A 225,019-nucleotide genomic window follows, 5' to 3' on the forward strand; every position below is an offset into this window, starting at 1 on the left:
GAGTGGCAGCCGGGCGATACCGTACTGCTGTCGGGCAAGCTGCTGACCGGACGCGACGCTGCCCACAAGCGCATGATCGACATGCTCTCCAAGGGCGAGTCACTGCCGGTGGACCTGAAGAATCGCTTCATCTACTACGTCGGCCCGGTCGATCCGGTGGGTGACGAGGTGGTCGGTCCAGCGGGGCCCACCACGGCGACGCGCATGGACAAGTTCACCCGCACCCTGCTCGAGGAGACCGGCCTGCTCGGCATGGTCGGCAAGGCCGAACGCGGCCCGCTGGCGATCGAGGCGATTCGCGACAATCAGGCGGTCTACCTGATGGCCGTGGGCGGTGCCGCCTATCTGGTCGCCCAGGCGATCAAGAAGGCCGAGGTGATCGCGTTCGACGACCTCGGGATGGAAGCGATCTACGAGTTCGAGGTCGAGGACATGCCGGTCACGGTGGCGGTCGATCATCTCGGCACCTCAGTGCATCAGACCGGCCCGGCCAAGTGGAAGGCGATCATCGCCGAACGCGGCTGAGCGAGCGTGAACGGGCGATGACATATCGCCCGTCGCAGTCACGAGGGAGCCTTGGGGCTCTCTCGTTTTTTTTGGGTATGATGGCTGGATCGAGACATTCGACAGGAGTCGGTGCATGGTGCAGGGCGGCGTGGAGTTTCGGCAATGACATGGATCATCGGTACGCTGCTGTTTCTGTGCCATCTGGCGGGTGCCACCACCGCTGTCTTCGCACTGATGTCGAGCCGCACCTCCCAGGGCGCGGTGGCCTGGATCATCACCCTGGTGCTGTTTCCCTACTTCAGTGTGCCCATCTTCTGGATCTTCGGGCGGCCGCGCTTCTATGGTTACGTCTCGGCGCGCGGTGAGCGTGACACCGTACTGCGCCAGGTGCTCAAGCGCTATCGCCCGCACATGGAGGATTACGTCTCGCGACCGGAGGCGGTGAGCGGGCGTATCCGTGCGGTGGAGCAGCTGGCGATGATGCCGATGACCCGCGGCAACCGGGTAGAGCTGCTCATTGACGGCGAGCGCACCTTCGAGAGCCTCTTCGCCGGCATCGACCAGGCCGAAGAGTACATTCTGGTGCAGTTCTTCATCGTGCGCGCCGATGAGATCGGTCTCGCCTTCAAGCGCAAGCTGATCCATCAGGCTGAGCACGGGCTCAACGTCTATTTCCTGTATGACGAGATCGGCAGCCATAGCCTGCCCGGGGGCTACCTGCGTGATCTGGAGGAGGCCGGGGTGCGGGTCTCGGCGTTCAACTCCTCAAGGGGCTGGCGCCATCGTTTCCAGGTCAACTTCCGCAATCATCGCAAGATCGTGGTGGTCGACGGTCGTGCCGGCTGGACCGGCGGGCTCAACGTCGCCGACGAGTATCTCGGCCGGGTCGAACGCTACGGCGCCTGGCGCGACACCCATCTCAAGCTGGAAGGGCCCAGCGTACTGGCCCTGCAGGAGGCGTTCTGGGAGGACTGGTACTGGGCTACCGGGGATATCCTCGCCCTTGGCTGGCGCATCCATCATGTCGCGGATGCCACTCAGCACGTGGCGATCGTGCCTTCCGGCCCTGCCGACGGCCGCGAGACCGCGAGCCTGCTGGTCCAGCACGCCATCCACGGCGCGCGCCACCGGCTGTGGGTCACCAGCCCCTATTTCGTACCCGATCACGGTGTCCAGGATGCACTGATCCTGGCTGCCCTGCGCGGTGTCGACGTGCGTGTGCTGATCCCCGAGCGGCCGGATCATCTGCTGGTGTTCCTGTCGGCGTTCGCCTTCTTGCCCGAGATGATCCGCAACGGGGTCAAGATCTACCGCTATCAGCCAGGCTTCCTGCATCAGAAGACGCTGCTGGTCGACGATCACACCGCCATGGTCGGCACCGTGAACCTGGACAACCGCTCGTTCCGGCTCAACTTCGAGGTGACCGCCTATGTCCCCGACAAGACCTTTGCCGGCGAAGTGACGGCCATGCTGGAGCACGATTTCGCGCATAGCCGCGAGGTGACCGAACAGGAACTGGCGGCGCGTCCACTGTGGCGCAAGGTGGTGTCGCGGGCCACCTACCTGCTGTCGCCGATCCAGTGAAGGCGCTCTCAGCCAGGGCCCAGTCGTCCAGGGCTGGGTCGGCCTAGACATTCAAGCGCACCCGCGCCCGTGGCATCCGGCGCGGAACCCCGATCGCCAAGGAGTCCCCTTGAACCTAGAGACCAAATGGCTGGAAGATTTCGTGGCGCTCGCCAATACGCGCAGCTTCTCCGCCTCGGCGCGCCAGCGCCACGTGACCCAGCCCGCCTTCAGCCGCCGCATCCGCTCACTGGAGCAGGCGATCGGCGCGACCCTCGTCGACCGTTCGACCACGCCGGTCAGCCTGACCCCGGAAGGGCAGCTGTTCCTGGTGACGGCGCGCAACATGGTCGAGCAGCTCAACGACAGCCTGGCTCATCTGCGCGGCCTGGCGATGGACAACGAGGCGCTCGATATCGTCGCCGCTCACTCCCTGGCGCTGGCCTTCTACCCGCAGTGGATCTCGCGGCTGCAGAAGGGCGTAGGCGAGTTGCCCACGCGGCTGGTGGCGATGAACGTGGGGGATGCCATCCACGTCCTGCGTGAGGGTAATTGCGATCTGATGCTGGCCTATCACGACCCCTACGCCACCATGCAGCTGGATGCCGAGATCTTCCCGTCATTTTCGATCGGACAGGTCAAGATGCTGCCGGTGAGCGTGCCCAAGGCCAACGGCGAGGCCAAGTTCTCGTTCGACAACGAGGGCTCGATCCCGTTTCTCGCCTATACCCAGGGCGCCTTCCTCGGCCGCAGCGTGCGCATGTTGCTGAAGAACGAACCCGCGCGCATGCGTCTCAAGACGGTCTATGAAACCGCCATGGCGGAGGGGCTGAAAGGGATGGCGCTACAGGGGGTGGGGCTGGCCTGGATTCCCGATTTCTGCATTCGCGAAGAGCTGGCCAACGGCAAGCTGGTGCGCGCTGCCGGCGAGAGCTGGGACATTCCGCTGGAGATTCGCCTCTACCGCTGCTCGCTGGTCCACAAGCCCGGCGTCGAGAAACTGTGGAAGCGCATGATGAAGTTGCCGAGCGACTTTCTGCGCGCCTGATCGGGGACCGGACACACGCCCGGAGCGCACTGGGCTGCTAGACTGGCGAAACGAGAGCCGTGCTTGGCGCATGACGATTGTGTGGGCGCGGGCCGGGCAGGGTGGTGACGCGACGCCGAGGGGCCCACGACGACGAGACGGGAAAGGATGCCGTGACGATGGTGAAGATCGCCCAGTACTGGTTCAACGTGATTCGCGACTCGATCAAGCTATGGCTCGATCGCAACGCCTTCAGCTACGCCGGTTCGCTGGCGTTCTACACCCTGTTCTCTCTCGCGCCCACGGTGATCATCGCGGTCACCGTGGTGGGGCTGTGGCTGGGCGAGGACGCCGCCCGCGGCGAGATCGTCGCCCGCCTGCAGGATACTCTCGGCCCTTCTGCGGCCAAGGCGATCGAGGATGCCGTCGCGCAGTCGAGCATTCAGGCGTCGGGGATTCTGCCCACCGTGGCCGGTTTCGTGACCCTGCTGATCGGCGCGACCACTGTCTTCGGCCAGATGCAGTTCTCCCTCAACACCATCTGGGGTGTGGCGCCCAATCCCGATCGCAACAGCCTTTGGCTGTTCGCCAAGAAGCGGCTGCTGTCGCTGGCGGTGGTACTGGCGATCGGCTTCGTGCTGCTGGTGTCGCTGGTGCTCGGGATCATCGTCCAGGCTACCTTCAGCTATGCCGGCGACTGGGTGCCGGGCAGCAAGATGCTGCTCGAGCTGGCGCAGTTCGCGCTCTCGCTCGCCGTGGTCACGCTGTTCTTCGCCGCCATCTTCAAGGTGCTGCCGGACGTGGTGCTCTCCTACCGTGACGTCTTTCTCGGCGCCCTGGTCACCGCGGTGCTGTTCATGCTGGGGCGCAACGCGATCGCCGCCTATCTCGCCCACACCGCCACGGCGTCCACCTACGGCGCCGCGGGGTCGGTGGTCCTGGTGCTGCTGTGGGTCTACTACTCGTCGCTGATCCTGCTCTACGGCGCCGCCTTCACGCGTACCCATGTGGTCTCGAAGGGCCGCCGGGTGATTCCACGCAACACCGCGGTTCTGGTGCGCCACGAGGTGCTGCGCAAGGAGACCGTGGAGCAGGAAGCACCACCAACGCCAATGCGCAAGCAGGAGCAGGAGGAGACTTCACATGACCAAGCGCACGATTCGAGCCCGGGTGAGCGGCCACGTGCAGGGCGTGGGCTATCGTGAGTTCGTGCGCCGCCACGCCGAGCGCTGGGGGCTCACGGGGCACGCGATCAATCAGGACGATGGCGCTGTCGAGGTGGTCGCCCGCGGCGAGGCCACCGCCATCGCCGAGCTGATCGATCTGCTGTGGGAAGGTCCACCGGCGGCGGACGTGATCGAGGTGAGCGTAGATGAGGCCACGCTGATCGCACCGGCGAGTTTCACCACCGGCTGAAGGCGCGCCAGCCAGCGCCCGTCTGGACGACGGGCGCCGGCTGCGAGCCTTGGAACGTGGGCGTTCAGGCGCCGGCGGTCAGGGTCTCGACGATCCACTCGACCACGGCCGGGCCGTCGGCGCCCATGCAGACTTCGACGGTGGCGTCGCGCGTCCAGCGCGCATCCACGAACGCCCGCGCCTGCGGGGCCAGAATCGTCTGCCCCTCGGCCAGCCCTTCGGTCACCACACTGAGCGTGCCACGGGTGGTGGTGAACAAGTCCGGGCGCAGCAGCCAGGCCAGGGCACAGCTGTCGTGGGGGCAGCAGCCATCGATGCCCAGCGCCTGCTGATAGAATGTGCGATAGAAAGCGTAGCTCTCTCCCAGTACCCGCCCCAGCTTGCCTTGGGCCTCGACGATACGCGCCATGCTGTCAGGATCGAGGACACAGCGGTGGGTCGCGTCGAGACCGACCAGCGTCAGCGGCCAGCGCGCCTCCAGGACCGCCTTGGCAGCGTGCGGGTCGTTGAAGATATTGGCCTCGGCGACCGGTGTCACGTTGCCGCCCTCGCGGATCGAGCCCCCCATCACCACCACCTGCTTGACCTTGTCCACCAGCGAGGGGTCGAGCTGCAGCGCCGCGGCGAGGTTGCCCAGCGGCCCGACCGCCACCAGCACCACCTCACCCGGACGGGCATTGACCTGCTCGACGATGAACTGCGGGGCGCTCTGGGGCAGCGCTTGGGTGCTGATCTCGGGCAGGGCGATGTTGCCCAGGCCGTTGTCGCCGTGGATATGCCCCGGCGGTGGGTTCTTGGGCTTGACCATGGGCGTGGCGGCGCCCTGGGCCACGGGGATCTGCTGCCCGCCCAGCTCGGCCAGCAGCAGGGCGTTGTGGGTCGCGACCTCGATGGTGACGTTGCCGAACGTGGTCGTCATCCCCAGCAGCTCGATCTCCGGGTGGGCCAGGGCGATGGCGATGGCCTGGGCGTCGTCGACACCCGGGTCGGTGTCGAAAATGATGGGCGTGGTCATGCTCTCTCTCTGTCTCGATGTCTCACGTTGTCGCCTTCTCGCGCTCCGAAGAGCGGTGATCAGCGACAAGGGTTCGGCCCCGGCGACCGATGCCGGGGCCACGGAGTCAGGTGCGCTCGACGCTCAGCGGCGGCAGGCTCTCGAGGGCCGCCTCGACCGCGTCGGCCAGCGGGATGCTGGGCGCCGCGCCGGCCTGCTGAACGCATAGGGCCGAGGCGGCGCTGGCCAGGCGCATCGCCTGTTCGATATCGTCGCCGCGCTGGCGTGCAGCCATGAAGTAGCCGATGAAGGTATCACCGGCCGCGGTGGTATCCACCGCCTCGACCGCATGGGCCGAGGCGCGGATCTGCTCGCCAGCGAGCTGATGGCAGACGCCGTCGCGCCCCAGGGTGAGCACGACCTCTACCTCCGGCAGGCGCTCGGCCAGGGCCGCGAGCAGGGTATCGACGTCGCTGTCCGCCTCTTTCTCGACCAGCGCCGCAGCCTCGCCGCGGTTGAGAAACAGGATACGGCACAGTGACAGCGGCAGGGCGGCCACTTCGGCACTCAGCGGCGCCGGATTGAAGGCGATCGCCAGGCCGCGCTCGCTGGCTAGACGAATGATGCGCTCGGCGGCGTTGCACTCGTTCTGCATCAGCAGCCAGCTGTCGTCGTCAGCAGCGCCAATGAGCGCCTCGAGATGCTTGTCGCTGAAGCCGTGGTTGGCGCCGGGGTAGAGGATGATCGCGTTCTCGGCCTGGTCGTCGACCTGAATCAGGGCGTGGCCGCTGGCATCGGCGGTCAGCTCCACGTGGGCGGTATCGACGCCCGCCTTGCTGAGAGGTTCCAGCGCCCAGCGATCGGCCTGGCCCAGGCGCCCCCAGTGGGTCACCTTGCCGCCGGCGCGGGCCAGGGCCAGCGACTGGTTGGCGCCCTTGCCGCCGAGCACCTGACGAAAGCCGGTACTGGACAGGGTCTCTCCGGGGCGCACCAGGTGCGGCACGCGATAGACGTAGTCGATATTGATCGAGCCGTAGTTGTAGATCATGGATAACTCACTGCTGGAGATCAGGGGCAACGCCGCCAGGCGCGAAGGTTGTCGGCGGTCAGTGTCACCACGCGCTGGCGCGCCTCGGGGCTGATCCAGGCGTTGTGCGGGGTGACGATGAGATTGAGTGGCTCGTGCAACGCTTCGAGCAGGGCATGGCCGTCACGCGGCGGCTCGCTCGGCAGACTATCGACGGCGAGTCCACCCAGCTGGCCCTGGCGCAGGGCGTCGAGTGCAGCGTGCTCGTCGATGATACCGCCGCGGGCACAGTTGATCAGCAACGCCTCGGGCTTCATTGCCGCCAACGCCTGGATATCGATGAGGCCGCGGGTGGCCTCGGTCAGCGGGCAGTGCAGGCTGAGCACATCCAGCTCGCCCAGCAGCGTGGCGAGCGCAGGGCGCGTGTCGTTGGCTTCGTTGCCGGGGCGGGCGGCGAAGGTCACACGCATGCCGAAAGCTTCACCCAGCCGGGCCACCGCGGAGCCCAGCTCGCCGCTGCCGACGATCACCAGGTGCTTGTCGGCGAGCTGCAGCGTGGGCTGATCGAGCAGGCAGAAAATCTCGCTGCGCTGCCAGGCACCGTCGCGCAGCGCGGACTGATAGTGCGGCAGGCGGGCGGCCAGCGCCAGCATCAGCATCAGGGTGTGCTGAGCGACGCTGGCGGTACCGTAGGCGGTGACGTTGCGCACGGCGATGCCACGCCGCTCGGCGGCTTTCATGTCGATGTTGTTGGTGCCCGTGGCGAGCACGCAGATCAGCGCCAGATCGGGCAGGGCGTCGATCAGCTCGGCGTCGATCACCACCTTGTTGACCAGCGCCACCTGGGCGCCGGCAAGGCGCTCGCGGCGCTCCTCGGGGGCGGTCAGCGCGTGGACCTCGAGATCGTCGACCAGTGCTCGAAGGGGGCTCAGATCGATATCGTCACCGAGTGATGCGGCGTCCAGAAGAACGGCTTTCATGCAGGCTTCCTCTCTCCAGCGTGCTGGCCCCGTGCCACCCGCTCGGGCCGGGGCCGCGGTCGCCACGTCGCGGCGGGCGACAGCGATTTCCTGAGCCGGTAATATTGCCCGCGACCGGCTGCTGCGCGCTATACTATGCGGCTTTCGAACACGGCTTGGAAAGGGCGCGCGGCAGTGCGTATCGATCCCGGCTTGGAAAGCCCGCGCGGCGTCCCTATTTGTCTGTTGTCCGGTTTGTTGCCTGGACGAGTGTCTGGCCTCCCGGATGACTGTCTGGACGGACGTACGGGGTGCAGCGGTGGCGCAGCGTGAGCATCGAGGCAGCGACGCCGTTGCGACGTGGCGCGAATCGATCGCGCATCTTTGAGAGAGTGACACGACCATGCCCATCTACGAGTACGAGTGCAAAGCCTGCGGCCATCGTCTGGAGAAGCTCCAGAAGATCAGCGCCGCGCCCTTGACCGACTGCCCTGCCTGCGCCGAGCCGACGCTGTCGCGCCTGGTGTCGGCTGCCGGGTTCCGGCTCGCGGGTGGCGGCTGGTACGAGACCGATTTCAAGTCGGGCAGCAAGAAGAACCTCGCCGGTGACAGCGGCAGCAAGCCGGCATCGAGTGAGGGCGGCAGCGCCAAGCCTGCCGGTGAGAGCAAGGCCTCGGCCTGAGCCATAGCATTCATAACACAGGATCCCACATGCGCAGTCATTATTGCGGCCAGTTGAACGAGTCATTGATCGATCAAGAAGTCACGCTTTGCGGGTGGGTGCATCGCCGCCGCGATCACGGTGGGGTCATCTTCCTCGATATGCGCGATCGAGACGGTGTCGCTCAGGTGGTGGTGGATCCCGATACGGCGGAGGCCTTTGCCACCGCCGATCGCGCGCGCAGCGAATACGTGCTGCGGATTCGCGGGCGTATTCGCCTGCGTCCGGAAGGCACCCAGAATCCCAACATGCCCACGGGCATGATCGAAGTGCTGGCCAAGGACGTGGAGGTGCTCAACACTGCCGCCACGCCGCCGTTCCAGCTCGACGAGCATGGCAAGGTCGGCGAAGAGGTCCGCCTCAAGTATCGCTATGTCGATCTGCGCCGTCCGGAGATGATCGAGAAGCTGCGTCTGCGCTCGCGGATCACCCACAGCGTGCGTGCCTATCTGGAGGGTGAGGGCTTTCTCGACATCGAGACCCCGATCCTGACCCGCGCCACCCCTGAAGGTGCCCGCGACTACCTGGTGCCGAGCCGTACCCACGAAGGCCACTTCTTCGCGTTGCCGCAGTCGCCCCAGCTGTTCAAGCAGTTGCTGATGGTCTCGGGCTTCGATCGCTACTATCAGATCGCCAAGTGCTTCCGCGACGAGGATCTGCGCGCCGATCGCCAGCCCGAGTTCACTCAGATCGATATCGAGGCGTCGTTCATCGAAGAGCGCGACATCATGGGTATCACCGAAACCATGGTGCGTCAGCTGTTCCAAGACGTGCTCGACGTGGCGCTCCCCGAGTTCCCGCGCATGCCCTACAGCGAGGCGATGCAGCGCTACGGCTCGGACAAGCCGGATCTGCGTATCCCGCTGGAGCTGGTCGATGTAGATGACCTGATGCAGTCGGTCGACTTCAAGGTCTTCTCCGGCCCGGCCAAGGCCGAAGACGGCCGCGTCGCCGCGCTCAAGGTCAGCGGCGGGGCCAAGCTCTCGCGCAAGGAGATCGACGACTATACCAAGTTCGTGGGTATCTACGGTGCCAAGGGCCTGGCCTGGATCAAGGTCAACGAGCGTGCCAAGGGGCTCGACGGGCTGCAGTCGCCGATCGTCAAGTTCATGGAAGGCGTGATCGAGGAGCTGCTCGACCGCGTGGGCGCGGAGGACGGCGATATCGTCTTCTTCGGCGCCGACAAGACGCGTGTGGTCAACGAGGCGCTGGGCGCGCTGCGCGTCAAGCTGGGCGAAGACCTCGACCTCTACACCGCCGACTGGGCACCGCTGTGGGTGGTCGATTTCCCCATGTTCGAAGCCGACGACAACGGCCGCCTGGCCGCGCTGCACCATCCGTTCACCGCGCCTTCCTGCTCGCCGGACGCGCTCAAGGCCTCGCCGGCCACGGCGCTGTCGCGGGCCTATGACATGGTGCTCAACGGCACCGAACTGGGTGGCGGCTCGATCCGTATCCACGACCAGGAGATGCAGCGTGTGGTCTTCGACGTGCTCGGCATCGGCAAGGAAGAGGCGGAAGAGAAGTTCGGCTTCCTGCTCGACGCGCTCAAGTTCGGCGCGCCGCCCCACGGTGGCCTGGCCTTCGGCCTCGACCGTCTGGTGATGCTGATGACCGGTTCGCGCACCATTCGCGACGTCATCGCCTTCCCCAAGACCCAGAGCGCCGCGGACCTGATGACCGACGCCCCGGGCGAGGTGAGCAAGGAGCAGCTGCGCGACCTGCACATCCGCCTGCGTCCCAAGGCCAAGCCGGAGAGCGCCGGCGAATAACGTCGCTCTGCGTTCAGCGTGATCGGAACCGGCGCCCCGCGAGGCGCCGGTTCTTTTATGTAGGGTGAGGGGATAGTCTGCCGAAGACACCCCTACGGCGCGCTCCTGGCGTATCGTACAGCCCCGTCGAGCAGAAAGGTCGAGCAAGCATGAAGCGCATGACTGAGCCAACGATGATCATCCGCACGACACCGGAGCCGAGACGATGATGCTGCTGGGGATCGACCCGGGCTCGCGGATTACCGGCTACGGCGTGATCGATATCAGCGACACGCGGCCGCGCTACGTCGCCAGCGGCTGCATTCGCATCTCTGGTGACGACCTGGCGCAGAAACTGGCCCAGGTCTATGCCGGGGTTGCCGAGCTGATCGGGCTCTATCGGCCCCAGGAGTTCGCCATCGAACGCGTGTTCATGGCCAAGAATCCGGACTCCGCGCTCAAGCTGGGCCAAGCCCGCGGCACCGCAATCGTGTGTGCCGCCAATCACGGTATCCCGGTGCACGAATACGCCGCACGCCAGATCAAGCAGGCGGTCACGGGCACCGGCGGCGCCGAAAAGGCCCAAGTCCAGCATATGGTGACCGCACTACTCACGCTGGACGCGTCTCCCCCCGAGGACGCCGCAGACGCGCTGGCCATCGCGCTCACCCACGCCTACGCGCGTCAGGGACTGGTGGCGACCAGCAGCCGCCGGCGTAGCAGCGGTAGCGCCGGCCGCAACCGCTGGCGCGACTTCAGACCGGAGTGAGCGAGTTAATTTGAAATTGGCTGATTTTTGTATTCTTCTGAAAATCTATGCATCTATTGTTAGACAATATTTGCCGGCTTCTTGGTCTTTCGCAAAATATAAAAATGACAGGGGGTTGTGTTTTTAGGTTGCTCTAAGCTGGGCAGATGGAAGCACCAGCATAAAGCCGGTGTCATGTGAATTTTTTAGATCTATCAATTGTATGTAGCGTTTTGCCGAAGCCAAAATGGAGAGTCGTTTAAGCCGAGCTCTTCATACTCACTTAAAGGTCTTTTTGTCTCCAAGATAAAATGTGGCATATTGGAGATAAGTATTCTAACTGGTTGGTAGATCCCAAATTCGTTGAAAAATGAAATTGCCGAGTCTTTTGCTTTTGAAAATAGATCGAAATATCTATAAAAAATAGCATCCAAGGTGTCTAGCTTTGAATCGAGCCATGTTATTTCATCATTAGCCTGCAAGCGTTCGTTCCACTCAATAGCAGATCCTGGTAGGGTGGAAAATATTTCTCTCACCCTCTCCATTAGTGAAAAAGCCGGTTCTAGGTCATCCTGTCGCAAATATCTCCTATATAGTCGATCCGTCAATAAGCTCCAGTTTTTTTGAGGTTGTTGATTTGCGACAAAAGTGTTAAGACAGTCAAAAAACAATACGACGTCCGATGCTGGTCCTAATTCATACAATGTATGGCCGCCATCAAAGCCTATTTTTCTCATTTTGTCTTAAACCTTATATCTGTGGGGTTTATTAGTCCGTCTGACTTTTTTACAATGCTTTTGATTACTGCATTTCTCTGTGCCTCCGTTACAGCCTGGCCTCTTATGTCAATAACTATTTGCTGTTGCATGCCGCGGGGTAGGTTCTCTGCGCGTTGTGTTATTTGCTTTGATACATCGTTGACCAATCCCCTTTGGTTAGTCTCGATTCTATAGTTTTTAACTTCAATGCTGCACCCGCTGCCAATACACCAATCTGGGCGTACACTACCTGCCGTGCCGTAGTGTACCTCACGACGATTTTTGTAGCTTACTTTAGGGCGGCCAACTGAGCCAAGCTCCGTTCCTATATTAATTTCCGACTGCTTATGGGGGGTAAGAGAGCTTTTATGCCCAATTTCCCCTAGTACTGACAAGGCAGCAGGCGATACGATCAACGCTTGTTCATCGTTCAAGCCGTACTTTTGTTTGAATTCTTTGGCACAAGCCCCGCTTGGGAAATCACATCTTCAGCTTCTGTATACTGCAGGGGTATTGCGCCAGCGTCTAGGCTTATTCGCCAAGGCTACCTTGTAGCCAGCCAGGTGCCCAGACAGCCTTTTCAGCTCTTTTCGAGCCTTGTTACTGTCTCTTATCTGTGTCTGGTATCGTTCATGGCATTCGTCTGCATTGGTAGCGCAGATAGCAATCAATTCATCTTGCTGGGCGAGGCTTATTTTGCGGTACTTCTCCTGCACTTCGTTGCAATTTTTGTTTGCTTTGCTTTGCTTTGCTTTGCATTGCAAGGACTCCTTGAGTAATTCTGCGATCTGCTCGTGTTTCAGGAAATCGTAGCGATGCACCCGCTCGCCACTATCTGCACCGCTGTAGGCGCCCTTGGCGTCGCCGGTGAAGACGGCGCCGGCAACGCCGCCGAGCAGGCGGGCAATCTGGGCCTGTTTATTGGCGTAGCGGTTCCACTGTTCGGGGGCGAGGGCATCGTTGCCCATGCTGGTGGCCATCACTTCCGCGGCGAGTGCACCGGCGACGGCGCCTTTGGCGCTGCCGCGACCGATCTCGGCGGCCAGCCCGGCGAGTGCCGAGTGGGAAATGGCCTCGTAGCCACACCAGTGCGACCGCGCCGCCTGCGAGGTGAGTGTATTCATGCGCACAGCGCCCAATTTCTATATCCGGTGACGACCTGGCGCCGAAACTGGCCCAAGTCTATGCCGGGGTTTCTGAGCTGATCGGGCTCTACCGGCCCCAGGAGTTCGCCATCGAACGCGTGTTCATGGCCAAGGAGCCGGACTCCGCACTCAAGCCGGGGCAGGTCCGCGGCACCGTAATCGTGTGTGCCGTCAATCACGGCATCCCGGTGCACGAATACGCCGCACGCCAGATCAAGCAGGCGGTCATGGGCACCGGTGGCGCCGAGAAGGCCCAAGTCCAGCATATGGTAACGGCGCTACTCACACTGGATGCTTTACCCCCCCTGAGGACGCCGCCATCGCGCTCACCCACGCTTACGCGCGTCAGGGACTGGTGGCGACCAGCGGTCGCCGGCGCAGCGGCGGTAGCACTGGCCGCAATCGTTGGCGCGACTTCAGGTCGGAGTAGTAACACCAAACCTACTATGGCTAAATTTGGCTTCAGACGGGGGGATATGAAGATATGTTATCATGAGCCTCATTTTTCCAATGAGGCTCATGGTTTTTTGAGCTATAAACCGGCTCTATTCTGTAATGGCTTTAATTAAGGCTCGGATATTGTCCTTAAAAAGAACTCCCCGAAATCCTCTGCGATCAATTCAATCGTGCCATCTATTCCGTACTCAAACACCTCTCCCTCTTGGTCAGAGTTTTCAAGATGTGTGTCGATGGCACAGTATGTGCCATCTCCATTTGCATATATTATAAAGAGGTTTTCGGGTAGCCCCTGTTTACGTTCTTTCAAGGTGATCCAGGCTCCATCTGGTATTCCAGAGTTTTCGAAGTCGGTGCTGATTATCCCGTAAAACTCATGACCATATATGTCTCCGTATCCTAGGTTTTTAAGGAAAGCGCAGTAGGTGGGTGGAAATTTTATCCCTAACTTCTTCTGTACCGCTAAGATGACACTTTCGTCTATTCCTCCAATGAAGTCACCTTCATTATTTTCTACAATTTTTAGTGCGGCATCGAAATCTCTCATTGTCATTTTTTGCGACCTGTAAGGCTCTTGCCTCTCTCTCCAGTATTTTGAAATCCAGCTTGAAATTTTCACGATCAATACCTGAATGGTATTCGACTGGAGTTGATGTGTATGACTCCATGGCTTTTCTGATGAAATATTTGCGTCATCTCAGCCATGGCTCCTTTCTGCTTTTGAGTTAAATGGTGAAGATTTGCTGTCTTTCCGTCAGACTCAATAGGTGCCAATCCTTTCTACATCCTTTACGAATTTGTGTTACCTGTCATGTCAGTCTGTTTGGGTTTTGTCAGATCGTTTCGTTGACATGTTTTATTCACATTGAGATTTACAGGTTCTTTAGACCAGAACCTCCTCTCTTGCCTAAATCTCAACCCGGCATCGGCTATACGAGTGGGAGCTTTAACGCTAATCCCACGCTTGCCAGGCCCGACCGCGCCCACTGCAGTTACGACAGTAACCAAGACATCGATAATTAAGGTTTTCCGAGTGTTCGGAAGACCTGGCTCCTTGAGTGCGGCGGAGGCATACCATGCCTTGCTCGAGGGCGCGTAGGTTCAGGACGCTTCCTTTGGCATGCGGAAAGATCATCTTGAGCCCGCGCGATTGCTGTCCGTCCAGCGTGATGGATTCGATGCGCCCCTCTTCGGCTTGCGGGCGCAACGTGCCGCCGCTGACGTCCTGCTCGGGGAGGTGCACGAGGGATGTCACATAGCCCTGTTCGATGTAGGCATTGCTGGCACTGTGCGCTAGCGCTTGCATCTGGCTCAGGCTGAGACATTTTCCCTTCAAAGGGTGGGTCAGTGCCCGTCGGCGAGCGCTAGACAGGTGGTGGGCGTCGTACCACTCGAAGTTTTCGATTAAGAAGCAGGGCGTAGCCTGTTCAGGTGCCCTTGTTTCGGGCTCTGGCGAGATCTTCATACCCCGCTGTAGCGCTTCGCTTCCTCGAGCAGCGATTGTTGACGCTCACGCTGGATATCGAGGTCCAGCGAGGTAGTCGGGCGTGTCTGACCCAGACACACGCCAATGAGGGCCGGTGATATCAGCAGGGCCAACAAGAGTGCGCGCACAGGCGTCATGGGATAGTCCCAAAGAGCGCGCTGTGAAAGGCGGGCAATGCTACCGCTCACCTCTAAAGATCGGAAGTCAATGTTAGTTCGCCGGTATATTTGTAATGATTTGCTTCTGATTGTGTATATGCCAGCTTGGCGCGTTGGGCAAGTATTTTCGATTCGATTCGGCTCGGTATCGAATGCGCGGAATCAGTAGGGCAGTACTTCGACTGGCAGGCCAACGGGGCGTTGGTGATCACAATGAAGGGCGCTGGGCAGCCGGAGGCGGCACTCATAGGAAGAGAAGGCCACGCCGTTGGGTTTGCCGGTATGGTGGCGGCACCCTGTACAACTTGTTGCAAGGCACCAGCCAGAACGCGCAATCCAGTGGCGACGGCATCTCCATCAGCGTCAGCGGCGAGTTGCAAATGCTGCTGCTATGAACGGCCGAAGCGCTCCAGCTGCATCTCGCGCAAACGGCTGAGCGTGCGGCGAAAGGCAAACTCGAGGTAGCCCTGGGTATACAGCTCATCCAGTGCGACCTCGGCCTCGATATACAGCGGCACGCGGCGGTCGTAGCACTCGTCGACCAGGGCGATGAAGCGGCGCACCGCATCGTCGTTGAGTGACAGTGCCGGCAGCTGTCGATCCCCGGCGTCGATCCGCTCGGCGCCATCCTCGGTGCCTCGGGCGATGCGACCCTCGCGTGGCTCGCCGCCCAGGCGCGGTACCTCGCCGAGCAGGATGGCCGGGAAACGCTGGCACAGCTCGATGAAATCCACCGCGGCCAAGGGCCGTTGGCACAGGTCGTCGAAGCGGCACCACAGCGCTGCTGGGCTGTGAGCGAGGTTGGCGATGTGCCGATGGTTCAGATCGACCGGCTCATGACTCACCTGCTGATTGTCGCTCAAGCGGGCGAACAGCTCGCTCAAGACCTGCGGCTGCCGCACCCAGTAGCGCTGTACCTCGGCGCCGGGGTGCAGCCGATGATCCTGGTCGCCATCCACGGCCACCACCTGCATGTGCGCTTCGAGCGCGGCGATGGCCGGCAGGAAACGCTCGCGGTTGAAACCATCGGCATAAAGCTGATCCGGCGGCTGGTTTGAGGTGGCCACCAGCACCACGTTCTGCGCAACCACCAGGCTGAGCAGTCGCCCCAGCAGCATGGCATCGCCGATATCGCTGACGAACAGTTCGTCGAAGCACAGCACGCGTACCTCGCGCCCCAACTCCTCGGCCAGCAGGCGCAGCGGGTCGGCATTGCCGGTCAGCTCGAACTGACGCCGATGCACCCACTGCATGAAGTGATGGAAGTGCTGGCGCCGCGCTGGCACGCGCAGGGCGTTGTAGAAGCTGTCCATCAACCAGGTCTTGCCGCGCCCCACCGGCCCCCAGAGGTAAACGCCGGATGGGCATTCACCGCGATGCACGGCATCAAAGCAGCGCTGCAATGCCTCGACCGTGCGCCGCTGGGCGGCATCGACGACGAAGCCGGCAGCGAGGGAGCGTTCGTAGGCGGCCAAGGGTGAATCGGGAACTCCTTGCTGGGCGTTCATCGCAGCACCAGCCGGCCGTCGTCGAACTGCTTCGGCCAGTCGCGGCGGATGAATACCTGGCCCGCCTCACGCACGCGGCGCACCTCGGCCAGATCCAGCTCGGCGATCAGCCAGCGGCTGTGCGTGGGGCACGTCGCTTCGCTCTCGGCGATTACGCCATTGGGCGGCATGCCGTAGTCCGGGGGCACGTAGAGCGCGGCGCGACCGATGTTCTCGTCCAGTGCGGGCGACCAGGGCGCCAGGCCCACCGTGGGCGACTGCAGCACGGCGATCTGGTTCTCCAGGGCACGCGCCTGGGCGCCGATGCGCACACGATAGAAGCCGGCCTCGGTGTCTGTACAACTGGGTGTCAGGATCAGATCCACACCGGCCTCGGCCAGGGTGCGCGCCAGCAGTGGGAACTCGTTGTCATAGCAGATCAGGATGCCCAGCTTGCCCAGCGCCGTATCGAACACCTTGAGCCCGCTGCCAGCGGCTATCTGCCACTGCTCTTGCTCGAAGCGGGTCATCATCAGCTTGTCCTGGCTGCCCAGGCAGCCGTCCGGGCCGAACAGCCAGGCGCGATTGCGGTAGAGGCCGTCATCATCCCGCACGGCCACCGAGCCGGGTTGCAGGTAGATCTTCAGCCGTCGTGCCAGGCTTTCACACAGCGCCAGCCAGCGCGGCAGCAGCGGCTGGATGCCGGCGATGGAGCCATGTAGATCGTTGCGCTCGGCTTCTGGCAACTGGCCGCTCAGCACCAGCCCGGCGTATTCCGGCAACAGCAGCAACTCGGCGCCCTGCGCGGCGGCCTCCTCGCACAACCCGGTCAGCTGTGCTGCGTAAGCGTCCCAGCTCGTCAGCAGATCGATGTGATATTGGCAGGCGGCAACCTTGATCATGCGGTGAGTTCCTTGAGCCAGAACGACATGGGCTTGGCCGACGCCTCGGCTTCGTCCAGATCCCGCCAATGATACTGGGTATGCAGTTCGGGATGATGGCGATAGCCCCGGCGCGCCCAGAAGTCGTCCAGCGGCTGATAATCTGTGGGGCGGCGCGGATGGCCGGCGGGGCGCTGCACGGCGCAGAAGGCGCACCAGTCGAAGCGGCCCAGCTGGCGCGCATGGGCCTCGCGCTCGGCAAAGAAACGCACGCCCAGACCTCGCCCGCGCCAGGCAGGCAAGACCACCGACTCGGCGCAGTAGAAGATACGCGCTGGGTCCCAGCCCGCGGTAAGGAAGGGGTGCTGGAATTCTACGGTTTCATCGGCCAGCGGCAGCGCCGTGGAAGCGCCGACTACCCGGCCTTCGTCCCGCACCAGCACGCACAGACTGCTTTCACTGCGTACATAGGTGTCGAGGTATTCGGCCTCATAGTCGAGGCTGCCGTCGTAGAGGTAGGGGAATTCGCGGAAGACCGTGATCCGCAAATGCGCCAGAGCTTCGACATGGGGCGCGATCTGCGGCCCCTGGAGCAGTTCAATGTCCATCTGGAGTCGTTCGTCAGCAGCAGGGTGACGCCGGCGGCTATGCCGGCTGGAAGGCGCGAACTTATCATGCGATCCAAGCAACCACTAACCACGCTACGCAAGGAACTTAGCCATGACCGCCACCGAACTGGTTCAGGCCTACTACGCTGCCTTCAACGCTGGCGACATGCCCGCCTTCCTCGACCTGCTGGACGAGGATGTGGTGCACGACATCAACCAGGGGGAGCGCCAGGTCGGCAAAGCCACCTTCGCCGCCTTCATGGACAAGATGAACCGCTGCTACCGCGAGCGCCTGGCCGACATTGTGGTGATGCAGAACGCCGCCGGTGATCGCGCCGCCGCCGAATTCGTGGTGCACGGTGAGTACCTGGCCGATGACGAAGGCCTGCCACCGGCCAACGGCCAGACCTACGTGCTGCCTGCCGGCGCCTTCTTCGAGATCAGCAATGGCAAGGTGGCGCGCATCAGCAACTACTACAACCTCCATGACTGGGTGGCGCAGGTGGGCTGAATAGCGTTTGCCAAGGGGGCGAGCCTGTCAGCAGCTCGGCTCCCCGCAAGAGGTCCTACCCGTTCAGCGAACCCAGTGCAGCTCACGTTGCTCGGCAGCACCGGCCAGCGCATGCCGTGGGCATCCTTTCTGCGCATAGAGGAGGGTGACCACGGTGTGCCACGCCTGAGGTCATCGAACATGCGCACGTAGATCTCCATCTGGCCGATGTGCTGATGGGGCAGCTGGCCGTGTTCTCGATCGCAGCTCACGAAGCCCTTGCCGAACGCGACCGTCAGCCCATCGGCCAGCAGCGGCGAGTGGGTTAGGCCCCGTGCAGCAGCTAGTCAGCCGATTCGGCGATGCGTATAGTGGACGCCGTCACGGAAAGGACGTTGAATGGAATGATTGGACGCCTGCACGGCACCCTGCTGGAAAAGCTCCCTCCCTGGATCGTGGTCGATGTCCACGGCGTCGGTTACGAACTCGAAACCTCGATGACGACACTGGTCGCGCTACCCGCCGTGGGCGAGGAGGTCCGCCTCTATACCCACCTGAGCGTGCGCGAGGACGCGCATCTGCTCTACGGTTTCGGGCGTGACGAGGAGCGCCAGCTGTTTCGCGCGCTGATCAAGGTCAACGGCGTGGGGCCGAAACTTGCCCTGGCGATTCTCTCCGGCATGGAGCGTGACGCCTTCGTCGGCTGCGTCATGGAGGGCGACAGCAAGGCGTTGACCAAACTGCCGGGCGTGGGCAAGAAGACCGCCGATCGGTTGATCGTCGAGATGCGCGATCGCTTCCCCCACTGGCAGGAAGAGCAGGGGGCGCTGCTGGACGCGGCAAGCCACGCCGTGGTCAAGCCGCAGGACCCGTTCGCCGATGCCGAGGCGGCGCTGGTATCACTGGGCTACAAGCCGACCGAGGCGTCGCGCATGCTCTCGGGGCTCGACGAGGGCCTGCCCACCGAAGCCCTGATCAAGTCGGCGCTGGCGCGCCAGATGGCCGGGTAAGGCGACATGATCGAACCAGATCGTCTCATCGAAGCCTCGCCGAGACAGGGCGAGCAACAGGCCGATCATGCCATTCGGCCGCGCCGGCTGGGCGACTATATCGGCCAGCCGCGGGTGCGCGAGCAGATGGATATCTTCATCTCGGCGGCGCGCAATCGCGGTGACTCCCTCGATCATACTCTGGTCTTCGGCCCGCCCGGGCTGGGCAAGACCACGCTCGCCAATATCATCGCCGCGGAGATGGAGGTCGATATCAAGTCGACCTCGGGGCCGGTGCTGGAGCGTGCCGGCGATCTCGCCGCCATGCTGACCAACCTGCAGCCGGGCGACGTGCTCTTCATCGACGAGATCCACCGTCTGTCGGCCGCGGTCGAGGAGGTGCTCTATCCGGCGATGGAGGATTTCCAGCTCGACATCATGATCGGCGATGGACCCGCGGCGCGGTCTATCAAGCTCGACCTGCCTCCGTTCACGCTGGTTGGCGCCACCACTCGCGCGGGGCTGCTGACCTCGCCGCTGCGCGATCGCTTCGGCATCGTCCAGCGCCTGGAGTTCTATGCCATCGACGAGCTGAGCGAAATCGTCGCCCGCTCGGCGCGGCTGCTCGGGGTGACTGCCGATGCCCAGGGCGCCCGCGAGATTGCGCGGCGCGCCCGCGGCACACCGCGTATCGCCAATCGTCTACTCCGGCGCGTGCGCGATTTCGCCGAAGTGAAGGGCGACGGCACGCTGAGTGCGGAGATCGCCGATCAGGCCCTGAACATGCTCAACGTCGACAGTCACGGCCTCGATCACATGGATCGCCGGCTGCTGCTGGCGATGATCGAGAAGTTCGACGGCGGGCCGGTGGGGGTAGACAGCCTGGCGGCGGCGATCAGCGAGGAGCGCGACACCATCGAGGATGTCATCGAGCCCTATCTGATCCAGCAGGGGCTCATGATGCGCACCGCCCGGGGGCGGGTGGTGACCCGCTCGGCCTATACCCACTTCGGCCTGGCGGTGCATGATCAGGCGCCCGAGGGAGGCGAGAGCGGGTGAGTGAATTTCATCTGCCGCTCAAGGTATACATCGAAGATACCGACGCCGGCGGCATCGTATACTACGTTAACTACCTGAAATTCATGGAGCGTGCCCGCAGCGAGTGGCTGAATGCTCAGGGCTTTGCCCAGCGTGAGCTGCTCGAACAGGGCGTACAACTGGTGGTCCATAGCCTCAGTTGCCGCTATGCACGTCCGGCGCGGCTCGACGATCGGCTGGAAGTGAGCGCCGCCGTCGAGAAGCTTGCCGCCTGCTCGGTGCGATTCACCCAGGCGGTACGGCATCGCGGGGAAACATTATGCGAAGCGGTGGTCGATATAGCATGCGTCGACGCGCAGCACCTGAAACCCAGGCGGTGGCCCGCAGCGCTTCGCGCGGTGCTGACGCCAGACATTCAAAGCCAGTGATTCGAGGATTCACGTGAACGACTCCATGTCCATCCCCCATCTGATCATGAACGCCAGCCTGGTCGTCCAGGTGGTCATGCTGCTGCTGCTGGCCGCTTCCGTCGCCTCCTGGGTGGTGATCTTCCAGCGCAGCTTTGCATTGGCGCGGGCCAAGAAGGCGCAGCGCGAGTTCGACGAGCGCTTCTGGTCCGGCATCGATCTCAACGAGCTCTACCAGGATGTGCCGGAGAACCACGACGCCCAGGGTGCCGAACATGTCTTCCGCGCCGGCTTTCGCGAGTTCAACCGGCTGATGCCCAAGACCCGCAGCAGCGAGGCGGTGCTCGATGGCGTGCAGCGCTCGCAGCGTGTGGCACTGTCGCGGGAAGAGGATCGTCTCAACGCCAATCTGACGCTGCTGGCCACGGTGGCCTCGGCGAGCCCCTACATCGGCCTGTTCGGCACCGTTTGGGGCATCATGGGATCGTTCCAGAGTCTCTCCATGGCCCAGCAGGCCACGCTCTCCACGGTTGCGCCGTGGATCGCCGAGGCGCTGGTGGCAACCGCCATGGGTCTGTTCGCGGCCATCCCCGCGGTGATCTTCTACAACCGTCTCTCTTCCATCGCCAGCCGTCTGCTCGGCGAGTACGAAGATTTCGCCGAAGAGTTCCACTCGATCCTGCATCGCAATCTGCAGGGTCGCGGCAACAGTCAGTCGGCCTGAGCCGGAGGTGAGTCATGGGTGGACCCTATAGCCGACATCAGCGGCGCAAGCCGATGGGCGAAATCAACGTCGTGCCCTTTATCGACGTCATGCTGGTGCTGTTGGTGATCTTCATGATCACCGCACCCATGCTGACCCAGGGCGTCAAGGTCGATCTGCCGCAGGTCACCTCGGAGCCCATCGATACTCAGGAGCAAGAGCCGATCATCGTCTCCGTCGACAGCAAAGGTGAGTACTACATCTCACTGGGTGACAAGGACAAACCGGTGACCCTGCAGACCGTGGGTGATCAGGTCGTGGCGATTCTCGAGCGCAAGCCCAACACGCCGGTCATGGTGCGGGGCGACAAGAACGCTTCCTACGGTCAGGTGGTGACGTTGATGAGCACGTTGCAGATGGCCGGCGTGGCGAACGTCGGATTGATTTCCGAACCGCCCTCGGGTGACAACAAGGGGTAAGGAGTCAGCATGGCGAAGCGAACGCGCCGTGTCGGCTACGGCTTGCCCGTTGTCCTGGCGATCGGGGTGCACATTGTGGCCCTGCTGTTGACGATGCTGCGCCTGCCGGAGAGCGAGCCGATCCCGAGCTCCTCGTCGGTGGTGCAGGCGACGCTGGTCAGCGATGTGACCGCGACCGACAAGGCTCAATACGCCAAGGAGGCCAAAGCGCGTACTGCCAAGCGTCAGGCCGAGGAGGCCGCGCAGCAGGCCGCCGAGCAGCAGGCGCAGGAAGCTGCCCGCGAACAGGCCGAACAGCAGGCCGCCCAGGCACAAGCCGAACAGCAGGCAGCGGCCGACGCCGCCCGGGCCGAGGCCCAGCGGCGTCAGCAGGCGGCCGAACAGGCAGCCGCGGAGCGTGCCGAAGCGGCACGTCAGCAGAAGGCCGCAGAAGCCGAGCAGCAGCGGCAGGTGCAGGTCCAGAAGCAGAAGGCCGAGGCAGCCAAGAAACAGGCCGAAGCGGAAAAACAGCGTCAGGCCGAAGAGGCCAAGAAGCAAGCCGAGGCGGAGAAGAAACGCGAGGCGGAAGAGGCCAGGAAGAAGGCTGAAGCAGAGAAGAAGCGCAAGGCGGAAGAAGCCAAGAAGAAGGCGGCTGCGGAGGCCAAGAAAAAGGCCGAAGCGGCAGCCAAGGCGGCGAGCCAGAATGCGCTCAACGATTCGATTGCCAACGAGCAGGAGCGCATCGCCAACGCTCAGCAGTCGAACCAGGCTTCCAACAGCTTCATCAACCTGGTCAAGAGTGCGGTCGAGGCGCAGTGGCACTTGCCGCCCAATGCCGATGGCGCGCTGGTGACACAGGTGCGGGTGCGGCTGGGGCCGTCGGGGGAGCTGCTCGCGGCGACCGTGACGCGCAGCAGCGGCAACCCCAGTTTCGACCGCTCGGCGACGCAGGCGGTAGAGGCGGCGGCACCGTTCCGTGAGCTGCAGCAGCTGGATGCCGGACTGCAGCGACGGTTCCGCGATTTCAATCTCAAGTTCACACCCGGGGATATACAGTGATGAAACAACGGATGTCTCAAAGCTTGCGACGACTGGCGGCTGCCTGGCTGGCCTCGCTCGTCGCGCTGTGTCTGACGGCGAACGCCCAGGCTCAGAATCTCACCATCGAGATCAACCGCGGCAGCGACCAGGCGATTCCGATTGCCGTCGTGCCGTTCGAGTCCCAGGCGCCGGGCGGGCTGCCCCAGGATGTGGCACAGATCGTCAGCGACGACCTCGAGCACAGCGGCCAGTTCGATCCGCTCAGCCGCAGTGCGCTGATCTCGCTGCCGAGCAGCAGCAAGGACGTGTTCTACGATGACTGGAAGCGCGTCAACGCGCGTTATCTGGTGGTCGGCAAGATCGAGCCCCAGGGTAGCGACTATCGCATCCAGTACGAACTGATGGACGTTGCCGGTGGCAAGCGCATGCTCGGCGAAACGCTGACTTCCAGCGCCAGCGATCTACGTGCCAGCGCCCACTACATCAGCGACCAGATCTTCGAAGCGATCACCGGTATTCGCGGTGCCTTCTCGACCCGTATCGCCTATGTCGCTGCCTCGGGCAGCGGTGACAACGCGCGCTATGCGCTCTACGTCGCCGACGCCGATGGCCACAACGCCCAGCAGATTCTGTCTTCCGACGATCCGCTCCTGTCGCCGGCCTGGTCGCCGGATGGCACCAAACTGGCCTACGTCTCCTTCGAGTCCGGCAACTCCGCCATCTATGTGCAGAACGTGGCCACCGGCGAGCGCCTGCGCCTGACCTCTTTCCCCGGTATCAACGGTGCCCCGGCGTGGTCGCCGGACGGACGTAAGATGGCGATGTCACTGTCCAAGGATGGCCAGCCGGAGATCTACGTGATGGATCTGGCCTCGCGCCAGCTCACTCGGCTGACCAACAACCGCGCCATCGAGACCGAGCCCGACTGGTCGCCGGACGGGCGCTCGCTGATCTTTACCTCCGACCGTAGCGGGGCGCCCCAGCTCTATCGCATGCCAGCCAGTGGCGGTCAGGCAGAGCGGGTCACCTTTACGGGCAGCTACAACTCTGACGGGCGTTTTTCGCCGGACGGTAAAACGCTGTTCATGATCACCCGTGACGATACCGGTTTTCATGTCGCAAAACAGGATCTGGACACCAGCCGTGTAACAGTCTTGACTGATACACGATGGGATGAATCACCCAGTGTCGCGCCGAACGGCGCCATGGTAATCTTCGCTACCCAGCAAGGGTCGCAAGGGGTGCTGGGGGCAGTCTCTTCAGATGGACGCGCGTCCTTCCGACTGCCCTCGCAACAAGGTGACGTGCGGGAACCCGCATGGTCGCCATATTTGAACTAAACGACGAAAGTCGACAGTGTCATTCGACATCTGAGCAAGGAGATGACAATGCAATTCAAGACTTACGCCAAGACGCTAACGGTCGCGCTGTCACTGGCAGTGGTCGCGGGCTGTTCTAGCAGCGGCGGCACCCAGGAAGGGAACATGGATGGCACCTCCGGTAACATGTCCGGTCAGGGCATGACTTCCGGCCAGGGCGCAAACGGTTCGCAGATGAACGCCAACCAGCAGCGTCCCAGCGTCGACACGATCTACTTCGCGTTCGACAGCGACGAAATCCGCCCGGAATTCGAGTCCGTCCTGCGCGGTCACGCTCAGTACCTGATGGCCAACCCGAGCGTCAACGTGACGCTGCAAGGCTACGCCGACGAGCGCGGCACGCGTGAATACAACCTGGGCCTCGGCGAGCGTCGTGCGCAGTCGGTCGAGCAGTACCTGACCGTCCAGGGCGTGTCCCCGTCGCAGATCTCCATTGTCAGCTACGGTGAAGAGCGTCCTGCCGTTCAGGGCCACACCGAAGAAGCCTACGCGAAGAATCGTCGCGTCGTGTTCGACTACAAGTAATAGTCGACGGAGATCAGCATGAAACACGGTCTGAAAAGACTGTGCGGCGCGGGAGCCCTGGTGCTCCCGCTGTCCGTATGGGCTCAGCAGCCGGTCGTGGATGACCTCACGGGTCAGTCGTCGGGCGGTTTCTACAGTCAGACGCAGGCCCGCGAAAGCGGCGGCGGCACCCTGACGATCCTCAACGAATTGCAGGACAACCGCCAGCAGATACAGCAGCTGCGCGGCCAGGTCGAGGAGCTGCGCTATCAGCTGGAGCAGCTGAAGCAGCAGACTCAGAAGCAGTATCTCGATCTCGATGACCGTCTCTCGGGTAGCGGGAGCGGCAGTAGCGGTGACATGTCGAGTGGCAGCGTCGATAGCGGCGCGGCGAGCCAGGTTGCCGGAAACAGTGGGGCCGGAAATAGCGGTGCCGCGGGCAGCGGTGCTGGAGACAGCAGCGCCGGTGCAGCCAGTGCGACGACCGCTGACAGCGGTGGCAGCGCGCCGGCAGCGGGTGGTAGCGGCGATGGCCGCGACGCCTACCAGGCTGCATTCCAGCAGGTACAGGCGCGGCAGTTCGACGCCGCCGTCAGTTCGTTCAAACGCTTCATCGCCGATTACCCGCAGTCGAGCCTGATCCCCAATGCCCACTACTGGCTCGGCGAACTCTACTCGGCGCAGTCGCAGCTCGACGCCGCCGCCAAGGCCTTCAATACCGTCATCGACGATTACCCGCAGAGCAGCAAGGTGCCCGATGCGCTCTACAAGCTGGGTCTGTTGAAGGCACGCCAGGGCGATACCTCGGGCAGCCGCGAACTGCTCAAGCGCGTGCAGAGCGACTACCCTGACAGTAGCGCGGCGCAGATGGCGAAGGACTTCCTCAATCAGTTGGGCAACTGAGACTGAAGCTGAGCGAGGGATAGAGACAGGACGCGAGACCGCGTCCCGTCCAGCCGGATGAGGGCCGACCACCAAAGGCGGTCGGCCTCAGCGCGTTGTGGCTGACGCCCACGCTGCTGGCGTGGAGAAGACGATGCTCTAGTACCACCCGCACAGGAGGAGGTGAGCATGCCTTGCCAAAGCGACTATCAGCCGCCCGTGGACCTGCTCGCGGGGAAGGTGATTCTGGTGACCGGGGCGAGCGCCGGCATCGGTCGCGCAGCGGCCATGGCCTACGCCCGGCACGGTGCCACCGTGGTGCTGCTGGGGCGTAGCCTGAGCCGGCTGGAGACGGTCTATGACGCGATCGAGGCGGCCAAGGCGCCGCAGCCGGCGATCTTCCCGCTCAATCTCGAAAGTGCCACGGCGCAGGATTTCGGCGTCGTCGCGGCCAAGCTCGAGCAGGCCTTCGGGCGTCTCGACGGCCTATTGCACAACGCCAGCATGCTGGGGGAGCGCAAGTCGGTCGCGGCCTCCGATCTCGAGGTGTGGGCGCGGGTGATGCAGGTCAACTTCACCGCCAGTCTCGGTTTGACCCAGGCCTTGTTGCCGCTGCTCGAAGCGTCCACCAACGCCTCGGTGGTGTTCACCTCGTCCAGCGTGGGGCGGCGCGGGCGCGCCGAGTGGGGTGCCTACTCGACCTCCAAGTTCGCCACCGAGGGCCTGATGCAGATTCTCGCCGACGAGTATCGCGACTCGACGCTGCGCTTCAATTCGATCAACCCCGGTGGCACGCGCACCGCCATGCGGCGCGCGGCCTACCCCCAGGAAGATCCGCAGCGGGTTCCCACACCGGAGTCGATCATGCCCACCTATCTCTGGCTGATGGGCCGCGACAGCCGCGGCACCACCGGCGAAGCCTTCGACGCCCAACCGCCGCGGCAGTGAGCCGCGGCGGTGGCCAGGCGTGATCTCATGCCGGCCACAGTCGCACCAGCACCTTGCCCGACACCTGGGCATCCTTGGCCACATCGAACGCCTCGACCGCGTCGTCGGCGGCGATCTCGTGGGTGATCACCTGATCGAAACGCGCATCCCGATCGAGGAGTTCGATCGCTTCGTCGACCTCGTCGTTGAAGCGGAAACAGCCACGCAGCTGAATCTCCTTGGAGATCAGTGTCGCCAGTTCCAGTGGCTGGGCGCCGGCACCCATCATGCCGATCTGGGCGATCACGCCGGCACGCCGCACGGCGCGGATCGCGACGTCGATCGAGGCGGGTACGCCTGAGCACTCCAGCGCCACATCGAACGCCTCGGCCGCCGGTTCCGCCTCGCCGATGCGCACGGTGGCGTGCACGCCAAGTGCCCGGGCGCGCGCCAGCGGCCCCTCGAACACGTCGGTGGCGGTCACCTCGCTCGCGCCCTTGGCCAGCGCCGCGGCGGCCACCAGCAGACCGATCGGCCCCGAGCCGCAGACCAGTACACGCTTGCCCTCGACGCCGCCGGCGATACGGATGCCGTGCAGCGCCACGGCCAGCGGCTCGGTCAGTGCCGCGCGCTTGAGCGGCAGCGTCGACGGCAGGGTGCGGATCATGCTGCGCTTGACCACCAGATACTCGCTCATGCCGCCCTGGGTGTGCGGCGTGGTCGAGGCTGACCCCAGATAGCCGCCGCGTGGCCACAGATGCGGATGTTGCTCCAGCCCCGGCTGGCACTCGCCGAAGGTTGCCGGGTGAAAGGTCACCGGGGTTCCCGGGGCCAGCTCCCCGGCGGGATCCAGATCCACCGTGCCGGAGAGTTCATGTCCCGGAATCAGCGGCTCACGCACCACGAAGGCGCCGTTGGCACCCTCGTGGTAGTAGTGCAGGTCAGAGCCGCAGATGCCGCCCCAGGCGATGCGCACGCGCACCTCATCGGCGGCCGGCTCGGGGGTTTCCCAGGTCTGCGCGCGCAGATCCTGCTTGCCATGTATCACCAGCGCTTTCATGCCCTTGTTGCTCCTGTGTGACGCCGCCAGGCATAGGCGCGATCATGCCCGCTATCCGGCGGTGATGAATGAATCAGGCCTTCGACAGCCAGCTCGTCGGTCCCAGGCCGTCGAGGCTCAAACCACCGAGGTCATGCCGCCGTCGACGAAGATGTTCTGACCCGAGACGAAGGCGGAGGCGTCCGAGCAGAGATAGATCAGCGTACCCACCAGCTCTTCGACATTACCCCAGCGCTGGGCCGGGGTGCGCGACTCCACCCAGCTGTTGAAGGCTTCGTCCTGCCACAGGGCCGTGTTCATGTCGGTCTTGAAGTAGCCCGGCGAGATGCAGTTGACCTGAATGTCGAAGCGCGCCAGATCGGCGGCCATGCCCTTGGTCAGCATCACCACACCGCCCTTGGAAGCGGCATAGGGGGCGATGGTCTGGCGTGCCAGCTGCGACTGCACCGAACCGATATTGACGATCTTGCCCGATCCGCGCTGGGACATGCGCTCGGCCAGCGCGCGCGAGACGTAGAAGGCGCTGGAGAGATTGGTGGCGAGCACCGCATCCCAGTCTTCGGGATCGAACTCGGCGAAGGGGGCGCGACGCTGGAGTCCGGCATTGTTGACCAGGATGTCCGGTGTTCCCAGGCGCGCGGTCAGCGCATCCAGCGCCTCGCGCACCGCCGCGCTGTCGGTGACATCGAAAGTCACGCTGTCGACCTCGGCACCGGTTTCTGCGCGGATCGCCTCGGCGGCGCGGGCCACCGCTTCGGCTTGGCGTCCGTGCACGATCACGCGTGCCCCCTGACGCGCCAGTCCCTGGGCCAGGGTGAATCCCAGCCCCCGCGACGAGCCGGTCACCAGGGCCAGGCGGCCACTGATATCGAAAAGCTTCATGCATTGTCTCCCGATGCGGTGTTTATCGACGTGTACAGACATCCTGTGATCCGCCATCAGACCCGGATTGCGCCCGCGGTTTCAAGCGTCGGGGACGGACTGCCGGTGATGAGGTGGTGGCGCCCGACCACGACCAAAGGCGGGGTTACGTCTACAGCCTAGCATTGTACAGTCCGCTGAACGACGTTCAGCTCATTGGACAATGGTCGCGCTCACGGCATCCGGACAGAGGCCTTGGCGCCATGCATCGAAGACCGCTGACCGAAGCCTGCGAACCGACAAGACACGAGGATCGAGCCATGCATCAGACACCGTCGCCGGCCGACGCGGAAAAGCGCCAGGCAGCATCGCCGAAGGGCAAGCTGAGGGTGGCGGTGGCCACCCCGCTGAGCGAGGCGCTATGCGCCATGATCGAAGCCCGCGAGCCGCGCCTCGAGATGGTCCGTGACCAGTCGCTGCTGCCGCCCATGCGCCACCCCGCGGACTTCGCCGGCGACCCCGCCTTCCGTCGCAGCGCCGAGGCGCAGGCGCGTTTCGAGGCGCTGATCGCCGATGCCGAGGTGCTGTACGGCATTCCCGACCTCGACCCGGCAGCGCTGGCGCGCGCGGTCGCGGCCAACCCCGGGCTGCGCTGGGTCCATCTGATGGCCGCGGGGGGTGGCGGCCAGGTGAAGGCGGCGCAACTCTCCCGCGAGCAGCTCGAGCGGGTCGCCTTCACCACCTCCGCGGGGGTGCATGGCGGGCCACTGGCGGAGTACGCGCTGTTCGGCGTGCTTGCCGGTGCCAAGCAGCTGCCGCGGGTCCAGGCTCAACAGCGGGCGCACCACTGGAGCGGGCGCTGGGCGATGGGGCAGGTCAGTGAACAGACCGTGCTGCTGCTGGGGCTCGGCGGGATCGGCCGTGAGGTGGCGCGCAAGCTCTCGCTGCTGGGCGCGCGGGTGATCGGCGTCTCGCGTCACGGCCGAGCGGTCGACCACGTCGACGAGGTCGTGCCGCCGGAGGCGCTGCACGCGGCAGCGGCACGCGCCGATGCCGTGGTCTGTTCGCTGCCGGGAACCGCCGCCACCGACAAGCTGGTGGATGCGGCCTTTCTCGCGGCGCTGCGTCCCGGGGCCACCTTCGTCAACGTCGGCCGCGGCACGGCGGTCGACGAGCCGGCGCTGATCGAGGCCCTGCGCACCGAGCATCTCGGCCTAGCCGTGCTGGATGTCACGGCCAGCGAGCCGCTGGCTGGTGACTCGCCGCTATGGGATCTGCCCAACGTACTGCTGACCCCGCATACCGCGGCACTCAACGCCGCTGAAGACCGCCTGATTGCCGAGCTGTTCGTGGACAACGCCCGGCGCTATCTCGACGGGGAGCCGCTGCGCAATCGCGTCGATACGGTGGAGTTCTACTGATGGCGGGGGAGGCCGAGCGTAGCCCGGCGGTGACCCGATCGATCCGCGTGCTGGGGCTGCTGGAGCAGGCGGGCGACACCGCACTGGGGGTCAGCGAGATGGCGCGTCAGCTCTCTGTGGCGCGCTCGTCACTGTTCAACATCTGTCTGGCGCTGGAAGCCGAGGGTCTGATCGCTCGCAGTGCCGGCGGCTACCGCCTGGGGCGGCGTCTGGTCGAACTGGGCGGGGCCTATCTGCGCGGAGTCGATCCGGTCCAGGCGTTCTACCAGGCATGCAACGAGACCCCGCTGTTGCACGACGAGATCTGCCAGCTGGCGGTGCTCGACGGCACCGATGTGCTCTATCTCGCCGCCCATGCCGGGCGCATGCCGCTGCGCATGACCGCGAGCATCGGCAGCCGCTTTCCGGCCTCGATCACCGCGGTGGGCAATGCGCTGCTGGCGCGCCTCGACGACGCCGAGATCCGGCGGCGATTCGCTGACCCGGCGACCCGCCCGGGCTGGACCGAGCGCTCGGTCACCGACCTCGACGCGCTGGTGGCCAAGATCGCCCGGGTCCGCGAACGCGGCTATGGCCGTGACCTGGGCGAGGTCTTCCCCGGGGTCCGTGGGCTGGCGCTGGTGGTGGCGCCGCAGTACAGCGGCGAGCAGGCCTATGCCCTCGGTACCTCGCTGATGGAGGAGCGCTGCGACGATGCACTGGAGGCGCGCGCCGTGGCGGCACTCGATGCCATGGCGCGACGTATCGCCAACCCCATGAACCTGGCCGCCGATCCCCACGATACGGCCATGCGCGATGCCCGTGATGCCGGGCGCTGAACATCCACTGATCGAGGAGTGAACGAGATGTCGTCTGCCATCGATGACGCCTCCGTCGAGAGGCCCAATGACACTGCGGCGGCCAGCTTCGAGCGCGTCTTTGCCCATCCCGGCAAGCGCCGGGTCGGCATGATTGGCCTCGGCAACATGGGTATGCCGATGGCGCACAACCTGCTGGCTGCCGAGGTGGCGGCGCAGGTGAGCGTGTACGGACGCTCAGCGCAGAAACTGGCCCCGGTGATCGACGCCGGTGCAGCGCTGGCGGAGACACCGCGGGCGCTGGCCGCTGCCAGCGACGTGCTGATCACGGTGCTGCCCGATCTCGATCCGCTGCGCGAGCTGCTGTGGGGCGAACAGGGGATCGTTGCCGGTGTGGGTGACGCGCTGCTGATCGTAATCTGCTCCACCTCATCGCCCCAGGGCGTACGCGAGCTGGCCGCTGAGCTCGAGCAGGCGAGCGCAGGGCGCATCCGGCTGCTCGATGCACCGCTCTCCGGAGGGACCGACGGCGCCGAAGCCGGCCGGCTGTCGATCATGGTCGGCGGTGACGCGCAGGCCTTCACGGTCGCGCAGCCGCTGCTGGCCAGCATGGGCAATCCCGTGCATCTGGGCTCGCTGGGGGCGGGCGAGGTGGCCAAGGCGTGCAACCAGATGGTGGTGGCCTCGACCATGGTGGCGCTGTCGGAGGCGACGGTGATCGCCGAGCGCGCCGGCCTCGATGTCGCTCGCCTGCTCGAGTGCCTGGGTGGTGGTTACGCCGGCGGGCGCCTGCTGGAAGCGCGCAAGCAGCGTTTGATCGACAAGGATTACACCCCCACCGGCGTCGCTCGCTACATGATCAAGGATCTGGCTTTCGCCCGTGACGAGGCAGCTCGCGGTGGGGTGATGACGCCACAACTGGCGACACTCTCGCGGCTGTTCGACGACCTCGGCGATCGCGGGCTGGGGGAGCATGACCTATGCGTCACCCAGCGCTACATCGACGAACTGGACCGCCTGCCCTGAAGGCGAGCGCCGCGTTCGCACGTGGCGGGAGGAGCTGAGATGACGACACTGAAGGCGTTCTGGCGTGGTATCGAGTGGCTCATCGCGCTGTTGATGTTACTCACCATGGTGCTGGTCTTCGTCAATGTGGTGCTGCGCTATGGTTTCGCCTCGGGGTTGCGCTCGGGGATCGAGCTGTCGCGGCTGGGCTTCGTCTGGATCGTGATGCTCGGCGCCTCGCTGTGTCTCAAGGAGGGCGAGCACCTGGCGGTGTCCGAGCTGTTCGACCGCCTGCCGCGGGTGGTGCGCAGCGTGCTGGGGCGGCTCGCGTGGCTGGCGATCCTGGTCGCCTCGCTGATGCTGCTGATCGGCTGCTGGCGCCAGACTCTGTCCAACTGGCACAACATCTCGCCGCTCACCGGGTTGCCCACGGCACTGTTCTATCTCGCCGGCGTGGTCTCGGGGGCACTGATGAGCGTGACCGCCGCCCTCGGCGCCGTACTGCCCGGCGGCCCTGATGCGCCGGGGGCAGCGGAAGCCCACCACCACGCCAGCGCATCCGAGGAGACACGACCATGACCCTGGGGCTGTTCCTGGCGGTGCTGATCGGCACCATCCTGCTGCGCCTGCCGGTGGCGTTCGCACTGCTCGCGGCGGCGGTGGCGCTGATGCTGCACATGGGGATGTTCAGTGCCGACATCCTGGCCCAGTCGCTGATCAACGGGGTCGACAACTTCGCCCTGCTGGCGATCCCGTTCTTCATGGTCGCTGGCGAGGTGATGGCGGTCGGCGGACTCTCAGACCGCATCGTGCGCCTGGCGATGACGCTGGTCGGCCACTGGCGTGGTGGCCTCGGCTATGTCGCCATTCTCACCTCGCTGCTGCTGGCCGGGCTCTCCGGCTCGGCGGTGGCGGATGCCGCGGCGCTGGTCAGCATCCTCTATCCGATGATGCGTAAGAGTGGCTATCCGGCCTCGCGGTCGGTGGGGCTGCTGGCCGCCGGCGGCATCATCGCCCCGGTCATTCCGCCGTCGCTGCCGCTGATCATCCTCGGGGTGGCGGGCAACCTGTCGATCGCCAAGCTGTTCATCGGCGGCATTGTGCCGGGGCTGTTCATGGGGCTGGCACTGATGATCACCTGGCGCGTGATGATGCGCCGCTCGGACCTGGCCCCCCAGCCCCGTGCCAGTCGCGGCGAGCGTCTCAAGGCGCTGAGGGAGAGCGTGTGGGCGCTGCTGCTGCCGCTGATCATCATCGTCGGCATTCGCTTCGGCGTGTTCACCCCGACCGAAGCCGCGGTGGTCGCCGCGGTCTACGCCATCCTGGTCTCGGCGCTGGTCTACCGCGAGCTGAGCCCGCGCAAGCTGCTCGGCGTGCTGATCCGGGCCGGGCGCTCGACGGCGCTGGTGATGTTCCTGGTAGGCGCGGCGATGGCCGCCTCCTGGGTGATCACCATCGCCCAGCTGCCGCAGCAACTCGCCGCCATGCTCGGGCCGCTGGTCGAGCATCCGATTCTGCTGATGTCGGCGATCATGCTGGTGGTGCTGCTGGTGGGCATGGTCATGGATCTGGCCCCGGCGATCCTGATTCTGGTGCCGCTGTTCATGCCGCTGGTGATACAGGCCGGAATCGACCCGATCTATTTCGGCCTGATGTTCGTGATCAACTGCTGCATCGGCTTGATCACGCCGCCGGTGGGCACCGTGCTCAACGTGGTCTGCGGGGTGGGCAACACCTCGATGACCGAAGCCGTGCGCGGCGTCTACCCCTTCGTACTGGTGTATATCGGTCTGCTGGCGCTGTTCGTGCTGGTGCCGCAGATCATCACGGTGCCGATGCATTGGCTGATCGGCTAGGGAAGAGCAAGGAGACGATGACATGAACAAGAAACTGCTGGGACTGGCCTCGATGCTGTGCGGTTTGGCACTGCTGTCGACCACGGCCACTGCGGCCACCACGCTGCGCTTCGCCCATCCTGCGCCGCAGAGCGATCTGCAGCAGGTGCTGGCCGAAGCCTTCAAGAAGGAGGTCGAGCGCGAGAGTGACGGCGAGCTCCAGGTTCAGATCTTTCCCAACGGCCAGCTCGGCAACGATGCCCAGATGATCGACGGTACCCGCTCGGGAATCATCGATATCACCCTCTCGGGGCTCAACAATTTCACGGGTCTGGTGCCGGAGGCGGCGGCCTTCACACTACCGTTCATGTTCCCGGATCACGAGGCCGCCTACCGCGCGCTGGATGGCAAGCCGGGGCAGCAGGTGATGGCCAAGCTCGGAGAGTTCGGCCTCGAGGGGCTGGCATTTCCCGAGAACGGGTTTCGCGAGATGACCAACAACCGTGGCCCGATCCGTGAGCCCAAGGGTCTTCAGGGCCTGCGCATGCGCGTCAATAACTCCATCGCGCTCAACGACATGTTCGAGCTGCTCGGCGCCAACCCGCAGCAGATCCCGGTCAACGAGCTCTACACCGCGCTCGAGACCGGTGTGGTAGACGCCCAGGACCATCCGCTGGGGATCGTGGTGTCGTTCAACTTCAACGAGGTGCAGAAGTACCTGTCGCTCACCAATCACGCCTATGCCGCGCTGGCGTTGGTGATGAACAAGCAGCGCTTCGACAGCCTGACCCCAGCGCAGCAGCAGATCGTGCGCAACGCGGCAGCGGACGCCACTCGCATGCAGCGGTCGATGAACATCCAGCGCAGCGAGTCGATGGTCCAGCAGCTCAAGCAGAAGGGCATGCAGGTCAACCGTGACGTCGACACTGCGGCCTTCCAGCAGGCGGTACAGCCGGTGTGGGACAAGTTCATCGAAGCGCATGGCAAAGCGATGATCGACGCCATTCAGCAGGCCTCGGCCAAAGATTCGGCTGAGCCCCAGAGCTGAGGCCGGGCCTACGGCAAGACAGCGGCCGTCCAATGATGGGCGGCCGTTGAGCACTGAACCCTCGGTTTCAGACTGTGCCTGCTCAGATATCGACCAGGGCGGCAGCCAGCGCCGACCCACTCTCGAACCAGCGATCCGCCGGCCAGTCGGCGGTGGGTTCGTCCTCGGGGATATAGCCATAGCGCACAGCCACGGCGGTCATGCCGGCGTGGTGTGCCGCTTCCATATCGCGTCGATGATCGCCGACATACCAGCACGCTGCGGGGGCGACGCCCAGCTCGCGGGCTGCGAACCACAGCGGCTCCGGGTCGGGCTTGCGTACCGGCAGGTCATCGGCGCACACCAGAACACCGGGGTTCAGCGCCAACGCTTCCACCAGCGGCGCGGCATAGCGGCGCGGCTTGTTGGTGACGATCCCCCAGGGGCGCCCGGCTTGCTGCCACGCTTTAAGCAGCGGCGTCAGCCCCTCGAACACGCGGCTGTGCTCGGCGACCGCCTCACCGTAGCGTGCGAGCAGGTAGTCGCGCGCTGCGGCGTGATCGGGGTGGTCCAGTGCCAGCCCCAGCGCCAGGGTCACCAGCGCGCTGCCGCCGTTGGAGACCTGAGCGCGAAGGGTTTCATAGGGCAGGGGGGCCAGGCCGTGGTGCTGGCGCAGACGGTTGGTCGCCGCCGCCAGATCCGGCGCGGTATCGACCAGCGTACCGTCGAGATCGAACAGCAGGCCAGCGGGCAGCGCCAGCTGGCTCATGCCGAGGTCTCCCCGCCGCGTGCGCCTTCGTCATCGCCCGCTGCTGGCTCATGTTGCGTATGGCCGCCCCACTCGGGGGTCACGTGCACCATGTAGTTGACCGAGACATCGTCCGGGTCGAGGCGGTAGTGGCGGGTGATGGGGTTGTAGGTGAGCCCGGTCTGGTCGCGCAGGCGCAGTCCGTGCTCGCGGCACCAGGCCGAGAGTTCGGAGGGACGGATCAACTTGTGGTAGTCGTGGGTACCGCGCGGCAGCAGCCTGAGCACGTACTCGGCGCCGATGATGGCGAAGACGTAGGATTTGGGGTTGCGGTTGATGGTCGAGAAGAAGAGGTGGCCGCCGGGCTTCACCAGCTTGGCGCAGGCCGCCACGACCGCGCCCGGGTCGGGCACGTGCTCGAGCATTTCGAGACAGGTGACGACGTCGAACTCGCCCGGGTGGGACTCGGCCATCGACTCCACGCTGACGTGGCGGTAGTCGACCTCGACCCCGGACTCCTGCTGGTGCAGGCGGGCCACCGCCAGCGGCGCCTCACCGAGATCGATACCGATCACATCGGCACCGCGCTGGGCCATGGCCTCGCTGAGGATGCCACCACCGCAGCCGACGTCCAGGACGCGCTTGCCGGCCAGCGCCACGTGGCGATCGATGAAGCCCAGACGCAGCGGATTGATATCGTGCAGCGGCTTGAAGTCGCCTTCTCGATCCCACCACCGGCTCGCCAGCGCGTCGAACTTGGCGATTTCGGCGTGATCGACGTTGTCGTGTTGCGATTGTGCCATGCAGAGATTCCTTGCACTCGAGAGACTGACGTTGCCCCGGGCCGGGGGCAGCATGGACAGCGTCGCCACCCTCCTGGCGGCGACGCCTGGCAAATTGGAGGCATAGTCTACTATGGACGCAGACGTTGCTGGGCGCCATGCGGGGATAAAACCCCGTGGCCGCCCGCCCGAGGGACGCTGCGACGCGACACCGGGTGTCGACATTCTGCGACTGTGCTTTCGGCGCCTGCGCCGTTAAGCTACGGCGATAGGGGTCATGCGACCCGATACTGATTGTCACGCTTTTACACGCGGCGCAAAGCTGGTTATCACACCCAGGAAGGGAAGGAATAATACGATGATTCGCAAGGCTGTATTGCCCGTTGCCGGCTTCGGCACCCGCTGTCTGCCGGCGTCCAAGGCGATCCCCAAGGAGATGATCACCATCGTCGACAAGCCGGTGATCCAGTACGTGGTGAGCGAGGCGGTCAAGGCGGGGATCAAGGAGATCGTGCTCGTCACCCATTCGTCCAAGAGCGCCATCGAGAACCACTTCGACAAGCATTTCGAGCTCGAGACCCAGCTCGAGGCCAAGGGCAAGCAGGCGCTGCTCGATGAGCTGCGCAATATCATCCCCGACGACGTCAAGATCATCAGCGTACGTCAGCCGGAAGCGCTCGGCCTGGGCCACGCCATCCTGTGCGCCCGCCCGGTGGTCGGCGACGAGCCCTTCGCGGTGCTGCTGCCGGACGTGCTGATCGATGACGACAACGCGCCGCAGAACGACCTCTCCGGGATGATCGCCGCCTATGAGGCGAGCGGCAAGGCGCAGATCATGGTCGAGACCGTGCCCCACGAACTGACCTACAAGTACGGCATCGTGGCGCTCGAGGGCGATGAGCCGGCTGCCGGGCATAGCGCGCCGCTGACCGGCGTGGTCGAGAAGCCCAAGGTCGAGGAAGCACCGTCGACGCTGGCGGTGATCGGCCGCTATCTGCTTCCCGGCGAGATCTTCCCGCTGCTGGCCGAGACCCGGCCGGGCGCGGGCAACGAGATCCAGCTGACCGACGCCATCGAGGCGCTGCGCCGTGAATCCGGGGCCGAGGCCTACCGCATGCAAGGGCAGACCTACGACTGCGGCAGCCAGTTGGGCTATCTGGAGGCCACCCTGGCGCTGGGGCGCAAGCACCCGACGCTGGGCGAGGGTTTCCGCGAGTTGGTCAAGCAATACGCAGCCGAGGAATAACGCCATGCGGGTGGTCGTACACGGTAGCGAACTGGCAGCGGCCACCGCCGCTGCGGCGCTCTGCTCGGTAGGGCATCAGGTGACCTGGATGCCCCACGCCGACTTCCCCTGGGAGAGCCTCTCCCGGGCGGACTGGCTGATCAGCGAGCCGGGCCTGAAGGATCAGATTCTCGCGGGTGAGGCCTCCGGGCAGCTCGCCATCGTCGATCGAGTGACGGCGGAAAGTGATGCCGAGGTGCACTGGCTGGCGCTGTCGCCGGATCAGCGCGAGGCCGCCGAGCGCTATGTCGAAGAGGTGCCGGGGCGGCAGACGACGCCGCTGGTGATCGTCAACAACTCGACCTTCCCCGTGGGGCAGACCGAGAAGCTGGAAGCGCAGCTGGGCCACGCCAGTCAGATCGCGGTGGCCCTGCCGGACCGGCTCGAGGAGGGGCGCGCCTGGGACACCTTCACCCGGCCGGCACACTGGCTGCTGGGTAGCGAGGACGAGTGGGCGACCCAGCAGATCCGTGAACTGCTGCGCGCCTTCAGTCGGCGCCACGAGGTCTATCAACTGATGCCGCGCAAGGCCGCCGAGCTGACCAAGCTGGCGATCAACGGCATGCTGGCCACGCGTATCAGCTTCATGAACGAGCTGGCGGGGCTCGCCGACTCCCTGGGGGTCGACGTCGAGTACGTGCGCCAGGGCATGGGGGCCGATACCCGTATCGGTTTCGAGTATCTCTATCCCGGCTGCGGCTTCGGCGGGCCCAACTTCTCCCGTGACCTGATGCGGCTGGCCGATGTGCAGCACTCCACCGGCCGCGAGTCGCATCTGCTCGAGCATGTGCTCGACATCAACGAGAGCAAGAAGGAGACGCTGTTCCGCAAGCTGTGGAATCACTTCCAGGGCGAGCTGGAAGGGCGCACGATCGCCATCTGGGGCGCGGCCTTCAAGCCGGGCACGGCGCGTATCGACCAGGCCCCGGTGCTGACCATTCTCGAGGCGCTGTGGGCCCAGGGCGTCAAGGTCAAGATTCACGACCCGGCCGCGCTCCATGCGCTGGCTGAACTCTACCCGGCCCATCCGCAGCTCGAACTCGTCGAGGGCGATTTCTACGCCGCCTGCGAAGGGGCCGACGCGCTGATGCTGGTCACCGAGTGGAAGTGCTACTGGAACCCGGACTGGCGCCGTCTGCTGCAGGCGTTGAAGACGCCGCTGATCCTCGATGGGCGCAACATCTTCGATCCCACCTACGTCGCCTCGCGCGGTTTCGTCTATCGCGGTATCGGCCGGCGCGCCTGACGCCATCGCTGACCACCGCCGCCGGCGGTGGTCTCACTCGGCGTGTGGCGGCATCGCCTGTGGGCGCTCGTGCGGCAGGCCGAGCAGCAGCATGACCGTCTCCCAGTTGAGTCGCGACCATAGCGCCGAGAAGTAGGCGCCACGGTCGTGGCCGAAGTCGATGCGATAGGCCTCCTCGCACAAGGGTATGGCCACCAGCGGTCGTATCCCTGGCGGCAGTTCGCCCACAGGTGTCTCCACTAGTGTCAGGGTGTCCTCCGGGGTCAGACCCAGCCAACTGAAGCCCCCCGGAGCCGCCGAGATCACGCGCTGTTTCCAGTTCGCCTCGAATGCCCCCCAATCGCCGATATCACGCGCCACGCGTTGCTCGAGCGCCGTCTCCGGCGGCGCCGGACGCGCGCACAGGCCGTGCCAGAACAGCGTCATCCCCCAGGCCTGGGCCGCGGCCGGGCGCAGGTGCGCGGGGCCTTCGGCGGCGAGCGTCGCCAGGGAGCGTGGGTCGTCGGCGGCGAGGGCCGCGTTCAGCGTCGTCAACTGATGGCGGTGGTAGTGACTGTAGAGCAGATCGATCTGGGCCCGCGACAGCGCAGGTTCCAGCGAGTGGCGCTCGAAGGGAAGCGCGGGGAGTTCGAATCGGACGCCTGGCGTCGCTGTCGTTGGCATGGGACTCCTGATATCGGTGAAGAGTGTGGCTGTGACGCCTGATTCCGGTCCGGCTAGCATGCCTGGCGCGGGCTGCCAAGCCTAGGCTTGAAGGGCGGTTTCACGTAACGTGACGCAGTGAGCGCTGGCGTCGGCTGCCCGGCGCTCATCCCCGGTCTCAAGCCTGCATCTTCATCGGTAAGGTACACGACGGCAATGCCTCCCAATTCCGACGACCCACGCACCGCGCAGACGATTGTTCCCGACCGCAGTGACATGAGCATGCGCCGCTCCGGCGCGCGTGGCGGCCACGCCGCTGGCCCAACGCCTGGACGCCGGCCACCACGGGTGTGGCCCCTGTGGTGCCTGATACTTCTACTCGGCGGTGCGCTCGCCGCCGGTGGCTGGCAGTACTGGCAGGATCGGCACGCCTTCGAGGCGCGACTTGCCAAGCTCAACCAGCGCCTGGACGCCACCGGTAATACCCTCGACGCCTCGGGTGAGAGCCTGCGCGGTGAGTTCGACCGTCTGCGCGGTCAGCTCGAAGCCACTCGGGCCGCCGTCGGCAGTCTCGAAACCCGGGTCGCCAAGGGGCAGAACGACGACCTCGATACGCGCCTGGCCGCAGTGAAGGCCAGCGTGGACGATCAGCAGGGCGTCATCACGGCGCTGCAGACGTCGCTATCGGCGCTGGAAAGCACCGCCAAGGATGCCCGGGCGACGCTCGCCACCCGCCTGCAGACGCTGAACGACACCCAGCAGCAGCAGGCGACGCAGCTCGCCGAGCAGGATCAGGTCCTGGCCGCCAACGACAAGGCGGCCCAGGCGCTGGTGGCGCGAGTGGACACACTGGCCCAGACTCAGAAGGCGCAGGCCCAGGCACTCGAGGCGGCCCCCAGCGCCGATCTTCAGAAGCGCGTCGATCAAGTGACCACGCGGCTGTCGAGCCTCGACCAGCGGGTCGACGATCTGGCCGCACGCAAGGTGCCCTCGGCGCAATCGCTCGAGCAGTTGCGCAGCGCCGTAGCGGAACTTCGCCAGGGTCAGACCGCTCTTAGTGCAGGGGTCGAATCACTGCAGGCACGACTCGCCAATCTGCCCAAGGGGGTGAGCAGCGCTCAGGTGAAGGCGTTGAGCGAGCGCATCGACTCTCTGGAGGCGAGCCGCGCCCAGCTGACCCGGCGTGTCACCGGCCTGATTACCGACGTTTCTCAACTGCAGCGCCGCGGAGGCTGATGCATGCCCCAGCTCAAGGTCCTACGGACGGGACTGACGCTACTCACACTTCCCCTTGCGAGCCATGCCTGGGCGCTGGATGTCGAGGTGAACGGCATCAGCGGTGCCCCCGCCGAGAACATCGTCAATATCCTCTCCGACCTGGAGGGCGACAGTCAGGCCACCCGTGAGCGCCTCGATGGGGTCGTGCGGCAACGCGCCGAGCAGGCGCTGCAGGCGTTCGGCTACTACGGCGCGACCCTGGCCACCCACTATCCGGACAAGGACAACGCCCGGGTGGTGATCGACGTCAAGCCCGGGAAGCGCACCCGAATCACCAAGGTCGATGCCGGGCTCGAGGGCGATGCCCGCCATGACGACGCCTTCACCCAGGCGATGGCGGACAACCCGCTCAAGGTCGGTGACCCCCTGGTGCAGTCACGCTATGAAGGCTTCAAGGGGCGGCTCTCGACGCTGGCCCTCGAGCGCGGCTATTTCGATGCGCGGTTCAGCCAGCAGCGCATCGAGGTGCGCCCGTGGGAGGAGAGCGCGCGCATCTATCTCGAGCTCGACAGCGGCACTCGCTACCGCTTCGGCCACGTGCACTTCCGCGGTAGCCAGATCGAACCCGAACGGCTGCGCAACATGGTGCCGTTCGCCCCGGGCGATCCCTATCTCGCCGGCGATCTCGCCACCCTCAACCAGAACCTAGGCCAGACCGACTGGTTCCGCGGTGTCGCGGTGCGCCCGCGGGTCAACGAGGATAGCCCCTCGTTCGCGCCCAGCCTGTGGTGGCAGGAGGCGACCGGGCGCGAGACCACCGCGGACAATTCGCGGGTGCTCGGTGGCCCGGGGCTGCGCGCCGCGCGCGAGCTGACCGACAGCCAGCCCAAGGTGGTGCCGGTGGATGTCGAGGTGACCCCGGCCGATCGTCATCAGTTCGAGGTGGGGATCGGTTACGCCACCGACGTGGGGCCGCGCACCCAGTTTTCGTGGACCATGCCGTGGCTCAACCGCTACGGCCACAGCCTGACCAACTCACTCTACCTGTCGTCGCCGGAGCAGCGCCTCTCAGGCGAGTACACCATCCCCCTGGCCAATCCGCTGCGCGACAGCTATCACCTGCGCTACGGCCTGGAGAGCGTTGACAACGAGGATACCAAGAGCTTCGAGAGCTCGGTGCAGCTGGCACGGCACTGGGAGTTCGCCAACGGCTGGAGCCAGGATCTCTACTGGCAGACCACCTACGAGGACTTCACCCAGGCCGATCAGAAAGATGCGGTGCTGCTGCTCTATCCCGGCATCAGCTGGTCGCGCACACGCAAGCGCAATCCGACCTTCCCCAGCTGGGGGGATCGGCAGCAGCTCACGCTGGAGTGGTCGGACCCCGCCTGGGGCTCGGATGCACGCTTCGTGCGTACCACCTTCAGCACCCAGTGGATTCGTATGCTGGGCAGCGAGAACCGCTTCCTGTGGCGCCTCGGTGGCGGTGCCATGGCTACCGATACCTTCGACCAGGTACCACCGTCGCTGCGCTTCTTCGCCGGTGGCGATCAGAGCATCCGCGGTTACGGTTACGAGAGCCTGTCGCCGGAGAACGCCGACGGCAAGCTGCTCGGCGGCCAGCAAATGCTCACCGGCAGCCTCGAATACCAGCGTCATCTGAGCGGCAATTTCTGGGGCGCGAGCTTCATCGACAGCGGCAACGCCTTCGACGACTGGTGGCCGAACACGCTCAAGACCGGTGCCGGCCTGGGCATTCGCTGGATATCACCCGTGGGGCCAATTCGTTTCGACATCGCCCATCCGTTTGACGACGAGGAGGACTCTTGGCGTCTCCATTTCTCCATCGGACCGGAGTTCTGATTCGGCTCGCGGTGTGGCTGCTGCTATGGCTGCTGGGACTGGTATTGCTGCTCGCGGGGTTGGCGCTGTCGCCCTGGGGGTCGCACTGGCTGTTCGAGCAGGCGCAGTCGCGTGGCTGGGTCCAGGCGACGCGCTTCGAGGGCGCGCCGCTCGACGAGTTGACCATCGACGATCTGGCGCTCGACGCCGGTCCTCTGTCGCTGCGGGTGGCCCACCTGCACCTCGCCTGGGGCGACGACTGCCTGTTGAAAGGGCGGCTGTGCCTCGACGACCTCACGATCTCCGGGGCGCGCATTCAACTGGCGGCCAGCGATGCGCAGACGCCGCCCCCCGCAGAGGATGACAGCGGTGGGGCGCTGGGGCCGATAGCCGTGCCACTGCCGATCGAGATCCGTCAGGTACGTCTGGACGACGTGGGGGTCGAACTCGCCGAGGGTACCGCGCTGCACTGGGACCACTTTGAGACCGGTGCCAGCCTGCATGGCAATCGGCTGACGCTGTCGCCGACGACCCTGGCGGGTGTCGATATCACACTGCCCGACGCCACCAGTAATGGCCTGGATCAGGCGCAGGCGTCGCTGGGCGATGGCGTGATCAGCCCCGCGGCGCTTGCGGCGGCCGAGAGCCTGTACCCGTCGGCAAGCCCGACGCACGCCGCCATCGCGGCGGCCAATACACCCGGGGCACCCAGCGGACAGACGCCCGCGACGGCCAGCACCGAGGTCAAGGCGGCCGATGCTCCGTCAGCGAAGACGCTGCCCCCACTCGTGCTGTCGCCGCTGACCCTGGCCGCGGCGGCCAACGTGGCCGCCGCGACGGACGCCGCCGACCCGCGGGTCGCAGCGATCGAGCAACAGCTCCAGACGCTGCGCCGGCAGTTGCCCGACTTTGCGCTGCCGCTACAGCTGGAGGTGCCCAGCCTGACGATTCGCGACGTCACCCTGAACGGGCCCACGCCCCAGCGGCTCGATCGTTTGACGCTGTCGCTGGCGGCGGTCGATCGTCAGCTGGAGATTCGTCGCCTGACCCTCGATGCCCCGGATGGCCACGCCGAGCTCAGCGCCCGGATCGAGCTCAACGGCGACGTGCCGATCGCGCTCTCGCTGCACAGCCGCATCACCCGCGCGCCACTCTATGGTCAGCAGACTAGCCTCGACGTGTCCGGCACGCTGGCCGATCTAAAGCTGACGCTGCACACCAGCGGCACAGCCGATGCCACGCTGAAGGCACGGCTGCAAGCCTTTGCGCCGGGGCTGCCCTTTGATCTCGAGCTGCACGGCGAGGACCTGCGCTGGCCGCTCGCCGCGCAGCCATTTGCCGCGTTCCGCGCGCTCCCCGGGGGGCTCGACGCCACCGTCATCCGCAGCGCCCGCGCTATTGCCGGTGTCGCGCCGCCACCGGCGTCGACGCCGCAGTACCGGCTCGACAAGCTGGCACTGTCGCTGTCGGGGTCGCTGGCGGCCTACCAGGCAAGGCTCGATCTTGCCGGGCAGGGCCAGGGCCTGCCGCCGGTGACACTGGGCGTGCGTGGCGAAGGCGACCTGCAGGGGTTCCACTGGCAGCCGCTCGACATCGCCAGCGACGGCGGTCAACTGCGCAGTCAGGGCAGCGTGCGCTGGACGCCACTGCTCTCGGCCAACCTCAAGCTCGATCTCAGCCGACTGCCGCTGGAGGCCTTCACCCAGGCGGTCACCGGTCAGCTCAATGGTCAGGCCCGGGCGGCTTTTGCCATGGGCCACGACGGCGGCTGGCAGCTGGCACTGCCGCAGCTCGACATCGACGGTCGCCTTCAGCAGCGCGAGCTGCGCCTGGCGGCGAGCCTCGACGGCAACAGCGACATGGCCTGGCACATTCGCCAGCTCGACCTGCGCCAGGGGCGCAACCGGGTGACGGCGACCGGCAGTATCGACCAGGCCTTGAACATCGACGGGCGCATCGATGCCCCCGCACTGGGCACGATTCTGCCCCAACTGGCCGGCGCGCTGCGTGGTCAGTTCCAGGGCCGTGGCACGCTGAAGAAGCCCAGCGTGACGGTCGATCTCGATGGCAACGGCGTTGCCTTCGGCGACAATCGCGTGGGGCAGCTAGCGCTGAAGGCCAGCAGTACCGGCACCGCGGACCCGCAGTTCGACGTCGACCTGCAAGCGTCGGATATCGCCGCCGCCAATCAGCAGATTCGACGCCTCGAACTGGGTCTCGACGGGCGGCTGTCGCAGCATAAGCTGTCGCTCGATGTGGCCGGTGGCGACGGCCTGCCGGCATCGCAACTCTCACTGCGCCTGCGTGGCGGCCTGGATGACGCTTATCGCCACTATCGTGGCACCCTGGCGTCGCTGTCGGCGGCCACCGACTATGGCGATCTCGCGCTGCGTGACGCCCTCGATTTCAGCGCTGACCTCCAGGCTTCCAGCGTGACTCTGGTGCCATTCTGCCTCGATCGCCGCCAGGGCGGCGCGCTTTGCCTGACCGAACGCATGACCGCCTCGGCCGATCAGGGGCGGGCGGCGCTGGCGCTGGACGACATTCCGATGGCACTGCTCGATGACTTCATGCCCGAGGGCTGGCGGGTCGCCGGCAGCACCGCCGGCAAGCTCATCGCCAGCTGGTCCCGCGGTGGTCAGGCCTGGACCGCCAAGGCCGATATCGATGCCCAGGCCCAGGTCTCCGGGGTCGATGCCCGTGGTGCGCCGTGGCAGGTGCCGGAGACCCGGGTGGTGTTGACGCTCGACGCCGATCAGCGCCGCGCTCGCACCGATGTCACGCTGGCCCTTGCCGATGCCGGCCAGGTGCATCTGCAAGCACAGGTGGACGATCCCGCCGGGGCGGGGCGCCTGCAGGGACAGCTCGCCATCGATGATCTGCGTTTCGCGCCGTATCGCCCCCTGGTCGCCGGTCTCAGCCAGCTGGAGGGCGCCATCAATGGCGACGTGGAACTCGGCGGCAGCATCACCATGCCGGCGTTGAACGGCAACGTGGTGATCGACGGGGTCAAGGTCAAGGGTGGCGTCTCGCCGGTGGCGGTGACCGATGCCCGGCTGACGCTGGCGCTGGCCGGACAGTCATCGACCCTCGACGGCTACGTGCAGAGTGAGGATGGCCGCCTGGCACTGAGTGGCGATGCCGACTGGCAGAACCCCGCCGAATGGCGCGCCAACGTCAATATCGACGGGCAGAAGCAGCCGATTCTGGTAGCGATGCCGGCGTACGGCCGCCTGCGCATCGCGCCGGATATACAGGTTCGCGCCACCCCGCAGCGCTTGCAGGTGCGCGGCGACGTCAGCGTGCCCTGGGCGCGCCTGGAGATCGGTCAGCTACCGGCCTCGGCGCAGGTGCCCAGCAGCGATACCGTGATCATCACCGAGGAAGAGGATCGCCGGCAGCAGACTGCCGCCGAGTCGCGTGCCAACGACGAGGGGGCGGGCACCGCCCAGGCCCTGGCCGACGCCGGCATGCAGCTCGATATCCGCGTCAAGCTGCACCTGGGGCCGGATCTGAAGCTCGCAGCCTACGGGCTGAAGTCCGGGCTGCGTGGCGAGCTGGAGATTCGCCAGGGCACTGGTCCAGTCCAGCTCTACGGCGACGTCAATCTGATCGGCGGCACCTATACCTCCTTCGGTCAGGATCTGATCATTCGCCAGGGGGAGGTGATCTTCAGCGGGCCGGCATCGCAGCCGAACCTGCAATTCGAGGCGATCCGCAATCCCGATACCACCGAAGACAACGTGGTTGCCGGGCTGCGGGTGACCGGCCCGGCCTCGGCGCCACGGCTGACCATCTTCTCCGAACCGGCGATGAGCGAGAGCCGTGCGCTCTCCTACATTCTGCGCGGACGCGGGCCGGACGACAGTGGCGGCGGTGACGACGCCCTGACCTCGGCGCTGATCGGGCTGTCGCTGTCGCAGACCGGCAGTGCCGTGGGCAAGGTGGGTGAGAGTTTCGGGGTTCAGGATCTGAGCCTCGACGCCTCGGGTTCCGGCGACGACAGCCAGGTCGTGGTCAGTGGCTATGTCTTCGATGACTTGAAGGTGAGCTACGGCGTCGGCATATTCTCTCCCATCGCCGAGCTGACCCTGCGCTACCGCCTGATCCAGAATCTCTATCTGCAGGCGGTATCGGGGGCGGCTCAGGCGCTGGACCTCATCTACACCTTCAGTCTGGGCCGCAGCGGCGGCCCCTGAGGATCGGCCACGCGCCGGCGCGGGTGGGCAGCTTTTGGATACGCCAGCCGCCCGCGACCACCAGGAGATACACCATGTTCAAGCAACGTCCCGACACGCTTCCCGACGCCAGCCAGGCACTGCCGGGCCGCGATACCCCGCTGACCCCGAGCGGCGTGCATCGGGTCAACGGTGCCTCGATGCTGCCGCCATTCCCCGCTGGCAGTCAGGAGATCGTACTGGGTCTGGGCTGTTTCTGGGGTGCCGAGCGGCTGTTCTGGGAGCTGGACGGCGTGCTGGTCACGGCGGTGGGCTACGCCGGTGGCGTCACGCCCAATCCGACCTACGACGAGACCTGCACCGGGTTGACCGGCCACGCCGAGGTGGTGCGGGTGGTGTTCGACCCCGAGCGGCTGTCGCTCGAGCAGCTATTGTCGGTGTTCTGGGAGGCCCACGACCCGACCCAGGGCATGCGTCAGGGCAACGATCGCGGCACCCAGTATCGCTCGGCGATCTACACCCTCGACGCCGACCAGCGCGAGATCGCCGAGGCGAGCCGCGACGACTACGCGGCGGCGCTGGCCGCACGCGGCCTGGGGCCGATCACCACCGAGATTGCGCCGCTGGAGACGTTCTACTACGCCGAGGAGTACCACCAGCAGTATCTGGCCAAGAACCCCAACGGCTACTGCGGACTGAAAGGTACCGGCGTGACTTGCCCGATCTCGGCCTGAGTCGCGCCTGTCCCCAAGTCTGCTCCCACACCAGATCAAGCCCCAACGAGGCACGGGGCCGGTTCCACCGGCCCCGCTCAGTGTGCCAGTACTGGCCTCAGCGCATCTCTCTCAACGATCCTCCAGCGCCGAATGCGGCGCTGCCTTCCTCGTCGTTTCCCGCTCCGGTATCCACGCCAGCAGTTGTTGGCCCACGCGATGCGATAGCCATGAACTGAAGCGGCCACCACGCCGCTCGACATAGCCTACGTGACCGCCGTGGCTCGCCACCTCCAGACGTGTGCTCGCCGAGGGCATGGCGATCCGCGCGAGCAGATCGCCGGGCATGAAAGGGTCGTCGCTGGCATGCAGGATCAGCGTGGGGAGTTCGATCTCGCCCAGCAGCGGGCCGGCCGAGGCGCGGCGATAGTAGTCGCTGGCCGAGGTAAAGCCGTGCAGCGGGGCGGTCACCGCGTCGTCGTAGTCCCAGAAGGTGTGCAGGGCGGCGAGCCGCTTGGGTGTCAGCGCCAGCGGGAAGGGGGCGCTGGCCATGCGCATCGCTACCTTGCGCTTGAGTTGGGCCAGCAGGTAGCGCTGGTAGAGCCGCGCGGCGCCACGATCCAGGGCATCGGCGCAGGCGGCGAGATCGAGCGGGGCGTTGATGGCGATGGCCCCGCGCAGCGGCAGGCCGTCGCTGCCCTGTTCGGCGATCAGCTTGAGCAGCATGTTGGCGCCCAGCGAGACCCCGGCGGCGACCATGGCGGCGCGCGGATAGCGCTGGGCGAGCAGGCCGATGAGCCAGTAGGCGTCGGCGGTATCGCCGGAGTGATAGGCGCGGGGCAGGCGGTTGGGGGCTGCCCCGCAGCCGCGAAAGTGCATCAGTAGCGGACGAAAGCCGAGCGTGCTTGCCTGGTGCAGCAGTTCGCGTGCATAGGGCGAATCGAACGATCCCTCCAGACCGTGGAACAGTAGAAAGATCGGCGCCTGTGGGTCCCGCGGGGCCGGCTCCGCCCAGGCCAGCTCGACGAAATCGCCGTCGGGGAGATTGACCACCTCGGTACGCCTGGCCAGCGCTCGTTTGGGCAGCAGGCGCGGCAGCAGGGTCTGCAGATGACGGTTGCGCAGTGCGGCCGGCGGGTCGAACGCCGCGGCGAACGCCCACGGCTGCCTGTCGGACGCCATCACCGCGCGTCGTTCGCCGGGGCCGAGGTCAGGTTGGCGTGCCCCTCGGCGGTGATCAACACGTTGTCCTCGATCCGGATGCCGCCGTGGTCGGCGAGCCGGTCGACCCGATCCCAGTCGACCGCCTGGCGCTCGCTACCGTCGCGGAAGGGCGCGAGCAGGAACGGGATGATGTAGAGCCCGGGCTCGATCGTCACCACCATGCCGGGTGCCAGCGTGCGGGTCAGGCGCAGGGCCGGATCGGCCGTCGGCGGGGGCAGCGGGGCGCCGCTGGCGTCGTGCTGACGGCCACCGACATCGTGTACCTGCACGCCGAGACTGTGGCCCAGCCCGTGAGGGCAGAAGGCCCGCGTCAGACCGCTGGTCACCGCGGCTTCGGCGCTCATGCGCAGCACACCCGTGTCGGCCAGCAGCGCCCCCAGGTAGTGATGCATGCGTTGGTGCAGGGCGACGAAATCGACCCCCGGTGCCAGCTCGGCGATCAACCGCTGCTGAAATGCGGTCACCCCTTCGATCAGCGGCGCGAACAGCGGATCGGCGTCGAGTGCCGCCCAGGTGCGGGTGATGTCGGCGCAGTAACCGGCGTGGCGGTGCCCGGCATCCACCAGCAGTGAGCGCAAGGTATCCGGAGCGGTGGTGGCGTAGTGCTGGTAGTGCAGGGTACCGGCGTGGGCGTTGATGCCGACGATGTTCTGGTAGGCCAGCTCGCTCTCGCGCTGGCGCGTGGCCGCCAGGTAGGCGAGCTGGATATCCAGCTCGCTGGCACCGTCGGCAAACGCTTCGCGGGCCGCGGCGTGACCGGCCAGGGCGTAGCGATTGGCCAGGCGCAGGCAGTCGCTCTCGTAGTCATCCTTGTAGAGCCGCAGCTCGTCGAGCGCGTGCAGCAGAGTGGGCGGATTGAGCGTGGCGGTGGCGGGTACGGCGTCCGCTGGGACATCGCCGAGCACCGCCACTCGGGGGTGGGCGCCGATCAGCGCTGCTGCCGTGGTCGGCTGGGCGAGCGGCGTCGGATCGAGACACTCGGCGCGCACGCCCTGCGGTGGGGGTGTCGGCAGGTGCCAGAAATCGGTCGGCGCGTAGTAGAACCAGCGCGGCGTGGTGCCGGGGGCGATCCACAGCCAATCATGCTGCTGGTGCGGGGCACCGGTCCAGTGCACGAAATGGCCGAAAGCGCTGAAACTACTCTCCTGATCGTCGCCATGGTGAGGACGGGCGTGGCCGCTGTAGAGCAGTACGGCATCGAAACCGCTGCGTTCGAGAAGCTCGGCGTAGGCTTGCTGCAGGCGGTCGAGGTGAGCCCGGTGGGCGCTATCGCGATCGGTGGAGGTCATCGAGTCCTTCCTGAAGTTGAGCCAGTGTGTCATGGAGTGCCGGATGGCGGCCGTCATGACGAAAATAGAGGCGGATCGACAGCGGCACGTCCCAGCGGCGGTCTCCGGCCCGGGTCAGTTCGCCCTGGGCCAGCGCCTGGCGCACGGTGCGAAAGGGCAGCCAGCCCAGGCCATAGCCCTGCAGCACCAGTTCGCGGATGTTGGAGGTCTGTACGCTCTCGTTGAGGGTGCTCAGATGGACCTCCTGGCGCGAACGATCCCAATGTGCCCTGAGCGCCGCCGCGATCAATCCACTGGCATGATAGGCGATATGCGGCAGCGGGCGGCGCTTGTCGCCGGGCAGGGCAAAACGAGGCGTGCCGTCGGCGTTGGCGGCGCTCACCGGCACCAGCAGCTCCTCGCCCAGCGTCAGATAGCGCAGGCCGCTCAGCTCCAGATCCAGGGCGATGCGTCCCTCGGGCCAATAGCATAGCGCCAGATCCACCTCGCCGCGCTCGAGCGCTTCGACGTAGTCCCCGATCAGCCAACTGGTGGCACGCAGGTAGGGTTCGATCTGGGGGTGTAGGGCGTGCTGCTCGAGCCACCCCGGGACGAAGTGGGTGAGCAGGCTCTGCGGCGCTGCCAGTCTGAGGCGCCGGGTGGCGTCGTGATGCAGATGTTGCAAGCGCTCGCGGGTCACTCTCACCCGCTCGGTGATCTGCTTGCATAGCGTCAGGAACTCTTCACCCGCGGGGGTCAGGCTCAGCGGCATCGTCTGGCGGTTGACCAGGGTCGCGTCCATCGCCTCCTCGAGCAGCTTGATGCGGCGCGAGAAGGTCGGCTGCGTCACGTTCTGCTGTTCGGCAGCCCGGGAGAAGTGGCGGGTTTCGGCCAAGACGATGAAGTCTTCCAGCCAACGTAGTTCCATGCGGCTCTCTGTGATGAATCGAATTCAAGAACGTGACGCAGTCATGATCCCTGGCGCGTGTACGTGTCGACGGCGCGCTCGTCGACGGCATGGCAGGCGACCGCATGCCCGTTGCCGAGTGTCTGCAGGCGTGGCGGCTCACGCGCACAGCGCGGCATGGCCAGGGGGCAGTGCTGGCGATAGACGCAGCCCGGGGTGGCCGGCATGCCGGTGGGCGTGGCGGCGCTGCTGGCGATACGCCCGGCGCCAGCATCGTCGAAACGCGGCCGCGCCGCCAGCAGCGCCCGGGTGTAGGGGTGGCGGGCAGCGGCGAAAATCTGCGCCGCCGGCCCGGTCTCGCACAGCGTGCCGCGGTAGAGTACGGCGACATGGGTTGCCAGGTACTCGACCACGGCGAGGTCATGGCTGATGAACAGATAGGTCAGCCGGCGGGCGAGCTGGGTGTCGACGAGCAGATTGAGCACCTGAGCCTGAACCGAGAGATCCAGCGCCGACAGCGGCTCGTCGGCGACGATCAGCTCCGGTGAGACGCTCAGTGCCCGAGCGATGGCGACCCGCTGGCGCTGCCCGCCGGAGAGCTCGTGGGGGTAGCGTTCGCCCCAGGCGCGGTCGAGTCCGACGTCGGCCAACAGGGTGTCGACCCGTTCGTGCACCTGCTGCCGCGACCCGTTCGGGAAGTGCACGCGGATCGGCTCGGCCAGGGCCTGGGCGACCCGCAGGCGCGGATTGAGCGAGGCGTAGGGGTCCTGAAAGATCATCTGCATGCGCCGGCGGTAGCGTTGGCGTTGGCGGGCGGGGAGGTGATCGATACGCGTACCTGCGTAAACCACCTCGCCGGCATCGGGATCCAGCAGGCCCATGATCAGGCGTGCCAGGGTCGATTTGCCGCTGCCCGACTCGCCCACCACACAGAGCGCGTCGCCGCGCCAGAGCGTCAGGCTGACCGCGTCCAGAGCCTGGGTCTGGGCATGTCGGTGCCGGCCGAACCCGCGCCGCGGCAGGCGATAGCGGTGGCTCAGGTCGCGCACCTCGAGCAGTGGCGTCGCCACATCGGCGGGCTGGCCGAGGGCGCCGAGCGCCGGCGTGGGAGGTGCATCAGTCGAGCGGTTCATCGTGCACCTGTGCGGAGTGGATCATCTCGTGGTCGATCAATTGCGCCACCCAGTGGCAGGCGACCTCGCTCCCGCTGCTGGGGATGAGCGCGGGTGGATCGCCCTCACAACGCCGCCGCAGATCGTCATCCGCGGCAACACGGTAGCGGCAGCGCGGATGAAAGGCACAGCCGGTGGGGCGTACGCCGGGCGCGGGTGGGCTGCCGGGGACCGGACGCAGCGGCGCCCGCGGCGGATACATCTGCGGCAGGGCATCGATCAGCGCCTGAGTGTAGGGATGCTGGGGGTCGTTGATCACTTCACGCGTCGGTCCGCTCTCGACCACCCGGCCGGCATACATCACCAGCACGCGCTGGGTCAGTTGCTGGATCACCGCGAGGTCGTGGGAGATCACGATCAGGCTCAGGTCGTGGGTCCGGCACAGGGCGATGAGCAGGGCGACGAGTTCCGCCTGGGTGGTGACGTCCAGCGCGGTGGTGGGCTCGTCGGCGATGATGACGTCCGGGTCCAGCAGCAGTGCCATGGCGATCACCACACGCTGGCACTGGCCGCCGGAGAGCTGATGCGGATAGCGCTCGAGCTGGCGCTCCGGCTCGTCGAGACCCACCTGATGCAGCTGGTGCAGCACCATCTTGCGCGCTAGACGTCGGGAGAGACGTCGATGGGCGCGCAGGGTCTCGCGCATCTGCTGGCCCACGGTGAGCACGGGATTGAGGGTCGCGCGCGGGTCCTGGAACACCATCGCCATACGCCTGCCGCGGATGCCGCGCCAGCGTCGTTCGGAGAGCGCAGTCAGTTCGCGCCCCTCGAGCCGGATGCGGCCGCTGGCGATGTGCCCCGGTGGCGCCAGCAGATTGACCAGACTGAAACCGAGTACCGACTTGCCGGCGCCGGATTCGCCGACGATGCCCAGGCATTCGCCGCGCCCGAGCCGGAAACTCACCCCGGCCACCGCCTCCAGCGTCGCCCCGGGCAGGGTGAAGCGCACGCTGAGATCCTCGACTTCCAGGAGTGCCATGACGCGCTATCCTCCCTTCGCGGTGGGTGAGACGGGAGCGTGGCGGGTGTCGAGCCGCTCTCGCCAGGCGTCACCCAGCAGATTGACTGCCAGCACGGTGAGCACCAAGTAGGCCCCGGGCAGCAGGGTGATCCACCAGGCCCCGGACTGCAGGTAGTCGAACCCGGATTTGATCAGCGACCCCAGCGATGGCTGGGTCTCGGGCATGCCCAGGCCCAGGAAGGAGAGCGCTGCCTCGGCCATGATCGCCTGGCCGATCTGGGCCCCCGAGATCACCAGCAGCGCCGGCAGGGTATTGGGCAGCAGATGGCGCAGCACGACCCGCGGCGCGGAGAAGCCCAGCACCCGCGCCGCCTCGATGTACTCCTTGCGCTTTTCCGCCATCACGCTGGCGCGCACCGTGCGCGCATAGAGCGGCCACTCGCTGAGGCCGATGATCAGGATCAGCAGCCAGATGCCGTAGTGGCCGTAGAAAGCCCCGCCGAAAGCCGCCTTGACCACGGCGCTGATCACGATCGCCATCATCAGGGTGGAAAACGCCAGTTGGACGTCTGCCCAGCGCATCAGCAGGGCATCGAGGCGCCCGCCGCGATAGCCCGCGAGCAGCCCGAGGGTCACGCCCAGCAGCAGCTGCAGCAGCACCGCACCGAAGCCGATCGCCAGCGACACCCGTGCGCCGTAGAGCATCAGCGAGAGCAGGTCGCGCCCCTGGACATCGGTACCCAACGGGTGGCCGGGCAGGCTGTCGGCGAGCCACCACGGCGGGCGCAGGGAGTCGCGCAGCTCGACCTGGGCCAGATCGTAGGGATCGCTGGGCGCGAGCCAGGGTGCCATCAGCGCTGCGCCCGCCAGGAGCAGGAGCATCCCCAGGTACAGCCAGAGTCGGCGACGCCGCGCCAGGTGGCCGAGGGCGCTCGCCAGCGGGCCACGCGACGCCGGGGTGGGAGCGGGATTCACTGGATACCTCCCGGCGCCACGACCCGAGGATCGAGCAGCCGGCAGCAGAGATCGACCAGGGTATTGATCAGCAGAAACAGCACCCCGGCCACCAGCAGATAGGTCACGATCAGCGGGCGGTCGCCGCGCTCTACCGCATCGAGGAACATCAGCCCCACGCCGGGCCACTGGAACACGCTCTCGACCAGCAGGGTGTAGGCCATCAGCGAGCCCAGCTGGATGCCGCCCAGGGTCACCACCGGCAGCAGCGCATTCTTGAGCGCGTGCCAGGCGTAGATGCGCAGCGGTGACAGCCCACGGGCGCGGGCGAAGCGGATATAGTCGCTCGCCAGCACGCGGCGCATCTCGGTGTGGATCAGGCGCACGAACAGCGGCAGCATGCCCGCGGTCAGCGATAGCGCCGGCAGGGTGAGATAGGCGAGCCCCTGCCACGAGGCGAAGTTGGTCGCCCAGTCGCCCCACACCGGTACCGGATTGCCGCGGCCATAGGCGGGCATGCCGCCGAGGCCGGCCAGCCAGCTCGCCGTGGCCCCGGATGCAGCGCTGGACGGGCCCAGCGAGAACACCTGGATCAGCAGGATGGCCGTCAGGAACACCGGTAGCGAAACGCCCAGGGCGGCCAGGCGCAGGATCAGACGCGATCCCGGCGCGTGTGGCTTGATCGCGCTGTAGACCCCCAAGGGTAGGGCAAGTAGGGCGGTGAGGACGCTGCCGGCCAGCACCAACTCCAGGGTCGCCGGCAGATAGCCGAGCACGACCTCGAGCGCCGGGCGATGGAAAAAGCTCGAGGTACCGAAATCCAGTCGCAACAACTCGCCCAGAAACTGCGGATAGCCACCCCAGGCGGCGCCACTGCTGGCCCCGTCCGCGCCGGGCAGGGCGTCGCGTAGCACGAAAGCGATCAGGCTGATCGCCAGCAGCACGCCCAGGGCCTGCAGCAAGCGCTTGAACAGAAAGCGCGTAATCGACATCCAGCATCTCCTCTCCACAGCGCACGATCAGCGGCTGTGGGTCTCCCCGGCGCGGGGTGTCACCACCACGTCGCCCAGGTAGGGCATGTTCATCACGTTGAGTACCGGTTCGATGGCGACCCGATCGGACGCCGCCCAGGCCAGGTTCTGCCAGTAGAGCGGAATGAACGGAGCGTCGGCGTAAACCATCGCCTCGGCTTGTCGCAGCATGCTGGTACGCCGACGCATGTCGGTCTCGCTGTTGGCCAGCGCGATCAGTGAGTCGAGCTCCGGGTTGCAGTACTCGCTGGCGTTGTACTGGCCGGTGCCGCTGCGACTGTCGGGGCAGAAGGTAAGATATTCGAAGAAGTTGGCCGAGTCGCCGGTATCCGAGTACCACCCCATCATCATGATATCGGCAGCGCGGCGATCGTACTCCGTCCAGTACTGATTCTTCGGCAGCGTCTTGAACTCGACCCGGATATGGATCTTGGCCAGCATCGCCGCCACGGCCAGCGCCACCTGCGCGGTCTGGGCGTCGTTGACGTAGCGGTTGTTGGGCGCCATCAGGGTGACCTCGAAACCGTCGGCATAACCGGCCTCGCGCATCAGCCGCCGGGCCTTGGCCAGGTCGTAGCGCGGGGTGAGCTGGTCGTCGTGCCCGGCATACCCTTCGGGTGACATCTGCGCCGCCGGGGTGACGAACCCTTCGAGCAGGTGCTTGGCGATCGCCCGCTGGTCAACGGCGTAGTTCATTGCCAGGCGCACGCGACGATCGCGGAAGGCCGGTACCCGGCGCTGATTCAGCTGCAGCAGGGTGATGCGCACCCCGGGCATGGTGACCAGATCGATCCCCGGGTTGTGTTCGAGGCGGGTCAGGGCGGTGGTTGGCACCGGCGCGATGAAGTCGACGTCGCCGGCCAGCAGGGCGGCCACTCGGGTCGCACTCTCGCCGATCGCCACCTCGGAGAGGTGATCGACGTTGCCTGGCGAGGTGTGGTCCCAATAGTCGGGGAAGCGGGTCAGCTCGATCCGTGCACCGGGTTGGAAGCGGGTGATCTCGAACGGCCCGGTACCCGAGAGATGGCGCGAGGCGAAGGTATTGCCGCCCTTGGCGATCGCCGCCTTGTCCTGGCCCTGGCGATCGCCGGCTTCGGCGGGGAGCTGGCCGCTGTAGAAGCGGCTATCCAGGGGGAAGATGTAGGTCGCCAGGTTGAGCAGCAGCGGGAAGGGGCGTCGGGTATGCAGGTCCACGGTGGTATCGTCGACCACCGTGACGCCGACGATGGGGGCGAAGATCGCCTTGAAGTCGGGGCTACGCTTGAGCCGCGCCACGGTCCAGGCGACGTCGCGGGCAGTAAACAGATTGCCGCTGTGGAAGTGCACGCCACGGCGCAGATGCAGGCGCAGGGTGGTGTCGTTCACGCGCTCCCAGGCGGTGGCAAGACGCGGCTCGAGCCCCAGGTGGCGGTCCCAGCGTACCAGGGGGTCGAACGCCAGGTGAGCCAGCCTGAGCACGCCCACCGAGAGCTGCTCATGGATATCCAGGGAGACCGGCAGGGTGTCGTAGGCGACGTTGAGGGTGACATCGTCGGCCCGGGCCGTCAGGGGGAGCGCGCTGACGCAGAGCAGGAGCAGGCTCAGGAGTCGCGGTCGCGCCGCGGAAAGAGCGGCCAGCCGGAACTTGAACCGGTTGCTGTCGCGCATGCGTGCCTCGTCGAAGTGTTTGTCTGTTGTTATCGATCGGCGACGTGGGGGCAATCCAGGGATGCCGGTTCGAGCCATGCGGGACGCGCCAGTCCGGTCGCTGTCATCGCTGGCCGACATCGATCACCGCCGGGGGGGGCGCCCGGCGGCGGGCCACAAGACGTCGAGTCGCGCGGCGCTCAGCAGGCCCCGGGCATGATGCGGATGGTGCCGGTCTGGTCGGCGCGTGACACGGTGCAACCGAGATCGTTGACGCGGCCATCCTTGAGGCCGTAGACCCAGCCGTGCACCGATAGCGGCTGCTCGCGCCGCCAGGCGCGCTGGATGATCTTGGTACGGCACAAATTGGCGACCTGCAGGCGAACGTTGTGCTCGCACATGCGGTCGACCTGCTCGTCCAGCGGCAGCGCTTCGAGCTCGCTGCGGTGCTGCTGGTAGAGCTCGCTGACGCTGTGCAGCCAGTAGTCGACGATACCGTGCTCGCCGCCGGTGATCGAGGCCTTGACCCCGCCGCAGCCATAGTGGCCGACCACCATGATGTGCTTGACCTTGAGCACGTCGACCGCGAACTGCACCACTGAGAGCGAGTTCATGTCGTTGTGATAGATCAGATTGGCGACGTTGCGGTGGACGAAGACCTCGCCCGGCGGCAGATCGACGATCTGGTTGGCGGGTACGCGGCTATCGGAGCAGCCGATCCACAGATAGTCGGGATTCTGCTGCTGGGAAAGACGCGTGAAGAACCCCGGGTCCTGCTGCTGAATGCTGTCCGCCCACTGACGGTTCTGCTTGAGGAGCGTGTCGATGCTCATGGAGGTCACCTGAAAACCTGAAGAGAGACGGACGCTGGACGCCGCGCGAAGGGGAGAATTCTAGGCTATTACGCCCAGGATGCGTAGTGAGATGCCTGGGGAGGTGGGTATGGGGACACCCGGAGAGAGGCTTGTGGCGATCTCTAGAGACCAGCCTGGTGAGGCGCCCGGGGAAAGAGTCCGTGAGCCGGCTATGCGGGAGAGCGGCCCGTGTTGCGTCGTGGCGACCGGGCTCGTGAGCGGGGCGCATTGGCTGGGTATATAACGCTGATAGGGAAGGTCTTTCCCGCCCCCCGAACTGGGCTGGTATGATCGCGGCAACATTTTCCAAGGAGTCAAACAGTGGCGAGTTACGATTACGACCTGTTCGTCATCGGCGCCGGTTCCGGCGGCGTGCGTGCCGCGAGAACCGCGGCGGCAAACGGAGCACGGGTCGGGGTGGCCGAAGATCGCTACCTCGGCGGTACCTGTGTCAACGTCGGCTGCGTGCCGAAGAAGCTCTACTCCTACGCCGCGCACTTCCATGACGCCTTCGAGGATAGCGCCGGCTTCGGCTGGACCCTGCCGCAGGCACCCAGCTTCGACTGGGCCACCTTGCGCGACAACAAGGTGGCGGAGATCTCGCGCCTCAACGGAATCTATGGGCGTCTGCTCGACAACGCCGGCGTGACCCTGATCAACGGCCGCGCCAAGGTCGTGGACGCCCACACCCTGGAGATCGGCGGCGAACGTATCAGTGCCGAGAAGATCCTGGTGGCGGTGGGCGGCTGGCCCTGGATTCCGCCGTTCGAAGGTAGCGATCTCGCCATCAGCTCCAATCAGGTGTTCGATCTCGAGCGCTTCCCCGAGCGCTTCCTGGTCCTGGGCGGCGGCTATATTGCGGTGGAGTTCGCCAGTATCTTCAACGGCCTCGGGGCCGATACCCATCTGGTCTACCGGGGTGACCTGTTCCTGCGCGGATTCGACCAGGAGGTGCGTCAATTCACCCGCGACGAGATGGCCAAGAAGGGCGTCAACCTTCACTTCGAGGCCAATATCGAGCGGATACGCCAGGTCGACAGCGGTCTGGAAGTGACCCTGACCAATGGCGAGCAGCTCGAGGTCGATGCGGTACTGTCGGCCACCGGCCGCCGCCCGCACCTGGAAGGGCTGGGTCTCGATGCCCTCGGCGTCGTGCTGAACGACGACGGCACGCTCAAGGTCAATGAGCGTTTCGAGACCTCGGTACCCTCGATCCTGGCCATTGGCGACGTCACCGGCGGCCCGGAGCTGACGCCCGTGGCGTTGGCGGAGGCGATGCATCTGGTGGCGCACCACTTCGTCGACCACTCGGATGGCAGCACGCCGGGGGCGCTCGACTACGACGACATTGCCACCGCGGTCTTCTGTCACCCCAATATCGGGACCGTCGGACTCTCCGAAGAGGAAGCCCGCGCGCGCTATTCGGCGATCCGTGTCTACAGCGCCGACTTCCGGCCGATGAAGCACACCCTTTCCGGCAGTGACGAGCGCTGCCTGATGAAGCTGATCGTCGATGACGAGAGCGATCGCGTGGTAGGCGCCCACATGGTCGGCGAGGAGGCCGGCGAGATCATCCAGGGGCTGGCCATTGCCGTCCGCGCACGGCTGACCAAAAGTGACTTCGACGCCACCGTGGGCATTCATCCGACCGCGGCGGAAGAGTTTGTCACCATGCGTAGCGTCACCCGCCGCTGAGCCTGTGCACAGCGTCCCTCGACGGCCACCTTCGGGTGGCCGTTTGCGTTGGCGGGTAGTCTCCCGCCGGATACTTCAGCAGCGCTCCTCGATCCTGCGGCGCGCGTTTTTTCCGTGCTGGTCTAGACTGAGAGCCGCGACAGGCGCTGTCGTGACGGCGCTCGCGAATATGGCATAACCATTGTTTATTGAAATCGGATAGGTGGATAACCTGCCGTTTGAAGCAGGCGCAACACCTTGTTATCCTGTTAAGACATTAGTCATAGCGATGGACAAGATGACCAATCCCAACCCGGCATTCACCCCTTCGGCGGATCTGGCAAGACCTACGGTGGCAGACGCGGTGGTCGGTAAGCCCGACATGCCGCTGTTCATCCGCAAGCCGACCACGGAGGACGGCTGGGGCATCTACGAGCTGGTCAAGGCGTGCCCGCCGCTCGATGTGAACTCCGGCTACGCCTATCTGCTGCTGGCCACGCAGTTCCGTGACAGCTGCGCCGTGGCGACCACCGAGGAGGGCGAGATCGTCGGCTTCGTCTCCGGCTACGTCAAAGCCGCGGCGCCCGACATCTACTTTCTATGGCAAGTCGCGGTGGGCGAGAAGGCGCGTGGTACGGGACTGGCACGCCGCTTGGTGGAGGCGGTACTGAGCCGCCCTGAGCTGGCAGGCGTCAACCATCTCGAGACCACCATCACCCCGGACAACCAGGCGTCCTGGGGGCTGTTCAAACGGCTGGCGGATCGCTGGCAGGCGCCACTGATCAGTCGCGAATACTTCTCCACCGATCAGCTCGGCGGCGAACACGACCCGGAAAATCTCGTCCGCATCGGCCCGTTCGACCCGCAGCACATCTGACTTTCGGCGCCGGCAGCTGGTGACACGACGCTGCCGGGCCATCTTCAAACTCCATCATTGACACATCCATCAACCAGGGAGGTTGCATGCAGACCCAGATTCTCGAACGTATGGAGTCCGAGGTACGGACTTATTCGCGCTCTTTCCCGACCGTCTTCACCACGGCCAAGGGCGCGCGTCTGACCGATGAGGCCGGGCGCGAATACATCGACTTTCTCGCCGGTGCCGGCACCCTCAACTACGGCCACAACCACCCCAAGCTGCAGGAAGCGCTGGTCGACTACATCACCAGTGACGGCATCACCCATGGGCTCGACATGTGGTCCCAGGCCAAGCGCGATTACCTGGAGACGCTGGAAAAGGTGATCCTCAAGCCGCGCGGACTCGACTACAAGGTGCATCTGCCGGGGCCGACCGGTACCAACGCCGTCGAAGCGGCGATCCGTCTTGCGCGTGTCGCCAAGGGCCGCCATAACATCGTCACCTTCACCAATGGCTTCCACGGCGTGACCATGGGGGCGTTGGCGACCACTGGTAATCGCAAGTTCCGTGAAGCCACCGGTGGCATCCCCACCCAGGGCGCGAGCTTCATGCCGTTCGACGGCTATCTCGGCGAAGGCAATGACACCCTCGACTACTTCGAGAAGCTGCTGGGTGACAAATCCGGCGGCCTCGACCTGCCCGCGGGTGTCATCATCGAGACCGTGCAGGGCGAGGGCGGCATCAACCCCGCCGGCCTCGACTGGCTGAAGCGTCTGGAGAGCATCTGCCGGGCCCACGATATCCTGCTGATCGTCGATGACATCCAGGCTGGATGCGGGCGTACCGGCAAGTTCTTCAGCTTCGAGCACGCCGGTATCGTGCCGGACATCGTGACCAACTCCAAGTCGCTCTCCGCCTATGGTCTGCCGTTCGCCCATGTGCTGATGCGCCCCGAGTTGGACAAGTGGAAACCGGGCCAGTACAACGGCACCTTCCGCGGCTTCAACATGGCCTTCGTCACCGCTGCCGCCGCCTTCAAGCACTTCTGGAGTGATGACAAGCTGGAGCGTGACGTTCAGCGCAAGGGCCGTATCGTCGAAGAGCGCTTCACCAAGATCGCTGCCTGGCTGACCGAGCGCGGCCATGAAGCCAGCGAGCGCGGCCGTGGTCTGATGCGCGGCATCGACGTGCGCAAGGGCGAGATCGCCGACAAGATCACTGCCAAGGCTTTCGAGAACGGCCTGATCATCGAGACCGCCGGCCAGGATGGCCAGGTGATCAAATGCCTCTGCCCGCTGGTGATCAGCGACGAAGACCTGCTCGAAGGTCTCGATATCCTCGAGCGCAGCGTGGAAGAAGCGCTGGCCTGAGGTCCATGACTTCGCCCGGGGGCGGTCGACATGAGCGCTCCCGGTAATCAGCAAGAACGTTCAGCGAAGCAGATAGCAAGGGCGTTTTGGCCCTGACTGTGACAGCCCTGGCGTTTATCCTCTCAAGGAGCAGAATCGATGATCGTACGTAACCTGGAAGAGTGCCGGAAGACCGAGCGTTTCGTCGAAGCCGAGAACGGCAACTGGGACAGCACTCGCCTGATGCTGGCCGACGACAACTGCGGTTTCTCGTTCAACATCACCCGTATCCACCCGGGCACGGAAACCCATATCCACTACAAGAACCATATCGAGGCGGTGTTCTGCTACGAGGGCGAAGGGGAAGTCGAGACCATCGCCGATGGCAAGATTCACACCATCAAGGCTGGCGATATGTATCTGCTCGATCAGCACGACGAGCATTGGCTGCGCGGCAAGGAGAAGGGCATGACCGTCGCTTGTGTCTTCCTGCCGGCGCTGACGGGGCGCGAAGTGCACCGCGAAGATGGCTCCTACGCACCGCCGGAAGCATGATCTGCGCGCCTCCCTATGCTGTCACTGTGGCTTCGTCACCCCTCGGGGCCGAGACTGATGTGATAGTGGCAGGCACGGGGGCCGCGCGACAGTACGCAGCATGAAAGACAGCCGTACGATAAAAGCCGTAAGCAAGAAAAAAAGACGGGCAGCNNGCTGCCCGTCTTTTTATGGATGCCACTCTGGATGTCTTCATGGCTGCTGCCAGTGACGTCACGCCGTGTCACTGGCGGCAAAGGTCATCCCAGTGCCAGCGACACGATCGACTCCGCCATTGGCAGGCGGCTGTCGACCGACATCATCACGCTCAGCGCGGTGACCACCATGATCGAGAACCCGAACACCTTGCGGGCCCAGGCCTGATCGTCCTTTGCGCGATAGCCACGCAGGGTGATCCACAGCCAGTAGAGGCCCACTGCCGTGGCCACGATGGCATAGATCCAACCCGTATAGCCGGCCACGCTCAGCATTACAGACGCCACCACGAACAGCGCCGTGTAGATCACGATATGCCGTTTGGCCACACCGATACCACACTTGACCGGCAGCACCGGAATCGACGCCGAGGCATAATCGTTGAAGCGGAAAATCGCGATCGCGTAGGAGTGGGGCATCTGCCAGATGCTGAAGATGATCAGCAGCAGCAGGGCGCCCAAGTCGAACTGACCGCTCACGGCACAGTAGCCGATCACCGGCGGCGAGGCCCCGGAGAGGCTGCCGATCAGCGTGCCGTAGACCGAATTGCGCTTCAGGTAGAGGCTGTAGGCACCGACGTAGATCGCGAACCCGAAGGCAGCGAAGCCGGTGGCCAGCGGCGTGGTCTGCCACGCCAGCAGGCCGAAACCGAGCGCTCCGAGAATGCAGCCCAGCACCAGCGCGACCGGAATCGAAACCTGTCCGGTGACCATGGCGCGCGACTTTGTGCGCGCCATGTGCCGGTCGATATCCCGATCGATCACGTTGTTGAAGACGCAGCCGGAGGCCACGACCAGCGAAGTGCCGATCACCGCAGCAAAGAACAGCAGGGGGTCGAAACGGCCACCGGCGGCCAAGAAATAGCCGCCGATGACTGTCACGAGATTGCCGAAGATGATGCCGGGCTTGGTCAGCAGCAAATAGGGCTTGAGGGCCATTTGCGTGCTTAGTTCAGCATCATGTTGACGTGGATGTTGTGCATGATCCATAGGGAACCACCAATGATCAGCCCCAGAATACCGACCGTGAAGACGATGGCGATGAAGTTCCAGCCGCCTTCGGCCTTGGTATTCAGGTGCATGAATAGGACCAGCTGCACCAGCACCTGTGCGATGGCGGTGACCACTACGGTCACCATCATCACCGGCACGCTGAAGCCACCGGTCATGACCACACCGAACGCGATCAGCGTCAGCACGATCGAGATGATCAGACCAATGAAGTACGACTTGTAGCTGCCATGGCTGGCGCCGTCATGAGAGGTATGAATATCGCTCATGGTTACATGGCTCCAAACAGGTAGACGAAGGAGAAGACGCAGATCCAGACGATGTCCAGGAAGTGCCAGAACAGGCTCAGGCACAGCATGCGCGGCTTGGTGACGCTGTCGAGACCACGACGCGAGATCTGGATGAACATGGTCGCGATCCAGATCAGGCCGAAGGTCACGTGCAGGCCGTGGGTGCCGACCAGCGTGAAGAAGGCCGACAGGAAGGCGCTGCGATCCGGACCATGGCCCTGGGCGATGAGGTGATGGAATTCGTACACTTCCATCGCGACAAAGCCGAAGCCGAGCAGGAAGGTCACGGCCAGCCACTTGAGCACGGCGCCGCGATCACCGGCGTTCTGCGCCAGCACGGCGAGACCGAAGGTGAAACTACTCACCAGCAGCAGGAACGTCTCGACCAGCACGAAGGGCAGTTCGAAGATCTCCTGAGAGGTCGGGCCGCCGGCGGTGGCGGTACCCAGGACCCCGAAGGTGGCGAACAGGGATCCGAAGATCACCAGGTCGCTCATCAGGTAGATCCAGAAGCCGAACACCTTCATCGCGCCGGCGTCGTGGTGCTCATGCCCGTCGTGGGCATGAGCGTCGTGGTTAGTCAGGGTATCGGTTGCCATGGTTACGCCTGCATCTCCAACCGTTTGTGGTATTCACGCTCGGTCTTTTCGACCTCGGCAGCGGGGATGTGGTAGTCCACGTCATCGTTGTGGATACGCACCATGAAGGTCACGAACATCCCGATGGCGCCAACCGCGACCAGCCACCAGATGTGCCACACCAGAGCGAAGCCGAAGATCAGGCTGAACAGCCCCAGGATCGGACCTTCGTTGGTGTTCTTGGGCATGTGCACGTCTTCGAAGTGGGTCGACAGCTCACGCTTGAAGCCACCCGGCTGTTGCTTCATCTCCCAGTAGCTGTCGATGGAGTGCACCGTCGGCAGATGGGCGAAGTTGTAGTTCGGGGGCGGCGAAGAAGTGGACCACTCCAGGGTACGGGCATCCCACGGATCGCCAGTCACGTCGCGGTTCTTCTCGCGGTCGCGAATACTTACCACCAGCTGGATCACGATGCAGGCAATACCCATGGCGATGACCACGGCGCCGAACCAGGCGACGATCATCAGCGGCTGCCACTCGGTCTGCTCGTAGGACTGCATGCGACGCATGGCACCGAAGAAGCTCAGCGCGTAGAGCGGCATGAAGGCCAGGTAGAAGCCGACCAGCCAGCACCAGAAGGAGCGCTTGCCCCATTTTTCGCTCAGGGTGAAACCGAACGCTTTCGGGAACCAGTAGGTGAAGCCGGCCATCATGCCGAAGACCACGCCGCCGATGATGACGTTATGGAAGTGGGCAATGACGAACAGGCTGTTGTGCAGCACGAAGTTGGCACCCGGTACCGCCAGCATGACGCCGGTCATACCACCCAGGGTAAAGGTGATGATGAAACCGATGGTCCACAGCACCGGAGCGGTGAACTCGAGACGGCCGCGGTACATGGTGAACAGCCAGTTGAAGATCTTCACGCCCGTGGGTATCGCGATGATCATCGTCGTGATGCCGAAGAAGGCGTTGACGTTGGCACCGGCACCCATGGTGAAGAAGTGGTGCAGCCAGACGATGAACGACAGGAAGGTGATCGCCACCGTGGCCCAGACCATGGTCTTGTAGCCGAACAGACGCTTCTTGGTGAAGGTCGAGATGACCTCGGAGAAGACACCGAACGCCGGCAGGATCAGGATGTACACCTCAGGGTGGCCCCAGGCCCAGATGAGGTTGACGTACATCATCTGGCTGCCGCCCATGTCGTTGGTGAAGAAGTGCATCCCCAGGTAGCGATCCAGCGTGAGCAGGGCGATGGTCGCGGTCAGGATCGGGAACGACAGGATGATCAGGACGTTGGTGCACAGTGCCGTCCAGGTGAAGATCGGCATGCGGAACAGCGACATGCCCTTGGTGCGCATCTTCAGGATGGTCACGAAGAAGTTGATGCCGGTCAGGGTCGTCCCGATACCCGATATCTGCAGTGACCATATCCAGTAGTCGACCCCGACATCGGGACTGTACTTCAACTCCGATAGCGGCGCGTAGGCCAGCCAGCCGGTCTTGGCGAATTCACCGATGACCAGCGAGACGTTGACCAGAATGACGCCGGCAGCGAAGAGCCAGAAGCTGACGTTGTTCATGAACGGGAAGGCAACGTCGCGAGCACCGATCTGCAGCGGCACCACCAGGTTCATCAGACCGATGACCATGGGCATGGCGACGAAGAAGATCATGATCACACCGTGAGCGGTGAAGATCTGATCGTAGTGGTGGGGCGGTAGGTACCCCTCGGCGCCACCAGCCGCTATGGCCTGCTGGGTACGCATCATGATCGCGTCGGCAAAGCCGCGGACCAGCATTACCAGGGCGACCAGGAAATACATGATCCCGATCTTCTTGTGGTCGATGGAAGTGATCCAGTCGCGCCACAGATAGCCCCACTTGCGATAGTAGGTAATGAGCCCGACAACCAGGGCGCCGACGATTCCGATGACCGTCGCCGTGACCATGATGATCGGCTCATGGTAGGGAATCGAATCTAAGCTGAGTTTTCCGAACATGACGTTACTCCGCTGCCTGCGCACTCATGGGCATTGAAGGCTCCTGTGCTTGGTTGTGCTCGCCATGACTCTGCGGACCACCGTGACCAGACTTGTAGCTTCTGATCAGGTCGCCGTAGAAGTCGGGCGAAACCTGCGAGAAATACTGCACCGGCGCACCGATGCTCGGCTGTGCCAGCTTGTCGTAGTCGGCCGGGAACATCATCGTCTTGGGCGACTGCTTGACCTTGTCGACCCAGGCCTGGAAATCGGCTTGCGACGTCACATGGGCGTCGAACAGCATTTCCGAGAAACCTTCGCCGCTGTAGTGGGTCGAACGACCACGGAAGGTGCCGATCTCACTGCCTTCGAGATAGACGTCGTTGTTCATCCCGGCCATGGCATAGATCTGGCTGCCAAGGTTGGGAATCATGAACGAATTCATCACCGTGCCCGAGGTAACCCGGAAATGCACAGGCGTGTTGACCGGCATGGCCAGCTCGTTGACCGTGGCGATGCCCTGCTCGGGATAGATGAACAGCCATTTCCAGTCGAGCGAGATCGCGTCGATGGTCATGGTTTCATCTTCACTGGCGATCGGCTTGTGCGGATCGTAAGTGTGCGACGTCTGCCAGGTGAGAATCCCCAGGAAGAGGATGATGACGCATGGGATGGCCCATACGAACAGCTCGATGACGTTGGAGTGCTCCCAGTTCGGCGTGTACTTGGCCGCCAGGTTGGTGCCGCGATACTTCCAGGCGAACAGGATGGTCATCACGATGACCGGAATGACCACGATCAGCATCAAACCGAAAGCGGTGATGATCAGCGACTTGAGCCCCTGACCGATAGGACCGCTAGGGTCCATCAGTGCCGAACCGCAACCGCTCAACAGCAGTGGCACGGTCAGCCACGTCATCACACTCAAATACTTGAGGGAGTTCCTTTTTCTCATCTCACGACCCCAGTGGAGGAAAGCTTTTGGCCCTGCAACATCGGCTAGCGGCCTGCATCATACGCCGCTCGCCAGGGCTGACAACTCGAATGACGAGGACCGCCGTTGCGATCGGCCTCGACAAGTCGCCAACGAAGTAGGGATTTCGCGGACGACATTGTACCTAAAAAAACCTTGCCCAGCAGGCCGGCGGCAGCAAAGTGCCGCGTGTGTGGCGATTTGTCGCACTGCCTGTCGCACCCTTTGACGTTGGTCGTCGCGCGGGCGCTTGGCGATCGTGTTACGACGCCATCCAGACTAGTTCATCGGCTTGCAGCGTGCGCTCTGAAGGCATAGCGCCTTCGACGTGATGGTCACGCGAGTCCGCTACCGAAAACGACGGCGCCCATCATGCCGATACCCGGGAGCGCATGCCAGACCGGGGTTCGGTGCGACCTGCGGTGCCGAGGCACAATCCAGCCAGCACATCCGAAGAGAAAGCACATCGACAAGCATCTCGGACTGGCTGACGGAAGCGTGCCACTGGCGGCTTGCCCGTGACTGTCTTTCTGAATCGAGTCAGATCAGATAGCCCGGGGCGGCCGAACAGAAGGTATGGACGCATGGACGGCGGATCCGGATGACACGATGACAGGCTGACCAACGACCGGCCCATCCCCACTCTCCTTGAGTTCGCATAATATATATTATGTTAAATATGATGCGCGGCGAACCGATGCAAGACAGCCTGGGCTGACCCGAGTCGATATGCCAGCCGCTTGTCTGGCCTGTCTCCTTCACTCGTCAGCGTATCTCGAGGCAGCCCGCTAGCCAGCCTTCTTCCTTTCTTTACCTTTGCCACGCGTGCGTGGCCGCTCGGTTCCCGGCCAGTCGTCCGGTGGCTCTGCTTACGGTGAGCGCGTAGAATGGCCAATTCTTTGAACAACGGCTCGGGATTGTCGATGATCGACTCGGATGCCCTGCTCAGACAGGCAGACCAACAGTGCCAGGAACGCGGTGTGCGCTTCACACCGATCCGGCGCCGCGTGCTCGAACTGATCTCCACCACACCCGGTGGGCTCAAGGCTTACGATCTACTCGACCGGCTCTCCGACGAACATGCCGCAGCGCGTCCGCCAACGGTCTATCGTGCGCTCGACTTTCTCATCGAGCAGGGTCTGGTGCACCGCATCGAATCGCTCAACGCCTATATTGCCTGCCCGTGCCCGGAGCACGTGCATCGTTTCCAGCTATTGATCTGTCGTCACTGCGGCCGTGTCGAGGAGCTGCATCAGGAAGCCGTTGGCGAATTACTGGCGAGTACGGCGCGTGAACGCGGCTTCACCATCCAGCGCCAGACCATCGAGCTACTGGGTACTTGCGACACCTGTCGCGATAGCGCCTGAGCGCGCCTGAAGAACCCTCGGAACCTACCCGGCGAGAGCCTATTTTCCCCAGCCAACGAGAGACACCATGTCACGCCTGTTTCACGATCTGGAGAACGCTGCGGCCGGCACGCAAGTGTCGCTGGCCGAGCTCATCGAGAATGCCCGCTGGAACGCCGACGGTCTGATGCCGGCGATCGCGCAGCAGCACGATAGCGGCGAAGTGCTGATGATGGCCTGGATGAACGCCGCTGCCCTGCGCGAAACGCTGCAGACCGGCCAGGTCTGTTACTGGTCACGTTCACGCCAGACCTTCTGGCGCAAGGGCGAGACTTCGGGTCAACGCCAGCGTCTGATCGAGGCGCGCCTCGACTGTGATGGCGACACCCTGCTGCTCAAGGTCGAACAGACCGGCCCTGCCTGCCACACCGGGCGCCGCGACTGCTTCTACATTCGTCTTTCCGAAGAGACCGGCGAGGTCGATCGCGAACCGCTGATCGCGCCCGAGGAGCTCTACGGCACGCCGCGCTGATCCGATGCTGCGCCGCCTCGCCACGACACTCATGACCGGGATGATCCAGGGGTATCGTTACCTGATCAGCCCCCTGCTCGGCCCCCGCTGCCGCTTTTGGCCGACCTGTTCCAGCTATGCGCTGGAGGCGATCAAGCTGCACGGGCCGTGGCGTGGCGGCTGGCTGACGCTCAAGCGGTTGAGCAAGTGCCATCCGCTGCACCCGGGTGGCGTCGACCCGGTGCCCGAGCCGCAGCATCGCTGCGGCTGCGCGGCTCGCGAGACGTCCCGCGACGGCGCTATCCACGACACCCCTGTCCACGACACCCACGATGGCACACGCGACGGCAGTTGCCAGAGAACAGCTGACGCCACGGCCACCTCCGAACACGACAAAGACCGCGACGCGCGCTGACTAGTGCAGGCGATGTCGTGGCGCGGCGGTTCAGGCGGCCTGAGCGTCACGTGCGGTGGCGTGGATGCGCTCCAGCATGGCGTGCAGCCCGTTGCTGCGCGTGGGCGACAGGTGCTTGTCGAGCCCCAGTTCGGCGAGGAAGGTCGGCTGGCTGTCGAGAATCTCCTGCGGCTCCCGCGCGTCGTAAATGCGCAGCAGAATCGCGATCAGCCCGCTGACGATGGCCGCATCCGAGGTGGCGCGAAAACGTAACCGCCCTGCTTCCGGTGTCGCTGTCATCCACACGTTGGACTGACACCCTTCTATCTTGTGCGCCGGGGTACGCTCCGCTTCCGGGAACGGTGGCAACTGACGCCCCATGTCGATGATGTACTGATAGCGATCCATCCAGTTGTCGAACATCGAGAATTCGTCGAGCAGTTCGGCCTGGGCCTGTGCGATGCTCATGGGCTCTCCTTGGTTGGCGATCGCGCCATTATAGAGGCTCTTGGCGGCCTACCCCAGCCACACCGGTGGCATGCCCATGACGAATCGATTTTACGTATCGTTTTTACGTAAATGGCCTATGCTGTCAGCGAGGCCGTCAGGGTTCCCTACACCGACTCGACGGCAGAACGAAGGAAAGCGCCGCAGAAGCGCTTCCGAGTAGTGAACAAGATACGAAGTTATCAGAGTACAGGGAGCACCACATGGCTCGTAACGGCATCCGCTACGACGACGTCTGTCGCGCGATCGAGACCTTGAAACACCGCGGTGAAACGGTCAGCGTGCAGAAGATCCGCGATTTCCTCGGCACCGGCAGCTACACCACCATCAGCGACCACCTGCGCGAATGGCGCCTGCGCCAGGACACCAGCGCCGTCAGCAGCATTCCTCGCACCCAAGAGCGCCCGGAGCTGCTCGAGGGCTGGGTCGCCGACATCTGGGACAAGGCGCAGCAGGCGGCCTACGAAAAGCTTGCGGTCTATCGTCAGCAGGCCGACGAACAGATTCTCGACGCCAACGAGGCCAGCCAGGCCGCGCAGCGCCAGTGCGAGGATGCCGAACAGCGACTCGCAGCGCTCAACGAGCACATGCTCAACGCCCAGGAGCGGCTCGAGAAAAAGACCAATGAAGCGGCGCATCTACAGGCGGAGCTGCAGGCGCTACAGGCGCAGCAGCAGCAGCAGCAGAAACGCCTGACCCAGCTGGAGCAGACCTGCCAGCGCCATCAGCAGGCGCTGGAACAGGCCGAACGGCAGCACCGCGAGGCGCTGGCCAAGCAGCAGCAGACCCATCAGACCAAGCTGGCCCAGGAAGAGAAGCGCCACGAGGCTGCCGAGAGCCGACTGATGACCCTGCTCGACGAGGCGCGCCAGGAACGACTCAAGCAGGAAAAGCAGTATGAGCAGCGCTTGTCGACGCTGGATCAGCGCAGCGAGCGACTGCAGATCGATCTCTCCGAGCAGCGCCGGCAGTACACCCAGCTGCAGGAGTCACTGCGCGCCGACAAGGCGCACACCGAGCAGCTCGAGAGCGAGCGCCGCCTGAGCGACGACCGTCAGCAGACGCTGCAGCAGGAGAAACAGCGCCTGGAGACCGAGCTGAAAAATCTGCGCGCCTCCAACCGCGAGCTGCATGATCGCCTCTCCCGCGCCGCCCTGCCCCCGACCGCTGTCTGAGCGCCGCTCCTGCGCGACCCCGCCCCCGACTGACGGTCTAACGCGGATCGTCATGTTCGGGAAGCGGCAGCCCGGCTTCCTCGTAATAGCGCCGCGCCCCCTGATGCAGTGGCGCGGTCAACCCCGCGCTGCTCATCTCCTCGGGGTCGAGTGTCGCCATTGAGGGGTGCCGTGACCGCAGCGCCTCGAGGTGCGCGAATACCGCCGCGACCAGGGCGTGAACGGTCTCCTCGTCGACGTCCGCGCGCGTCATCAGCGTCGCACGCACGCCGAAGGTGTGGATATCCTCGGGGGTGTGCGCATAGGTGCCACCGGGAATCGTGACCCGGGTGTAGTAGGGATGGCGCTCGAGCAACCGGTCCACGCCCACACCCTCGACGTTGACCAGATGGCCGTGGCAGTCGCGGGTCGCAGCCTCGATCGCCTGTACCGGAAACCCCACCACGTAGACAAAGGCGTCGAGGCGCCCTGCACAGAATACCTGCAGCATGTCTTCCGGGCGCAACTCACCGGCCAGGGCGAAGACGTTCTCGGATTGGCCCCGGGCCGCGAGCAGCGCATCCAGGGTGACCCGGTGGCCGGAGCCCGGGTTGCCGACATTGACTTGCCGCTCGCGCAGATCGCTGAAGCGCTGAATTCCGGGGTCCGTCGCCACCACGGTAAAGGCTTCCGATTGCAGCGAGAAGAGTGCACGCAGATCCGGCGCAGGGGCGCTGTCGTAGAAGAGGCCGCTACCGTTCAGCGCGGCGTATTGGATGTCCGACTGCACGATACCGAACGTCAGATCCCCATTGCGCACCGCGGTGGCGTTGTACTGCGAGCCGCCGGTGATGCGCGCCTGACACCGTTGCCCGGTCGCCGCCTCATACAAGTGGCAGATCTCCTGACCCGCGGGCCAGTAGACGCCGTAGGTATCGCCGGTACCGATGGTGATCGCCCCGACGGCCTGCGCCGGCATCGACACCGTCCACACGGCCGCCGCTGCCAGCCAGCCGGCCAGCGTCCGGCCCCCCACTCCACCTACTAACCCTGATCGCATGTTCGCCTGTTGCTGTTGTTATGGGATGACTACCTGTCTCTTGCCCAGCGGAAGGCGCGCCGCGCCCTGGGGCAATATTAGATTATGCCGAGGTAATTGACAGATTGTCAGGTCATAGGCGGTCGGGATCGCGGAGCCAGCGCTGCCGCCGCTGGGTCCAGGGGGAAACGAGCGGGCCCAAGGGGGAAACGAGCATGAAAAAAGCGCTCGGGCGAGCGCTTTTCGAGACGGGCAGTCGGGCCGGTGGCAACCACCGGCGCCTACGATCAGTAGTAGGCGTTGGTGGTGTCGGTGTGATCGGTGACGTCACGGATGCCGGCGAGTTCGGGGATACGCTCCATCAGGGTGCGCTCCACACCCTCTTTCAGCGTCAGGTCGACTGCGGCACATCCCTGGCAGCCGCCGCCGAACTGCAGCACGGCGACCTGCTCGTCGGTGAGCTGGATCAGGCGGATTTCGCCACCATGCGCGGCGAGCCCAGGGTTGATCTCGCTGTAAAGGATGTAATTGACACGATCTTCCAAGGGGCTGTCGGCGTTGACCTTGGGCATCTTGGCGTTGGGCGCCTTGATCGTCAGCTGCCCGCCCATGCGGTCCGGGTTGAAGTCGACCACGGCCTCTTCCAGGAACGGCACGCTGTTCTTGTCCAGAAAGACGTCGAACTTCTCCAGCGTGAGGCGCTCGTCACTGGGCTCTTCTTCGCCCGGACGGCAGTAGGCCAGGCAGGTCTCGGCATAGGGAGTGCCTGGCTGGGTGATGAACACCCGCACCGCAATGCCCTCGACGTTCTGCTTGGCCAGCAGTTCGGCCAGGTACTCCTGTCCGCTTTCGGTGATCTGAATCGGTTGGCTCATGTCGCTGCGAACTCTGCTTGAGAAGTGGTGAAACGAGATGTCGTGACGCTAGGGGGCTCTGATCTCGTGGATGGTCACCATGGTAGAAAAAAGCGGCCTCCAAGACAATCCCGAGTGATTTAGTCAGGAAAGTGGCGGTATCCCTCCGACAGTCCCGGTGAGTCTCGCCTGCCCGCGCTTTCTGCTACTCTGTGGCCCCCACTGCGCTCGACTGAGCCTGGGGCCGCCTGAGTGCATCCACGCATCCTTTTACCGAGCCGTTCCGCCGCAGGAGATCCGCATGGCCGCTCACCGCAGACCGTCGATCGAGACCCTGACCCAGACCCTCGACGCGCGCATCGTGATTCTCGACGGCGGCATGGGCACCATGCTTCAGGAGTACCGCCTCGACGAGGCCGATTTCCGCGGCGAGCGCTTCGCCGACTGGCCCAGTGAACTCAAGGGTAACAACGACCTGCTGACCTTGACCCAACCAGCTGTGGTCGGCGCGATCCATCGCGCCTATCTGGAAGCGGGCGCCGATATCGTCGAGACCAACACCTTCAACGCCACCCGGCTGTCGCAGTCGGACTACGGCATGGAGGCGCTGGTGCCTGAACTCAATCGCGAGGCTGCCCGCCTGGCCCGTGAGGCCTGCGATGCGGTGGCCGCCGAGAGCGGCGTGCCGCGTTACGTGGCCGGCGTCCTCGGCCCGACCTCGCGCACGGCGTCGCTCTCCCCCGATGTCAACGATCCAGCCAAGCGTAACGTTACCTTCGACGCCCTGCGCGACAACTATACCGAAGCCGCGAGCGCGCTGATCGAGGGTGGTGCCGATCTGATCCTGATCGAGACCATCTTCGATACCCTCAACGCCAAGGCGGCGATCTACGCCCTGGAGGCGCTGTTCGAAGCCCGCGGCGAGCGGCTGCCGGTGATGATCTCCGGCACCATCACCGATGCCTCCGGGCGCACCCTGTCGGGACAGACCACCGAGGCGTTCTGGAACGCGGTACGTCACGCGCGACCGCTGGCGGTGGGGCTCAACTGCGCCCTGGGTGCGGAGGAGCTGCGCCCCTATCTCGAGGAGCTCTCCCACAAGGCCGACACCTTCGTCTCCGCTCACCCCAATGCCGGCCTGCCCAACGAGTTCGGCGAGTATGACCAGAGCGCCGAGGAGATGGCCGCGATCGTGCGCGAGTTCGCCGAGAGCGGCATGCTCAACGTGATCGGCGGCTGCTGCGGCACCACGCCTGAGCATATCGCCGCGGTCCGGCGGGCGGTCGACGGCCTGGCGCCGCGGCGCATCCCCGAGCGCCCTGCCGCCTGTCGCCTCTCCGGCCTCGAACCGTTCAACATCGAGGCGCAGTCGCTGTTCGTCAACGTCGGCGAGCGCACCAACGTCACCGGCTCGGCGCGCTTCAAGCGCCTGATCCAGGAGGAGGATTACACCACCGCCCTGGAAGTGGCGCTGGAGCAGGTCGAGAACGGTGCCCAGGTGATCGACATCAACATGGACGAGGGCATGCTGGAGTCGCAGGAGGCGATGGTGCGCTTCCTCAACCTGATCGCCGGCGAGCCCGACATCGCCCGGGTGCCGATCATGGTCGACTCCTCCAAGTGGGAGATCATCGAAGCCGGCCTCAAGTGCATTCAGGGCAAGGCGATCGTCAACTCGATCTCGCTCAAGGAAGGCGAAGCCTCGTTCCGCCACCAGGCCACCGAGTGCCGGCGTCACGGTGCCGCCATCGTGGTCATGGCGTTCGACGAGCAGGGCCAGGCCGACACCTTCACGCGCAAGACCGAGATCTGTGAACGCGCCTATCGGCTGCTGGTGGACGACATCGGCTTCCCCGCCGAGGACATCATCTTCGATCCCAACATCTTCGCCATCGCCACCGGGATCGAGGAGCACGACAACTACGCCGTCGATTTCATCGAGGCCACCCGCTGGATCCATGACCACCTGCCCCACGCGATGATCTCGGGCGGCGTCTCCAACGTGTCGTTCTCGTTCCGCGGCAACAATACCGTGCGTGAGGCGATCCACTCGGTCTTCCTTTATCACGCGGTCAAGGCGGGCCTCACCATGGGCATCGTCAATGCCGGCCAGCTGGCGGTCTACGACGACCTCCCGACGGCCCTGCGCGAGGCGGTCGAGGATGTCGTGCTCAACCGCCGCAGCGATGGCACCGAGCGCCTGCTCGAGATCGCCGAGCAGTATCGTGGCGACGCCACCGGTGGGCCGAAGAAGGAGGATCTCGAGTGGCGCGGCTGGGCGGTCGACAAGCGCATCGAGCACGCCCTGGTCAAGGGCATCACCGCCTACATCGAAGAGGATACCGAAGCCGCGCGGGCGGCGGCCGAGCGCCCCATCGAGGTGATCGAGGGGCCGCTGATGGATGGCATGAACGTGGTCGGCGATCTCTTTGGCGCCGGCAAGATGTTCCTGCCCCAGGTGGTCAAGTCGGCCCGCGTCATGAAGCAGGCGGTAGCCTATCTGATCCCCTATATCGAGGCGGAGAAGTCCGGCGAGAGCCAGTCCAAGGGCAAGATCGTGATGGCCACGGTCAAGGGCGATGTCCACGATATCGGCAAGAACATCGTCGGCGTGGTGCTGCAGTGCAACAACTACGAGGTGATCGATCTCGGCGTGATGGTCCCCACCGAGAAGATACTCAAGACCGCTCGCGACGAGGGCGCCGACATCATCGGGCTCTCGGGGCTGATCACCCCTTCACTCGACGAGATGGTTCACGTGGCCAAGGAGATGCAGCGCCAGGGCTTCACCCTGCCGCTGCTGATCGGCGGTGCCACCACCTCCAAGGCGCACACCGCGGTCAAGATCGCCCCGCAGTATGCCGAGCCGGTGATCTACGTCAGCGACGCCTCGCGCGCGGTGGGCGTGGCCAGCCGCCTGCTCTCGCCCACCCACAAGTCGGACTACGTTGCCGACATCCGGCGCGAGTACGACCAGGTGCGCGAGCGCAACGCCAAGCGCCGGCCCAAGGCGGCCGATCTGGACTACGCCGAGGCGCGCCAGCGGCGATTCCAGGCGGACTGGCAGAACTTCGCGCCGGTAACGCCCGCGCAACCCGGCCTGACGGTGTTCGACGACTACGACCTCGACGAGCTGGTCCCGCGCATCGACTGGACGCCGTTCTTCATGACTTGGCAGTTGGCGGGCAAGTATCCGCGCATCCTCGACGACGAGGTGGTCGGCGAGGCCGCGCGCAACCTGTTCCGCGATGCCCAGGCGATGCTGCGTCGGCTGATCGACGAGAAGCATCTGCATGCCCGCGGGGTGATCGGGCTATGGCCGGCCAACAGCGTCGATGACGATGTCATCGAGGTCTATGCCGACCCGCAGCGCTCGCAGATCGTCGAACGGCTACACCATGTGCGCCAGCAGAGCACCAAGGGGCGTGACGGGCTCTGCTACAGCCTGGCCGACTTCATTGCCCCGCGCTACGACGCGGATGGCCAGGAGCGCGATCAGCTCGACTGGATCGGCGGGTTCGCCGTCACCACCGGCCATGGCGCGGACGAGCTGGCCAAGCGCTATGAGGCGGCCGGCGACGACTACAATGCGATCCTGGTCCAGGCGCTGGCCGACCGCCTCGCCGAGGCCTTCGCCGAGCGCCTGCACGAACGCGTGCGCAAGGAGTTCTGGGGCTATGTGCCCGAGGAGACGCTGGACAACGACGCCCTGATCGCGGAGAAATATCAGGGTATCCGCCCTGCCCCGGGCTACCCGGCATGCCCCGATCATACCGAGAAGGCGACCCTGTTCCGGCTGCTGGATGCCACCGAGCACAGCGGGCTCACTCTGACTGACAGCTTCGCCATGTGGCCCGCGGCGGCGGTCTCCGGTTGGTACTTCGCGCATCCGGCCTCGAAGTACTTCTCCACCGGCAAGATCGGCCGCGATCAGGTCGAGGCGCTGGCTGCGCGCAAGGGACTTGCCCTGCCCGAGATGGAGCGCTGGCTGGCGCCGGTGCTCTCCTATGACCCAGACGACACGGTAGCGCCCGCCGCCCAGGCTTCCTGAGCGCGACCCGGCGGCTAATAACGCTTAAGCAACAAATTATGATCATTTATTCTTTTGTAGAATAAAACAGAGGCGCTAAGGTGCCCGTGTTGGCAATCCATGACTAGCAGGATTCGGCCCGATGTATCGCTACGATGCCTATGACCAGACGCTCGTCGACGAGCGCGTAGACCAGTTTCGCGACCAGATGGATCGCTACCTCGCCGGTAAGCTGGGCGAAGAAGAGTTCCGTCCCGTTCGACTCCAGAATGGTCTCTATATTCAGCGCCATGCGCCGATGCTGCGCATCGCCATCCCCTACGGTATGCTCAGCAGCGCGCAACTGCGCGCCCTGGCGGCGATCACCCGCCGCTACGACCGCGGCTATGGCCACTTCACCACGCGCCAGAATCTGCAGCTCAACTGGCCGGCGCTGGAAGACGTGCCCGAGATCCTGGCCGATCTGGCCAAGGTGCAGATGCACGCCATCCAGACCAGTGGCAACTGTATCCGCAACACCACCAGCGACCAGTTCGCGGGGATCGCCAAGGACGAAGTGGTCGACCCAAGGCCCTGGTGCGAACTGATCCGGCAGTGGTCCACCCTCCACCCGGAGTTCGCCTACCTGCCGCGCAAGTTCAAGATCGCGGTGACCGGTGCCACCGACGATCGCGCGGCGATTCACGTCCATGACATCGGCCTGCGCCTGTGGCTCGACGATGCCGGCGAGCTGCGCGTGCGTGTGCTCGCCGGGGGCGGCATGGGTCGTACACCGATGATCGGGGAAGTCGTGCGTGAGGATCTGCCCTGGCAGCACCTGCTCACTTACCTCGAAGCGATCGTGCGCGTCTACAACCAGTTCGGCCGCCGCGACAACAAGTTCAAGGCCCGCATCAAGATCCTGGTCAAGGCCCTGGGCGTCGAGGAGTTCACCCGCCGCGTCGAGGCCGAGTGGGCGCATCTCAAGGATGGCCCGCAGACCTTGAACGAAGGTGCGGTGGACGAAGCCAAGACGCACTTCCCCGAGCCGGCGCGTCGCCCGGTCGCCGAATCCGCGATCGTCGCCTACGAGGCACTTCGCCAGGAAAATCGCGCCTTTGCCCGTTTCGTGACCAACAACGTGATGGATCACAAGGTACCTGGCTACAAGGCGGTCACGCTGTCGCTGAAACGTCGCGAGGCGGCCCCGGGCGATATTACCGCCGATCAGATGGACGCGGTGGCGGATCTCGCGGAGAGCTTCGGCTTCGGCGAGCTACGCGTTACCCACGAACAGAACCTGGTGCTCTCCGACGTGCCGGTGGATGAGATCGAGACCCTGTGGCAGCAGCTCGATGCCCTGGGCATGGCCAACCCCACCGTGGGCACCTTGAACGACATCATCTGCTGCCCGGGCGGTGACTTCTGCTCGTTGGCCAACGCGGTCTCGATCCCTATCGCCCAGGCGATTCAGGAGCGCTTCGAGGACCTCGATTTCCTGTATGACCTGGGTCCGATCGATCTCAACATTTCCGGCTGCATGAACGCCTGCGGGCATCACCATGTCGGCAATATCGGCATCCTCGGCGTCGACAAGAAAGGCGAGGAGTACTATCAGATCTCGCTGGGCGGCAACGCCGACGACGACGTATCGTTGGGCAAGATCCTAGGCCCCTCCTTCTATCGCGAGGATGTCCCGGACGTCATCGACAAGGTTCTGAAGGTCTACGTCGAAAAGCGCCTCGACGACGAGCGCTTCCTCGATACCTATCGTCGTGTCGGTCACCAGGCTTTCAAGGAGCGGGTCTATGCCTGAATCGGATACCTCACTCGAATCGCGCGAGGTGGTCACTACCCGTGTGCCGCTGATCAAGCTGGGGCAGCAGGTCGAGGATACCTGGGTGCTGTCCCGCGATGCGGAGAGCCTGCCCGAGAGCCGTCCGGCGATCGTGCCGCTGGCGCTGTGGCAAGAGCACACCGACGACAGCGAGCTGGCGCCCTGGCTGCCCAGCGATACCGAGCTGACGTCGGCGCTGGTTGCCACCCTCGAGCGGGCAGCGCTGGTCGCGATCGACTTCCCCGCTTTCACCGACGGCCGCGGCTATACTCTTGCCCGGCTGCTGCGCGAACGCTTCGGCTACGCTGGCGAGATTCGCGCCATCGGGGATGTGCTCATCGATCAGATCTACTACATGAGCCGCTGTGGCTTCGATGCCCTGGCCCTGCGCGAGGACCAGGATGTCGAAGCGGCGCTGCGCGCGCTCAAGGCGTTCAGCGTCAGCTATCAGCCGGCGGTGGATCTCCACGAGCCGCTGTTCGCCCGCCGTCTGCGTGAGCATCGAGCTGGGTGAACCCGGCTCAGCGACGAAAAAACCCCGGTTCACACCGGGGTTTTTTATGGCTGTACGTTACTCCTCTGTCCGGGCTTGGCGCGGACTCACGCGCTCTCTAGCCGCGCCGCTTCTGCTGCCTTTCACGGTTGTTGGCGCGGGCCCGCTCCGACTTGCGCAGCATCACGAAGGTCGCGCCGAGCCCGCCCTGATGGGGTGGCGCCGAGGCAAACGCCTGCACCTCCTCGAACTGCTGCAGCCAGTGATGGAGATAGGAGCGCACGACATTGGCACGGCCGTCGTCCTCGCTGGAGCGCCCGTGCACGATCAGTACGCTGCGCAGGTCGTGGCCGTAGGCATCCTTGAGAAAACCGAACAGGGCGCGGCGACACTCGAGTACCGGCATGCGCAGCAGATGCAGACGCGCCTCGGCGGCGTAACCGCCATGACGCAAGCGCTCGAGGACGCCGATCTGAATACCGTCGCGGCGGTACTCGATCGGATCGTGGGCACCGACCAGATCGACGAACTCGTCGGACAGGAAATCGCGCTCGTCGGCGAGCCCCTGCTGTGCGCTCTCGCGGCGAGCCAGCTGTGCCTCCGAAGGTGTTCCGCGACGCCGCTCTACCCTGGCCTTGTCGCCACCCTTGGTCAGCGGGCGAACGTCATTGCCCAAAGCTTGTCGGAAGGCCTGATGCTCGTTGGTGGCATGACTCATGATGGCGCTCCTCCTGTGATCGGCTCGGGCACCGCGCACCGCGGGCGATGTGGTGACGCGACGTGATGACACATGGCTGATAGACGAATCAGCCTCTTCGAATGCTAGCACGAGGATCAGCGACTGCCTCAATCATCGCTTGCGGACTCCCGCCATCGCGCAAGCACCGCTATGCTCCAGGGCATGCCGTCACGATCACCGTGCCGACTGGCCCTAACTTCAAGCTCAGGAACATCGATACGCCCATGCTACGTACGCTGAAATGGATCTTCATTGCGCTGTTCGTGCTGCTCGTCACTGCCGCCGGCTGGTTCTGGTACACCTACAAGAGTCCTTACGGCTACCACCCCGCCGAGCCTGCGATGGTGGATACGCGCATTCCGCGACAGGATGTCTTCGTCTACGGCACCCTGCGGTATAGCGGGATTCGCTGGCTGGTGACCGGTCGCGCCGGCGATAGCCGCCCTGCCACCCTGGCTGGCTATCGTAAACAGGATCTCGATGTGATCCCGGACGACGGTGGTCAAGTAGAGGGTGAGATCATCAGCGTCACACCAGATGAGCTGCGCGCACTCGATCGCTATGAGCGCGTCGGTGTGCGCTACCAACGCGAAAGCGTCAAGCTCGAGGATGGCAGCATCGTCTGGATCTATAGACTCATCGATCCTTGAGACGATGATCAGAGATGTTAGATAACGGTATAAATTTGGTAGTGACAGGATCACCCTAGACGTCTCTCGTTTGAGCCTCGCCCGGGGCGAAAGTACAATGCAGACTCTCTCCCTCGACCGAACCTGCAGGCGCCATGCCCACGCTCACGCTCTATCACAACCCGCGCTGTTCCAAATCGCGCGAAGCACTGTCGCTGCTCGAATCACGCCGTATCAATGTCACCCTGCACCGCTATCTGGATGATCCCCTCGATCGCGAACAGCTCGCTTCGCTGGCGCGTCGACTGGGCGACGACGCGCCGCAGATGCTGCGCCGTGATGAGTCCGAGTGGCGCCAGATGGGCATCGACGACCCCACGCTGGCACAAATTCTCGATGCCATCGCCGCCCATCCCCGGCTGCTGCAGCGCCCTATCGTCGATGATGGTGAGTACGCGGTCATCGGGCGCCCTCCGCAAGCCGTACTGCAGTTGATCTGAACGCCACTCGATGCCCGGCCCCTGGCGTCATGCCAAGACGCTACCCCACTACGCTACCCGCTTCTGAGGAGATCCGATGGGCTCTGATACCGCGACCCGGGGCAACGACATGCCCTACGTGCTGGTTCTCTACTATTCGCGCCACGGCGCTACCCGGACCCTGGCCGATGAGATCGCCAAGGGCGTCGACAGCGTGGCCGGTATCGAGGCGCGTCTGCGCACTGTCCCGGCGGTCTCCCCGGTCAGCGAAGCGACCGCACCGGAGATCCCCGATGAGGGGGCGATCTACGTCGAGGAGGAGGATCTACGCCAGTGTGCCGGGCTGGCACTCGGTAGCCCTACCCGCTTCGGCAATATGGCGGCACCGCTCAAATACTTTCTGGATACCACCAGCGGTTTGTGGATGAACGGTGTCTTGGTGGATCGCCCGGCCACCGCCTTCACCTCTACCGCGAGCCTGCACGGTGGCCAGGAGAGTACGCTGCTGACCATGCTGATTCCGCTGCTGCACCACGGCATGGTCTATGCTGGCGTGCCCTACAGCGAGACTCGCCTGATTCATACCCGTAGTGGCGGCACGCCCTATGGCACCAGCCATGTCGCCGGCGCCGATGGCTCCCGCGAGGTCGACGACGACGAGCGCCACCTGGCGCGGGCCCAGGGCCGGCGGATCGCCGAGCTGTCACTGGGTCTGGCACGGATGCGGGAGGCGCGTGGATGAGTGAACGACCCGATGCCGAGCCCCACGGCGAAGGCCCGTCCGCGGCCTCGATCAAGGCAAGCCGCAGCGTGTGGGCGGCCTATCTGGTGCTGCTGGCGCTACTGATCGTCGGCGGCCTCTGGCGCTACTCACAGGCCCACGCCGAAGCCGCCGCCCTGGTGGTTCGGGCGCTGCCGCTGGTGCTGTTCCTGCCGACGCTGCTGCTGCGCAGACGGCGCGGCCATCTGTGGTTGACCGCGGTGGGGCTGCTCTATCTGGCCCAGGGCGGGCTGATCATGGCCAATGGCGGCAGTTCGCCGCTGGTGATCGCCGAGATGCTGGCCGCGGCGGCCCTGGCTGTCTCCGCCTTCCGCTACTTCCGCCGGCAGGGCCCGCGCCAACGCCGTCCTTCATGAGACCCTCCGGTGCGCTGATCCTGGCCATGCTGGTGCTCAGCGTGATCGCCAGCCTGTTCGACTGGCCGCTGTGGCCGGCGGCAATCCTGGCCTGGCTGGCGACCCTGCGTCTGCTGCGTGGCCTGCCACGCGCCTCGCGTCGCCAGGCAAGCCTGCTGCTGGCCGCCGGGGCACTGCTGTGGACAGTCGCCTTGTTACGTGGCACCCCGTACCCGCTATGGCAGGCCTTCACCACCAATCAGACGCTGCTGATGATGTTCGCCGGGGTCAGCTTCCTGACCCTGGCGACTCCGACCGTGCGTAGTGGTGAGGCGAGCAGCGGCAGCCGCCTGGGGACGCTACTGGGGGCGCACCTGTTCGGCGCCGCGATCAATCTGTCGGTGGTGTTCCTGTTCGGCGAACGCATGCAGCGCGATGGCCGTCTCAACCGCACCCAGGCATCGATTCTCGGCCGCAGCTTCGCCGCCGCCGCGACCTGGTCACCCTTCTTTGTCGCCATGGGCGTTGCACTCACCTATGCGCCCGGGCTCGACTATCTGGCGCTGTTGCCCTGGGGCCTGCTGGCCGGTGCGGCGCTGTTGCTGGTCAACCTGGCCGACGTGGCACGCCTGGATGAGCCATTCCAAGGCTACCCGATCGAGCGCAGCGCCCTGCTGCTGCCGTGCCTGCTGGCGGTTGCGGTGATCGCTCTCCACCTGCTCTGGCCGACGCTCTCGATCCCGCTGATCATAGCCCTGGTGGCACCGCCCTTCGCCCTGCTGCTGATGCCGCGCAACGACCGCCGTACGCGTCTGCGACGCCATTTCACTCAGGGGCTGCAAGGGTTGGCACCGCAGTTCGCGCTGTTTCTCGCCGCTGGGGTCATCTCCACCGGGCTGGCAGCACTGCTGGCGAGCCTGCCCGACGGGCTCGACCTGCCGCTGTCGCACTTCGGCCACTGGCAGGCCTGGTTTGCCCTGGGGCTGATCGTGGCCATCGCCTTCACCGGCGTGCATCCGCTGATCGGCATCGCCACTCTGGCCCCCCTGGTAGCACCGCTGCATCCCGACCCGACGCTGCTCGGCATGCTGTTTCTGATGAGCTGGGCGCTGGGTACCGGCAGCAGCCCTCTATCCGGCAGCAACCTGGCGATCTGTGTACGTTACGGCATCAAGGTGCGGCACATGCTGCGCTGGAATCTGGCCTACGCTGTAGGTGGCTGGTTTGCCTGCGGCGCAGTCCTGGCGCTGCACGCCGCCGCGGCATGATGCCGCCCGCATGAGTAACGGCTTGACGTCGGCCGCCGGGCTGCAATGATGACATTCAAAGACACGCCAACGGAGAACCATCATGAGCGATCTGTCCGGCCTGCGCCGCGACTACGAGGGCGAGTCCCTGGCACCCGAGCACACCCCCGACGACCCAATGGCCCTGTTCGACCACTGGCTGGAACAGGCGATCGCCAGCGAAGGGCTCGATGCCAATGCCATGACCCTGGCCACGATCGACGGCGCCGGCTACCCGCATGCGCGCGTCGTGCTGCTCAAGGGGGTCGATCCGGACGGCCTGCTGTTCTACACCAACTATCAGAGCCAGAAAGGCAACGAGCTGGCCCACGTCGCCCACGCCGCGCTGGTGTTCTGGTGGCCGGAACTGCAGCGCCAGGTACGCGTCGAGGGGCGGGTCGAGAAGGTCGCCACCGAACGCTCGGACGACTACTTCGCCAGCCGCCCGCGCAAGAGCCAGTTGGCAGCCTGGGTCTCCCAGCAGAGCGTCGAGATCCCCGGACGCGACTGGCTCAAGGAGCGTCTGGCCCGTTTCGAGCAGGTGTATGCGGACAAGGAGGTCGAGCGCCCGCCGCACTGGGGTGGCTATCGCGTGGTGCCGCACACGATGGAGTTCTGGCAGGGGCAGCGCAGCCGTCTCCACGACCGTGTGCGCTACTCACGCCACGATGAGCACGACGTCACCTGGCACCGTACCCGTCTGGCCCCTTGAGGCGATGCCGGCCGGGTTCGATGACCCGGCCAGGCAAAGACGGAAACAGAAAAGAATAGAGAGAGATAGCCCTGGGGACAGACACAGAAACGCCCGGTCGTCACGACCGGGCGTTCTCGTTCCGGGGGGTGGTGGCCGACGCGGCGGCCTGGCCGATAACTTACTCGGCAGTGCCCTCGGTCCACTTCTTGACCACGTCAGGATGCTCGCTGACCCACTTCTTGGCATTCTCGTACGGGTCGCTGCCCGGCTTCTGGTTCATCAGCATCACTTCGCCCATCTGCTCCGGCGTCCAGTAGAAGTTGTCGAGGATCGCGTAGGCTTGCGGCATACGCTCCTTGAGCCCCTTGTGAACGACCGTATCGATGTGCTCGGCATCACCGTAGGCCTTCTTGGGATCCTCGAGGTACTTCAGATCCCAGCGCGCGAACATCCAGTGCGGGGTCCAGCCGGTGACCACGATGTCCTGGTGATTCTGGATCGCGTTGGCCAGGGCCGAGGTCATCGCCGCGCCGCTGCTCGACTGCAGCGAGAGGTCATCGATCCCGTACTCTTTCATCGCTTTCTCGGTCATCGACATCAGGCCGGCGCCCGGATCGATCCCTACGATCTTGTCATCGAAAAGATCCGCATTGGCGTTGAGATCAGCGATCGACGGGACCTTCTCATAGGTGTACTCGGGGACCACCAGCCCAAGCTTGGTGCCGTCGAGATTGGGGCCGAGATCCACGACCTCGTCCTTCACCTTCGACAGATAGTCAGCATGCGTGGTCGGCAACCAGGCGGCGACAATCGCGTCGGCATCGCCGGTACCCAGCGCCTGCCACATCACCGCGGCGGAGAGCGAGTCCATGTTGACCTTGTAGCCCTCCTGCTCGAGCACCGCGCGCACCACGTTGGTGGAGGCGACTTCCGAAGCCCACTCCACGTAGGCGAGGTTGATCGTGCCCTTGCTCTCCTCGGCCTGGGCGGTACCGGCACCCAGGCTGATCCCTGCGGCCATGGCCAGCATGGTGTAACGAACCGACTGCGACAGTAGATTGCGTGTCATCGACTTCCCCTTCTTGTGCTTGATTTGGCTTGACGTACTGACTTGACGTACTAACGCTCGGTACCGATCGCGGGTCGCGACCTCCAGGCCGTGACCCGAGGCTACCGCGGGCGGCAGCATTCGCGTCGACCTGGGCCGACGCGCCGAACTCGGGTAGTGGAGCGCCGCCAGCGATGGGCCGGCGGCACCCCGTCATTTGGCCCGCTTGCGACCGCGGAAGGATTGCGTCAAACGGTCCAGCAGCATGGCCATGATGACCACCGCGAGCCCCGCCTCGAAGCCATCACCCGGGCGCAGGCGCTGGATCGCTCGCCACACTTCGCTGCCCAGACCGTTGGCACCGATCATGGCGGCGATCACCACCATCGACAGCGACAGCATGATGGTCTGGTTGATCCCACCCATCAGCGTCGGCAGCGACAGCGGCAGTTGCACCTTGACCAGCTTCTGGGTCCGCGTCGAGCCGAAGGCATCGGCAGCCTCAACCAGCTCCGTGGGCACCTGGCGGATCCCCAGCGTGGTGAAGCGGATCGCCGGCGGCATCGCGAAGATCACCGTGGCGAAGATGCCGGAGACCGAACCGATGCCGAAGAACGGAATCGCCGGAATCAGATAGACGAAGGCGGGCATCGTCTGCATGAAATCCAGTATCGGCATGATCACACGATAGAAGCGATCAGAGACCGCGGCCAGAATCCCCAGCGGCAGCGCGATCACCACCGCCACCAGGGTGGCGATCACCACCAGGGTCAACGTCTGGATCATCGGGTTCCACAGGCCCAGGTTCCAGATCAGCGCCAGACCCAGCGCCCCACCGATGGCGAGCCGGTGCCCGCTTAGCCGCCAGCACAGCAGCACGATCAGCCCCAGCAAAGCCCACTCCGGCAGCCACATCAGACCGTCGTTGAGCAGATTGATACCCGCCTGGGTGGTCCGCGAGATGGCCCGCGTCACGCCGGAGAACTCGGTGGTCAGAAAGTTCAGCCCGCTCTCGATCCAACTGCCGAGCGGAATTCTTGGAATCTCGAAGTCCATTTATGCCTCTCCCGCCGTCGCCAGTTGTTCGAGTACTGCGCCCTTGACCACTACACCGAGCAGTCGCTTCTCCTCGTCGACCACGGCGATCGGACAGTGCCGATTGGTGAACATCGAATAGAGTCGGGAGAGCGACTCGTCCGGTCCGACACAGGGATAGTCGTCATCGATCAGGTCACGAATGGACTCTGCGCCGGCCTTGGCCGCTTCATCGGCCTGCTCGGCATCGATGATGCCGAGGAGCTTGCGTTCACGATCGATCACATAGATCGAGTCGAGACTGCTCTCGACCATCTTGCGCAGAACGGTCCGCGGGCCATCCTCGGCGCGGGCAGTCGCCCTCACCGGGCGCATCGCCCGACGTGCCGTTACCACCCGCGATCTATCGACCCCCTGGGTGAAGCGCGCCACGTAGTCGTCGGCCGGTGAGGTGAGGATCTCTTCGGGGGTGCCGATCTGCACCACTTCACCATCGCGCAGCAGGATGATGCGATCGCCGATATTGAGCGCCTCGTCGAGATCGTGGGTGATGAAGATGGTGGTCTTCTGCATGCGGTGCTGCAGCTCGATCAGCTCCTGCTGCATGTCACGCCGAATCAGCGGGTCCAGTGCCGAAAAGGCTTCGTCCATCAGCAGCACGCTGGAGTCGTTGGCCAGCGCCCGTGCCAGGCCGACGCGCTGCTGCATACCGCCCGATAGCTGGTTGGGATAGGAGTCCTCCCACCCTTCGAGACCGACCTGCTTGAGCGCATCGGCCGCCTTCTTGGCCCGCTCTTCCTTGGGTATGCCGCGAATCTCGAGCCCATACTCGGCGTTCATGCGAACCGTACGGTGGGGAAAGAGGGCAAAGTTCTGGAACACCATCGAAAAGTGCCGACGACGGCACTGCAGCAGTGCCTTCTCGCTCAGTTGGGGAATGTTCTCCCCGTCGATGATGATGTCGCCCTCGGTGGGCTCGATGAGACGGTTGAGACAGCGGATGAGGGTGGACTTACCGGATCCCGAAAGCCCCATGATGACCAGGAGCTCGCCCTCGCGGACGTCGAAATCGATGTTGGAAAGGCCGAGTGTCTGCCCCGTTTGCTCCAGAATCTGGGATCGGTTGAGTCCCTGGTCACGTAGCTGGAGCGCTTTCTTGGTGTCGCTACCAAACACCTTGCTCAAGTTACGAACTTGAATCTTGGTTTGCTGTGCATTTGTCATTTTGTGGCCTGGTGTGGCTGAGCAAAAAGGTCCCGCGCGAGTGTCACCAAAAGTCCGTCGAAGACACACTGTATGGCTTTGGATACGCAGTGTTTCTGATGGCTTACACGCGCTCGGCCCGGTCGCATCATACGAAATTATAGAAAACCCTTCAAACGACGATGATTTGTAATTGAAAACTCATTCAAGGCGTCATCTCTACTGGCGCACAATCCAGTGGCGCTCGGTCCCTCCCCTCGTCTGCGGTATCCTCCTCGGTAGCAACAGCGCCGGCATGGACCCAATGGATCGGGAATCAACCGACGTCAATCCAGCGCCGCCTCCAGACGGTGGCGCTGCCATTCGCTCTGCGGCGTATTGAGCTTCAGCGTCGCCTCGATCACCCCCTCCTCCAGGTTGGTGACGAGCGTGAACCCCAGCTGCTTGAGCAGACGCCGCATGGGCAGATTGTCGGTCAGCACGGTGCCGACCATGACCAGGGTGCCCACCTGCCGGCTGTAGCGAATCATCTTCTCCATCAGTAGCCGCCCGAGCCCGATTCCGTGGAGGTCATCACGCACGATGATCGAGAATTCGGTCCGGATATTGTCGGGATCGTTCCAGACTCTGACCACGCCGAGCATCTCCTCCCGGTGTGTCTCCTGCTCGGGTTCGGCCGCTTCGTCCGGCACGCGCCGGATCGCAATGAACGCCATCTGGCGGTCGTAATTGATCTGGCTGAGCTGGGCCAGCTCGCGCATCGACAGCACCGCCTTGTGGTGGAAATAGCGGTAGCGAATGCTCTGCTCCGAGAGCCGGGTATGGAACTGGGTGATCAAGGGCGCGTCTTCGCCACGGATCGGTCGCACCTCGACCTCATCCCCCGCCAGCGTCACCGTCTCGCGCAACTCTTCGGGGTAAGGCATGATCGCCTGCACCGCACGCTCGCCCAGATCGAGGGCGAAATCGACCGCGGTGAGCCCATCGCGGTTGAGCAGCAAGGGGTTGAGCTCGAGGCCCTTCAACCGCGGCAGATCCGCCGCCATCTGCGACAGCTTGACCAGCAGCTGCGCGACCTGAGTGATCTCCGCCGCGGCATCCTCGCTGTGGGCGCGAATCAGCCGACCCGCGCGGGTACGATCGATCAGCTCCTCGGCCAGGCGCATGTTGAGCGGCGGCAGCGCGATCTGACGATCCGCCATCACGTCGATCTTGTAGCCGCCGCTGCCGAAGACGATGACCGGGCCCAGCTCGGCGTCGCGAGTGATACCGGCACTCAACTGCCATGAGCCCTTGCCGCGCTGCATGGTCTGCAGACAGTAGCTGTAGATGGGGCTCTGCGGCAGGGTCTCGGCAATCCGTTCGCCCAGCCGCACCACTGCGTCGACCACACTGCCGGGCTGCTCCAGATCCTGGGCCAGTGAGCCGGTCTGACGCGAGGCTTCCCGCCAGTAGCGAAATGGCTCGCAGTTGTCGCGATGCACCACCTTGACCGCCCACGGCCCCGGCAGCGCCTGGGTGGCACGCTCGGCCTCCTCGAAGTCCGCCACATAGCGACTGGGCGCACTCTCGATACCGTAGGCGGCGAGTACCTGGGCGGTCTCCTCGTGGGTCAGGCGATCACGCCCACGCCGCAGTGACTCTTCGATCAGCGCATGGCAACGCTTGCGGATCTCGGGGCCGGAGTCGAACGGCAGCGAGGGCGGTGTCTCGTGCAGCAGCGCCTGTACCCGGCGGTAGCGCACCAGGTGCAGGAAGGCACGCACCGCCTTCTCCGGCGACAGGTAGCTGGGAATCCCGGCGCGATTGAAGGCAGCCCGCGCCACCAGCGCCTCCTTGAGCCCCATCCAACTCACCAGCAGTCGGTGGCGATAGCGCTCCCGTGCGGCGATCAGTGCCTCGGCGGTAGCTTGCGCGGGGGCCAGCCGGGTCGGCGCATGAAGCACCAACACCGCATCCACCTGAGCGTCGCGGGTAACGATGTCGAGCGCAGCCAGATAGTCCGCAGGGGTCGCCGAGCCACCGAGGTCTATCGGGTTGCGCCCCGGTCGGCTGACGTCGAGCCCCGCCTCGAGCAGCGCCGTCACCGTGGTCTCGCCGAACTCCGCCAGCTGGCCACCGCCATCGATCAGCTTGTCGATCGCCAATAGCGCCGGCCCCACGCCGTTGGAGACGATCGCCAGCCGATCACCCCGCGGCGGCTTGAGTCGGGAGAGGGTCTCCAGCGCATCGAACAGCTCATCGGAGTCCTCCACTCGGACCACCCCGGCTCGCGCCAGCGCGGCCTCGATCACCGCATCACGGCGTTCGATCCCGGGTGTTTCCGGGAGACTGTCGAGGGTGGCCTGGGGGGTACGCCCGCTCTTGATCGCCAGCACCAGGCGGTTGCGCGAGGCGTCGCGCAGGGCGGTCATGAAGTGGCGCGCATTGCGAATGCTCTCCAGGTGCAGGAGCAGCGCCCGGCACTTGCTGGAGAGGTTGAGATAGTCGATGACATCGGGCAGGCGCACGTCGAGGCTGTCGCCGAGGGTGACCAGGTGCGAGAACCCCACCTCGCGCCCCGCCGCCCAGTCGATCATGGCATTGCCGAGCATGCCCGACTGCCCCAGGTAGGCGACGCTGCCATCGGCGATCGGCTGCGCGGCATAGGTGGCGTTGAGCCGCCGGGAGGGCACCGCCACCCCCAGACACTCCGGCCCCAGAACACGCATGCCCGAACGCCGGATCGCCTTTTGCAGGCGCCCACGCAAAGGCGCCTCGCTTTCGAGCGAGGCGCCTCCGGATAGAATGAGTGCGGCACGTACGCCGATCGCACTCAGGTCATCGATCACCTTGGGTAGGCTGCGTAGCGGCGAGCAGATCACGGCCAGATCGGGTGGGCGTGGCAGATCGGCAATGCGGCGCAGGCACTCGACACCATGCACGTCGGCATAACCGCGCGGGTTGACCGCCCAGAGCGGCTTGTCGAACTGCCCTTCCAGCAGATTGCGCAATACCACTCCTCCCAGCGACTCAGGCTTGGGGGACGCTCCGATCACGACCAGTGACTGGGGCGCGAAAAAACGACGCAGGAATTGCGTGGCCACGGTGGACCTCACGGCTCGGGTTATGGTTATTTCAACCCTACACGCTCAGCGCCTCTGCGTTGAGCCCCGGTCGGGATTTAGCCATACCGCCTCGAACCCATGGGCGCGGTGGCCCCGCCCCAGTACGCCAGCGCCCCGGAGGGTCGAAACCGCCGATGATCACGTCGTACCTCACGCATCCTGACCTCGTTCGGCACGACATGGGCGACTCGCACCCGGAAGCTCCCGTGCGTCTCGAGGCGATCCGCAAGCGCCTGATGCTGAGCGGCCTGCTGCAGCAGACGATGCAATCGGAGGCGCCGCCAGCGAGTCAGTTGGCACTGGCCCGCGTACATACACCAGACTACCTGGAAACGCTCGCGCGCCAGCGTCCCCAAAACGGCTTGCAGACACTGGATAACGACACGCGCATGGGGCCCTGGACACTCGAGGCCGCAGCCCTCGCCGCCGGTGCCGCGATCAAGGGAGTCGACCTGGTCTGCGGCAACCGCGCCGACAACGTCTTCTGTGCCGTGCGCCCACCCGGGCATCACGCCGAACGCGCACTGGCGATGGGATTCTGCTTCTACAACAACGTCGCCGTCGCCGCGGCGCATGCGCGGGCCGTGCACGGTCTGGAGCGCATCGCCATCCTCGATTTCGACGTCCACCAGGGCAATGGCACCCTGGATATCTTCCACGACGACCCGAGCGTGCTGGTCTGCAGCAGCTACCAGGAGGCGTTCTACCCCTGGCGCTATCTCGAGGGCGACTGGCCCAACGTGGTCAATACGCCGCTGCCGGCAGGCACCGCCAGCCGCGACTTCCGCCTGGCGATCGAGCGTGACTGGCTGCCGGCGCTGGAGCACCATCACCCACAACTGGTGCTGCTCTCCAGCGGCTTCGACGCCCATCGCGACGATCCGCTGGGTGAACTGGCGCTGGAGCACGGCGACTTCTACTGGATCACCCACCTGGCGATGGATGTCGCCCGCCGCCATGCCGGGGGGCGGTTGGTCTCGGTACTCGAGGGCGGCTATCACCCCAAGGCACTGCCGCTGAGTGTCGAAGCGCACCTCACCGCCCTGCTCGGCCAGCCCTATCCTGGCTAGCCCGACAGCCACTCCCGCGACGCTTTCGTCACGCGCAACGTCGTCATGTGGCAGAGCCGGCCCGCGGCGCTGTGATATTCTGGGTCCACACCGACCCAGACAGAGATTTTCATGGCCGCCAGCAACGATCAGGATGCCGCGCTGCGCATCGCCTCGGGCCGCAAGCCCTTCGTCGAGCCCCTGCGCCTGGGTGAACGGCTGAAGCAGATTCGCCTCTCCAATCAGTGGACCCTGGGCGACGTCAGTGCGCGCACGGGGCTGGCCCGCTCGACCCTGTCCAAGATCGAGAACGACCAGATCTCGCCCACCTTCAGCGCGGTACAGAAGCTGATCACCGGGCTGGGCATCGATCTCCCGCAACTGCTGACCCCGGCCAAGTCACGCTCCCACGCCCGAGGGCGGCGCGATCTCACCCCCAGTGGCGACGGCAAGCAGCACCCCACGCCCACCTACGAACATGAGCTACTCTCTTGGCAGCTGGCGCAGAAACGCATGGTGCCGTTCAAGACCATCGTGCGGGCACGCCGCTTCGACGAATTCCAGGAGTGGGTGCGCCACGCCGGCGAAGAGTTCCTGATGGTGCTGGAGGGGGAGATCCTGATCTACACCGAATTCTACGAACCACTCGCCATGGCCACCGGTGATTCACTCTACTTCGATAGCGACATGGGGCATGCGCTGGTCTCCACCAGCGACACCGATGCCGTGGTGCTGTCGGTCTGCACGCCCGGTGAAGGTGACTAGTCAGGCGACACCGATTGTCTGGCCCCTTCTTCACCCGCCCATGCCGACCATGGACCCCATCTTCCCGATCCGAGGAGCCCACTACCGATGCAACATCTCGACGACGCCACGCGTACCGAACTCGAGGCGGCCGCTTTCCGCCGCCTGCTGCGCCACCTGGATGCCAACAAGGACGTGCAGAACATCGATCTGATGATCCTTGCCGACTTCTGCCGCAACTGCCTCTCCAAGTGGCTGGTGACCGCCGCCGAAGAGCGCGGCGAGACACTCGACTATGAAACCGCGCGCGAATACGTCTACGGCATGCCCTACTCAGCGTGGAAGGCCAACCACCAGGCGCCGGCCAGCGATGCGCAGCTGGCCGCCCTGGAGGCCCGCCAGCAGCGCAAGGCCAATGGTGGAGCGGACGCATGAGCGAGGCGCTGATCCCGCTATCGATCGCGGTACTGACCGTCTCCGACAGCCGTGACGAGCAGAGCGACCGCTCCGGCCAGACTCTGGTCGAGCGGCTCGAAGGGGCCGGCCACCGCCTGGCCGACAAGCGTATCGTGACAGATGATGTCTATCGTATCCGGGCGGTCGTCGCCAACTGGATCGCCGACCCCGACGTGCAGGTGATCCTGACCACCGGGGGCACCGGCTTCACCGGACGCGATTCGACCCCGGAGGCGATAGCGCCACTGCTCGACAAGCATATCGAAGGTTTCGGCGAGCTGTTCCGCCAGGTCTCGTTCGAGGAGATCGGCAGCTCCACGGTGCAGAGCCGCTGTCTCGGCGGTCTGGCCAATCACACCGTGATCTTCGCCCTGCCCGGCTCCACCGGCGCCTGCCGCACCGGTTGGGATCGGATTCTCGGCGAGCAGCTCGACAGCCGCCACCGCCCGTGCAACTTCGCCAATCTGGTGATTCCGGAACGAGGCACCCACACGCATGGCTGAAACCACTCTCCCGCTCGAGAGCGTGGAGCGCGCGCGGGAAGCCCTGCTCGACGGCGTGGCACCGCTCGAGCCCGAGCGCATCGCCTGCGCCGAGGCGGCTGGCCGTGTGCTGGCGCAGGACGTTTCCGCGGCGCTCGATGTGCCCCCCGCCGATAACAGCGCCATGGATGGCTATGCCCTGGCCAGCTCCGACTCCGGCGGCGTACTGACGATCTCGCAGCGCATCGCTGCCGGCCAGGCGCCGCAGCCGCTGGTACCCGGCACCTGCGCGCGGCTGTTCACCGGCAGCGAGATACCGCCCGGCGCCGACTGCGTGGCAATCCAGGAGAACGTCACGCTGGAGGATGGGCTGGCACGCATACCACCGACCCAGCCGGGCCAGAACGTGCGCCGCCGCGGGCTCGACGTCAGCGTGGGCAGCCGCCTGCTCGCGGCAGGCACCCGCCTGGGCGGCGCCGCCCTGGGTCTGCTCGCCGGCCAGGGGCTGGAGACGGTCGCGGTGGTGAGGCGCCCGCGGGTGGCACTGCTGCTGACCGGCGACGAGATCGTCGAACCGGGGCAGCCGCTGGCGCCGGGGCAGATCTACAACAGCAACGGGGCGATGCTGGCCAGCCTGGTCGCCCGCTTCGGCGGCGAACTGGTGGCCCAAGTGCGGGTCGCAGACAGCTTCGACACCACCCGCGCCCGGCTCGCCGAGGCGGCCGCACTGGCCGACGTGATCGTCACCACCGGCGGCGTCAGCGTCGGCGAAGAGGATCACGTCAAGCCAGCCCTGGAGCAGCTCGGCCAGTTGACCCTATGGCGCCTGGCCATGCGCCCCGGCAAGCCGCTGGCACTGGGGACCATCGGCACCACGCGGGTGGTCGGCCTGCCGGGCAACCCGGTCTCCAGCTACGTCGGCGCCTGGCTCTATCTACGCCCGCTGTTGGGGGCATTGATGGGATGCACGGATCAACTGGAACTGCCCCGGGTGCCAGCCGAGGCGGACTTCAGCACCCGCACCGAAGGGCGCCGCCACTATCTGCGCGCCACCCTGGCATTCGAGGGCGAGCGCATCGTGGCCCGGGCCTACCCGGAGCAGAGCTCCGCCGTGCTCACCTCCTGCGCGGCCACCAACGCCTTCGCGGTAATTCCGCCCCACAGCGACATCTCTCCTGGTGATCGCGTCGAGTGCCTCTGGCTGGAAGCCTGACGCGAGCGCGGACACCACTTGAGAGAAAAACCGGCGAGCCGCTCGGCGCGCCGGTACCCGCATTCGTCTGAACATCTGGGACAACGCCCGACTTACACACGGCGACGAGCGCTCAGCCAGAAAAGCGCGCCTGCATCTCCGGCCACAGCCGCACGAATGCCGCCTCGAGTCGCGGGTACTCATCGTCCAGCCAGGGGGTCAACTCGGCCAGCCGGTTAGGACCACGGAGCCGGCTACCGATGCCGGCGATGGCCCGGCAGGTGAAACCGAAATCGGCATAGCGCGCCAGCCAGTCGCCTTCGATCATCGCCGGCACCAGACGCCCCAGCCGATCCGGTGCCGGGGCGCCGCCCAGTACGCGGTAACAGCGCGCCACCAGTTGACGATCGTGATGGCGGGCAGCCAGGAAGTGATCCCACACCAGATCCAGTGCGATACCCACGAAACGCCGCTGTGCGGCCGGGGCGCTGGCACGCAGGGCGAGTACCTCGGGATGGCGATCGATGGCGGCATCCACCTGTCGATGGTGACGAATACCCTCGGCCACCGCTGCCGGCCAGTCTCCCAGCTGCTGGCCCTTGACCCCATCGGCAATCAGATTGCCCCGCAGGAAGTCGTCGCTGCCGTGGCGAGCAAGCTCGGCGTGGGCGAGAAAGTTCATCGGCTAGCGCTCATATACGCTCGCTCATGCGGCGTCACAGGCAGTTGGTTGGCTTGGGTAGGCCGGCCAGACGCGCCCCCACCTTCGCCGGGCTCTCCGGAAACAGCCGCATCAGATAGATCGAGCTGCCCTTCTCCTCCCCCAGCGCCTGACGCACCACCTTGACCAGCGGACGCATTGCCGGCGCCGCTTCGTAGCGTTGGTAGAAGTCGCGCAGCAGCGTCAACACCTCCCAGTGCGCCGCGCTCAGTTCACGCCCCTCCTCGCTCGCCAGTGCTTCCGCCACCGCCGGCGTCCAGTCGGCGAGGGAGACCAGGTATCCTTCGGGGTCGAGACCGATCTCGAGACCTTCGACCGTTATCGTGCGTGCCATCGTCGTCATCAGAACCAGCTCAAACTACGGGGAAAGGTTGCCGTCAACGCGACGAATCCAGCCATGTCGACCACCGTGACGCCGTCACTCAGTCGGTCCAGCAGACCGCGGGATGCGGCGTCTTCAGAGAGCACCGAGACACGCCCACCGAAAGCCGCCAGGCTGGCTGCCGCCGCGGGCAGCGCGGCGTAGCAGGCGTCCTCGATCAGCAGCAGATGATCCTCGGCACCGAAGGCCTCGCTCAGATCCCAGTAGATGCCATCGAACTGGGGCGAGCGGTTGAGCAGATGCAGCATCATCGAAATCTCCTCGCTCAGAAGAGCAGCGTGCGTGGCTGCGCATGGACAAGATGGTCGATCTCATCGGCCTCCAGGGCCAAGGCCGGTAGCGCAAGATCCGCCAGCGTGAGGCCGCGGGCGCGCAGGGCGCTCGCGCTGACCCAGAGCCGCTCGATGTCGTACATCTCCAGCATCGCCAACTGCGCATGGGTCCCCTTCTGCCCTAGCGGCCCAGCCCCCTGGCCCTCGACCAGGGCAAAGACACCATCTCCCTGGAACAGCAGACCGACCGCTTGACCGAAGGCCGCGGCCACCAGGGCGACATCGACGCCCTCGCGCAGCCAACTGCTGCCGTGCGGCGGATGGCGCAGTATGACCAGCAGGTCGAGCGATATCGGCTGGGTGTCGGCGGCTGGCGCCGTTTCATCGTCTGTCATGGCACTCACTCTGACACTCAATCTCTGACACTCACTCGTGAATCGGCTCTCAGGGGGCAAAGGTGATCACGCGATCATTGCCCAGCATGGCATCGACCAGTTGCCCCAGCCCGGTCAACACGAACGGCGGCTCGACGTTGTGCGCCTCGCGACCGTGACGCGCACTCTCCTCGGCGCTCATCAGACCGCGACGCAGACCCGCCGCCACGCAGACCAGCAGCTCAGTGCCATGTTCCTGCGCCAGTGATCGCCAGCCCTCGGCCAGGTGGACCTCGTCCTGCGGCGGCGCCATCAGCATCGAAGCGTTGTGCACGCCGTCACGATAGAAGAACACGCTCGACACCCGATGGCCCTGCGCCACCGCCGCCTGGGCGAAACGCAGCGCCGAGAGCGCGCCCTGCTCGCTGTAGGGCGCGGCGTGAACCAGCAGCGCATAGCTCAACACGTCATATGGCCTATCGATCATGGGAAGGCTCGCATCTTACCAAAGCCGGCCACCCCGCCAAACCGTGGCACCCAAACGCAGAAAACCCCACCTAGGTGGGGTTTCCGTTCAGCGGTTGGGCGGTCAGCGCCCTGCGTGTGGATCAATCGTCGGACATCACGCCCAGAATGGACAGCAGGCTGATGAACAGATTGTAGATCGACACATAGAGCGTGATGGTGGCGAGAATGTAGTTGGTCTCGCCCGCCCGGTGAATGATCTCACTGGTCTGGAACAGGATCGCCGCCGACGAGAACAGCACGAAACCTGCGGATACCGCCAACGCCAGCCCCGGGATGTTGAAGATCATCGCCGCGACCATTGCCAGCACCAGCACGATGGCACCAGCCACCATGAAGTTGCCCAGGAAGCTGAAATCCTTGCGTGTGATCAGCGCCACCGCCGACAGCCCCAGGAAGGTGGCCGCGGTCATGCCCAGCGCGGTCATCACCAACTGCGCACCGTTGGGGATGGAAAGGTAGAGATCGATGATCGGCCCCAGCGTGAAGCCCATGAACCCGGTGAACGCGAAGGTCGCCAGAATGCCGGCGGCCGAGTTGGCAGTCTTGTGCACCAGGAACATCAGGCCATAGGCACCGATGAAGAAAATGAAGATGTTGATCTGAGTGACGCCCAGCGCCATCGCGACGCCCGCGGTCACGGCAGAGAACATCAGGGTCATGGCCAGCAGCATGTAGGTGTTGCGTAACACCTTGTTGGTGCTGGCCACGCTCGATCGACGCTCAGTGACGTCGTGCGATGTGCGGTAGTCCATACGTATCCCCTCGGTTATGTCGATTACACCCATGGACCAGAATGCCCTTGCAAAGTTCCCCTGACAAGCGTAAATGGCACCGTCGGAAGTGAAATAACCCTTTGAAAGCTAAAGAACCTGTTGACGACCGAGGGAGAGCTGGTACTATCTCCCGCCGTAAGCCGGAGGGATGGCAGAGCGGTTGAATGCACCGGTCTTGAAAACCGGCAAGGGTTAATGCCCTTCCAGGGTTCGAATCCCTGTCCCTCCGCCACTTTTTTCTTAAGGGTCAGCTACTTAGCTGACCCTTAGTTTTTTTCTAACCTGATCAAAAAGTGACCAAAAGTGCAACGCCTACCGCTGCACCGCCCTCCTTGGCCCCGTGCATATTCGACTAAAGTATAATTCCGGCCAGCCTCGCTACTACCGCCCCACCGCTATATTCCGTCGTGTGAGCACACAAAAAGACGGGAACCCATGAAGCTTTCCACCCTGGCTGCAGGCGCATCGACTCCAGCTCGCGCCGTTGCTCGTTGTCGATCCGCACCAGCTCAGCACGCTTCTCGGGGTCTTTCGTCGATACCCAACATGCTGGGGATCATGGTCACTGCCCCGGCCGTTATCCCGCCGGTGGCTGGGCCGCCAAGGGCGGTGGCCACCGCCGGCGCCACTTTCGCGACCTGAGCCGCTGCGACTTCTAGTCGATCATGAGCCGCCCCTCCCGATCAGGTCGGTGATGATCTCGGAGCCCGCGGAGAGACAGGCGCCCAGGGCCACCAGCAGCACAGCACCGACCATCGACCAGCGCTGGGACGACACCTGGTGCCGACTATCGCCCGTCGATCCCGCGACAGCGGTGGCCAGCTCGAGGTCACGGATGCGCTGGGCGTGGTCGTCGAGGCGCCCTTCCTGCTTGCCCATCTCTGTGGCGTGGACGTTCTGGCGCTCTTCCATTCGCGTCAGGCGGTCCAGGATCTGGGTATTGATCGAGCGGAGATCGTCGATCGAGGTTTCGATGCGGTCGAGTTGCGACCCTTGCCTTGGCACTTCAGACATAGCCACGTGCGCTCCCAGTAGCCATGCGGCTACCGCATGTCCCAGCGGGCCGGGCCGCTGGTTCGTGTGTCGACGTGGGTGAACGTCCGGTACCGGCCGAGACTGGCCGACGGGTATTTGCTGGCGATCCAGTCGTGGACGGTGTCAGGCGAGACGCCCTGGACGGCGATGTCAGCAGCGCGGCCGAGCACATGCTGGCTGTGGGTAGCACCACCAATGGCGCGGTTGTGCTCGGGACAGCGGCAGCCGCTGTTGATTGTGACGGGGACGCCGAAGTGGTCGCGCACAGCCTGAACGATGGCCAGGGTACTCACGTCGACTGTGTCGAAGCCGCACCCGCAATGGCAGGCGAACTCGGCGCGACGGAAATGGGGGCTTACTTGAGAGATGTCCATGGTCCCTCTGTCTCCCGACAGTGGTTAGGAATGATGACGCCTCACGGCGTGGTATCTAACATCATACGGGAGACTCGCTTAGTCAGCGAAGGCGACGTCAATCAGAATTATCAAGTCCCAGCATTTCTCTGAACCTAACGATGCTAAAGCGAAGATTACTATCGCAAATTTCTCTCGACTCACTATCAGGTAGGGCGCCAAACCAAAATCGAAGGACCCCTGTATCCTCTTGTGTTAATAATGCATAATCTACTCCAGCAGCCGCGAGATCATCCAAACCCACTTGACGATTATGAATACAGAGCAAGGCGAATAGTTTTTCAAGCACATCCCCAAAACCAAGAAGGATTTTACTGTACTCAGCATCACTTACGCTAGCAACTTGCCCGGCGTAAAAAAACACCGCAGCCAAGCTGGAGACATTATCACTCGTCGCGTCGTAGCCAGATGATTGTCCGGAAGCAGGATTAGCAAGAGGATTAGCTGCCAAAAAGCGAGTTCTTGGATAGAAATTTGCCTCTGGAGATAATCGCAATTTAATTTGCGTGTGTTTGACCCCGGCGTCTTGACAAAGATCTTGCAACTCCATGCTCAGCCAACATACGGCTGAGGCACGCCTATCAACCACCGCCTCAACTCCATCTCGCCTGTAGTCTAAAATAAGCGAGTCTGCAAAGTCCTCAACATACTTCAAGCATTTCCGGTATCGCGATAATCTTTCCTGCTTTAGTGCTGTAGAGCCTATCACCCCCAACAAGAAATTATAGGAGATTAGCGGCTGACTGATAAGACCACTCTTAAAAATTAATTCTAGACTCATTGGAAATCAACTTTTCATCATAAATGCCAATGCAGTCTAAAAAACCTTGCCTCCGACTCAATTCTTTTTCTTTATTATCTTTTACAATTGCCTGAGTAATCAAACTCGCCGTTTGCTCCGAAGAATGAGCTCTAGAAAAAGTAGCACCTAAAGGTATTGCCAAGGCCATTAGTGCCAAATGAAACTTAAACTCAGAGTAGAAAAAATTAAACCCTTGCGGCGTTAGGTCCAACTGAAAAAGCAATCCGGCACACGCCGCCGAGACAACCATTAGGACCAAGCCCAGCGAAACCGGCACTAATATAAGCGCCCAAAACACCTTATGCTTCAGCAACCCTTTGCCAGGGTTAACACCAAAATTTCTTAACACTATTCATTCCTCGACGCATAAGAGCGAGCATATAAAATCAATCGAAAAACGATACGGCTTTGGACTTGTGGCACCAGAACCACACTGCATCACTCACTGGTGAGTTATTCAACCTGGTTATCGCAGAGTTCGTCGAGCACGCTTTTCGATTTCATCGACGCTCTCTCGCGCTTGGAGCGACTAACCGTACTAGCCTGATGCAAAATATGGGCCTTTAATTTATTGGTGCCAGCCAGAAGACTTTTTCTCAAAGCGTTAGCATAGCCTCCGAAAGGGTCCGTCTGTAGTGCAGCGCTTTCTGGCTGTCCAGCAAAAGCCTCAATTAACCCTTCAGTTTCAGCAACTGCCAAGAGTATATTTTCGGCCAGGCCAGTGTGTCTTGGGCTGTGGATCTCGATGAGAGTATAGAGGTCGTCCGCCCATGACTGGAGCTGTCCCTCTCCAAGCTTCAAGGCGATCTTTTTGGCCGCATTTAATCCTTCGCTATCAGTTGCTTTCGAAATTGACCACAGTACTTCTCCGCTCAGGTTGGCGATATTTCGGTTTAATGTTAAGCACTGTTCCAACTTGGCCTGTCGCGTCTGCTGTCGACTGACAGCGCTAGCCCCCAAGTACGCAAGCGCTCCGCCGACCACAGCCCCTACTGCTGCCCCTGCCCCGTTGGCGAGAAACTGTGCCCAGAACGCCTCATCGGCCACTGAATGCCCCCTTCCGCTTGTCTAGGTACGCGCTTGCCGTTCTTGGAAGTAGGCATCGCGCTTCCGCTTGGCAGCCTTCCTGGACCATAGGCCTGCCAACAGCGGCAAACCCATCAGCACAAGCAAACCAACCGCCATGCCGAGTCCTCCACCCATCATATTCAAACCGTGGGTGGTGCCTGATCCGCTGAGGCCTGAGAAAAGGCCAAAGATGCCAAGAATCACTAGCGCGGCTGCCGCCATGCCGCACCTGTCTGGCGTAAGCTCGAGAATGACCCGATGCTTCGCCTTATCGAACGCGTTCTTTACTATCTTCATTCTGCAAACTAGGTCTCAGAGACGCCAGTCACGATCATATGCCAGCGCCCCACGGAACGAAACGGCACACCGTACCGTGTGCCGTACCGTCGTACCGTTTGGCTCAATCAAACTCGGTCCCATGACACCTGGGGCATGGCGGAAGCGTGTCCGTCGGATCATCCAAATGCACACGCTCACCACAGCTGCGACATGTATAGGTACCGACTCCTGGTTTCTCTCCGGTCGTGGGCATAACAGGTCTCCTACGTAGTGTGATTTTAGTTTTACCGCAGGGCTACGATTACACGTTGATAACGATTCAAGCAATGGGGGATCACTGCTGTTGCGCGTGATCCTTATCTTACAACTTTAGTCAGACTCGATATCAGCTGATGCGACCTCAATCCACCTCTCTGTCTCCGCCTTCCGATTTACCTCCGGCGGCTCCAGGATCACACGGCGCACGTACTCGCCACGGTCATCCGGCAGCACGCCGGCGGCGACAAGCCCATCTTCCAGTTGCTTTAGGCTCAAGCTGTAGTTGCTGGTGTCCCTGCGCCGGACGTCCTTGCCCAGCCTCGGACGAAAGGTGAGGTCCACCGGCACGACGGCACGGCCGATACCGGCACGGCGTACCGCGTTGCGCACAGCAGGTGGCAGGCGTCTACCTCGCGCTTCCGGGCCGTCCAGTGCTGCCGGGTGTTGGTGCTGCTGGCGATATACGGCACGAACAGAACGATCGGCTCCATCACTTCCCCCCGATCAGGCCGCGGCGGGCCAACTGCTGGACGGTCAGGAGAATGGCCTGGTCGAGCCGGGCGCGCCGTTGCTCCCGCGTCATGCCCGGGCCGTTGTCGATCTCGTGGTGACAGTCGGGGCAAATAGCGGCTGTGAGGCAGTCATCGACCTTCCTGCCATACCCTTGCCCTCGTTGCGATGTGCCGCCTGTATGCCCCCCCCGCACAGAACGCACTGATCGAGTCCGTGGACGGCTTTGAGCCACTTGCGGTCGCGGTGGACGGCTCGACGCTGGGCGAGCATCAGGCCGCTTCCTTGACCATCTCATCTGCCATCGCCTCGACCTCTTCCTCGGTGCAGCCCGGCCAATAGATGCGAGCGATGTGGCCGCACAGCGCCGAGACAAACATCGCGGCTGCCGATACTCGGGCGCCCCGACACACGGGACCTCCTCGCAAGCCGCCCTCCTGATTCGGCCAACAACTGAGCCGCCGATTGACGATACGCAGGGGATCGGGGGATGTGCAACAAAAGACCAACGAGCTATTGGCAGCGCAAAATCCCAGTGTAATGCTCCAGAAGCACCCAGAAGAAGCGCTATAAAACCTACACGCAGGGAAGCAAGATGAAACCGCTAATGATCGCCATGCTGATGAGCATGGTCGTGACCATCACGGCTTTTGCCGCAGAGCCCAGCACCGAGCCCCAGCCCCCTCAGGTATTCACCCAAGAGATTGCCTTCGAGGGCACGTGCCCGGCCGTCGCCCCAGAATTCTCCACGCTCAGCGCGGATAATGGGCAACTGCTGGCACAGGGCTGCTGCAAGGTGTGTCGCAAGGGCAAAGCCTGTGGCAACAGCTGCATCAGCAGGAACTACACCTATCATCGGCCACCGGGCTGTGCCTGCGACGGGTGACTTTCCCCCTACCCCAGTTGCGCTTCGATCGCGCTCTTGTCGATCACCGACTGGACACTGACGATCTTGCCGTCGTGGCAGATGTAGAAGACGTTCTCAGCGAAGCGAACCCGCCGGCCATCGACCGCCAGGCCAAGGAAGGTGCCTTGTGGAGTGCAGTCGAATGCCAACCGGGCAGCGATGCGCGGTGGTTCGACCACCAGTAGCTCGATGGTGAAATACAGATCCGGAATGGTCGCGAAATCCTGCTCCAGCATCTCGCGATAGCCGGCGAGTCCCAGCAGGCGGCCGTTGTGGGTCACCGCTTCGTGGACAAAGCGACCCAGCGCGTCCCAGGCCTGGCGGTTCAGGCAGTCGATATAGCCGAGGTAGAGATCGGCAAAGTCGTCTCGGTGCATCGTCGGGCTCCGTTGTGTCACAGCCGCGTAGCGGGGGGTGAGTCGGCCGCCCACGCAGTCTGTCATGGGCCCTGCGGCGATGGCGAGTCGACGCCTCGGGCTGGCAGCGGCGCCTGTCGGAGCTGGCGCAGACGTCACGAGTCGCTTTACGAACAAGCGCTTGACTCGTGAATTCTGGTAACAAAGCGCGCCAAGAGTGCTACGCTTCTGAGCAGTTCCCGGTGAAGCCTCCATGTGCCGTCTGCTATCCCTCATTCTGATCTGCTGCCTGCTGGCCGGCTGCGTGTCGGCGGTGCCGCGCGTGAGTGCGACGAATTTCCTCAGGGATAGCCGTACCTGTGAGCGCCAGACGCATCAGATCGCCGGCGAGCCAGAGTACCAGGCGTGCATGGGCAGGCTGGGCTGGCCGGACCCACAGACCCAGAGTGCGCGAATCCAGAGCGACCTCAGCAACGCCAATCGCGACCAGGACTTGCTCAACGAGGCGGTCAACGGGTTACAGTTCGGGTTGCAGTGGGATCTCGATCCCGACTAGGGCTGTGGCATATGCCGTCAGTTGATCACCGCCGGCCATGACGCCAAACGGTCATCTGCAGGCGTTAGGCTGACATGGGGCAAGCCTGCCCAATGGCGGAGAGTACGTCCCCATACCGCGAAATCGCCCCCTATACAGCGAAATCGAGTGAGCTACGCTGAACGTCCATCTCTTGCGCGAGGATTCCATCATGGCCGAGCCTTTCATCGAAGTGCGAAAGACCCTCAAGCCGGGAAGCCACAATCAGGTCTCCTACGAAGTCTTCGACGGCGATACCGGCGGCAGCCTGGGCTACTTCGACGAGGAGTCACAGGCCCAGCATCGCGCTGCGCGCATGAACGGCATGATCGAGCGCGAGACCGGCAAGCGGCTGAACCGCCCGTCGCTGGATGCCGAGGTCGAGTAGGCCGCCGCCAGCCCTATTCATTCAACAAGCGCTTACCAGACGAAGACCCGGNNCCGGGTCTTCGTCTGTCTGGCTTTCCCTGATGGCGTGCCTGACGGTCATTGATAGAGCCTGAGGCCGACTCGGGTCACCCGGTTACCCTCCATCTCGCTGACCACCCAGTGAAAGCCGTGCCAATCGACGTCGTCGCCCACCACCGGGTGACCACCGACACGCAGCGCCACGAACTCGCCCAGCGTCATCTCCTGTTCGCCTGGACTGAGGGTGAGACCGTAGGCGTTGGCCACGTCCTGCATCAACGCCTCGCCGTCGAGCGAGAAGGTCCCGAAGAAGGCGCGCTCGCGTTTGAGTTTGGACTCGCCATTGAACAGCCGATTCAGGGAAGGCAGATCGCCGGTGCGCCCGATCAGGCAGATCACGTCCCCCAGTCGCAGCCGGGTACTGCCCTTGGGATGGAGCATGGCGTGCTGGCGGAAGATGGCCGAGATCAAGGTGCCCGAGGGCAGTCGCAGCAGCCGAATGGGCGCATCGTCCAGTGACTCGTTCTCGACCTTGTAGACGAACATCTCGTAGTCGTTCTCCGGCAACACGCCGAGCTGGCCACGACGGTCCGGCGTCGTGGTCTCGGGTAGCGCCACGCGCATCCAGTGGGCGAATCGCGCCAGGGTCGACCCCTGCAGCAGCAGAGAGATCAGGACCACGAAGAAGGCCACGTTGAAGTAGAGCGCCGAGTTCTCGACACCGCTGATCACCGGGAAGATCGCCAGTACGATGGGCACGGCGCCGCGCAGGCCGACCCAGGAGATGAAGCACAGTTCGCGCCAGCGGAAGTTGAAGAACGGTACCAGCGACACGAGCACCGCGACCGGACGCGCCACCAGAATCAGCGCAATCCCCAGGATCATGCTAGGCACGGCGTAGTTGATCATCTCCGATGGGGTAACCAGCATGCCCAGTACCAGGAACAGCCCGATCTGACTCAGCCAGGCAAGACCGTCATGGACCGGCAGGATGTGCGTCAGATGACGTCCGGGCTGGTTACCGATCATCAGCCCGGTGAGATAGATCGCGAGGAAGCCGCTGCCACCGATGATGCTGGTAGCACCGAAGATACAGAACCCCAGCGCCAGGGCCAGCAGCGAGTAGAGCCCCGGCGCCAGATCGAGCCAGCGCAGCAGCTTGGCCGAGACCCAGCCGCCGCCAAGGCCGATCGCCAACCCCACGCCAAACTGCAGCACGAAACGCATCAGCGTCTCGCTGATTCCGCTCACACCACCGGTCAGCATCTCCGCCAGGGTGATGGTGAGAAAGATCGCCATCGGGTCGTTGGTCCCCGACTCGATCTCCAGGGTGGCACCGACACGTTCGTTGAGATTGACGCCCTGCCCCTTGAGCATCGAGAAGACCGCGGCGGCGTCGGTGGAGCCGACGATCGCACCGACCAGCAGCCCTTCGATCGGAGTGAGGTCGAGCAGCCACATTGCCAGCAGGCCAATGATGCCACTGGTGAGAAACACCCCGATGGTGGCCAGCGACAGCGCCGGTTTGAGACCTACGCGGAAGGTCTGGAAGCGCGTGCGCAGGCCACCATCCAACAGGATCATGGCGAGCGCCAGATGGCCGATCAGAAAGGCTTGCGAGTAGTCGTCGAAATGCAGGCCGAGCACGCCCTCCTCTCCCGCGAGCATGCCCAGCCCGAGGAAAAGCAACAGCAGCGGCACGCCGATCCGGGAGGAGACCCGGCTGGCGAGAATGCTCAGCGCGATCAGCGCGCCGCAAACGAGAAACAAGCTATTGATCGAGTCCACGAGACTATCGTCGGTATCCGTTCCCAAAGATTCAGTATGCCATGTCGTTACCCGATTGCGCGGGGAAGCGCACTGAATTTTTTATCCTTTTCATATGCCTAGAGCCAATGGGGATGTGCCTGGAGCGTCACGCTCTGTGGCCCCAGCACGCCGAGGGCCAGGATGACCGCGCGCATGCCGGCGCGATAGCGGTCGAGCGGCGGCAGATGCTCGGCGCCGTAGGCGTCGACGAAGGCCTCACGCTGTGCCGCGCCCTCGAGTATCAGCTCGAGCAGACACAGATCGAACTCCAGTGGCGCCCATACCAGTGCCTCCCAGTCGGCCCAGTAGCCATCCAGTCCGCCGCGCAGGAACTGGTCCGGGCGCAGGTCGGGCAGACTCCAGACCGCACGGCTGGGCAGCGGCCAGGCGAGATCGGCCAGCTGTGCGGCGTCGAGGCCGCTGTGGCTGGAGACGAAGGCCCATGCCGCCTGCGGCCAGGCATCGAGAGGATGGACCTCGCCAGCCGGGTGCCCCCATCCCGGTAGCGTGTCGCGATGCAGTCGCCGTAGTTGCCGACCCAACTGGCCTGCGAAGGCAGTATCCATCCGCGCCGCCGGCGCCTGGCGCCAGGGCAGACTCCACAGTGGCGCGCCCTGGAGCCGGCCCAGCCAGGTCAGCGGCAGCGGCGCCAGCGGCAGGTGCTGGGGCAACGAACCTGCCAGCGCCGGCAGTTCATGGGCATGGCGCCAGCGGTCGACACCGAACAGATCACGCATGCCGCGCCAGAACGGATCGTCTTCGGCACCGGTACGGGCCAGCTTGTAGAGCTTGGGCGAGAGCTCCTCACTGCGCCACAGCCAGTTGGCGCTATCGGCAAAGCGCAGCGGCAGCGGCGTCAGCGGTACGCCGGCGTAGAGCGACACGCGGCGCGTCAGTTCGGCATCGGCGATGGGCGGAACATCTGACAAGATCGCGACTCCCCGTCGGGTTCAGAGTATCGGACCGAAGGTGGGCAGCGGCGCCCAGGCGGCGTACAATCGGCGCTCACTGGATAGGGGTGCCCGCCGGCCGGGCTGAGAGTGCAGCGCACAACCCTGGAACCTGAACCGGTTAGCACCGGCGGAGGAAAGGCCAGCCTGCCCGCGCATGACGCCCCCGCCGTTGCAGCCCCCTTCATGGGAGTGGTCATGTCACCACCCGGGCTGGACATTCGCCGCGCCTCGCTCACCTTCGGCGCCCGCCCATTGTTCCACGATCTCGCCGTCGAATTCGACGCCGGCAGCTGGACCTGCCTGCTCGGGCGCAGCGGCTGCGGCAAGAGTTCGCTGCTGCGCATGATTGCTGGCCTCGCCCTGCCCGACCGCCACCGCATCGAGTGCACGACCAGCGACGGGCTGCCGCTGCAGGGGCGCCTGGCGTGGATGTCACAGCAGGACCTGCTGGTGCCGTGGCTGCGGGTCATCGGCAACGTGATGCTGGGCACCAGGTGGCGCGGCAGATGGGCCGGCCCGACGGCATCGGAAGCGCGTGAGCGGGCGCTGGCGCTGCTGTCACGTGTGGGCCTGGCAGACAAGGCCGATGCCTGGCCGGCGGCACTCTCCGGCGGCCAGCGCCAGCGTGTGGCGCTGGCACGTACGCTATACGAGGATGCCGGGGTGGTGCTGATGGATGAGCCCTTCTCCGCGGTCGACGCCATCACCCGGCTAGAGCTCCACGACCTGGCCAGCGAACTGCTCGCCTCGCGCACCGTGATCATGGTCACCCACGACCCGCTGGAGGCGCTGCGGCTCGCCGACCACCTGCTGGTGCTGCAGGGCGAGCCAGCCCGCGCAGTGCCGATGGCGGCACCGACAGGTCGGCGGCCGCGGGCGCTGGATGATCCTCAGCTGCTGGCGCATCAGGCCGAGCTGGTGGCCCTGCTGCGGGAGCCGGCACATGTCTGACTCGACCGCACTGCACGCGGCCCGGCCCGGTCTCATAGGCAAACTCCACGGCCCCACCCGGGCGCTGCTGGCACTGATACTGCTGATCGCCGCCTGGCAGGCGGTCATCACCCTCACAGGGGTACCGCGCTACATTCTGCCTTCGCCGCTGGCGGTGGCACGGGCGCTGGTCGAACAGCGCGCACTGCTGGCCCACAATGCCCTGGTCACCGCGACCGAAATCCTCGGCGGCTTCATCGGCGGCGTGCTGCTGGGGCTGGCCACGGCCCTGTCACTGGCGCGCTTCCGCCCCCTGCGCCGCACCCTGCTGCCACTGCTGCTGATCAGCCAGGCGATACCGCTGTTCGCGCTGGCGCCGATCCTGATGCTATGGCTGGGCTACGGCCTGTGGCCCAAGATCCTGATGGCGATGCTGATCATCTACTTTCCGGTCGCCTCCACCGGCTACGATGGCCTGCGTCAGACTCCCCAGGGGTGGCTAGACCTGGCCACCACCTTCGGTCTGTCGCGGCGCCAGACGCTGCTGCGGGTTCAACTGCCGGCGGCGCTGCCGTCACTCGCCTCGGGACTGCGCATGGCCGCCAGCGCGGCACCGATCGGCGCGGTGATCGGGGAATGGGTCGGCGCCAGCCAGGGCTTGGGCTATCTGATGCTCAACGCCAACGCCCGCCTGCAGATCGATGTGATGTTCGCGGCCCTGGTGGTCCTGGTGGCCTTCGCGCTGGCGCTCTATTTCGGTATCGACGCAGCAATTCGCGCGGCGATGCCCTGGCATCGCGATCGCCTGGAGGCCAGTGCGTGACGCTCCTGGATGACGATCACACGCCGACAATAACCACACCCAGAGGGAACCTGCGTATGTCCACGCTATCTCGAACCACTCCTGCCACACTCGGACCACATCGCCCGGCGCTGGCCGGCCTGATCCTGCTGATATTGGCCGCGCTGCTGCCGCTCCGCACCCTGGCCGATGACGAGGCGCTGGCACCACCCCAGATGATTCCGCTGAGCGTGATGCTCGACTGGTACCCGAATCCGGTCCATGCGCCGATCCTGGTGGCCAAGCAGCTCGGGCTGTTCGCCAAGCGCGGGCTGGATGTCGACATTCAGTCGCCGGCGGACCCCAGCGTGCCGCCCAAGCTGGTCGCCGCCGGGCGCATCGACCTGGCCATCAGCTATCAGCCGCAGTTGCATCTGCAGGTCGACCAGGGGCTGCCGGTGGTACGTATCGGCACGCTGATCGCCACCCCGCTCAATGCGCTGCTGGTGCGCGCCGACAGCGGTATCGACGACCTCTCCCAGCTCGCCGGCAAGAAGATCGGCTACTCGGTGGGCGGCGTCGAAGAGGTGCTGTTGGCGGCGATGCTCGAGCACCACGGGCTGACGCTGGACGACGTCGAGATGGTCAATGTCAACTTCTCGCTGACGCCGGCGCTGATCAGCCAGAAAGTGGATGCGGTCACCGGCGCCTTCCGCAACTTCGAGCCGGCGCAGATGAAGCAGGAAGGGGTCGAGGGCAAGCCCTTCTATATCGAGGAGGAAGGCGTTCCCACCTACGACGAGCTGATCTTCGTCGCCAATCGCGACACCCTGAACCAGCATCGCGACGCCTACCGCCGCTTCATGGACGCGATCGGCGAGGCCACCGCCTGGATCATCAACCATCCGGATGAGGGCTGGCAGCGCTTCATCGCCTATGACCCGTCGCTGGATACCCCGCTCAACAAGGCGGCCTGGAACGCCACCCTGCCGCGTTTCGCGCTGCGCCCGGCAGCGCTGGACGTCAAGCGCTACCGCGACTTCGAGGCCTTCCTGCTCGAGCGCGGCCAGATCAAGAGCCAGAGCCCGATCTCGCGCCTGGCGGTCGATCTCAACGCACCCTGAGTCAGAATCGGCTACTGTGGGGAGCATGAGCTCCCCCATGCCTCTCTACGACCCGCGACGCGACCCCGCCGAGTCGCTGCCCAGTACCGGTATCGGTGCCCTCGATGCCCTGCCGTCACGTACCGGCGTCTACGTCTTTTTCGGTCAAAACGACCTGCCGCTCTACGTGGGCAAGAGTCTCGACATCCGTACCCGGGTGCGCACCCACGTGCGCGACCCCGCTTCCGGGCGTCACCGCCACATGATCGAGCAGACCCGGCGCATCGCCTGGATTCTGACCAGCGGAGACCTCGGTGCACAGCTGCTCGAGGCGGATCTGATCAAGCGCTGGGTGCCGCTCTACAACCGCCAGCTGCGTCGCCGTGTCAGGCTGATCAGTTGGGACTGGCCGGAAGGTGATGCACGCCCCGAGCTGAGCGATGGCCAGTGGGTGGTCACCGCGCGCTCGCGCTTCTATGGGCTGTTCCGCAATCGCCATACCGCGCGCAGTACACTCAAGGATATCGCCACCGAGCAGGCTCTGTGCCTGCAGGTCCTGGGGCTGGAGAGGGGGCGCGGGCGCTGCTTCGGCTATCAGCTGGGACGCTGCCAAGGCGCCTGCTGCGGCGAAGAGAGTCTGGAGAGCCATGCTCGACGGGCCAAGGCGGCGATGGAACGGCTGCGGATCGAGAACTGGCCGTGGCCGGGTCGGGTCGCATTTCGCGAACACAGTGACAGCGGCGACGTCGCGCTGCACGTGGTCGACCATTGGCACTACCAAGGCAGTGTCAGCGATCTGCACCAGCTCGAGGTACTACCCGACAACCGCGGTTTCGATATCGACACCTACCGGATTCTCAACCGCTTCCTCGCCGCCCAACCCGACAATCTCGACGTCATTCCCGTGGAGGGCGAGATGATCGACGAAGGCGAGACGGACGGCAGCGATTGAGCGCCACCGAATGGAGCATCGCCGCATCCACGTCAACGGCGAAGCAGACAGTGGCGGTCCAGGGCTCAAACGGTGGCGGTTCGACTCTCGGATAGGCGCGACTCAGAGAGAGGCGAAAAAGCGCGACAGCGCCTGCAGGAACGCTTCCGGCTGCTCGGCGTGGAGCCAGTGCCCCGCGCCTTCCAGCGTCTGCCAGGTCGCTTCGGGCATCACTGCCGCCACTGCATCACGATGAGCGTCACGCACATAGGGAGAATCACCACCGCGCAGCAGCAGCGCTGGCCCCGGATAGGCGCCCTCGCCGTCCGGCGCGGCGATGATATCCGCATAGCCGTCGGCGATCTCGTCGAGCCCCACCCGCCAGCGCAGGATCCCGGCGTCGTCCCGTACCAGATTGGTCGCCAGGAACTGGCGCGTGGCAGCGACCTCCACGCTTTCAGCCATCAGCGCATCGGCCTCGCGGCGCGACTCCGGCTCACCCTCGGCGACCCGACGCATGGCGGCAAAGATTTCGTCATGACCGTGGTCATAGGCTACCGGGGCAATGTCGGCGACGATCAGGCTGGCCACCGCCTGGGGCTGCTGGCGGGCCAGGGTGATCGCCACCTTGCCGCCCATCGAGTGACCCAGCAGATCGAACTGAGTGATCTCGAGCGCGTCTAGCGACTCGGCGACATCATCCGCCATCTGCGCGTAGCGCATTCCCGGCGCATGCGGCGAACGCCCGTGATTGCGCAGATCGACCGCCACCACGCGGCGCGTCTGCTGCCACTGCTTGATAGGCGAGCGCCAGTTATCGGCGCTTCCGAACAGGCCATGCAGCACGACCAAGGGGCGTGTGGCGTCATCGGCATCGACGACGCCGGTATCGATACAGTGCAGTTGCAACCTGGCTCTCCTCTTGCTCTTCTTCCAACTTCGGACTCGCCTTTCGGCGGTGGGCACGCCTTTCGACCAGGGGCTTGTCTTTCAGCCACGGCGCTGGCCGCCTTTGTCGTGGCGCCGGCAGTAAGAATAACAGAGCATCGCTCGACCCGTGTCCGGCCTGCCAGCCCAGGATCTCAGCGCCGCGGCAGGCCCGGCAGTGACTCGTCCCGTCCGCTCAGCAGGAACCGCCCCAGCCAGGCCAGCAGGACCCCGTAGAGCGGCAGGAAGAACAGCAGGCTGATGGTCAGCTTCACCGCGTAGTCGAACCAGGCGATATCCACCCAGTGCTCACGCATGAAGGCGTCGGGACCGTGCCAGAAGGCGATCGCAAAGAACGCGAAGGTGTCGGCCAGGTTACCGAGGATGGTCGAGAGCGTCGGCGCCACCCACCAGGCGCGCAGCCGGCGCAGGCGATCGAAGACATGGATGTCGAGCAGTTGCCCCAGCACATAGGCCATGAAGCTGGCCAGCGCGATGCGACCGACGAACAGGTTCCACTGCCCCAGTGCCTCGAAGCCCTGGAATCGGCCCTGCTGGAACAGCACCGACACCCCATAGGAGATCATCAGCGCCGGCACCATCACCCCGGCGATGATACGTCGCGCGGCCGACTTACCGAACAGCCGCACGGTGAGATCCGTCGCCAGGAAGATGAACGGGAAGCTGAACGCGCCCCAGGTGGTATGCAGGCCCCACAGCGTGAACGGCAGCTGCACCAGATAGTTGCTGGCGGTGATCACCGCCACGTGAAAAGCGACCAGCCACAGCAGCGCCTGGCGAATCTGACTCTCGTCGAGCTTGAGCATGAAAGAACCTTTTTCGTCTGCCGGTCGGCCGAGGGGTAAGGGAACCCTCAGTGACAACGTCCCGCTCGCTGCCGCCTCTCAGCGCGCCACCTGGCGTCGCCTCCGGCGAGCGTCGACGGGGGCGGCATTATAGGTACCCTCTCGATACCAGACCAGATGGACCACTAAAAAAACTTTGTAACTTAACGTTACAAAGGTTAATATAAGAAATGAATGTAACAGATTGTTCAGCGCCGGCCCTGCGAATGCGGACTTCACATATGACGGAACAGACACTCTCGGAAACTCAGTTCGGGCCCGCCACCGCGACCCTGAAGGCGATGGCCAACGAAAGTCGGCTACGCATTCTGTGCCTGCTGATGGCCGGGGAACGCTCGGTGACCCAGATCAACCAGCAGATGGCGCTGAGCCAATCGGCGCTATCGCAGCATCTTGCCGTGCTGCGCCAGGAGAGGCTGGTCACCACGCGGCGCAGCTCGCAGATCATCTACTACTCGCTCAACGGCGATACCGCCGGGCAGCTGATCGCCACCCTCGCCAATCTAGATCTGGGCTAGGCGCACGCGGCACGTGCCAGAAGTGGGCAGGCCGGGGCAGCGGCCCCACCCACAGCGCCTCCTCCTGCCCCCGGGCACGCCGGGGGAGCCTCTGGGGCCTGTCTGAAAGGCGGCCGAGCCTGGGCCGACTCCCCTGCGGTCAGGCGGTATGTTCGCGCCGGGGTCTAATGACGCTCCCACCCCAGACGGCCTAGCCGCTCCAGCACCCGATCCAGCGTCCGCTCCACTCCCGCTTCGGCCCCCTTGGCCAGACGGCCGGCGAGACCGCGGCGACTCGTCAGCGAAACGTGCAGGACCCGCGCCTGGCTGGAGAACTTCTCAAGCAGGTAAGCGTCGCTGGTGCCGACGGCATCGATCAGCCCCTGGGGCAGCGCTTCGCTACCGTACCAGATCTCCCCGGTCGCCACCTGCTCGAGATCGAGCTGCGGGCGGCGCTCGCCCACATACTGCTTGAACAGGTCGTGGGTCGACTGCAGATCCTCGAGAAACTTGGCCCTGCCCTCCTCGCTATTCTCGCCCAGCACGGTCAGGGTGCGCTTGTAGCGTCCCGCCGTCAGCAGCTCGACGTCGACGTCATGCTTCTTGAGCAGCCGGTGTACGTTGGGGATCTGCGCCACCACGCCGATCGAACCGATCACCGCAAAGGGCGCCGCGATCAGGTGATGGGCACAGCACGCCATCATGTAACCGCCGCTGGCCGCGACCTTGTCCACGCACACCGTGAGCCGCGCGCCGGCGTCACGCAGGCGGTCGAGCTGCGCGGCCGCCAGACCGTAGCTGTGGACCAACCCGCCGCCGGAGGTCAGCCGCAGCACCACTTCGTCACCCGATTCGAGCTGCGCTATCAGCAGCGATATCAGTTCGGACAGTGCAGGCGTCGCCGAGGCCTTGAGATCGCCCTCGAAATCCAGCACCCAGACCCGCTCGTTCACCGCTGCCTTGGCTGCCTGCTTCTCTTCACGCTTGAGCCGCTTGGCCAGTTGGCGTCGTCCCGACTTGGGTGTCGCCGCCAGCTGCAGCTGGCGCTGACGGCCGGAGAATCGCGCATCCAGCGAGGTCACCCGCAGCTGGCCGGTGCTACCGCTGTCACCGCCACGGCGGCGGCCACGCGCCATTAGGGCCAGGACCAAAGCCAGCGCGAACACGAGTGTCGCGGTCTTGGCCAGGAACATACCGTACTCCGCCAGCCATTCGATCATGCCCTGCTCCTTACATCATTTATGTCTAATCTATTACCCATCTGGCCCTCGCCGCTAGCCGGCGCGAATAGGATTGCTTATCAAACGCCGGAGACCTTCGCGGGCAGGCGAGAATCGGCTTGAGAAACCGCAACTTGCATAACGCACAGCGCAGTGGTTTGCTTATCCGAACGCTAATGGAGGGCCATCATGGATGACGAGCAACTGATCGCCAAGCTGCAACACCGCTTCGATTCCGCGGCCGCGGGCGATCTCAACGCGACCTATCAGTTTTTACTGCACGACGCCGACGATCATCATCTGGTGATCGAAGGTGGCAGCCTTAGCATCCATACCGGCCACCACGCTGCTCCTGATGTGACCATCGAGAGTGACACGGCCACCCTCATCGCTCTGATCAAGAAAGAGCTCAACGCCATGCAGGCGCTACTCGGTGGCCGGGTCAAGGTCAAGGGCGACATCGGCCTCGCCGCGCGGCTGCCCAAGCTGTTCGGCAAGCGTAACGACTGAACGGGCCTCAGCGTGTCGCCACCGCGCGCCGGTGGGTGTCGATCAACTGGCGCGAGATCGAATAGCTCGGCGGCAGCTCCGGCGGATTCTCCGGCGTGAACCAGGCGGCATCGGCAATCTCGTGACCGTCGATACGAATGCGCCGGCTGGTCGCTTCGGCAAAGAAGCCCATCATCAGCGAGTGCGGGAAAGGCCATGACTGGCTCTTGAAGAAGCTGACCCGCCCCACCTCGACGCCGACCTCTTCCATCACCTCGCGGCGCACCGCCGACTCCACCGCCTCGCCGGGCTCGATGAAGCCCGCCAGGGTCGAGTAGCGCTGTGGCGGAAAGCGCGGGCTGCGTGCCAGCAGCATATCGCGGCCGAAGGTCACCAGGGTGATGATGCAGGGGGAAATACGCGGATAGGCGCGCAGTCCACACTGCTCGCAGCTCATCGCGAACTCATGTGCCAGACGCTGGGTGGGATGGCCACAGCGACCGCAGAAGCGGTGGTCGCGCTCCCAATGGCTGACCTGCAGCGCGGTCGCCAGAACCTCGCTCTCGGCCGGTGATATCTGCGCCAGCCAGTCGCGTGCCGGGGGCCATGCCTCGCCGCCTGCCTCGATCGAGAGCGCCACCGGCTCGTCGTGCCAGAAGCCCAGGCGCAGTGCCTGCGGCGGCCACGCCACGTCACGTTCGAGCACGCCCTGACCATCGCTGCTCGGCGCCACGCCCTGGGCATTCAGGCGGATAAGCCAGCCCCGCCGCACATCGGCAGGGGGCAGCTCGCGACGCAGCATCAGGAGGCGGCTCCATCACCGTCCAGCGCATCCCAGCGACACTGGCCGGCAGCTTGACGGATCTGCGCCAGGCGCTCGCGGTGCGCCTGCCATTCGGCATCACTGGGTTGTGCCACGACCAGCGGCGTGGCCGCCCGATCGAGCTGGAGATGGGCCCCGGCGCCGCTGTCGTTGCGGCTCTCGTTCTCTTCGCTACCGGCCAGCGACAGCGCCGTCTGGCCACCGGTCATGGCGAGATAGACCTCGGCCAGGATCTCCGAGTCGAGCAGTGCGCCGTGCAGCACGCGCTGGCCGTTGTCGATATCGTAGCGCTTGCACAGTGCATCCAGGCTGTTGCGCTGCCCCGGATGCATCTGCCGCGCCATCTTCAGGGTGTCGAGCACGCTGCAGTGCTCGGCCACGGGCCCCAGCACCGGCCCGCCGCGGGCGGCCTCGAGCAGGCGGAACTCGTGGTCGAAGAAGCCAACGTCGAACGGCGCATTGTGGATCACCAGCTGGGCGCCGCGCATGAACGCCCACAGCTCCTCGGCGATCTGGGCGAAGACCGGCTCGTTGGCTACCCGCTCGTTGGTAATACCGTGGATCTCGATCGCCTCGGCCTCGATATGGCGCTCGGGATTGATGTACTGATGGTAGGTACGGCCGGTGAAGCGACGGTTGATCAGCTCGATCCCACCGATCTCGATGATACGGTGCCCTTCGCGCGGGTCGATCCCGGTGGTTTCCGTATCCATGACGATTTGGCGCATGCGGCTCTCCTCAACTCTCAAACACTCGATCTGCAATAGCTCCGGCGCCCACACGCCGGGGGCCAGGGTTGGCGCACGTCAGTCGCCGGCGATCACCGCATCGATCGCCTCGTTGGCCAGACGATCGGCCTTCTCGTTGCCGGCATGGCCGCTGTGGCCCTTGACCCAGTGCCACTCGATGCGATGACGCTGGGTCTCCGCCAGCAGCTCACGCCAAAGCTCGGCATTTTTCACCGGCTCTTTCGAGGCGGTCTTCCAGCCACGCTTCTGCCAGCCGTGGATCCACTCGGTGATCCCCTTGCGCAGATACTGGGAGTCTGTCCACAGCGCCACCTCGCAGGGACGATCCAGGGCCCGTAGCGCCTGGATCGCCGCCATCAGCTCCATGCGGTTGTTGGTGGTGTGACGCTCGCCGCCCTTGAGCGACTTCTGGTGCTGCCCCGAGACCAGCAGCGCACCCCAACCGCCGGGGCCGGGGTTACCGCGGCAGCCGCCGTCGGTGTAGATGGTGACCTGAGGCAGCTTGGCCTGGGGTGTGGCGTCCGCGGTGGAAGCCGATGAAGAGGAAGCTGGCAAAACGTGAATTCTCTCTGGCGTATTGACCCATCGGCGGCACGCATCGATGGGCAGTTCGGCCACGCCAATGGCGGCGGGCGTTCAGGTATCGGCGCCTGGCGAGCGCCCTGGCATTGACGGGATCAGGCACTGCGCGAGCTCTCCACTCGTCGCGTGGCGGCCTCTTGCAACGGCCGCGCCGAAGGGGGATCACCGGCACTGGCAACGTCCCGCGTCGGCGCCTGGGGATGGTGCCGCGCCAATCCCAGCCAGGCACCGGACTTGGCCCCCACCAGTTTGGGCTCGCGCAGCGTGATCGGCTGCACCGGCAGCGCCCGGCGCCGGGCGATCAGCAGATAGGCCTGGCCCAGCGGCACGTTGTAGCGCCGGCCGAACGTCTCCAGGCACCGGTTGCGTGCCGAGCGCCAGGGCAGCCGGAAGCCACAGTAGTCTACTCGCTCGATCTCGAAGTCGACAAACTCGAGCCAGTCGCGCAGCCGCCGCGGTGTGCGCCAGGGCTGCTGCCACGGCGGCTGATGCCGGCGTGGGGCACCGCCCGCCGGCGCGTAGGGGTGCCAGCCGAAGACTACCAGCCGGCCATCGGCGCGGGTCACCCGGGCGGCCTCCTGCAACACCTGGTGGGGGCGCTCGACCGCCTCGAGCAGATGGTGGACCACGGTCAGATCGAGGCTGTCATCAGCCAGCGGCAAACGTTCCGGCGCGCAGACCAGGGTATTGGACTGGCGTGCCAAGGCCGCGCTGGGCGCCCACTCCAGTGTGTGGCGAATCGGGCTCATGTCGCTGATCAGTGGCGCCATCCCGAGCTGCAGGCTGAGCACGCCATGGCGATGCTCGCAGTGGGGGCCGAGGCAAGCTCGCTCGGCGCGCCATAGCGCGGCACCGGGCCCGCTATCCCAGAATTGGCGGCCGCGCCGGACCGCATCGGCGAGCCGTTGCTGCGTAGACGTGATTGACACGGGCGCCTTAACTCCCCAAGGTTATCGCTTTTTGAGCGGTGCGCGGCGCCACCATCGGCGGCGCCGAAGGCAGCATGCGGTGGAACCGGCCGGGTCGATCCGGGTCTCAGCGAGGTCGATCGGTCGTGCACCCTCGACCGCCCCGCGTCGACAACGTCTTCATCGTCGACAACCGCTCCATCGTCGCAAGAGGATGACACATGCTGAGCGTGAAGCCGATTCCCGCGCTGGATGACAACTATATCTGGCTCCTGCGTCAGGACACCACCGATGCGGTTGCCGTGGTTGACCCGGGCGACGCGGCACCGGTGATCGACTGGCTCGAGCGCGAACAGCTACGGCTCGAGAGCGTGCTGATCACCCACCACCATCATGACCATACCGGCGGTCTGCGCGAGCTGATCGAACGCTACGCGCCGCAGGTCTTCGGACCCGAGAATCCGCGTATCGAGGGCATTGGCCAGCGCCTCGGCGAGGGTGACGAGTGCCGCGTGCTGGGACGCCGCTTCGAGGTTTCGAGCGTCCCCGGGCACACCCTCGACCATATTGCCTTCTACGCCCCCGGCACGCCGGGCCTGCTGTTCGCCGGCGACACGCTGTTTTCCGCTGGCTGCGGGCGCCTGTTCGAGGGTTCGCCGGAACAGATGCGCCACTCGCTGGCCAAGTTCGACACCCTGCCCGACGACACGCTGGTATTTCCGGCACACGAGTACACCCTGGCCAATCTCGCCTTCGCCAGCGCTGCCGAGCTCGACAACACCGCCCGCGACGCCTACCGCCAGGAGTGCGAGCAGGCGCGCCGGCTGGAGCGGCCGACGCTACCCACCACGCTGGGCCGCGAGCGCCAGATCAATCCGTTCCTGCGCCTCGACCAGCCCGCGCTGCGCCAGACGCTGAGCGAGCAAGGCCCCAGCGCCAGCACGGCGGAGGCCTTCGCTACGCTGCGCGGCTGGAAGGATCGCTTTTGAACGCTGTCCGCCGACGCGGCGCCTCGACCGGCGCTACGGGCGGCGATTTACACCCGAGGATGTCTGCTGCATGAATGCCCGCTCGAGACGCCGCTATCTGGTCATCGGCCTGGCCGGCAGCCTGCTCTGCTCGGCGCTGCCGGCGGCGGCCTGGACCGACCCCGGCCAGCGCCAGTCCGCCCAGCCGCGCCAAGCCACCTTCTGGTCGGCGCTGCGTCTGACCGAAAGACCGGCGGCCGACGCCTGGGACACCCTGCGCCGGGGCTTCGCGCTCTCTCACGAGACCGACAATCCGCGCGTGGCGCACTGGTTGGCGTGGTACCGTCAGCACCCGCACCATGTCGAGTTGATCGCCGAGCAGGCGCGCCCTTGGCTGCACTGGGTGACCCAGCGCCTGACCGCCAACCATCTGCCCACCGAGATCGCCCTGCTGCCGTTCATCGAGAGCGGCTACAACCCGATCGCCACCAACCCCGGTGGGGCCGCTGGGCTGTGGCAGTTCATGCCCGCCACCGGCGACGCCATGGGGCTGTCGCGTACCGCCTGGTACGACGGCCGGCGCGATGTGGTCGCCGCCACCAATGCGGCCATGCGCTACCTGCGTCAGCTCGCCGACCGCTGGTATGACGGCGATCTACTGCTGGCACTGGCCGCATACAATGCCGGCGCCGGCACCGTCAATGCGGCGCGTGACGCCGCCGCCAATCGCGGCGAGCCGATCGACTACTGGCACCTGCGCCTGCCGAACGAGACCATGAATTACATTCCGCGGCTGCTGGCACTGGCGGAGGTGATCGCCAAGCCTGCGGCGTACGACGTCGCGCTGCCATCGATCCCCAACCGCACACCGTTCGTTAAGGTAGCCACCGACGGCCCGCTGACGCTCTCCCTGGCCGCCGAGCTGTCGGGGGTCGACCCTCAGACCCTGCGCCAGCTCAATCCCGGCTTCAAGCGCGCGTCGACCCGGCCCCGCGAGGATGCCAGCATTCTGGTGCCGGTGGCAGCCAAGCAGCGTTTCCTGGCCAACCTGGCCGAGCTGCCGGACTCCAAGCGAACGGTGCTCGAGCGCTATGTGGTCAGGCGCGGCGATACCCTTTCCGGCATCGCCGCGCGTTTCGCCACCAGCGTCAGCGACCTCCGGCGCGAGAATGGGCTCCACGGGAGCACCATCCGTATCGGCCAGGCGCTCTCGGTGCCGGCCCGCGCGCTCGCCAGCAATTCGCGCTGAGGCGGCTGGCCGGCCCGTAACGGGCATTGGGTGCTGCAACTGGCGTCGACGCGAATACGCCGTTTGCGTACAAAGACCTGGGATTCGGGTATAAAGCACGGCCAGACAACGACGAGTACGGGAGCACGCATGCGAGGGGAGCGGCTGCGAGGCAGGGGCTGGAGAAGCGTCCTGGCGCTGGGCGTGGCGCTGATGATGGCGGCCGGCGGCGTGGCCAATGCCACGCCGGTGCCCACCGTACATGCACTGGCGCTCTACGACGATCCAGCGCTGCCGGCGGACTTCGACCACCTGCCCTACGCCAATCCTGATGCACCCAAGGGCGGCACCCTGCGCCGCGCCGCCAACGGCAGCTTCGATTCGACCAATCCGTTCATCATCCAGGGCACCCCCGCCAGCGGGCTCGAGCAGATCTACGACACCCTGATGGCCTCGAGCGCCGACGAACCCTTCACCATGTACGGGCTGCTCGCCGCGGGGGTGCGTCTCGATCCCGACCGCCACTGGATCGAGTTCGACCTGCGCCCGGAGGCACGCTTCCACGACGGCACCCCGGTCACCGCCGCCGACGTGGTATTCAGCTTTCGCCTACTGCGCGACAAGGGCTCGCCCTTCTATCGCGCCTACTATGCCAGCGTCGACTCGGTCACCGCGCTCGACGCGCATCGCGTGCGCTTCGACTTCCCCGACAACGACTCCCGCGAACTGCCGCTGATCCTGGGCCAGCTACCGGTGCTGCCCGAGCACTACTGGCAGGGGCGCGATTTCACTCGTCCCACCCTCGACAAGCTGCTCGGCTCCGGCCCCTACGCCATCGCCGATATCGATCCCGGCCGGCGCATCGTCTATCGGCGGGTCGACGACTACTGGGGGCGCGATCTACCGATCAACCGCGGCCGCTACAATATCGACCGGCTGGTCTACGACTACTACCGCGACCAGTCGGTGGCGCTGGAGGCCTTTCTCGCCGGGGCGCTCGATCTGCGCCTGGAGAGCAGTGCCAAGAACTGGGCTACCGCCTACGACACCCCGGCAGTCAAGGACGGCGCGATCCGCCGGGTGATCGTCCCCGACGGCCAACCCGCCGGCATGCAGGGCTATATCATCAATACCCGCCGCCCGGCACTCTCCGATCCCCGCGTGCGCCACGCGCTCAATCTGGCCTTCGATTTCGACTGGCTCAACCAGCACATCTTCTATGGCGCCTACCGCCGCACCCAGAGCTACTTCCAGAACTCCGAGATGGCCGCCAGCGGCCTGCCCGACCCGGCTGAGCTGAAGCTGCTGGCCCCCTACCGCGACCAGCTCCCCGCAGCGGTGTTCGACCAGCCGCTGCCGATCACACAGCCCCAGGGGCTGCGCCCACGCTTGCGCCAGGCCCTCGAGCTGCTGCGTGAGGCGGGCTACGAGGTGCGCGACGGGGTCATGGTCGAGCGTCAGAGCGGACGGCCGCTGAGGCTGGAGTTCCTGCTCTACGACAGCCAGTTCGAACGCATCACCCAGCCCTTCGTGCACAATCTGGCCCGGCTCGGCATCCAGAGCCGTATCCGTGTGGTCGACGTCAACCAGTACCTGAGCCGGCTGCGCCAGTTCCAGTTCGACCTGATCGTCGGCAGCTATCCGCAGTCGGCCAATCCGGGCAACGAACAGCGTGACTTCTGGACCAGCGCCTACGCCGAGACGCCGCAGAGCCGCAATCTTGCCGGGGTCAGCGATCCGGTGGTCGACGCACTGGTCGACGATCTGATTCGAGCCAACAGCCGCAGCGCACTGGATACCGCCGCCCGCGCCCTCGATCGGGTGCTGCGCTGGGGCTTCTATGTGGTACCGCAGTGGAATTTCGACGGCACCCGGGTAGCGCTGTGGGACAAGTTCGGCTATCCGCAGCCGTTCCCGCGCTACACCCCGGATTTCAGCGTGTGGTGGGTCGATCCCCAGCGCGCCCCGGCGATCACCGCGCGTCAGCGCGGGCAGGAGTAGGCGAACCCATGGCCAGCTATGTCCTGCGTCGCCTGCTGCTGATGATTCCCACCCTGCTGGGAATCCTGCTGCTCAATTTCGTGATCGTCCAGGCGGCGCCCGGCGGCCCCATCGACCAGATGATGGCGCGCTTCGAGGGGCTGAGCAGTAACGCCAGCACCGGGCTGGAGGGCGGCGGCGGGGATAGCGTCGGCGGCCGCGGTATGCGTGCGGCGGGGATCGATGACCAGCTGCGCCAGCAGCTGAGCCGGGAGTTCGGCTTCGACAAGCCGGCCTGGGAACGTTTCGCCCTGATGCTGCGCGACTACGCCACCTTCGATCTCGGCGACAGCCTGTTCCGCGGGCGACCGGTACTCGACCTGATCCTCGATCGCCTGCCGGTGTCGATCTCGCTGGGACTGTGGACCACGCTGCTGGTCTACCTGATCTCGATCCCGCTGGGGATTCGCAAGGCGCTACGCCACGGCAGCGCCTTCGACGTCTGGTCGTCGGGGGTGGTGATCGTCGGCTACGCGATTCCCGGCTTTCTGTTCGCGATCCTGTTGATCGTGGTCTTTGCCGGCGGCAGCTATCTCAACTGGTTCCCCTTGCGCGGGCTGACCTCGACCAATTTCGACGAGCTCTCCCTGCTCGGCAAGGTGCAGGATTACTTCTGGCACATCACCCTGCCAGTGACCGCCTCGGCGATCGGCAGCTTCGCCACCCTCACCATGCTGACCAAGAACAGCTTCCTCGACGAGATCCACAAGCAGTACGTGCTCACCGCTCGCGCCAAGGGTGCTTCCGAACGCCGGGTGCTCTACGGCCACGTCTTCCGCAACGCCATGCTGATCATCATTGCCGGCATGCCGGCGGCACTGATCGGCATCTTCTTCACCGGCTCGCTGCTGATCGAAGTGATCTTCTCGCTCAACGGTCTTGGCCTGCTGGGCTTCGAAGCGGTGATGCAGCGCGACTATCCGCTGATCTTCGGCACCCTCTACCTGTATACCCTGATCGGCCTGCTGCTCAAGCTGATCTCGGATCTCACCTATGTCTGGGTGGATCCGCGTATCGATTTCGCTACCCGAGAGGCGTGATGAGCGACGTGACCCCAACCGTGAGCGCCGAGACGCCGCGCCAGCGCCGCCCGTGGCTCTCCCCGATCGCGCGCCGACGGCTGCAGATCTTCCGCGCCAGCCGTCGCGCGCACGTTTCGCTATGGTTGTTCACACTCCTGTTCGTGGTGAGCCTGGGCGCCGAGCTGATCGCCAATGACAAACCGCTGGTGATGCAGTACCAGGGCGATTGGTACGTGCCTCTGCTGGTGGACTATCCGGAGACCGATTTCGGCGGCTTCCTGCCCACCACCACCGACTACCGAGATCCCTTCGTGCGCAAGCAGATCGAGCGTCACGGCTGGGCACTGTGGCCACCGGTACCGTTCTCCTACCAGACCCTGGATCGCGATATCCAGGGCCCGGTACCCTCGCCGCCCAGCCTCCGGCACTGGCTCGGCACCGACGACCAGGGCCGCGATGTCTTCGCCCGAGTGCTCTACGGCTTCCGCCTCTCGGTCGCCTTTGCCCTCGCCCTGACCGTCGGCTCGATCGTGCTCGGGGTACTGATCGGCGGCGTGCAGGGCTACTACGGCGGCAAGGTGGATCTGTTCGGCCAGCGACTGATCGAAATCTGGTCGGGCCTGCCGGTGCTGTTCCTGCTGATCATCCTCGCCAGCCTGGTCGAACCCAACGTCTGGTGGCTGCTGGGCATCATGCTGCTGTTCTCGTGGCTGGGGCTGGTCGATATCGTGCGCGCCGAGTTCCTGCGCGCGCGCAACCTGGAGTACGTGCGCGCAGCACGGGCTCTGGGTCTACCCTCGCGGCTGATCATGTGGCGCCACGTACTGCCCAACGCCATGGTCGCCACCCTCACCTTCATCCCGTTTCTGTTCACCGGCGCCATCACCACGCTCACCGCGCTGGACTTCCTCGGCTTCGGCCTGCCCCCCGGTTCGCCCTCGCTCGGCGAGCTGGTGGCCCAGGGCAAGAACAACCTGCAGGCGCCGTGGCTCGGCATCACTGCATTTCTCTCTCTCAGCGTGATGCTGTCACTCCTGGTGTTCATCGGTGAGGGCCTGCGCGACGCCTTCGATCCACGGCATATCGTCGGTGCCAGTGCCGCCACCGCCAGCAGCACGAGGGCCTTGCCATGAACCACCCACCGCTGCTGTCGCTCGAGGGAGTGACGGTTCTTGTCGGCGGCTACCAGGCCGTGACCCGCCTCGATCTGGAGGTGGCGCGCGGAGAGACCGTCGCCGTAGTCGGCGAGTCCGGCTCGGGCAAGTCGGTCAGTGCCCTCGGCGCGCTGGGGCTGCTGCCGCCCGGCAGCGAGGTCGGCGGGCAGCGCCATTTCGCCGGCGAGGATCTGGCGCGCCTCACCACGCGCCAGTGGAATGCTCTGCGCGGCGGCCGTATCGGCTTCGTGTTCCAGGAGCCGATGACCTCCCTCAACCCACTGCACACGGTGGGCAAACAGCTACGTGAGAGTCTGCGCTTGCATCAGGGCCTGCGCGGTCAGCGCGCCACGCAGCGCTGCCGCCAGCTACTCGAACAGGTACGCTTGCCGCGGGTCGAAGAACTCTTGAAGACGCGCCCGCATCAGCTCTCCGGTGGCCAGCGCCAGCGGGTAATGATCGCCATGGCAATCGCCAACGACCCGCAGCTGCTGATCGCCGACGAACCGACCACCGCACTCGACGTCACCGTACAGCAGGAGATCCTCGCCCTACTCGACGAGCTGCGCCGGGAACACGGCATGGGAATCCTGCTGATCAGCCACGATCTCAACCTGGTGCGCCGCCACGCCGACCGAGTGGTGGTCATGCACCGCGGCCGGGTGGTCGAAAGCGGCCCGACGCCCCGGGTATTCAGTGCGCCCGCAGCGGACTACACGCGTGCACTGCTCGACGCCATCCCCGACGGCATGCCGGCGGCGCTGCCCGCCGACGCGCCCACGCTGCTGGCGGCGCGCCGCCTCGGGGTCGAGTTCCTGCGCCCGAAACCCCTGCTGCGGCCGCGGCCGCCGGCCTTCGTCGCCCTGGAACCGCTCTCGCTCAACCTGCGTCAGGGCGAGACACTGGGCCTGGTGGGCGAGTCCGGCTCGGGCAAGAGCACCCTCGCCGCGGCCCTGATCCGGCTACTACCTGCCCACGGCGAGATCGACTTCGACGGTGAACGTCTCGACCGCCTCAAGGGCAATGCCCTGCGCCAGCGCCGCCCGCAGTTCCAGATCGTGTTCCAGGACCCCTACGGCTCGCTGTCGCCGCGCATGCCGATCGCCGATATTATCAGCGAGGGTCTACGCTTCCACCACCCGGCACTGGACGAGGCCACGCTGGCGGCACGTGTCGCCGAGGCGCTGGCCGAGGTCAATCTGCCAGCGGACTGTGCCCAGCGCTATCCCCATGAGTTTTCTGGCGGCCAGCGCCAGCGCATTGCGATCGCCCGAGCGCTGATTCTCAAGCCACGCCTGCTGGTGCTGGATGAGCCCACCTCGGCGTTGGACCGCAGCGTGCAGAAACAGCTGATCGAGCTGCTGCGCGCGGTCCAGGCGCGCCATCACATCAGCTATCTGTTCATCAGCCACGATCTCGCCGTAGTACGCGCCATGGCGCACCAGATCATGGTGCTCAAGGAGGGTCAGGTGGTGGAGAGCGGCGAGTGCATCCGGGTGCTCGATGCCCCGACCAGCGACTACACTCGCGCGCTAATCGCTGCGGCCGCCCTCGATTGATTCGAGGGCGACGCGATCTGAATGACGCTGAGAGGAGGCTATGGCAAACAGACAAGATAACGGTATAAACATGTTATCGAGTTCGCTGGGCACAGGAAGAAACAGCCTAGAACGCCGCAATCTCCTCGGGGCGCAAATGCCGGCACTCTCCAGGTTCGAGCATCGGGTCGAGGCTGAGCGGGCCGATCGCCTCGCGATGCAGCGACGTCAGCGGATAGCCCACCGCCGTCATCATCCGCCGCACCTGGTGATAGCGCCCTTCGGTCACACCGATCAGCACCTCGTGCGGGCCCACCCGCTCGAACGTCGCCGGCCGGGTCGGTTTCTCTTCGCCCTGCAGCGTGATGCCCTTCTCGAACTGCTGCACCACCCTGGCGGCAACACTTTCCGACATCGCCTCGGCGATCTCGCCGCGGTAGCGCTTGACACAGGCTCGGTTGGGCGAGGTCACCCGATGGGTCCACTGACCATCATCGCTGATCAGCAAAAGCCCCGAGGTATCGACATCCAGCCGCCCTACCGGGTGCAGGCGCTCGATCTGCTCGATCTCGATCAGGCTCATCACCGAGGGGTAGTGGGCCGGGCGCAGCGAGCACTCCACCCCGACCGGCTTGTGCAGCATCAGATAGCGCCAGCCGACGCGGGCCAGCGGCTCCCCCTGCCAACGAACGTCCTGGGTATCCGAGACCTGACGCGAGGCATCGCGTACGGTTTCGCCATCGACACTGACCTCCAGCTGGCGCAGCGCACGCTTGGCCTGGCTGCGCGTCAGTTCGGTGGCTTCACTGAGAAATCTGTCCAGCCGCATGTATTCGAAATATTCCTTGAGGCGGCGAGCTTAGAGCCAACCGCGATATTTGAAGTAGAGATAGGGCGAGACCCCCGACAGCACCATCAGCCCGATCGCCATCGGATAGCCGAAGCTCCAGTCGAGCTCCGGCATCACTTGGAAGTTCATCCCGTAGATACTGGCGATCATGGTCGGTGGCAGAAACACCACCGAGGCGATCGAGAAGATCTTGATGATCTGGTTCTGCTCGATATTGATGAACCCCTGGGTGGTATCCATCAGGAAGTTGACCTTGTCGGACAGAAACGTGCTGTGCGACATCAGCACCTCGACATCCTGCAGCGCCTCCTTGGCCTGCTCCTGCAGCTCGGCGTGATAGCGCAGGTGGCGAATGAGGAAGTAGAGCGAGCGCTGGGTATCCATCAGACACAGGCGGATCTTGCCCACGCTATCCTCGACCTTGGCCAGCCGATCGATCGCCTCTTCCAGATCCGCGTCCTCGATCTCCAGCACCATGTGGCTGACCTGCTCGAGGTCGCGGTGCATGTCTTCGATGCTGTCGGCGAGGTTCTCGACTTTCTGTTCGAACAGCGTGACGATCAGCGACTGTGGCGAGTGCGCCTCGGTCTGGCCACGCCGGGCGCGCAGCCTGAACAGGCGAAAATCGGCCAGGTCGTCCTCGCGCAGCGACAGCAACCGCTGCGACTGGAGAATGAACACCACGGTGTTGGTCTGATGCTTGCCCTCGTTGCGTGACAGAAACAGCGAGTGCACATGCAGGCCATCGGTATCGGTGAAGAACCGCGCCGAGGATTCGATCTCCTCGATATCGGTGTTGGCCGGCAGTTCGTCGGCGAGAAACGGCTTCAACGCCTCGCGGTCCTCATCATCGAGGTCGTAGGCATCGATCCAGTTGGCCTCCAGCAGGCGTTCGGCGATGGGGCCCTCGCTGAGCTCTTGAAAATCGTTCTGTTCGAGGCGAAAGGTTCGGATCATTGCCCATCCTTACTCATGCAGGTCATCGTCGAAGTCGGTCAACGCAAAGGCATCTGCGTCTCTCCAGGCGGGAAAGGTATCGCGAAACGATGACAGTGACGCTGCCGACAGGGTCACCGTCTCGACGAAGGGTGTCTCGGGTGGGTGATCCACCAGCGGATCGCCCTTGAAGTCCACGGCCAGGGAGTCGCCGCTGTAGCTCAGGCCGTTGCCATCCTCGCCGATGCGATTGACGCCGACCACATAGCTCAAGTTCTCCACCGCCCGCGCCTTTAGTAGTGTACGCCATGGCCGCCGCCGGGGCGCTGGCCAGTTGGCCACGCACAGCAGCAGATCATAGTCGAACGCCTCGCCCTGGGGCGGCTGCTGGCGCAGCCAGACCGGAAAGCGCAGGTCGTAGCAGACCGCGAGCAGAATCCGGAAGCCGCGATACTCGATCACCCGCCGCTGGTCGCCGGCGGCATAGTGACGAGGCTCCTCCCCCATCCGAAAGAGATGGCGCTTGTCATAGGTCAGAGTCAGCCCCTCGGGCTCGGCCCATACCATGCGGTTGTAGGCTCGCCCCCCCTCGGTGATCGCCAGGCTGCCGGTGATGGCGCAGCCGCGAGCGCGCGCCTGCTGCTCGAGCCAGGCCAGCGAGGCGCTAGACTCGGCGGGCTCGGCCAGCGCCTCGGCGTTCATGGTGAAGCCGGTCGCGAACATCTCGGGCAGCACGATCAGGTCGGTCTGCGTCGAGTCCAGCGCCCCCATCCGCGTTTCGAGCAGCGCTCGGTTGGCCGCCGGATCCTCCCAATGAAGCTCCGTCTGTATCAGCGTGACGCGCAGGTCGCTCATGGGTATCTCCTTGTTCGTGCCGGAATTCTGGGATCATTTTCGCACCCGAAGCGCGCTGCGGACATGATAGATTACCGGGTCGCCACATCGAACAGCCAGAGACTCACCGCCATGTCAGCCGCCAACCGCCCTGCCACACCACCCGCGACGCCGACGGGGAGCGCTGACGCGCCACGTCGCGAGGCGCGTCGCGGGGTCGGCTTCGGGCTTGCCGCCTACGGCATCTGGGGCTGCTTTCCGCTGTTCTTCGCCCTGTTCGACGGTGTGCCAGCGGGAGAGATACTGATCCACCGAATTCTGTGGTCGTGCCTATTCCTGGCGCTGGTGATCACCCTGATGCGGCGCTGGGGGCCAGTGCAGGCGGCTTTCCGTCAGCCGCGCCGACTGCTGCCGGTATTGGGTTGCGCGCTGCTGATCGGGCTCAACTGGGGGCTTTACATCTATGCGGTCGAAAGTCAGCACGTGCTTCAGGCCAGCCTGGGCTACTTCATCACCCCGCTGATCAACGTTGCCCTCGGTATGCTGATACTCAAGGAGCGGCTGAGCCGCTGGCAGGGGGTGGCGATCGCCCTGGCCCTGATCGCGATTCTGATCCAGCTCGTGGTGCTGGGCCGTCTGCCCTGGATCAGTCTGGCGCTGGCGGCCAGTTTCGGCACTTACGGGCTGCTGCGCAAGCAGGTGCCTCTCGACGGCCTGTCGGGTCTGTTTGCCGAGACCACCCTACTACTGCCCTTCAGCCTCGCCGCCCTGGCCTGGCTGGTGTCCCGGGACGCCTCGCACTTCGGCATGGCACTGCCCAACACCGCTCTGCTGGTGATCAGCGGCGTTCTCACCACCCTGCCGCTGCTGGCCTTCGCCGGTGCCGCCCGGCGTCTGCGCCTCTCCACCGTGGGCTTTCTGATGTATATCAATCCGACGCTGCAGTTCGCGCTGGCGCTGTGGGTATTCGACGAGCCCTTGTCGCTGACTCAGTTGATCACCTTCGTGCTGATCTGGCTGGGGCTGGCCTGCTATTCGCTCGATGCCTGGCAAGGGCATCGCGCACGCTGACCCCCGCCGCCCCCGGCACGGCCCCATCTGTCTGGCCCACTTCTTCGCCCAGCCAAGGCTGCATCGCCAACGCAAAGCGCCCGCCGCTGAAAACAGCGGCGGGCGCCATGGCAGAACCCGGGCAGCGCCAAGCGGTGCTAGATCTGCATGCTCATGACATCCTTGTAGGCCGTCACCAGGCGGTTACGCACCTGAACGCCCATCTCGAAGGAGACACTGGCCTTCTGCATATCGATCATGACATCGTTCAGGGCGACGTCGGGATCACCAGCCTGGAACGCCATCGACTGCTGCTTGGCGCTCTGCTGCATCTGATTGATCCGCCCGAGCGAGGCCTGAAGCTCACCGGCAAAACTACCGGGCTGATCGGGAGCGGCCGCAGCGCCGGCACTCTGCCCGGCGGCCTGGTTAGACAGCGCCTGCATCTGCTGCAGCGCAGCCTGAATGGCGGGAACACTCATGCGGGTTTCCTGTAACAAGGTTGCCTGATCGATAGCGTCATGACGCCATACGATGGATGGGACGCTCGCAGACTAGCAGCCGGCGCCGCCATGCCATCGCGCTAAATGCGCGCGAAAACAGCGGCTTTTCCCGTCTTCGCGGTTTACGTTCAAACACATAATGGCTGCCATCACACATATGCCCCCGAACCGGGGCCATCCGGTGCTCGCCAGCCGGGCCCCGGTGCGGGATGAGCAGTCCGCGATGCAGGGAACGGAAAAACCGTATGTCGTCGAGTCAAATCACGGTCGCTGAGCGGGGCGCGGCATGAGCACGGCCACGTCGCCCAACGACACTCAGGCAGCCGGCGCGCAGTCAGCACGCGCTGGCGCCGCGCAGAAGCCCGGTCGCGACTGGCTGGGCAAGCTGCAGAGCAACCCGCGTATCCCACTGATCGTCGGCGGCGCCGCCGCGCTGGCGATCGTCGTCGCGTTGCTGCTGTGGGCGCGTTCGCCCGACTACCGCGTGCTCTATTCCACCCTCACCGACGCCGACGGCGGCCGGATCATTACCCAGCTCGACACCATGGGGGTGCCCTACCGCTTCAGCGACGGCGGCCAGGCACTGCTGGTACCGGCTGACCAGGTACGTCCGCTACGCCTCAAGCTCGCCGAGCAGGGGCTACCCCAGGCCAGTGGCGTCGGCTTCGAGCTGATGGACAATCAGGCTTTCGGGATCAGCCAGTTCGCCGAACAGGTCAACTACCAGCGCGCCCTGGAGGGCGAACTCGCCCGAACCATCGCTACTCTCGGCAGCGTCGACCGTGCACGGGTGCACCTGGCCATGGCCAAGCCGTCGGTATTCGTGCGCGAAAGCCAGCCTGCCAGCGCCTCCGTGGTGATCGATCTGCAGCCCGGGCGCGTGCTCAGTCCGGGCCAGGTCAACGCCATCGTCCACATGGTCTCGAGCAGCGTGCCCGAGCTGGCCACCAATGCGGTCACCGTGATCGACCAGAACGGCGACCTGCTGACCCAGGATCAGGGCGACGGCACGCGGCTCGACGGCACCCAGCTCGACTACGTGCAAAATCTCGAGAAAACCTACGCCAAGCGTATCGAAGCGATCCTCGCCCCGATCGTCGGCGCCAAGAACGTCAAGGCTCAGGTAACCGCCCAGGTCGACTTCGCCCAGCGTGAACAGACCGCGGAGCGCTACGCGCCGAACCAGGCCCCCAACGAAGCCGCGGTACGCAGCGAGCAGAACAGCGCCTCCTATCAGAGCGACGCCGATCTCGCCATGGGCATCCCTGGCGCCCTGAGCAACCAGCCCCCGGGCACGGCGGCATCGCCGATCAACGCACCGGGCACCCAGGCCAATGGCAATGCGGGCAATAACGGCGCCAACGCGGGCAACAACGCCAATAACAACAATGCCAACAACAACGGCAACAATAATGGGGCCAATAACGCCGGCCAGGGCCAGACCACACAGGATACCAACGCCCAGACAGGGCAGATGCGGCGCGACAGCACCATCAACTACGAGGTGGATCGCACCGTCGAACACGTCAAGCAGCACAGCGGTGCCATCGAGCGCCTGTCGGTGGCGGTGGTGGTCAACTACCGCGAGACCACCGGGGATGATGGGCAGCCCAAGGCGGTCGCCCTGAGCGACGCTGAAATGGATCAGATCCGCGGCCTGGTTCGTCAGGCCATGGGCTACTCCCAGACCCGCGGCGACGATCTGGCCGTGGTCAATAGCCCCTTCCAGACCAGCGAGCCGAGCTTCACCCCGCTGCCCTGGTGGCAGACGCCGGAAATCTGGAGCCTGGGCAAGAGCGTGCTGAAGTATCTGCTGGTCGCGCTGGTCGCCATGTTCCTGTGGTTCAAGGTGGTCAAGCCGCTGGTACGGCGTCAGACCCGCGACGCCCAGCCCGCCGCCTTCAACGCACCGTCGGGCGTCTCGGGCGCGGCGGGCGCCGCCAGCTACCAGCAGGTGAGCGAGGCCGGCGACGGCAGCGAGAAGGACGAACCCTCACCCGTCAACGCCACCCGCGAACGCAGCCGGCGTCGCTCCTCCGGCTACGAGCAGGACCTCAAGGATGCGCGTGAGATTGCTCAGGAGGATCCGCGCCTGGTAGCGATGGTGGTCAGAAGCTGGATGGATAAGTCATGACGGAAATGAACGGTGCCCGGCGCGGTGCGATCCTCCTGCTCTCGCTCGACGAGGACAGTGCGGCCGAGGTGTTCAAGTACCTCTCCTCGCGCGAGGTGCAGGAGATCAGTCAGGAGATGGCTCAGCTCGGCCAGGTGTCGCACCAGGACATGGCCGATGTGCTGCGCGATTTTCACAACGAGGCCGAGCAGTTCACGGCCATGAACCTGCACACCAACGACCACATCCGCTCGGTGCTGACCAAGGCGCTCGGCAGCGAGCGCGCCAGCAGCCTGATCGAGGACATCCTGGAGAGCTCCAACACGGCCTCCGGTATCGATTCGCTCAATCTGATGGAAGCTTCGATGGTGTCCGAGCTGATCCGCGACGAGCACCCGCAGATCATCGCCACCATCATGGTCCACCTCGAGCGCGGTCAGGCCGCCGATATCCTGGAGCTGTTCGACGACAAGCTGCGCAATGATGTGATGCTACGCATCGCCACCTTCAGCGGCGTGCAGCCGGCAGCCCTGCAGGAACTGACCGAGGTGCTCAGCTCGATGCTCGACGGTACCAATCTCAAGCGCAGCAAGATGGGTGGCGTGAGGACCGCCGCCGAGATCCTCAACCTGATGAACTCCTCCCAGGAGGAGCAGGCCATCGACGTGGTCCGCTCGCACAGCGAAGATCTGGCCCAGAAGATCATCGACGAGATGTTCCTGTTCGAGAACCTGCTCGACATCGACGACCGCGGCATTCAGCTCATCCTGCGCGAGGTCGAGACCAACTCTCTGGTCATCGCCCTGCGCGGAGCGGAAGAGGCGCTGGTCGACAAGTTTACCCGCAACATGTCCCAGCGCGCGGCCCAGCTCATGCGCGAGGACATGGAGAACCGCGGTCCGGTGCGCCTCTCCCAGGTGGAGAACGAGCAGAAAACGATTCTGGGTGTGGTACGGCGCCTGGCCGACTCCGGCGAGATCGCGCTGAGCGGTGGCGACGATGGCTACGTCTGATCGGCGCCGCGGTCAGCGCCTGGCTGCAGACGGCGAGCACTGGCACCGCTGGCAGATGGGCGACCTCGAGCGCCAGCGACCGGCATCGCGCAGTGACAGCGGCCGCGCCGAGGCCGCCGATCCGCAGCAGCAGCAAGCCAAGGCGGCGGCACTGCGTGCCGAGGCGGAGCTGGCGCGCAACCAAGGCTACGAATCGGGTTACGCCGAAGGGCACGCCGCGGGCTACCGTGACGGCTATGCCGAAGGTCAGGCGGCCGCCAACGCAGCCGCAGCACTCGAATTTCACAAGCGTGTGTCGCTGCATCTGACGCCGCTCGCCGGTCTCGCCGAGAGCTTCCGCCAAGCGCTGGCGCAGCTCGATGACGAAACCGCCAATCAGTTGGTGGAGCTGGCGCTGATCACCGGCCGTCAGCTGGCCGGCGAATCGCTGGCTGCCAACCCCGAACACATCCTGAGCGTCGTGCGCGAGCTGCTCGAGGCTGACCATAGCCTCAACGGCAAGTCGCGTCTGTGGCTGCATCCGGACGATCTCACCCTGGTCAGCGCGGCGATCGGCGACACCCTCAGCGCCAGCGGCTGGGAGTGCTGCGCCGACCATTCGCTCGAGCGCGGCGGCTGTCGCGTGACCAGCGCCAGCGGCGGGCTGGACGCCAGCCTGGGCACCCAGTGGAAGGCGATCCTCGACCAGCGTCGGCGGCGCCAACCTGCCGCGCCGGACACCGCTGACGACTCCGACACGCCCACGCCTGCAGATGCCGCAGATCCCGATGCGTGAGCCCAGCGTCAATGCCGACGAGGTCACCCCCGACAGCGTGACGCGTCACCGGCATCACTGGCAGCAGACGCTGGAGAAGGTGCGCCACCGCGTCGAGGCGCTGTCACACTATCGCCACGAAGGGCGCATCATCCGTGCCACCGGGCTGGTACTGGAGGCGGTTGGCCTGCGCCTGCCGCTGGGGAGCGCCTGCCTGATCGAACTCTCGGGCCAGGGCGATGAGCGCTTCGCCGAAGCCGAAGTGGTCGGCTTTGCCGGCGACAAGCTGTTCTTGATGCCACTGGCGGATACCAGTGGACTGCTGCCCGGCGCTCGGGTCCTGGCGCTGAGCGGCAACCGCCTGGATATCGCCAGCGCACGCCGCTTCCCACTCGGTGAAGGACTGCTGGGACGTATCGTCGATGGCAACGGGCGCCCGCTAGATACCCGCGGCCCCCTCGACCTCACTCCGCATGCGCCGCTGGAGACGCCACCGATCAACCCCTTGGCCCGGGCACCGATCGACACCGCCATCGACGTCGGCATCCGCGCCATCAACGGCCTGCTGAGCGTCGGCCGCGGTCAGCGCATGGGGCTGTTCGCCGGTTCCGGGGTGGGCAAGAGCGTCCTGCTGGGCATGATGGCGCGCTTCACCAATGCCGATGTCATCGTGGTCGGCCTGATCGGCGAGCGTGGGCGCGAGGTGCAGGACTTCATCGAGAACATTCTCGGCGAAGAGGGGTTGGCACGCGCGGTCGTGGTCGCCGCACCGGCGGACACCTCACCCTTGCAGCGCATGCAGGGGGCCGCCTACGCCACCCGCCTGGCCGAGGATTTCCGCGACCAGGGGCGCAATGTGCTGCTGATCATGGACTCCCTCACCCGCTACGCCATGGCCGCACGCGAGATCGCCCTGGCAATCGGTGAGCCACCGGCGACCAAGGGCTATCCGCCGTCGGTGTTCGCCAAGCTGCCAGGGCTGGTGGAGCGCGCCGGCAACGGCAAGCGCGGCGGCGGCTCGATCACCGCTTTCTATACCGTACTCACCGAGGGCGACGACCAGCAGGACCCCATCGCCGATTCGGCGCGCGCCATCCTCGACGGCCATATCGTGCTTTCCCGCGCCCTCGCCGAGAGCGGCCACTACCCGGCGATCGATATCGAAGCCTCGATCAGCCGCGCCATGCCCGCGGTGGTCAGCGGCAAGCGGCTACGTCAAGCGCAGCGCTTCAAGCAGCTGATCTCGCGCTATCAGCGCAATCGCGACCTGATCAACGTGGGGGCCTATGTCAGCGGCCAGGATCCGCAGCTCGATCGGGCGGTGGCCCTCTACCCACGTCTGGAGGCCTTTCTCCAGCAGGGCATGGACGAAATCTCCGACATGGCGCATACCCTGGCCGAGCTGGACCGCCTGCTGCCCGAGACCGACTAGACCTGAGACCGACTAGGCCCGGATTCGACCCGAGACGCCCTCATCGCACGCCGAATAACCGCCCTCGGCGCACGCTAATCGGTGCTTTGCCCTGGCCAGACGTGACCCACAATGGCACTCGGTCACGGCTCTCTCATCGCGTGACGTCCGGATCATGGAGGTACGATTTTGGCCAACATGCAAGCCATGGCGATGCTGCGAGATCTCGCACGAGACAGCAGCGACAAGGCGGTCAAGGATCTGGGTCAGCTGCAGCGCCAGCGCCAGGAGGCCGAGACGCGCCTGGAGCAGCTCTTGCAGTATCGCGAGGAGTATCAGCATAAGCTCCACGCCAGTCTGACCGAGGGCGTCTCCTCGACCCAGTGGCGAGACTTCCAGCAGTTCCTCGCCTCGCTCGACAGCGCCATTGCCCAGCAGCGGCGGCTGCTCAGCGAGCAGGAGTCCAGGGTCGAGAGCGGCGTCACCCGCTGGCGTGGTGAGCAGCGCAAGCTCAACGCCTACGACACGCTCTACGCGCGCGGCGAGCGTGATCAGCTGCAGCGCCACGCGCGCGCAGAACAACGACATAGCGACGAGATGGCAGCCCAGCTGCGTCGGCGTCAGCAGGATAACGGCCGCCCCTACTAGCAAGTAGTCGATAGCAGGTAGTCGACCAGTAGTGGGCAGTAGTCAGGCGGTAGCGGGGCACCTGCCCCGACACTCACAGCGAGATGACGACGCGCATGGACGTGACACCGATTCCCCGTATGACCGCTGCAGGCGACAAGGCAGCGAGTGCCAAGTCGAGCGGCGATGCGTCGCCGTCGACGAGCTTCGCCGCGGCGCTGACCCAAGCCGGGGCGCAGCCGCGCTCGCCGTCGGACACCGATGCCTCCGGCAGCCGCGAGGCACGCCCCGCTACCGATGCCGCCCGCCTGACCGCCGATACCAGCGGCCAGCTACCGGCCGAGCAGGCAGATGTCCTCGCCAAGCTGGCGCTGGCAGACCCGGCCAACGCCAGTGGCGACGACATTGCCGAGGCACTGAGCGCCCTCGCGAAGGCCGCCGGCGCAAGTGAAGACAGCGTTAGCGAGGCGCTGATCGGCGCAGACGGTAAAAAAGCAGCGGTCAATGAGCAGACCGACGCACTGACACTGGCCGCGCTGTTCGCCGGCCTGCAACCCCTGAGCGCCAGTGCCGATCCCCGCGCGCCAACGGAAAACCGCGCCGGGCAAGCCCTGGCAACGAATGGCCTCGCAGGCTCGGCCAAGACGCCGACTTCCGCCAACGTTCTGGCCTCGGCCATCGGTCTCGCCACCCGCGATCTCGCAGGCCAGGCGCCCGCCGACGATGGCGAAGCGTCACGCGCCGGCGCTCGCGCGCTGTCGTCTGCACTGGACTCGGCGGCGGCTCAGCGTCATAGCGACACCCTGGCCCAACGCGACCCGCAGGCCCGAGCCGAGTCGCCACTTGCCGCACTGCTCACGCGCGCGGCATCGGGGCAACAGGCCGCAGCTCAGGCTCAGGCAGCCGCCGGCAAGGACGCGCCCTTGACCGCGGAGCAACTGGCCGCGCGCACCCAGGCTACGTCACAGGGGGCAGACCTATCTGCGCTAACCCGCGGTCACGGCGCCGCCACCGAGGCCAATGCAGGCTTTGCCGGCCAGCTCCAGCAGAGCGGTGCCCCGATGGCGATGACAGCAAACGCATCGCCCGCGGCCATGCCGAGTCACTCCCTGCCCGTCGCGGTGCAGTCGCCCCAGTGGCCAGCCTCGCTGGGCCAGCAGGTACTGCAGATGCAGCAGCGCGGCGACAACCAGATGGAGCTGAAGCTGCACCCCCGCGAGCTCGGCGCTCTGAGCGTCAGCCTGAATGTGCACGACAATCAAGCCCAACTGCAGATCCTCTCCGCCCACGCACCGGTACGCGCCGCCGTCGAAGCCGCCCTGCCGCAGCTGCGTGAGGCGCTGGCACAGAGCGGCATTGCCCTCGGCGAAGCGATGGTCGGCGATCAAGGCCAGTTCCAGCGCGAACAGCAGGAGAACGACGGCCGCGGCGCCCCGGGTGGCACGCGTAGCGCTACCGGCTTGGCCGCCCTCGACGAGCCGGCCGACGCCGCCACCGCAGCGCTGAACACGCTGCTGGGCGGCCGCGGCAACATCAACCTTTATGCCTGATCCGCGCTGCCGATAACACAGGGGCCGGCACTCGCCGGCGCCCCCTTGCTGTCGCGCAGGCGACGAGGGGCCCCGGCCGTCGTCTGAAAGGCGCAGTTAGCGCAGAGGATGGGGTCCTTTTCCGGCAATGACCGGACGCCACGACAGCGCATAATCCGCTGCAACTTCCCAGGGTTTCTATTCATGGCAGAAGCAATGGCTGCACCTCAAGCCGCGCCGCGCAAGAAGCGCTCGCGCCTGATCATCGGGCTGTTGATCGTGCTGCTGGCCGCCGCCAGCTCCGCCGCGATCTATTTCTTTCTTCACTCGCGTGGTGATGCCGAGCAGACCGCCGCCGTCGAGGAGAAGCCGGCCGAGCCGCCGACGCCGATCTTCGTCACCATCGCCCCGTTCACTGTCAATCTGCAGAGCGACTACGGCGACCGTCTGCTCTACGTGGGCTTGTCTCTGCGTGTCGGTGACCAGGCGACCAGCGACTTTCTGGTCCAGCACATGCCCGAGATTCGCAGCCGACTGTTGATGCTGCTGTCGGGCAAGAGCGCCGAGGAGCTGATCAAGCCGCAGGGCAAGGTCGAACTGAAGCAGGAGATCCTGGGTCTGTTCGACAAGCCGATCACTACGCCGCAGCCCGAGCTGTCGATCGACGACGTGCTGTTCTCCGACTTCATCGTGCAGTAAGCGGCGCCAGGTTACCCATGTCCCAAGACGATTTGCTGTCGCAGGAAGAGATCGACGCCCTCCTCAACGGCGTCAGCGGCGACGACGACAAGCAAGCCGAGGAGACGTCCGGCGAGAAGCGCACGCGTCCGTTCGATCCGGCCAATCAGCACCGGATCATCCGCGAGCGCCTGCAATCGCTGGACATCATCAACGAGCGTTTCGCACGCCTGTTTCGCGTGGCGCTGTTCAACCTGATCCGGCGCAGCGCCGATATCACGGTGTCCGGCGTACGCTACCAGAGCTACAGCCAGTTCGCGCGCAACCTGCCGGTACCGACCAACCTCAACCTGATCAGCCTCAAGCCGCTCAAGGGAACCGCCCTGCTGGTCTTTCCGCCGAGCCTGGTGTTCATGGTGGTCGACAACCTGTTCGGCGGCGATGGCCGCTTCCCGACCAAGTCCGACGGACGCGAGTTCACCGCCACCGAGCAACGCATCATCCAACGTCTGATGTCGCTGGCACTGGACGGCTACGGGGAGGCATGGAAGTCGGTCTATCCGCTGGAGGTCGAGTACATGCGCTCGGAGATGCAGGTGCGCTTCGCCAACATCACCAACTCGCCCAACGAGATCGTGGTGAACAGCACCTTCCATCTCGAAGTGGGCAACCTGGCCAGCGACTTCAATATCTGTATTCCGTTCTCGATGATCGAGCCGATCCGTGACGTGCTGTCGAGCCCGATCGGCGTCTACGGCAGCAACGACGCCCAGTGGGAGTCGCGCATGGCCGGCGAGATTCGCCAGACGGAGGTCGAGCTGATCGCCGACTTCACCGAGATCGATGCCACCCTCGGCGAGGTCATGGCGCTGGAAGTCGGCGACGTCCTGCCCATCGACCTGCCGCAGATCCTCGACGTACGGGTCGACGGCGTGCCGGTCATGGCCTGCGAATACGGCACGCGCCAGGGCCAGCGCGCCCTGCGCGTCAAGCATCTGATCGACCATGGTACCTATTCCGCCATGAAGGATTTCGACAATGAGTGACGATAACAAACCCAGCTCACCGGCCGACGACGCCAAGCCGCAGGACGATCAGTCCCAGGCGGAGAGCAGCGCGCAGGAGGATGCCGAGGATCTGTGGGCCGCCGCCATGGCCGAGCAGGGTGTCGAGCCGGAGCCGGACCCCGAGCCCGAACCTGCCGCCAAGCCGGCGCCCAAGCAGGAGCCAAAACCGGAACCCAAGCCGAACAAGCAGGACAGCGACGATGCTGCGTTCGTCAGCGCCGCCGACGAACGCAGCATGTTCCAGTCCTTCGATGAAGGCAGCCCGTCACACTCGACCCGCGACCTCGGCGTGATCATGGATATCCCGGTGAAGCTCTCGGTCGAGCTCGGGCGTACTCGTATCACCATCAAGCAGTTGCTGGAGCTCGCCCAGGGCTCGGTGGTGGAGCTCGACGGTCTGGCCGGAGAGCCAATGGACATCCTGATCAACGGCTACTTGATCGCCCAGGGCGAGGTCGTGGTGGTCGACGACAAATACGGCATCCGTATCACCGAGATCATCACCCCCTCCGAGCGCGTGCAGAAACTCAACCGATGAAGGAAGACGTCGTACGCCAGGCCGAGCCGCTGGTCGGTGGCACCAGCAATGACATCGGCCTGCTGATGATGGGCAAGACCGCCGTCTCGCTGCTGGTGGTCATCGCCATCATCCTGCTCTGCACCTGGCTACTGAAACGCCTCGGCACCCAGCGCCGGGGCGGCGGCAAGCATCTGCGCGTGGTCGCCAGCACCTCGGTGGGACAGCGCGAGCGTGTGGTCATCGTCGAGGTCGAGGATCGCTGGCTGGTGCTCGGTGTGGGTGGCGGTCAAGTGACCAAGCTCGACACCCTGGACTCACCGCCAATGCCACAACCCGCTCCCGAGAGGCCAGCAGGTCCGCCGCTCACGGGCAGCTTTGCCAGCCGCCTGCGCCAGGCGATGCAGCACAACCTGCGCCAGTCGCTCAAGCCGCGCCAACGCCGGGAGGACGAACCGTGAGTGTCCGCCCCCGCCCCCGTGGTGTGGCCCTCGCCCTGATCACTGTCGCCCTGCTGCTGGCACCAGCGACTCAAGCGCTGGCCCAGGCCCTGCCGGGTATCGTCAGCGAGCCGATGGGCGACGGCGGACAGCGCTGGTCGCTCAGCCTGCAGACGCTGCTGTTCCTGTCGTCGCTGGCGTTCCTGCCCGCCCTGCTGCTGATGATGACCTGCTTCACCCGCATCATCATCGTGCTGGGGCTGCTGCGAACCGCCATGAGCACCCAGTCGTCGCCACCGACTCAGGTGCTGATCGGCCTGGCGCTATTCCTGACCTTCTTCGTGATGTCGCCAGTACTCGACCGCGTCTACCAGGACGCCTGGCAGCCCTACGCGGCGGAACAGATCTCGCTGGACCAGGCGCTCGAGCGCGGCAGTCAGCCGATTCGCGAATTCATGCTGGCGCAGACCCGCAAGAGCGATCTGGCAATGTTCGCGCGGATCGCCAAGGTCGGTGAGATGCAGGGGCCGGAGGACGTACCGATGCGGATCCTGGTCCCCGCCTACGCCACCAGTGAGCTGAAGACGGCGTTCCAGATCGGGTTCACCATTTTCATACCCTTCCTGATCATCGACCTGGTGGTGGCCAGTGTCCTGATGTCGCTGGGCATGATGATGGTACCGCCGGCAACGATCTCGCTGCCATTCAAGCTGATGCTGTTCGTACTGGTGGATGGCTGGCAGCTGCTGATCGGTTCGCTGACCCAGAGCTTCTACATGAGCTGACACGCACGGTCACCGCGGTGGCCGGTCCGGAGGTGTGCAATGACGCCCGAAATGGTAATGAGCCTGGCCTACCAGGGGATGAAGCTGACACTGATGATGGCCGGCCCCCTGCTGCTCACGGCCCTGCTGATCGGTCTACTGGTAAGCCTGTTTCAGGCCGCGACCCAGATCAACGAGATGACGCTGTCGTTCATCCCCAAGATCCTCGGGGTCTTCACCGCGCTGATCCTTTCCGGGTCGTGGTTGATCCAACTGCTGAGCAATTTCACCATCGAACTGCTGACGAATATCCCGCAGATGGTCAACTGACACTCGCATGATCGATATCACCAGCGCCCAGTGGCAGGCGTGGCTCCAGCTCTTCGGCTGGCCCAGCGTGCGCATTCTGGCGTTCCTGAGCGCCTCACCGATCTGGAGCTGGTCCAGCGTGCCACGCCAGTTCAAGCTGCTGTTCGGCGTGGCCATGGCCTTCGCCATCGCGCCGTCGTTACCGCCAATGCCCAGCGTGCCACTGTTCTCGCTGGAGAGCGTCGGTATCATGCTGCAGCAGATTCTGATCGGCGCCGCCATGGGCCTGGTGCTACGCATCATGATCGCGGTGGTGATCAACGCCGGCGAATACATCAGCATGCAGATGGGCCTCGGCTTCGCGACCTTCTTCTCGCCCGACTCGGGCACCAACACCATGGTGCTGTCACGCTTTCTGGAGATGATCACGCTGCTGATGTTCCTGGCCATGAATGGCCACCTGATCACCCTCCAGATCCTGGCCTGGACCTTCGAGGTACTCCCGGTGGGCGCCACCTCGATCGACTCGAGCTTCGCCGAGACCCTGGCCCGCTGGGGCGGCACCATCTTCACCTCGGGCCTGCTGTTGGCCCTGCCCGTGGTCGCCTCGCTTTTGCTGATCAATCTGTCGCTGGGGATTCTCAACCGCGCCTCGCCGCAGTTGACAATCTTCTCCATCGGTTTCCCCATGACCCTCACCGCCGGCCTGGCGATGATCCTCGCGCTGACCCCCAATCTGGGTGGCTTTCTGAGCGACCTGTTCGAGCATCAGCTGCAATTCATGCAGGGCATGATCGAGCAGATGGCCGGCGCCACCTGACCCCCGCGGCAACGTCTGAAGACCACGAGCCCTGAAGACAAGAACGCCCGGCGGCGAGGGTATCGCGACCGGGCGTCATGATGGTCTGTTCAGCTCGAATCGTTCACAGATAGCTCGGGAAGTGCCGCGGCGGTCGCGTCTCCTCACCCGACGCCAGCGCGTCGGGCGAGGCCCCCTCTCGCTCGTCCGTTACACCAGGTCGTCCTTTACACCAGGTCGAAAAGCGAGGTGCCCTGGAGGTTCATGAACGACTTCTGCGCCGCCTGCAGACCCACCTGACGCAGCACGTACTCGGAGACCGCCGAGTTGTAATCGAGGTCGATCAGATCGCTCTTGGTCTGGGTGTAGCTGACGTTGCGATCGTTACCCACGGTATCCAGCACGTCGAGCTCATTGAGACGTGCCCCCACCGAGGCGCGCACGGTCAGCACGTTGTCCAGTGCGTTGTCCATCTCACGACTGGTGGTGGAGAGCGCATTGGTGAAGGCCGCCTGAGCCTGATCGGAGTCGATCGGTGTTTCCAGCGCCCCCAGCATCTTCTCGAGGGCGCCGAAGACGTCCGGATTCATCTCCTTCGCGCGGCCCATGGAGAGAGTATCGCCGTCCGCCGGACGGCCCTCCAGCTTGAGGCGCACGCCCCCGACCTCGATCGCACCGCTCTTGCCGTCGTAGGTGCCGCTGCCGCCAGGGCCGCCACTCACGTTGTAGTCGTAAGTGCCGTCACCGTTGTCACTGAAGCTGATGTCGAAGGTGCTGCCATAACCGTTCGCCGTGCTGTCGATGGTCTCGGGGCCGGTAAAGGTGAGCGAGCCGCCATTGCCGTCCCCCGCCCGCGCCAGATAGCCGGCGCCGGTGGCCACGCGCTGGAACACCTCGTCGCCGGTATTACCTACCGACATCAGGCGTGACGGCCCGACCTTCTGCTCACGCCCTTCGGTGGCGCCCTGGTAACTGATGCCGCCGTTGGTCTCGACAAAGGGCGCCGCACCATCCTTGTAGCCGCCGAAGAGATAGTTGCCGCTGCCATCGGTGGCATTGGCCTGCCCCACCAGCGCTTCGTAAACACCGCGCAGCTCGGTGGCCATGGACTGGCGAGCGGCATCGTTCAGCGTACCGTTACCGCCCTGAACCAGTAGCTCCTTGGCTCGGCTCAGCGCATCGGTGACGCTGTTGAGTGCACTCTCTTCCTGGCTCAACGCGTTGCGCGCGGTGATACGGCTATCTGACTGCTGATTATTGCTCGCCATCGACTGCGAGACGCCGACCGCGCGCGCCGCCGCCTGGGGATCGTCCGACGGACGCACAACGCGCTTGCCGGAGGCGATCTTCTCGCCGATCTCCATGAACTGGCTTTGCTGCCGATTCATCGAACTGACGCTGCGCTCGAACATGATGACGGTGCTGACGCGCATGACACTCTCCTGACTGGGTGCCCGCAGCGGGCACGCGCTTGGTCGATTCGATACGCGGCCTTCCCCCCGGAGAGGCGAAGGCCAAAACTTAACTTCTCAGGCCGAGAATCGTGTCCAGCACCGAGGTGCCGGCATCGATGATCTTGGCGTTGGCGGTGTAGTACTGCTGATAGCGCAGCAGATTGGCGTACTCTTCATCCAGGTTCACCCCGGAGTCGGCCTGCTGATAGCTGTAGAGTTGATCCGCCAGCCCCTGTTGGGTGGTGAGGTTGGCATTGACGATCGCCGACTGGTTGCCCACGTCGCTGACCAACGCCGCGTAGGCACCGCTGAACGTGGCCTGCCCTCCCACCTGTTTCTGGTTCTGCAGATCCAGTAGTTTGAGCGCATTGCCATTGTCACCGCTGCCACCGTTGGCGCTGGCTGCCGCCGCGAAGAGACTGGTATCGGTAAAGGCGATGTCGAAGCCCGCCGCGGCATTGCGCGTCGGTTGTACCAGGAATGTATCGCCATCGGCCGGCGTGCCGCTGGGCGTCACCGAGACGCCGCCGAAGACCAGATCGCCGTCGGCGTTGGTCGCGATGGTCGAGGTCTCGCCGCTGGTCAGATTCTCCAACTGATAGTCGTCACTGGCGCTCTGGTAGGTCAGCCGATAGTCGTCGGCACTCACCGGCGCATCGTCGCTATAGCTGGCACTCATGGTGACGTTCGAGTCGTTGCGTGTATTCGCCTGGACGGCGGGAGAGCCGATCGAGAAAAACGCCTGGCCCGGATCGCCGTCGAGATCGAACCCTTGTTCCTGCACCGCATTGAAGCTGCCCGCCAGGCTGGCGGCCAGTTGGCCGAGCTTGTTCTGCGCCCCGTCCAGCGTGTCGTTGCGGAAACGCAACAGGCCACCGAGTTCGCCGCCCTGCACTACCGACGCATTGAGCTGACGCACACCGCCAGTGGCGTTGCGATAGCCGATTGACTGGTTGGCGCTGTCATCTTCTCCGGCGATCGCGCGTAGCTGATAGCTTTTGTTACCCGCCACCAGTGGCAGACCGTTGGAGAGCGACACCTGATAGGTGGAGCCATCCTGAATGGTCACGTCGACATCCACCAACTTGCTCATATCGCTGACCAGCTTGTCGCGCTGGTCGAGCAACGCGTTGGGCTCTTCACCGGTCTTGGCCCGCGCCAGGGTGATCTGCTTGTTGAGATCGGCGACCTGGCCGCTGAGATCGTTGACCTGGGAGACGACACTGCCGATCTGACCGTTGACGCCATCGCGCATGTCCTGAAGATACGTATCGAAGGCACGGAACTGCGCGACCATGCTCTGCGCCGTCCCCAGCACGCCCTCGCGAGCGGCTGCATCCGACGGCGAGCCGGAGAGGTCCTCGAGACTGGAGAAGAACTTCTGCATCAGCGTGTTGAGTCCGGAGTCACCGTCCGCCAGCAGGTCATCGACCTGGTTGATCTGCTTCTGATAGGTCTCGAGCGCCGTCTCGCGGCTGTTGGCCTGATTGAGCTGACCACTGATATAGGCGTTGTACTGGCGCTGAACGCCGTTGACCTGGACGCCGGTCCCCATCTCACCGCCGCTGGCATTCTCGCCGAGCTGGACCAGCTGGCGATTGTAGCCATCGGTATAGACATTGGTGATGTTGTTACTGGTGGTGGAAAGCGCGGATTGCGCCGCGCCCAGACCGCTCAATCCAATCGAGAACAGGCTCATGTCGAATCCCTGTCAGACGCCATACCACATGGCGAGTTGCAATCACGTTGAAGACTTTATCGGCGATATCGCGACGTGCTTGAACGATTCGGCTATTGATTTCGCAATGTTTTGTAATTCGTCTCGCCGACGCAGAGCGTAAAACCTGCGGCTCAGAACAGCGTTGTCGGCGCCCGCGCCAGCGAGTAGGGGTCGGAGGCCGCAGCGAGACTCGGCTGAGACGACACCGACGCCAGATCGCCCAACTGACCGATGATCCGATTGAGCTTGTCGGCATAGTTGGGATCGGTGGCGTAGCCGGCGCGCTGGATGGCGTGGGCTGCCTGCTGCGGGGAGGTGGCCGCGACCACGTTGCGATAGCGCGGATTGTCACCGATCAGCGCAGCGTAGTCGGCAAAGGCATCGGCGTAGGAGTCATAGACGCGGAAACGATCCACGGTCTGGATCGGCCGGCCATTGACGTACTCAGTAGTGGCGATGTCGGTGGTCTTGCCCTGCCAGGCGCTACCTGCCTTGATTCCGAACAGATTATGACTGTTGCCGCCGGCTTCGGTGGGAATTTCCCGTTTGCCCCAGCCAGTCTCCAGCGCAGCCTGCGCCAGAATCAGCTCGGCGGGCACGCCGGAGGCCTGCTCGGCGCGCTTGGCCGGCTCGGCCAGCTTGGTAAGGAAATCGGCAACATGCGCGGCGCGACCAGCGAATTGGGTCGCGGCACCGGCCAGGCTGGCCACCGACGTCGCGATCTGATCAGTGGATGATCCAGGTGCCACGACATCGCTCTCCTCCGCCCCTGCCACCGGCGTACGCAGCGTATTGGTCAAGGGTGTCGGGATACCGCGCGGAATGCCGGCGATCAGCTTGTCAATATCCTCCTGCTGCGGCTGGACCCGCTGGGTGCCGGGCAGCCCGCTGCTCTCGAGCTGCGTTACCAGCTGTTCGGCCAGACCGAAGCCCTTGCCGGCGAGCTGCTGGGCCCACTGCTGATCCTGCATCGACTGCAGCATGTCGCCCTGCTGGCTGTGCAGCAGGTCCGACTTGGGGGTGGCTTCACGCATGCTCTTGAGCATCATCTGCAGGAAGACCGCTTCGAACTGCTTGGCGGCCTCCTTCAGGCTGCCTTGAGGCGAGTGCCCGGCGCTGTACTTGAGCTTCTGAATGCCCTGGACATCCAGCGCGAACTGCGACGAGAGGTCGTTACCGGTCATCAAATGATCTCCAGTTCAGCGTTCAGCGAGCCGGCGGCCTTGAGTGCCTGCAGGATCGACATCAGATCCTGCGGCGAGGCACCCAGTGCATTCAGCGCATTGACCACGTCCATCAGGTCGGCACTGGTCTCCACCATCTGCAATGCACCACCCTCTTGCTGCACATTGATATTGGCATTGGGCACGACCGCTGTGGTCCCGCCGGAGAGTGCGTTGGGCTGGCTGACCTGCGGGTTGGAGTCGATGACGACCGAGAGGTTGCCGTGGGCGACCGCCGCACGATTGAGTGTCACCGTATCCGACAGCACCACCGAGCCGGTACGCGAGTTGACGATCACCTTGGCCGGCCCGCGATCGGCGGTCACATCGACTCCCTGAACCCGCGCCAGGAAGTTGACCCGGGCATTGGGATCCGCCGGCAACTGCAACCGCACGGTACGACCGTCAAGGGCAGCCGCGACCGGCGCACCGAACTCCTGATTGATCGCCGCCACCACGCGCCGAGCATTTTCGAAATCGGAGCGCTTGAGAAACATGTCGAGGGAGCCATCGACGCCACCCAGCCGCACCGGCACCTCCTGCTCGACGAGGCCACCGCCCGGGATGCGCCCCGCTGCCTGATGGTTGATCGCCACGCTGCTGCCACCCGCCTGGGCCCCAACGCCGCCGACGTAGACGTTGCCCTGGGCCAGGGCGTAGACGCGGCCATCGGCCCCTTTCAACGGCGTCATCAACAGGGTGCCACCCCGCAGGCTATTGGCGTTGCCCACCGAGGAGACGGTGACGTCGATCTCCTGCCCCTGGCGCGAGAACGGCGGCAACTGGGCGGTGACCATGACCGCCGCCACGTTGCGCAACTGCATGTTGGTGCCGGCCGGAATCGTCACACCGAGCTGCGACAGCAGGTTGACGATACTCTGCCCGGTGAACGGTGCCTGGGTGGTCTGGTCACCCGTCCCATCGAGGCCAACCACCAGGCCGTAACCCACCAGCGGGTTGTCGCGCACGCCGGCGAAGTTGGCCAGATCCTGAATCGGCTGCGCCTGGACGCCGGCAGTGGCTGCCAGCGTCGCGACGAGGAGCAGCCAGCGGGAAAGACGGATACGGCAGCGGCGGAGCAGTGTCATAAGCATCAGAACGGCGCGATATTGAGGAAGAAGCGCTGCAACCAGCCCATGGTCTGCGCCTCGTTGATGTAGCCGTCACCGATATACTCGATGCGGGCATCGGCGACCTGGGTCGACTGCACGGTGTTGGAGCCACTGATCGAGCGCGGATTGACCACCCCGGAGAAGCGAATGTACTCGGTGCCCTGGTTGATCGCGATCTGCTTCTCGCCGCGCACCTTGAGATTGCCGTTGGCGAGCAGATCGTAGACCGTCACCGTGATAGTGCCGGTGAAGGTGTTGTTGGCGTTGGCGCCACCCGAGCCATTGAAGACATTGCTGCCCTCCACGTCGGTGCCATAGTCCTCGAGCACGCTTAGCGGGCTCGGCACCTGATTCACCGTCAGACCAATGGTACCGTCGCGCGAGGCTTGCGCTGCGGAGCTCTTGCTGGCGCTCACCTGCTCGTCGAGCACGATGGTGATGATATCGCCGACCTGACGCGGCCGCCGATCCTCGAACAGTGGCTGGAAACCGAACCGCGCCTGATAGATCGAGCCGTTGGCCTGGGACGGTGGCGTCGACGGGATCTCCACCGGCGACGAGTTCTGGACCACCGAGTGGCGTGGTATCTGCGCACAGCCGCTCATGCCCACGAGCAGGCAGAGCAGTAAGATACGGTGGCCGCGAGAGCCACCCTTGGTCAGCAGCCGCCAGGTGCGCAACAGCAAAGATCCCATGTATTCGTGGCCTCGGTTACAGCTGGCTCAGACGCGCCAGCATCTGATCGGAGGTTTCGACGGCCTTGCTGTTGATCTCGTAGGCACGCTGGGTCTCGATCATGCTGACCATCTCCTCGACCACGTTGACATTGGATGTCTCCACGTAGCCCTGGTAGACCGTACCGGCCCCTTGCAGCCCCGGGGTCAGACTGGTGCTCGGCCCGGACGCATCGGTCTCGAGATAGAGGTTCTGGCCGATACTCTGCAGACCGGTCGGGTTGATGAAGGTGGAGACCATGATCTGCCCCACCTGATTGCTCTGGGAAGTTCCCGGCTGGGTGACCGAGACCGTGCCATCCTGTGCCACGGTGATCGACAGCGCGTTCTGCGGAATGGTGATCGGCGGATCGACCGGATAGCCGCCGGCGGTTACCAACTGGCCGTTCTGGTCGACTTGAAAGCTGCCGTCACGGGTATAGCCGGTGGTACCGTCCGGCATCTGTACGGCGAAGAAGCCCTTGCCGTTGATCGCCAGATCGCGCGAGTTCTCGGTATTCTGCAGACCGCCCTGGGTGTGCAGGCGCTCGGTGGCCACCGGACGCACCCCGGTACCGACCTGCATGCCGGAAGGCAGCGTGTCGACGACCGAGGACTGGGCGCCGGGCTGACGTACGTTCTGATAGAGCAGATCCTCGAACACGGCGCGCGAGCGCTTGAAACCGTTGGTCGAGACGTTGGCCAGGTTGTTGGAGATGACGTCCAGCTTGACCTGCTGCGCTTCCAGTCCGGTCTTGGCGGTCCAGAGTGATTTGATCATGATGGCATTCTCATAGTCGTGAGCTCGGCGCCGGGCGGGCTCAGGTCAGCGACAGCAGGCTGTTGGCACGCTGCTCGTTTTCGTCCGCGCTCTCGATCATCTTCATATGCATGTCGTAGCGGCGGGAGGAGTCGATCATAGAAATCATCGCGTCGGTGGGCGTCACATTGCTGCCCTCGAGTGCGCCGGGAACCAGCCGCAGGGTATCGTCCGCCGGTACCGGATTAGCGTTCTGCTGCCCCGGGGGCGGAGTCATGCGAAACAGCCCATCCTCGCCGCGGACCAGATTCTCGTTACCCGGCGCCACCAGCTTCAACTTGGCCAGCGGGGCGATGGAATCAGGGTTCTGTCCCGGCTCGAGCACGCTGATCGAGCCGTCCGCGCCGATGGTGACATCAGCCCCTACCGGGATCACGATGGCCTGACCGTTATCGCCCATTACCGGGTTGCCGAGCGAGGTCAAGAGCCCGGTGGCATCGACCTGCAGGTCGCCGCGTCGGGTATAGGCTTCACCGCCGCCGGGCGGTTGCACTGCCAGCCAGGCATCGCCCTGCAGCGCCACGTCCAGGCTGCGCCCGGTGGTGCTGATGTTGCCCTGGGTGAAGTCGGACCCCGGCGTGGTCATCATCGATGCCACGCGGGTCGGCAGACGCGCCTCGCCCTCCACCGGGACGGCGCGCATCGCCATCAGCTCGCCGCGAAAACCCGGGGTCGAGACGTTGGCGAGGTTGTTGTTGACCACCGCCTGCTGCGCCATGGTCTGGCTGGCACCGCCGCCGGCAGTGTAGAGAATTCGGTCCATCTTGAGGCCCTCGGCAGGGCCGGCGTCACTGCACGCTCAGGCATGCAGTGATTAGCCGGCATGTTGCTGACATCAACGCAGGTTGACGACGGTCTGCAGTACCTGGTCCTGCGTCTTGATGGTGTTGGAGTTGGCCTGGAAATTACGCTGGGCGATGATCAGGTCGACCAGCTCCTTGCTCAGATCGACGTTGGAGGCTTCCAGCGTGCCCGACTGCAGGGCACCGAAGGAGCCGGTGCCAGCCACACCCACCACGGCCTGACCGGAGGCGGTCGTCTCCTGCCACAGATTGTCACCGATCGGCTTGAGCCCCTCGACGTTGGCGAAGTCCGAAAGCACCACACGGCCCAGCGCGACACTCTGGTCGTTGGAGTAGCTGCCACGGATGGTGCCGTCCTTGTCGATACTCACCCCCACCAGCTGGCCAGCGGCATAGCCATCCTGGTTGGGAGAGTTGATGGCGTAGGACTGCTCGGTCTGGGTAGAGCCAGCAAAATCGAAGTCGAAGGCCAGTTCATTGGCACCATTGTTGGGATCGAAATCGATCGCTAGCGTCGAAGGGTCGCTCGTCAGTCGGCCATTGGCATCGAAGTCGAGGTTACCGCCACCGGCGTCGGCGACGGTGCCATCATCCAGGGCCACACGAGAGTCGACGCGCCACTGGTTCTCGTCGGTCTTGGTGAAGTAGAGCTGCAGGTTATGCGACACACCCAGCGAGTCATAGACCGTGGTAGAGGTGCTGTAGTTGTAGGTATCCGGATCGTTGGCGTCGAAAGCCGCAGAGATGACCTTGTCGCTGGCGTCGAGATCGATCGTCGCGGAGGCGTTGGCAGTCGCCTTGGCGGTGATCGAGCCGCTGGGAATCTGGATCACTTCAGGCTGGCCACCGGTAGGCAGCGTCGCGGCAACGTTGGGATCGTTGAAGTTGCGCACGTTATAACCCATCAAGGTCCCGCCTTGGGCGTTGGCCAGATAGCCTTCGGTGGTCATCGTCAACTGACCGTTGCGTGAGTAGCCAACCTGATTGCCCTGCTGAAAGCGGAAGAAACCATCGCCGCTGATCCCCAGGTCGAGGTTACGGTTGGTGCTCTCCAGCGTACCGTTGCCGAAGTCCTGCAGCACCCCGGCCACGCTGGTGCCCAGACCGATCTTGCTGCTGGCGTAGACATCGGCGAACTGCACCGATGAGCTCTTGAAGCCCTTGGTCTGAGAGTTGGCAATGTTGTTGCCGATGGCGTCGAGCTGCTGCGACGCTGCGTTCATGCCGCTGAGCGCTTGTGAAAAGCCCATGTTTGAATCCCTGCGTTAGCGTTGCGTGTCGATCGCGCTGAGCGCGATCGGGTGCGTATCGATAAAAGCGTGCTGTCGTCGGCCGATCAGAGAATCTGACGAACCTCGCCCAGCGTCACCGGACTGCGGTTGAAACCGAGATCCAGCTTCACGCCGTCGTCACCCTGCATCACACCGTTGACGAGGGCGTAGTTGAGAACCTTGGGCGATGTACTGCTGTCGCCATCCAACACTTTCATCTCCACCGTATAGGTGCTGTCGCTCGCGGCCGCGGAGCCATCCTCGAGCTTGCCATCCCAGGTGAAGCTATGAACGCCGGCGTCCAGCGGGCCGGTCGAGAAGGCCCGCACCACCTGGCCGTTGGCGCCCTTGATCGAAACCTGCAGATCGCCGACCGCGCGATCCAGATCGACGCCGATCGGCGTCGTGGCCACAGCACCGGTATTGGCATCGGCATTGCCGACCAGAATCCGGTCGCCGGGCACCATGACGCCCTTGCCGATCAGCGCGGTCGCCTGCAGTGCCTTGCCGGCATCGATCTGCTCGGTGATCGCCTGGAGACTGTCGTTGAGCTTGTTGATACCGCTGACCGTGTTGATCTGGGCCAACTGAGCTGTCATCTGCGAGTTGTCCATCGGATTGGTCGGATCCTGATTCTTCAACTGCGTGACCAAGAGCGTCATGAAGCGATCGTTGAGCTCGCTGCCGGAGCTGGTGCCGGTCGCCTTGCTCGGGGACGCGGTGCCATTGATATTGGCGAGCGTGCTGCCGCCGATGACTGGACTGGACATACCGTTTCTCCTTGGCGCCAGGCCTCCGCAGCGGAAACCGTGACTGCCTCAAGCTGCGCCTGGGGCTCAGCCTTCGCCGATGGTTAAGGTCTTGGTCATCAACGTCTTGGCGGTATTCATCACCTCGACGTTGGCCTGGTAGGAGCGCGACGCCGAGATCATGTCCACCATCTCGTTGACGGGGTCGACATTGGGCAGGGACACGTAGCCCTGGTCGTCCGCCAGCGGATTGCCAGGACGATACTCCTTGCGCAATGGCGTCGTGGTATCCTCCACCACGCGGTCGACACGCACCCCGCCCGGGCCGCGCCCATCCTGGCCCAGCGCCTGGAACATGACCTGACGTGCGTAATAAGGCTTGCCGTCGGGCCCGGCCACGCTATCCGCGTTGGCCAGGTTGCTGGCGGTGACGTTCATGCGCTGAGAGTTGGCCGTCAGCGCCGAGCCTGAAATTTCGAAAACACTGAACATCGACATCGGTTTACTCCGGTTGCATCGCCTTCTTCAGCCCCTGAATGCGACGGCTGACGAAGGTGACATCCGCCTGGTAGCGGACCGAGTTATCGGCGAAAGCGGCACGCTCGCGGTTCATGTCGACGGTGTTCCCGTCGAGACTGGGCTGATCCGGCACTCGATAGAGGAGATCGTCGACGCCCGAGACGCGCGGCCCTTCGGCCGCGATATGCCGGCTGGAGGTGCGGGTCAGCGAGAGACCGCCCTCACCTGCCGAACGCCCCTGCTGCATGGCCCGATCGAGCTCGGCACGAAAGTCGAAGTCACGCGCCTTGAAGTTGGGGGTGTCGGCATTGGCTATGTTGTTGGCCAGCACTTTCTGGCGTTCGGCGCGCAGATTGAGCGCCTCTTGCTGGTAGCGCAGCGCACTCTCCAACTTGTCGAACATGCCGATGATCTCCTGATGATGGCCGGACGGCGGCGCTCATGAAGCCCCCTAGCCGCCAGCTTTCTTGGACAGGGTGGAGAATAGCGGCGAGTTACGCATGGCAAACTCGTAAACAGACCGTCAATTGCACGTCATTTCCTGCGATACCCCCACCCTCATCGTTCTACAATCGCTTTCCATGATGGAAAGAACCGTGCAGACCAGGCTCGACAGGCACGACTCGCTGGCAGGTTCTTTTCGATGCCGACACGAATTGCATGCAGTTGGATCGATGCCATGACAGCGCCCAGATCGGAAGACCCGCAAGACCTCTGGCTCGCACGCCACCCACGCCTGCGGCGACTGCTGCTGAGTGGCGCCGGCATGCTGCTGCTGGCACTGTTTGGACTGGCACTGCTACCTCTGCCTTCGATCGCTCAGGCGCAGGAGACCGGTAATGAAGATCCGCTGGCCGCCAGCGTGAAGCGCTTCTTGCTCACCCAGACGCGCTCGCTCGGCGATCAGGTCAGCGTCGAAGTCCACGACAACACCGCCCGCCTCGGCCCCTGCGCAGCACCGGAGCCGTTCCTGCCGCGCCCGGGAACCCCCCAGGGCCGCGTCACTGTCGGCGTCAACTGTCAGGGAGAAGGACGTGCTCGTTATGTTCAGGCGACGGTCTCGGCCAGCGTCAGGCATCTGGTGGCGGCACGTACGATCGAGCCCGGCGACCCCATCGTTGCCTCGGCACTGGCATGGCGAACCTCGGATGTCACTCGGCTCCAGCGCGGCTACCTGAGCGAAATGCCCGATGCGGCCGGACATGTCGCCACTCGTCGTATACCCGCCGGCGCGACATTGACCGATGCCATGGTGAGACAGCCCTGGCTGGTCAAGCGCGGCGACACCGTGGTACTGATCGCCCAGGGCCAGGGGTTCCGCGTCAGCCGTAGCGTCGAAGCGCTGGAGAATGGCGGCATGGGCAACACCATCCGCCTCAAGACCGAGGGCAATCAGATCCTGCAGGGCCAGGTCACCGGCCCCGACCAGTTGCGCGTCAACTTCTAGCGCGGATACAACCTCAAGGCGCAATTGCAAACTTTTTTTACAAAACTCTGCGTGGCCGGCTTTCAGTTTCGGCCATGGCTGCCGATAATCCTTGCAAGCGGGCCAAGGCCCTACCCTATCGGCAAGCACATGACCGTGGGCATCGCCCAGAGGTAACGACATGAAGATCGACCAGACAAACTCGCTGACACGCCTGACGCAGAGCGACGCCCTCGACCAGAAGCGCAACGTCAAGCAGGCCGAGAGCGCATCATCCCCGGCGGGCTCGACCACGACGCTGAGCCAGATCGATACCCAGAACACCAGCGGCGATATCGATACCGCCCGAGTCGCCGAGGTCCGTCAGGCCATCGCCGATGGCACGCTGCAGCTCGACACCAGCAAGATCGCCGACGGCCTGATCCAGAGCGTACGCGACATGCTCGACGAGCGCGGCTGAGCGCCAACGCCCCCTCGTCCTACTTTGGCACATTCCTCTCGAGAGCCTTAGATGATCGTCACAGACCTGCTCACCGAACAGTTGCACCAGCTCGAACAGCTTCTGGATACGCTGACGGCAGAACGGGAGTGCCTGAAGGAGGGCCGCGCCGACGGTGAGGTTCTCAACACGCTCGCAGCCAACAAGCAGGCGCAACTTGCCGAACTCGAACGCCTCGAACATCTGCGTCGCGAAGCGCAGCAGGCGCAAGGCCTGGGGGATGGCGCCCGCGGCGCCGAGCAGCTGGCCAGTCACCACAACGCCGATGCGCTCTGGCGTCAGATTCGCCAGCAGGCGGACCGCCTGAAACAGATGAACCGCCTCAATGGCTTTGTCATCTCCCAGCGCATGGAACACAACCAGCGTGCGATCGATTTTCTCGAACGTGCCGTGGGTGGCAGCGTCTATGGTCGCAACGGCCAGGCCAAGCCCAAGAATTTCAGCGGCATCAGCTCCCGCGCCTGATATTCCTCGCCGGACTTCCCGTGCCAGCTCCGCGCCAATATATGAGGTCATGACCTCATCGTCGATGCCCATCACCGGGGCAGTCAGATCACGATAGACTTCCAAGCCAGGCAAAATCACAGGTATTTTCGAGCACCTTGCCTGGCGGCGTTTCTCGCGCTTCCCTCTATACATCCCTATCGAAGCACCTGGCGCAATGCAGCTATTGGCTGGCGCTCTCTTCTGGCCAGACCTGGGCAAGCTCCTGTTTTCTCTAATCAACTACGCCGACACCCCTCCTGGCGGCCGCATCGCACCTCAGACGCTGCCTCCAATACATTTTTTCACAAAAAGCGCCAATCTTTCTCTAAAGCTCCCCGGGGTAGCGCCGATAAATGGGACAACGGCCAAGGGGCCGTTGCAGCAGGATCCGACAGCCATTCGACGTTCTGCGGATCAGGCCCAAATCGCCCTCTCATTTGAGAAAGGAATACGACAATGGCAGTTATCAATACCAACATCACCGCTCTGATCGGTCAGAACAACCTGAACAAGTCGCAGAGCCAGCTCTCGACCGCCATGGAGCGTCTCTCCTCCGGCCTGCGTATCAACAGTGCCAAGGACGACGCCGCCGGCCAGGCCATCGCCAACCGCATGAGCAGCCAGATCACTGGTCTCAATCAGGCTAGCCGTAACGCCAACGACGGTATCTCTCTGTCTCAGACCGCCGAAGGCGCCCTGGACCAGGTCAACGACAACCTGCAGCGCATCCGTGAGCTGACCGTTCAGGCTCAGAACGGCACCAACAGCGCCGACGACATCGATTCCATCCAGAAAGAAGTCAACCAGCGTCTGGAAGAGATCAACCGCGTCACCGATCAGACCACGTTCAACGGCACCAACGTCTTCAAGACCAGCACCAGCAGCTCCTCCTTCAGCATCCAGGTCGGTGCTAACGATGGTGAAACCATCAGCATCACCATCGGCGGGGCCAGCGCTTCCGGTACTTCGACCAACGCTTCCAGCGGCTGGAACATGTACACCAGCACCGCAACTGCCGGTGCATCGGCTGCCAACGGTGGCTCGCGCTCTGTCAGCGCCAGCGGCTTCGACGTGCTCGCCGACGACGCGCTCAAGATCCTCGACAACAAGCTCAACAACGTTGACACCGAGCGCAGCAACCTGGGTGCGGTCCAGAACCGTTTCGAAACCGCCATCGACAACATCACCACCACGTCCACCAACCTGTCGGCAGCCCGTTCGCGCATCGAAGATGCCGACTACGCCACCGAAGTGTCGAACATGACCCGCGCGCAGATCCTGCAGCAGGCCGGCACCTCGGTCCTGTCCCAGGCGAACCAGACCCCGCAGACGGTCCTCTCGCTGCTGCGTTAATCCCTCCCCAGGGAGTGATGGAAGGCCGGCATCTTGCCGGCCTTTTTCGTTATCCAGCCGCCGTTCCCACAACCGCGGCGGAGAATGGAGCCGACATAGGCAACTATTCGCCGCTTCGCCCTTCTCGAGACATGGGAAGCTAGAGACACTTCTCACATCCTGCCGGAACATCGCCGCTCATGAACCATAGCCAACACGTCCCAGCCCCGCTGCAAAAGCGATTCATGGACCTCTATCGGCGAGGTGACTATCAGCATGCCAGGAAAGAAGCCGAATCCTTGGCCCAGCGCTTCCCACAGGATGCCTTCTCCTGGAAAGCGTTGGGCAATAGCCAGCTGCAGACTGGCGATGCCGCAGGCGCGCTCTCTTCACTGGAGCAGGCCAAGACGCTGACCCCGACGGACCCACTGGTGTTGACGGCTCTGGCGAAAGCGTACTTCAAGCAGGGCCAGAAGGAGCGGGCTTTCGATCTGCAGACCCGCAGCCTGGAGATCGACGGTGACAGCGCGCAGGCTCATTTCAACATGGCGAACATGTGTTATGAGATCGGCGCCTATCCGCGTGCGGAAAAACATCTGGCGCAAGCCGAGAAGGCAGGACATCCAGAAGCCGAAATCCTGGCGATGCGCAGCATTCTATTTTCGCTGCATTTTGAGTTCCAGAAGGGCCTGGACGCGCTTGAGCGCCTGCATACGCTCAAGCCGGAAGACCCCTCGGTTCTCAACACGCTCGGCAACTATCACAAGGACATGACCGACTTCGCAGCGGCGGAGCGTTACTACGCCCAGGCGCTGCGTCTGAGCCCGCAATACTACACGGCCTACTCCAACGGACTGCTGAACGACCACTACAACCCCGCGGCCACGGTCGAAAGCATCCTGCTCAAATCCAAGGCCTGGCGAGACCACTTCACGCCATCGCGGCTGTTGGCGCATGACGCCAAGGACCGCACCCCCGATCGCCCGCTCAAGATCGGACTGCTCTCGAGCAACCTTCGGGTTCACCCGGTCGGCTGGATGGTGAGCAGTGCACTGGAGAACCTGGCCAGCGATATCGAGATCTACGCTTACACCGATAACGACGCTCACGACCCGATTGCCGAAAAAGTCAAACGGCGCTGCCATTGGGTACCCACCTATCATCTAAGTCATCAGCAGCTCGCCGATAGAATTTTTGCCGACGATATCGACATCCTGATCGACCTGGCGGGTCACGGGGCCCAGAGCCGACTCCCGGTCATCGATATGAAGCCGGCGCCCCTGATCATCAAATGGGTGGGCATGCAGATCAGCAGCATGGGCATGGAGGCGTTCGACTACTTCCTGAGCGACCCGTATGAAACGCCGCCTGGCGTGGATCATCTCTATACCGAGAAACTGATCCGGCTGCCCAATGACTATATCTGCTATACGCCGCCCGCCTATACGCCCGCGATCACACCGTTGCCGGCCATCAGCAATGGATACGTGACCTTCGGCTGTTTCAACAACCCCGCCAAGGTCAACGATGTCATGCTGGGCGAATGGGCCAAGCTGATGCACCAGGTGCCCGGCAGCCGCCTCTTCCTGAAAGGGGGGCAGTACACCAGCCCGGACGTGTGCCAACGCATCCTGTCCACACTCGAGCACCATGGCATCGACTCCGGGCGCGTTTTGCTCGAGGGACCTTCGGATCACGCAGCGCTGCTCAAGAGCTACAACCGTGTCGATATCGCCCTGGATACCTGGCCCTACTCCGGCGGGCTGACGACCTGCGAGGCGCTGCTGATGGGCGTCCCCGTGGTCACGCATGTCGGGCCGACCTTCGCCGGACGACACAGCGCGACGCACCTGTCGAACGCCGGCATGTCGGAACTGGTCACGGATAGCTGGGAAGCTTTCCGTGAGCGAGTGATCGAACTCGCATCCGATCTGCCGAGTCTGGCGGTGATCCGAGCGGCCCTGAGAACCTATCTCGAACACTCCCCGATCTGCGATGCGCCCAAGTTCGGCCGCCATCTGCGCAAGGCGCTGCGAGCCGTCTGGCAGCGCTATTGCGAGAACGCAGCCCCGGCCGCGCTTAGCTTCGACGGTCATGGGCGCGCCTATTTCGAAGATGGCGACGAGCCGGTGGAGATACCTCGCCCGCCGACGCTCGACACGGATGAGGGCTTCGGCTGGCCGATCGAGGAGTCGATCATCGCCATCGACAACGGCGGCCAGCTCCTGAACGACAGCAAGGTCGAACAGCTGCTGACTGACGAACGCCTGGAGCTGATCGTATTCGATCCGTCAGGGGATGCCGCTCATCACCCCATGAGTCGCGCCGAGCGCGTGCACTACTATGCCGGCCATGGCCTGGGCACGGGCTCCCCGGCGACACTGTTCACCCCGAGCCCCAACTCGTCGCCCCCCCTCCCCGGCGATAGCCAGCATGAGCAGCAGGCACAGGCAGCAGCTGAGCCAACCGATTTCGACACCCTGGCGCTGGATAGCATCGAGGGCCTACCGGCCCTGGACTGGCTGGTGCTGGACGACACCTGCGATGCTGCCGACATTCTGAGCCACGGCACCCGGTCGCTGGCCCCGGCGGTGCTGATTCAGATCAAGGTTGCCTTCCAGCCGACACATGAGCGCCAGCCCGATATCGGCGAGATTCAGCGCTGGGCCAAGGAAAACGGCTTTTGCCTCTATCACCTGCACGACCAGCAACACCGCAGCGCCCTGCCCGCGGATGAAGCCAGTGCCGAGATGTTTGCGTCCGAGCTGCGCTCGGCCCAGGCGCTGCTGCTACCCGACCCGGACCGCATGACGGCCATGGGCGACAGGCAGCGGATGAAGCTGGCTTTCCTCCTGCACGTCGTCTACGGACTCAAAGATGTGAGCGGCAGTTTGCTGCAACAGCTGGATGCCGGGCTCGCCCGCCGCTATCTCGACAGGTTCTTGTCCTCGGAGAGTGACGAACTGCAGGCCACGTTGCCCGCGCCTCAGGGCGACGCCAGCCCGCGACCGGCGATCGACATGGCGCCCGACGACGTTCAACGCCGTCCCTTGGAACGCCTACGCAGCGCCCTTGGCCAGCGCAAGCTATGCCTGATCGACACCGGCAACCAGGCCAATCACGGCATCATCAAGCGGGGAATGCACGGCATTTTCCGTACATTGCAGGGTGCCGACTGCCCGGTGGAGTGGATAGATGCCGATAAGATTGAACCCAAGACCATGCTCACGCTGGCCACGTCCGCGGATCATGTCCTGCTGGGGGGCAATCGCTACTTCGATTTTTCGCTCAACATCAGCGGCTATGGGAGCAGCAATGTCTTTCATAGCCATGGGCGCCCCATCATCGGTGCGGTCAATGACCACCCGTATGCCGATTTCATGCTCGACAGGATGCGCAACGCCTCGCCCAGTGGACTATTCGTCGCGCGGGCCTCGTTGAGTAGCGAACTCGCATTTGTCAGACCCGATATCTCTTCCATCTTCAGCCCAACGACGGAGTCGTCTCCGCAGGCGTGGGAAGGTTGCGACAGACCGCACCTGGAACGAGAGATAGACATCCTGGTGCCACTCAACCTGAGCTACGCGCCGCGTGCAGAGGCTCTGCATCGCGACATGCTGGACAGGGCCGCGAGTTACGGCGCTGACTACGTCAAACTCGTGGATGAGGTACTCGAACAGTTCACCGATTTCGCACGCCCCCTGCTACCGCTCTTCCGAGAAGCCTATCAGCGTATTTTCGGATACGAATGGCATGTCTCCTATCCATGGTCGGAAGAGGACGAGCGGTTGTTGGGCCTGCTTAGCCTCCTAGACGACGTGAGCCGCGGGCGCGCCCGAATCAGGGCCATCGAGATACTGGCGCAGATGCCCTCCTCGGCCAATATCGTGGTGCTGGCACCAGAGATCGCCAGGCAAGTCCTGGGAAGTTTCGTTGGTGCCGAGGCCATTCGCCACTGGCAGTTCATCGGCGAGAAGACCTTCGAGGAACTGCAGTCGCTGTATACACAGGCTCGCTATGTGCTGAACGTCTCCCCGACCTATCACGACTGGTTGCATGAGCGCATCCGGCATGCAGCGATCTCGGGTTGCGCCATTCTTTCCAATCTGACGCAGCGCGCCGATCAATTCTTCGATCAGGGCGAGGACATCCTGTTCTTCGAGCACACCGCCCATGACGCGCTCTACTCGGAAGATCCGAGCCGCAGTGAGTCATTGGGTTTCGCCGCACAGGATAAAGTCAAGACTCAGCTACCCAGCGAAAAGAAGACCTTCGCCAACGCCATCGACGCGTATGCCGACTATCTGGAGACATTCGGTAGACAACTGAGCGATGCCGGTTTCGTTGCTGACACACAGCAAGCGGTCAGATTGCCCGACGCACCCTTCATGAGCGATGCAGAGAAGGAGCTATTCCGCGATGCACTGACTCGCGCAAGCAGCTACTTCGAATTTGGCTCAGGGGGCTCTACCGTCTGGGCGATCGAGAGCGGTCTCGAGGTCGAAGGCGTCGAGAGTGATGGAAAGTGGCTTGATGTCGTCAAGGCAAAACTCGGCGAAAAGTGCCGCTCGACCTATATAGACATCGGCCCGACGGGCGCCTGGGGTTTCCCCACGTCAGAGGTGGCGATTGCCAACTATGGCAACTATAGCCGCCATATCCTTGATTTTGCCAAGCCGTTCGATTTGACACTGATCGATGGAAGATTTCGTGTCGCTTGTACGGTGGCCACCGTCATTCATATCCTGAAGACGGCTGACGATATCGGCAAACCTCGGATTTTCATCCACGACTTCTGGAATCGACCCAATTATCATGTCGTGCTCGACTATCTGCAGCCGATACGCCGAGTCGACACTGCGGGCCTCTTCCGCGTCAAGTCTAATCTTGTCATCGAGGATCTGGAGAAGAGACTTGCCGAGTTTCTCAACGATCCTCGTTGACTAGGCAACGTCTATCACAAAGCCCAGGTGGACATGATCTTGTCCCACCTGGGCCATACTCCTCTATATGTCCAAAGCCACCGATGGCCGCGCTCCGCCGAACTGAGGCCCGCTAGCCCGTCCCAGCGGCTCAGTTGTCGAACAAGTGCTGATAATCGTCAAAACGAGAGAGCCCAAGACGCTCGAAAAATGCCATCGGCCATCCATAGCAACTCGTGAAATAGCCATGCGCCAGCGCGTTGACAGCGGGCTTCGGCTCGATATCGGTATCGAGCATGAATGCCAGCTGCTCGCGGCTATCAGGCTCGTGAACCGCATCCAGACCTCTATAGATGGCATTGCCAAGCACAATACTCGGCACCCCGAGATAGGCCGCCTCGATACCCGCCGTCGAAAAGAAGCAGAGAACCTTGTCTGCGCCCTGCATGAGATCGTACGAACTGATGACGGAATCGCTCTGAATGACATCCACATTGTCCCCCGCCAGGCCATGCCAGTAGTCGAAGTCACGACGACATATGCCCGCTTGGTTGGGATGATTGCGAATGATCAATTGATAGCGAGACTGGTTGGCAGCCCAGCTTATCAACCAAGCGACGGCCTCGCGCTGGGTCGCAAAGATAGGGGACAGTTTGATCCTCGGATCCAGAGAGGCATACTCATCTTCGCTAGAAACGAAATAGACGACGTACTCACGTTGTCCGGTCGGCGCCTCAGCAAATTTCTCGGCAAATGCATTGGTTCTTTGCTCTTCGAAAAAAGCCTTTGCCTTCTCCCCTTTCAAGGGATCATCCGACTCCTCCCAAAAAGCCTTGACCACAGCGGACATGGACAAGAAATCATGGATACGACAAGGCTGAACCCGGAGCGTTTTACCGGCATTCATCCTTTCATAATAAATGATCTGCTGCTCAAGCCGCTCCAAGACCAGTGTTTGCGGATAGGTATTGTAGGAGCGGCCATTATAGATATAAAAAAGGTCATCAGGCTCCAGGCCAATCGACTGTATACCAGCCTCAAAATGGGCTACGAAAAGCAGTGCCTGGCGGAGATAAGACTCGACCTCTGGCCAGCAGTCATCGAGATCAAGCGAGACACAACGGTAACGAGAGACCAGATTGGAGACAATGGCCACCCCAATATTGAGGCCTCGATATGTCACGCCCCTCAAGTCTTCGATATCCACCACCGAGCAGAGCAACTCATCGACCAACGCTGATAGGTCGGCAGAAGACTCGAAAGCACTGACTGTCGTCTGGTAGTAACCTTGATGCTCTCCGAGCATCCGAGAGATGGTCGCCTGGATATCAGCCAGCCGCCCTGCATCTCGCTCACCCACAGTGACCAGTGGGATCACCTGAAAGCGATCCTGCAAGCTGAGCCGATAGAGCATCTCCAGAAAGGTGCCGAAGACTTGATAATTTCGCAGGTCGCTACAAAAAACGAAGGCTCTACGCGACATCACTTATTCCCTGAAACTGTCAATGGTACTTTGCATATCGTGACATGACCGCCAAGCATACTGGTGATGGGCTTTACGGCTGGAGATGATCAAGTCACCGGGTACCTCCGTGGTGGGTGTCTCCATCCTGCAATAGCTTCCACCCAACGCCTCTGCTGCACCATCGAGCACCTCTCCCAGAGAAGGGGTCGTATCGGGACCGATATTGACGATATCAAAGAAGCCATGCTGCGATTCGAGCTTCGTAAAATGCACCAGCGCGTCGACAGCGTCCCGATAGTCGATTTTGCTGATCCGACGCGACACATGCCTTGCAGACACCTCTCCCCCATTGGCCAATGTCGACATCATTGACGAGTAGGCTTCCTGTTTGACTAACGACTCGAGTGGCCCCATGACAGAAGAGAGCCGCAAGACAGTAAAACGCGTTTCACGGGTCATCTGTGAAAGCGATTTCAAGTGCTCCTCCACAAGCACCTTGGCTTGAGCATAGGAACCTTCCGGGCACAGCAAAGACGCCTCTGAAAGTATCTCCTTCGAGGTCCCATAGACACTCTGAGAGGACACGAAGATGATTTTCGCAGGCGTCACGCGCATACATGCCCGCAGAAATTCGACACTCGTTTGAACGGCGGCAAAATGATCGGCAGGCGCGTGGTGAGGCCTGGCAAAAGCGCCATGCAGCACCACATCGATACCGCGCAGATCCGCCATTCCGGAGAGCAGGTCCTCGAAGCAATAAGCGCGGCTAATACCTTTTCTTTCATTGCGACAGCGATCGACGGTAGAGACTTCGAGCCCACTGTCAGAGAGCAGCCGGTCCAGCAATAGCCCTCCAAGCAATCCGCTACTGCCAGAGAGCAGCACTCTCTTCACTATCGATGGCTCACCGCGACTTCCCGAGCTGGATGTTGGCTGTAAAAAGGGAACCAGGTCGACCTTTTTACTAGCCACCTGTCTGACACCGGCATGTCTCAACGAGAGATGGGGTTTCAAGCAGGGCTGCTTCATCAGCAACCCCATGACCACATATTCGACCTCATTGAATCCGAGCTTGGCCCTGAGCCCGGTGATACCGGTAAACCGGGGGTTGATTTCGAAAACTTTGAAACCGTCGTCCGTGATACGGCCTTGCACGTTAATTGGCCCAAATGCATCCAAACGTTGCATGGATCGGCAAAAATCTTCAATAAAATGCTCTAGCGGTGCCAGATCGAGTGGAACGATCTCGATCGGTACCCCATTGGCCAGGCGATTGGTGGTGGCACAACAGGCACGCAGTTGGGAACTCTGATCAAAGATCAATTGCAAAGAAATTTCACCGACCTGGCGATTCTCTCCGCGAAGCAGACCTTTGCTGTAGTCAGCGGCGTGACAGTCGTTACTTGCCGGCATAGCGATTTCTTGATAGATATGGCTTTCGCCATCTTCAATGGCATGCAAAGCCCGCTGGTCAGCAACGACACTGATGCTCTGGGAAGCGTATCCTGAGCGCGGCTTTCTAATCAGCGGGAATATGATGTCCTCGGCGGCCAGCACTTCCTGATGCGTAAAACTTCTTACAAAAAAAGGGGCAGCCTCTTTAAACGCCCTGGCGTAGCCATACTTATCCCGGCAAGCTGCAACCAGAGGCTCCGCTGCGGCCAGCACGCAGATCCTATGCTTTCCAAGTAAGTCTCTATGTTTTGCCAGCAAATAGGCCTCATCGTCGTGCCCCGGAATGAGTACCGTAATATTTTCTTCCGTCGCGACCCTGACCAGACTCTCTATATAGTCATCATCGTAATAACTCGGAATCAGCCGACTGCGATCACACTCCGTCGCGCCGAAAGCCGAGGGATTGTTTCCCAAACCGACGGTCTGAACAGCGCCAGGCTTGAATAGCTTGCATGAATCAATCACTGACTGACCGACACCACTACCAATTGAACAGATGCCGACCACAAGCTCATCCATATGACACCCCGTATCCGTGCTCTTTGACGACCTGACAAATAAATTCGACCTGATGGGCAGAAAGAGAGGCCGATATCGGCAGACAAATGACCTCATCTGCAGCACTGTGCGCGTGACTCAAGGGCGACGGCGATCGACTCTCTGCACCACGATAGACCGCGTGATCGCTGATGAGCGGATAGAAGTAGCGCCGCGCGTAGACATCATGCGCTCGCAAGCGCTCATAGAGTTCGTCCCTGCTCACTGCGTAGTCATGACTGACGCGCACAGGAAAATAGGCATAGTTGGAGACGGTCTGCGCCTGAAAATCCGGCAGCCGGATACCTTTGATACCTTCCAGATTGCGCCTGTATAGGCGATCGACCTCCTCTCGCCTACGGATGGCACAATCGATATGTTTCAGCTGCAGCAGACCGAAGGCAGCATTGATCTCGCTCATCTTGCCATTGATGCCCGATGCCACGACCGTCGTCTCGTTGACGATGCCGAAATTCTTGAGGTTATCGATATGGCGCTTGGTCTTGGCATCAGGGCAGACGATGGCACCGCCCTCGAAGGTATTGAAAACCTTGGTGGCGTGGAAGCTGATTGCGCTCAGGTCACCATGACGCAGAATGCTGCCACCCTCGTCCTCGACGCCGAAAGCGTGCGCGGCGTCATAGATCACCTTGAGGTTGTAGGTATCGGCGATCTCCTGGATCGCCGCGACATCGCACGGGTTGCCGTAACAGTGCACCGGCATGATCGCGGTCGTGCGCGGCGTGATGGCCGCCTCGATCTTCTCGGGGTCGAGATTGAACGTCTGGGGATCGATATCGACGAAGACCGGCGTGATGCCGTTCCAGAGCAGCGAATGCCCGGTGGCCACGAACGAAAACGGCGTGGTGATCACTTCACCGCTGATTCTTAGCGCCTGCAGCGCGGTAAGTAGCGCAATGGTCCCGTTGTTGAAGAGCGCGATCTCCGGTACGCCCAGGTAGTCGCGAAGTGCCGCTTCCAGCTGCTGATGCATCGGCCCATTGTTGGTCAGCTTCTTACTCGCCCATATCTGTTCGAGATAGGGAATGAACTCGTCCAATGGCGGTAGATAGGGCTCGGTGACATAGATGGGCTTGTCGTTCATGGATTACCTTTTCTCAGATACCCACCGGCACCACGGCATGGCATCGAGGGCTGATCAGGCCCTGTTGATCTCGGCTATGGCGATTCTTCGAGAAACTCGAGCAGATAACGTCCATAGCCATTCTTGGCGAAGACTTTAGCAGCCGCGGCCAGCTCGCTCTCACTCAGCCAGCCTTGACGCCAGGCGATCTCTTCCAGACAAGCGATCTTGTACCCTTGGCGTTTCTCGATGGTCTCGACGAACTGAGCGGCTTCCAGCAGGCTTTCGTGGGTACCGGTATCGAGCCAGGCGAAGCCACGTCCCAATAGTTGAACGTGCAAGTCGCCGCGTTGGAGATAGGCTCGATTGATGTCGGTGATTTCCAACTCGCCTCGATGCGAAGGCTTCAGATGCTTGGCGATCTCGATAACGTCGTTGTCGTAGAAGTAGAGGCCGGTGACGGCGTAATGGGATCGGGGTTTGCTAGGTTTTTCCTCGAGAGACAGTACACGGCGTTCGGCATCGAACTCGACCACGCCGAAGCGCTCGGGATCCTTGACCTGGTAGCCGAATACCGTGGCACCGGAGGCGCTTTCCATGACCCGCTTTAGCTTGGGACTGAACGCCTGTCCGTAGAAGATATTATCGCCGAGCACCAAGCAGACATTGTCCTGACCAATGAAGGACTCTCCGATCAGAAACGCCTGCGCCAACCCCTCCGGGCGTGGTTGCACAGCGTATTGCAGATCGATACCGAAGCGCGCGCCGTCGCCCAGCAAACGCTGGAAGTTGTCTCGATCCTCTGGCGTGGTGATGATCAGGATGTCGCGTATCCCCGCCAGCATGAGCACCGACAGCGGATAGTAGATCATCGGCTTGTCGTAGATTGGCAGCAGCTGCTTGGATATGCCCATGGTGATCGGGTGCAGACGGCTACCAGCACCACCAGCCAGCACGATACCCTTGTAGCCCTTCATGCCGGAGTGCCCAATCGGGACAGATCCAGCCCGCCCACACCCTGACGGCTCCACCAGTTCGGATGCGCCAGGTACCAGGCGACCGTTGCTCGTAACCCATTCTCGAACTTCTCCTGGGCGCGCCAGCCCAACTCTCGCGAGAGCTTGCTGGAGTCGATGGCATAGCGCCGATCATGGCCCGGCCGATCTTTGACGAATCGAATCTGACGCGCGTAGGAGGCCCCCGCGCCGGCCAGCGGCCGCCATTCGTCAAGGAGCTCACAGATCGACTGCACCACCGAAAGATTGGTACGTTCGCTGTCACCGCCGACATTGTAGGTTTCGCCGACTCGGCCGCGTGTAGCGATCGCGACGAGCGCTCGGGCATGGTCGTCAACGTAAAGCCAGTCACGTATCTGCTGGCCATCGCCGTAGACAGGCAGGTCAGCGCCGCACAGCGCCGAAAGGATCATCAGCGGTATCAACTTCTCGGGGTACTGGAAAGGGCCATAATTATTGGAGCAGTTGGATACGATGACAGGCAGCCCATAAGTTCGGTGCCAGGCCCTGACCAGGTGGTCCGCCCCCGCCTTGCTGGCCGAATAGGGTGAACTGGGGGCGTAGGGCGAGCTTTCGTCGAAACGTGTCGTATGGTCTGCACCGAGATCGCCGAACACTTCATCGGTGGAGACATGGTGAAAGCGAAACGTCTCACGTCGCGCCTGGGAGAGCCCGCGCCAGTGGCTTCGCGTCACCTCAAGCAGTGTTGCCGTACCGAGGACGTTGTGATGCACGAACGAGAGCGGATCGTCGATGGAGCGATCGACATGTGTCTCCGCGGCCAGATGCATCACGGCATCGGGCGAGTGGCGCTCGAAGACCTGTTCCAGGGCCGCACGATCATTGATATCGATTGGCTCCATCCAGTAACGGCCAGCATGGGTGCCAGCGAGATCGGTATCCGGATGCGAGGCATAGCCGAGCCTGTCGATATTGACGACGCTATGCTCGGTAGCCGTCAGCAGGTGCTGGACCAAAGCCCTGCCGATGAAACCCGCCCCGCCCGTGACCACTATTTTCATGCCGCACCCGTCGATAATTCTCCACCGAGTGCCAGCATGCCTGCATCGGCGACGAACGTTACAGTGAATAAGTGCCTATACGCTCTCCAGTTCGTCGCTTATCGGACGTCAAAGAGCCTCGATCGACACGCCCTCTTCAGAAGCGACCGAATGATGAGCGACCAGCATATTGGCAAGGTGCCGGACGAGCGTGCTGCCACACCCTCATTCGGCCGGTCGGCCAGCGTCTACCGCCTCTCCCCCTTCGTCGCTCTCCGCCACGGCCGGCGGTACCGACAAGCTGTCGCGGCGCTCGCCGTCAAACGCCTCGCGCAGCACGTCGTGCTCGGGATTCATATCGATGTTGCCGTGGAAGGCCGCGCCATCTTCGAGGATCAGCCCGGGGGCGTAGAGTTCTCCCTGGACTGCGGCTGTGGCTTTCAGCGTGATCCGCTCGGCAGCGAGGAGCTGCCCTTCGACCTGCCCTTTCACGGTGATCTCGCGGGCGACCAAGCGGCCCTCGACCTGGCCGTCACTACCGACCGTCACCGCGTGGTGGGGAAAGCTGACATCACCGACGACCCGGCCTTCGATCAGCAGATCTTCTTCGCCGTTGACATCACCACGAATCGTGGTCTTGGCGCCAATTCGCGACATGCCGTGTAGCGACTGGGAGGGCTCGTTACCACGAGTCGGCGTGCTGGCGGCCTCAGTCGAAACGGGCTGGCGGAGCGCTTGGCTGGATTTCGGAAACATCGGACAGCTCTCGGTCACGGGTTGGCGATATCCGGGCGTAAGCTGCCCGAACGCTAGATTTCTTCATCGGCGATCACGCCTATATCTTGACCGCGAGAGCCCCATCACTCTCTTCAGGGCTCTACTCACTCCCTTTCGGGCCTTTCGGTTCCTGGATCGTGTCCGTCGACAGGCATGGCGGACAGCCTCGAGCGCACGGCTATGGAACAAGCACGGCTACCTTCAGGTTTTCTTACCCGCGCCGATACACGAATCAATTGCCCCGAAAAAGATGATGGGAGGGCTTCCCTCGTCCCCTGCCAACGTCAGTACTCGGGCTTGGGCGTCTTGAACAGAGACGATGCGGGCGTCTTGAAAAGACGCGGTCATAGACACGTCTCCAGCACAATGAAGAGGAAGGCATGGATTTGGGAGAGTGGCTTCTGCTGGGCGGCCTAGGCTGCTGCCTGCTGCTGCTGTTCGACGGCTACCGTCGGGCACGCGGGCGACGTAAGCGCGCTGTGGCAGCCTCGGCATATGCGTCGTCGCAGACAAAGCCTTTCGAGCAGACAAAACCTGTCGAGAGAGGGAGCACTGAGCCCGACCAGACACTGCCCGAGGAGGACGCGTCATCTTCCTGCCCACCGGCGCCGTCAGGCTCATCAGCGAGTTTCGAAGGTGATGACCCGGCCACACTGATCGGCGCCAGTATGAGCGTGGTCGGCGACATCGACTGCGCCGAATCGATTCGTGTCGAGGGGCGACTCGACGGCACGCTGGCCGCCGATGAACACGACGTCGTCGTCGGTGCACTGGCTGAGGTCGGCCCGCAGCTGAGTGCCGGCACACTACATATCGCCGGCCGCGTGTCGGGCGAGCAGCGTGTGCAGGGGGCGGCGTTGATCGCTCCCGGTGCACGGGTAGAGGGCACACTCACGGCACACAGGTTGGCGTGCCATGAGGGCGCCAGCCTGCAGGGTAGCATCCAGGTGGGCGGCCATCGCTCGGGCGCTGCCCGACGCTGAGCCGCTCCTTCAATGAGTGGCTGACAGCGGCTCGACGCTGGCAGTCGAAGTGCCTGATCCAAGTGTCGCTAACGGGAGTGACAAGCCATGCCCAGCCCCATCGATCTCAACACGCTATCGCTCAACTTGGGCGCCGGCAGCTCGCCACAGCAGCGCCTCGACAGCCTGATGCAGCAGGCACGGCAGAATCTGCCGTTCGTGCAGGATGCCAATGCAGCCGCCAATGATGGCGAGCGCGCCGGCAAGGGTTATCTGAGCGACCAGATCAACGAGCTCAATGCAGTCATGTACCAGTACGGCCTGCGCTTCGAGCTGAGCGACTTCGACAGCCAGGTGATCACCCGGGTCATCGATCGAGCCACCGGAGAAGTCATCCGCCAGATCCCGTCGGAGGAGATGCTGCGGATCGCCAAGGCCTTCGCCGACGACCAGGGCCGCTTGGTCGACGCCTCAGCCTGACACCGACAGCCCTTCCCGCCTCTGGCTTGCCCGGCAGCGCGACATGGCGTCTGAGTAACAGCTGCCGGCGTGCCCTGTTGCGAATTCGTCGAATCGAGCGCCAGCGCTTACGCTTAGGCCACGACACATGGCCGAGGGAGCGGCAAGATGATAGGGCAATCAATGGCGCGCGCGATGCGCGCCCTGCGAATCTGGCAGGAATTGGGGTTGTGTCTGATGCTGGGCATGGCGCTGGGCGGCTGCTCGACCTACGTCAACGCGCCAGACGTCTCGGGGGCGGCCGCAGCCCGAACCCCACAGGGACTCGACTACCAGGTCCTGCCTGACCAGCTATTCACGCCTGGGGATTGGCCGCAGCCGCTGAGCGCGGACGTCTACTTACCCGATACCGCCGGCGACGCCATGCGTCCGGCAGTGATGATGGTTCACGGCGGTGGCTGGGAAGGTCGCTCGAAAGAGGACATGACCCCGATCGCCAAGCGTTTCGCCCGTCACGGCTATGTGGTGATCAACGTCAGCTACCGCTTCGCCCCCGAGTTTCGCTTCCCGGCGCAGTTGCACGATCTGCAGCTGGCACGTCACTGGATCGACGCCCACGCCGCCGAGTGGCGGATCGACCCCGGTCGCATCGCCGGTCTGGGCTACTCCTCCGGCGCCCACCTGGTCAGCCTGTTGGCACTGGTGGCAGGCACCGATAGTCCACTCGACCGTCCCTACGGTGGCGCGGATACCGGCTTCGCCGCCGTCGTCTCCGGGGGCACGCCGGCGGACCTGCGGCTATGGGACAGCGGTCGACTGCTGATCCAGCTGCTGGGCGGTACCAAAGAGGAGCTTCCCGGCGCCTATGCCAGCGCATCGCCGGTGACACATGTCCACGCTGGCGCTCCGCCCTTCTTCCTGTTCCATGGCACCTGGGACGACCTGGTGCCGCCCGAGCACGCTCGGGTACTGTTCACGGCGCTGCAGTCACACGGGGTCCACGTCGAGCTTTACTGGATGCGCTGGCGTGGCCATATCACTGCCTTCCTGCTGCGTGGCGACGCCGAGGATGCGGCACTCGATTTTCTCGCCCGCGAGATGCCCCCTGGCTGAGTGCGGGCAGGCGTCACCCCCGGCTTGCATGCGGCCCGGCGAGCGCGCACCATTATCGTTTCCAACGATAAGCTTATGAACAGAGGCCAAAAAAGCGATGAGCCGATGGAGCGCTAGCGAGCCCCGCGAACGGATTCGGCTGCGGGCGCGTATCGCCGGCTACTTCCCCATCACCACCTGGCTGCCCTACTACAATCGCCACCTGCTCGGCGAAGATCTGATCGCGGCAGTCATCGTGACTCTGATGGTGATCCCCCAGGCGTTGGCTTACGCCATTCTCGCCGGACTGCCGGCGATCGCCGGGCTCTATGCCAGCATGCTGCCGCTGATCGCCTATACCCTGTTCGGCACCAGCCGCACTCTTGCCGTCGGCCCCATGGCGATCGTCTCGCTGATGACCGCTGCGGCGCTGTCTCCGCTATTCGTGTCCGGCACCGTCGCCTACAGCCAGGGGGCGGTCACCCTGGCACTGCTCTCAGGGCTCATCCTGGCGCTCATGGGACTGCTGCGACTGGGCTTTTTCGCCAACTTCCTGAGTCATCCGGTGGTCTCGGGGCTGCTGACCGCCTCGGGGGTACTGATCGCCGCCAGCCAGATCGCCGGTTTGATGGGCATTGGTGGGGCCGGCTTCACGCTGGTCGACCAGCTACTACACATTCTGCGCCATCTCGAGAAGGTGCACTGGCCCACCCTGGGTCTGGGCCTGGCCGCACTGCTCTTCCTGCTGCTGATGCGCCGCTCCGCCCCTGCACTGCGCCGCCTGGGGCTCGCCGCCGGTACTGCCACTTTCGTCGTGCGCCTGGGCCCGGTCATGGCGGTGGCCATCACCACCAGCCTCTCCTGGGCACTCGACCTCCCCGCGCTGGGCGTGGCCGTGGTCGGCGAGATTCCAGCACATCTGCCGCCGCTCAGCCTGCCTTCACTCAACCCCGCGCTGTGGCGCGAGCTGCTGCTGCCGGCCTTTCTGATCAGTGTGGTGGGCTTCATCGAATCGGTATCGCTGGCGCAGATGCTGGCTGCCCGCCGGCGCGAGCGCATCTCTCCCGATCAAGAGCTGATCGGTCTGGGCAGTGCCAATCTGGCCGCCGCCTTCACCTCGGGTATGCCGGTCACCGGCAGTCTGTCACGCACCGTGATCAACTTCGATGCCGGCGCGCGCACCCCCGCCGCCGGCGCCCTGGCAGCGCTCGGCGTCGGCCTGGTAATCCTGTGCCTGACGCCGCTGATCGCCTACCTGCCGATCGCCACCCTGGCCGCCAGCATCATCGTCTCGGCGATGACTCTGGTCGATCTGCCCGCTCTCAAGCGTACCTGGCGCTACTCGCAGAGTGACTTCGCCGCCATGCTGATCACCATCGTGCTGACTTTCCTGGAAGGGGTGGAGGCCGGCGTGATGGCCGGCGTGGGCGTGTCGCTGGCGCTCTACCTCTATCGCACCAGTCGACCGCATACCGCCGTGGTAGGCCGGCTGCCGGGCACCGAGCACTTTCGCAACGTGCGCCGTCACGATGCCGAGATCGATGCCGAGATCGGGCTACTGCGGATCGACGAGAGCCTCTATTTCGCCAACGCGCGCTACCTGGAAGATACCGTCTACGGGCTGATCGCCGATCGCCCGGCCATGCGCCACCTGGTGCTCATCTGTTCTGCGGTCAATCTGATCGACGCCTCTGCACTGGAGAGCCTGGAAGCGATCAATGCCCGCCTGGCCGACTCACAGATCGCGCTCAATCTGGCCGAGGTCAAGGGTCCGGTCATGGATCGCCTCAAGAAGAGCGACTTTCTCGATCACCTGAGCGGCGAGGTTTATCTCAGTACCTATAGTGCCTGGACCGAGCTGCGTCACCGCCTGGATGACGAAGCCCGAACCAGGGCCGAGTCATCGGATGCCGCCAGTTGAGGCTTCAAACCCCAGCGAACCTACCGCCGACAGCACGCCCTGGCTCGCTCAACCCTTCACGGCGACGCAGGATCGGCAGCAGCAGATAGCATGTGGCCAGCGGGCGGCGGTCGGTCTTGCCCAGCGGGCTCTTCTCACGTGAGTAGGGGCGATTGTCCGCGGTCAGCGTGGCATACCAGCCACCGCGGAGGCCGTCGATCATGTGCTGGCCGCAGTAGCCGGCAATGCGATCGTACCAGCGCCAGTAGCGCGACTGCCCGGTGGCCTCCGCAAGCAGCGCCGCGGCCGCCAGCCCCTCAGCCTGTACCCAGTGCTGCTTGTCGCGATTGACCACCTCGCGGCGCATGTCCACGCCGCTCACCAGGCCACCATGCACGGCATCCCAACCCGCCTCCATCGCCCCCACGAACAGCGAGCCGGCGGTTTCCAGCAGCCAGCCACGGGCACTCGGCGAACACGCCGCCAGCCTCGTCATCAGCTTGGCCCACTGGACGAGATGGCCGATCTGAAATCCCCAGGGGCGATAGGGATCATCGGGGCGGTCGCGGTGGAGTTCGAAATCCGCCCGCCAATCGCTGTCGAAATGCTCCCACAGCCAGCCGCCGGCGAGCGGTGCCAGCCGCTGCCAGACACAGCGGGTCACGCTCAGCGCCCGCGCCAGACACGCAGCATCGGCGCTCACCGCATAGCAGGCCAGTAGCGCCTCGCACATCTCCAGATTGGCGCGCTGGCCGCGGTAGGGAGTTAGCCGCCAGCGCCCATCCGCCGAGTCGGCGTAGAGTCCGCTGTCGCTTTCGTAAAAGTGCTTGTCGATGAGCACGCGCACCCGTTCGAGCCCCGCCGCCGCCTCGCCGATGCCGGCGTCCAGCGCCACGGCATACGCCTCGAGCACTCGCGCCAGCCCCAGGCCGCGCTGGGTCTCATCCTCCGGCGTAACGCCATCGAGCAGCCAGGCATAGCCCTGGATCCGCGTCTGGTAGTGGCGTTCGTCGAGAAACCGCAGACCATGCCGCGCCCAGGTCAGATACTCGGGCTCCCCACGATATACGGCGTAGCGGGCATAGTTGATCACGAAGCCAGCGCTGGAGAGCAGATGCCGACGCTGGGGCTGAATCCGCTCCCCGCTATCGGTAAAGGCGTGGAAGAACCCCGCCTGGGTATCGATGCAGCGAGGGTGATAGAACCCCATGAGACTATCGATCTGCTGGGCGACTTGAGAGGATGACGTCAATGGCATGAGCAAAGAATCCTTCGGATTGCTCTGTCTGGTGTAACCTGCCTGTCACCGCGACGCAATGCGTCTCTGGTCGTGCTTCTCAAGAAGTCGATATTTTCGTTAAATGTCGACATAGACTGCCATTCATCGCCTCGGCCCCACTCATCATGCCGCCTGATACGCCCAGTCACCCCGTGAACATCGAGCCCAGCTCCGCCGCCCCGCCCACCCAGAGCGCCGAAGCCGCCTATGCGGCACTCAAGCGCGACCTCGTGCGGGGCCGCTACGCCCCCGCGGAAAAGCTGCTGATGAACGAGCTCAAGGCCCGCTACGCCATCGGCGTGGGACCACTGCGCGAGGCGCTGACCCGCTTGGTCGGCGAACGTCTGGTGACCAGCGTCAGCCAACGCGGCTACCGCGTGGCGCCGATGTCGCTGGACGAGCTCGAAGCGCTCTACGACGCCCGCGCCGAACTCGAGGGGCTGCTCACCCGGCTGGCCATCGAACGTGGCGACGACGCCTGGGAGGCTGCAATTCTGGCCGCAGCGCATCGTCTGGCCAGGGTCAGCGACCTGCACTCCGGCGACGACATGCTCGATCTGTGGGATGCCCGCCATCAGGCGCTTCATGCGGCGATCGTCGACGGCTGCGGCTGCCCACCGCTGCTGCAGGCCCGCGCGGCGCTGTTCGACCAGGCCCAGCGCTATCGTCACCTGTGGCTGCACCAGACGGTGTTCTCCGCCGAGGCGTTGGCCGCCAAGCGAGTCGAACACGCGGCGCTGGTCGAGCGCGTGCTGGCGCGCGATGCCGAGGGTGCCGCGCGCGCCCTGCGCGATCATCTGCTGACCCCGGTGGCGATCATCCAGCAGCGGCTGGCGGAGCGCGGCTGGGCCTGAACGGCATCAGCCGATCACACCCCGTTCACGCAGGGCTTGCCAGTGCGCGGCATCGGGGCCCAGCCACGCCTCGAGAACCTCGAAGGTATGCTCACCCAACCGTGGCGGCATGCCCGATGCGCCCAGACGCTCGCCATCCAGCTTGATCGGGTTGCCGACCAGACGCGCGACCCGACCATCTTCGCCGCGGCGCTCGATCTGCATCCCGCGATGGCGCACCTGGGGGTCGTCGAACACCTGATCGAGGGTGTTGATCGGCCCACTGGGTACCCCTGCCCGCTCCAGCGCCAGCAACCACTCATCGCGACACCGTTCGCGCAAACGCGCCGCGAGCTTTTCCACCAGCAGCTCGCGGTGCGCCACCCGGGCGGCGTTGGTGGCGAAGCGCGGGTCGTCCGCCAGCGCCGCCAGCGACAGCACCTCACACAGGCGCCGGAACTGGTCGTCGTTGCCCACGGTGATGATGAGATGACCGTCGGCGGCGGCAAACGCCTGGTAGGGCACGATATTGGGGTGAGCGTTGCCCAGGCGCTGGGGCACATTGGCGCTGGTGAGATAGTTGAGCGCCTGATTGGCCAGTACGCCGACCTGGACATCGAGCAACGCCATGTCGATATAGGCGCCCTTGCCATCGCTGTCACGCCGGCGCAGGGCCGCCAGGATGGCGTTGGCGGCATAAAGCCCGGTGAGGATATCGGTGAGGGCGACCCCCACTTTGGTCGGCTCGCCACCGGCCACATCGGGTTGCCCGGTAAGGCTCATCAGCCCACCCATCCCCTGGATCAGGAAATCATAGCCCGCCCGCGAGGCGTAAGGGCCATCCTGGCCGAAACCGGTGATCGAGCAGTAGACCAGGCCGGGGTTCTCCGCCGTCAGGCTGGCGTAATCGAGCCCGTAGGCCGCCAGGCCACCGACCTTGAAATTCTCGATCAGCACGTCGGCGCACGCCGCCAGCCGGCGCACCAGCGCCTGGCCCTCGGGGTCGGCGAGATCGATCGCCACCGAACGCTTGCCCCGGTTGGCACTCAGGAAGTAGGCGGACTCCTGGGTGCCGGGTAGCCAGGGCGGCCCCCAGGCGCGGGTATCGTCGCCGCGCCCCGGGCGCTCGATCTTGATCACCTCGGCCCCCAGATCGGCCAGCTGCTGGGTACACCAGGGGCCAGCCAGCACCCGCGACAGATCGAGTACGCGCAGGCCGGCGAGCGGAGCTTGGGCGTCGCTCATGACCTCACCCGAACGCCTGGATGCCGGTCTGGGCGCGCCCCAGGATCAGCGCATGGATATCGTGGGTGCCTTCGTAGGTGTTGACCGTCTCCAGATTGAGCATGTGGCGGATGACCCCGAACTCCAGCGAAATACCGTTGCCGCCATGCATGTCGCGCGCAGTGCGTGCGATGTTCAGCGCCTTGCCGCTGTGGTTGCGCTTGATCAGCGAGATCATCTCCGGTGTCGCCTGGCCGGCATCGAGCAGCTGCGCGACGCGCAGACATGCCTGCAGACCCAGGGCGATCTCGGTCTGCATGTCGGCCAGCTTGAGCTGGATCAGCTGGTTTGCCGCCAGCGGCCGGCCGAACTGGTGGCGATCCAGAGTGTATTGACGCGCCGCGTGCCAGCAGAACTCGGCGGCGCCGAGTGTCCCCCAGGCAATGCCGAAACGTGCCTTGTTGAGGCAGCCGAACGGACCGCTCAGGCCAGCGGCCTCCGGCAGCAACGCCTCCTCGTCGACGAAGACGTCATCGAGCACGATCTCGCCGGTGACCGACGCCCGCAGCGACGCCTTGGCCTGAATGGTAGGCGTGGAGAACCCCTTGGCGCCCCGCTCGACCAGAAAGCCCTTGATGCGGCCCTCATGGGCGTCGGATTTGGCCCACACCACCGCCACGTCAGCGATCGGGCTATTGGTGATCCACATCTTCTGGCCGCTGAGGCGGTAGCCGCCCTCGACCTTGCGCGCCCGGGTCTGCAGGCTGCCAGGGTCGGAACCGGCGTTGGGCTCGGTCAGGCCGAAACAGCCCACCAGCTCGCCCCGCGCCAGTCCCGGCAACCAGCGCTGCTTCTGCGCCTCGCTGCCGTAGGTCTCGATCGGATACATCACCAGCGACGACTGCACGCTCATGGCCGAGCGGTAACCGGAATCGACCCGCTCCACTTCGCGCGCGATCAGGCCGTAGGCCACGTGGCTGGCACCGGCGCCACCGTAGGTTTCGCTCACGGTCGCCCCGAGCAGGCCCAGTTCGCCCATCTCGGAGAGAATCTCGCGCTCGAAGCGCTCTGCCTCGAACGCCTCCAGCACCCTGGGCTGCAGCCGTGCCTGGCAGTAGTCCCGTGCCACCTGCTGGATCTGACGCTCCTCGTCATCGAGCTGCTGGTCGAAAAGCAGCGGATCGTCCCACTGGAAACCGGACATGACACACGCCTCCTGGCGCTGGATCGAAGGAAGGGAGATGGCGTGCGCAACGGCAACGCCCTGCCGGGAGCGTACGCCAAGGCTGCGGGAAGGGATATGCGAAAAACGTCGATATCCAATAACGAATATCGACGTTTTCAAGACAACATCTACGTTATAGCGCCAATGGCTATATTTTCTGCAGGGTTGCACCACCCGCGTCGGATACCAGTCGCCAGCTGCTGTCGCAGCCCGGCAGCGCTGCCGATTCGTGCGCCAGCAACAGCGCGGTGCGCCCGGCCAACCAGCGCGACAGCGCCGCTCTCACTACCTGCGCGGTTGCCGCGTCCAGTCCACTCAATGGCTCGTCGAGGATCACCAGCGGTGAGTTGCGCAGCATCACCCGCGCCAGCGCCACCCGGCGAGCCTGGCCGCCGGAGAGCTGGCGCCCCTGCTCGCCGACCCAGGTCTGGAGCCCCTGTGGCAGCGCTTCGGCCCAGTCGTACAGGTCCACCTGCTCAAGCACCGCCCACAGCTGTGCGTCGCTGGCCGTGGGATCGCCCATGCGCAGATTGGCGGCCAGGGTGTCATGGAACAGCTCGCTGCGCTGCGTGAGGTAGCCGATGCGGGCACGCAGCGAGTCCGGCGCCAGCTCGGCGACCACATGGTCATCGAAGCGCAGTTCGCCGACATCGGGGTCGAAGGCGCGCACCGCCAGCTGTGCCAGGGTCGACTTGCCGCTGCCGGAGGCACCGATCACCCCGACGATCTGCCCCGGCGCCAGCGCCAGATCGATCCCGCGCAGGACCCAGCGCGGGCCCTGGCGCAACCCGACATCGCGATAGGCCAGACTCGGCGCGGCACCACCGCTCTGCAGAGACTCGCCCTCCTGCTCAGGCGTCAGCGCGGTCTGCGCATTGAGACGCTCGGCCGCACGCTGGGTCGCACCGAGCTGGGTGAACGCCATCGGCAGGCCACCGAGGCCCTCGGCCACCGCCAGCGTCCCCAGGGTCAGCATCACCATCACCGCACCGCTCAGGACCCCGCTCGACAGCGCCGCCAGTCCCAGACCAAGCACGCCCACGGCGGCCAGTTGGATCACCAGCGTGGTCAGCGCATTGGCCGCTGCGGTACGCTGGCCCAGTTGGCGCTGATCGGCGATCAGGCCCTGCTCCTCCGCTCTCCAGTGATCCAGATGCGTCTCCAGGGCGGCGTAGGCAGTGAGTTCGGCCAACCCCTCCACCTGCTCCACCGCTCGCACGCGCAGCGCTTCCTGACGATCGACCCGACGGTGGCTGGCGCGCCAGCCCCACAAGGCGCAGCCGAGCGTCAACGCCAGCCACAAGGGCAATAACAGTGCCAGCAGCAACCAGCCCGCCGCAGGCAGAAACAGCATGGCGAACAGGGCGAAACCGAGAATCGCCACCAACGCCACCAGCGGCGGCGCCAGCAGACGCAGATAGAGGTTGTCGAGGGTATCGATATCCGCGGTGAGACGGTTGAGCCACTGCGCGGCGCGTGCCCGGGAGAGCGTGCGTGCATCCAGTCGCACCAGACGCGCGAACACCCCGCCACGCAGGTCAGCCAGCAGGCGCAGGACGGTGTCGTGATTGTAGAGCCGCTCGAGATAGCGGCTGGCAGTACGTGCCACGGCGAAGGCACGCACCCCGCTGCCCGGCGCGAAGACATCGAAGAATACCGGCACGGAGAGGGCCGCCACCGCAGTGGCGGTGATGAACCAACCGGAAAGCGACAGCAGCCCCAGCGCGCTCACCAGCGTCGCCAGCATCAGTGCGGCGCCCAGCCAGAGGCGTCCACGTCGCGCGCCGAGCACAGCGAGCCACGGGCGCAGGCTGCGATAGAGATCCGTCAGTCGAATTGCCAGAGACCTCATGAGATCGGAACCTCCTGCCACAGGGTGCCGGGAGCGCTGACCAAACGGCCGCCATCGAGGGCGAGCACGCGATCGGCCATGGCCATGAGCGCCGGGTGATGGGTCGCCACCAGCAGCGTGCGCCCGGTGGCAGCGAGTCGCTGGAGTGCGGTCACGACCGCACGCTCGGTCTCGGGGTCCAGAGCCGCGGTGGGTTCGTCGAGCAGCACGAGACGCGCCGGCGACAGAAAGACCCGCGCCAGCGCCAGACGCTGCCCCTCGCCCCCGGAGAGCCCTACGCCGCGCTCGCCCAAGGGCGTGTCGAGGCCACCCTTGGCGGCGCGCAGCCAGGCGCCCAATCCGGCCTCTTCCAGTGCGCTACGCAGTGCGGCATCACTCGCCGTCGGCGCCACCAGGCGCAGATTCTCGGCGAGGGTGCCCTGGATGATCAGCGGACGCTGGTCAAGCCAGGCGATTGCCGGCCCGGGGGTCACCGCGACACGGCCGCGGTCGGCGGCGACGAAGCCGGCGATCAGCTGCAGCAGGCTCGACTTACCGCTGCCGGAGGGGCCGACCAGGGCCACCACCTCGCCCGATTCCACGCGTAGCGAGAGTGGCCCCAGCACCCGCTGGCGGCCGACATGGCTGAGCTCCACCGCCTCGAGTTCCACCGCCGCCGTCATCGCCCCGCTCGGTGCCTGTGCCGATGCCGAATCCGTCGCAGGCACAGGCACAGGCTCATCGAGCAGTGCCATCAACCCTTCCGCAGCGCCCAGCGCCGAGGCACGGTCATGGTAGTGCTGCGACAGCGTGCGTAGCGGCTGGAAGAACTCCGGCGCCAGCAGCAGGATGAACAGGCCGCTGAACAGATCGAGTTCGCCGGCCGGGCCATAGTCGATATAGCCCAGCAGGCCCAGGCCGATGTAGATCGCCACCACCGCGACCGAGACGGCAGCGAAGAACTCAAGTACCGCCGAGGAGAGAAACGCCACCCGCAGGGTACGCATGCTGCGCCGCCGATAATCATGCGCGACGTCGCTCACCTCGGCGGTGGCGCGCTCGCCGAGACCGAACAGCTGCAGTGTGGTGATCCCTCGCACGCGGTCGAGAAAGTGGCCGGAAAGACGTGTCACGGCGCGAAACTGCGCCTCGTTCAGGCGTTGCGCGCCCATGCCGATCAGCGCCATGAACAGCGGGATCAGCGGCGCGGCAATCAGCAGCCAGATCGCCGCCAACCAGTTGAGCCACAGCACCACCACCAGATAGAGCAGCGGCACCAACAACGCCAGCATCACCTGGGGGCGAAAGCGCGCGTAGTAGCCTTCCAGCGACTCGACCTGGTCGACCAGCTGGCTGGCGATCCCGGCACTGTGCCGAGAAGCCAGGCGTACCGGGCCCAGGGCGTGGAGCTTGGCCAGCAACTGCGCGCGCACCTCGCGCTTCACCGTCAGCCCACAGGCCTGGCCGCTCACCTCCTGACCCCACTGGGCAGCGGCGCGCAGCACCAGTGCCAGCCCGACCACCAGCAGTACCGGCCACAGCTCGGCGATGCCTTGGCCCGCGATCACGGCATGCGCGACGATCCAGGCCAGCCCGCCCATCTGCACCAGCGTGGCCACGGCGACAATCAGACCACAGCCCAGCGCGCGACGGTGCCACGGCCGGATGGCCGTGGCCTGTGCCTCCAGCCACGCACGCGACGGGTTACGCGGACGTGACCGGGCGCCTGAACGCGACCCTCGACTCAATGGTAGCCCTCACCGACGCGCACCTTGCCGCGGAATACCCAGTAGGACCAGGCGGTGTAGACCAGCACGATCGGCAGCACGAAGAGCACCCCGATCAGCAGGAAGAACTGCGACTCCGGCGCCGAGGCGGCATCCCACAGGGTGATCTTCGGCGGCACCACGTAGGGCCAGCGGCTGACGATCAGCCCCAGATAGGTGCACACGAACAGCCCCAGGGTAAGCATGAAGGCGGCACCCTCACGCCCATGCCGGTTGCTGAGGAAGATCCCCAGCGCGCACAGCAGCGCACCGCCAGGCAGCAGCCAGATCACCTGCAGATGATCGAACCAGCGATCGAACACGCCCCGATCGATCCACGGCGTCCACAGACTGACGATGACGAACACCGCGAGCACCCCCAGCAGCAGCTTGGGCACCAGCGCCCGCGCCCAGTCACGCACGTGACCTTCGGACTTGAGCACCAGCCAGGTCGCTCCCAGCAGCGCATAGCCGACCACCAGGCCAATACCCGTGAGGATCGTGAACGGCGTCAGCCAGTCGAAGGCACCACCGACATAGACGCCATTGGCGGTATCGAAGCCCTGGATATAGGCACCGACGACACACCCCTGGGCAAAGGCCGCGAGGAAGGAGCCGCCGGCGAAGGAGAGACTCCAATAGCGCTTGGAGCGGTGCGACTTGAAGCGGAACTCGAACGCCACGCCACGGAAGATCAGCCCCGCCAGCATCAGGAACACGCCCAGGTAGAGCGCCGGCAGCAGAATGGTGTAAACCAGCGGGAAGGCACCGATCAGCCCTGCACCGCCGAGGATCAGCCAGGTCTCGTTGCCGTCCCATACCGGCGCCACCGAATTCATCATCACATCACGGGCATCCTCGTCCGGCGCGAACGGGAAGAGGATACCCAGACCCAGGTCGAAGCCATCCATCAGCACGTACATGATCACGCCGACAGCGATGATGACCGCCCAGATCAGGGAGAGATCGAACATTTCCATGCGCTTAGCTCCTGGAGGCCGAAGTGTGGCCGTCGAACGGCACGTGGGTGGCGGAGAATGGCCGCGCCGGGCGATCCGCGTCGTGAATCTCCTCATCCGGATCGAGCTCGTCGAGTCCCTGACGAATCACCTTGAACAGGTAGTAGACCCCGGCGACGAAGATCACCGCGTAGACGGTGATGTATCCGATCAAGGTCGTCAGCACCATCCAGCCGGAAAGCGAGGGGGTCACCGCGTCCTTGTAGGAGAGCACGTTGTAGACCAGCCACGGTGAGCGTCCGATCTCGGTGACGAACCAGCCCGAGAGCACTGCCAGGAACGGCGCCAGACTCATCAGCTGCAGACCGCGCAGATAGAACCGCGAGGTGTAGAAGCGCCCGCCCTTGCGCAGGAACAGACCCGCCAGTGCGAAGCCGATCATCAGAAGCCCCATCGCCACCATCACCCGGAAGCTGTAGAACACCATCCATACCGGCGGCTGCTGCGACTCGGGGATCTCCTTGAGACCCGGTACCACACCGTTGGGGTCGTGACGCAGGATCAGGCTAGCGCCATCGGGAATGCCGATCTCCACGCGGTTGGCCTGCAGGCTGCGGTCGGGCAACGCGAACAGCAGCAGCGGCACGTGGGATTGGGTATCCCAGTTGCCCTCCATGGCTGCGACCTTCATCGGCTGGTGTTCGAGGGTGTCGAGACCATGCTCGTCGCCGACGAAGGCCTGAAGCGGCGCCAGGATCAGCAGCAGCCACAGGGTCATCGACAGCGCCCGCCGGTGGGCCTCGACATCGCGTCCGCGGATCAGGAACCAGGCGCTCACGCCACACACCACGAAACCGCCGGTGAGGAAGGCCGCCAGCGCCATGTGCATGAATCGATAGGGGAACGACGGGGTGAACATCGCCTCCATCCAGGAGGTGACGTGCGCCACGCCATCATGAATCTCGAAGCCCTGCGGAGTCTGCATCCAGCTGTTGGAGACCAGAATCCAGAACGCCGAGATGAAGGTACCCACGGCCACCATCAACGCAGCAAAGAAGTGCACCGAGGGCGACACCCGATGACGGCCGAACAGCAGCACGCCGAGGAAGCCCGCCTCGAGGAAGAAAGCGGTGATCACTTCATAGCTGAGCAGCGGACCAATGATATTGGCCGCAAAGCGCACGAAGTTGCTCCAGTTGGTACCGAACTGAAACGCCATCACGATGCCCGAGACCACACCGATACCAAACACCACGGCGAAGATCTTGGTCCAGAAGTAGCCCAGACGGTCCCAAACTGCGTTGCCGGTGGCGACATAGAGCCCCTGCAGCACGGCGACATAGGAGGCCAGACCGATGGTGAACACCGGAAAGATGGCGTGGAAGGAGACCACGAAAGCGAATTGCAATCGTGAGAGTAGGATGGGATCTAGTGCCATGGCTGGCTCCTCGGATGTGCGGGCGCGTCGCGAGTCGACTGAGCGGATTGGGCTATCCGCGCCGCCGGGCGCGCTCCCTCTAGTAGTGACCGGCCGTCGAGGTCGGCGAAGATCAACCCTCGCAGGTCTTGGCACCGATGATACGAGTGCTGACAACGGCTTACACGATGTCGCGATGTCGCAGCCCTGCCGCAGGTCCTGGCTAAATATTAGCCAATTCTGCTTGAAGCCAGCAACCATGGGGGCTGGCGCCAGCTCATGGCGTATCGTCGAGCCCGGCGGCCTGCCTGGGATGCGACAATATGCCAAGTCTCGGCGCTTGCCTTCGTCGCAATCCCGGCCTCTAGCGTGGCTAAGAACTGAAGCGCAGGCACCTGCCGAGCACGTAGGCAGGCACGATCTGGTTCACACCAGCACGGTGACGACCAGCCAGGTGGTGTAGGCGATGAAAGTGGCCAGCAGCGCCGCGCCCTCGAGACGATTGATGCGGCCCTGGCGGCCACGCCAGCCGATGCCGAAGACGAGCAGCGCCAGGGTCAGCCCTGCCATCACCGGCCAGTCCCGGGTCACCACCACCGCGTCGACATCGATCGGGTGGATCACCCCGGCCAGCCCCACCACCGCCAGCGTATTGAAGAAGTTGGAGCCGACCACGTTACCGAGCACCAGGTCGTGCTCGCCTTTGCGCACCGCCACCAGCGACGACGCGAGTTCCGGCAGCGAGGTACCGATCGCCACCACGGTGAGACCGATGACCAGATCGCTGACCCCCAGCGCCTGGGCGATGCTCACCGCGCCCCACACCAGCAGCCGTGAGCTGGCGATCAACAGCAGCAGCCCAACGAGGGTCCAGAACAGGCCGCGCTTGAGACTCATGGCGTGCGCCGCGGCGTGACTCTCCACGTCCACCGCCAGGGTATCGTCATCCTGACGGCGCGCGCGCAGCACGCTGTAGATCAGGTAGAGTGCCAGCAGCCCCAGCATCAGCACACCGTCGCCGCGCGAGATGTCACCGTCGTGCAGACACCAGAGCGAGACCAGGGTCGCCACGCCGAGCAAGGGCAACTCCTGGCGGATGACCTGCGAGTTCACCATCAGCGGAGTGATCAGCGCCACCAGCCCGACGATCAGGCCGATATTGGCGATATTGGAGCCGTAGGCATTGCCCAGGGCCAAGCCCGGATTGCCCTGGCTCGCCGCCAGTGCCGACACCATCAGCTCCGGCGCCGAGGTGCCGAAGCCGATCACCAGCATGCCGATCAGCAGTGGCGGCAGCCCCAGATGTGCCGCGGTGGAGGCGGCCCCCTCGACGAAACGGTCGGCACTCCATACGAGTAGTACCAGACCCACGATGATTGCCCCTAGAGCCAGCATGTCTATCCTTCCCTGTAGCGATCACTCGAGCGCACCCGCGGGTGCGCGCACTCTCCTCCCCCGACGCCATCTAAGCGATTGTTCTTCTAGGGCACTCACGAGTTGACCTACTATAGTATCGGAGCGCGATACGTCACCAGCGTGGCACACACAGCCAGCGGGTCGCGCTCCCACGTTTCCGCTGGCGTACCGGCAAGCCAGCAAACATGCATGAATGTATGTAATTAGGTAGCATGACGACCCTGCACGAACGCGACTCGAAGGAAGCTTGATTGGCCTCTCTGCGTATCGACCATCCCGTCGCTCAGGACACGGCGCCCTGGCGCCCTGGCGCCCGGCGCCGGCGGCTGCGCGCCTGCCATGAGTGCGACCTGCTGGTGGCGTTACCGCCGCTGCGCCCGCATCAGCGCGCCAATTGTCCGCGCTGTGGCCATACCCTGAGCCACCGCCACGCACGTCCGGCCCAACGTAGCCTGGCCTTGGCGATCACGGCACTGATCGCGCTCATCGCCTCCATGAGTTTTCCCTTCATTCGCTTCGAGGCGCGCGGGGTCAGCAACGCCATTCAACTGACCGATACCGCGATCAGTCTGGTCGACTTCCACGAACCCTTCGTCGGCATTCTGGTGCTGCTGACCATCGTGGTACTGCCGGTGTTCTATCTGCTCAGCGTGATCTGGCTGCAGATCGGCCTGCTGCGCCGTCGCCCGCTGCCACGCAGCCGGCGCATCGCGCGTGCCCTGGTGCAGCTGTCACCCTGGATGATGGCCGATGTCTTCGTGATCGGCGCGCTGGTCAGCCTGATCAAGATCGCGGGCATGGCCTCGGTCGACCTGGGACTCTCTTTCTGGTCGTTCTGTGCCTTCGCACTGCTGCTGCTGTGGACTTCGCGTTCGCTGGACATCGACTGGATGTGGTTCTCCCTCGCCGGCGAGCCCCCGGCCCCGGAGCATTGCCGACTCGGCGAGCCGGCGGCGGCGCAGGGCGTGACCGGCTGCCCCACCTGCGGCCTGGTCAATCGGCTGAGCCATTTCGGCCGCGGGCGCTGCGCGCGCTGCGGTGAGCGGTTGCGCTTTCGCAACGCGCACAGCCTGCAGCGAACCTGGGCCCTGCTGCTGGCGGCGGTGATCTTCTACATTCCGGCCAACCTCTACCCGATCATGACCACTACCTCGCTGGGCAGCGAGACCCCGTCGACCATCATCGGTGGTGTGCTGATCTTTCTCGCCCATGGCGACTGGCCGATCGCGCTGATCATCTTCACCGCCAGTGTGGTGGTGCCCATCGGCAAGATTCTGGCCCTGGCCTGGCTCTGCTTCGTGGTCCGCAAGCGCGGCCAGCTGAACTACCGCCACAAACGGCTCAAGCTCTATCGCATCACCGAGTTCATCGGACGCTGGTCGATGATCGACGTCTTCGTGGTGGCGATCCTGGTCTCTCTGGTGCATGCCGGCTCGCTGCTGGCGATCACGCCCGGCCCGGCGGCGCTCGCCTTCTCGTCAGTGGTGATCATCACCATGCTCGCCGCGATCACCTTCGATGCGCGCCTGATCTGGGATACGCGCGACGTACAGCCACACATGCCCGCTGCCCTCAAGCGGCAGTCCCCCTACTCTCCGGTCAAGGAAGCCGACGATGTCTGATTCGCTGCAGCGCGCCAAGCGCTTGTCCCAATCGCGCCTGTCGCCGATCTGGATCGTACCGCTGCTGGCGGCGCTGATCGGGGCCTGGATGGTATGGGACAACTTCTCCAGTCGCGGCCCGCTGGTGACCCTGGACATGGACAATGCCGAGGGGATCGAGGCCGGCAAGACGCTGATCAAGACGCGCAACGTCGAAGTGGGGCACGTCGAGAGCGTGCGCCTCTCCGATGACCTCTCCCACACCGTCGTGACCGCACGCATGTCCAGCGATGCCGGGCGCATGCTCAACAGTGACACTCGCTTCTGGGTGGTCAAGCCGCGCATCGGTCGCGAGGGCATCAGCGGGTTGGGTACGGTGCTATCGGGTGCCTACATCCAGCTGGCGCCGGGCAAGAGCGACAAGTACCAGGATCACTTCGATGTACTCGACCAGCCGCCGGTCGCCCCGCCCGATGCACCGGGACTGCGCATCAATCTGGTCAGTCAGGTGGGCAACTCGCTCAGCGCCGGCGATCCGGTCACCTACCAGGGCTACACCGTGGGCCGGGTAGAGAGCACCGACTTCGACCCCGAAAAGCGCGAGATGCGCCACCGCCTGTTCATCCAGGCACCCTACGATTCGCTGGTGACCGACACCACGCGCTTCTGGAGCGCCTCGGGCATCGATGTGCAGCTCAACTCCGAGGGCGTCAGTGTCAACCTGGATTCGTTCGAGACCCTGATCAGCGGCGGTGTCACCTTCGGCGTGCCCGAGGACGTGACCCAGGGCAGCCCGGCCAAGCAGAACGCCACCTATACGCTCTACAACAGCGAGGAGAGCGCCCGCGAAGGCACCTACGACCAGTACGTCGAGTACGTGCTGCTGGTCGATGACACCGTGCGCGGACTGAGCCGCGGCGCGCCGGTGGAGTATCGCGGCGTACGCGTGGGCACCGTGGTCTCGGTACCCTGGCACTTCACCGCACCGCAGCCGGACGGTCTCAACCAGTTCGCGATTCCCGTGCTGATCCGGATCGAACCGCAGCGGCTGGAGAGCGGCGAGGACATCAACAAGAAGATCGACGATCAAGAGGTGCGCCAGCGCTTCGAGAAGATGTTCAAGGAGCTCGGCCTGCGCGCCACGCTCAAGGCTGGCAACCTGATCACCGGCGCGCTCTTCGTCGACCTCAACTTCAGCGATGATGCCCCTGCCTACAAACCCATGACATTCGATGGCAAACCGGTCTTCCCGACGGTTTCCGGCGGCTTCGCGCAGATCGAACAGAAGGTCTCCAACCTGCTCGACAAGCTCAACAACCTCAAGGTCGAACCGATCCTGTCGAGTCTGGACAAGACCATGCAGACCTCGCAGAAGACCCTCGAGCAGGTTCAGCAGATCGCCGAGTCGGTCAACGCAATCGTCTCCGACCCGGCCACCCAGCAGTTGCCGGGCAGCGTCAACGACACCCTCGAGGAGCTGCAGAACACCCTGAACGGCTTCTCCTCCGGGTCGTCCGGCTACCGCCAGCTCAACGATACGCTCAAGCAGCTGGAGCAGCTGATGCGCGACCTGCAGCCGGTGGCGCGCACGCTGAGCGAGAAACCCAATGCCCTGATCTTCGATCGTGAGGTTCAGGCCGATCCCACGCCGAGGGCCGCGCCATGAGACCGACCCCTGAAACGCTGTCGACGCCATCGACACACAAGCTGCAGCACCAGGCACACGCCACACAGAGCATGCCGCATGGCAACGAATCTGGCCGGAGTTCGAGCAGCCAGGCGTCTGCCTGCTACGCCCGCCGCAGCGCCGTCAGGGACGCCGAGGCCGCGCCGGCACGGGGACCGCGGTGGCGCCGCGGCGCCCTCTCCCTGCTGCTGCTTGCCGGCTTGTTCACCCTGGCCGGCTGCGCCGGGACGCCCAGCGCCCCCAACCGCTACACCCTGCCGGAGATCGGCAAGGTGACGCCGGCGGCCGGCATCGGCGCGCCAACGCTGGTGGTGCAGCCGGTGGCGATCTCGAACTATCTGGATCAGGAGGGGATCGTGATGCAGTTGAGCGATATCGAGCTCAACAGCGCCAATCAGAACCTGTGGGCCGATAGTCTGGGCAGTCAATTGACTCGTAACCTGCGCCAGACCCTGACCCAGGCGCTACCACAGACCCTGGTGCTGGGTGCGGGCGGTGCCGGTGATGCCCGCCTCAGCGTCGAGGTGGATCGATTCCAGGGGCGTTACGACGGTCAGGCGGTGGTGTCGGGCGAGTGGCAGCTGCGCGAGGGCAACCGCGTGGTGCGCCAGGAGCCGTTCAGCATTACCCGACCGCTCACCGCCGATGGCTATCCGGCGCTGGTGCGCACCCTGGGCGAGGCTTGGGAGGCGGTCGGCGAGCGCATTGCCGGCGAACTATCGAGTTCGCGCAACGGCCACTGAGTCCAGCTGACAAAGCGCTGCCTTCGAAAAGCATCGACCCGGGCGCAGAGACACGTCGCCCGGGTCGATGGATGCAGCTATTTACGGTGTCGGCGAGCGCTGGCGCGGCCCAGGATGGTCGGCGCCTAGTTGACCAGACGGCCACGCAGACGGGCGACTGCCTGGCTATGCAGCTGACAGACGCGAGACTCGCTGACCCCCAGTACCGCGCCAATCTCCTTGAGGTTCAACTCCTCCTGGTAGTAGAGCCCCAGCAGCAGCTTCTCGCGCTCCGGCAGGGCATCGATCGCCGCCATCAGACGTTCGCGATTGTCGCCATCGAGCAGCGCCTCGAAGGGTGACGGCGGCCCCCCTTCGCTGACCGCCCCCACCCCGTTTTCACTGTCGCTCTCATCGTAGGCGAGCAGGAAGCCGTTGTTGGCGTCCGTCAGCAGCTGGTGATAATCGCTCTGGGAGATCCCCATCTCCTGAGCGATCTCGCGCTCTTCGGGGGTGCGCCCAAGGCGTTGCTCCAGACGTCCGATAGCCTGATCGAGAGCCCGCGCATTACGGCGCACGCTGCGCGGCATCCAGTCACGGCTGCGCAGCTCATCGATCATCGCCCCGCGAATACGCTGGTTGGCGTAGGTGGAGAAGCTGGCGCCATGGGCATTGTCGTAACGCCCCATGGCGTCGAGTAGCCCCACCATACCGGCCTGGATCAGGTCATCGAGTTCGACACTCGCGGGCAGCCGGACCTGCAGCGAGAGAGCGTGTCGCCTCACCATCGGCATGTACTGTTCGATCATTGCCCGCTGATCGATCTTGCCCTGTACGGTATACATCGAATCGCCTCGTGATTAACCCGTCCGGCCCACCGCAAAACCGGTGCCAGTCGATATATTATGCGCCGCCGGAACCAGCGTTAGCCGTCAAACTCCCGGGCTAGAGGACGCTATTTTGCCTTTTTGTCGCCCTGCCGGGGTGCGCCGCGGGCGAAGTCCACCATGATCTGGCCACGACTGATCACCACGCGCTTGCCACTCTGCGGACGCAGACGGAACCAGAACGTCAACGGCTGCGCGGCATCGCGGCCGGCGAAGCGCCGGGTGCTGCCATGGGTCGTGTCCAGCGCCACGCAGAGCTCGGCCTGACACAGCCGTGCCTCGAGTCCCTGCACCGGGCCCTCGACATCGAAGCGCCAGGAGACCCGGGTCACGCGGGCCTGGCCGATGGATTCGGGGGGCATGACCGGAGCACTGCTCAGCGCGCGCTGGCTGGCCACCACCAACTGCCGCGGCAGCTTGCCGACCCAGGAACCCGCGGCCGCGGCCAGCGCGTCGCTCGCCCCCAGCACCGCGCACAGCGCCAGCGCCGTCAGCGGCACGCGAGACATCAGCCGTTACCCCCGATGGTGGCGGTGACCCGCAGCGTGCGGTCATCGGGTATCTCGGCCTGGGAGAGCACCACCAGCGACTTGATCTGCCGCCGCAGGAAGCGCGCCAGCAGCCCCCGCAACCCGTGCTGGACCACCAGCACCGCCGGTTCATCACGGCTCTGCTGGCGCTCGACCGCCGCCGCAGCCTGCTTCATCAGGGTGTCGGCCAGTCCTGGCTCGAGCGCCCCGCCGTTATTGAGCGCCTGGGTCAGCACCTGCTCGAGACGCGGCTCGAGCCCGATGACGTGCATCGGCTCGTGCCCGGGGAACCACTGCTGGGTAATGGCACGGCCCAGCGCCACGCGGACGATCGCGGTGAGCTCGCCGGCGTCGGTCTGCTGCGGCGCGAACTCGGCAAGTACATCGAGGATGGTATGCATATCGCGAATCGGCACATCCTCGGCGAGCAGGTTCTGCAGGATACGCTGTACCGTAGTGAGCGGAATGAGCTTGGGTACCACGTCCTCGACCAACGACTTCTGCTGCTCGGAGACCTTGTCCAGCAGCTGCTGCACCTCCGCACGGCCCAGCATGTCGTCGGCATGCTCGTGCAGCAGGTGATTGAGATGCGTCGCCACCACGGTGCTGGCGTCGACCACCGTGTAGCCGTAGATCTGCGCGCGCTCGCGCTGGGCGGTGTCGATCCAGTAGGCCTTGAGGCCAAACGCCGGATCCTCGGTCTCGACGCCGTCGATCGCCCCGGAGACCTGGCCCGGATCGATCGCCAGCCAGCGTCCGGGGAACGCCTCGGCGCGCCCGATCTCGACTCCCTTGAGGGTGATGACGTAGGTATTGGGGCTGAGCTCGAGGTTGTCACGGATATGCACCACCGAGGGCAGGAAGCCGACGTCCTGGGCAAACTTCTTGCGCACGCTCTTGATTCGACCCAGCAGCTCGCCCTGCTGGCGCTGGTCGACCAGCGGAATCAGCCGGTGCCCTACCTCGAGCCCCAGAGTATCGACCAACTGCACGTCGTCCCAACTCGCCTCTGGGGTCTCCTGCACCGCCGCGGGTGCCTTCTCCTCCACGCGCTGTGCGGTCTGCTGCTGATTCTGGCGCGACAGCCACCAGCCGAGACCGCCCAGGGCGGCTGCGAACAGCAGGAAGACCAGGTTGGGCATGCCCGGGATGACCCCGAGCAGCGTCATCACGCCAGCGGCGAGGTACATGACCCGCGGATTGTTGAAAAGCTGGCTGAGCAGCTGCTGGCCGACGTCCTGATCGGTGTTGACACGCGAGACAGTGACGCCCGCCGCAGTGGAGATGACCAGTGCCGGAATCTGCGCCACCAGGCCGTCGCCCACGGTGAGCAGCGTATAGGTCTTGGCGGCATCGGCAAACGGCATGCCGTGCTGACCGATCCCGATCATCAGCCCGCCGATCAGGTTGATCACCATGATCAAGAGCCCTGCCATGGCGTCGCCGCGTACGAACTTGCTGGCACCATCCATGGAGCCGTAGAACTCCGACTCCTGGTTGATTTCACTGCGTCGCCGGCGCGCCTCCTCTTCACCGATCAGGCCGGCGTTGAGGTCGGCATCGATGGCCATCTGCTTGCCGGGCATCGAGTCGAGGGTGAAGCGTGCACCGACCTCGGCGATACGCCCCGCCCCCTTGGTGATGACCATGAAGTTGATCACCACCAGAATCAGGAACACCACCAGCCCCACGGCGAAGTTGCCGCCGATCAAGAAAGCGCCGAAAGCTTCGATCACCTTGCCCGCGGCGTCCCCGCCCTCGTGGCCGTCCATCAGCACCACACGGGTCGAAGCCACGTTGAGCGACAGCCGCAGCAGGGTCGAGAACAGCAGTACCGCCGGGAAGGCGGCGAAATCGAGCGGCTTCTCGGTGAACATGCTGACCAGCAGCACCATGATCGAGAGCGCGATATTGAAGGTGAAGAAGAGATCGAGCGCGAACGGCGGCAGCGGCAGGATCATCATGCTCAGAATCATGATGATCAGCACCGGGCCGGCCAGCAACTTCAACTGTGAGCCGCCGGACAACTGTTGTCGGCCGAACCACTGGGTCAGCGCGTTCATTCACCCTCCTTGGGTGCATCAGTACCCTCACCGCGATCGTCGAGACTCGGCGGGACGGGGAGATCGTGCGGCGTCGGCGGCGTGTCACCGCCCTCGCTCGCCACCTGTTTGAGCCGGAACGCCCAGGCCAGCACCTCGGCCACTGCGGTGTACAGATCGGCCGGAATCTCTTGGTCGAGATCGACGTGCCGGTAGAGCGCGCGTGCCAGCGGCGGCGCCTCCAGCCGCGGGATGCCGTGCTCGTCACCCAACTCACGAATGCGCGCGGCAACCGCGTCGGCACCCTTCGCGACCACCCGCGGTGCCGCCATCGACGCCTGTTCGTAGCTCAGCGCCACGGCGTAATGGGTCGGGTTGGTGACGATGACATCGGCATCGGGCACCTTGCTCATCATGCGCCGACGCGCCATCGCCTGCTGCTGCGAGCGAATGCGCCCCTTGACGTGGGGATCGCCCTCGCTCTCCTTGTGCTCCTGCCGGATATCTTCGCGGCTCATGCGCAATTTCTTGTGGTGGCTCCAGATCTGGTAGGGCACGTCGATCAGGATCACCACGATCATCGAGGCCACGATCAACCCACAGCCGATCGCCGCAATGCGCATCGCCGTGGCCAGCGCCTGCTGTATCGGCAGCTCCATCAGCCCGAGCAGATTGTCCTTGTGCGACCACAGGTAGTAGACGCCGACTCCCCCGACCAGCGCCGACTTGGCGATCGCCTTGGCCAGCTCGGCCAGCGCCTGGGTCGAGAACATGCGCTTCAACCCCTTGGCCGGGTTGAGCTTGCTGATCTGCGGCGCCATCGACTTGGCCGACATCAGCCAGCCGCCGAGCAACGTGTGCCCGAGCACCGCCGCCACCGCGAACAGCAAAAACAGTGGCAGCAGCACGATCAAGGTGCTCTGGCCCAGCGTCCAGACATGGCTGAGCGTGCGCGACGTGTCGAAGATCATGCCGCGATCGAATATGAACGACTGCTCCATCACCATGCCCAGGTCGTCGTACAGGTTGTGACCCATGAGCCACAGACCGCCGACACCACAGGCCAGCAGCAGAAAGGTGGCAAGCTCGCGCGAGCGTGCGACCTGCCCCTCCTCGCGCGCCTTCTGCAGGCGTCGAGGTGTCGCTGGTTCGGTCTTTTCCTGATCGCTATCGTTCTGCTCGGCCAAGCGGACTCCGCCACGGTAAGGCGCATCATCGCGTGGACGACATTCTGCGTGGCGCAGGGGGAAGTCAAAGGCGGAAATAGCACGGCCAAGTGGCGGCTATTTCTCGTGCAAGCACGGCGGAGTGGCCGGCCACACATTCAAGGCCGGCATACGGGAGGTCAGCAGGGAAAGGCCGACGCGCCCGGAGCGGCGCGGTGGACGCGCCGACCTGGGGCTATCGGCATAGCGCTACCGACATAGTGCTAAAGACGTGGTGCTAACGACCTGGTGTGGTGCCAACGACCTGGTGCTGACGACATGGCGCCATCAGTAGAGCGGCCTGCAAAGGCGGACTGCTGCGCCCCTGCCGGGGCGCAGCATCGGTTCAGAAGCCGAGGCTGTCGAGCAGGTCGTCGACCTGATCCTGGTTGCTCACCACATCCGCGGCCTGGGGGTTGATCTGAGGGCCGTTGAGCAGCGATGACGACTGCTTGGCCGCGACGGTCGCCGAGAGCTCGCGCCGTTCGGCGCTGTCCGGCGCGTTATCGATCAGCACCTGCAGCAGCTGCTGTTCGATCTCGCGGATGACATCCATCATCTTCTTGATCACCTGGCCGGTGAGATCCTGGAAGTCCTGGGCCATCATGATCTCGAGCAGTTGCGCATTGGTGGCGCTGGTCTGCTTGGGTACCATCTGCAGGTAGCTGCGGGTGTCGGTGACCAGCGCCTTGGCCTCATCGAGCTCCTTGGGCTCGGCGAACCAGGCATCCCAGCGCTTGTCCAGCGCCAGCGCTTCGCTCTCCAGCGAGTTCTGGATCGGTTGCGCCTGGTCGATGGCATTGAGCGCCCGCTCGGCGGCCTGCTCAGTCATCGAAGCGACGTAGCTCAGGCGGTCGCGAGCATCGGGAATCGCCTGGGCCGCGCGCTCGACCTCCTTGTCCAGGCCCAGCTCACGCATGTTGTCGCGCAGCATGCGCGTGAGATGGCCGATGCGACGAATCAGATCGTCGGGAGCCGCCGTCTCTTGAGGGTTGGCACCGCTCATGATCTACCCTCCTGTGGCGTCATTTGCCCAGTTTTTCGAAAATTTTGTTGAGCTTCTCTTCCAGCGTGGCCGCCGTGAACGGCTTGACAACGTAGCCGTTGGCGCCCGCCTGGGCGGCGGCAATGATATTCTCTTTCTTGGCTTCCGCCGTGACCATCAGCACCGGCAGTGACGACAGCGCCGGATCCTGGCGGATCTCCTTGAGCATCTCGAGACCATCCAGGTTGGGCATGTTCCAGTCCGAGACCACGAACTCGAAGCCGCCGGCGCGCAGCTTGGTCAGCGCTTCCTGGCCATCTTCCGCCTCTTCGACGTTCTCGAACCCGAGCTCCTTGAGCAGGCTGCGCACGATCCGGCGCATGGTCGGGAAGTCATCCACGACCAGAATGCTCATGTTCTTGTCAGCCATCGTCTTTCCTCAATCCTTGTCAATACGCGGGCGATTGCTCTGGTTATCGGCAACCGCGTCGTCAGCTTTAAACCCGCTGTGCGCGACCGGAAGCGTGCATCTGCTGTACCAGATGGCGCGCGATATCCGGCAGCGACACGATCTCTTCGGCACCGCCCAGGGCAATCGCCTCCTTGGGCATGCCGAACACCACGCAGCTGGCTTCGTCCTGGGCCACGGTATGCGAACCGGCCTGACGCATCTTCAACAGTCCAGCGGCACCGTCCTTACCCATGCCGGTAAGCAGCACCCCGAGCGCATTGCGCCCGGCACAACTGGCCGCCGAGTCGAACAGCACGTCGACCGAGGGACGGTGGCGATTGACCGGCGCGGTGTCATCCAGCGCAATCACATAGTTGGCCCCGGAGCGGGCCAGGCGCATGTGCCAGTCCCCGGGTGCGATATAAACATGACCTGGCAGCACTCGCTCGCCTTGCTCGGCCTCCTTGACGGTGACCCGACACAGGCGATCGAGGCGCTCGGCGAACGAGCGCGTGAAACCGCTCGGCATGTGCTGGGTCACCAGAATCGCCGGGCTGTTGGCGGGCAGCGGCTCGAGCACCTGGCGAATCGCCTCGGTGCCGCCGGTCGAGGCACCAATGATAATCAGCTTCTCGCTCGACAGCATCGGCGCCTTGAGCGCCTCGCGGGGTACCGCCGGGGACGCGCTCTCGGGCTGACGGCGTGGCCGCGACTGGGCCGCGGCGCGAATCTTGTCAGCGATCATGCCGGCATACTCGAGCATCCCTTCGCGGATACCCACTTCGGGCTTGGCGACGAAATCGACCGCCCCCAGCTCCAGCGCACGCAGGGTGATCTCGGAGCCGCGCTGGGTCAACGAGGAGACCATCAGCACCGGCATGGGGCGCAGGCGCATCAGACGCTCGAGGAAGTCGAGCCCGTCCATGCGCGGCATCTCGACGTCCAGGGTCAATACATCCGGGTTGTGGCGCTTGATCAGATCCCGCGCCACCAGGGGATCGGGCGCGGTGGCCACGACCTCCATGTCCGACTGCGACTCGATGATCTTGGTCATCAGATCGCGAATGAGTGCCGAGTCGTCGACGCACAGTACCTTGATCCGGGGTTTCATGCTGGGCGCCCTCCTCGCGCAGCGCCGGCAACGGCATTCGCCGCCAGCGTGTAGATGGTCTGACCGCGCAGGCGGAACGTCTGATTCAGGAACGAAAAGTTCTCGGAGTGGCCGGCGAACAGCAGACCATCCGGCTTCATCTGCGACGCGAAACGGCGCAGGATCGCTGACTGGGTCTCCTTGTCGAAATAGATCATCACGTTACGACAGAAGATGATGTCGAAAGGCGCATTCAGCGACCACTTGTCGGTGACCAGATTGAGGGTGCGGAAATCGATCATCGACGCGAGCTCCGGCCGCACTCGCGCCTTGCCAGCGCGCGCACCACTGCCGCGCTGGAAGAAGCGCCGGCAGCGCGCCTCGCCCAGCTTCTCCACCGATTCCAGGGGATAGATCCCCTGGCGCGCGGTATTGAGCGCCTCGGTATCGATGTCAGTGGCCAGGATCTTGACCTGCGACGCAGCCGAGCCCAGCGACTCCTGCACGGTCATCGCCAGCGAGTAGGGCTCTTCACCGGTAGAGGCGCCGGCACACCAGATCTTGATGCTCGGGCCTCGGCGCTTGATCTCCTCCGCGAGCACCGGGAAGTGGTGAGCCTCGCGGAAGAAGGCGGTGAGATTGGTCGTCAGCGCATTGGTGAACGCTTCCCACTCGTCGGAGTCCGGCCTTGAGTCGAGATGCGCCAGATAGTCACTGAAGCGAGTCATGCCGTGTAGCCGCAGGCGCTTGGCCAGACGGCTGTAGACCATCTCTCGCTTGTTGTCGGCCATGACGATACCCGCACGCCGGTAGATCAATGCCCGTACCCGCTCGAAGTCGCGCACGGTGAAATCGAGGTCGCGAGAGAAGCTCGCCGGGGCATCGGCTGTTTCCGAATTGGCAACAGCAAACATGGTCTGATCGTTTTTCAAAATGCCTCCCACTCCCCTGTATCGTCGCCGCCAGCCGGGCGTGCCCGGGACTTGTCGCTCGACGCCAGCGCCGGGGCAGCGTTTTTCGACGCTGCCGGGTTAGGCGCCAGGCGTGGCTCTCTGCCACCCCCGGGCACCCGTTCTTTACCACTTCCGGCAAGCCGGAACACTGCGATGGAGCGCGCCAGGCTATCGACGCTGGTGCGCAGCTCGACCGCGGACGCCGCGCTGGTCTGCACGCGCTGGGCGTTCTGCTGCGTCACCTCGTCCATCTGTGCCACCGCCTGACTGATCTGCTGAATGCCGCTGGTCTGCTCGTCGGAGGCAGCCGATATCTCACTGATGATGTCATTGACCCGGGTCACCGCGTCGACGACCTCGCCGATCGCACCTTCGGCCTCGCGGACCAGATCCGCACCGTGCCCCACCTCCTGGGTCGAGCTGTCGATCAGGTTGCGAATCTCCTTGGCGGCTTCGGCGCTGCGACTGGCAAGGTTGCGTACTTCTCCGGCCACTACTGCGAACCCGCGCCCCTGCTCACCCGCTCGTGCCGCCTCGACCGAGGCGTTGAGCGCCAGGATGTTGGTCTGGAAGGCGATCGAGTCGATCACCCCGACGATGTCCGCGACCTTGCGTGAGCTGTCGGTGATCCGACCCATGGTGTCGACCACCTGCCCCATGACCTCACCACTACGCCTGACCGTATCGGTGGCGCCACCCGCCAACTGGCTCGCCTGGCGCGCGTTGTCAGCGTTCTGCTTCACCGTCGCCGTCATCTGCTCCATGCTGCTCGCGGTCTCTGCCAGCGAGGCGGCCTGCTGCTCGGTGCGCGAGGAGAGATCCTCGTTGCCCGTGGCGATATCCTGAGTCGCCGGACGCACCACCGCCACGTTGGCATCGACGTCACTGACGATGGTTCCCAGACTCTGGCGCATGCCATTGAGCGCGATGATCAGTTGCCCCAGTTCGTCCTTGCGCTGCTGACTCAGCTCAGCACCAAGGTTGCCGGAGGCAATCTGCCGGGTGAAGTCGAGCGCTTCGCGCAGCGGCTTGAGTGCCGCGCGGATCGTGGTCACGCCGATGACCACCAGCACGACAGCACTGACCAGCAGCAACCCGATCAGTACCATCAGCGCATGGTGCTGAGCCGCCTCGGCGGCCGCCAACATCTCGTTACCGCTGCGTCGCTTGGCCTCCACCAGCGCGTTGAGGTCGGCGCTGGTCTTGTCGCTGTCCGCCTGCAGGACATCGTTGTAGGCGACGTAGGACTGATAGAAGTCACCGCTGTCCAGCGCTTTCATCACCGCCTCGAGCCCCTGCTCACGGTAGCGCTCGAGGTCGGCTTCGAAGGTCTCCGCGGCGGCTGACTGATTATCCGGTCGACCGTCATAGTAGGCGTCCCAGGTGGACTGCAATTCGGTGATCAAGGCCTCTACCTGGGTCTTGATCGGTGCCAGATCGGTGGCCATGGGGTTGCTGACCGGCTTCGAGACCAGATCACGCCCCTTCGACATCAACTGATCGATCTTCTGCAGTCGCGCCAGGTCACCCATACCCTCCTCGGCAAGCGTCTGCAGACGTTCACCGCTGGCGTTGAGCGCATGGATCGCCAGTCCGCCGCTAGCCCCCAGCACCAGCAGCGCAAACACCATCATCGCGATCAGGCGGCCCTTGAGTGACCCCAGACTGAAACGTTTGACGGACGCCAGCACGCCACGCCGCTGCAGGCGACCCTGCTGCAGGCGGTAGCCGCGGCCGCGGCCGGCGAGCATGCGCGGATAGCAGGCTTCGGCGAGCTTGCGCTCCTCTTCGCTGGGCTTGACGCGCACCGAGGTGTAGCCGACCACCTCTCCGCCATCGATGATCGGCGTGACCGTCGACTGCACCCAGTAGAAACTACCGTCCTTGCAGCGGTTCTTGATCACCCCGGTCCAGGTCTTGCCCTGCTTGAGGGTCTGCCAAAGGTCGGCGAAAGCCGCCGGCGGCATGTCGGGATGGCGCACGATATTGTGCGGCGCCCCCAGCAACTCGTCGTAAGGGAAACCACTCACGCTGACGAAGGCCGGATTGGCATAGGTGATCCGACTATCGAGGTCGGTTCGCGAAATCAAATAGGCGTCGTCGTCCAGCGGGACTTCCCGGTCGATCACGGGTTGATTGTTTCGCATCGCAGTTTCCCTGACATTGTTTCGGGTCCGTTGATGAGCAGATCGCGCTCCCCGACCCCGCTTTATTAGTTGCTCTAGCTATCGGCGTAAGCGTGCCGAACTTTAACCCTCGCCCGTCGGCACCCGGCCTCAGGCCCTGGACGACGCTGCCGCCAGCCGAGCCCGTGCGGCGGGCTGTCGCTCGACATGGGCCTCGCTGCCAGTGGCATCGGTGGCCTGCACGCGATACTGCTCGAGCGCCGCCTCGAGGCGCCTGGCCTGTTCGACCAGGGACTGCGAGGCGCTGGCGGTCTGCTGTACCAGACTGGCGTTCTGACCGGTGACCTGATCGAGCTCGGAGATCGCCTGATTGACCTGCTCGATCCCCCCGCGCTGCTCGCGCGAGGCCCCCGCGATCTCATCCATCAGACCGCTGACACTGGACACCGACGCGACGATCTCCTCCATCGCCGCCCCGACCTTGCCGACCAGGTCGACACCGGTTTCCACTTGCTCCCCGGCGGTGCCGATCAGCCCGCGAATCTCACGTGAGGCATCGGCACTGCGGCTGGCCAGGTTACGCACCTCTTCGGCGACCACCGCAAAGCCGCGACCCGCGGTGCCCGCGCGCGCTGCCTCGACCGAGGCGTTGAGCGCCAGGATATTGGTCTGAAAGGCGATGTTGTCGATCATGTCGACGATCTCGGCCATCCGTCGCGAACTCTCCTGGATCTTGGCCATGGTCGATTCGACGTCGTGCATCATGCTGCCGCCCTGCTCGGCCCGATCTCGGGTCTGCGCCGCCGCCTGGGTCGCGGCATCGGCATTGTCGGCGTTGTGACGCACGGTCTGGGTCAGCTGCTCCATGCTCGAGGCGGTCTCGACGATCGCCGCTGACTGCTGGTCGGTGCGTACCGCCAGATCCTGGTTACCGCTGGCGATCTGTCCTGCACCCACGTTGACCCACTCGGCGCTGGCACGGACTTCCGCAAAGGTCTCGTTGAGCCGCCGGCGCATGCCCTCGATTGCATGCAGCAGGCTGCTGTCGTCGCTGGACTTGAGCACCAGCGGCTGCGTGAAGTCCCCGGCGGCGATGTGCTGGACGCGCTCCCGGGCCTGTCCCGGATCGCCACCCAGGCTCCCGAGCACGTTACGAATGACCCAGGCCACGATCAGTGACAGCACGCCGCCGATGGCCAGGATCAGACCCAGGTAGACCAGCAGACCCCGCATGATGATGGCGTCGATGTCATCGACGTAGACACCGGTGGCGATCTGCCAGTCCCACGCCGGCACACGCATGACATAGCTCAACTTGTCGAACATCTTGTCGCCGCCGCTGCGCCGGGACACGTAGCCCACCAGGCCACCCCCCGGCTGCTGTCCGGCAGCGAGCATGTCGCGATAGAGATAGTTGCCCTTCGGGTCCTGATAATCACGCATGCTGCTACCGGTGTCGCGGCGCGGGTGATAGACGATATCGAGATTGGAATCGAAGACGAACAGATAGCCGTCAGCACCGAAATTGAGATGCGAAAGATCGGCAATGGCGCGCTGCTTGGCCTCCTGCTCGCTCAGTTTGCCCTGCTGCGCCTGGTCGACGTAGCTGTCGACCAGCTGCTTGGCGCTGCCGATGAAATACTCGAGACTCTGGGTACGCTGTTCGAACAGATTGGCGCGCATGGAATAGAGAGACCACCCGGCGACCAGTATCAAACCGACCCACATCAGAATCAGGGTCGCCCACAGCTTACGGCGCATGGTCCAGTCACGAAGGTTCAACATGTGCTTATTTTCCTGAAGATTGATAAGTACCGCTGCTCAAGATGTGCGTCGGCAATGACGTGAATATCATGATCCCGCGGCCATCCCATATATCGGCTAAAACAGCGATGCCTTAAATCTTCCCTGTCCTGATTCCCTCGTGATCTGAATCCTCCCTGAGCAGTCACTGCCCAAATTCACACGCGCCACCGCCCTATTCATCTCGCCGGCGGCCTTGATCGACCTGACTCGACGGCCGCTGGACCGCAATGCCGAGGGCGATAGCGACAGGATCGTAGGCACCTAACGCAAGACCGCAGCCGAAGCTGCGGTCTTGATCTTCTCGGGGGCCGGCGCGAGCTCACCCCTGAGTGGCAGTGCGATCGACCAGTTGCATCTCTTCGTGAGTCAGCAACTTCTCGATGTCCACCAGCACCAGCATCCGGTCATCGAGACTGCCGATACCGTTGAGGTAGTCGGAAGAGAGCGTGACGCCGAACTCGGGGGCCGGTTTGATCTGATCCGGCGTGAGGCTCATGACGTCGGAGACGCCGTCGACCACGATACCCACGATGCGATCGGCCACGTTGACCACGATGACCACCGTCTGACCGCCATACTCGACGTTCTCGAGATGGAATTTCAGACGCAGGTCGATGATCGGCACGATCACGCCACGCAGGTTGGTCACCCCTTTGATGAACTCGGGCACGTTGGCGATCCGGGTGACGTTCTCGTAGCCACGGATCTCCTGGACCTTGAGGATATCGACCGCATACTCCTCGTCGCCCAGGGAGAAGACCAGATACTCATTGCTGGCTGCCTCGCTGACGATGGCCTCCACACTCGCTTGTGCTGTCATGCTGGCTGTACCTCCACTGAATGATGGTGTTTCGCCTGATGGCGCTGCTGGGACTTGCGCCGATCGAGACGATGCAAGTCGGCAATGTCGAGAATCAGGGCAACGCTGCCGTCACCCAGGATGGTCGCGGCAGAGATACCCGGCACTCGGCGATAGTTGGTTTCCAGGTTCTTCACCACGACCTGCTGCTGACCGACCAAGTCGTCTACCAGCAGCGCATAGCGGCGTCCCTCGCCCTGCACGATCACGGCGATCGCTTCGGTCACCTTGGTCTTGGCGCCCGGGATATCCAGCGCATGGTGCAGCGTGATGATGGGCAGATACTCATCGCGCACCTTGAGCACCTGATCATCGCCGGCCATCGAGTAGATATCCTCGGCCAGCGGCTGCAGCGATTCGAGTACGGCGTTGAGCGGCAGCAGGAAGGTCTCCTCGCCACAGCGGATCGACATGCCATCGAGGATGGCAAGGGTCAGCGGCAGCACGATCCGCGTGGTGGTCCCCTTGCCCGGCTGGCTCATGATCTCGACGTGGCCACCCATCTCCTGAATGTTACGCTTGACCACATCCATGCCCACACCGCGGCCGGAGACGTCGCTGACCTGCTCGGCGGTGGAGAAGCCCGGCGCGAAGATCATCTGCCAGACGTCGTCGTCACTGATGTTATCCGGAATGGTCAGGCCGTTGGCGCGCGCCTTGGCCAGGATTCTGTCACGGCTGAGCCCGGCACCGTCGTCGATCACCTCGATCAGGATGTTGCCACCCTGATGCTGTGCCGAGAGCGTCAGCCGACCGGTGGGCGACTTGCCCGCGGCCTCGCGCTTATCCGGCGACTCGAGGCCATGGTCGAGACTATTGCGCACCAGGTGCGTGAGCGGATCGATGATGCGCTCGATCAGACTCTTGTCGAGCTCGGTCGATTTACCCTCGGTGACCAGCTCGACGTCCTTGCCCAGTTTGTCGGCCAGGTCGCGCACCAGTCGCGGAAAACGGCTGAAGACGTAGTCCATCGGCATCATGCGCACCGACATCACCGCTTCCTGCAGGTCACGCGCGTTGCGCTGGAGCAGGTTCATACCGTTGACCAGCGGGCCATGGGAGACGATATCCATGTCGCTGGCAGTCTGTTCGAGCATCGACTGGGTGATGATCAGCTCACCCACCAGATTGATGATCTGATCGACCTTGTCCACGGGCACCCGAATGGTGCCGGATTCACCGCCTTTGGCCTTGGCCTTGGCCGCCGCCTTCGCTTTGGCGCCGCCCGCGGCAGCCGGCTTGGCGGCAGGCGCCGCTGCGGCACTCTCCGCGGCCGGCTTCGCACTGACCTGATCAGGCTCGTCAGCGGCGGTGCTGGCAGCGGGCGCGCTGGCGGCGGGCGCACTGGCCTTGACCGACGGCGCACCACCGGCAGCAGACGCCTCGATCTGCAGCTGCTCCGGCTCGATGATGAAGCAGAGTACCGCTTCGATGTCGCTCTGGGATTCCGAACTCTCGAGGCTCACCTGGTAGCGCGTCTCGTCACCGGACTGGGCGCCGATCTCACCAAAGTGCTTGAGTTCGTCGACCAGCAGCTCACGATCCTTGGCACTCACCCCGAGCAACGTGATGGTGAGCTGACGCGCCCCCGAGACCGTAGCCTCGCTGGCGCTGGAAACTTCCGGCTCAGGTTCGGGCTTGGGCTCCGCGGCCGGCGCAGCCGCCGGCGTTTCCGCCGCCGCAGAGACGGCGTTGCGCAGACCCAGCTCGTCCTGCGCGATCTGCTGGAGAATGCGACAGATGCGCTCGAACGCCTCAGCGTCGGGTTCACTGCCGTTGCGATAGGCATCCAGTTGATCGTGAAGCATGTCTTTGGTTTCCAGGAACGTGTCGACGATGTCGCGCCGCAGGGTCAATTCGCCACGCCGGGTGTAATCGAGCAGATTCTCCAGGATGTGCGTCGTCTCCTGGAGCACCGTGAAACCGAACGTGCCCGCGCCGCCCTTGATGGAGTGCGCTGCCCGAAAGATGGCGTTGAGATCCTCGACATCGGGATCATCCACGTCGAGCTCGAGCAGCAGGCGTTCCATGTCCGCCAGAAGCTCCTCGGCCTCTTCGAAGAACGTGTCGTAAAAATCACTTATGTCCATTATGAAGCACCCAAGCCATTGATAATGCTCGCGCGATAGCGACCTCGGCACGGCCTAACCGCTTGCACCAACGCCTGTTCATGGCAACCCCCTGCGCTGAACGGCGTCGTTACTTGCCACTATCGGCAGCGCATGAGGATTGTTTAGGCGTTGCCGTTAAATACCCGTATCGGTAGCCGGCCTGGCAGACGGGCGAGAAGCTGGCCGCGGATACGACGTCATCGGAGGTAGCGAGCACCAGGCCATCCAGCGGTAGGCATCGATCACTGGACTGAGACGTGCAGGGCGCTTCGCCACCGCACCGGCCATGAGCCAGGTGCGGCGAGCGCGCGCCTATCCGGACTGCGCGGCGCCTGCAGCCGGCGAGGCATCCGCCGGGGCCGGAGACGTCGGCGCGGCGGCGTCAGCCGGCGCTTGGTCGCCCGGCGTGGCTTCGCCTTCCGGCGAGGCCGGCACCGCCGGCGCCGCATCACTGCCAGGCACGCCGATCGACGGCGTCGGAATCGCGACGCCGGTGTCGGGCTGTTCCTGAGCATCCAGCGGGTTCGGCAGCGCCTTCTCGTCGCGCTGCTCGATCGCCCGCGAGGCACGATTGTCGAGCACGACGATGCTGATGCGGCGGTTGACGGCGTCGGCTGGGTCGGTACCCGGCAAGGTGACACGGGAGCCCATGCCGGCGACGCGCAGCAGCTTGTCGGGTGAGAGCCCGCCGGCGATCAGCTCGCGTCGAGAGGCATTGGCGCGGTCGGCGGAAAGCTCCCAGTTGCTGTAGCCTTTTTCACCCCCAGCATAGGGCAACGCGTCGGTATGCCCGCTGATACTGATGAGATTGGGCATCTCGTTGAGCACCGGCGCAATCTTGCGCAGGATCTTGACCATGTAGGGCTCCAGCCGATCGCTGCCGAGTTCGAACATCGGCCGTTGATCGCTGTCGACGATCTGCACACGCAACCCTTCGGGAGAGAAGTCCATGCGCAGCTGCGACTGCAGCTGGCGTAGCTGGGGGTCGTTACGGATCACACTGCTCAGGCGATCGCGCAGGGCTCGCAGCATGCGCTGCTCGTCGCTCGGGCGGGTCTGCTGACGCACATCGACCCGACGCACCTCCCCCTTGCTGGCGGTGGGGTCTGCACCACCGCCGGGGATGACACTGCTACTGGCAGTGTTCTTGTCACCGCCCGTCAACGCCACCGCCAGCGGGGTGCGGAAGTACTCGGCGATACTCTCGAGCTCGTTCTCGCTGACAGTGGAGAGAATCCACAGCACCAGAAACAGTGCCATCAGCGCGGTCATGAAGTCGGCGTAGGCGATTTTCCACGAGCCACCGTGATGCCCGGCCTTCTGTACACGCTTGCGCTTGACGATGATCGGCCGCCGCTCGCCTCCCGCACTCATGAGTTGTCCGTCCCGGTGCCTCGCAGGGTCTGGCCGCTCGAACGCACGTGCTCTTCGAGCTCACTGAACGAGGGCCGCACCGCCGTGAACAGCGCCTTGCGCCCGAACTCCACCGCCAGTTGCGGCGCCAGGCCGTTGAGGCTGGCCATCAAGGTCACGCGGATGCACTGCAGCATCTTGGTCGCTTCGCCGACCTGGAGGTTGAGATGGTGGGCGACCGGCGTGACGAAGCCGTATGCCATGAGGATACCGGCGAAGGTCCCTACCAGCGCCTGGGCAATCATCTGCCCCATCATCGCCGCGCCCTGGTCGGCGGCACCCAGGGCATGCACCACCCCCATGACTGCAGCCACGATACCGAAAGCCGGTAGACCATCGCCCACCGCAGAGAGCGAGTGCGCCGGCACTTCGGCCTCGTGCTGGAAGGTCTCGATCTCGTGCTCCATCAGCGCGTCGATCTCGAAGGGGTCCATGTTGCCGCTGACCATCAGACGCAGGTAGTCGGTCAAAAATGCCATGATCATGGGGTCGGAGAGGATCTTGGGATAGTCGGCGAAGATCGCGCTCTCCTGGGGCGAATCGATATCACGTTCGATCGCCAGCATGCCGTCGCGGCGCGCCTTGGTCAGCAGGCGATACTGGAGCGCCATCAGCTCCATGTACATCATCTTGTTGTAGCGCTTGGTGCGCTTGAGCTTGGAGAACGATCGCAGCGTCGCCTTGATCGCCTTGCCGTTGTTGGCACAGATGAAGGCACCGATCGCGGCACCACCGATCATCACGAACTCCCAAGGCTGTATCAGCGCGCCCAAGTGGCCACCGATCGCCGCGTAGCCTCCGAAGACGCTACCGATAACAACGATGTAACCGATTAAAATCAACACGAGGCACGCTCCTGGGGACAATGCATGGCGAATCTGCCTTCTCTATCGGCAGACGCCAGGCTCCACTTGAGGGTGAGCGGCATAGAAAAGCCCGAGACCCGGGCATGCAGGGACCCAGCCCTGATACGCAAAACGGACCCCCGAGGGGGTCCGTTCCATGTCACGCCCAGCGTGTCAGCGCGAGGCGGTGCGGCGCAGCGGCTGCACTTGCTCGGTATCTCCCGCCGGCTCCTCGCTGGCACCCCGCTTGGCCTTGCGCGTCTTTCCGGCCCGCGACGGCGGCTGACAGATGCCACAGACGTAATCTCGCATCGGGCTGTGGGCGTGGGCAACGAAGTCGCCGCCGCAGCTCTGGCAGCGCGAGAGCTGGAGCAGATCGCTCTCGAAGAAACGCACCAAGGTCCAGGCGCGGGTCAGCCCGAGCGTGGGCTCCGCCTGATCCAGCTGCACCTGCTCCAGGTAGAGGCGATAGGCCTTCACGAAGGCGCTCATGCGCTCACAGCCGAGCTCTTCGTTGAGACGACGATAGATGTTGTAGAACAGCGACGAGTGGATGTTGGGCAGCCAGGTGACGAACCAGTCGGCCGAGAACGGCAGCATCCCCTTGGGCGGCGACATCCCCTTGACTTCCTTGTACAGCTTGATGAGCCGGCCACGGCTCAGCGCGGTCTCGGTCTCGAGCACCTGCAGACGAGCCCCCAGCTCGATCAGCTCGATGGCCAGTTGAACCTGCAACATCTCCCCCACCAGGCTCTTGTCGCTCATGGCTCAAACCTCCTGGGATGATGGCAGCGCAATACGATTGGCCCCCGCCATCAGCAGTGCGGCGTGGGTCTGGCTGAGCCCCTGGGCACGCGGGTTGTTGAGCAGCAGATCGAGCTGACGCGCGTCGGAGAAGCGCAGGTGACACAGCAACTGATTGGTACGCGACAACTGGGTCAACTGCTTGATCGACAGCCCGGCGATGGCATCGGCCATCTCGGCATCGAGATTCAAGCGGAACATGGCGGTCTCGCGGTCTTCATTCAGAAGCCGCTGAACCAGCAGCAGATAAGACAGATTGAGGTCTTGGATGTCTTCGAGATAGCCGTTCTTATGCATGCCTGGGGTCCCTGCGTGTGGGTTTTTTGTCGGCACCCGTGTTGCCGGGCGCTCCGCCTGCTTGTAAGCCGTTCATGCTTACATCAGATCTTTGTGATGGATATAGTGTGCAACTTTCAGATGAAAAAAATCAACCTTTGTTACTAAATTTTTCTCAGAGTAACGAGAAGTGTGGTGTAGACACCTTAACTCGAACTTAAGGTGTTTGATTGTTCGAGATATTTTTGGGAAGTTAACACTCCAACGTTACAAAATGATTAGTCACCTCATCGCCGCCGACGAGCCGCGATCAATGGGCATCGACCACCAACGCGGCACCGTCGACCTGAGCGATCCACACCAGCAGCTCTGCGACTACCTGGTAAAGCGACTCGGGAATGCGTTCATCGAGGTCGACCTGCATCAATAGCGCCACCAGCTCCGGCGCATCGTGCACGAAGATGCCCGCGGCGCTGGCCGAGGCAACGATGCGCTCGGCCACGTCGCCATACCCTTTGGCAACCACCCTTGGCGCGTCATGTCGTTCGCCGGAGTAGGCCAGGGCTACGGCACGCTTACGCGAATCGCTCTCGCTCATGCCAGCTTCTCCTCGGTCATTTCGAGATCGACGCGCAACCCCCGTGCCGTCAGTTGCCCACGCAAAGCCGGCAATTCATCGGCGATGCGCTCCCGCGCCTGCACGTCGCTCGCGGCAATCACGACACGCCAGTGATCTGCGGCGACGCTCTCCAGCTCGACCTCGATCTCGCCCAATCGCGGCAGCGTCAGGCGAATCTCGCCACGCCACTGGCGCGGGGCCTCCTCACGTCCGCCGGAGCCCTCCGATTGCTCATGCGATTCATGGTAGGGCATCTCCGTGAGCATGAAGAACATCGGCATACCCGGCAGCAGCTGCCCTTCCCAGCGCAGTGTCGGCGACGCCATCAGCTCGAGCTGATGACGCACCAGCGACTGCAGATGCTCGGACGGCTGCTGCGACAACTGATGCACTTGCCTCGGCAACGCCGACTCGTCACCCGCGGCGGCTTGCACACCGCTCAGCGGCGGCAAACCAGCCGTCACACCGGCAGCCGGCCGCACTGCGACCTGGGTGCCATCCGCCCGGTAAGCCCCGGCTGGGGCACTGGACGAGGGAGCATGCGCGACTCCTCTTGCCGCGGCACCGGCCGCAGGAGCAGAACTTCCGGCATGCCCGTCACTGCGCGGGGCCGAACCGGAAGAGAACGTCCCCGGGCGCTCCAGAAGCAGTGAGCGCCACGCCGACATCAGCGGCGACAAGGCAGCCTGGGGCTGAGGGCTGGGGCGAAAGCTGAGCCCCATCCAGGCCTGCGGCTCCTGCCACAGCTTGGACAGGGGATAATTGCCCTGCAGCCAGCGCGACAGATGAGACTCATAGAAGACCCCGCTGCCGCTGATGCTGTTGGAGAGCGTGCTGGCGGCCGCCTCGGCGCTGGGATTCCGCGCCGACAGCAGCGCCGCGGTGGTCGTGATAGCCGAGCTCTGCGCCACCGGGTGGCGTGCCAGCAGTTGGGATATCTCCACCGCTGCGCGGCTCAAAGAGGTCTGCGCGGAAGCCACTGGCACCGGCCGCTCCGCGGTGAGCGACGCTTGCCTGCCAGTCGCCGCGCGTGCCGCATCGCCCTCCGGCGCGGTCAGCCTCGGTTGACTCTGACCATGCAGGCGCGAATCACTGCGGGCGGGTTGAATCGCATCGGAAGAGGCTTTGGGAGAAACCGGTGTCGGCTGATCCCGGAGTACGGGCACATCCACCCGCTTGCCCAGCACCTGGTGCAGCAGGGTGTCCAGAATGGGGGTAATTCCGCTCACATGCCGCCGTCGGGAGCGTTGAAGCGAAGGCGCGTGGAGATGCCGCCACGCCCACCCTGATACGCCTGCCCTACCGCCTGCTGGCGCCGGGAGTTGCCGATCATTTGCGCCAGCTCGTCGCGGCGGGCGTCGAGCAAACGCCGCGTCTCGGCGTCCTGGCTCAGGATCTGCTCGAGCAATTGAAGCTGATCCTGGCGCTCGCTCTCGCTCAGCCCACCCTGATCGCCGATCAGCCGCACCCGGTCCAGCTCGACCGCATAGCGGGCTTCCTGCTGGATCAACGCCTCCCAATCCTGAGACCGAGCATAGCCCAGCATCACGTTGGAGACTTCCAGCAGCTCACGATAGCGCGCTACCACGGACTCATGCTCGGTCATTCGACCTCCCTCGCTCACGGGGCAGCTCCAGAAGCACGCAGTTCGCGCCAACCCGAGCCGAGATCATCAAGGATAGCCGCAGCCCGAGCCAGCGGCGCGGCGTCGTCACGCAGGTTCGCCTGCAACAGCAGACGCGACACGTAATCGTAAAGTCGTGCCAGGTTGGCCGCTATCTCGCCGCCCCTCTCGTGATCGAGGGCTGCGGCCAGGCCATTGTTGACGATATCGATCGCCTTGGAGATCGCCGCGCCCTTGGCCTCGCGGTTACCATCTTGCAGGTGCAGCTGGGCACTGCTGATGGCCGCCTGAGCGCCATCGAACAGCATCACGATGAGTTGGTGCGGATCGGCGGACATTACCGCCGACTCCACCCCCACTCTGGCGTAGGCGCCCGCGCCCCGTCGGTTAGTCATCATCATGCTAGGCACCTGTCACTACTTGGTTTGTGCGCTGAGCGCGCTGAACTGTTGGTTCAGGTAGCTGCTCATGGAGTTCATCTGCGACACCATTGAGTCGAGCCGACTGAATTGCTTGCGATAGCGATCGATGGTGTCGGAAATCGAATCTTGCATGCGTGAGTATCGATCCTTGAGACTCTCCAGCGTCGAGTCGATACCATCGGTCGCCGCTTGCAGCGAGCCGCCGCTGTCGAGAATCGTCCCCAAGGTCTTGTCGAAGCTGCCGGCGAAACCGCTATTGCCATCGGCCCCGGCAAAGAACTGGCTGACGCCATCGGTGTTATCGGTCAGCGCCTTGTCGAGCTTGTCGCTATCGATCTTCAGGCTGCCGTCGAGCTGACGCTCGATGCCCAGATTGGAGAGCAGACGATAGTCGCCGTCATCATCGGTTGGCGTGCTCAGAGCACCACGCAGCCGCGACTCGATCGAGCGCATGGTGGAATTGCCCAGCAGCAGCCCTGCCGTATCGGTGCTCGCATCGTAGCGGGTGAGCGCATCGGCGGTCTTCTGCACCGAGTTGTAGGCATCGACGAACGCCTTCACCGAGGCATTCATCGAGTCAGTGTCCTTGGACACCGTGAGAGTCGCCGCGCTGTCGGTGGTGGCGTCGAGCTTGAGCGTCACCCCCTGAATGGCTTCCTCGACGGTATTCGACTGGCTATCGATGTCGACACCGTTGACCGTGAGCTTGGCGTTCTGCGCCTCTACCTTGGTTTCGAAGCTGAAATCGTCGTCGCTGGAGTAGGCAATCTTGGAGTCGGTACCTGTCTCGTCCGAGGTCATCACCAGACGATAGCCGTTACCGTCGTTGATGATGGAGGCACGGGCACCCGCATCCTTGTCATTGATGGCGTCGCGGATATCGCTGAGCGAATCCCCGTCGTCATAGTCAACATCGATCTGATCACCGTCGCCGACGGTGAAGCTCAAGGTACCGCTGAGGCCAAGGTTGTCCGACTTGCTGTCGAAGTCCTTCGAGGCCGAGGACTGCGCCTGAGCCAGCTGCGACACATCGATCTTGTAACGCCCGGCCTCTGCGCCTTCGCTGGTGGAGACGCTCACTGCACTGCCGGTGATATCGCTGCCGACAGCGGTGAAGGTAGACGGATCGCCGAGCTTGCCGATGGCGTCGCGCAGCGCGTTCAGCGAGCTCTCCAGCTTGCCGAAAGCCGACAGCTTGGTCTTGTAGCTGCTCTGCTGCGCGGCGATCGGCTCCAGCCGCTTGTTCTCGGCTTTTTCGAGATCGCCGAGCAGCCCGTTCAAATCCAGGCCGGAGCCGATACCCAAGGACGCTATGCTAGCCATGATGTCTCTCTCGTTCTGGATGCCATTTCTACCACGCCGGGCCCGCGCGCAGCGGCTGAATAGGCGTGATTCGGGTCGTCTTATCACATGATCGGCCGGCGGCCCACAAAACTTTAGCGCTTGGCACTACATCTTTATCCCGTCGCGACGCGGGCCCCCGCGTGCAAGCACGCGCGGGTGGCCAGACGACGGCCGAATAGGCGATCATAGGCGGCTGACGATTCGTCATTACTGGAGAAGACATGGACGCGAACTCCCTGTACGCCGATTACCGCCTGTGGCAACGCTTCCAGCGCCAGGATCAGCTGTCGCGCGAGCACCAAGCAGCCGTGCGCAAGCTGGCAGAGACCGGGGCCATGGCGTCGCGTGTCACCGAGGCCTACCGTAGCATGGCGGAGCGCGGTGCCAAGGAGGGCGCGAGCTATCGCACCCTGTTCCAGCGTCAGCGCGATAGCGGCGACAACCTGGCCTGCGAGGGCTGGCTGTTCGTGCGCCGGGTGCTCACCGAAGGGGGCACCACGCGTATCCGCGCCACCCTATTCGAGGGTTTCACGCTCGAACAAGGGACACTGACGCCCTCCCCCGACACGGGCATCAAGATCACGCTGGACATCTATGACGAATTACTGGTGCAAAACAGCCTCAAGCTAGGCTGTCGCACCGATCGCCACGACGACGCGCGCGACACGCGCTTCATCACCTTTCTGGATAGCGTTCGCGGCGATCTGCAGCAGCGCGGCTGAGCTCGCGCCGCCCCCTATAGCCGACCTGCCGCCGCACCGGTGACGGCGTGGCAGCAGGCCGGCAGCGTTGCATCCAAGCCGTTTCCTTGACTTAGACACTTCTCGATTCAGACACTTGCCGGGAGATTTTCGATGGACAAGACCCCCCACCCCTCCAAGGTCCACTTCAGCGCACTGCCACTGGCCAGCCTCGATGGCGTCAGCGGTATCGTCCAGCCCGAAACGCAGACGCACAGCGTCACGCTGGAGAGCCCGGCAGTGCTGCTGGTCACCGACTTCAGCGTCAGCCGGCCGCACACGCTGCCGACCTCGAGCTCCGTCGACCAGGCGCTGGAGACCATGAAGCAGGCAGGCGTCCGACTGCTGATGCTGATCAATCCCGAAGGCCGTTTCACCGGCGTGGTCAATGCGCGTGAGCTGATCGGCGGCCGGCGCGTCACCCTGGCCATGCAGCAGCATCAGATCGGCCGTGACGAGGTGACCGCGGAGATGATCCAGACCCCGCGCAGCGAACTGCACGCCCTCTCCTACAGCCGAGTCTCCCACGCCAGCGTGGGTGATCTGGTCGAGACGCTGAAATCCTCCGGCGATCAGCACGTCCTGGTCACCGAACCGGACGGCCAGGGCATCGAGCGCATTCGCGGCATGATCTCCGCTTCCGATATCAGTCGTGCCCTGAGCGTCGATTTCAACCACCCGCCGGAAGCGCGCACCTTCGCCTCGATCTGCAAGGTGATCCGTGGTTACGACCTCTGACGCAGCCCAGCAGCCTCTGCTCGTCATCTACGCTGGCGGTACCATCGGCATGCGGGCGTCGAGCCGCGGGCTGATCCCCGCCGGTGACATGGCCGCGCGCCTGGAGATGGCACTGGCGACGCTGCCGCCGCTTCGGCGGCGCGCGCTACCGGACTATGTGCTGTGGGAATCCCCCGAGCCGATCGACTCCAGCAGTGCGACCTTCGCCGACTGGTCGGCGCTCGCCGCGCTGGTCGCGGCGCACTACGAGGCCTATGCCGGCTTCGTCATTCTCCACGGCACCGACACGCTGGCCTGGTGCGCTTCGACGCTGGCCTTCCAACTGCAGGGGCTGACCAAGCCGGTGGTCGTCACCGGTTCGCAGCGCCCACTGGGCCAGCCGGGCAGCGATGCGCTGAACAATCTGGAAGCGGCACTGGCGTTCGCTGCCACACCCGGCTGGCGCGAAGTCGGCCTGTGCTTCGACGGGCGCCTGCTGCGCGGCTGCCGCGCGCGCAAGTGGTATACCCGCGATGATAGCGGCTTCGAAAGCCCCAACTGGCCGCTGCTCGGAGAGTTGGTGGATGGCGTGGCCGTGCTCTACCCGGCGCGTGCCTGGCGCATCGAAGGCGCGCCACGATTCGAAATGCCGGCAAGGGAGCGCGCGCCCCAGGTGGTCCGCGTGACGCTGTGGCCGGGCATCGATGCCATGCTGATCGAACGCTGGCTCGAGTCACCACAGGTGGCCGGGGCGGTGCTGGAGTGCTGGGGTAGCGGCAACCTGCCCGACGATCCGGCACTGATCGGCGTACTCTCGCGCGCCGCCGCCGAGGGCAAGCCGCTGGTCGCCCTCAGCCAGTGCCCGATCGGCGGCGCCGACCCCGGCACCTACGCCAGCGGCCAGATCCTCAACGACATCGGCGTCATGTCGGGTGATGACATGACCGTCGAGGCCGCCTGCAGCAAACTGACGCACCTGCTCGTCCAGGGCCTGCCCCCGGAGGAGCTCCGACGGCGCTTCCTCACGCCACTAGCCGGCGAGCGAGGCGCGTTCACGCCACAGGTTGATTGCGCATGACTTCCCCTTCGACACCCACCCCGGCCGCACCTGCCGTGGTGATCTACTCCGGCGGCATGGATTCGTTCACCGTGCTGCATCGCGCGCTGCGCGAAGGCTACGCGGTCCACGCGCTCTCCTTCGACTATGGCCAGCGCCACGCCCGCGAACTGGAGGTCGCCCGCGATGTCTGCCAAGCGCTCGACGTGCCCCACCGTGTGGTCGACATTCGTGCCATTCATCAGTTAATCGGCAACTCGGCGCTGACCGACAGCAGCCGCGAGCTGCCCAAGGGTGACTACGGCGAGGAGAACCTCACCGCCACGGTGGTGCCCAACCGCAACATGATCCTGCTCTCGCTGGCGATCGGGCACGCCGTCAACATCGGTGCCGCCAAGTGCTTCTACGGCGCCCATGGTGGGGATCACGTGCTCTATCCGGACTGCCGTCCGGCATTCGTCGAGCGCATGAATGATGTCGCCGCCATCGCCAACTTCGAAGCGGTCGAGATCGTCGCCCCCTACCTGCACGCCGACAAGGCGCGCATTCTCGCCGACGGGCTCGCCATGGGCCTGGACTACGCCGACACCTGGACCTGCTATCTGGGTCAGGCCCAGGCCTGCGGCGAGTGCGGCAGCTGTCGCGAGCGTCTGGGCGCATTCGCCAGCCTCGGGGTAACGGATCCGCTGCCCTACGCCATCCCCTGACCATCGCCAGATCGAGACATCCGCTTCATGTATAGCGTCAAGGAAGCCTTCTACACGCTCCAGGGCGAAGGCGCCCAGTCGGGACGCGCCAGCGTTTTCTGCCGTTTCACCGGCTGCAACCTATGGTCCGGGCGCGAGGTCGATCGTGCCCGCGCGCAGTGCACGTTCTGCGATACCGACTTCATCGGCACCGATGGCCAGAACGGCGGCCGGTTCGCCGACGCCGAGGCCCTGGCCACGCACCTCGCGGCGCTATGGCAGAGCACCTCGAACTCCGCCGGGGCGCGCCGCTACGTCGTATTCACCGGCGGCGAACCCCTGCTGCAGCTCGACCCACCGCTGCTCGAGGCGATGCACGCACGCGACTTCGAGATCGCGGTGGAGACCAACGGCACCCTGCCGGTACCGTCCGACGTGGACTGGATCTGCGTCAGCCCCAAGGGCGACAATGCGCTGATCCAGACCCGCGGCGACGAGCTCAAGCTGGTCCACCCGCAGCCAGGCGTCGACCCGCAGCGCTTCAGCGGGCTCGACTTCACTCACTTCTTCCTGCAGCCGATCGACCCTGCCCCGGGTCGCATCGCCACCGACCGCGCGCCCATGGCCAGCGTGGTCGACTACTGCCTGCGCCACCCCCAGTGGCGCCTGTCGCTGCAGACGCACAAAATCGCTGGAATCGATTGATGACCCTGTTCGTGAACAATCTGACCAATATCGACGCCTCGATCTGGTCACCGCAGCTCGGCCTGATGGGGGCGAGCTGGCACGTCGACGTCGAACTCGATGGCGAGCTCGGCGAGGACGGCATGCTGTTCGACTTCGGCGAGGTCAAGCCATGGATCAAGTCACGCCTGGACGCCGGCCTCGACCACACCCTGCTGGTCCCCGCCCAGGCCACGGGAGTCAAGGTCGAAGAGTGCCTGGAAGGACTCCATCTGAGTGCCGAACTCCCCTACTCGTTCGAAGTGCGCGCACCGCGCCAGGCGTTCACCATACTGCCCTGGGGCGAGATCAACGCCGAGCGTCTCGGCGCCTATCTCAGCCAGGAGCTGAGCAAACGCCCGCCGCCGCGGGTGGAAGCGATCCGTGTGCGCCTGCGCGAGGAGCTTCCCGACGGTGCCATCTACACCTACAGCCATGGCCTCAAGCACCACGCCGGTAATTGCCAGCGTATTGCCCATGGTCACCGCTCGCATCTACGCATCTGGCGCGACGGACAGCGCGATCCGGAGCTCGAAGCGCACTGGTCGCGGCAGCTCGACCACAGCTACCTGGTCGATGAAGAGGATGCGATCAATCCACGCGAGAGCGGTCCACTCAAGGTGCGCTACCGCAGCGCCCAAGGCCAGTTCCAGTTACGCCTGCCACGGGAGCGCTGCCACATTCTGCCCGCCCCCACCACCGTGGAGCATATCGCCGCCTGGCTGGCCCGGCAGATCGCCCAGGCCAGCGGCGCGCATATTCGCGTGCAGGCGTTCGAAGGCATCGACAAGGGCGCCCTGGCTCAGCATCGCGGCGAGCCGAGCCCCGCATGAGCACCTGTCGCCCCGGGTGCGGGGCTTGCTGCATCGCCCCATCGATCACTTCACCCATCCCTGGCATGCCTCACGGCAAGCCCGCAGGCGTACGCTGCGTCCAGCTCGATGACGACTATCTATGCCGGCTGTTCGACGATCCCCGGCGCCCCACCGTCTGTACTCGCTTCGACTTCGACCCGGAGCTGTGCGGCGATACCCGCGGACAGGCACTGCAATTGATCAACCGCTGGGAGCACGCCACCCAGTAAGCCGCCACACCTGTAGGATGTCATGGCTTCCACAGCCACGCCTGGCAAGACCCGGCACTGAACGCTCCCACCTCCTCCTTGCCTGCCAAGATCAGGGGTGCGTCACACGCAAGAGGCCTCGACCGNNCGGTCGAGGCCTCTTTCATGGCGACAGCGGCGCGACTTCCGTTAAAAAAGCACTACCGCACCAACAGCACTACCGCCGTAACAACATGGTCATGGCTGCATGACTTGCAAGATAACGGTATAAGCCTCAGACGTCGGCAGCGCTGGCGTCGAGTCGAACCAGCATCTTGCCCTCATTGTCACCGGAGAAGAGCTTCAGAAACGCTTCCGGTGTCCGTTCGAGACCCTCAACCACCGTCTCGCGATAGCGCACCTCGCCGGCGGCGACCCGCGGCGCCACCTCGGCCAGGAACGTCGGATAGTGGGCCCAATGCTCGGCGACGATGAATCCCTCCATGCGCGCCTTACGGAACAGCAACCGATTGAGATTGCGCGGGCCGTCTCCCGCCTGGGCGTCGTTGTAGCGGTCGATCAGCCCACATACCGCGATACGCGCGTGGTCGCGCAAGTTGGCCAGCGCCGCATCCAGCAGCGGTCCGCCGACGTTCTCGTAGTAGACATCGATACCCTCCGGCGCCGCCTCGGCCAACGCCTGGGTCAACGCCTCCACATCCTTGCCGCGATAGTTGACCGCCTTCGCGCCGAGCCCTTCGAGCCATTCGCACTTGGCATCGCTCCCGGCGACACCAACCACCTGGCAGCCTGCGGCCAGCGCCAGTTGCACCGCCAGCGAGCCCACCGCTCCGGATGCCGCACTGACCAGCACCCGCTCTCCCGGCTGCATCTGCGCGATCCGGTTGAGCCCGGTCCAGGCGGTCATGCCGGGCATGCCCAACACGCCGAGATAGGCCTGAGGCGGTACCTCGTGCTGAGGTAGCGGCTCGACCCGGTCGGCCGACAGCTGGGCCACATCGCGCCATCCCGCCATGTGGCGCACGAGATCGCCGGACGCGAAGCGCTGATCGCGGGACGCCACCACCTCTCCGACAGCACCGCCGTCCATCGGCGCATCGAGGGCGTAGGGTTCGACATAAGTGGTGACGCCACTCATGCGTCCCCGCATATAGGGATCGACCGAGAGCCACAGATTGCGCACCCGCACCTCACCCTCGGCCAGGGGGTCGAGCGACTGTTCACGCAGCGTGAACTGATCCTGACGCGGCAAGCCCTGAGGGATCTCGGTGAGTGCGATATAACGACTGGTAGCCATAATAGAAAAAGCCCTCCTGGCAGGTAGATACGTCGATCAAGCCTAGGAGGGCATACGGCTCCCGGCAAGTCATAAGCTTGCCGGGATCTGAGCGCCTGGAGGGTGGGAAGGTTCAGCGCTCGATGAGTCCACTCATGGCTTCTCGATCTCCGCTTCGCTCTGCAGCGACTCGCTCAGGCCCTGAATGGCATTCTGCGCCTTGATGCGCTGAGCCAGACGCCGGGTGAAGTCGGCGCTCTGGGCATCGGGCTTGCCGGCCGCGACCTTGTCGAGCGCGACGACCGCCACGGCATCCGGCAACTCGGTGCTAGTGTAGGTGGCCCCATCGGCAGCCGGCCGCGGCAAGCGGAACGCCGCTTCCAGTACCGGCTGCGGCACGCCGTCGGCATCGTCGCGGGTGACCGCATCGACACGCTGCCAGGAGAGCCCGGATACCGTCTTGCCCTGCTTCAGGCTCGCCACGGCCTGCTCGGCCTGGGCCTTCAGACGCTGGCGCGTCATCTCGGCCTTGACCGCGGCAGTGACCCTGTCGCGCACCTGCTCGAGGGGCAGCACGCTGGCGTCGCGATGATCGACCACCCGCAGCACCACGCGCTGCTGGGCGTCGGTCTCGATGGCCTCGCTGTTGTAGCCATCCTCGAGCACGTCCGGCGAGAACGCGGCCGCGATCACGTCTGGATTGGAGAGCACGCCCTCACCGCCACCATCGCGTGAGAACCAGTCACTGCTCTTCAGCGGCAGCCCCATCTGCTTGGCCACGCTGGCGAGATCGTCGGCTTCGTAAGCATCATTGGTGAGTTTCTGGACCGCTTCGTTGAAGGCGTCCTGCGACTGTGCCAGCTGCACCTCCTTGACCAGTGCCGCCCGATCCTTCTCGAAACTGGGGATCTCGATGTCGGTCACCTTGATCAGGTGCAAACCGTAGTCCGACTTGACGATCTGAGAGACCTGGCCCTGATCCAGCGAGAAGGCGGCATTATCGAACGCCTTACCGAAAAAGCCCTTCTGGATGACACCGATGTCACCGCCCTTGGCAGCGGAGGAGCTGTCATCCGAATAGGCCTTGGCCAGCTTGGCGAAATCCTCGCCCTGGGCCAGCTTGGCCTGCACCTCTTTCAGCCGCGCGCGCGCCTGCTGTTCGGTGCGGTCACCATCGCCGTAGGTGACCAGGATATGCGAGACCTGACGCGGCGCAGTCTTGCGATCCTGTTCGTAGGCCTGGCGCAGCTCGGCATCGGTCACCTCGACGTTATGGGCCAGATCCTGCTGATTGAGCACCACGTAGTTGACCTTGACCTGCTCCGGACGCCGGAAATCGTCCTGGTGCGCCTGATAGTACTTCTGAATCTCGGCGTCGCTGGGCGTGACCGGCTGGGCCAGATCGGCTGGCGTCAGCCGCGCGTAGCGGAAACTGCGCTGCTGCTGCTGCAGAGCGGCGAGACGCTGCTGCTCAGCGGGCAGCACGAAGGCCGACACGGCCAGCCCCTGCTGGATCTGACGCCGCAGGGTGTCGGCGCGCAGCTCGCGACGAAACGCCGCCGGCGTATAGCCGGCCTGAGCCAGGCGGGTGGTGAACAGCTGGTCCGAGAAGCGGCCCTGCTGATCCTGGAACTCGGGCAGCGACACGATGATCTGATCGAGCTGGGTATCGGAAACGAACAAGCCACCAGACTCGGCGTACTGATCCAGCGTCTTCTGACGAATCAGCTGGTCGAGCACCTGAGCTCGATACTGACGCTCCTGCTCCGGCGGTACCTGGCCGGAGCGAATGCCCCGCTGCACCTGAGTCTCCACGGCCTGACGACTGATCGCCTCGCCGTTGACCTTGGCCACGTCGTTGCTGCCCGACTGGAAATAACTGACCAGTGACTCCGCGCCAAACAGCGCGAAGGTCACGATGATGGCCCCCACGATGACCTTCGCCACCCAGCCCTGGGAGCCTTCACGAATTTTCTGCAGCATGCTGTCCTCGCATGTCGGTAACCCTATCTCCGGAGCGCATCGTACACCGCCGCACGCGCCCCATGCATCCCCACCGCGTGGCCCGGGGGCCGCCATGGCAGGCTCAGCGACAGTGATCGTCGCACGCCGGGACACTCCGAAAGGCAGTCATAAAAAAAGCGCATCGCTAAGGCGATGCGCTTACATGGTTACGGACCTGACCGTGCGTAACAGCCGCAGCTAAGTCACCCGCGGGAACAGGGCCCGTGTCACGCGGCAACCTTAGTTGACAGCGTCCTTGAGCGCCTTGCCCGCCTTGAAGCTGGGCACCTTGGCAGCACTGATGTTGATCGGCTTGCCAGTCTGCGGGTTACGGCCGGTGCGTGCAGCACGCTCCTTGACCGAGAAAGTCCCGAACCCAACCAGTGCCACGGAGTCGCCGTTCTTCAGGCTGTCGGACACGGACTCGATCATGGCGTCGAGTGCACGCGTCGCAGCTGCCTTAGGAATGTCGGCAGACGCGGCAATGGCTTCGATCAGCTCGGATTTATTCACACTTCACCCCTTGACTGTGTACAAAATTGAGAGGAAATCGACGCGCAATCTCTAACTGCGATAGCGATCACAACAAGTGGGCATTTTATAGCAATGCTCCAATTATGCTGTCAATCAAGATCGTGAGAAAAACCGCGTCACGTCTGACTTCACGCCTCGAATTCGCGCCGGAATTCGATCAATGTGTGCTGACATTGGCCTGCGATGAAGCGGCATCGTCGGCACGCTTTTCATCGACTTCCAAAGGATTCGTCAAGGCCACCGCCAGCACTTCGTCGATCCACTTCACTGGGCGGATATCCAACGCGCTCTTGATATTGTCAGGAACCTCCTTGAGGTCCCGACGATTCTCTTCGGGAATGAGCACCGTCTTTATACCACCGCGCCGTGCAGCCAGCAATTTCTCCTTCAGGCCGCCGATCGGCATCACTTCACCACGCAAATTGACCTCGCCGGTCATGGCCACATCGCAGCGAACGGCGCGCCCGCTGTAGGCGGAGATCATCGCGGTGACCATGCCGATGCCGGCACTGGGGCCATCCTTGGGGGTGGCGCCCTCGGGCACGTGAATATGCAGGTCTTCCTTCTCGAAGCGCTCCGGGTCGATGCCCAGCTGCGGGGCCCGTGCGCGTACCACCGTGTGGGCAGCGCTGACCGACTCCTTCATCACGTCGCCCAGCGAGCCGGTCTTGTTGAGACGCCCCTTGCCCGGGGTCACCACCGACTCGATATAGAGCAGCTCACCGCCCACCGAGGTCCACGCCAGGCCAGTGACACGCCCCACCTGATCGTCCTGGTCGGCCAGACCGTAGCTGTAGCGGCGTACACCGGCGTAGCGATCGATATCCGCCGCCGCCAGGGTCTGTCCCGCCTGGGCGCCCTGGCCCTTCTCCGCCTCCAGACGCTCGCGCAGCACCTTGCGGCACACCTTGGCGATCTGGCGCTCGAGCTCGCGCACGCCCGCCTCACGAGTGTAGTAGCGAATCAGTTCGAGTACCGCTTCGTCACCGAAGGTCAACTCCTGATCCTTGAGCCCGTTGGCCTTGAGCTGCTTGGGGACCAGGTAGCGCTTGGCGATGGCCAGCTTCTCGTCTTCGGTGTAGCCCGGCAGCCGGATCACCTCCATACGGTCGAGCAGCGGCCCGGGAATGTTCATCGAGTTGGCGGTGCAGATGAACATCACATCGGAGAGATCGTAGTCGAGCTCCAGATAGTGATCGTTGAACTTGTCGTTCTGCTCCGGATCGAGCACCTCGAGCAGTGCCGACGCAGGATCGCCACGATGATCCATGCCGATCTTGTCGACTTCGTCGAGCAGGAACAGCGGGTTGCGCACCCCTGCCTTGCTCATGCGCTGGATCAGCTTGCCCGGGAGCGAACCGATATAGGTGCGCCGATGGCCACGAATCTCGGACTCATCGCGCACGCCGCCCAGCGCCAGGCGCACGTAGCGACGATTGGTCGCTCGCGCGATCGACTGCCCCAGCGAGGTCTTGCCCACCCCCGGCGGGCCGACCAGACACAGTACCGGCCCCTTGAGCTTCTTGACCCGCTTCTGCACCGCGAGATATTCGAGAATACGCTCCTTGACCTCTTCGAGGCCATGGTGATCCTCGTCGAGCACCTTGGCGGCCAGCGGCAGATCGTGCTTGACCCGGGTGCGCTTCTTCCACGGCACCGACAGCACCCAGTCGAGATAGGAGCGCACCACCGTGGCCTCGGCGGAGGTCGGCGACATCATCTTGAGCTTGTTCAGCTCCTGGGTCGCCTTGTCTACGGCCTCCTGCGGCATGCCCGCTTCCTGGATCCGCTGCTCGTACTTCTCGGCCTCATTGGGCACGTTCTCGAGCTCGCCCATCTCCTTCTGGATGGCCTTCATCTGCTCGTTGAGATAGTACTCGCGCTGGGACTTCTCCATCTGATCCTTGACCCGCGACCGGATCCGCTTCTCGACCTGCAGCAGGTCGATCTCGGACTCGATCAGCGCCATCAGGTGCTCGATGCGATCGCGCACGCGATCCATCTCCAGCAGCTCCTGCTTGTCATCGATCTTCAGCGACAGGTGCGCGCAGATGGTGTCGACGAGCCGGCTGGGGTCCTCGATCTCCTGCAGAGAGGAGAGCACCTCACTGGGCACTTTCTTGGACAGCTTCACATACTGCTCGAACTGGTTGAGCAGCACCCGAACCAGCGACTCCTGCTCGCGCTCGCTGAGCGGCTCGCTGTCACGCGGCGTGGCATCGGCAGCGATGTAGCCGCCCTCTTCCTCGACCACGCGCTGCACGTCGACGCGGAAGGCACCTTCGATCAGCACCTTCACGGTGCCATCGGGCAGTTTCAGCAGCTGTTTGATATCAGCGACGGTGCCGACGCCGAACAGGTCATCGGCGCCCGGATCGTCATGCGCCGCTTCACGCTGGGCGACCAGCAGGACGCGCTTGTCGCTCTCCATGGCTGTCTCGAGCGCGCGAATCGACTTTTCGCGACCGACGAACAGCGGGATGACCATCTGCGGATACACCACCACGTCGCGCAGCGGCAGCAGCGGAAGTTTGAGTGTCTGGTCTGAGCTCTGCGCCATTACAGCATTTCCTCGACAAACGTTCGGATGGGTGAGCCACCAGAGCGGCAATAGCGGGGTACGTGGGGGCGAGGCCCCCAGGTTCCAAGGGGGCGTGACCTCGACCTGACACGCCGATGTCACGTCTTTGACACCAAAGGCGGCCTGCCAACACCGCTGGACGGCCGAGAGCGCTGCGGCCCCGACATGAAGAAGGGGCCCCTGAGGGCCCCTTCCCTGAGTCGAGACGTCAACGCGGGAGGCGTCAGCCGTCCTTGTTGGCGACCCGGCTCTCTTCCTGCTTGGAGTAGATCAGCAGCGGCTCGCTGTCACCCGAGATGACGGAACCATCGATCACCACCTTGGTCACGCCCTCCAGAGACGGCACGTCGTACATCGTCTCCAGCAGCACCGACTCGAGGATCGAGCGCAAACCACGGGCACCGGTCTTGCGCTCCATCGCCTTGTGGGCCACGGCGCGCAGCGCGTCCTCGCGGAAGTCGAGCTCGACACTTTCCATCTCGAACAGACGCGAGTACTGCTTGACCAGCGAGTTCTTGGGCTCGACCAGAATCTGGATCAGCGCCTCTTCGGTCAGCTCGGTGAGCGTGGCGATAACCGGGAGACGACCGACGAACTCGGGGATCAGGCCGAACTTGACCAGATCTTCGGGCTCGACATTGGCCAGCACATCACCAACGCCCTTGTCGCTCTCCTTGCTCTTGACCGTGGCGTTGAAGCCGATGCCACCCTTCTCGGCGCGATCGCGGATCACCTTGTCCAGGCCGGCGAAGGCACCGCCGACGATGAACAGGATATTGCCGGTATCGACCTGCAGAAACTCCTGCTGCGGGTGCTTGCGGCCACCCTGGGGCGGCACCGAGGCAGTAGTGCCCTCGATCAGCTTGAGCAGCGCCTGCTGGACCCCTTCCCCCGAGACGTCTCGGGTGATCGAAGGGTTGTCCGACTTGCGCGAGATCTTGTCGATCTCGTCGATGTAGACGATGCCGCGCTGCGCCTTCTCGACGTCGTAATCGCACTTCTGCAGCAGCTTCTGGATGATGTTCTCGACATCCTCGCCGACATACCCCGCCTCGGTGAGCGTGGTCGCATCGGCAATGGTGAACGGCACATTGAGCAGCCGCGCCAGCGTCTCCGCCAGCAGGGTCTTACCGCTACCGGTGGGGCCGATCAGCAGGATGTTCGACTTGCCCAGCTCGATGTCGTCGTTCTTGCCGCCACTCTTGCCGCCGCCACGCAGCCGCTTGTAGTGGTTGTAGACCGCCACCGACAGCACCATCTTGGCGCGATCCTGGCCGATGACATAGTCATCCAGCGTATTGCGGATCTCACGGGGTACCGGCAGGCGATCCTCATCGCTCTCGGCGTCGGCTTCCAGCACCTCTTCGCGGATGATGTCGTTGCACAGATCGACACACTCGTCACAGATGTAGACGGACGGCCCTGCGATCAGCTTGCGTACCTCATTCTGGTTCTTGCCGCAGAACGAGCAGTAGAGCAGCTTGCCGTTGTCGTCTTTGCCTTTACCGTCGGCCATTCGTGTACCTCGTCAGGACGGCGATGCCGAACATCGCCGTGTGAAACCTTGACTCAAAACGCTATCAGGATACCGGGCGCTTATCCAGCTTGGCGTCGATCAGCCCGTACTCGACGGCCTGGTCGCCGTCCATGAAATTGTCACGGTCGGTGTCCTGGGCAACCTTGTCGATATCCTGTCCGGTGTGATCGGCCAGAATCCGGTTGAGCTTGTGACGAATCGTCAGAATCTCCCGGGTATGGATCTCGATATCGGAAGCCTGCCCCTGATAGCCGCCCAGCGGCTGGTGGATCATCATGCGCGAGTGCGGCAGGCAGTAGCGCTTGCCCTTGGTACCCCCGGTCAACAGGAGTGCCCCCATGCTCGCCGCCTGACCGATACACACGGTCGACACGTCCGGCTTGATGAACTGCATGGTGTCGTAGATCGACATGCCCGCGGTGACCGAGCCACCAGGCGAGTTGATATAGAGGTGGATATCCTTGTCCGGATTCTCCGACTCCAGGAAGAGCAGCTGCGCCACCACCAGATTGGCCATGTAGTCTTCGACTTGGCCGACCAGGAAGATGACACGCTCCTTGAGCAGCCGGGAGTAGATGTCGTAAGACCGCTCGCCGCGTGCACTCTGCTCCACGACCATGGGAACCAGGCCGCCGGCATTACTGATGTCGAACTCGTTACGCATCGCGATTTCCTTGCATCTGGTGAGTGTCACACTCCTCTAGGCGGTGGCCGCGAAACCACGTTGCCGCCGCCAACCACCGCCGAGCCCCGACGTCTTGCCGGGGCCCGTCGCTTACCAAGCAGCGCTTATGCTTTGGAATCGCTCTCTTCACTCTCATCTTCATCGGCCGCATCGTCCGATTGTTGAGCGGCCTGCAGCACGTCTTCATAGCTCATGCTGACGTCTTTAACCTGGGCCTGCTCCAGCAGCTTGTCAACGGCCTTCTCTTCGAGCACCGCGGACTTGATCTGGTTCTTGAGCTCGTCGTTCTTGAGATACTGCTCGACCACCTGCTCCGGCTGCTGGTACTGGGTCGCCAGTTCCTCGGCACGGGCACGGATCTCGTCATCACTCGCTTCGAGCTCGTTCTGCTTGATCACTTCGGCCAGCAGCAGGCCGATCTTGACCCGATTGCGCGCCTGATCGGCGAACAGCTCGTTGGGCAGCTGGCTGACGTCGAAATCTTCGCCCAGGCCAAACTGCTGTGCTGCCTGACGCTTGAGACCATCGGTCTCCTGATCGATCAGCGACTGCGGCACGTCGACTTCGTTGGCCGCCTGCAGCGCCTCGAGCACCTGCTGCTTGACGCGGTTCTGCGTGGCCTGCTTGACCTCGCGCTGCATGTTGCTCTTGACCTCGGCACGGAACTTGTCGAAGTCACCGTCATCGACGCCGAACGCCTTGATGAACTCGGCATCGACTTCCGGCATCGTCTTGGCCGACACCTCGTGCACCTTGACCGCGAAAGTGGCTTCCTGACCGGCCAGATGCTCGGCCTGGTAATCTTCCGGGAAGGTCACTTGGATACGCTTCTCTTCACCCGCGCTGGCGCCCACGAG

Annotated in this window: 221 protein-coding genes, 1 tRNA gene and 1 pseudogene (2 of these 223 cut by a window edge); 104 read left to right on the plus strand and 119 right to left on the minus strand. The window is 64.3% G+C overall.

Annotation, left to right across the window (positions count from 1 at the left end):
• The 5 genes from DOM66_RS02840 to DOM66_RS02860 all read left to right on the plus strand — a co-directional run.
• On the plus strand, positions 1 to 525 hold the final stretch of the coding sequence (locus DOM66_RS02840) for a fumarate hydratase (protein WP_110689195.1). The gene continues 981 nt to the left of window position 1, outside the view; only the last 525 of its 1,506 coding nucleotides appear in the window; its start codon lies beyond the left edge, outside the window; it ends in the stop codon at positions 523 to 525.
• A 144-nt stretch (positions 526 to 669) separates the two neighbouring features.
• The gene (cls, locus tag DOM66_RS02845) at positions 670 to 2,091 is read left to right on the plus strand and encodes a cardiolipin synthase (RefSeq protein WP_110689196.1); all 1,422 of its coding nucleotides are present in this window, start codon (positions 670 to 672) and stop codon (positions 2,089 to 2,091) included.
• Positions 2,092 to 2,200: 109 nt separating this feature from the next.
• Positions 2,201 to 3,118 (plus strand): LysR family transcriptional regulator, encoded by a 918-nt coding sequence (locus DOM66_RS02850; RefSeq protein WP_110677887.1) that lies wholly within the window; start codon positions 2,201 to 2,203, stop codon positions 3,116 to 3,118.
• Positions 3,119 to 3,276: 158 nt separating this feature from the next.
• Entirely contained in the window at positions 3,277 to 4,302 is a 1,026-nt protein-coding gene (locus DOM66_RS02855; RefSeq protein WP_110677884.1) for a YihY/virulence factor BrkB family protein, read from the plus strand.
• The gene (locus DOM66_RS02860) at positions 4,241 to 4,513 is read left to right on the plus strand and encodes an acylphosphatase (RefSeq protein ID WP_110689197.1); all 273 of its coding nucleotides are present in this window, start codon (positions 4,241 to 4,243) and stop codon (positions 4,511 to 4,513) included. The genes DOM66_RS02855 and DOM66_RS02860 overlap by 62 nt, the downstream gene beginning before the upstream one ends.
• 64 nt (positions 4,514 to 4,577) lie before the next feature.
• On the opposite strand, the gene DOM66_RS02865 is transcribed toward DOM66_RS02860, so the two are convergent.
• The 3 genes from DOM66_RS02865 to DOM66_RS02875 all read right to left on the minus strand — a co-directional run bounded on the left by DOM66_RS02865 (position 4,578) and on the right by DOM66_RS02875 (position 7,514).
• Positions 4,578 to 5,528, minus strand: a complete 951-nt coding sequence (locus DOM66_RS02865) for a nucleoside hydrolase (protein ID WP_110677880.1) — start codon at positions 5,526 to 5,528, stop codon at positions 4,578 to 4,580.
• A 106-nt stretch (positions 5,529 to 5,634) separates the two neighbouring features.
• A complete protein-coding gene (locus DOM66_RS02870; protein WP_110689198.1) occupies positions 5,635 to 6,555 on the minus strand; it encodes a ribokinase in 921 nt (306 codons plus the stop codon).
• Positions 6,556 to 6,575: 20 nt separating this feature from the next.
• Positions 6,576 to 7,514 carry a D-2-hydroxyacid dehydrogenase gene (locus tag DOM66_RS02875; RefSeq protein ID WP_110689199.1) on the minus strand — a complete coding sequence of 313 codons (939 nt, stop codon included), beginning with the start codon at positions 7,512 to 7,514 and terminating at the stop codon, positions 6,576 to 6,578.
• Positions 7,515 to 7,896: 382 nt separating this feature from the next.
• Here DOM66_RS02875 and DOM66_RS02880 point away from each other — a divergent pair, with 382 nt between their 5' ends.
• The 3 genes from DOM66_RS02880 (at position 7,897) to ruvC (DOM66_RS02890) (ending at position 10,734) form a co-directional block, all read left to right on the plus strand.
• Positions 7,897 to 8,175 carry an FmdB family zinc ribbon protein gene (locus DOM66_RS02880; RefSeq protein ID WP_110689200.1) on the plus strand — a complete coding sequence of 93 codons (279 nt, stop codon included), beginning with the start codon at positions 7,897 to 7,899 and terminating at the stop codon, positions 8,173 to 8,175.
• A 29-nt stretch (positions 8,176 to 8,204) separates the two neighbouring features.
• Complete coding sequence (aspS, locus tag DOM66_RS02885; RefSeq protein ID WP_110689201.1) at positions 8,205 to 9,986, plus strand: aspartate--tRNA ligase; 1,782 nt, start codon at positions 8,205 to 8,207, stop codon at positions 9,984 to 9,986.
• Between the two features lie 205 nt (positions 9,987 to 10,191).
• Positions 10,192 to 10,734, plus strand: a complete 543-nt coding sequence (gene ruvC / locus DOM66_RS02890) for a crossover junction endodeoxyribonuclease RuvC (RefSeq protein WP_110677870.1) — start codon at positions 10,192 to 10,194, stop codon at positions 10,732 to 10,734.
• A 194-nt stretch (positions 10,735 to 10,928) separates the two neighbouring features.
• Here the strand turns inward: ruvC (DOM66_RS02890) and DOM66_RS02895 are convergent, their stop codons facing one another.
• Genes DOM66_RS02895 through DOM66_RS02900 form a run of 3 tightly spaced genes read right to left on the minus strand, consistent with a single transcriptional unit; the run spans position 10,929 to position 12,595 of the window.
• Positions 10,929 to 11,450 (minus strand): hypothetical protein, encoded by a 522-nt coding sequence (locus DOM66_RS02895; protein WP_110689202.1) that lies wholly within the window; start codon positions 11,448 to 11,450, stop codon positions 10,929 to 10,931.
• Positions 11,447 to 11,905: an adhesin gene (locus DOM66_RS19440; RefSeq protein ID WP_157958968.1), complete on the minus strand. Its 459-nt coding sequence runs from the start codon at positions 11,903 to 11,905 to the stop codon at positions 11,447 to 11,449. The genes DOM66_RS02895 and DOM66_RS19440 overlap by 4 nt, the downstream gene beginning before the upstream one ends.
• A 54-nt stretch (positions 11,906 to 11,959) precedes the next feature.
• A complete protein-coding gene (locus DOM66_RS02900; protein WP_157958969.1) occupies positions 11,960 to 12,595 on the minus strand; it encodes a hypothetical protein in 636 nt (211 codons plus the stop codon).
• Between DOM66_RS02900 and ruvC (DOM66_RS02905) the strand changes: the two are divergent.
• A pseudogene (ruvC, locus tag DOM66_RS02905) lies at positions 12,560 to 13,046 on the plus strand (crossover junction endodeoxyribonuclease RuvC). The gene DOM66_RS02900 and the pseudogene ruvC (DOM66_RS02905) overlap by 36 nt on opposite strands.
• Before the next feature lie 135 nt (positions 13,047 to 13,181).
• Here the strand turns inward: ruvC (DOM66_RS02905) and DOM66_RS02910 are convergent.
• The 7 genes from DOM66_RS02910 to DOM66_RS02935 all read right to left on the minus strand — a co-directional run bounded on the left by DOM66_RS02910 (position 13,182) and on the right by DOM66_RS02935 (position 17,692).
• On the minus strand, positions 13,182 to 13,691 hold the full coding sequence (locus DOM66_RS02910; protein ID WP_157958970.1) for an SMI1/KNR4 family protein: 510 nt from the start codon (positions 13,689 to 13,691) through the stop codon (positions 13,182 to 13,184).
• A gap of 2 nt (positions 13,692 to 13,693) precedes the next feature.
• A complete protein-coding gene (locus tag DOM66_RS20055; RefSeq protein WP_110689205.1) occupies positions 13,694 to 13,846 on the minus strand; it encodes an HNH/ENDO VII family nuclease in 153 nt (50 codons plus the stop codon).
• Positions 13,847 to 14,024: 178 nt separating this feature from the next.
• Positions 14,025 to 14,537 (minus strand): POTRA domain-containing protein, encoded by a 513-nt coding sequence (locus DOM66_RS20060; protein WP_110689206.1) that lies wholly within the window; start codon positions 14,535 to 14,537, stop codon positions 14,025 to 14,027.
• Positions 14,534 to 14,695 carry a hypothetical protein gene (locus DOM66_RS19445; protein WP_157958971.1) on the minus strand — a complete coding sequence of 54 codons (162 nt, stop codon included), beginning with the start codon at positions 14,693 to 14,695 and terminating at the stop codon, positions 14,534 to 14,536. The genes DOM66_RS20060 and DOM66_RS19445 overlap by 4 nt, the downstream gene beginning before the upstream one ends.
• Positions 14,696 to 15,105: 410 nt before the next feature.
• On the minus strand, positions 15,106 to 16,224 hold the full coding sequence (gene zapE / locus DOM66_RS02925; RefSeq protein ID WP_110689207.1) for a cell division protein ZapE: 1,119 nt from the start codon (positions 16,222 to 16,224) through the stop codon (positions 15,106 to 15,108).
• On the minus strand, positions 16,221 to 17,105 hold the full coding sequence (locus tag DOM66_RS02930) for a carbon-nitrogen hydrolase family protein (RefSeq protein ID WP_110689208.1): 885 nt from the start codon (positions 17,103 to 17,105) through the stop codon (positions 16,221 to 16,223). Before DOM66_RS02930 ends, zapE begins: the two co-directional genes overlap by 4 nt.
• A complete protein-coding gene (locus tag DOM66_RS02935) occupies positions 17,102 to 17,692 on the minus strand; it encodes a GNAT family N-acetyltransferase (RefSeq protein ID WP_110689209.1) in 591 nt (196 codons plus the stop codon). Before DOM66_RS02935 ends, DOM66_RS02930 begins: the two co-directional genes overlap by 4 nt.
• Positions 17,693 to 17,804: 112 nt before the next feature.
• Here DOM66_RS02935 and DOM66_RS02940 point away from each other — a divergent pair, with 112 nt between their 5' ends.
• The 11 genes from DOM66_RS02940 (at position 17,805) to DOM66_RS02990 (ending at position 26,531) form a co-directional block, all read left to right on the plus strand.
• Positions 17,805 to 18,203 (plus strand): nuclear transport factor 2 family protein, encoded by a 399-nt coding sequence (locus tag DOM66_RS02940; RefSeq protein WP_110689210.1) that lies wholly within the window; start codon positions 17,805 to 17,807, stop codon positions 18,201 to 18,203.
• A 383-nt stretch (positions 18,204 to 18,586) separates the two neighbouring features.
• Positions 18,587 to 19,192: a Holliday junction branch migration protein RuvA gene (gene ruvA, locus DOM66_RS02945; protein ID WP_110689211.1), complete on the plus strand. Its 606-nt coding sequence runs from the start codon at positions 18,587 to 18,589 to the stop codon at positions 19,190 to 19,192.
• A gap of 6 nt (positions 19,193 to 19,198) precedes the next feature.
• Positions 19,199 to 20,230 (plus strand): Holliday junction branch migration DNA helicase RuvB, encoded by a 1,032-nt coding sequence (gene ruvB, locus DOM66_RS02950; protein ID WP_110677858.1) that lies wholly within the window; start codon positions 19,199 to 19,201, stop codon positions 20,228 to 20,230.
• The gene (gene ybgC, locus DOM66_RS02955; RefSeq protein WP_280951247.1) at positions 20,227 to 20,637 is read left to right on the plus strand and encodes a tol-pal system-associated acyl-CoA thioesterase; all 411 of its coding nucleotides are present in this window, start codon (positions 20,227 to 20,229) and stop codon (positions 20,635 to 20,637) included. Before ruvB ends, ybgC begins: the two co-directional genes overlap by 4 nt.
• Before the next feature lie 25 nt (positions 20,638 to 20,662).
• The gene (tolQ, locus tag DOM66_RS02960) at positions 20,663 to 21,340 is read left to right on the plus strand and encodes a protein TolQ (RefSeq protein ID WP_188115125.1); all 678 of its coding nucleotides are present in this window, start codon (positions 20,663 to 20,665) and stop codon (positions 21,338 to 21,340) included.
• A gap of 14 nt (positions 21,341 to 21,354) precedes the next feature.
• Complete coding sequence (tolR, locus tag DOM66_RS02965; RefSeq protein ID WP_110677854.1) at positions 21,355 to 21,798, plus strand: protein TolR; 444 nt, start codon at positions 21,355 to 21,357, stop codon at positions 21,796 to 21,798.
• A gap of 9 nt (positions 21,799 to 21,807) precedes the next feature.
• The gene (tolA, locus tag DOM66_RS02970) at positions 21,808 to 22,836 is read left to right on the plus strand and encodes a cell envelope integrity protein TolA (RefSeq protein ID WP_110677852.1); all 1,029 of its coding nucleotides are present in this window, start codon (positions 21,808 to 21,810) and stop codon (positions 22,834 to 22,836) included.
• An 11-nt stretch (positions 22,837 to 22,847) separates the two neighbouring features.
• A complete protein-coding gene (gene tolB, locus DOM66_RS02975; protein ID WP_110677850.1) occupies positions 22,848 to 24,158 on the plus strand; it encodes a Tol-Pal system beta propeller repeat protein TolB in 1,311 nt (436 codons plus the stop codon).
• A gap of 48 nt (positions 24,159 to 24,206) precedes the next feature.
• Positions 24,207 to 24,722, plus strand: coding sequence for a peptidoglycan-associated lipoprotein Pal (gene pal, locus DOM66_RS02980; protein WP_110677848.1), 516 nt, complete (start codon positions 24,207 to 24,209; stop codon positions 24,720 to 24,722).
• Positions 24,723 to 24,740: 18 nt separating this feature from the next.
• On the plus strand, positions 24,741 to 25,604 hold the full coding sequence (ybgF, locus tag DOM66_RS02985; RefSeq protein ID WP_110677846.1) for a tol-pal system protein YbgF: 864 nt from the start codon (positions 24,741 to 24,743) through the stop codon (positions 25,602 to 25,604).
• A gap of 168 nt (positions 25,605 to 25,772) precedes the next feature.
• Positions 25,773 to 26,531: a YciK family oxidoreductase gene (locus DOM66_RS02990; protein ID WP_110677844.1), complete on the plus strand. Its 759-nt coding sequence runs from the start codon at positions 25,773 to 25,775 to the stop codon at positions 26,529 to 26,531.
• A 25-nt stretch (positions 26,532 to 26,556) separates the two neighbouring features.
• Here the strand turns inward: DOM66_RS02990 and DOM66_RS02995 are convergent, their stop codons facing one another.
• Together DOM66_RS02995 and DOM66_RS03000 are read right to left on the minus strand one after the other, a co-directional pair.
• Positions 26,557 to 27,570: an L-idonate 5-dehydrogenase gene (locus DOM66_RS02995; protein WP_110689212.1), complete on the minus strand. Its 1,014-nt coding sequence runs from the start codon at positions 27,568 to 27,570 to the stop codon at positions 26,557 to 26,559.
• Positions 27,571 to 27,687: 117 nt separating this feature from the next.
• Entirely contained in the window at positions 27,688 to 28,452 is a 765-nt protein-coding gene (locus DOM66_RS03000; protein WP_110677840.1) for a glucose 1-dehydrogenase, read from the minus strand.
• Between the two features lie 299 nt (positions 28,453 to 28,751).
• On the opposite strand from DOM66_RS03000, the gene DOM66_RS03005 reads away from it, so the two are divergent.
• Genes DOM66_RS03005 through DOM66_RS03030 form a run of 6 tightly spaced genes read left to right on the plus strand, consistent with a single transcriptional unit; the run spans position 28,752 to position 34,537 of the window.
• Positions 28,752 to 29,852 (plus strand): D-2-hydroxyacid dehydrogenase, encoded by a 1,101-nt coding sequence (locus tag DOM66_RS03005; protein WP_110677838.1) that lies wholly within the window; start codon positions 28,752 to 28,754, stop codon positions 29,850 to 29,852.
• A complete protein-coding gene (locus DOM66_RS03010) occupies positions 29,852 to 30,670 on the plus strand; it encodes an IclR family transcriptional regulator (RefSeq protein WP_110677836.1) in 819 nt (272 codons plus the stop codon). Before DOM66_RS03005 ends, DOM66_RS03010 begins: the two co-directional genes overlap by 1 nt.
• A gap of 27 nt (positions 30,671 to 30,697) precedes the next feature.
• On the plus strand, positions 30,698 to 31,675 hold the full coding sequence (locus DOM66_RS03015; protein WP_110677834.1) for an NAD(P)-dependent oxidoreductase: 978 nt from the start codon (positions 30,698 to 30,700) through the stop codon (positions 31,673 to 31,675).
• Between the two features lie 39 nt (positions 31,676 to 31,714).
• Positions 31,715 to 32,233: a TRAP transporter small permease gene (locus tag DOM66_RS03020; RefSeq protein ID WP_110677832.1), complete on the plus strand. Its 519-nt coding sequence runs from the start codon at positions 31,715 to 31,717 to the stop codon at positions 32,231 to 32,233.
• Positions 32,230 to 33,510 (plus strand): TRAP transporter large permease, encoded by a 1,281-nt coding sequence (locus DOM66_RS03025; protein WP_110677830.1) that lies wholly within the window; start codon positions 32,230 to 32,232, stop codon positions 33,508 to 33,510. Before DOM66_RS03020 ends, DOM66_RS03025 begins: the two co-directional genes overlap by 4 nt.
• A 22-nt stretch (positions 33,511 to 33,532) precedes the next feature.
• Positions 33,533 to 34,537 (plus strand): DctP family TRAP transporter solute-binding subunit, encoded by a 1,005-nt coding sequence (locus DOM66_RS03030; protein ID WP_110689213.1) that lies wholly within the window; start codon positions 33,533 to 33,535, stop codon positions 34,535 to 34,537.
• Positions 34,538 to 34,619: 82 nt separating this feature from the next.
• Here the strand turns inward: DOM66_RS03030 and DOM66_RS03035 are convergent, their stop codons facing one another.
• Both DOM66_RS03035 and ubiG read right to left on the minus strand, forming a co-directional pair.
• Complete coding sequence (locus DOM66_RS03035) at positions 34,620 to 35,285, minus strand: HAD-IA family hydrolase (RefSeq protein ID WP_110689214.1); 666 nt, start codon at positions 35,283 to 35,285, stop codon at positions 34,620 to 34,622.
• Complete coding sequence (gene ubiG, locus DOM66_RS03040) at positions 35,282 to 36,067, minus strand: bifunctional 2-polyprenyl-6-hydroxyphenol methylase/3-demethylubiquinol 3-O-methyltransferase UbiG (protein WP_110689215.1); 786 nt, start codon at positions 36,065 to 36,067, stop codon at positions 35,282 to 35,284. The genes DOM66_RS03035 and ubiG overlap by 4 nt, the downstream gene beginning before the upstream one ends.
• Before the next feature lie 337 nt (positions 36,068 to 36,404).
• On the opposite strand from ubiG, the gene galU reads away from it, so the two are divergent.
• The gene (gene galU, locus DOM66_RS03045; RefSeq protein ID WP_110677822.1) at positions 36,405 to 37,292 is read left to right on the plus strand and encodes a UTP--glucose-1-phosphate uridylyltransferase GalU; all 888 of its coding nucleotides are present in this window, start codon (positions 36,405 to 36,407) and stop codon (positions 37,290 to 37,292) included.
• A gap of 4 nt (positions 37,293 to 37,296) precedes the next feature.
• Positions 37,297 to 38,577 carry a nucleotide sugar dehydrogenase gene (locus tag DOM66_RS03050; RefSeq protein ID WP_110677821.1) on the plus strand — a complete coding sequence of 427 codons (1,281 nt, stop codon included), beginning with the start codon at positions 37,297 to 37,299 and terminating at the stop codon, positions 38,575 to 38,577.
• Between the two features lie 33 nt (positions 38,578 to 38,610).
• Here the strand turns inward: DOM66_RS03050 and DOM66_RS03055 are convergent, their stop codons facing one another.
• Positions 38,611 to 39,240 carry a Fe-Mn family superoxide dismutase gene (locus DOM66_RS03055; RefSeq protein WP_188115126.1) on the minus strand — a complete coding sequence of 210 codons (630 nt, stop codon included), beginning with the start codon at positions 39,238 to 39,240 and terminating at the stop codon, positions 38,611 to 38,613.
• Between the two features lie 195 nt (positions 39,241 to 39,435).
• Here DOM66_RS03055 and DOM66_RS03060 point away from each other — a divergent pair, with 195 nt between their 5' ends.
• From DOM66_RS03060 to msrA, 4 genes are all read left to right on the plus strand, one after another.
• Positions 39,436 to 40,455 (plus strand): coiled-coil domain-containing protein, encoded by a 1,020-nt coding sequence (locus DOM66_RS03060; protein WP_110689217.1) that lies wholly within the window; start codon positions 39,436 to 39,438, stop codon positions 40,453 to 40,455.
• Positions 40,456 to 40,458: 3 nt separating this feature from the next.
• Positions 40,459 to 42,300: an autotransporter assembly complex protein TamA gene (gene tamA, locus DOM66_RS03065; protein WP_110677815.1), complete on the plus strand. Its 1,842-nt coding sequence runs from the start codon at positions 40,459 to 40,461 to the stop codon at positions 42,298 to 42,300.
• Positions 42,264 to 46,478 carry an autotransporter assembly complex protein TamB gene (tamB, locus tag DOM66_RS03070; RefSeq protein ID WP_157958972.1) on the plus strand — a complete coding sequence of 1,405 codons (4,215 nt, stop codon included), beginning with the start codon at positions 42,264 to 42,266 and terminating at the stop codon, positions 46,476 to 46,478. Before tamA ends, tamB begins: the two co-directional genes overlap by 37 nt.
• A gap of 74 nt (positions 46,479 to 46,552) precedes the next feature.
• Positions 46,553 to 47,191 (plus strand): peptide-methionine (S)-S-oxide reductase MsrA, encoded by a 639-nt coding sequence (gene msrA, locus DOM66_RS03075; RefSeq protein ID WP_110689219.1) that lies wholly within the window; start codon positions 46,553 to 46,555, stop codon positions 47,189 to 47,191.
• Between the two features lie 111 nt (positions 47,192 to 47,302).
• On the opposite strand, the gene DOM66_RS03080 is transcribed toward msrA, so the two are convergent.
• The 9 genes from DOM66_RS03080 to can all read right to left on the minus strand — a co-directional run bounded on the left by DOM66_RS03080 (position 47,303) and on the right by can (position 57,146).
• Complete coding sequence (locus DOM66_RS03080; RefSeq protein ID WP_110689220.1) at positions 47,303 to 48,352, minus strand: hydrolase; 1,050 nt, start codon at positions 48,350 to 48,352, stop codon at positions 47,303 to 47,305.
• Positions 48,352 to 49,683 carry a Xaa-Pro dipeptidase gene (pepQ, locus tag DOM66_RS03085; protein ID WP_110689221.1) on the minus strand — a complete coding sequence of 444 codons (1,332 nt, stop codon included), beginning with the start codon at positions 49,681 to 49,683 and terminating at the stop codon, positions 48,352 to 48,354. Before pepQ ends, DOM66_RS03080 begins: the two co-directional genes overlap by 1 nt.
• A complete protein-coding gene (locus tag DOM66_RS03090) occupies positions 49,661 to 50,590 on the minus strand; it encodes a LysR family transcriptional regulator (protein ID WP_110689222.1) in 930 nt (309 codons plus the stop codon). Before DOM66_RS03090 ends, pepQ begins: the two co-directional genes overlap by 23 nt.
• A gap of 41 nt (positions 50,591 to 50,631) precedes the next feature.
• Positions 50,632 to 51,702, minus strand: coding sequence for an oligopeptide/dipeptide ABC transporter ATP-binding protein (locus DOM66_RS03095; protein ID WP_110689223.1), 1,071 nt, complete (start codon positions 51,700 to 51,702; stop codon positions 50,632 to 50,634).
• Positions 51,686 to 52,720 carry an ABC transporter ATP-binding protein gene (locus DOM66_RS03100; RefSeq protein ID WP_110689224.1) on the minus strand — a complete coding sequence of 345 codons (1,035 nt, stop codon included), beginning with the start codon at positions 52,718 to 52,720 and terminating at the stop codon, positions 51,686 to 51,688. The genes DOM66_RS03095 and DOM66_RS03100 overlap by 17 nt, the downstream gene beginning before the upstream one ends.
• Before the next feature lie 6 nt (positions 52,721 to 52,726).
• Positions 52,727 to 53,620, minus strand: a complete 894-nt coding sequence (locus DOM66_RS03105; protein ID WP_232825293.1) for an ABC transporter permease — start codon at positions 53,618 to 53,620, stop codon at positions 52,727 to 52,729.
• 53 nt (positions 53,621 to 53,673) lie between these two features.
• Positions 53,674 to 54,648: an ABC transporter permease gene (locus tag DOM66_RS03110; protein ID WP_407071970.1), complete on the minus strand. Its 975-nt coding sequence runs from the start codon at positions 54,646 to 54,648 to the stop codon at positions 53,674 to 53,676.
• Positions 54,649 to 54,675: 27 nt separating this feature from the next.
• Positions 54,676 to 56,334, minus strand: coding sequence for an ABC transporter substrate-binding protein (locus DOM66_RS03115; RefSeq protein WP_110689225.1), 1,659 nt, complete (start codon positions 56,332 to 56,334; stop codon positions 54,676 to 54,678).
• Positions 56,335 to 56,513: 179 nt separating this feature from the next.
• Positions 56,514 to 57,146 (minus strand): carbonate dehydratase, encoded by a 633-nt coding sequence (gene can / locus DOM66_RS03120; protein ID WP_110677797.1) that lies wholly within the window; start codon positions 57,144 to 57,146, stop codon positions 56,514 to 56,516.
• A 342-nt stretch (positions 57,147 to 57,488) separates the two neighbouring features.
• Here can and gorA point away from each other — a divergent pair, with 342 nt between their 5' ends.
• The 4 genes from gorA to DOM66_RS03140 all read left to right on the plus strand — a co-directional run bounded on the left by gorA (position 57,489) and on the right by DOM66_RS03140 (position 61,604).
• Positions 57,489 to 58,862: a glutathione-disulfide reductase gene (gene gorA / locus DOM66_RS03125; protein ID WP_110689226.1), complete on the plus strand. Its 1,374-nt coding sequence runs from the start codon at positions 57,489 to 57,491 to the stop codon at positions 58,860 to 58,862.
• Positions 58,863 to 59,139: 277 nt separating this feature from the next.
• Positions 59,140 to 59,718, plus strand: a complete 579-nt coding sequence (gene ectA / locus DOM66_RS03130; RefSeq protein WP_106420690.1) for a diaminobutyrate acetyltransferase — start codon at positions 59,140 to 59,142, stop codon at positions 59,716 to 59,718.
• A gap of 86 nt (positions 59,719 to 59,804) precedes the next feature.
• Positions 59,805 to 61,070: a diaminobutyrate--2-oxoglutarate transaminase gene (ectB, locus tag DOM66_RS03135; protein ID WP_110689227.1), complete on the plus strand. Its 1,266-nt coding sequence runs from the start codon at positions 59,805 to 59,807 to the stop codon at positions 61,068 to 61,070.
• Positions 61,071 to 61,208: 138 nt separating this feature from the next.
• Complete coding sequence (locus tag DOM66_RS03140; protein ID WP_035473384.1) at positions 61,209 to 61,604, plus strand: ectoine synthase; 396 nt, start codon at positions 61,209 to 61,211, stop codon at positions 61,602 to 61,604.
• 239 nt (positions 61,605 to 61,843) lie between these two features.
• Here DOM66_RS03140 and cyoE read toward each other — a convergent pair whose 3' ends face one another.
• Genes cyoE through cyoA form a run of 5 tightly spaced genes read right to left on the minus strand, consistent with a single transcriptional unit; the run spans position 61,844 to position 66,581 of the window.
• Positions 61,844 to 62,737 (minus strand): heme o synthase, encoded by an 894-nt coding sequence (gene cyoE, locus DOM66_RS03145; protein ID WP_110689228.1) that lies wholly within the window; start codon positions 62,735 to 62,737, stop codon positions 61,844 to 61,846.
• A gap of 8 nt (positions 62,738 to 62,745) precedes the next feature.
• A complete protein-coding gene (cyoD, locus tag DOM66_RS03150; protein WP_110677788.1) occupies positions 62,746 to 63,078 on the minus strand; it encodes a cytochrome o ubiquinol oxidase subunit IV in 333 nt (110 codons plus the stop codon).
• Between the two features lie 2 nt (positions 63,079 to 63,080).
• Positions 63,081 to 63,698: a cytochrome o ubiquinol oxidase subunit III gene (gene cyoC, locus DOM66_RS03155; protein WP_106420190.1), complete on the minus strand. Its 618-nt coding sequence runs from the start codon at positions 63,696 to 63,698 to the stop codon at positions 63,081 to 63,083.
• 2 nt (positions 63,699 to 63,700) lie between these two features.
• A complete protein-coding gene (gene cyoB, locus DOM66_RS03160; protein WP_110677786.1) occupies positions 63,701 to 65,683 on the minus strand; it encodes a cytochrome o ubiquinol oxidase subunit I in 1,983 nt (660 codons plus the stop codon).
• Between the two features lie 4 nt (positions 65,684 to 65,687).
• Complete coding sequence (gene cyoA, locus DOM66_RS03165) at positions 65,688 to 66,581, minus strand: ubiquinol oxidase subunit II (protein ID WP_232825286.1); 894 nt, start codon at positions 66,579 to 66,581, stop codon at positions 65,688 to 65,690.
• Positions 66,582 to 67,558: 977 nt separating this feature from the next.
• Here cyoA and DOM66_RS03170 point away from each other — a divergent pair.
• The 3 genes from DOM66_RS03170 to yidD all read left to right on the plus strand — a co-directional run bounded on the left by DOM66_RS03170 (position 67,559) and on the right by yidD (position 68,907).
• Positions 67,559 to 68,002 carry a transcriptional repressor gene (locus DOM66_RS03170; RefSeq protein WP_110677782.1) on the plus strand — a complete coding sequence of 148 codons (444 nt, stop codon included), beginning with the start codon at positions 67,559 to 67,561 and terminating at the stop codon, positions 68,000 to 68,002.
• A 67-nt stretch (positions 68,003 to 68,069) separates the two neighbouring features.
• Positions 68,070 to 68,513 (plus strand): phosphoribosyl-AMP cyclohydrolase, encoded by a 444-nt coding sequence (gene hisI, locus DOM66_RS03175; protein ID WP_198651842.1) that lies wholly within the window; start codon positions 68,070 to 68,072, stop codon positions 68,511 to 68,513.
• A 31-nt stretch (positions 68,514 to 68,544) separates the two neighbouring features.
• Positions 68,545 to 68,907, plus strand: coding sequence for a membrane protein insertion efficiency factor YidD (yidD, locus tag DOM66_RS20065; protein ID WP_407071971.1), 363 nt, complete (start codon positions 68,545 to 68,547; stop codon positions 68,905 to 68,907).
• A 30-nt stretch (positions 68,908 to 68,937) separates the two neighbouring features.
• Here the strand turns inward: yidD and DOM66_RS03185 are convergent, their stop codons facing one another.
• The gene (locus tag DOM66_RS03185; RefSeq protein ID WP_110689230.1) at positions 68,938 to 69,354 is read right to left on the minus strand and encodes a SufE family protein; all 417 of its coding nucleotides are present in this window, start codon (positions 69,352 to 69,354) and stop codon (positions 68,938 to 68,940) included.
• A gap of 242 nt (positions 69,355 to 69,596) precedes the next feature.
• On the opposite strand from DOM66_RS03185, the gene DOM66_RS03190 reads away from it, so the two are divergent.
• Positions 69,597 to 70,568 carry a DNA-binding protein gene (locus tag DOM66_RS03190; RefSeq protein ID WP_110677776.1) on the plus strand — a complete coding sequence of 324 codons (972 nt, stop codon included), beginning with the start codon at positions 69,597 to 69,599 and terminating at the stop codon, positions 70,566 to 70,568.
• Positions 70,569 to 70,605: 37 nt separating this feature from the next.
• Here the strand turns inward: DOM66_RS03190 and DOM66_RS03195 are convergent, their stop codons facing one another.
• Complete coding sequence (locus DOM66_RS03195; protein WP_110689231.1) at positions 70,606 to 71,607, minus strand: TAXI family TRAP transporter solute-binding subunit; 1,002 nt, start codon at positions 71,605 to 71,607, stop codon at positions 70,606 to 70,608.
• A 266-nt stretch (positions 71,608 to 71,873) separates the two neighbouring features.
• Entirely contained in the window at positions 71,874 to 72,461 is a 588-nt protein-coding gene (gene nfuA, locus DOM66_RS03200; RefSeq protein ID WP_110677772.1) for a Fe-S biogenesis protein NfuA, read from the minus strand.
• 280 nt (positions 72,462 to 72,741) lie between these two features.
• On the opposite strand from nfuA, the gene metH reads away from it, so the two are divergent.
• The 3 genes from metH to DOM66_RS03215 all read left to right on the plus strand — a co-directional run bounded on the left by metH (position 72,742) and on the right by DOM66_RS03215 (position 78,800).
• Positions 72,742 to 76,491: a methionine synthase gene (gene metH / locus DOM66_RS03205; RefSeq protein ID WP_110689232.1), complete on the plus strand. Its 3,750-nt coding sequence runs from the start codon at positions 72,742 to 72,744 to the stop codon at positions 76,489 to 76,491.
• 121 nt (positions 76,492 to 76,612) lie between these two features.
• Complete coding sequence (locus DOM66_RS03210; protein WP_110677768.1) at positions 76,613 to 78,265, plus strand: nitrite/sulfite reductase; 1,653 nt, start codon at positions 76,613 to 76,615, stop codon at positions 78,263 to 78,265.
• Positions 78,258 to 78,800 (plus strand): DUF934 domain-containing protein, encoded by a 543-nt coding sequence (locus DOM66_RS03215; RefSeq protein WP_110689233.1) that lies wholly within the window; start codon positions 78,258 to 78,260, stop codon positions 78,798 to 78,800. Before DOM66_RS03210 ends, DOM66_RS03215 begins: the two co-directional genes overlap by 8 nt.
• Before the next feature lie 97 nt (positions 78,801 to 78,897).
• On the opposite strand, the gene smrA is transcribed toward DOM66_RS03215, so the two are convergent.
• Entirely contained in the window at positions 78,898 to 79,497 is a 600-nt protein-coding gene (smrA, locus tag DOM66_RS03220; RefSeq protein ID WP_110677764.1) for a DNA endonuclease SmrA, read from the minus strand.
• A gap of 245 nt (positions 79,498 to 79,742) precedes the next feature.
• On the opposite strand from smrA, the gene DOM66_RS03225 reads away from it, so the two are divergent.
• From DOM66_RS03225 to pdxH, 6 genes are all read left to right on the plus strand, one after another.
• On the plus strand, positions 79,743 to 80,168 hold the full coding sequence (locus DOM66_RS03225; protein ID WP_157958973.1) for a gamma-glutamylcyclotransferase family protein: 426 nt from the start codon (positions 79,743 to 79,745) through the stop codon (positions 80,166 to 80,168).
• Positions 80,169 to 80,302: 134 nt separating this feature from the next.
• Positions 80,303 to 80,647 carry an arsenate reductase (glutaredoxin) gene (gene arsC, locus DOM66_RS03230; protein ID WP_110677760.1) on the plus strand — a complete coding sequence of 115 codons (345 nt, stop codon included), beginning with the start codon at positions 80,303 to 80,305 and terminating at the stop codon, positions 80,645 to 80,647.
• 76 nt (positions 80,648 to 80,723) lie between these two features.
• Positions 80,724 to 81,368, plus strand: a complete 645-nt coding sequence (gene wrbA / locus DOM66_RS03235) for an NAD(P)H:quinone oxidoreductase (protein ID WP_110689235.1) — start codon at positions 80,724 to 80,726, stop codon at positions 81,366 to 81,368.
• The gene (locus tag DOM66_RS03240; protein ID WP_110689236.1) at positions 81,365 to 81,763 is read left to right on the plus strand and encodes a DUF2069 domain-containing protein; all 399 of its coding nucleotides are present in this window, start codon (positions 81,365 to 81,367) and stop codon (positions 81,761 to 81,763) included. The genes wrbA and DOM66_RS03240 overlap by 4 nt, the downstream gene beginning before the upstream one ends.
• A complete protein-coding gene (locus DOM66_RS03245; RefSeq protein WP_245392350.1) occupies positions 81,760 to 83,010 on the plus strand; it encodes a hypothetical protein in 1,251 nt (416 codons plus the stop codon). Before DOM66_RS03240 ends, DOM66_RS03245 begins: the two co-directional genes overlap by 4 nt.
• A 79-nt stretch (positions 83,011 to 83,089) precedes the next feature.
• Positions 83,090 to 83,740 (plus strand): pyridoxamine 5'-phosphate oxidase, encoded by a 651-nt coding sequence (gene pdxH, locus DOM66_RS03250; RefSeq protein ID WP_110689238.1) that lies wholly within the window; start codon positions 83,090 to 83,092, stop codon positions 83,738 to 83,740.
• A 160-nt stretch (positions 83,741 to 83,900) separates the two neighbouring features.
• Here the strand turns inward: pdxH and DOM66_RS03255 are convergent, their stop codons facing one another.
• The 4 genes from DOM66_RS03255 to DOM66_RS03270 all read right to left on the minus strand — a co-directional run bounded on the left by DOM66_RS03255 (position 83,901) and on the right by DOM66_RS03270 (position 90,094).
• Positions 83,901 to 84,791 (minus strand): glycine betaine ABC transporter substrate-binding protein, encoded by an 891-nt coding sequence (locus tag DOM66_RS03255; protein ID WP_110677750.1) that lies wholly within the window; start codon positions 84,789 to 84,791, stop codon positions 83,901 to 83,903.
• A 192-nt stretch (positions 84,792 to 84,983) separates the two neighbouring features.
• Positions 84,984 to 85,826, minus strand: coding sequence for an ABC transporter permease (locus DOM66_RS03260; RefSeq protein WP_110677748.1), 843 nt, complete (start codon positions 85,824 to 85,826; stop codon positions 84,984 to 84,986).
• Positions 85,827 to 87,029, minus strand: coding sequence for a quaternary amine ABC transporter ATP-binding protein (locus DOM66_RS03265; protein WP_110677746.1), 1,203 nt, complete (start codon positions 87,027 to 87,029; stop codon positions 85,827 to 85,829). It lies immediately after the preceding gene.
• A 305-nt stretch (positions 87,030 to 87,334) separates the two neighbouring features.
• Entirely contained in the window at positions 87,335 to 90,094 is a 2,760-nt protein-coding gene (locus tag DOM66_RS03270; protein WP_110689239.1) for a bifunctional acetate--CoA ligase family protein/GNAT family N-acetyltransferase, read from the minus strand.
• Between the two features lie 155 nt (positions 90,095 to 90,249).
• On the opposite strand from DOM66_RS03270, the gene DOM66_RS03275 reads away from it, so the two are divergent.
• The 5 genes from DOM66_RS03275 to DOM66_RS03295 all read left to right on the plus strand — a co-directional run bounded on the left by DOM66_RS03275 (position 90,250) and on the right by DOM66_RS03295 (position 94,059).
• Positions 90,250 to 91,185 carry a histone deacetylase family protein gene (locus DOM66_RS03275; RefSeq protein WP_110689240.1) on the plus strand — a complete coding sequence of 312 codons (936 nt, stop codon included), beginning with the start codon at positions 90,250 to 90,252 and terminating at the stop codon, positions 91,183 to 91,185.
• Positions 91,186 to 91,296: 111 nt separating this feature from the next.
• Positions 91,297 to 91,929 (plus strand): helix-turn-helix domain-containing protein, encoded by a 633-nt coding sequence (locus tag DOM66_RS03280; protein ID WP_110677741.1) that lies wholly within the window; start codon positions 91,297 to 91,299, stop codon positions 91,927 to 91,929.
• Positions 91,930 to 92,016: 87 nt separating this feature from the next.
• Positions 92,017 to 92,343, plus strand: a complete 327-nt coding sequence (locus DOM66_RS03285) for a DUF1244 domain-containing protein (protein ID WP_110689241.1) — start codon at positions 92,017 to 92,019, stop codon at positions 92,341 to 92,343.
• On the plus strand, positions 92,340 to 92,867 hold the full coding sequence (moaB, locus tag DOM66_RS03290; protein WP_110689242.1) for a molybdenum cofactor biosynthesis protein B: 528 nt from the start codon (positions 92,340 to 92,342) through the stop codon (positions 92,865 to 92,867). The genes DOM66_RS03285 and moaB overlap by 4 nt, the downstream gene beginning before the upstream one ends.
• On the plus strand, positions 92,860 to 94,059 hold the full coding sequence (locus DOM66_RS03295; protein ID WP_110689243.1) for a molybdopterin molybdotransferase MoeA: 1,200 nt from the start codon (positions 92,860 to 92,862) through the stop codon (positions 94,057 to 94,059). Before moaB ends, DOM66_RS03295 begins: the two co-directional genes overlap by 8 nt.
• Before the next feature lie 112 nt (positions 94,060 to 94,171).
• Here the strand turns inward: DOM66_RS03295 and DOM66_RS03300 are convergent, their stop codons facing one another.
• From DOM66_RS03300 to DOM66_RS03325, 6 genes are all read right to left on the minus strand, one after another.
• Positions 94,172 to 94,720 (minus strand): acyl carrier protein phosphodiesterase, encoded by a 549-nt coding sequence (locus DOM66_RS03300; RefSeq protein ID WP_110689244.1) that lies wholly within the window; start codon positions 94,718 to 94,720, stop codon positions 94,172 to 94,174.
• 34 nt (positions 94,721 to 94,754) lie between these two features.
• A complete protein-coding gene (locus DOM66_RS03305; RefSeq protein WP_110689245.1) occupies positions 94,755 to 95,102 on the minus strand; it encodes a TusE/DsrC/DsvC family sulfur relay protein in 348 nt (115 codons plus the stop codon).
• Complete coding sequence (gene tusB / locus DOM66_RS03310; RefSeq protein ID WP_110689246.1) at positions 95,102 to 95,392, minus strand: sulfurtransferase complex subunit TusB; 291 nt, start codon at positions 95,390 to 95,392, stop codon at positions 95,102 to 95,104. The genes DOM66_RS03305 and tusB overlap by 1 nt, the downstream gene beginning before the upstream one ends.
• 14 nt (positions 95,393 to 95,406) lie before the next feature.
• A complete protein-coding gene (gene tusC / locus DOM66_RS03315) occupies positions 95,407 to 95,808 on the minus strand; it encodes a sulfurtransferase complex subunit TusC (RefSeq protein WP_110677726.1) in 402 nt (133 codons plus the stop codon).
• Positions 95,809 to 95,857: 49 nt separating this feature from the next.
• Entirely contained in the window at positions 95,858 to 96,250 is a 393-nt protein-coding gene (tusD, locus tag DOM66_RS03320; RefSeq protein WP_110678013.1) for a sulfurtransferase complex subunit TusD, read from the minus strand.
• Between the two features lie 145 nt (positions 96,251 to 96,395).
• Positions 96,396 to 97,067, minus strand: coding sequence for a Bax inhibitor-1/YccA family protein (locus DOM66_RS03325; protein ID WP_110689247.1), 672 nt, complete (start codon positions 97,065 to 97,067; stop codon positions 96,396 to 96,398).
• A 163-nt stretch (positions 97,068 to 97,230) separates the two neighbouring features.
• Between DOM66_RS03325 and DOM66_RS03330 the strand changes: the two genes are divergently transcribed.
• Positions 97,231 to 97,320 (plus strand) — tRNA-Ser (locus tag DOM66_RS03330).
• A 431-nt stretch (positions 97,321 to 97,751) separates the two neighbouring features.
• On the opposite strand, the gene DOM66_RS03335 is transcribed toward DOM66_RS03330, so the two are convergent.
• The 6 genes from DOM66_RS03335 to DOM66_RS20070 all read right to left on the minus strand — a co-directional run bounded on the left by DOM66_RS03335 (position 97,752) and on the right by DOM66_RS20070 (position 100,938).
• Positions 97,752 to 98,108, minus strand: a complete 357-nt coding sequence (locus tag DOM66_RS03335) for a hypothetical protein (protein ID WP_157958974.1) — start codon at positions 98,106 to 98,108, stop codon at positions 97,752 to 97,754.
• Between the two features lie 23 nt (positions 98,109 to 98,131).
• Entirely contained in the window at positions 98,132 to 98,497 is a 366-nt protein-coding gene (locus DOM66_RS03340; RefSeq protein ID WP_110689249.1) for a D-Ala-D-Ala carboxypeptidase family metallohydrolase, read from the minus strand.
• 97 nt (positions 98,498 to 98,594) lie between these two features.
• Entirely contained in the window at positions 98,595 to 99,317 is a 723-nt protein-coding gene (locus tag DOM66_RS19450; RefSeq protein WP_188115127.1) for a hypothetical protein, read from the minus strand.
• Entirely contained in the window at positions 99,295 to 99,687 is a 393-nt protein-coding gene (locus tag DOM66_RS19455) for a hypothetical protein (RefSeq protein WP_157958976.1), read from the minus strand. The genes DOM66_RS19450 and DOM66_RS19455 overlap by 23 nt, the downstream gene beginning before the upstream one ends.
• A 104-nt stretch (positions 99,688 to 99,791) precedes the next feature.
• Positions 99,792 to 100,385 (minus strand): hypothetical protein, encoded by a 594-nt coding sequence (locus tag DOM66_RS19460; RefSeq protein WP_157958977.1) that lies wholly within the window; start codon positions 100,383 to 100,385, stop codon positions 99,792 to 99,794.
• 421 nt (positions 100,386 to 100,806) lie between these two features.
• Complete coding sequence (locus DOM66_RS20070; protein ID WP_110689251.1) at positions 100,807 to 100,938, minus strand: zinc ribbon-containing protein; 132 nt, start codon at positions 100,936 to 100,938, stop codon at positions 100,807 to 100,809.
• Positions 100,939 to 102,060: 1,122 nt separating this feature from the next.
• On the opposite strand from DOM66_RS20070, the gene DOM66_RS03365 reads away from it, so the two are divergent.
• Positions 102,061 to 102,339 (plus strand): hypothetical protein, encoded by a 279-nt coding sequence (locus tag DOM66_RS03365; protein WP_110689253.1) that lies wholly within the window; start codon positions 102,061 to 102,063, stop codon positions 102,337 to 102,339.
• A gap of 8 nt (positions 102,340 to 102,347) precedes the next feature.
• Here DOM66_RS03365 and DOM66_RS03370 read toward each other — a convergent pair whose 3' ends face one another.
• On the minus strand, positions 102,348 to 102,737 hold the full coding sequence (locus tag DOM66_RS03370; protein ID WP_110689254.1) for an ester cyclase: 390 nt from the start codon (positions 102,735 to 102,737) through the stop codon (positions 102,348 to 102,350).
• A 232-nt stretch (positions 102,738 to 102,969) separates the two neighbouring features.
• Here DOM66_RS03370 and DOM66_RS03375 point away from each other — a divergent pair, with 232 nt between their 5' ends.
• Together DOM66_RS03375 and DOM66_RS03380 are read left to right on the plus strand one after the other, a co-directional pair.
• Positions 102,970 to 103,272, plus strand: coding sequence for a hypothetical protein (locus tag DOM66_RS03375; protein WP_110677713.1), 303 nt, complete (start codon positions 102,970 to 102,972; stop codon positions 103,270 to 103,272).
• A 190-nt stretch (positions 103,273 to 103,462) separates the two neighbouring features.
• Positions 103,463 to 103,678: a hypothetical protein gene (locus DOM66_RS03380; RefSeq protein WP_110677711.1), complete on the plus strand. Its 216-nt coding sequence runs from the start codon at positions 103,463 to 103,465 to the stop codon at positions 103,676 to 103,678.
• A 98-nt stretch (positions 103,679 to 103,776) separates the two neighbouring features.
• Here the strand turns inward: DOM66_RS03380 and DOM66_RS03385 are convergent, their stop codons facing one another.
• Positions 103,777 to 105,486 carry a potassium/proton antiporter gene (locus tag DOM66_RS03385; RefSeq protein ID WP_110677709.1) on the minus strand — a complete coding sequence of 570 codons (1,710 nt, stop codon included), beginning with the start codon at positions 105,484 to 105,486 and terminating at the stop codon, positions 103,777 to 103,779.
• Positions 105,487 to 105,584: 98 nt separating this feature from the next.
• Entirely contained in the window at positions 105,585 to 106,436 is an 852-nt protein-coding gene (locus DOM66_RS03390; RefSeq protein ID WP_110689255.1) for a phosphotransferase family protein, read from the minus strand.
• A gap of 219 nt (positions 106,437 to 106,655) precedes the next feature.
• Here DOM66_RS03390 and DOM66_RS03395 point away from each other — a divergent pair, with 219 nt between their 5' ends.
• From DOM66_RS03395 to DOM66_RS03410, 4 genes are read left to right on the plus strand one after another with little or no spacing between them, the layout of a single operon-like run.
• On the plus strand, positions 106,656 to 107,411 hold the full coding sequence (locus DOM66_RS03395) for an ABC transporter ATP-binding protein (RefSeq protein WP_188115128.1): 756 nt from the start codon (positions 106,656 to 106,658) through the stop codon (positions 107,409 to 107,411).
• Positions 107,404 to 108,213 (plus strand): ABC transporter permease, encoded by an 810-nt coding sequence (locus DOM66_RS03400; protein WP_110689256.1) that lies wholly within the window; start codon positions 107,404 to 107,406, stop codon positions 108,211 to 108,213. Before DOM66_RS03395 ends, DOM66_RS03400 begins: the two co-directional genes overlap by 8 nt.
• A gap of 56 nt (positions 108,214 to 108,269) precedes the next feature.
• Entirely contained in the window at positions 108,270 to 109,295 is a 1,026-nt protein-coding gene (locus DOM66_RS03405) for an ABC transporter substrate-binding protein (RefSeq protein WP_223161892.1), read from the plus strand.
• A 37-nt stretch (positions 109,296 to 109,332) separates the two neighbouring features.
• Positions 109,333 to 110,226 (plus strand): GIY-YIG nuclease family protein, encoded by an 894-nt coding sequence (locus tag DOM66_RS03410; RefSeq protein WP_157958978.1) that lies wholly within the window; start codon positions 109,333 to 109,335, stop codon positions 110,224 to 110,226.
• 102 nt (positions 110,227 to 110,328) lie between these two features.
• Here DOM66_RS03410 and DOM66_RS03415 read toward each other — a convergent pair whose 3' ends face one another.
• On the minus strand, positions 110,329 to 111,114 hold the full coding sequence (locus DOM66_RS03415; protein WP_110677699.1) for an alpha/beta fold hydrolase: 786 nt from the start codon (positions 111,112 to 111,114) through the stop codon (positions 110,329 to 110,331).
• Between the two features lie 173 nt (positions 111,115 to 111,287).
• Entirely contained in the window at positions 111,288 to 111,959 is a 672-nt protein-coding gene (locus tag DOM66_RS03420) for a 7-cyano-7-deazaguanine/7-aminomethyl-7-deazaguanine transporter (protein WP_110677697.1), read from the minus strand.
• 260 nt (positions 111,960 to 112,219) lie between these two features.
• Here DOM66_RS03420 and DOM66_RS03425 point away from each other — a divergent pair, with 260 nt between their 5' ends.
• Positions 112,220 to 112,516 (plus strand): ArsR/SmtB family transcription factor, encoded by a 297-nt coding sequence (locus DOM66_RS03425; protein ID WP_110677694.1) that lies wholly within the window; start codon positions 112,220 to 112,222, stop codon positions 112,514 to 112,516.
• 164 nt (positions 112,517 to 112,680) lie between these two features.
• Here the strand turns inward: DOM66_RS03425 and sohB are convergent, their stop codons facing one another.
• Positions 112,681 to 113,715, minus strand: a complete 1,035-nt coding sequence (sohB, locus tag DOM66_RS03430; RefSeq protein ID WP_110689258.1) for a protease SohB — start codon at positions 113,713 to 113,715, stop codon at positions 112,681 to 112,683.
• A gap of 189 nt (positions 113,716 to 113,904) precedes the next feature.
• Between sohB and DOM66_RS03435 the strand changes: the two genes are divergently transcribed.
• A complete protein-coding gene (locus tag DOM66_RS03435; RefSeq protein ID WP_110677690.1) occupies positions 113,905 to 114,225 on the plus strand; it encodes an SCP2 sterol-binding domain-containing protein in 321 nt (106 codons plus the stop codon).
• Positions 114,226 to 114,232: 7 nt separating this feature from the next.
• Here the strand turns inward: DOM66_RS03435 and nudC are convergent, their stop codons facing one another.
• The 4 genes from nudC to DOM66_RS03455 form a co-directional block, all read right to left on the minus strand.
• The gene (gene nudC / locus DOM66_RS03440) at positions 114,233 to 115,006 is read right to left on the minus strand and encodes an NAD(+) diphosphatase (protein WP_110689259.1); all 774 of its coding nucleotides are present in this window, start codon (positions 115,004 to 115,006) and stop codon (positions 114,233 to 114,235) included.
• Positions 115,006 to 115,755: a DNA polymerase III subunit epsilon gene (gene dnaQ / locus DOM66_RS03445; RefSeq protein ID WP_110689260.1), complete on the minus strand. Its 750-nt coding sequence runs from the start codon at positions 115,753 to 115,755 to the stop codon at positions 115,006 to 115,008. Before dnaQ ends, nudC begins: the two co-directional genes overlap by 1 nt.
• A gap of 78 nt (positions 115,756 to 115,833) precedes the next feature.
• Positions 115,834 to 116,331: a ribonuclease HI gene (rnhA, locus tag DOM66_RS03450; RefSeq protein WP_245392351.1), complete on the minus strand. Its 498-nt coding sequence runs from the start codon at positions 116,329 to 116,331 to the stop codon at positions 115,834 to 115,836.
• Between the two features lie 122 nt (positions 116,332 to 116,453).
• Complete coding sequence (locus DOM66_RS03455; protein WP_110689261.1) at positions 116,454 to 117,287, minus strand: methyltransferase domain-containing protein; 834 nt, start codon at positions 117,285 to 117,287, stop codon at positions 116,454 to 116,456.
• Between the two features lie 200 nt (positions 117,288 to 117,487).
• Here DOM66_RS03455 and gloB point away from each other — a divergent pair, with 200 nt between their 5' ends.
• The 6 genes from gloB to DOM66_RS03485 all read left to right on the plus strand — a co-directional run bounded on the left by gloB (position 117,488) and on the right by DOM66_RS03485 (position 125,237).
• Positions 117,488 to 118,255 (plus strand): hydroxyacylglutathione hydrolase, encoded by a 768-nt coding sequence (gene gloB, locus DOM66_RS03460; RefSeq protein ID WP_110689262.1) that lies wholly within the window; start codon positions 117,488 to 117,490, stop codon positions 118,253 to 118,255.
• 70 nt (positions 118,256 to 118,325) lie between these two features.
• A complete protein-coding gene (locus tag DOM66_RS03465; protein ID WP_110677679.1) occupies positions 118,326 to 119,483 on the plus strand; it encodes a transglycosylase SLT domain-containing protein in 1,158 nt (385 codons plus the stop codon).
• A 129-nt stretch (positions 119,484 to 119,612) separates the two neighbouring features.
• A complete protein-coding gene (locus tag DOM66_RS03470; RefSeq protein WP_188115129.1) occupies positions 119,613 to 121,463 on the plus strand; it encodes an extracellular solute-binding protein in 1,851 nt (616 codons plus the stop codon).
• An 8-nt stretch (positions 121,464 to 121,471) separates the two neighbouring features.
• Positions 121,472 to 122,542 (plus strand): microcin C ABC transporter permease YejB, encoded by a 1,071-nt coding sequence (locus DOM66_RS03475; protein ID WP_110689263.1) that lies wholly within the window; start codon positions 121,472 to 121,474, stop codon positions 122,540 to 122,542.
• Positions 122,542 to 123,657 carry an ABC transporter permease gene (locus tag DOM66_RS03480; protein ID WP_110677675.1) on the plus strand — a complete coding sequence of 372 codons (1,116 nt, stop codon included), beginning with the start codon at positions 122,542 to 122,544 and terminating at the stop codon, positions 123,655 to 123,657. Before DOM66_RS03475 ends, DOM66_RS03480 begins: the two co-directional genes overlap by 1 nt.
• Positions 123,654 to 125,237, plus strand: coding sequence for an ABC transporter ATP-binding protein (locus DOM66_RS03485; protein ID WP_110689264.1), 1,584 nt, complete (start codon positions 123,654 to 123,656; stop codon positions 125,235 to 125,237). Before DOM66_RS03480 ends, DOM66_RS03485 begins: the two co-directional genes overlap by 4 nt.
• Positions 125,238 to 125,343: 106 nt before the next feature.
• Here DOM66_RS03485 and DOM66_RS03490 read toward each other — a convergent pair whose 3' ends face one another.
• The 3 genes from DOM66_RS03490 to DOM66_RS03500 are packed head-to-tail and all read right to left on the minus strand — an operon-like array spanning position 125,344 to position 127,857.
• Positions 125,344 to 126,045, minus strand: coding sequence for a pseudouridine synthase (locus tag DOM66_RS03490; protein WP_110677671.1), 702 nt, complete (start codon positions 126,043 to 126,045; stop codon positions 125,344 to 125,346).
• Between the two features lie 30 nt (positions 126,046 to 126,075).
• A complete protein-coding gene (gene corA / locus DOM66_RS03495; protein ID WP_110677670.1) occupies positions 126,076 to 127,023 on the minus strand; it encodes a magnesium/cobalt transporter CorA in 948 nt (315 codons plus the stop codon).
• A gap of 9 nt (positions 127,024 to 127,032) precedes the next feature.
• A complete protein-coding gene (locus DOM66_RS03500; protein WP_110689265.1) occupies positions 127,033 to 127,857 on the minus strand; it encodes an amidohydrolase in 825 nt (274 codons plus the stop codon).
• A 111-nt stretch (positions 127,858 to 127,968) separates the two neighbouring features.
• On the opposite strand from DOM66_RS03500, the gene rarD reads away from it, so the two are divergent.
• Complete coding sequence (gene rarD, locus DOM66_RS03505) at positions 127,969 to 128,907, plus strand: EamA family transporter RarD (protein WP_110677666.1); 939 nt, start codon at positions 127,969 to 127,971, stop codon at positions 128,905 to 128,907.
• 137 nt (positions 128,908 to 129,044) lie between these two features.
• Here rarD and fliE read toward each other — a convergent pair whose 3' ends face one another.
• A complete protein-coding gene (fliE, locus tag DOM66_RS03510; protein ID WP_110689266.1) occupies positions 129,045 to 129,368 on the minus strand; it encodes a flagellar hook-basal body complex protein FliE in 324 nt (107 codons plus the stop codon).
• Between the two features lie 307 nt (positions 129,369 to 129,675).
• On the opposite strand from fliE, the gene fliF reads away from it, so the two are divergent.
• From fliF to fliR, 13 genes are all read left to right on the plus strand, one after another.
• Positions 129,676 to 131,523: a flagellar basal-body MS-ring/collar protein FliF gene (gene fliF / locus DOM66_RS03515; RefSeq protein WP_110677662.1), complete on the plus strand. Its 1,848-nt coding sequence runs from the start codon at positions 129,676 to 129,678 to the stop codon at positions 131,521 to 131,523.
• A gap of 5 nt (positions 131,524 to 131,528) precedes the next feature.
• A complete protein-coding gene (gene fliG / locus DOM66_RS03520) occupies positions 131,529 to 132,515 on the plus strand; it encodes a flagellar motor switch protein FliG (protein WP_407071974.1) in 987 nt (328 codons plus the stop codon).
• Positions 132,502 to 133,290, plus strand: coding sequence for a flagellar assembly protein FliH (locus DOM66_RS03525; protein WP_110689267.1), 789 nt, complete (start codon positions 132,502 to 132,504; stop codon positions 133,288 to 133,290). The genes fliG and DOM66_RS03525 overlap by 14 nt, the downstream gene beginning before the upstream one ends.
• A complete protein-coding gene (gene fliI, locus DOM66_RS03530) occupies positions 133,283 to 134,701 on the plus strand; it encodes a flagellar protein export ATPase FliI (RefSeq protein WP_110689603.1) in 1,419 nt (472 codons plus the stop codon). Before DOM66_RS03525 ends, fliI begins: the two co-directional genes overlap by 8 nt.
• Before the next feature lie 177 nt (positions 134,702 to 134,878).
• The gene (gene fliJ / locus DOM66_RS03535) at positions 134,879 to 135,328 is read left to right on the plus strand and encodes a flagellar export protein FliJ (protein ID WP_232825292.1); all 450 of its coding nucleotides are present in this window, start codon (positions 134,879 to 134,881) and stop codon (positions 135,326 to 135,328) included.
• A 119-nt stretch (positions 135,329 to 135,447) separates the two neighbouring features.
• Positions 135,448 to 136,857, plus strand: coding sequence for a flagellar hook-length control protein FliK (locus DOM66_RS03540; RefSeq protein ID WP_157958979.1), 1,410 nt, complete (start codon positions 135,448 to 135,450; stop codon positions 136,855 to 136,857).
• A gap of 195 nt (positions 136,858 to 137,052) precedes the next feature.
• A complete protein-coding gene (gene fliL / locus DOM66_RS03545) occupies positions 137,053 to 137,535 on the plus strand; it encodes a flagellar basal body-associated protein FliL (protein WP_232825280.1) in 483 nt (160 codons plus the stop codon).
• Positions 137,536 to 137,552: 17 nt separating this feature from the next.
• Positions 137,553 to 138,560 (plus strand): flagellar motor switch protein FliM, encoded by a 1,008-nt coding sequence (gene fliM, locus DOM66_RS03550; protein WP_110677650.1) that lies wholly within the window; start codon positions 137,553 to 137,555, stop codon positions 138,558 to 138,560.
• Positions 138,553 to 139,119 (plus strand): flagellar motor switch protein FliN, encoded by a 567-nt coding sequence (gene fliN, locus DOM66_RS03555; protein ID WP_110677648.1) that lies wholly within the window; start codon positions 138,553 to 138,555, stop codon positions 139,117 to 139,119. The genes fliM and fliN overlap by 8 nt, the downstream gene beginning before the upstream one ends.
• Entirely contained in the window at positions 139,116 to 139,559 is a 444-nt protein-coding gene (fliO, locus tag DOM66_RS03560; protein WP_110689269.1) for a flagellar biosynthetic protein FliO, read from the plus strand. Before fliN ends, fliO begins: the two co-directional genes overlap by 4 nt.
• Positions 139,560 to 139,582: 23 nt before the next feature.
• Positions 139,583 to 140,323, plus strand: coding sequence for a flagellar type III secretion system pore protein FliP (gene fliP / locus DOM66_RS03565; protein ID WP_110689270.1), 741 nt, complete (start codon positions 139,583 to 139,585; stop codon positions 140,321 to 140,323).
• 39 nt (positions 140,324 to 140,362) lie between these two features.
• The gene (fliQ, locus tag DOM66_RS03570; RefSeq protein ID WP_110677642.1) at positions 140,363 to 140,632 is read left to right on the plus strand and encodes a flagellar biosynthesis protein FliQ; all 270 of its coding nucleotides are present in this window, start codon (positions 140,363 to 140,365) and stop codon (positions 140,630 to 140,632) included.
• A 7-nt stretch (positions 140,633 to 140,639) separates the two neighbouring features.
• Entirely contained in the window at positions 140,640 to 141,431 is a 792-nt protein-coding gene (fliR, locus tag DOM66_RS03575) for a flagellar biosynthetic protein FliR (RefSeq protein WP_110677640.1), read from the plus strand.
• Between the two features lie 206 nt (positions 141,432 to 141,637).
• On the opposite strand, the gene flgL is transcribed toward fliR, so the two are convergent.
• The 11 genes from flgL to flgB form a co-directional block, all read right to left on the minus strand.
• Entirely contained in the window at positions 141,638 to 142,843 is a 1,206-nt protein-coding gene (gene flgL / locus DOM66_RS03580) for a flagellar hook-associated protein FlgL (protein ID WP_110689271.1), read from the minus strand.
• Positions 142,844 to 142,931: 88 nt separating this feature from the next.
• Entirely contained in the window at positions 142,932 to 144,563 is a 1,632-nt protein-coding gene (gene flgK / locus DOM66_RS03585; RefSeq protein WP_110689272.1) for a flagellar hook-associated protein FlgK, read from the minus strand.
• 152 nt (positions 144,564 to 144,715) lie between these two features.
• Positions 144,716 to 145,768, minus strand: a complete 1,053-nt coding sequence (gene flgJ / locus DOM66_RS03590; protein ID WP_110689273.1) for a flagellar assembly peptidoglycan hydrolase FlgJ — start codon at positions 145,766 to 145,768, stop codon at positions 144,716 to 144,718.
• A complete protein-coding gene (locus DOM66_RS03595) occupies positions 145,768 to 146,895 on the minus strand; it encodes a flagellar basal body P-ring protein FlgI (RefSeq protein WP_407071972.1) in 1,128 nt (375 codons plus the stop codon). Before DOM66_RS03595 ends, flgJ begins: the two co-directional genes overlap by 1 nt.
• Positions 146,896 to 146,900: 5 nt before the next feature.
• Entirely contained in the window at positions 146,901 to 147,524 is a 624-nt protein-coding gene (locus tag DOM66_RS03600; RefSeq protein WP_407071975.1) for a flagellar basal body L-ring protein FlgH, read from the minus strand.
• A 106-nt stretch (positions 147,525 to 147,630) separates the two neighbouring features.
• The gene (gene flgG / locus DOM66_RS03605) at positions 147,631 to 148,413 is read right to left on the minus strand and encodes a flagellar basal-body rod protein FlgG (RefSeq protein WP_035473254.1); all 783 of its coding nucleotides are present in this window, start codon (positions 148,411 to 148,413) and stop codon (positions 147,631 to 147,633) included.
• Between the two features lie 40 nt (positions 148,414 to 148,453).
• Positions 148,454 to 149,215: a flagellar basal body rod protein FlgF gene (locus DOM66_RS03610; protein WP_110689276.1), complete on the minus strand. Its 762-nt coding sequence runs from the start codon at positions 149,213 to 149,215 to the stop codon at positions 148,454 to 148,456.
• A gap of 72 nt (positions 149,216 to 149,287) precedes the next feature.
• Positions 149,288 to 150,505 carry a flagellar hook protein FlgE gene (gene flgE / locus DOM66_RS03615; RefSeq protein ID WP_110689277.1) on the minus strand — a complete coding sequence of 406 codons (1,218 nt, stop codon included), beginning with the start codon at positions 150,503 to 150,505 and terminating at the stop codon, positions 149,288 to 149,290.
• 86 nt (positions 150,506 to 150,591) lie between these two features.
• On the minus strand, positions 150,592 to 151,296 hold the full coding sequence (locus tag DOM66_RS03620) for a flagellar hook assembly protein FlgD (protein ID WP_110689278.1): 705 nt from the start codon (positions 151,294 to 151,296) through the stop codon (positions 150,592 to 150,594).
• 66 nt (positions 151,297 to 151,362) lie between these two features.
• Positions 151,363 to 151,773 carry a flagellar basal body rod protein FlgC gene (gene flgC / locus DOM66_RS03625; protein WP_106420134.1) on the minus strand — a complete coding sequence of 137 codons (411 nt, stop codon included), beginning with the start codon at positions 151,771 to 151,773 and terminating at the stop codon, positions 151,363 to 151,365.
• 4 nt (positions 151,774 to 151,777) lie between these two features.
• Complete coding sequence (flgB, locus tag DOM66_RS03630) at positions 151,778 to 152,197, minus strand: flagellar basal body rod protein FlgB (RefSeq protein ID WP_110677621.1); 420 nt, start codon at positions 152,195 to 152,197, stop codon at positions 151,778 to 151,780.
• 276 nt (positions 152,198 to 152,473) lie between these two features.
• Between flgB and flgA the strand changes: the two genes are divergently transcribed.
• The 5 genes from flgA (at position 152,474) to DOM66_RS03655 (ending at position 160,480) form a co-directional block, all read left to right on the plus strand.
• Positions 152,474 to 153,241, plus strand: coding sequence for a flagellar basal body P-ring formation chaperone FlgA (flgA, locus tag DOM66_RS03635; protein ID WP_157958980.1), 768 nt, complete (start codon positions 152,474 to 152,476; stop codon positions 153,239 to 153,241).
• A gap of 160 nt (positions 153,242 to 153,401) precedes the next feature.
• A complete protein-coding gene (flgM, locus tag DOM66_RS03640) occupies positions 153,402 to 153,680 on the plus strand; it encodes a flagellar biosynthesis anti-sigma factor FlgM (RefSeq protein WP_110677617.1) in 279 nt (92 codons plus the stop codon).
• A gap of 51 nt (positions 153,681 to 153,731) precedes the next feature.
• A complete protein-coding gene (locus DOM66_RS03645) occupies positions 153,732 to 154,184 on the plus strand; it encodes a flagella synthesis protein FlgN (RefSeq protein WP_110689280.1) in 453 nt (150 codons plus the stop codon).
• Positions 154,185 to 154,661: 477 nt separating this feature from the next.
• The gene (locus tag DOM66_RS03650; RefSeq protein ID WP_110689281.1) at positions 154,662 to 155,558 is read left to right on the plus strand and encodes a flagellin N-terminal helical domain-containing protein; all 897 of its coding nucleotides are present in this window, start codon (positions 154,662 to 154,664) and stop codon (positions 155,556 to 155,558) included.
• A 179-nt stretch (positions 155,559 to 155,737) separates the two neighbouring features.
• Positions 155,738 to 160,480, plus strand: coding sequence for an O-linked N-acetylglucosamine transferase, SPINDLY family protein (locus DOM66_RS03655; RefSeq protein ID WP_110689282.1), 4,743 nt, complete (start codon positions 155,738 to 155,740; stop codon positions 160,478 to 160,480).
• 130 nt (positions 160,481 to 160,610) lie between these two features.
• Here the strand turns inward: DOM66_RS03655 and DOM66_RS03660 are convergent, their stop codons facing one another.
• The 6 genes from DOM66_RS03660 to DOM66_RS03685 form a co-directional block, all read right to left on the minus strand.
• Positions 160,611 to 161,942: a capsular polysaccharide export protein, LipB/KpsS family gene (locus tag DOM66_RS03660; protein ID WP_110689283.1), complete on the minus strand. Its 1,332-nt coding sequence runs from the start codon at positions 161,940 to 161,942 to the stop codon at positions 160,611 to 160,613.
• Positions 161,943 to 161,945: 3 nt separating this feature from the next.
• Positions 161,946 to 163,898, minus strand: coding sequence for an NAD-dependent epimerase/dehydratase family protein (locus DOM66_RS03665; RefSeq protein WP_188115130.1), 1,953 nt, complete (start codon positions 163,896 to 163,898; stop codon positions 161,946 to 161,948).
• Entirely contained in the window at positions 163,891 to 165,021 is a 1,131-nt protein-coding gene (locus DOM66_RS03670) for a DegT/DnrJ/EryC1/StrS family aminotransferase (RefSeq protein ID WP_110689285.1), read from the minus strand. The genes DOM66_RS03665 and DOM66_RS03670 overlap by 8 nt, the downstream gene beginning before the upstream one ends.
• Before the next feature lie 74 nt (positions 165,022 to 165,095).
• Entirely contained in the window at positions 165,096 to 165,977 is an 882-nt protein-coding gene (rfbA, locus tag DOM66_RS03675; protein ID WP_110689286.1) for a glucose-1-phosphate thymidylyltransferase RfbA, read from the minus strand.
• Positions 165,974 to 167,038 (minus strand): dTDP-glucose 4,6-dehydratase, encoded by a 1,065-nt coding sequence (rfbB, locus tag DOM66_RS03680; RefSeq protein ID WP_110677602.1) that lies wholly within the window; start codon positions 167,036 to 167,038, stop codon positions 165,974 to 165,976. Before rfbB ends, rfbA begins: the two co-directional genes overlap by 4 nt.
• 204 nt (positions 167,039 to 167,242) lie before the next feature.
• Positions 167,243 to 167,773, minus strand: coding sequence for a bactofilin family protein (locus DOM66_RS03685; protein WP_110689287.1), 531 nt, complete (start codon positions 167,771 to 167,773; stop codon positions 167,243 to 167,245).
• 401 nt (positions 167,774 to 168,174) lie between these two features.
• Here DOM66_RS03685 and DOM66_RS19725 point away from each other — a divergent pair, with 401 nt between their 5' ends.
• The 4 genes from DOM66_RS19725 to DOM66_RS03705 all read left to right on the plus strand — a co-directional run bounded on the left by DOM66_RS19725 (position 168,175) and on the right by DOM66_RS03705 (position 172,228).
• Positions 168,175 to 168,777, plus strand: a complete 603-nt coding sequence (locus DOM66_RS19725) for a bactofilin family protein (protein WP_110689288.1) — start codon at positions 168,175 to 168,177, stop codon at positions 168,775 to 168,777.
• A gap of 87 nt (positions 168,778 to 168,864) precedes the next feature.
• Positions 168,865 to 169,236 (plus strand): flagellar protein FlaG, encoded by a 372-nt coding sequence (locus DOM66_RS03695; protein WP_110677595.1) that lies wholly within the window; start codon positions 168,865 to 168,867, stop codon positions 169,234 to 169,236.
• Between the two features lie 147 nt (positions 169,237 to 169,383).
• Complete coding sequence (locus DOM66_RS03700; protein ID WP_245392352.1) at positions 169,384 to 170,328, plus strand: alpha/beta hydrolase; 945 nt, start codon at positions 169,384 to 169,386, stop codon at positions 170,326 to 170,328.
• A 97-nt stretch (positions 170,329 to 170,425) separates the two neighbouring features.
• Positions 170,426 to 172,228, plus strand: a complete 1,803-nt coding sequence (locus DOM66_RS03705; RefSeq protein WP_110677593.1) for a SulP family inorganic anion transporter — start codon at positions 170,426 to 170,428, stop codon at positions 172,226 to 172,228.
• A 4-nt stretch (positions 172,229 to 172,232) separates the two neighbouring features.
• On the opposite strand, the gene DOM66_RS03710 is transcribed toward DOM66_RS03705, so the two are convergent.
• Positions 172,233 to 173,465 carry an AGE family epimerase/isomerase gene (locus DOM66_RS03710; protein ID WP_110689290.1) on the minus strand — a complete coding sequence of 411 codons (1,233 nt, stop codon included), beginning with the start codon at positions 173,463 to 173,465 and terminating at the stop codon, positions 172,233 to 172,235.
• A 173-nt stretch (positions 173,466 to 173,638) separates the two neighbouring features.
• Here DOM66_RS03710 and csiR point away from each other — a divergent pair, with 173 nt between their 5' ends.
• Positions 173,639 to 174,340: a DNA-binding transcriptional regulator CsiR gene (csiR, locus tag DOM66_RS03715; RefSeq protein WP_407071973.1), complete on the plus strand. Its 702-nt coding sequence runs from the start codon at positions 173,639 to 173,641 to the stop codon at positions 174,338 to 174,340.
• Between the two features lie 6 nt (positions 174,341 to 174,346).
• Here the strand turns inward: csiR and DOM66_RS03720 are convergent, their stop codons facing one another.
• The 7 genes from DOM66_RS03720 to DOM66_RS03750 form a co-directional block, all read right to left on the minus strand.
• On the minus strand, positions 174,347 to 175,564 hold the full coding sequence (locus DOM66_RS03720) for a CaiB/BaiF CoA transferase family protein (RefSeq protein WP_110689292.1): 1,218 nt from the start codon (positions 175,562 to 175,564) through the stop codon (positions 174,347 to 174,349).
• Between the two features lie 4 nt (positions 175,565 to 175,568).
• A complete protein-coding gene (locus DOM66_RS03725; protein ID WP_110689293.1) occupies positions 175,569 to 176,747 on the minus strand; it encodes an acyl-CoA dehydrogenase in 1,179 nt (392 codons plus the stop codon).
• Between the two features lie 169 nt (positions 176,748 to 176,916).
• On the minus strand, positions 176,917 to 178,620 hold the full coding sequence (gene cydC / locus DOM66_RS03730; protein ID WP_110689294.1) for a thiol reductant ABC exporter subunit CydC: 1,704 nt from the start codon (positions 178,618 to 178,620) through the stop codon (positions 176,917 to 176,919).
• Positions 178,617 to 180,347 carry a thiol reductant ABC exporter subunit CydD gene (gene cydD / locus DOM66_RS03735; RefSeq protein WP_110689295.1) on the minus strand — a complete coding sequence of 577 codons (1,731 nt, stop codon included), beginning with the start codon at positions 180,345 to 180,347 and terminating at the stop codon, positions 178,617 to 178,619. The genes cydC and cydD overlap by 4 nt, the downstream gene beginning before the upstream one ends.
• Positions 180,344 to 181,345 (minus strand): cytochrome d ubiquinol oxidase subunit II, encoded by a 1,002-nt coding sequence (gene cydB / locus DOM66_RS03740; protein WP_110677578.1) that lies wholly within the window; start codon positions 181,343 to 181,345, stop codon positions 180,344 to 180,346. The genes cydD and cydB overlap by 4 nt, the downstream gene beginning before the upstream one ends.
• 4 nt (positions 181,346 to 181,349) lie before the next feature.
• A complete protein-coding gene (locus tag DOM66_RS03745; RefSeq protein ID WP_110677576.1) occupies positions 181,350 to 182,762 on the minus strand; it encodes a cytochrome ubiquinol oxidase subunit I in 1,413 nt (470 codons plus the stop codon).
• Between the two features lie 405 nt (positions 182,763 to 183,167).
• Positions 183,168 to 184,136 (minus strand): calcium/sodium antiporter, encoded by a 969-nt coding sequence (locus DOM66_RS03750; protein WP_110689296.1) that lies wholly within the window; start codon positions 184,134 to 184,136, stop codon positions 183,168 to 183,170.
• A gap of 281 nt (positions 184,137 to 184,417) precedes the next feature.
• On the opposite strand from DOM66_RS03750, the gene DOM66_RS03755 reads away from it, so the two are divergent.
• The 3 genes from DOM66_RS03755 to DOM66_RS03765 are packed head-to-tail and all read left to right on the plus strand — an operon-like array spanning position 184,418 to position 188,188.
• Positions 184,418 to 185,779: a paraquat-inducible protein A gene (locus tag DOM66_RS03755; RefSeq protein WP_110689604.1), complete on the plus strand. Its 1,362-nt coding sequence runs from the start codon at positions 184,418 to 184,420 to the stop codon at positions 185,777 to 185,779.
• Positions 185,772 to 187,424: an intermembrane transport protein PqiB gene (pqiB, locus tag DOM66_RS03760; RefSeq protein WP_110677572.1), complete on the plus strand. Its 1,653-nt coding sequence runs from the start codon at positions 185,772 to 185,774 to the stop codon at positions 187,422 to 187,424. The genes DOM66_RS03755 and pqiB overlap by 8 nt, the downstream gene beginning before the upstream one ends.
• Complete coding sequence (locus DOM66_RS03765) at positions 187,421 to 188,188, plus strand: PqiC family protein (protein WP_232825278.1); 768 nt, start codon at positions 187,421 to 187,423, stop codon at positions 188,186 to 188,188. Before pqiB ends, DOM66_RS03765 begins: the two co-directional genes overlap by 4 nt.
• A gap of 125 nt (positions 188,189 to 188,313) precedes the next feature.
• On the opposite strand, the gene DOM66_RS03770 is transcribed toward DOM66_RS03765, so the two are convergent.
• From DOM66_RS03770 to fliD, 21 genes are all read right to left on the minus strand, one after another.
• On the minus strand, positions 188,314 to 189,012 hold the full coding sequence (locus DOM66_RS03770) for an RNA polymerase sigma factor FliA (RefSeq protein ID WP_110677568.1): 699 nt from the start codon (positions 189,010 to 189,012) through the stop codon (positions 188,314 to 188,316).
• A gap of 110 nt (positions 189,013 to 189,122) precedes the next feature.
• Entirely contained in the window at positions 189,123 to 189,563 is a 441-nt protein-coding gene (locus DOM66_RS03775; protein ID WP_110689297.1) for a flagellar protein FlhE, read from the minus strand.
• Positions 189,563 to 191,647 (minus strand): flagellar biosynthesis protein FlhA, encoded by a 2,085-nt coding sequence (flhA, locus tag DOM66_RS03780; RefSeq protein WP_110677564.1) that lies wholly within the window; start codon positions 191,645 to 191,647, stop codon positions 189,563 to 189,565. Before flhA ends, DOM66_RS03775 begins: the two co-directional genes overlap by 1 nt.
• Entirely contained in the window at positions 191,644 to 192,813 is a 1,170-nt protein-coding gene (flhB, locus tag DOM66_RS03785) for a flagellar biosynthesis protein FlhB (protein WP_110689298.1), read from the minus strand. The genes flhA and flhB overlap by 4 nt, the downstream gene beginning before the upstream one ends.
• A gap of 364 nt (positions 192,814 to 193,177) precedes the next feature.
• Positions 193,178 to 193,837: a protein phosphatase CheZ gene (gene cheZ, locus DOM66_RS03790; protein ID WP_110677560.1), complete on the minus strand. Its 660-nt coding sequence runs from the start codon at positions 193,835 to 193,837 to the stop codon at positions 193,178 to 193,180.
• Between the two features lie 19 nt (positions 193,838 to 193,856).
• Positions 193,857 to 194,246, minus strand: coding sequence for a chemotaxis response regulator CheY (gene cheY, locus DOM66_RS03795; RefSeq protein WP_035471732.1), 390 nt, complete (start codon positions 194,244 to 194,246; stop codon positions 193,857 to 193,859).
• A gap of 67 nt (positions 194,247 to 194,313) precedes the next feature.
• Complete coding sequence (locus tag DOM66_RS03800) at positions 194,314 to 195,378, minus strand: protein-glutamate methylesterase/protein-glutamine glutaminase (protein ID WP_110677558.1); 1,065 nt, start codon at positions 195,376 to 195,378, stop codon at positions 194,314 to 194,316.
• Positions 195,375 to 196,271 (minus strand): CheR family methyltransferase, encoded by an 897-nt coding sequence (locus tag DOM66_RS03805; protein ID WP_110689299.1) that lies wholly within the window; start codon positions 196,269 to 196,271, stop codon positions 195,375 to 195,377. The genes DOM66_RS03800 and DOM66_RS03805 overlap by 4 nt, the downstream gene beginning before the upstream one ends.
• 14 nt (positions 196,272 to 196,285) lie before the next feature.
• Complete coding sequence (locus tag DOM66_RS03810) at positions 196,286 to 198,457, minus strand: methyl-accepting chemotaxis protein (RefSeq protein WP_110689300.1); 2,172 nt, start codon at positions 198,455 to 198,457, stop codon at positions 196,286 to 196,288.
• Positions 198,458 to 198,586: 129 nt separating this feature from the next.
• A complete protein-coding gene (locus tag DOM66_RS03815; protein WP_110689301.1) occupies positions 198,587 to 200,221 on the minus strand; it encodes a methyl-accepting chemotaxis protein in 1,635 nt (544 codons plus the stop codon).
• A 340-nt stretch (positions 200,222 to 200,561) separates the two neighbouring features.
• On the minus strand, positions 200,562 to 201,062 hold the full coding sequence (gene cheW, locus DOM66_RS03820; RefSeq protein ID WP_110677552.1) for a chemotaxis protein CheW: 501 nt from the start codon (positions 201,060 to 201,062) through the stop codon (positions 200,562 to 200,564).
• Entirely contained in the window at positions 201,059 to 203,191 is a 2,133-nt protein-coding gene (gene cheA / locus DOM66_RS03825) for a chemotaxis protein CheA (protein WP_110689302.1), read from the minus strand. The genes cheW and cheA overlap by 4 nt, the downstream gene beginning before the upstream one ends.
• Before the next feature lie 333 nt (positions 203,192 to 203,524).
• Entirely contained in the window at positions 203,525 to 204,586 is a 1,062-nt protein-coding gene (gene motB / locus DOM66_RS03830) for a flagellar motor protein MotB (protein ID WP_110689303.1), read from the minus strand.
• Entirely contained in the window at positions 204,583 to 205,470 is an 888-nt protein-coding gene (gene motA, locus DOM66_RS03835; protein ID WP_110677546.1) for a flagellar motor stator protein MotA, read from the minus strand. Before motA ends, motB begins: the two co-directional genes overlap by 4 nt.
• Positions 205,471 to 205,644: 174 nt before the next feature.
• On the minus strand, positions 205,645 to 206,235 hold the full coding sequence (gene flhC / locus DOM66_RS03840) for a flagellar transcriptional regulator FlhC (RefSeq protein ID WP_110677544.1): 591 nt from the start codon (positions 206,233 to 206,235) through the stop codon (positions 205,645 to 205,647).
• A 3-nt stretch (positions 206,236 to 206,238) separates the two neighbouring features.
• Positions 206,239 to 206,571: a flagellar transcriptional regulator FlhD gene (gene flhD, locus DOM66_RS03845; RefSeq protein ID WP_110677542.1), complete on the minus strand. Its 333-nt coding sequence runs from the start codon at positions 206,569 to 206,571 to the stop codon at positions 206,239 to 206,241.
• Positions 206,572 to 206,860: 289 nt separating this feature from the next.
• A complete protein-coding gene (locus tag DOM66_RS03850; protein ID WP_110677540.1) occupies positions 206,861 to 207,148 on the minus strand; it encodes an EscU/YscU/HrcU family type III secretion system export apparatus switch protein in 288 nt (95 codons plus the stop codon).
• Positions 207,145 to 208,155: a flagellar hook-length control protein FliK gene (gene fliK, locus DOM66_RS03855; RefSeq protein WP_157958982.1), complete on the minus strand. Its 1,011-nt coding sequence runs from the start codon at positions 208,153 to 208,155 to the stop codon at positions 207,145 to 207,147. The genes DOM66_RS03850 and fliK overlap by 4 nt, the downstream gene beginning before the upstream one ends.
• 239 nt (positions 208,156 to 208,394) lie before the next feature.
• The gene (locus DOM66_RS03860; RefSeq protein ID WP_110677536.1) at positions 208,395 to 208,775 is read right to left on the minus strand and encodes a flagellar protein FliT; all 381 of its coding nucleotides are present in this window, start codon (positions 208,773 to 208,775) and stop codon (positions 208,395 to 208,397) included.
• Between the two features lie 14 nt (positions 208,776 to 208,789).
• Complete coding sequence (gene fliS, locus DOM66_RS03865; protein WP_110677997.1) at positions 208,790 to 209,188, minus strand: flagellar export chaperone FliS; 399 nt, start codon at positions 209,186 to 209,188, stop codon at positions 208,790 to 208,792.
• Positions 209,189 to 209,209: 21 nt separating this feature from the next.
• Positions 209,210 to 210,538: a flagellar filament capping protein FliD gene (gene fliD / locus DOM66_RS03870; protein ID WP_110689305.1), complete on the minus strand. Its 1,329-nt coding sequence runs from the start codon at positions 210,536 to 210,538 to the stop codon at positions 209,210 to 209,212.
• 242 nt (positions 210,539 to 210,780) lie between these two features.
• On the opposite strand from fliD, the gene DOM66_RS03875 reads away from it, so the two are divergent.
• From DOM66_RS03875 to DOM66_RS03905, 7 genes are all read left to right on the plus strand, one after another.
• The gene (locus DOM66_RS03875; RefSeq protein WP_110677532.1) at positions 210,781 to 211,281 is read left to right on the plus strand and encodes a hypothetical protein; all 501 of its coding nucleotides are present in this window, start codon (positions 210,781 to 210,783) and stop codon (positions 211,279 to 211,281) included.
• Positions 211,282 to 211,413: 132 nt separating this feature from the next.
• The gene (locus DOM66_RS03880) at positions 211,414 to 212,037 is read left to right on the plus strand and encodes a CBS domain-containing protein (protein ID WP_110677530.1); all 624 of its coding nucleotides are present in this window, start codon (positions 211,414 to 211,416) and stop codon (positions 212,035 to 212,037) included.
• Positions 212,021 to 213,094: an asparaginase gene (locus DOM66_RS03885; RefSeq protein WP_245392353.1), complete on the plus strand. Its 1,074-nt coding sequence runs from the start codon at positions 212,021 to 212,023 to the stop codon at positions 213,092 to 213,094. The genes DOM66_RS03880 and DOM66_RS03885 overlap by 17 nt, the downstream gene beginning before the upstream one ends.
• A complete protein-coding gene (gene queC, locus DOM66_RS03890; protein WP_110677528.1) occupies positions 213,091 to 213,780 on the plus strand; it encodes a 7-cyano-7-deazaguanine synthase QueC in 690 nt (229 codons plus the stop codon). The genes DOM66_RS03885 and queC overlap by 4 nt, the downstream gene beginning before the upstream one ends.
• 27 nt (positions 213,781 to 213,807) lie before the next feature.
• Complete coding sequence (gene queE / locus DOM66_RS03895; protein ID WP_110677526.1) at positions 213,808 to 214,464, plus strand: 7-carboxy-7-deazaguanine synthase; 657 nt, start codon at positions 213,808 to 213,810, stop codon at positions 214,462 to 214,464.
• Entirely contained in the window at positions 214,464 to 215,315 is an 852-nt protein-coding gene (locus tag DOM66_RS03900) for a 6-carboxytetrahydropterin synthase (RefSeq protein WP_110677524.1), read from the plus strand. Before queE ends, DOM66_RS03900 begins: the two co-directional genes overlap by 1 nt.
• Entirely contained in the window at positions 215,312 to 215,566 is a 255-nt protein-coding gene (locus tag DOM66_RS03905) for a YkgJ family cysteine cluster protein (RefSeq protein ID WP_110689306.1), read from the plus strand. Before DOM66_RS03900 ends, DOM66_RS03905 begins: the two co-directional genes overlap by 4 nt.
• Positions 215,567 to 215,819: 253 nt before the next feature.
• On the opposite strand, the gene DOM66_RS03910 is transcribed toward DOM66_RS03905, so the two are convergent.
• The 7 genes from DOM66_RS03910 to tig form a co-directional block, all read right to left on the minus strand.
• Complete coding sequence (locus tag DOM66_RS03910; RefSeq protein WP_110689307.1) at positions 215,820 to 216,842, minus strand: NADP-dependent oxidoreductase; 1,023 nt, start codon at positions 216,840 to 216,842, stop codon at positions 215,820 to 215,822.
• A 132-nt stretch (positions 216,843 to 216,974) separates the two neighbouring features.
• Entirely contained in the window at positions 216,975 to 218,804 is a 1,830-nt protein-coding gene (locus tag DOM66_RS03915; RefSeq protein WP_110689308.1) for a SurA N-terminal domain-containing protein, read from the minus strand.
• A 261-nt stretch (positions 218,805 to 219,065) separates the two neighbouring features.
• Positions 219,066 to 219,338 (minus strand): nucleoid-associated protein HU-beta, encoded by a 273-nt coding sequence (gene hupB, locus DOM66_RS03920; RefSeq protein WP_035471690.1) that lies wholly within the window; start codon positions 219,336 to 219,338, stop codon positions 219,066 to 219,068.
• Positions 219,339 to 219,516: 178 nt separating this feature from the next.
• A complete protein-coding gene (gene lon, locus DOM66_RS03925) occupies positions 219,517 to 221,919 on the minus strand; it encodes an endopeptidase La (protein ID WP_110677517.1) in 2,403 nt (800 codons plus the stop codon).
• Positions 221,920 to 222,163: 244 nt separating this feature from the next.
• Complete coding sequence (clpX, locus tag DOM66_RS03930) at positions 222,164 to 223,456, minus strand: ATP-dependent Clp protease ATP-binding subunit ClpX (protein WP_035471685.1); 1,293 nt, start codon at positions 223,454 to 223,456, stop codon at positions 222,164 to 222,166.
• A gap of 64 nt (positions 223,457 to 223,520) precedes the next feature.
• On the minus strand, positions 223,521 to 224,141 hold the full coding sequence (gene clpP / locus DOM66_RS03935; protein WP_106420094.1) for an ATP-dependent Clp endopeptidase proteolytic subunit ClpP: 621 nt from the start codon (positions 224,139 to 224,141) through the stop codon (positions 223,521 to 223,523).
• A 125-nt stretch (positions 224,142 to 224,266) separates the two neighbouring features.
• Positions 224,267 to 225,019 carry the 3' portion of a trigger factor gene (gene tig / locus DOM66_RS03940; protein ID WP_110677515.1) on the minus strand. It continues 603 nt past the right edge of the window, so 753 of the gene's 1,356 nt are visible here — the last part of the coding sequence; its start codon lies beyond the right edge, outside the window — the gene reads right to left on this strand; it ends in the stop codon at positions 224,267 to 224,269.

Origin of the sequence: Salinicola endophyticus, from assembly GCF_003206575.1 — a bacterium.
Lineage (GTDB): Bacteria > Pseudomonadota > Gammaproteobacteria > Pseudomonadales > Halomonadaceae > Salinicola > Salinicola endophyticus.

What these genes read in the sequence shown, in the direction of transcription:
- cls (WP_110689196.1), top strand. Translation starts at nt 670, where the DNA reads ATGACATGGATCATCGGTACGCTGCTGTTTCTGTGCCATCTGGCGGGT.
- DOM66_RS02855 (WP_110677884.1), top strand. Translation starts at nt 3,277, where the DNA reads ATGGTGAAGATCGCCCAGTACTGGTTCAACGTGATTCGCGACTCGATC.
- DOM66_RS02860 (WP_110689197.1), top strand. Translation starts at nt 4,241, where the DNA reads ATGACCAAGCGCACGATTCGAGCCCGGGTGAGCGGCCACGTGCAGGGC.
- DOM66_RS02865 (WP_110677880.1), bottom strand. Translation starts at nt 5,528, where the DNA reads ATGACCACGCCCATCATTTTCGACACCGACCCGGGTGTCGACGACGCC.
- DOM66_RS02870 (WP_110689198.1), bottom strand. Translation starts at nt 6,555, where the DNA reads ATGATCTACAACTACGGCTCGATCAATATCGACTACGTCTATCGCGTG.
- DOM66_RS02875 (WP_110689199.1), bottom strand. Translation starts at nt 7,514, where the DNA reads ATGAAAGCCGTTCTTCTGGACGCCGCATCACTCGGTGACGATATCGAT.
- DOM66_RS02880 (WP_110689200.1), top strand. Translation starts at nt 7,897, where the DNA reads ATGCCCATCTACGAGTACGAGTGCAAAGCCTGCGGCCATCGTCTGGAG.
- aspS (WP_110689201.1), top strand. Translation starts at nt 8,205, where the DNA reads ATGCGCAGTCATTATTGCGGCCAGTTGAACGAGTCATTGATCGATCAA.
- ruvC (WP_110677870.1), top strand. Translation starts at nt 10,192, where the DNA reads ATGATGCTGCTGGGGATCGACCCGGGCTCGCGGATTACCGGCTACGGC.
- DOM66_RS02895 (WP_110689202.1), bottom strand. Translation starts at nt 11,450, where the DNA reads ATGAGAAAAATAGGCTTTGATGGCGGCCATACATTGTATGAATTAGGA.
- DOM66_RS02900 (WP_157958969.1), bottom strand. Translation starts at nt 12,595, where the DNA reads ATGAATACACTCACCTCGCAGGCGGCGCGGTCGCACTGGTGTGGCTAC.
- DOM66_RS20060 (WP_110689206.1), bottom strand. Translation starts at nt 14,537, where the DNA reads ATGAAGATCTCGCCAGAGCCCGAAACAAGGGCACCTGAACAGGCTACG.
- DOM66_RS19445 (WP_157958971.1), bottom strand. Translation starts at nt 14,695, where the DNA reads ATGACGCCTGTGCGCGCACTCTTGTTGGCCCTGCTGATATCACCGGCC.
- zapE (WP_110689207.1), bottom strand. Translation starts at nt 16,224, where the DNA reads ATGAACGCCCAGCAAGGAGTTCCCGATTCACCCTTGGCCGCCTACGAA.
- DOM66_RS02930 (WP_110689208.1), bottom strand. Translation starts at nt 17,105, where the DNA reads ATGATCAAGGTTGCCGCCTGCCAATATCACATCGATCTGCTGACGAGC.
- DOM66_RS02935 (WP_110689209.1), bottom strand. Translation starts at nt 17,692, where the DNA reads ATGGACATTGAACTGCTCCAGGGGCCGCAGATCGCGCCCCATGTCGAA.
- DOM66_RS02940 (WP_110689210.1), top strand. Translation starts at nt 17,805, where the DNA reads ATGACCGCCACCGAACTGGTTCAGGCCTACTACGCTGCCTTCAACGCT.
- ruvA (WP_110689211.1), top strand. Translation starts at nt 18,587, where the DNA reads ATGATTGGACGCCTGCACGGCACCCTGCTGGAAAAGCTCCCTCCCTGG.
- ruvB (WP_110677858.1), top strand. Translation starts at nt 19,199, where the DNA reads ATGATCGAACCAGATCGTCTCATCGAAGCCTCGCCGAGACAGGGCGAG.
- tolQ (WP_188115125.1), top strand. Translation starts at nt 20,663, where the DNA reads ATGTCCATCCCCCATCTGATCATGAACGCCAGCCTGGTCGTCCAGGTG.
- tolR (WP_110677854.1), top strand. Translation starts at nt 21,355, where the DNA reads ATGGGTGGACCCTATAGCCGACATCAGCGGCGCAAGCCGATGGGCGAA.
- tolA (WP_110677852.1), top strand. Translation starts at nt 21,808, where the DNA reads ATGGCGAAGCGAACGCGCCGTGTCGGCTACGGCTTGCCCGTTGTCCTG.
- tolB (WP_110677850.1), top strand. Translation starts at nt 22,848, where the DNA reads ATGTCTCAAAGCTTGCGACGACTGGCGGCTGCCTGGCTGGCCTCGCTC.
- pal (WP_110677848.1), top strand. Translation starts at nt 24,207, where the DNA reads ATGCAATTCAAGACTTACGCCAAGACGCTAACGGTCGCGCTGTCACTG.
- ybgF (WP_110677846.1), top strand. Translation starts at nt 24,741, where the DNA reads ATGAAACACGGTCTGAAAAGACTGTGCGGCGCGGGAGCCCTGGTGCTC.
- DOM66_RS02990 (WP_110677844.1), top strand. Translation starts at nt 25,773, where the DNA reads ATGCCTTGCCAAAGCGACTATCAGCCGCCCGTGGACCTGCTCGCGGGG.
- DOM66_RS02995 (WP_110689212.1), bottom strand. Translation starts at nt 27,570, where the DNA reads ATGAAAGCGCTGGTGATACATGGCAAGCAGGATCTGCGCGCGCAGACC.
- DOM66_RS03000 (WP_110677840.1), bottom strand. Translation starts at nt 28,452, where the DNA reads ATGAAGCTTTTCGATATCAGTGGCCGCCTGGCCCTGGTGACCGGCTCG.
- DOM66_RS03005 (WP_110677838.1), top strand. Translation starts at nt 28,752, where the DNA reads ATGCATCAGACACCGTCGCCGGCCGACGCGGAAAAGCGCCAGGCAGCA.
- DOM66_RS03010 (WP_110677836.1), top strand. Translation starts at nt 29,852, where the DNA reads ATGGCGGGGGAGGCCGAGCGTAGCCCGGCGGTGACCCGATCGATCCGC.
- DOM66_RS03015 (WP_110677834.1), top strand. Translation starts at nt 30,698, where the DNA reads ATGTCGTCTGCCATCGATGACGCCTCCGTCGAGAGGCCCAATGACACT.
- DOM66_RS03020 (WP_110677832.1), top strand. Translation starts at nt 31,715, where the DNA reads ATGACGACACTGAAGGCGTTCTGGCGTGGTATCGAGTGGCTCATCGCG.
- DOM66_RS03025 (WP_110677830.1), top strand. Translation starts at nt 32,230, where the DNA reads ATGACCCTGGGGCTGTTCCTGGCGGTGCTGATCGGCACCATCCTGCTG.
- DOM66_RS03030 (WP_110689213.1), top strand. Translation starts at nt 33,533, where the DNA reads ATGAACAAGAAACTGCTGGGACTGGCCTCGATGCTGTGCGGTTTGGCA.
- DOM66_RS03035 (WP_110689214.1), bottom strand. Translation starts at nt 35,285, where the DNA reads ATGAGCCAGCTGGCGCTGCCCGCTGGCCTGCTGTTCGATCTCGACGGT.
- ubiG (WP_110689215.1), bottom strand. Translation starts at nt 36,067, where the DNA reads ATGGCACAATCGCAACACGACAACGTCGATCACGCCGAAATCGCCAAG.
- galU (WP_110677822.1), top strand. Translation starts at nt 36,405, where the DNA reads ATGATTCGCAAGGCTGTATTGCCCGTTGCCGGCTTCGGCACCCGCTGT.
- DOM66_RS03050 (WP_110677821.1), top strand. Translation starts at nt 37,297, where the DNA reads ATGCGGGTGGTCGTACACGGTAGCGAACTGGCAGCGGCCACCGCCGCT.
- DOM66_RS03055 (WP_188115126.1), bottom strand. Translation starts at nt 39,240, where the DNA reads ATGCCAACGACAGCGACGCCAGGCGTCCGATTCGAACTCCCCGCGCTT.
- DOM66_RS03060 (WP_110689217.1), top strand. Translation starts at nt 39,436, where the DNA reads ATGCCTCCCAATTCCGACGACCCACGCACCGCGCAGACGATTGTTCCC.
- tamA (WP_110677815.1), top strand. Translation starts at nt 40,459, where the DNA reads ATGCCCCAGCTCAAGGTCCTACGGACGGGACTGACGCTACTCACACTT.
- msrA (WP_110689219.1), top strand. Translation starts at nt 46,553, where the DNA reads ATGTTCAAGCAACGTCCCGACACGCTTCCCGACGCCAGCCAGGCACTG.
- DOM66_RS03080 (WP_110689220.1), bottom strand. Translation starts at nt 48,352, where the DNA reads ATGGCGTCCGACAGGCAGCCGTGGGCGTTCGCCGCGGCGTTCGACCCG.
- pepQ (WP_110689221.1), bottom strand. Translation starts at nt 49,683, where the DNA reads ATGACCTCCACCGATCGCGATAGCGCCCACCGGGCTCACCTCGACCGC.
- DOM66_RS03090 (WP_110689222.1), bottom strand. Translation starts at nt 50,590, where the DNA reads ATGGAACTACGTTGGCTGGAAGACTTCATCGTCTTGGCCGAAACCCGC.
- DOM66_RS03095 (WP_110689223.1), bottom strand. Translation starts at nt 51,702, where the DNA reads ATGAACCGCTCGACTGATGCACCTCCCACGCCGGCGCTCGGCGCCCTC.
- DOM66_RS03100 (WP_110689224.1), bottom strand. Translation starts at nt 52,720, where the DNA reads ATGGCACTCCTGGAAGTCGAGGATCTCAGCGTGCGCTTCACCCTGCCC.
- DOM66_RS03110 (WP_407071970.1), bottom strand. Translation starts at nt 54,648, where the DNA reads ATGTCGATTACGCGCTTTCTGTTCAAGCGCTTGCTGCAGGCCCTGGGC.
- DOM66_RS03115 (WP_110689225.1), bottom strand. Translation starts at nt 56,334, where the DNA reads ATGCGCGACAGCAACCGGTTCAAGTTCCGGCTGGCCGCTCTTTCCGCG.
- can (WP_110677797.1), bottom strand. Translation starts at nt 57,146, where the DNA reads ATGAGCATCGACACGCTCCTCAAGCAGAACCGTCAGTGGGCGGACAGC.
- ectA (WP_106420690.1), top strand. Translation starts at nt 59,140, where the DNA reads ATGACCAATCCCAACCCGGCATTCACCCCTTCGGCGGATCTGGCAAGA.
- ectB (WP_110689227.1), top strand. Translation starts at nt 59,805, where the DNA reads ATGCAGACCCAGATTCTCGAACGTATGGAGTCCGAGGTACGGACTTAT.
- DOM66_RS03140 (WP_035473384.1), top strand. Translation starts at nt 61,209, where the DNA reads ATGATCGTACGTAACCTGGAAGAGTGCCGGAAGACCGAGCGTTTCGTC.
- cyoE (WP_110689228.1), bottom strand. Translation starts at nt 62,737, where the DNA reads ATGGCCCTCAAGCCCTATTTGCTGCTGACCAAGCCCGGCATCATCTTC.
- cyoD (WP_110677788.1), bottom strand. Translation starts at nt 63,078, where the DNA reads ATGAGCGATATTCATACCTCTCATGACGGCGCCAGCCATGGCAGCTAC.
- cyoC (WP_106420190.1), bottom strand. Translation starts at nt 63,698, where the DNA reads ATGGCAACCGATACCCTGACTAACCACGACGCTCATGCCCACGACGGG.
- cyoB (WP_110677786.1), bottom strand. Translation starts at nt 65,683, where the DNA reads ATGTTCGGAAAACTCAGCTTAGATTCGATTCCCTACCATGAGCCGATC.
- cyoA (WP_232825286.1), bottom strand. Translation starts at nt 66,581, where the DNA reads ATGACGTGGCTGACCGTGCCACTGCTGTTGAGCGGTTGCGGTTCGGCA.
- DOM66_RS03170 (WP_110677782.1), top strand. Translation starts at nt 67,559, where the DNA reads ATGATCGACTCGGATGCCCTGCTCAGACAGGCAGACCAACAGTGCCAG.
- hisI (WP_198651842.1), top strand. Translation starts at nt 68,070, where the DNA reads ATGTCACGCCTGTTTCACGATCTGGAGAACGCTGCGGCCGGCACGCAA.
- yidD (WP_407071971.1), top strand. Translation starts at nt 68,545, where the DNA reads ATGACCGGGATGATCCAGGGGTATCGTTACCTGATCAGCCCCCTGCTC.
- DOM66_RS03185 (WP_110689230.1), bottom strand. Translation starts at nt 69,354, where the DNA reads ATGAGCATCGCACAGGCCCAGGCCGAACTGCTCGACGAATTCTCGATG.
- DOM66_RS03190 (WP_110677776.1), top strand. Translation starts at nt 69,597, where the DNA reads ATGGCTCGTAACGGCATCCGCTACGACGACGTCTGTCGCGCGATCGAG.
- DOM66_RS03195 (WP_110689231.1), bottom strand. Translation starts at nt 71,607, where the DNA reads ATGCGATCAGGGTTAGTAGGTGGAGTGGGGGGCCGGACGCTGGCCGGC.
- nfuA (WP_110677772.1), bottom strand. Translation starts at nt 72,461, where the DNA reads ATGAGCCAACCGATTCAGATCACCGAAAGCGGACAGGAGTACCTGGCC.
- metH (WP_110689232.1), top strand. Translation starts at nt 72,742, where the DNA reads ATGGCCGCTCACCGCAGACCGTCGATCGAGACCCTGACCCAGACCCTC.
- DOM66_RS03210 (WP_110677768.1), top strand. Translation starts at nt 76,613, where the DNA reads ATGTATCGCTACGATGCCTATGACCAGACGCTCGTCGACGAGCGCGTA.
- DOM66_RS03215 (WP_110689233.1), top strand. Translation starts at nt 78,258, where the DNA reads ATGCCTGAATCGGATACCTCACTCGAATCGCGCGAGGTGGTCACTACC.
- smrA (WP_110677764.1), bottom strand. Translation starts at nt 79,497, where the DNA reads ATGAGTCATGCCACCAACGAGCATCAGGCCTTCCGACAAGCTTTGGGC.
- DOM66_RS03225 (WP_157958973.1), top strand. Translation starts at nt 79,743, where the DNA reads ATGCTACGTACGCTGAAATGGATCTTCATTGCGCTGTTCGTGCTGCTC.
- arsC (WP_110677760.1), top strand. Translation starts at nt 80,303, where the DNA reads ATGCCCACGCTCACGCTCTATCACAACCCGCGCTGTTCCAAATCGCGC.
- wrbA (WP_110689235.1), top strand. Translation starts at nt 80,724, where the DNA reads ATGGGCTCTGATACCGCGACCCGGGGCAACGACATGCCCTACGTGCTG.
- DOM66_RS03240 (WP_110689236.1), top strand. Translation starts at nt 81,365, where the DNA reads ATGAGTGAACGACCCGATGCCGAGCCCCACGGCGAAGGCCCGTCCGCG.
- DOM66_RS03245 (WP_245392350.1), top strand. Translation starts at nt 81,760, where the DNA reads ATGAGACCCTCCGGTGCGCTGATCCTGGCCATGCTGGTGCTCAGCGTG.
- DOM66_RS03255 (WP_110677750.1), bottom strand. Translation starts at nt 84,791, where the DNA reads ATGACACGCAATCTACTGTCGCAGTCGGTTCGTTACACCATGCTGGCC.
- DOM66_RS03260 (WP_110677748.1), bottom strand. Translation starts at nt 85,826, where the DNA reads ATGGACTTCGAGATTCCAAGAATTCCGCTCGGCAGTTGGATCGAGAGC.
- DOM66_RS03265 (WP_110677746.1), bottom strand. Translation starts at nt 87,029, where the DNA reads ATGACAAATGCACAGCAAACCAAGATTCAAGTTCGTAACTTGAGCAAG.
- DOM66_RS03275 (WP_110689240.1), top strand. Translation starts at nt 90,250, where the DNA reads ATGATCACGTCGTACCTCACGCATCCTGACCTCGTTCGGCACGACATG.
- DOM66_RS03280 (WP_110677741.1), top strand. Translation starts at nt 91,297, where the DNA reads ATGGCCGCCAGCAACGATCAGGATGCCGCGCTGCGCATCGCCTCGGGC.
- DOM66_RS03285 (WP_110689241.1), top strand. Translation starts at nt 92,017, where the DNA reads ATGCAACATCTCGACGACGCCACGCGTACCGAACTCGAGGCGGCCGCT.
- moaB (WP_110689242.1), top strand. Translation starts at nt 92,340, where the DNA reads ATGAGCGAGGCGCTGATCCCGCTATCGATCGCGGTACTGACCGTCTCC.
- DOM66_RS03295 (WP_110689243.1), top strand. Translation starts at nt 92,860, where the DNA reads ATGGCTGAAACCACTCTCCCGCTCGAGAGCGTGGAGCGCGCGCGGGAA.
- DOM66_RS03300 (WP_110689244.1), bottom strand. Translation starts at nt 94,720, where the DNA reads ATGAACTTTCTCGCCCACGCCGAGCTTGCTCGCCACGGCAGCGACGAC.
- DOM66_RS03305 (WP_110689245.1), bottom strand. Translation starts at nt 95,102, where the DNA reads ATGACGACGATGGCACGCACGATAACGGTCGAAGGTCTCGAGATCGGT.
- tusB (WP_110689246.1), bottom strand. Translation starts at nt 95,392, where the DNA reads ATGATGCTGCATCTGCTCAACCGCTCGCCCCAGTTCGATGGCATCTAC.
- tusC (WP_110677726.1), bottom strand. Translation starts at nt 95,808, where the DNA reads ATGACAGACGATGAAACGGCGCCAGCCGCCGACACCCAGCCGATATCG.
- DOM66_RS03325 (WP_110689247.1), bottom strand. Translation starts at nt 97,067, where the DNA reads ATGGACTACCGCACATCGCACGACGTCACTGAGCGTCGATCGAGCGTG.
- DOM66_RS03340 (WP_110689249.1), bottom strand. Translation starts at nt 98,497, where the DNA reads ATGGACATCTCTCAAGTAAGCCCCCATTTCCGTCGCGCCGAGTTCGCC.
- DOM66_RS19450 (WP_188115127.1), bottom strand. Translation starts at nt 99,317, where the DNA reads ATGAGTCTAGAATTAATTTTTAAGAGTGGTCTTATCAGTCAGCCGCTA.
- DOM66_RS20070 (WP_110689251.1), bottom strand. Translation starts at nt 100,938, where the DNA reads ATGCCCACGACCGGAGAGAAACCAGGAGTCGGTACCTATACATGTCGC.
- DOM66_RS03365 (WP_110689253.1), top strand. Translation starts at nt 102,061, where the DNA reads ATGATCGCCATGCTGATGAGCATGGTCGTGACCATCACGGCTTTTGCC.
- DOM66_RS03370 (WP_110689254.1), bottom strand. Translation starts at nt 102,737, where the DNA reads ATGCACCGAGACGACTTTGCCGATCTCTACCTCGGCTATATCGACTGC.
- DOM66_RS03375 (WP_110677713.1), top strand. Translation starts at nt 102,970, where the DNA reads ATGTGCCGTCTGCTATCCCTCATTCTGATCTGCTGCCTGCTGGCCGGC.
- DOM66_RS03380 (WP_110677711.1), top strand. Translation starts at nt 103,463, where the DNA reads ATGGCCGAGCCTTTCATCGAAGTGCGAAAGACCCTCAAGCCGGGAAGC.
- DOM66_RS03395 (WP_188115128.1), top strand. Translation starts at nt 106,656, where the DNA reads ATGTCACCACCCGGGCTGGACATTCGCCGCGCCTCGCTCACCTTCGGC.
- DOM66_RS03400 (WP_110689256.1), top strand. Translation starts at nt 107,404, where the DNA reads ATGTCTGACTCGACCGCACTGCACGCGGCCCGGCCCGGTCTCATAGGC.
- DOM66_RS03405 (WP_223161892.1), top strand. Translation starts at nt 108,270, where the DNA reads ATGTCCACGCTATCTCGAACCACTCCTGCCACACTCGGACCACATCGC.
- DOM66_RS03410 (WP_157958978.1), top strand. Translation starts at nt 109,333, where the DNA reads ATGCCTCTCTACGACCCGCGACGCGACCCCGCCGAGTCGCTGCCCAGT.
- DOM66_RS03420 (WP_110677697.1), bottom strand. Translation starts at nt 111,959, where the DNA reads ATGCTCAAGCTCGACGAGAGTCAGATTCGCCAGGCGCTGCTGTGGCTG.
- DOM66_RS03425 (WP_110677694.1), top strand. Translation starts at nt 112,220, where the DNA reads ATGACGGAACAGACACTCTCGGAAACTCAGTTCGGGCCCGCCACCGCG.
- sohB (WP_110689258.1), bottom strand. Translation starts at nt 113,715, where the DNA reads ATGATCGAATGGCTGGCGGAGTACGGTATGTTCCTGGCCAAGACCGCG.
- DOM66_RS03435 (WP_110677690.1), top strand. Translation starts at nt 113,905, where the DNA reads ATGGATGACGAGCAACTGATCGCCAAGCTGCAACACCGCTTCGATTCC.
- nudC (WP_110689259.1), bottom strand. Translation starts at nt 115,006, where the DNA reads ATGCTGCGTCGCGAGCTGCCCCCTGCCGATGTGCGGCGGGGCTGGCTT.
- dnaQ (WP_110689260.1), bottom strand. Translation starts at nt 115,755, where the DNA reads ATGCGCCAAATCGTCATGGATACGGAAACCACCGGGATCGACCCGCGC.
- gloB (WP_110689262.1), top strand. Translation starts at nt 117,488, where the DNA reads ATGCTGAGCGTGAAGCCGATTCCCGCGCTGGATGACAACTATATCTGG.
- DOM66_RS03465 (WP_110677679.1), top strand. Translation starts at nt 118,326, where the DNA reads ATGAATGCCCGCTCGAGACGCCGCTATCTGGTCATCGGCCTGGCCGGC.
- DOM66_RS03470 (WP_188115129.1), top strand. Translation starts at nt 119,613, where the DNA reads ATGCGAGGGGAGCGGCTGCGAGGCAGGGGCTGGAGAAGCGTCCTGGCG.
- DOM66_RS03475 (WP_110689263.1), top strand. Translation starts at nt 121,472, where the DNA reads ATGGCCAGCTATGTCCTGCGTCGCCTGCTGCTGATGATTCCCACCCTG.
- DOM66_RS03480 (WP_110677675.1), top strand. Translation starts at nt 122,542, where the DNA reads ATGAGCGACGTGACCCCAACCGTGAGCGCCGAGACGCCGCGCCAGCGC.
- DOM66_RS03485 (WP_110689264.1), top strand. Translation starts at nt 123,654, where the DNA reads ATGAACCACCCACCGCTGCTGTCGCTCGAGGGAGTGACGGTTCTTGTC.
- DOM66_RS03490 (WP_110677671.1), bottom strand. Translation starts at nt 126,045, where the DNA reads ATGCGGCTGGACAGATTTCTCAGTGAAGCCACCGAACTGACGCGCAGC.
- corA (WP_110677670.1), bottom strand. Translation starts at nt 127,023, where the DNA reads ATGATCCGAACCTTTCGCCTCGAACAGAACGATTTTCAAGAGCTCAGC.
- DOM66_RS03500 (WP_110689265.1), bottom strand. Translation starts at nt 127,857, where the DNA reads ATGAGCGACCTGCGCGTCACGCTGATACAGACGGAGCTTCATTGGGAG.
- rarD (WP_110677666.1), top strand. Translation starts at nt 127,969, where the DNA reads ATGTCAGCCGCCAACCGCCCTGCCACACCACCCGCGACGCCGACGGGG.
- fliE (WP_110689266.1), bottom strand. Translation starts at nt 129,368, where the DNA reads ATGAGTGTTCCCGCCATTCAGGCTGCGCTGCAGCAGATGCAGGCGCTG.
- fliF (WP_110677662.1), top strand. Translation starts at nt 129,676, where the DNA reads ATGAGCACGGCCACGTCGCCCAACGACACTCAGGCAGCCGGCGCGCAG.
- fliG (WP_407071974.1), top strand. Translation starts at nt 131,529, where the DNA reads ATGAACGGTGCCCGGCGCGGTGCGATCCTCCTGCTCTCGCTCGACGAG.
- DOM66_RS03525 (WP_110689267.1), top strand. Translation starts at nt 132,502, where the DNA reads ATGGCTACGTCTGATCGGCGCCGCGGTCAGCGCCTGGCTGCAGACGGC.
- fliI (WP_110689603.1), top strand. Translation starts at nt 133,283, where the DNA reads ATGCGTGAGCCCAGCGTCAATGCCGACGAGGTCACCCCCGACAGCGTG.
- fliJ (WP_232825292.1), top strand. Translation starts at nt 134,879, where the DNA reads ATGCAAGCCATGGCGATGCTGCGAGATCTCGCACGAGACAGCAGCGAC.
- DOM66_RS03540 (WP_157958979.1), top strand. Translation starts at nt 135,448, where the DNA reads ATGACCGCTGCAGGCGACAAGGCAGCGAGTGCCAAGTCGAGCGGCGAT.
- fliL (WP_232825280.1), top strand. Translation starts at nt 137,053, where the DNA reads ATGGCTGCACCTCAAGCCGCGCCGCGCAAGAAGCGCTCGCGCCTGATC.
- fliM (WP_110677650.1), top strand. Translation starts at nt 137,553, where the DNA reads ATGTCCCAAGACGATTTGCTGTCGCAGGAAGAGATCGACGCCCTCCTC.
- fliN (WP_110677648.1), top strand. Translation starts at nt 138,553, where the DNA reads ATGAGTGACGATAACAAACCCAGCTCACCGGCCGACGACGCCAAGCCG.
- fliO (WP_110689269.1), top strand. Translation starts at nt 139,116, where the DNA reads ATGAAGGAAGACGTCGTACGCCAGGCCGAGCCGCTGGTCGGTGGCACC.
- fliQ (WP_110677642.1), top strand. Translation starts at nt 140,363, where the DNA reads ATGACGCCCGAAATGGTAATGAGCCTGGCCTACCAGGGGATGAAGCTG.
- fliR (WP_110677640.1), top strand. Translation starts at nt 140,640, where the DNA reads ATGATCGATATCACCAGCGCCCAGTGGCAGGCGTGGCTCCAGCTCTTC.
- flgL (WP_110689271.1), bottom strand. Translation starts at nt 142,843, where the DNA reads ATGCGCGTCAGCACCGTCATCATGTTCGAGCGCAGCGTCAGTTCGATG.
- flgK (WP_110689272.1), bottom strand. Translation starts at nt 144,563, where the DNA reads ATGAGCCTGTTCTCGATTGGATTGAGCGGTCTGGGCGCGGCGCAATCC.
- flgJ (WP_110689273.1), bottom strand. Translation starts at nt 145,768, where the DNA reads ATGACCGGTAACGACCTCTCGTCGCAGTTCGCGCTGGATGTCCAGGGC.
- DOM66_RS03595 (WP_407071972.1), bottom strand. Translation starts at nt 146,895, where the DNA reads ATGACACTGCTCCGCCGCTGCCGTATCCGTCTTTCCCGCTGGCTGCTC.
- DOM66_RS03600 (WP_407071975.1), bottom strand. Translation starts at nt 147,524, where the DNA reads ATGAGCGGCTGTGCGCAGATACCACGCCACTCGGTGGTCCAGAACTCG.
- flgG (WP_035473254.1), bottom strand. Translation starts at nt 148,413, where the DNA reads ATGATCAAATCACTCTGGACCGCCAAGACCGGACTGGAAGCGCAGCAG.
- DOM66_RS03610 (WP_110689276.1), bottom strand. Translation starts at nt 149,215, where the DNA reads ATGGACCGAATTCTCTACACTGCCGGCGGCGGTGCCAGCCAGACCATG.
- flgE (WP_110689277.1), bottom strand. Translation starts at nt 150,505, where the DNA reads ATGGGCTTTTCACAAGCGCTCAGCGGCATGAACGCAGCGTCGCAGCAG.
- DOM66_RS03620 (WP_110689278.1), bottom strand. Translation starts at nt 151,296, where the DNA reads ATGTCCAGTCCAGTCATCGGCGGCAGCACGCTCGCCAATATCAATGGC.
- flgC (WP_106420134.1), bottom strand. Translation starts at nt 151,773, where the DNA reads ATGTCGATGTTCAGTGTTTTCGAAATTTCAGGCTCGGCGCTGACGGCC.
- flgB (WP_110677621.1), bottom strand. Translation starts at nt 152,197, where the DNA reads ATGTTCGACAAGTTGGAGAGTGCGCTGCGCTACCAGCAAGAGGCGCTC.
- flgA (WP_157958980.1), top strand. Translation starts at nt 152,474, where the DNA reads ATGACAGCGCCCAGATCGGAAGACCCGCAAGACCTCTGGCTCGCACGC.
- flgM (WP_110677617.1), top strand. Translation starts at nt 153,402, where the DNA reads ATGAAGATCGACCAGACAAACTCGCTGACACGCCTGACGCAGAGCGAC.
- DOM66_RS03645 (WP_110689280.1), top strand. Translation starts at nt 153,732, where the DNA reads ATGATCGTCACAGACCTGCTCACCGAACAGTTGCACCAGCTCGAACAG.
- DOM66_RS03650 (WP_110689281.1), top strand. Translation starts at nt 154,662, where the DNA reads ATGGCAGTTATCAATACCAACATCACCGCTCTGATCGGTCAGAACAAC.
- DOM66_RS03655 (WP_110689282.1), top strand. Translation starts at nt 155,738, where the DNA reads ATGAACCATAGCCAACACGTCCCAGCCCCGCTGCAAAAGCGATTCATG.
- DOM66_RS03660 (WP_110689283.1), bottom strand. Translation starts at nt 161,942, where the DNA reads ATGTCGCGTAGAGCCTTCGTTTTTTGTAGCGACCTGCGAAATTATCAA.
- DOM66_RS03665 (WP_188115130.1), bottom strand. Translation starts at nt 163,898, where the DNA reads ATGGATGAGCTTGTGGTCGGCATCTGTTCAATTGGTAGTGGTGTCGGT.
- DOM66_RS03670 (WP_110689285.1), bottom strand. Translation starts at nt 165,021, where the DNA reads ATGAACGACAAGCCCATCTATGTCACCGAGCCCTATCTACCGCCATTG.
- rfbA (WP_110689286.1), bottom strand. Translation starts at nt 165,977, where the DNA reads ATGAAGGGCTACAAGGGTATCGTGCTGGCTGGTGGTGCTGGTAGCCGT.
- rfbB (WP_110677602.1), bottom strand. Translation starts at nt 167,038, where the DNA reads ATGAAAATAGTGGTCACGGGCGGGGCGGGTTTCATCGGCAGGGCTTTG.
- DOM66_RS03685 (WP_110689287.1), bottom strand. Translation starts at nt 167,773, where the DNA reads ATGTTTCCGAAATCCAGCCAAGCGCTCCGCCAGCCCGTTTCGACTGAG.
- DOM66_RS19725 (WP_110689288.1), top strand. Translation starts at nt 168,175, where the DNA reads ATGGATTTGGGAGAGTGGCTTCTGCTGGGCGGCCTAGGCTGCTGCCTG.
- DOM66_RS03695 (WP_110677595.1), top strand. Translation starts at nt 168,865, where the DNA reads ATGCCCAGCCCCATCGATCTCAACACGCTATCGCTCAACTTGGGCGCC.
- DOM66_RS03700 (WP_245392352.1), top strand. Translation starts at nt 169,384, where the DNA reads ATGATAGGGCAATCAATGGCGCGCGCGATGCGCGCCCTGCGAATCTGG.
- DOM66_RS03705 (WP_110677593.1), top strand. Translation starts at nt 170,426, where the DNA reads ATGAGCCGATGGAGCGCTAGCGAGCCCCGCGAACGGATTCGGCTGCGG.
- DOM66_RS03710 (WP_110689290.1), bottom strand. Translation starts at nt 173,465, where the DNA reads ATGCCATTGACGTCATCCTCTCAAGTCGCCCAGCAGATCGATAGTCTC.
- DOM66_RS03720 (WP_110689292.1), bottom strand. Translation starts at nt 175,564, where the DNA reads ATGAGCGACGCCCAAGCTCCGCTCGCCGGCCTGCGCGTACTCGATCTG.
- DOM66_RS03725 (WP_110689293.1), bottom strand. Translation starts at nt 176,747, where the DNA reads ATGTCCGGTTTCCAGTGGGACGATCCGCTGCTTTTCGACCAGCAGCTC.
- cydC (WP_110689294.1), bottom strand. Translation starts at nt 178,620, where the DNA reads ATGAGGTCTCTGGCAATTCGACTGACGGATCTCTATCGCAGCCTGCGC.
- cydB (WP_110677578.1), bottom strand. Translation starts at nt 181,345, where the DNA reads ATGGAAATGTTCGATCTCTCCCTGATCTGGGCGGTCATCATCGCTGTC.
- DOM66_RS03745 (WP_110677576.1), bottom strand. Translation starts at nt 182,762, where the DNA reads ATGGCACTAGATCCCATCCTACTCTCACGATTGCAATTCGCTTTCGTG.
- DOM66_RS03750 (WP_110689296.1), bottom strand. Translation starts at nt 184,136, where the DNA reads ATGCTGGCTCTAGGGGCAATCATCGTGGGTCTGGTACTACTCGTATGG.
- pqiB (WP_110677572.1), top strand. Translation starts at nt 185,772, where the DNA reads ATGTCTGATTCGCTGCAGCGCGCCAAGCGCTTGTCCCAATCGCGCCTG.
- DOM66_RS03765 (WP_232825278.1), top strand. Translation starts at nt 187,421, where the DNA reads ATGAGACCGACCCCTGAAACGCTGTCGACGCCATCGACACACAAGCTG.
- DOM66_RS03770 (WP_110677568.1), bottom strand. Translation starts at nt 189,012, where the DNA reads ATGTATACCGTACAGGGCAAGATCGATCAGCGGGCAATGATCGAACAG.
- DOM66_RS03775 (WP_110689297.1), bottom strand. Translation starts at nt 189,563, where the DNA reads ATGTCTCGCGTGCCGCTGACGGCGCTGGCGCTGTGCGCGGTGCTGGGG.
- flhA (WP_110677564.1), bottom strand. Translation starts at nt 191,647, where the DNA reads ATGAACGCGCTGACCCAGTGGTTCGGCCGACAACAGTTGTCCGGCGGC.
- cheZ (WP_110677560.1), bottom strand. Translation starts at nt 193,837, where the DNA reads ATGAGCGGTGCCAACCCTCAAGAGACGGCGGCTCCCGACGATCTGATT.
- cheY (WP_035471732.1), bottom strand. Translation starts at nt 194,246, where the DNA reads ATGGCTGACAAGAACATGAGCATTCTGGTCGTGGATGACTTCCCGACC.
- DOM66_RS03800 (WP_110677558.1), bottom strand. Translation starts at nt 195,378, where the DNA reads ATGAAACCCCGGATCAAGGTACTGTGCGTCGACGACTCGGCACTCATT.
- DOM66_RS03805 (WP_110689299.1), bottom strand. Translation starts at nt 196,271, where the DNA reads ATGTTTGCTGTTGCCAATTCGGAAACAGCCGATGCCCCGGCGAGCTTC.
- DOM66_RS03810 (WP_110689300.1), bottom strand. Translation starts at nt 198,457, where the DNA reads ATGCGAAACAATCAACCCGTGATCGACCGGGAAGTCCCGCTGGACGAC.
- DOM66_RS03815 (WP_110689301.1), bottom strand. Translation starts at nt 200,221, where the DNA reads ATGTTGAACCTTCGTGACTGGACCATGCGCCGTAAGCTGTGGGCGACC.
- cheW (WP_110677552.1), bottom strand. Translation starts at nt 201,062, where the DNA reads ATGACAGCACAAGCGAGTGTGGAGGCCATCGTCAGCGAGGCAGCCAGC.
- cheA (WP_110689302.1), bottom strand. Translation starts at nt 203,191, where the DNA reads ATGGACATAAGTGATTTTTACGACACGTTCTTCGAAGAGGCCGAGGAG.
- motB (WP_110689303.1), bottom strand. Translation starts at nt 204,586, where the DNA reads ATGAGTGCGGGAGGCGAGCGGCGGCCGATCATCGTCAAGCGCAAGCGT.
- flhC (WP_110677544.1), bottom strand. Translation starts at nt 206,235, where the DNA reads ATGAGCGACAAGAGCCTGGTGGGGGAGATGTTGCAGGTTCAACTGGCC.
- flhD (WP_110677542.1), bottom strand. Translation starts at nt 206,571, where the DNA reads ATGCATAAGAACGGCTATCTCGAAGACATCCAAGACCTCAATCTGTCT.
- DOM66_RS03850 (WP_110677540.1), bottom strand. Translation starts at nt 207,148, where the DNA reads ATGAGCGAGAGCGATTCGCGTAAGCGTGCCGTAGCCCTGGCCTACTCC.
- DOM66_RS03860 (WP_110677536.1), bottom strand. Translation starts at nt 208,775, where the DNA reads ATGACCGAGCATGAGTCCGTGGTAGCGCGCTATCGTGAGCTGCTGGAA.
- fliS (WP_110677997.1), bottom strand. Translation starts at nt 209,188, where the DNA reads ATGACTAACCGACGGGGCGCGGGCGCCTACGCCAGAGTGGGGGTGGAG.
- fliD (WP_110689305.1), bottom strand. Translation starts at nt 210,538, where the DNA reads ATGGCTAGCATAGCGTCCTTGGGTATCGGCTCCGGCCTGGATTTGAAC.
- DOM66_RS03875 (WP_110677532.1), top strand. Translation starts at nt 210,781, where the DNA reads ATGGACGCGAACTCCCTGTACGCCGATTACCGCCTGTGGCAACGCTTC.
- DOM66_RS03880 (WP_110677530.1), top strand. Translation starts at nt 211,414, where the DNA reads ATGGACAAGACCCCCCACCCCTCCAAGGTCCACTTCAGCGCACTGCCA.
- queC (WP_110677528.1), top strand. Translation starts at nt 213,091, where the DNA reads ATGACTTCCCCTTCGACACCCACCCCGGCCGCACCTGCCGTGGTGATC.
- queE (WP_110677526.1), top strand. Translation starts at nt 213,808, where the DNA reads ATGTATAGCGTCAAGGAAGCCTTCTACACGCTCCAGGGCGAAGGCGCC.
- DOM66_RS03900 (WP_110677524.1), top strand. Translation starts at nt 214,464, where the DNA reads ATGACCCTGTTCGTGAACAATCTGACCAATATCGACGCCTCGATCTGG.
- DOM66_RS03905 (WP_110689306.1), top strand. Translation starts at nt 215,312, where the DNA reads ATGAGCACCTGTCGCCCCGGGTGCGGGGCTTGCTGCATCGCCCCATCG.
- DOM66_RS03910 (WP_110689307.1), bottom strand. Translation starts at nt 216,842, where the DNA reads ATGGCTACCAGTCGTTATATCGCACTCACCGAGATCCCTCAGGGCTTG.
- DOM66_RS03915 (WP_110689308.1), bottom strand. Translation starts at nt 218,804, where the DNA reads ATGCTGCAGAAAATTCGTGAAGGCTCCCAGGGCTGGGTGGCGAAGGTC.
- lon (WP_110677517.1), bottom strand. Translation starts at nt 221,919, where the DNA reads ATGGCGCAGAGCTCAGACCAGACACTCAAACTTCCGCTGCTGCCGCTG.
- clpX (WP_035471685.1), bottom strand. Translation starts at nt 223,456, where the DNA reads ATGGCCGACGGTAAAGGCAAAGACGACAACGGCAAGCTGCTCTACTGC.
- clpP (WP_106420094.1), bottom strand. Translation starts at nt 224,141, where the DNA reads ATGCGTAACGAGTTCGACATCAGTAATGCCGGCGGCCTGGTTCCCATG.